Raw genomic sequence first — 163,912 nt, 5'->3', positions numbered from 1 at the left:
GCGCGCCGTCTCCTCCGGAGACATGACGCGCCGTCACTACGTGACGGAACGTCGCACCGTCGCTCCGCGACGGTTTTGTAACGCCGCTCCGCGGCGTTACAGGCTGGCTAGGGCCGGCCATGGCCGCCCTCGTCGGTCCGTTACATAATTGGAGTGGCGACATCGGGGCTCTACTGACTCCTTATGCGCTTCTGACCTGCTAATTTAGTCTCTTAGGCTTGACTTGGATTGAAACACCGCCCTCCGGGCGCCCCCTCCTGCATCTGATGTGTACCCATTATGTACCGCTCTCGGGATCGGTACATAATTATGTAACGACTACTCTCCGTGTTCGAGGTGGTGGTCTAGACCTCTTACGAAATTCTTCGCCCTTTTGAGCTGAGAGAAAGGCATATTTCTGGTTCATTCATTCGCGTTGCATCATCTTTTTCTCGTGAAGGGTTGGATATTCTTTACTGATTCCCTCCGGATAGTATTCTCCTAGTGGTCGGCGTGAGAATTACATGACCCTTCGTTACTCATGTCAGCCACGGTGGGCATCACCCGTCAGCGTCACTCAGATGACGAGGGATAACGGGCACTTCCCTGCAGACCATCACACGCGCAGCCGTAACGACGGCCCGGTTCGGCGGACAACCGGCACGCACAGCCGTAACAGCGCCCCCTCCGCCGCTGGGCGCGCGTGAGCGGCTGCTCGCCGTCGTACGACGGTTCAGGCCTGGGCGGCGTCGATGTCGCCGGAGTTGACCAGCACCTCCCTCAACGCCCGTAGCGCGGCGGCGTGTTCGTCTGCGGGCCGGGCTGCGGCGGCGTCCAGGAGGGCGCGGGCGTGGCGTCGTACGGCCGTGTCCTGCCCCGGTCTCGGCGGGGTGGGTGAACAGCTGCGCGGTCAGGAGGAGTGCGTCCTCGCTGTCGGGGTGGCGGGCGGCGCGTTCGGCGACGAGGTCGCGTTCGTCAGGGCCGGGGTGTGCTCGGCGCTCGCCCGCGTCAGGGACAGCCACAGGTCCTCGTCGAGGCCGGTGTCCGCGAAGGCGCCCGCGCCGGCCAGGGCGCCGGACGGCAGGCCGGCCGCGAGCGCTGCGCGCCAGAGGTCGGCCGCCGCGGCCAGTCGTTCGGCGGCGTCGGGGGGAACGGGGCCGTCGGTGCGCGGGGTGCGGGTGGCGATGGCGGCCAGCAGCAGGCCGGCCGCGTCCGCTCCCCCGCTGCCAGTGGCCAACTCGGCCCACAAGACGGCCGGATCGTCCAGAATGGCGGGGTCGGCCAGGAAGGCGGCCGCCGTGTGGGCGGCGGCGCCGGGCGCCGGGCCGGGGGAGGCGTCGCGCAGCGCGGCGAGGAGCAACACCGCGGTGCTCCGGTCGTCGGAGGCCGCGGCGTCGGTGGCGGGGGCCGTCTCGTCGAGGCGTACGACACCGCCGTCGGGCCCGGACCGTGCACGAGCAGCGAGCAGCGAGCAGCAGGACGTCCCGCGTACGAGAGCGCGGCCGGGCGTACGGCGATCCTCGGGCGGGCCGTCCGGGCGCAGATGAACGGCCCTCGGGTGAGGTGAGACAGCGTGCGAGGGTGACGCTGCGCGATGCTCTTGGAAGAGCAGATTCTGAACGATGTATGGGATTTCCCGGTGGCGCCGGACGGCCCCGAACACCGCGCTGAACACCACCGAACAACGCCGAACACCACCGACCGGCCGGACCGTCGTCACCAGCAACGTCGGCCACAACGACGCTCTCCGCGGCAACGCCCTCCTCCTCGACACCCGCCCCGCGGCACAGCGGCCGGTCGAGCAGCTGCGCGACGGCCTCGCCGCAGGCCCGGGGCGCGCGGGAGTCACCGCCGTCGCCCTGGAGGCACGTCAGGCCGGCACCGAGAGCGGCGCCGGCCTGGCGTGGCGGCGGGCGCGGGCCAACGCGCCTGCCGGGAGTCCTGAAGCGGTTCGGGCTTGCGACCAGTAGCCGTCAGGAGGACACCGGCAGCCTCGCCGCCGGTGTCGTGCTGGGACCACCGTCTTGCTGATACGGCCTAGGCCGCAAGCCGGCCGGAACAAACGGTGGGCCGCCAGAGGGGCGGCAGGCACGCAACCCGTCGTCGCCGGGCCGGTTTTGGCGGGTCGGCCGGGCGGCGGATTTCACGGCGGGACGGGGAACACCGGCAGGGCCAGCAAGCCGCACACCAGACAAAAGCCGCACCGGGGCGGGGCGGCGGGATACCGGATCGTGGAAGGCTGTGTGCCGCGCAGCCCGACCAACGGCAGGGCCAACTGCCTTAAGGGCTGCCTCACTTTGCGACCAGTAGCCCCGGCATGCCGTCGGCGGCGCCCGTCAGGATGGAGTCCTGCGCACCATGAGCCTTCCCCCTCTCCCCCACCCGGCCGGGCCCGCCCCGGCCTGCACCTGCGCACCCGCCGCGGAGGCGCCGACGGGCGGCGGCGAACCGGACGGCGCCGCCGGGCGGTTCGGGCCCACCCACGCGCTGATCCTGCTGATCGCCGTCCTCGGGCTCGGCAGCGGCCTGTTCCTCGCCGGCACCGAGCTGGAGACCGTCTTCGCCCTCCTGGGCGGCTGCGGGGCGATCGGCGCGGCCACGCTCACCGCCGCTGGCGGCGGCCGCCGTCTGATGAGCCTCTTCGTCGAGGCCGCCGTGCGCTCCGGCGCGGGCAAGTAGGCGCCGGACATGCCCCGTTCCCCCGCCGTCGGCCCCGACCGCCACTACGCCCGCCTCGCCGAGCACCTCACCGCCCTGCGAGACGCCGCCCGGCTGACCCAGCGCGCCCTGGCCGACGCCGCCAACATCTCGCGCGGCGCCGTCCAGCGCGCCGAGTCCGGCACCGCCCCGCCCACCGCGGCCGTCCTCGACGCCTACCTCCGCACCTGCGGCGCTGGCCCGGCCGACCAGGACAAGGCCCGCCGCCTGTACGCCCTCGGCCGCGCCGCCCAGCGCGGCAAGCTCCGCGCACTCCAGGCGCCGACCCCCGCCTTCGTCCGCGACGAGCGCGACCTCGGCCTCGTCCTGGCCGCGGCGTACGAACGGGCCGGCGCTCCGCCCCTGCGCGACTTCGACCGGCCGGGCCGCGCCCCGGTGCCGCCCACCACCGCCTGGCGGATCGTCAACCGCAAGGCTCTGCCCACCAGCCGCGAGCAGCTGATCACGTTCCTCACCGTGTGCGGCATCCATCCGGCCGCACAGTGCCCGTACCTCGACGCCTACAGCCACGTCACCGCCCAGCGCGGCACCCGCCCCGCACCCCCGCGCACGCAGCTCACACAGCGCGTGATCCGCCGCCCCCACCCGCTCCCCCTCGCCCACGGCGGACCGGACACCGGCGCCCACTACGACGTCGACCGACTCGCCGCAGGCATCAGACCCGCCATCGAAGCCCTCGCCGCACACCTCGCCCGCTACGACGTCACCCGGCTGGCCGCCGGCATCAGACCGGCCATCGAAGCCCTCGCCGCGGACCCCGGCATCCGCAACGCCCCCACCGTCATGGCCACGGGCGTCCAGGTGTTCGCGGACACCCTCGCCGTCATGTACCGCTCGGCCAGCCGGGAAGCACACCGCAACGGCACCACCCCACCCGACTGGCTCACCGCCAGCCGCCTCCTCACCCACGGCACCGGCCCCACCCGGCCCGACACCGACGACCACGGCATCGACCTCATCGCACACGCCCCCGACGGCGGCACGGTCCTCTACGAGACCAAGACCCACCGGCAACGGCCCGGCCCTCCCCCGGCGCTGGCACGCGCCCGCGTCCCGGCACCGCCACCGCCCACGACCGGCACCCACGCCGCCTGACCGCCACAGCAGCGCTCGGCGGTCAAACTTCCGCCCCCCAGTCCGCCAGGCGCTCGCTGTAGTAGGTGCACGTCGGTCCGGCGTCGTCGAAGGCCACGGTCACACAACCGGCCTCGGCGCGGATGTGTGCGGGCTGTTCCTCATAAGCGCTTCGAATGTCCCCCTCGGTCAGCGGGGACTCGGTGCGGACGTCCGCCCGGCTGACGCCGAACACGGTGATGCGGACATACGGGTACTCGATGACAACCTCCAGAAGATCTCCAGCACGGGGCCGGCCGTTGGCCGGGGAGGCTGGTGGTCCGTGAGATTGGCATAACCCTTCGTTACGCATGTCAGCAACGGTGGGCACCACCCCTCAGCGTCAACCACCAGGTCACCACGCCTGCGCCACCAACACTCAGAGGACGAAGGACAATGGGCACTTCCCTGCAGACCATCAGGTTGACGCTGATCGCGACGATCGCGCGGTCCGGGCGGTGGGTCTCTCGCCGTGTGGCGCGTGCTCAGGCGACACGGGGCTGCTCGCCGGCGAGGCCTTCCAAGTGGGCGTCCCGGGCTTCCTCCCACGGCACGCCCGACTCTGCGGCTGGGTAGCCGTTGTCCGCGATCTCCTCCAGCACGGAGGCGAGGACGTCGACCTTCGCGCGCCGGTCGGCCGCGTACGCCCGGACGGACGCGGCGGCATGCTCATCGAGGGGCTGGCAGTCGGGCGTGGGGGCTGACTGCTCGCTCATCCGGGGCTTCCTGGCATGTGCTTCCACGGTATCGCCAGACTTGGCCCCGGAGTGTGCCCGGTAGCGTATGTACTCAGTGCGCAAGCGAGTTCCTACGTGCGGCTTGCGCTGCCGCGACGGCCGCATCGAAGTCCACGTCATAGAAATACTCGCCGTCGCGGAACGTGCCGTCGAGCGCCCCAACGGCATTGAGAGCCTTCTCCTCCCAGTCACGCACCATGGCCTTGACCGGCCGCGAGATCCATCCGCGTACCAGGAAGCATCTGTAGGCGTTGGCCCTGCGCTCGTGGCTCTTCAGATACTTCAACACGGAGTTGTCCGGACTGCTGGGCTTCCGCGTGATCATGCCCAGTTTCAGATCAGGACCAGGGCCCACAAAGCCGAGCAGGTAGAGACGCCCTCCGGGAGCGTCCAGTGGCGCGCCTGCGCGTTCCAGCTCTGCCCACGCCAGTCTCGTCGCCGCTCTCAAATCTTCGAAGTCGACGTCTGGGTGCGGAGCCCACTCGTGAGCTGCGTACGCTGCGGTGACGCGCTGGCGAGCCGCCGACCCCTCTAACTCGTTGACCATGACTCCGGATTATCGAGCCTGGCACTGACAATGAGCCATGACTTCCTTGGCGCCTTGAGATCGCCGCGGCGCGCAGTGTGGCGCGGATACTCGCCATGATCGGCTTCCTGTACGTGATGCACGGGCTGCTGATGCCCGACAACCCCGTCCTCGCCCGCCTGCGGGCGAGGGTCGACGAGTCCGGGTTCGCCCCTGGTCGTCTCCCACCTCGTCCCTCAGGTGGTCAACCCGTCCGGTACCCCCCACGCACTCGTGATGTGTCTGGCCCCCCGAGATCGCCGCGCTCGCCGCCTGGCTGGAGGCGCCGCTTGCCGAACAGGCCGACACCGGACTGGGGCTGCTGCGGCTGCCCGGTGTCTAGGAGGCATCCGGCCGGTGACGGCGGCATAGCCGGGCAGCGGACCGGGACAGTCATGGGGCGGCGTGACAGAGTCCTGGAGGGGCAACCGCACGCCGCCTCAACGCCTGTGCGGTCCGCCCGGCGATCCCGGCGGGGGGAGCGGGTTTGACGCTCTCGCATCGGTCGGTCGACGGCGGGGGTGCTGTCAGCCTGAAGCGGTGATTTTCCAATCGCACCGTCGAAGACGGCCGCGCCCGGCTGGTGAACTCGGCATGCCTGCCTCCTGCTTGTCCACGGCCGGGCCCTGTTCACCGACGGTGCGGCCTGCCCGCCTCGATCCCGGTGCGGGCAGGTTCCGGGCGGCAGGGAGAATGCCGTTGTGTCGCTGACCGGAGAGAAGTACACCCAGCTGAACCAGCCCGAGGCCACCACAGACGGTGAGGATTGTGGGCGGTGGATCGCCTGCGACGAGTCCGGCTGGGATGGTGAGCAACTCGTCGGCCGCCAGCGCCGGTTCATGGTCTACGCCTCCGTCGCCGTCGATGACGTCGAAGCAGCCGCGCTCATACAGCAGCTGCGGGACCAGGCTGGAATCCGGCAGGCCAAGGAACTGAAATTCGACCTGTTCAAGAACCGCACCAATCGGTGGTCGCTGCTGCAGCAGCTATGGGAGCCCGGCGGTGCGCTCCACGACAGGTGCTCGGTGTACGTGGTCGACAAGGAGTACGCGGCAGCAGCGAAAGTGATCGACCTGCTGCTGGAAGAGAAGGAGCACGACGAAGGAGGGAACCTGTACGCCGACGGAAAGGCCCGTGCTCTGGCGCGCACGCTCGCGCTCGAAGGACCGCGGGCTCTGCGTGGCGCCCTGTTCCAGGAGCTGATGTCCGCGTTCGTGACGCTGGCCTCCCGGCGCGGCACGAGCCGGCAGGACGAGGCGCTCGGCGTGTTCGTGGCCGCCCTCGACCAGGCGTGGGCGGCCTCGACGAGGAAAGCGGTCACCGCTCTGTTGGCCAGGCTGCGCGGGACTCGCGACTACGCCGCCACCTTCCACGAGGACCCGGCCGACCCGGTGTTTCCGCAGCTGGAGATGCTCATCCCCGCAGTTGCCCAGACGGCCCGCCGGTGGGAGCGTCGTGTCGGCCGTGTCAGTGTCCTCACCGATGAACAGCAGATGCTCACCGACGACGCCCTGCGGACCGTGCGAGAGTACGCCTGCGCTCCTGTCGGCATGACCCTGCTGACACGGGAACGCGGTGCCGATGTCGCCGGCGTTGTCCGCGGCGACTCTGTCGACCACCCTTCCATCCAGCTCGCCGACCTCCTGGCCGGTGCGGCAGCAGCCGTCACCGAACGTCATGAAGGCAACCCCTCCGACGTGGGCGAGGGCCTGTGGCCCGTCATCACGTCCTTCGTCGAGCAGAGTTCCCTGCTCCCCTACGACGATCCCGCCGCTCAGCTCCGATCGGTCAAGGAGCGGCCTGTGCGCCGCTGAACCGGCATCCGGCCGCGCGGCATCTGGGCCGTCGGCCTGGGGCACAGTGCGGGCCGAGCCCCAGCCGGGCCGGTGGCTCGGGGACGGAGTGGGGTATCCGCTCTGCATGCGGCCTGGCCTGGATGGGAGGCGGCCGGTCGGGCCGACTGCGGGGGCGCCGGGCGGCTGGCCAACCGCTCGTGCCGGGAATGGCTCTCTTCCGGCGGAGGAGTCGGCAACCGCACCCACAGGGCCCGGGAGTCTTTGGGCCGCTGGACGCCTTCTTGAGCCGGTCAGGCAGGCTGCAGGCGGTCGTGTCAGGCGCCGATGCCGATGTAGGAGACGTAGGTGTAGGCGCCCCAGTCGGAGTCGAGTTCGGCGATGATGTCGTCCCAGAGGTCTTCCATGGTGTCCAGGTCGCTGGCGACGAGGGCGTCGACGGCGTCGTCCCAGATGTAGCGGACCTGCCGGTGCTGGATCCTCAGGTTGTCGCGGCGGCGTGGCTCGTCGACGGCTGCTTGGTTGACGGGGTGGATCTCGATGCGGGTTCCGCGGCCGCCTCGGTTGAGGTGCTGCTTGAGGGCGCCGGGGTTGGCGAGCACGTTGTGGGCGCGGAGGTTCCAGTAGGCGGTGTCGATCGCTTCGAGGTTGGCGGGGCGCGGGCGTTGGGTGCCGCGGGTCCAGGCGCGGATCGTTGTGGGGGTGGCGTGGATGCCGGCGTCGGCCAGGGCTTGGGGGCCGCCTTTGGTGGTGGTGAGGTAGCGCATGCGGGCTTTCAGGCCGCGGCGTGTGCCGACGGGGGATTTGATTCCGCCGTCGATGATCATGCGTTCGAGGGCGTCTTCGAGGGCGCGGGCGAGGGCGATTTTGCCGTGGACGTTTCCGGGGTCGCGGTCTGCGCCGTAGTTGCCGAAGTTTTTCCATCCGTCGGTCGACATCTATCGGGCGCTCTTCCTTGGCAGGGTGTACTGGTCTTTTTGTTTCATCTGGGTGGTGAGGCGGCCTTCGGTGAATACGGTGCGCCAGTCGCCGGCTACGTGGAGTTCGTCGGTGCCGCGGACGCGGACGACGGTCAGGCCATTGCTGTGGGCCCGGTGGGATTTGTACCAGAGGTTGGCGAATGCCTGGGAGCGAATGATGTGCATCCAGTCGGGTCGGCGGATGTCGCGGTTGACGCTTGATTCTCCGATGGTGGAGGTGAATTTCGAGTACATGGCTTTGATGTATTCGACGGTCACCGTGTCGTCGGTTTCGAGGGCGCTGGTGCGGGCCTCGGTCAGGACTCGGCGGAATTTTTCCAGGAGGCCTTCGCTGGCGCCGGAGGTCCAGCATTCGGTGATGTGCGGGGCCTCGCACAGGCCGAGACGGGCGCAGCGGATGAGGAGGCGGATGGTGGCGTCGTCGAGGAGGACAGGGCCGTCTTCGCGGCGGTTGCCGATGGGGTCGGGCAGGGCGGGGTGGTGCCAGGTGGGGCGGGTGGGGAGGCGGTAGATGCCGGAGCGTTTGGGGTCGAAGCCCCCGTGGGGGTCGTGGATCAGGGCGCCGATGGGCAGGTGGGTCTTGAAGGCGGACAGGAAGCTGGCGTTGGTGTCGAGGGCATTGACGGTGATCGGGGGGTGGGTGCCGTTTTGGAGGGCGTCCATGAGGTGGGTGTTGGCCCAGTTGTGGCGGCCTTCCCAGATTTCGTCGGCGCCGTCCTTAGTTTTCTTCCGGAGGAATTCGAGGGTTTCCGGGTAGACGGTGTGTTCGTAGTTTCCGCCGACGCGGGTTGCTTCGAACAGGGCCATGGCGTTCGGTACGGCCTTTTTCACCAGGGCTTCGGTTGCGGCGGTGATGTCGCCGTCGTGGTCGTGGAGGGCTTCGTCGACGGCGCGGGTGATCATGCCGGTGAAGTAGCTGTAGTCCCGGTTGGCGTAGCCGCCTTGGGGCGGGGGTGAGGCGGTGGTGCGGCGGGGCGAGGGCCTGGGCGGGGCGGCGGCGGTGTGGGCCTTCGGGGCGGGCCGGGTGGGCGTGGGGGCCGAGGGCGGGCTGGTGGGGGCTTGGGCAGGCGTCTGCGGGGTCTGTGCGGGGGTGGGTGGGGTCGCGGCCAGGGGGGCTGTCTGTGGTGCCGAGGTGGGGGTGGTGGGGCTGGCGTAGGGGTGGGTGGGGTCGGTGATGCGGGCGTGGGCGAGGTCGGCGTGGAGGGTGAGGGTGGCCTGCGGGCCGAGGTCGCGCTCGGTGACGGTGGCGTGGATCTGGTCGGCGTCGCGGGCCAGGGTGATGGTGATGTCGAGGCTGAGCGCGGCGATTAGCTGGGGGTCGTCGGTGTCGATGGCGGCGAGGACGGGGAGTTCGTGGGTGCGGGCCAGGTGGGCGAGGGCCTGGGCGGCGTCGGTGATCTGGGACGGGCCGGACAGCGGCAGCCGGGGGTCCTCGGTGGTCTGTAGGCGGTCGACCACGACGAGGGCCAGGCCCGGCAGGTCTGGGACGCTTTCGGCAATTGCATCGGTGGTCAGGTCGGTGCCGTCGTCGATGTAGAGCGGGGCTTGGGCCAGGTGGTGGTGGAGGGCCGCAGCGTCGTCCTGTTCGGTGGGGGTGAGGCGGCCCGCTCGCAGGCGGCGGTAGTCGACGGGCAGGTGCGCGGCGACGATGCGTGCGGCGATGTCGGTCCGGGTGAGTCCGGAGGCGGCATACAGAACGGGTTGGTGCTGGTCGAGGGCGCTGGTACGGGCGGCGGCGGTGGCGATCAGGCTGGATCCGGCGCCCGGGGCAGCGGCGACGAGATAGAAGCGGCCGGGCTGGAGACCGCCAAGGACGTCGTCCAGGGCGCGGATGCCGGTCGACAGGCCCATCAGGGCGGTGGGTGTGGTGGCGTCACCGGTGGGAGCGGTGGTCGGCAGGACGGTGTCCAGGGCTTGCGCGAGTGCGGCCAGGCGCCGCGGGGTGCGCGGCGCAGTGATGGCTGGGGGGCCACCGGTCGGCGTGGTGGTCTCGTGACCGGTATCGGGCATCGCGGGAGCGGGGGCCGACGGGCTCGGCTCGGACGGGGGCCAGGGGGGTACGGGGAGAGCGGTCGGCGGTGTGACCGGGTGCTGGAGTGCGGGAGCGGCCGGCGAGTTGGCGGGGGCGGTCAGTGTGGCTGGAGCGGTGTCGGGTGAGTTGGGGGGCGTATGGGCAGGTGCAGGCGTGTCGTGGGCTGTCGGCGCCGGTTCCGGATGCGGTGCCGAAGACGTGGTGGGGGCAATGGCCGCTTTGGCAGGGGTAGTTGTCGGCGCGGGTGCGAGGTCTTTGGCGGCCTCGACTTCGGCTGCTGTGGTCGGGAGGGGGTTTTGGACTGCTTGCTGGCCCTCAGGGGGTGTTGCGGCGGAGTCTGGGGCTGCCGTTGCAGTCGAAGCCACGGTGTCGGGTGCGGGCTCGGCTTGAAGTGCGGGCGGCATGGGAGTGCCGTCCGCGGCTGCGGCGAGCAGGACGGCGACGGGGGTCTTGTGGCGGCGCAGTACCTGGGGGTGGCCCTCGGCGCTGTACTGGATCAGGTCTCCGAGCTTTTTGCGGGCGTCCGCGAAGCTGTGGGTCGGGGCTTGGGTGAGGTTCCAGCCCAGCTTGGCTGCGTGGGCGGGGGTGGTAAGCAGTGCGTGGTGCGGGCCGCGCGTCAGGGGCGTGGGTTGCCCTTGGATAGCTGCGTCGATCAACTGTTTGAGTGCGTTGCGGGCCCCGTGCAGCGTCGCCGGGCGGGTGCGCGCCATGGCGTGTGGTGTTTCCGCGTCAGGGGCGGTGGAGGTTGTTCCCGGGTCCTCCACCATGCCTTCAACTGGCTCGGGAGTGTTCTCGCCGTGTCGGCGGTCGGCGTCTTCGGGGTAGCTCAGGGGCCAGTGGCCCGCCCAGCGCGGAGCGGGGTCGGACGGTTCCGTCGAGGCTGCGGGCGGAGCAGCGGGGGCGGAGTTGTCCGGCATGGCAGCGCCGGAAGACGCCTCACCGGCAGTGCGGGATGAATGCGAGGAGGACATTCCGGGACTCCAAGAACAGACGCGGCAAGGGTTGCGAGGGGCAGGTCGGGCAGTCGGCTCGGGAGCGGCCGCCAGCGGATGCGGAACGACCGGACGCCAAAAAATGTAACGCTGCTGCCCAGTCTAGCTGACGGTACATAATATTCAGTGGAATTATGTACCGCCGGGGTGGGAGTCGTGGGTGATCACGGAACTGGTCCTGCTCAGGAGGATGGGAGGTGGCGATGGGCGGAAACGGTAAGCCGGCTGTCAGACGTGATCGGCGACCTGTCCTGTGGGGTGGCGCGCTCTACCAAAGCCTTCAGCTGGGTTCGAAGGCGGCCTGCTCAGCGGCCCGCGCTTGTCTCTGTGCCTCGTCCTCCGGCTCGTCGCAGTCCTCGTACAGCCAGTCGTCCGAGGTCTGCTGCTGGAACGCCCTCTCGCGCATCCGCTCCTCGTAGTCCTCGTACGTCTCGTCCGGATGGATCTGTCCGGTGCGTCGTTTGATCTCCTCGTCGCGCTCGCGGCGTTCGAGGTACTCCTGCACGGCCGGGTCGGCGTCCGCGCACGCGTACCCTCTGCCTCGCCGGGTCGGCTCGGGCGGTCGCCGGCGGTCCTCGACGCGATCGAGGACCGCGTGCCACTGGGCGGCGTCCACGACGCTCACGTCGAAGGCTTTCAGGAGCGCGGACAGCTGCTCTCGGCTGGGCAGGACCTTCCCGTTGAGGATCAGGTGGGCTGTCGAACGCGATACACGGTGCCCGTCGGCTTTGGTCGCCTTTTCGATGGCACTGTAAGAGGGCCGGCCGGCCCTCAGGCGCAGTCGCGTCAGTTCCTGGCCCAGGGAGGCGGGGGTGCGGACTTGCCGGGTCCGTCGGCCGCGGCCGGCCAGGTGCGGGCGGGGCCTTCTCGATCGCGGCTGCCTTCCACAGGCTGTTAGGCGTCATTGGAAATGCCTACAAGTGCGGCAGTTTGGGCAGTTTGGTGCCGACAAGATCGGTAAGCATGCCTGCCGACGTATAGGTGCAGATTTGGGGCGGCACCTTGCCGACGACGGGCATGCGAAAGGCCCTCCCGGTATCTCTTGGCCGAGCGCCGGGAGGGCCGTGTAGCGCGCGGAGGCGCTGTGCTCACGGTAGAGGCCGACCCGGCGCGGGTCGAAATGCGTTTGGCTGCGGGCGAGTTGGTCTGTCCGGCGTGTGAGGGGCTGTTGACCCGGTGGGGCTGGGCACGTTCGCGTGTACTGCGGGACGCGGCGGGCGGTCTGGTGGTGGTGCGTCCGCGACGGACCAGATGTGTCAGCTGTGGCGTCTCGCATGTGCTCCTTCCGGTGTTCGCGCTGGTCAGGCGGGCGGATATGGCAGAGGTGATCGGGGCGGCCCTGGCGGCGAAAGCGGCCGGGGCCGGGGTCCGGGTGATCGCTGAACGGCTGGGCCGGCCGGTGGAGACGGTGCGCGGGTGGCTGCGCCGGTTTGCTGCCCGGGCCGAGGTGGTGCGGCGGTATTTCACGGTGTTGCTCGTGGACGCCGGGGTTGACCCGGCACCGCCCGGGACGGGGCGGACCCTCTTCGCGGACGCGGTCGCCGCGGTGGTTGGAGCCTGGTGGTCGATGACGTCGCGGTGGCCGGGCGTCAGCACGGTGTCGCCCTGGCTGACGGCCTGCGCGGTGACCGGCGGCATACTGCTGGCCCCCGCCTGGCCAGCGGAAACGATCAACACGAGCCGCCCCTGACGCCACGCCGGTCAGTCCTGTCAACCTCTGCGCGTGCGTCTGTCGACGCCATGATCGAGAGGCTGGTGGGCGGGTGGCAGGACAGGAAGACCAGACGCGACTGGAACGGGCCCAGGCAATCGGGCTGTTCCGATACATGCTGATCCGGGAGGCGGCGGACCCGACCTTGTCGCGCCGTCAGCGCGGCGCGCTGGTGCGGGATCTGGCAGCAGTCACCCATGTCGATCCGGATGGCCGGACCGTGCGGATCACCCGGTGGACGCTGGACCGCTGGATCACGGACTGGCGCCGGGGCGGCTTCGATGCCCTGGTGCCCTCACCCCGCCAGTCCCGGCCTCGCACCCCACCGGAGGTGATGGAGCTGGCCGCCTCGCTGAAGAAGGAGAACCCGACGCGGTCGGCCGCACAGATCCGCCGGATCATGGCCGCCCAGCTGGGCTGGGCGCCGGACGAACGCACCATCCAGCGGATGATTGTCCGCGAGGGCCTGAACGCACTCCAGGCTCCGGCCTCGCCCGCGGTCTTCGGCCGGTTCGAAGCCGACGGTCCCAACGAACTCTGGACCGGGGACGCCCTGCACGGGCCGATCGTCGAGGGCCGGAAAACGTATCTGTTCGCGTTCATCGACGACCACTCGCGGGCCGTGGTTGGCCACCGGTGGGGCTTCTCGGAGGACACGGTCCGGCTGGCCGCCGCCCTGCGGCCAGCCCTCGCCTCCCGTGGTGTCCCGCGCCTGGTCTACGTCGACAACGGCAGCGCGTTCGTGGACTCGTGGCTGCTGCGAGCCTGCGCGAAACTCGGCATCAAGCTGGTCCATTCCACTCCCGGCAGACCGCAGGGCAGGGGCAAGATCGAGCGGTTCTTCCGCACGGTGAACAGTGAGTTCGTTGTCGAGATCGCTTCCGGTGACGGACGGCCCGGACGGCAGATCACCAGCCTGCTGGAGATGAACCGGCTGTTCACCGCCTGGGTCGAGAATGTCTACCACCGCCGCGTGCACACCGAGACCGGAGCCGCCCCGCTCGGCCGGTGGATGACCGGCGGCCCCTTCCCTGTCCCCGCACCGGCCGACCTGGCCGAAGCCTTCCGCTGGTCCGAATACCGCACCGTGTCCCAGACCGCGCTGGTCTCCCTGCACGGCAACCGCTACCAGGTCGACCCGCTCCTGTCCGGCCAGCGCGTCGAGCTGGTCTTCGACCCCTTCGACCTGTCCTTCCTCCGGGTCCGGGCGAACGGTCAGGACGCCGGGACCGCGCTGCCCCACCAGATCAGCCACCACTCCCATCCGAAAGCACGTCCGGAAACCCCGGCCGAGCTGCCCCGCCCGACCACGGGAATCGACTACCTCGGTCTCATCGACGCCGCCCACACCCGCACGCTCGCCGACAAGGTCAACTACGCGGCCTTCGCCACCGAACCCGACCCGGAATCCCGGCCCGAGCAGTGACTGAACCAGGCCACCGATCCTCTGAGCAGGAGAAACAGCGTGATTGAGAAGCTCCAGGCCCACTACGGGTTCAACCGCATGCCCTTCGGCCGCGACCTCGCCCCCGGCATGCTCCACCGCCACGCATCCCACAACGAAGCCGTCGCCCGCATCGGCTGGTGCATCGCCGAACGCTCAATCGGCGTGGTCACCGGCGAGGTCGGCGCGGGCAAAACCGTCTCCGTCCGCACCGTCCTGCACAGCCTCGACCCGTCAAAACACACCGTGATCTACCTGCCCAACCCGATGGTCGGCGTCCGCGGCATCCACGAAGCGATCGTCTCCGCGTTCGGCCAGCAGCCCGCCCATCTCGGATCCCGGCTCACCGCACAGACCGGCCACGCGCTCACCGCCGAACGCGAGGAACGCGGACGCACCCCGGTCCTGGTCCTGGACGAAGCCCACCTGCTCAACTACGAACAACTCGAAGCCGTCCGCATGCTCACCAACACCGCGATGGACCAGGACTCGCCCCTGTCCTGCCTGCTCGTGGGCCAGCCCACCCTCCGCCGCACGATGAAACTCGCCGTCCTCGCGGCCCTCGAACAGCGCACCGCACTGCGTTACACCATGCCAGGCATGACCTCGACCGAGACCGTCAGCTACATCAAGCACCACCTCGGACTCGCCGGCCGGGCCGACCAGCTGTTCACCGAGGACGCCATCACCCTCATCCACACCACCGCCCGCGGTTTCCCCCGCGCGGTCAACAACCTCTGCCTGCAATCCCTCGTCGCCACATTCGCCGGCGGCAAGTCCATCGTCGACGAGAAAGCCGCCCAGTCCGCCGTCACCGAAATCCTCGACTGAACCAACCGACACCTTGCCGACCAAACCGGCACCTCCCCGACAACCGCCCCGCTGGGACCACCCCAGCGGGGCGTCCACATGCTCACTCATCGGCATCTTCAATGCCGCAACCGTCGGCATCTTCAGCGTCGCCCAACACACAGGCTCAGGGCTGTCGCTTCTCGCCTCTGCGTGGAGTGGCTGCCGGGGTCGCCGGCAGCGCGGGCGTAGGCGAGGACGGTCTCGAGCGGGGGCAGGTGGGTGCCGCGGGCGGCCTGGCTGAGGGTGGAGGCTCCGCGGTACCCGGGCGCGTTCGGTGGGCCGGTGCGCTCGGACAGGGTGGCGTAGGTGGTACGGGTGTCGTCCTTGAGCTGGCGCAGGTAGGCGGCCAGGGTCCGCAGCCGGGGGCTGGTGGCGGCGGCGACAGGTTTGGTGGGGCGGCCCATCACCGGCTGCGGCGGCGGGAGGGCTCGGCGACGTTGCTGGAGCGGCGGCCGGTGATCAGGTCGGTCACTGCGGCGGCCACCACGACCAGCGCGGCAGGGACGGGCCGGTTGCCGGCGGCCAGTCCGGCCGATGCCAGGACGACCACGACGATGACCACGACCTCGGGGATGCCCAGCCGACTGGGCTGGGTGCGGGCAGGGAGGTGGCTGGCGCAGAACGCCGGCGGCTCGGGGCTGGCGGCGGGCAGGGGAAGGGCGGACATGAGCAGCTCCAGGAAGGTAGGGGTGAGGCACCCAACCCGGGTGATTCGGGAAGGGATTGGTGCGAGGCGTATCCCGCCGTCGATGCCTCAAGGTTCCCTCGCCGACGCTCTCAAGGCCAGCCTGATCGGCGCCCGTTCAGGCTGACGTGTTCACCGTCGTGAAACGCAGGTACGTCGTTCGTCCCTGCTCAGACCACCTGGAAAATCGGGTTGACCCGAAACCGTCCAGGGCCTGCATCGTCCCCTGGTACAGCTGGCCGAGAGGCTTGTGAAGCGAAACTCCCGACTCCGGACACGAGGTCGGGTGGGCGACAAGGACCTCTGGTTCCCGCTCTTCGACCGGCGGCAGTCGGCCGAGGTGGGTGACGGAGAGCGGAGTACATATCCGCTTTCGGGGTGCACAGAGTGTGTGGCTGCGACAATGAAGTACCGCAGGGGGCGGTTGGGGCGACTTCGCTGTAGGTGAGGGTGCAGGCCTCTTTGTGTGAAGGGGGAACATGGGGGCGTGGTTTGAGCGCATGGCGGCTGTCCCTGGCCTTGCCTTTGCCGGGAGCCCGGGTGTCATGCGGGAGGCGCTGCCGGGCGCAGGGGTTCGTCCGGACGAGTCGTACGGCTCGCCGATGTGGCCGACCGCCGAGGGGAGTACGTCTGCGACACCGGCCAGCCGGCATGTGCCGTTCGACGCGCGCGGCGCTGAGCTGATCGCCCGTGTCTGGGAGGCGCTGGAGCTTCCGGGCTCGGCCAGGGACTACCACTTTGTTCTGCAGAGCGCGGTCGATCGGCTGTGGAGTACACGTCGTGCGGAGCCTGGGGCCCTCGCCGCGCTTGAGGTGTTCGCCCTGCTGGACTTGGAGTTGATGGAAGCAACCCCGCACGCGGTGTCCTTCGACACCACTGATGCACCGGCGGCGTTTGTGCGGGTGTCCTCGGTGCCACGGTTGATCGGCCTGCTGGAGCGCGAGGGCGCCTTCACGGAAGCACTTGAGCTGGCGCGGCGGTTGGCCCGTTTCGGGCAGGGCGAGGATGTGGCGGCCCGGCTGTCGGAGAAAGCCCAGGCGCTGGTTGCCGAGGCTGCGGCACAGGGTGGATCGTCATGAGTGCGGGTTTGGAGCGACTGATCCCGGCTGCCTCCTACTTGGAGGAGGCGTTCTTGCGGTGGGTGCTCACGCCGGCCGTCGATGCGTCGATCGTTGCGCGGGTGCACAGTCAGCACCCGGTCACCGTCAACGAGCGCACTTACCGGCTGGACTACCTGATCGCGGGTGAGACACTGCAGTTGGCCGTCGAGCTCGACGGGTTCGCCTTCCACAGTGACCGGGCCGCGTTCACCTACGACCGGCTGCGACAGAACGATCTGGCCGCGACCGGCCTGACCGTTCTGCGGTTCTCCTACGACGCGGTGCGTACGGACACGGCGCGCTGCGTGGCCCAGTTGCAGGCGATGCTGAGGCAGGATCCGCTCCTGGCGGCGCTGGTGACTACCGTGCCGCGTATCGAGATCCCGGACATGGCTGGCGATCCGATGCGGGCGGCCGATCCGCCTGGCGGTGCCGAACTGCCCTCAGGCGGGGCGTACTTCGCCGGTGTACAGGCCAGGGTGGACCGGGCGCCGTTGCGGGCGTGCCAGGACGAGGCATTGGCCGCGTTGGCGAACTACTACGCCTCCGGCGGCCGGCATGCGGCTGCGGTGATGGCGGTGGGGTCGGGCAAGACGGCCCTGGGGGTGGCGGCCGCGTTGTCGTTCAGCCGACGGCGGGCGCTGGTGGTGACCCCGGGCTCGGTCATCCGCGGCACCTTCGCCAAGGCCCTCGATCCGGGGATGCCGGGCAACGTCCTGTACGGGCTGGCGGGCGGGCCACTGCTGCCCGGTGCCCGTCCGCCGACCACGCTCGTCCTGGACGCGGACGACGGGCAGATCAGCCAGGTCAGCCGTGAGCGGCTTCTGGACGCGGACATCCTGGTCACCAACTTCCATGCGCTGGGCACGGGCGACAGTGACGGGGACCTGCTGGCCAAGCTGGAGACGGAGGACATCGACTTCATCGTCGTCGACGAGGCGCACATCGCGGCCAGCGCCTCCTACCAGCGGCTGTTCGCCCACTTCCAGGGTGCGCGCACCCTGCTGATGTCGGCGTGCTTCCAGCGTTTGGACGGCAAGCCAATCGACGCCGATGTCGTCTACCGCTACCGGCTGGTGGACTCCGTCGCGGACGGGTCGGCGAAGAACCTGCGGGTGCACCGGTTCGCTCCCGAGGTGGCGTCGACGGTGTATGAGGCGGTGTGGCCGGACGGGCGGCGCGAGCAGATCGTGGGCCGTGATGCTTTGCTGGCCACGCTGGGCGACGAGCGGAAGATGGCACGCATCACCGCACAGTCCGAGGCGCCGATCCGCCAGGTGATGGCCGTGACGCGGGCGTGTCTGGATGCGCAGGCCAAGCTGCTGGCGCCCGTCAAGCCGAGGGTGCTGTTCGCGGCGATGGGCCAGGCGCATGCTGAACAGATCGCGCGGATCGCCGAGGAGTACGGGATCCCCAGTGCCACGCTGCACCACAGCATGCCCGCCTCCGCGATCGCCTCCACCCGGCGGCGCTTCGAGTCCGACGCCGGGGATCTGCAGGGCATCGTGCAGTTGCGGATGCTCGGCCAGGGCTACGACTTCCCGCCCATCACCGTGGTCGTGCCGCTGCGCCCCTATGGCAGCTTCGGCGAGTTCTACCAGTTCGTCGGCCGCGGTGTCCGCGTCATGCGCCAGACCGCGGTGGCTGCCGACCAGCAGTACATGGACGTGGTCTGCCATGCCGAACTCGGCCTGGAGGAGCATCTGGAGGCCATGTGCGCGGACAACGACATGGACCCCGCTGTGCTCCTGGATGTCCCGCTGATCGACGCCACCGCCATGGAAGGGGATCTCCCCGGCCCCGGCGGCGCCGCGGGGGGGGGGCCGGTGGGGGCCTGGGCGGGGTGGACGCGTTCGTGCTGTACGAGCGCGGACGCGTCGAGCAGCGCGTGGTGCACGAGCTGGACCGGGTGGAGGCCCGAAGAACGGAGCGGGAGATGCAGCTGATGGCCCAGCGCTACGCCGTCTATGCGCAGAACACCGCGGCGCCGGTGCCGTTTGAACAGTTCGTAGAAACCATGCGGAGGCTGACCGGTGGCCAGTGACCCGACACGCTGGTGGCAGCCTGCTCGGGACTGCAGTCCCGAGCAGGCGCTCGCCCTGGAGCGGGCGGCCGGGCAGCAGCAACGGTTCGCCGACATCGACGCCCTGGCGGCCAGACTGCTGGCCGCAGGGCTCGCCGGACGGCCGGTGGCCACCGTCGTCCCCGGCCGAGGACGCCACACGCCGGACACCGCCAAGGTGACGGCCCTCACCCGGGAAGAGGAAGTCTTCTGCGCCAACGCCTTCGGGGTCCAGGAGCAGCAGCGGCTCGGCGCGTGGTACCTGCCCCAGAAACTCTCGGTGAAGGCAGGGGCAGTCAATCTGCCGTATCTGCTGCGGGAACGCCCTGGCCACGCTCTGACGCTGGCCGCCGATGACACCGCCCGCCTCACCGCTGTGGAGGACTGGGACACGGTATTGCTGTGGGCGCTGCTGGTGCCGCTGTTCGAGACACTGCTTCAGCCCATCCGGCTGCGGGCGGCAGGAGAGATCTTCCCTCGCACAGAACAGCAGCGGTTCTGGACACTCATCGAGGAGCGTTACCGGCTGCTGGGCATCGACGAGAGCGCGCTGGAAGCCTTCCGCTTCGGCGGCGGCTGGCACCAGCTGGACCGTGCGGGACAGCAGCAGGCCCGCCTTCGTTTGCTGGACACCCTTGCCGCCGCCGACCTCGTGCAGCTTGCCGCACGTCACCGGATCCAGCGGTTGCAAGGGCTGATGGCTGGTTTCGCCAAGAAGGCCAGGACGGGAACAGCCCTGGCGCGCCGGGTGCTCACCAAGGAGCTGCAGCCGGTCGTCTCCGCGTACTTCGGGGGTGACTGGCTGGCTGTGCTGGATTACCTTCAGGCTCCCCCGCACCCGGATGAGGAGATCATCACCGCTCTGCCCGAGCCACGTCTGTACGTCGGCATGGCCACGCAGACGGCCGGTATGGCGGCCGAGGCGGGCATCGCGGAGGACGAGGTCCATGCGATGCTCGCGGCCTTCCTCGGCGGCGGCAGTTCTCTGTCTCCGGTGGAGGAGCGGGCTGCGGCCCTGCGAGGCTGGTGGGCGGACTTCGACCAGGCGCATGCCGGCCAGTCACGGGGAATGCCGTCGTTGTGGGGGCTGGTCGATCAGGATCTGATGAGTCTGAACCGGACCGAGCAGGGGTACACCCCTCAGTTGTACCGGCAGCGTCTGCCCGCCGATGTCCTGGAACGGGTGGGGCGGCTGTGGGAGACGGTGACGCTTGCGCGGTATCCCGGCAGCATCGTCAGCAACCCGCGCCCGCACCAGACCATGGCCGAAGCCCTCGGTCCCGCGGCCGAGTTCTGGCACGGCGTGGGCCTGACCGCCTGGTTCGTGTGCGAAGGCCCCTACTCCCGCACCACCTTGGACCGCGTCGACCGCTACTACAGCAGGCCGCTGGCCGCCCTGCGCGCGGCCGGATGCCCGGTCGACACCGCCTTCTTCCGCGAACTGCAAGCCGCCGAACAACTCCTCGGGCCGGAGGAGGAGATCACGGACAGCGAGGACAGTACGGTCGAGACCCCGTACGGGCAGATGACGTTCACCTCCAGCATGAGTCACGGCGCCCGTCGGGACGGCTTCGAGCGGGTACGGGACGTCATCACACGACACCGGCGGGCCTGGGCCGAGCAGTATCTCGGTGCCTTCGTGGAGGGCCGCTGGCGCTCCGAGTTGGAGGAGGTCGCCCACCAGCATCACCGCTTCGTCGCCGCCAAGGGGCGTCCCCCCACGCTGCCCCAGTTCGCCCGGTTCGCGATCACAGCAGCCAACCACTGGACGGGCGGCGACCTGGGGGCGCTGTACACGGCCATCGGCGAGCCGACGCCATCCCAACAGGAGCGGCCTACCCGCCTACTGACTGAGGACGGCTACGACTTCGCCCGCCGGGTGTACCAGGAGCTGGGCGGCAAGCCCGTCGACCACGACACCTGGGTGAACAACCCGGAAGAAACCCAACGGCAGTGGCAGCTCAGCCGCCTGGCCACCGAAAGCCTGCGCCACCTCCAACTACAGGAAGCACTCGGGCGGCCGCCGACCGCCAAGGAGTTCGGCGCCCAGCGGCTGACCTGGCCGTGGCCTGGCAAGGAAACCGAAGGCTGGCCCATCCTCCAGCATGTCATCGCGGCTCTTACTGGTACCAGCCTGCCCCCGATCGCACCCCCCTCCCCCGCCGTCCCGGCCAGCAACGGGGAAAACGCTGCTGGGCAGTGGCTGGCCAAGGGGGCTAACACGGCCGTGGCCACGGAACCGACGACGGTCCGCATCACCTGCACCGGCGCGCCCGTCGATGTCTCCGCTGTACTCCTCACCCGCAACGGCAAGGTACGCGACGACCACGACCTCGTCTTCTACAACCACCCCAGTCACGACGGGGTCAGCGTCGGAGGAGACACCGTCACCGCCGATCTGAACCTCATCCCCGACGACATCACCTCCATCGCCGTCATCGTCAGCATCGACATCGAGGCCCAGCCCGCCGCAGTCTTCGACCAGCACACCCAGTGGCACGCAGACATCACCCAGTCTTCCAGCGCCCAACTGGCTTTCGCTCCGGGGCCGTTCTCATCAGGCGAGACCGTCACCGTCGCGGTGGAGCTCTACCGCCACACAACCGGATGGAAGGCCCGCGCTGTCGGGCAGGGCTACAACACCGGCCTCGCGGGCCTGGCCACCGACTACGGCATCAACGTCGACGCCTGACATCCCCTGTCTGGTACGCGAAACCGTCGACGACCAGGTGAGTGCGGCCGCCGTCGCCGTCGATCTCGCGTGCGAGAGCCGCTGCTGGTGCCCAACCTGCAAGGTGTTCCCGGAGCAGCTGGATCTTGCACACATGATCTCCCCTTGGGTTTCCGTTCCGTCCCGGTACGTCGGGGAGGTTAGGGTGACCGTGAAGCGCACCACGGGGGGGGTGCCAAGTGAGCAGGGCACGCTGGAGGTGAGCATGGGGCTACGCCCGACACACCTTGGCTACGCTTACCAGGACCTGCTCACCGCGCTGCGACTGGTGGACCTGGCGGTGGGACGTGCGAATTCCCTGCTGGTCGACACGAAGATGTTCACCGGGGACCGATTTGATGACATCACGTGCGAGTGGGGCACCGGCAGCCGCGAGCGGCTGCAGATCAAGCACACGGATCATGACCGCGCGTTGTCGCTGGAGAGTTTCACGAAGGACAAGCGAGGCCTACGCCTGGATCTGCTCTTCTCCTCCATGGACCACGACTTCACCTCGGATCCGGGTGCCTCGCATCGCCTCGTGGTGCGCGACATGGAGCCGGAGGATCCCGAGCTGACCCGGGTGCTGCGCCCGGTCCACGCGAGCACCGATCCCGGGCCTGCACTGCACGGCTTGAACAGCAAACGGTTCCGTTTCGACGCCGCTGCGCTGCGTGCACACGCTCCGTGGAAGGAGATGCTCGCCCAGGTCAGTGATGACCTGCTCAACCGCGCTTGCGCATCCCTGGTCGTCGACACGGATCTTCCGGCGTGTTCGCTCAACATTCGCGAGCCCGGGCCAGCCGAGGCGGCCTTGCTGCACCGCATCACCGAAGAACTCGGTGCCGGACGGCCGCCGAACCGGCACCGCACGCCCGAGGAGGTGGCGCTGGCCCTGATCGAGGCGGCCAAAGCGGCGCGCAGCCGGGCGGGGACCGTGATGGTCGAGGACCTGCTTCCTCGTCTGAGTCTGGAAGTCGACTTCGGAGCGGTCCGTGAGGGGCACCCCGTGGACCGTGCCACCGAGGTGAGACGTCCTACGGTGCTCACGGGCGTGGTCGCGGCCGTGAAGGACGCTGCTCAGCAGGGGGGTGTCGTGGTGGTCACCGGTGCTCCCGGCATCGGCAAGTCGTGGTTGTGCGAGCAGCTCGGGGATGCGCTGCGGGAATCCTGGCTGGCGGTGAGGCATCACTGCTGGCTCGGCGCTGCGGACATCGACCGTCAGCAGCGTGTGCTGACTGAGGTCGTGATCGGCAGCCTGCTGAAGCAGCTGGGTACGGCCGTTCCGGAGGCGCTGGCGCAGGTCAGGCCGCGCTACGCGGCCACGCCGGAGACGCTCACGGCCGCGGTCACTGCCGCGCGCGGCCTGGCACCGGACCGGCCGATCGCGCTGATCGTGGACGGTATCGACCATGTCAGCCGGGTTCTTGGATCCACCACCGGCAGCGCCTTTCGTCCGCGGGTGGACCCGGCGGCCTCTCTGGTCGCGGACCTCTCCGCCCTGGAACTGCCGCCCGGTGTCGTGCTCGTCCTGGCCAGCCAGCCCGGCCCTCACCTCGAGGCCGTCGACGCCGGTGCCTCCCGTCTCACCGTTGCCCCGCTCAACCGCGCCGAACTGCATGCTCTGGCGGACCGCCTGGGCGTGTTGACGGCCCTGGAGTCCTCCTCTGCCGGTGAGGGGCTCGATCCCGCTGCGCGGGCGGAGGCCGCGGTCGCACTGATCGAGGAGCGCTCTCGAGGCAACGCCCTGTACGCCACGTATTTGTGCCGGCAGGCCGTTGGTCCTGCCCCGGGCCTGGGAGCGGCGCCGGCGCCGGATGGTGCTGGCGATCCTCTGGAGAGGTTGGGGACGGTGCCGTCGTCGGCGCACGACCTCGACGACTACTACGCCTATCTGCTGGCCGGTCTGACCCCCGGGCAGCGTTCTGCTGTCAGCATGCTCGCGGTATGCGACTTCGCTGTGAGTGCGTCGGAGCTCGAGGAGATTTTCCCGCTGCCCGGAATGCAACTCGGTGCCGCGCTGAACAGCGTGGCACCGATCGTCGCGCAGCAGCCGGGCATCGGCGGACTGAAGATCCATCATGAGAGCTTCAGCCGCTTCGTCCGCCGGGTCGACGGCGACGACAGGTGGGTCGATCAGGTCCGGTCCCAGGCCGCCGACTGGTTGTCCCAGCGGGGCTTCTTCACCGATCCCCGCGCGTTCCGGCACCTGCCCGAACTGCTGGCCGCTCTGGGGCGCGATGACGAACTCGCTCTGCTGATCGAACCCGATTTCCTCTCCCGCGCGATTGCCGGGCTGCAGCCTCCTCAGGCCATCGTCCACACTCTGACCGTTGCCGCGCGGCGTGCGGCGGTCCGTAACGACTGGCCCACACTGGTGCGCTGCGTCGAACTGAGCCGGGCGCGGGCGACGTATGAGGACGAAGGCCTGCCGGGTTCCCTGGTGCCGTATGCGGATGTGCTGGTGGCGCTGGTGGGAGCCGACCGCGTGGCGGCAAGCCTGATGTACGAGGGTGTGACCACGATGGCGGCGCGGTGGGGCCTGCAGCTGTGTGCGGCGGTCGACCGGGCCGGCTGTGCCGCCCCGTGGGAGGCGTACCTGACGGCCTGGGACGAGGCACGCAAGGAGCGTGTCCACTACGGTTCCGAGAGCGATGAGTCGGTGTTCCTGGCGGAGTTGCGCGGACGGATCCGGTTGCCGGCCCGGGCTGCGGACAATGTCGAGCTCGGGCAGGTCCCGCGTACGCTCGCGCAGCGGGTGGCCCGGTTCCTCGGCCAGGAGGCTCTGACGTCGCCTGAGGATGCGCTGGGTGTGCTGTTGGACTGTCTGGGTCCAGACCCGTTGCTCGAGAGCGTGGAGCTCATCGAGCAACCCGACCGGCGCGCGGCCCTTTTGCTGCACCTGGCGGACGCCCATGGCACGGCGGGCGGCGCGCTACCGTCTGCCCGCGCGCTGGCCACCGCGGCCTGGGCCAGCGGGCCGTGCGACCCGCGGCGCCTGCTCCGCCATGGCGTGGCAGTGTCGGACCTTGCCGAGGAGATCTTTTCCGGGGACATCGCCGCGGTTCTCGCGGAAGCAACACAGGATGTACTGACCTACCGTGCCAGCGGCCTGTCCGGCCCGGTGAACAGGTGGCTGACACTGCTGGCCGTGGCCCATGCTGCCGATCCGCAGGCGTCCGCCCGACTGCTCCCCCTCCTGGACGGCGATGGCTTCTACCGTGCCTGGCTGCGCTTCACCCTGGCCACGGTAGGCCTGCACCGCGACGTCGAGGCGGGCATCCTCACAGCCGAAACCGCGTCCGTGACCGTGCGTGTGGCGCTCGAACAACTGGCCCAGCATGCACACGCGTTCACGGGCAGCCCCCGGGCTTGCGATCTTGCGGACATCCACCGGCAGGTGCGGCAGGTGTTGCACGACGCCGTCGCCCTGCTGCGTGGCGATGATGTCGCTGTGGGCATCGCCTTCCTGCAAGCCGTCAGCGAGGGCACCACCACCTCTCTCATGGGCATGGCCGGAACCGGCCCGCTGATCACCACGGAGCTGGTGTCCCTGCTCGTCGGGAGCGTCGGCCAGGCAGGGGCCGATGTCGTGCACGAGCTCATGCGCACGTTGCGCGGAGCGCAAGCCGAGCGTCGTGCGCTGTATGCGGAGGACGCCGACTTCGAGCTTGAGATGGCCCGCGTGAGTCTCGCCTGCGGCGACCTGCACGAGGCGAAGCGGTGCTGGGAGCGTGCCGCCCGCTACGTGGGGGCCTATGGCGGTCACAAGGACATCACCATCGAGGAGTTGCTGGATCCGCTGCCTCAGCTCCTGCAGGCCGATCCCGTCCAGGCGCAGGTGCGTCTGGCGCGTACGCAGCCTCTTGTCTATCTCGTCGCGGACTGCACCGACGGGCGGGGCACGGCGGGAACGCCGCAGGAGTGGTGGCGTTCCCTTGCGCGCCTGGATCCGCGGGGTGCCGCGCAGTTGGGCGCCCAGGTGCTGCTGGCTGAGCCCGGGCTGCCCGATGGCCGGGTGGGCGCGGCCCACCGGCAGATGCTGGCCACGCAGGCTGACACGGCCGACCCCGTCGTCCTGGCCGCGCTCCGCATCGCCGCTGGCCCCGATGGCCGCAGCATCCAGCAGGACGTTGCTCTGCTCACCAGGCTCGCTGACCTGCCCGGCGACGACGCGGCCCGCGCATCGCGTCTCCTGCCGGTGCTGGCCAATGCGATCACCTCCACCTACGACGACCAGACACTGATCGCCGCATCGCAGGCTGCCGGGGACGAGCCCACTTCTGCGCTGCGCACAGCAGCACAGCGTTGTGGCGGTGAGGGCGGCTTGCCTCGGGCGCCCCGCCCCGTGCCCGACAACACCTCACGTGACTGGTTCGGCCCCGAGAAGCGCCCCACCACAGACGCGTATCTGCACGCCCAGCAGCGCCCGACGCTGCCCGTAGGTGCTGCTGGCGCGCTTGCTGCGGTCCGTGACCGCAGCAGCAAGGCATACGATGCCCCCTCGGGCCCGCGGTGGTCGAGGGACGCCCTGGCCAATGCGGTCGGGTGGCGGCTCTTGGAGGTCATCGACGGTCAGGGAGCAGACGCAGCCGCCCAGTTCCTGCACCGGATCGCCGACGAGATGAACGCCTCCAATCCTCTTGAGCTGCTGGCCGACCTCGCCTTGGGGCTCCGCTTGCGCCAGGACAGCGATCCTGGTGTCTACGGCCCACTCGCCGCCACGGCGGGCATGCTCGCCTACACCAAGATGCGAGGCGGCGGCGGATGGCGTTCCTTCGGCGGCAATGACCGGCTGGATCTGTGGCAGCAGGCGCACTCCGCGGACCCGGCCACCGCAGCCCGCAACCTCGCAGACCAGGTGGCCCACGCCGTCGCCGAGGCGTCCTACAGCCGCACTATCGGTGTCAGCCTGGCCCTGGTCTCGGCGTTCGCTGTTCAGCCCCCGCTCGCTTCACCCCCGGCTGTCAGCGCTTTCGCCTGCTGGGATGCGGCGTATGGCGTCATCGCCCACCGTCTGCCGGGCCGTGCCCGTCTCAGTCAGGGTGCGTACCACCCGGTGCCGGAACAGGCGACCCAGCACGACATCGACACCGCACTGTGCGAACTTGCGTTGGCCACGATTGCCCTGCCTGAACGCGGCGATAAGCGCCGCGCCCTGATCACAGCGACGGTTCTGCTGGCCAGCCGTTCCGGCCAGGCGCAGGCAGCTCTGGCGCGCGTCCTCTCCTTCGACCTCGGAGCTGGCCCCCTGACCTGGCTCCTGACCGTCCTACAAGGACACCTGCCCGACGGGCCTCTGGATGCCGCCCTTCTCGCACAGCTCGTCACGCTGTGCGGCAGTGACGTGCTGTCCGTCCGTGCGGATGCGTCCGCCATCCTGGCCCGCGCTGGCCACCAGGCGCCCGCCCCCGCGGCAACGGCAGCCCATCCGACACTCGCACGCGCCATCGCCGCCGCCCTCTCCCCCAGCGAGGACAGCGCATGAACAACCCTCGGGAGTTCGCAACCCACCTCGTCGACCACTACCTGGGCGACCGCCTAAACGCCGCCGGCAGTCCGGCCGGGCTCCGCGAGACCGTCATCGATCTCGTGATCGATGCTCTTCCCGACGTCGAGACGCTCATGAGCATGCAGCTGGACCTTCTGACCAATGGACGCCGCAGCCAGCTTCCCGACGCCTATCTCGCCGACCAGGCCGCCGCCGAAGACGCCCTGCAACGCGCTGCCGCCGGCCTGCGTGCCGCGCTTGCCCAAGTGGGACATCTCGGCAACGCCCAGAACTTCGAACGCGGCGCGGCCGCGCGACTGCGCGATGACCCCCGCGCGGCTCTGCGTGCCGAACTCGCCCGCATTCCCCGCCCTCTGACTCGTCCCAAGGCCCTGGCGTGGTCGCTTGATCCAGCACCGTGGTTCAGTGAGAGCCATCAAGCGGACAAGCCCTGGCCGCCTTCCGGCTTCGCTTCGGTCGCGGGCCTGCGGTCCCTGCCGGGAAACGCCATGGCCTTTGCTCGCGTGGATGGAGGTCCGCACGAGGGCTGGGTGCAGATCGGCTTGTTCGAGCGGCAGCGCACTCCTGCACGCCGATACCCGGATCAGCCCGCCCGCCAACTGCAGATCGCCGTCGGCCTGGAGGCCCTCGACGACGACCCGCCGCCCGGCACACTACCCGCCTCCCAGGCCCCCTGGCAGCTGTGGACCAGCCCGTGGCGGCGCCTGGGACTCGGCCTTACAACCGAGTCAGCAGCCGAGCACATCAGTGCCGCAGACCAGGCATTGACGGCCCTCACTGACGCTGGAGCCTCTGGCCTGATCGATACGCCCCGCCCTCGCACCCTGAGCGGCCTCGGCCTGCCCCTCTACGTACTCGCACCCGCAGCCAGCGTCGTGGCCGCACTCGGCCTTGAACCCACAGAGGGAATCTGCGGGTTCAGCCTCAGCGACGCCACCGGTGAGGCACTGATTTGCCGCCAGTGGCACGGCCACCTCGTCCACGACGGAAACTACGAACCACTCCTGCCCGCGGTCGCGGGAGCTGATCTACTCATCCGGCCCGACCTGTTCGCCCGGCTGCACGACACGATCGGCGCCGCGCGCTGCCGAGCCGGCGTCAACGTCCACCACGAGTCAGTCGACGACACCTTCGACGACGAGGACTGAGGGCACCCCAGCGACGACGCTCCCATCAACCCGCCTTCATGTGGCAGGCGTGCGGCGACCTCCTCATCCGCGCCGGTGACGGGGCTGTGCCTGGGCGGAGATGGTGTGCTGGGTCAGGTGGGCGAGGACTGCGTGGTTGGCCTCCCAGCCGTCGGTGACCTTGGAGGCGGCTCCGGGGTGTGTGGGGTCGTTGGAGGGGTGGGCGTCGAGGAGTTCGGCGATGCCGGCGCGGGCCACGATGATGCAGGCGTGGCGGTGTCGTGAGGTGAGGACGCACAGGCGGCCGGCTTCCAGGTGGAAGGCGGAGGCGTCGCCGCGGCCGGAGAGGGGGTGCAGGACGATGGTGACGCGGAATTCGCAGCCTTGGAGTCGGTTGGCGGTGTCGACGGTGACGCTGTGGAGTGGGGGGTACTGGCGGGCCAGGAGCGCACGGATGTGGTGGGCCTGGCTGCGATGGGCGGTGCCGATGGCGATGTCCCCCGGCTGCAGGACGTGGCCTTCGGGGTTTTCCTCGCAGGTGGTGATGGCGCCCCGGGCCAGCAGCCGCTCGGCGATGTCGAGGACGGCCTGGAAGGCTTCGATGTCGTGCTGGCCGGTGATGCGGGCTGGTAGTTCGAACAGTGCCCATCCGGTTCGGGCGGCGTGTTCGATGACCTCGTCGGTAGGGGTACGCATGCCGCGGATGGAGAACGTGAGGGTGCGGTCGGCTTCACGGCTTCCGGCGTGGAAGGGCGTGAAGGGGTAGAAGGCGTCGCTGATCAGAGGGACGGCTGAGGGTGGCAGGCGCCAGGACACGGGCAGAAAGTGGACGGGCAGGTCGGGGTTGTTGGCGAGCAGGACGGCGACCGCGCTGTTCATGGGGTCATGGGGCAGGCCGTGGAAGCGGTCGGTTTCGACCGCGGAGAAGGGGTCGAGTTGGCCGGGATCTCCGACGAAGAGGGCCCGGTCAAAGAGGCCGGCGGTCCACAAAAGCATGTCGGAACGCATCTGGTAGGCCTCGTCGATGATCGCCCACGGCCATCGGCGGTCGGTGACCGTGGCCCATTTCATGGCGGTTCCCACGATGACGTCGGCCGTCTTCTCGAGGGCTTCGATGCGGGTGCCGATACGGATGCCGGGATGTGCCTGCAGATCGTGCGGGACTGAGTTTTCCGTTGCGGTGAGCCGGGCGGTGCGCAGATGCGGGTGGTGCCGGGCGAATCGCCGCACGAGTTGGTCGACCTGGCTGTTGGTCTGGGCGATGACGGGGCAGGGGGTGCTGGACTGCGCGAGGGCGTCGGCGGCTCGGGCGACCAGGGTGGATTTGCCGGCGCCGGGCGGGGAGTGCACGACGATTCCGCGGTGGGTGAGCGTGGGCAGCTGCTCCAGGATGGCGCGGGCGGCCGTGTCCATCTGCTGCTGCGGTGAGGGCTGGTGGGGAGGTGTCACTGTTCTTCCTCGCCGTCGCCCTCGCCCGTGTCCTCGTCGCTGTCGTCCGGATGGTCGGCAGGAGGCCCGCCATGGGTCCAGGGGGTCTGTTCTCGTGAGGGAAATTCCGGCATCCGGTAGGAATCCGGTGCGATGGTGAACACGAGGAAGGCACCGTCTTCGGGCAGGACGTCGTAGGTGGGACGGTCGGCGTGGCCCATGCCTGCGGTGATCTCGAGTTCGACGAGGGTGTCGCCGTCGGCGGGAGTGATCTCGCAGATCTTGTAGCCGGCCTTGCGGTAGGCGTGGCAGGCCAGGAGCCGGCCGGGTTCCATGCGCAGGGGGTCGGAGGTGGACACGGTGAACCGCGGCCGCCATTGTGGCCGTCCGGTGGGCCCGCGCAGGGTGTGCTTGGAGTCGATCGCGGTGACGGTGCCGCCGAAGGCTTCGCCGGTGGTGCGCAGTTCGGCTCGTGCGAAGGGGTCGTCGGCGGTGCGTTCGGCGGCGAAGGCGGCTGCTGCGTGTTCCATGTGGGCCAGGCGGACGGCGGCGGCGACGGCTTGGTCGCGGGCCGGCCGGGGGCGTCCGTCCTGGGCCAGGTGCAGGCATTCGTCGGTGAAGGCGGTGCGTTCGTGGTCCCAGCGGCGTGCGGTGCTCTTGGCTTCGGGGAGGGCCTGCAGGAGTGCGTAGGCCTGCCACATGAGGTCCCAGGTGGGCTGCAGGTAGGTGGCCAGCAGGCGGTCGAGTTCTTGCAGGGTGCGGGTCTGCTCCTGGGCCAGGGCTTGTCGCCGGGCGCGGGCGTAGGCGTCGAACAGGGGCGCCAGGTGGTCGTTGTCGAAGGCGGCGTCGGTGGCTGGTCCCGCCGGGCGGTGGGTGGCCGGGTCTTCTGCTGCCAGTGCGGCGTCGCGTCCGGAGGCAGTGTGGCGGGGTGGGTCGATCCAGGCCAGCAGGGTGGCCAGGTCCTCGTCCTCGAGGGGGCTTTGGCCGCTGATCCAGTGCATGGAGAGGAAGCTGGTCATGGGGATGAGGGCGGCTGAGCCGGCCAGGTCGGCGCGGTCGGTGAGATAGGTGAGCCAGTGGCCCAGGCGCTGGACGGCCCGGGAGCCGGGAGCCTGGTCGTCGGCGGTGCGGAACCGCAGGTCGGCTCCGAGGTCTTTCAGGTGCTGCACGGTCTGGGGGTTGGGGACGAGGATCTGGGGGGCGTCGGTGTAGCGGCGTCGGGCCGGCTTGCTGGAGGTGGCGGGCAGGTGTTCGCTGTGCCGCTGGCAGGCGTCGATGTGGGCGGTGACGGCGTCTGCCAGGGAAGCGAGCATGGGAGTGGTGCTGCCTGAGGGCGGGGTGAGCAGGAGTTGGGGGCGGCGGGGGTCGGTGCCCAGCATGACGGCCAGCAGTCGTGCGGCGGGTCCGGTCTGTTTCAGTGCCAGCAGCATCAGTGGCTGGTCGCTGAGGTGGAGGTGGCGCAGTTGGCTGGCGCGTTGGGCGTTGCCGGTGTGGGCGGCGCGCATGCGCAGGAGTGAGGTGAGGCGGATCATGCGGTGTCCGTCTGGAGGTCTGCGTGGATGCGCTGTGCGTGGCGCAGGGCCTGGGTGAGGTCTTTCTGGCTCCGTGAGGGGTGCAGGTGCCCGTCGGTGAGGGCCAGGGCCGTGGCGATGGTGTCGACTCCTGCGAGGTCGTCGCGGACTGCGGTGCCCAGGGCGGCGGTCTTGCCCTGGTTGCGGGCTTCGGTGCGGCAGTGGAAGGCCAGGTCGCAGTGGTGGCGGCAATCGGGGGTGTAGTTGGGCCGCACGGTGGCGAGCGCGGCAACGAGTTCACCGCGGGGCCGGGTCGGTTTCTGGTCGGGGCCGGGCGCCAGGTCGAAGGTGGTGTCGGGGGGAACTTTGCCCAGCAGTTCGGGCAGGCGCCGCAGTCTGCCGAGGTGGCGGCTCAGGTTCTTGATCTGCTTGTGGGCGCTGAAGGGCGTGGCGGTGGGGTGGCGGGTGAAGTTGCGCGGGTTGACCAGGACCACGGTGTCGGAGACGCGCTCTGATGGGAGACCGTCCTCGGCGAGGAGTTCCCGCAGGGCCAGGACGTAGGCGGCGGCCTGGGTCAGCGCTGCGGTGGCCTTGAGGGGGTCGGGCTGTCCGTGGATGACGGGGAAGGATTTGATCTCTACGACATAGAAGACGCCCTCGCGCTGGAAGGCGATGACGTCGGGTTCGAGGTAGGCCTGGTGGCCGGCGACGGTCAGACGCAGTACGGGGTGGTCGAGCAGGGTGCGGGGGTCTGGCCTGCCGTGTGCTGCTCTGCGGATGCGGGAGCGGGTGTGGATGCGGCGCAGCCGCAGAGGGGACTTGTCGTCATCGCTGCCGACGCTGTTGACGTCCTCGTAGGACACCTCCGGCACGCTCAGGCCCAGGGCTTGGCGGAGCAGCGGTACCAGGGGGGCTCCGGCCTGGGCGGTGACCTTGCGTTCGAAGGCGAGGCCGTAGTCGAGGGCGAGCTGGGATTTTCTCAGCGGCCGCGGGAGGCCCAGATGGGCGGCGAGGGCGTCTTTGTCGATACCGGCCGCATCCAGCAGGGAGCGGCGCTCGCAGCTCGGATTGGCGGTCAAGGCTGCCAGGGTGCGTGCATTGTGCGGGATGGGCGCAGCGGTTCCGCGTAATACGCCCAGTCGTTCGTCGAGCGAGCTCACTGTTTTCCTTGGCGGGACAGGGCACAGCCGTGCTGGTTGCAGAGGCGGGTTTACGAAGTACGACGCAGGCGGGCGGTGTTGCGCAGGATGTTGCCGAAGATCTGCTGCGCGTCGCCGAGTTGCTGACGTGCGCGCTGGGCTGCTTCGGCGCGGGTGTCGGCGTCGTCGTCGGCGTGGATCTCCAGTTCCGCTGCGGCGGCCCGGCGCAGCGCGTCCAGGTCGAGCGGGCCCCGGGGGGCGTCGCCGTGGATGTTGCGGCTGTAGTGCAGCAGCAGCAGCTGGACCGGCTGTGGCATTCCGGCCTCGCCGGCGAGGTGTTCGGCGGCGTCCGCGAGCCGTAGGGCCGAGGTGAGGAAGTGGACGCGCTGGGTGAGCGGTCCCACCAGGCGCTGCTCCAGTGGCCAGGTGCTCAGGGCGAGCAGCGCGCGGGCTGGTGAGAGCAGGTCGGAGGTCAGCGCGGGGCAGATGTAGTAGGCGCGGCCGTAAGGGGCGGAGCGGAAGGAGCGTTCCTCGTCGCGGCGCAGGGTGGTCATGCGTGCCGTGTTCAGCGGGGTGGAGAAGAAAGCCTGGTGGACCTGGCTGAGCAGTTTGGGCGAGGCGGGGACGGTGAGCAGGGCGAGCGCCTGGTGGACCTGGTCGCGTACGGGCACGTCCTGGTTGGGCTCGACGACTGCCGGCGCGGGCTCAGGCCGGGCCCCTGGCTGCACCTCCGGCTGGGCCGTGTCCGGGACCTCAGTGATCCCGCACAGAACGTTCCACGCGTGTCGAGTGCGTGTCAGCTCCTCGCCCAGGGAGTTCACTTGGGCGGTGTCGTGTTGTGTGAGCGCCTGCCGGAGCGCCTCTTGCAGCTGCTGCATGCGCTTCTCGAGTGCGACCAGATGCTCATCCATGCCCGCATGCTAGCAGCCCCTCGTATATACCAGTTTCATTCCAGGGAAAAGTAAAGACCGATAGGTCGCGCACAGGCGCGACCAGATGGGGCTCGGCGACTGCGGGCGCGGCCGCCGGCTGGGCCACGTCCGGGCCGCACCGAGCCCGCACAGAACGTTCCAGGCGAGTCGACTGCGTGTCAAATCCACGCCGGAAAGGCGTACTTGGACGGTAGCGTGTTGCGCGAGTGCCCGCCGGACCGCCCCCTGACGGCTGCTGCATGCGCCCCTCGAGAGCGGTCATGCGTTCGTCCGTGCCCGGAGGCCAGCAGCCACTCGGGACTCCCAGTTTTACTCCAGGGAATTTGGTGTACAGTCCCGGGCTCATAAGGCACCACCGGTGCCCTCCTACGCCTCGCTTCCCAGAAGGGTGCACGAAGGCATGAGACTGCTCCACACTTCCGACTGGCATTTAGGCCACATCTTTCACGGGCACCCACGCGAAGAGGACTTCGACGCCGTCCTGGCCGAGATCGTGGCCATCGCCCAGGAAAGCCAGCCGGATCTGATCGTCCACAGCGGCGATCTGTTCCACCACTCCCGTCCCACCATCCGGGCAATGTCGCGCGCCATGGACACACTGATCGAACTCGCCGCCATCGCCCCCACCGTGGTCCTGGCCGGCAACCACGACTCCCCCGCATACTTCGAGTTCTTCGGCTCTATGAACGGACCGTCCCGGGGCCGGGGCTTGTTCTTCGCCGACCGGTTCCGCCCCGCGGACGACGGCGGTGTCCTCACCTTCGACGCCTGCGGCGGTGAGCAGCGAATCCGCCTGGCCGTCCTGCCGTTCGTGCATCCGAACCGCTTCTGGCAGCACTCCGCGACCGGCACGTCGTACGCCGACTACGCCGAGGGGATGCGCGAGCTGCAGGCGGAGCTGATGAGGGCCATGCACGAGGGGTACGACCCCGACCGGGACATCCTGCTGTTCGCGGCCCACGTGTACGTCACCGGCGCCAAACGCTCCCCGAGCGAACGGGCCGTGGACGACGGCTTCGAAACCGGCCCCGAGAATCTTCCGGAGGTTTCCTACGCCGCCCTCGGGCATATCCACCGCCCGCAAACGGTGCGGGGCGCCAAGTGCACCGCCCGCTACGCCGGGAGTCCGCTCGCCATGGACTTCGGCGAAGCCGACGAATCCAAGAGCGTCGTGATCGTCGACGCCGACCCCGGACGACCGGTCAGGGCCCTGCCTCGCCGGCTCTCGAGCGGACGGCGCCTGACGCACTTCACCGGAACCCTCGAGGAACTCAGGGCCTTCTCTGCCCAGTACGACGAGACCTTCCTCAAACCGGTGATCACCGGCGAGGAACCCGGCGCACTCCTCAGCCACAAGATCGCCGAGATCGTCCCGGACGCGATCCTCGTCAGCCCCGCACCGGCACGGGAGGCGGCCGCCGACGCTGTCATGGACGGTGACCCCGGCGAGGAGCCGGAACTGCCCGACGCCTTCCGCGCCTACCTGGCATCCGAGGGGCTGAACGGCGCTGCCGCGGAATCCACCGTCACCGCATTCACCCACCTGCTCAACGAGCTCGACGACGAGACGCTGCCCCCGGCCCCGGCCGAGGAAATGCTCCGCGCTGCTCTGGAAAACACCTGGACGGATGCGTCGTGAAGCCCAGCCTGCTCATCGTCAGCGGAATGCGCAGCTACCACGGCACCTGCACCATCGACTTCACCGGGAAGCGCCGGTTCGCCATCCTGGGCCCTACCGGCGCCGGCAAGTCCACTGTCCTCGATGGGCTCACCTTCGGCCTGTACGGGGCGAGCTCGTGGTCGAACAAACCCGAGGAAGCCTACGAGCTGATCAGCACCGGCAGCCCCAGCATGCACGTGACGCTCGAGTTTTCCGTGAACGGCCGCCCGTGGCGGGTGCGGCGCACCCTGTATGCAAACCGCAAGAAGCCGCAGGTCCTTCTGGAGTCCATGGCCGAAGGGGGCTCCGACCTGCGGGTCGACAACATGCGCGCGGTGACAGAAGCCGTCACCCAGCTCATCGGGCTTGACTGGAAGGGCTTCGTCAGCACGGTGCTGCTGCCTCAGGGGAAGTTCGACACCCTGCTCAAAGCGAACAGAGGCGACCGTGCCGACATCCTGCGGCACGTCTTCGGCATCAACGAACTGGAACGCGTCCGCAAGCACGCCGGCGTTCGACTGGAGCGCTTGAGCGCGGGCATCCTCGACGCCAGGAGTGCCCGGGCGGGCCTCCTGGGAGACCCCCATGCCGTCGCCGCGCAGGCGGCGCTGGATGTGGAGCGTACGCGTGGCATCGCGGCCGGCCGGCGCGAGCGGCTGGCCGCTCTGCGCGTGGCACAAGGGCGGGCCGTCGCACACAAGCACCGCAAGGCCGCTCTGGACAAGGCGGCACGGCTGCTGCGTGAGCGCAGCGTCCCGGATGCGGCTGTCACCCTGGCCATGCTGGCCGAGGCGAAGACGGAGCTCGATACCGAAGCCGCAGCGCAGGAGGCGGCCGGACGCGATCTGAGCCTGAAGCTGGACGCGGCGCAGGCCGCCCTGGAGGCGGCCACGCAGGCCGGTGACACGGTCCGGTCCCTGTCCGGTGCGGTGACTGTGCTGTCCGGCCTGCCGGGCCGTACAGCCGGGCTGGACTCCCTGGTGCAGCGGCTTGAACAGGAGCAGCTGCAGCACCGCGAACATGAGCAGGAGCACACGCAAGCACAGCAGGAGCTGGCCGAGCACGAGCAGCGCCAGGCGGTTCTCGTCGAGAAAGCCGACCTGGCACAGCATGCCGTCACCCAGGCCCGCGCACACACCGACCAGATCCAGGAGGCCGTCCGGGCCCCGCTGCAGGAAGCCAGCGCTGCGGCGGCACATCTGCAGTCGGCCAACACGGCGCTCGCGACAGTCGAGGAGCAGCGCGGTCACGTCGACAAGCTGGAAGCTGAGCTACGTCAACTGCGCGAGGCCTGGGAAGAAGCCGAGGAGGCTCTTGCTGCGGTACTGCGTGGCGAAGCCGCCCACACGGCAGGTTCCACTCTGGCGCCAGGGGACGCCTGCCCGGTCTGCATCCGGCCCCTCCCAGACGACTTCACTCCCCCCACCCCACTGGACGGCAAGGCGCTTGGCAAAGCCAGAGGTAGGCGCACCAAATCCTCGAAAGCCGTGAACACAGCTGTAACCGCCGCGGCGGAGGCAACAGCCCAGCTGAACACGACCGAGCAGACGGCCCAGAAGCACCAGCGCGCACGTCTGGCCGCCCACGAGCGCATGGACACTTCACTGCTTCAGCTGCAGGAGCTGGTGGACACGATGCGGCCGACCGTCGTGCCGGGCGTGGCCACGGCTCTGGACACGCTGAGCCGGCAGACGGCCACGCAGGCGCGTGCCCTCGCGGGCAGCGACCCCAAGAACCGGGCCCAGATCACCCGTGCGGTCAAGACACTCGTCCAGCCGCTGCGCGCTACGGAAGCAGAAACGCTCGCGGCCCACACGAGCGCCCAAGCAGAGCTGGCGACCGCGCAGGCCGAGAAGGAGGCGGCCCGGGCCGACCTCAAACGCCAGCGCAACCGCTTGCAGCGCGAACGTAAACGGCTGGAGAAGACCCAACTGCAGTACGAGAGCGACCTGCAGACACTGCTGAGCGAGGTCACCGAGCTCCCGGCCTCGATACGACCCGCCCAGGACACACCGCAGGACCTCCCCTCCCCGAAGGACATCGCCTCAGCGCTGGAGACAGCCGGTCAGCGCCTCGCGCAACTCGAACAGACAGCACAGGCACGCGACGAAGCACAGCAGGCCCTCGCCGAGCACACCGAGGACCGGCAGGCCCTGGACGGACGCCGCCAGCGCAAGGTGGAGGCGCCCACCCGCAATCTCATCAAGAAGCTGGAGCGCTGGGCGGACGCCGCCACCGATGTCGAAAGTCTCCTTGACGGCGAGACGCCCAAGGAACTGCCTCCTGCCCCGGACGGATCCGACCTGGCCTTCGTCGGCGCCTACTACCAGGCCCTCGCCTCCATGAGCCAGCAACTGACGGGCGCACTGAAACAATCCGGGCAGCAAGCCACGGACGCCATCCACGCGTTCGAGAAGGACCTCACCCTCCAAGCCGGGACCGCCGCCGACGAAACCGACGATGACCCGGGCTTCCCGGTGCCGGAAAAGAGCGACCTGCTGGCACCCGCCGTTCTCGACCCGCTCAGCCGCAAGACGAGCGCCGCGGAAGCAGCGCACGACAAGGCCAAGTCCGACCTGCGTACCGCACAGTCCCAAATCCCCTACGCCGAGGCACTGGAAGCTGCCATCACCGCCGCGGATGAACAGGCCGCAGTGTGGAGGAGAGTGAGCGACCAGCTCACCGACACAAAGTTCCTCACCTATCTCACAAACCAGCGCACCCATGCGCTGCTCCGCTACGGGAGCAGAATCCTCCAGCAGATCTCCACCGGGCTCTATGCGTTCACCGACGACTTCAAGATCGTGGAGTCCGCCACGAATCTCGTGCGCGGCCCAGAAACCCTCTCCGGCGGGGAGAAATTCCAGACCTCCCTCGCGCTGGCACTGGCATTCGTGGAACTTCACAACCGCAGCAGCAGCAAGCTGGAGAGCCTGTTCTTGGACGAAGGGTTCGGCTCGCTGGACGCCGACCGCCTGGACGCCACCCTTCCCGTCCTGAGCAACGCTGCGATCCGGGACAAGACCCTCGCGGTCATCAGCCACCTGTATCCGGTGGCCGACGCCGTCGAAGACGTGCTGTTCGTCGAAAAGACCGCCCAAGGCTCCACAGCCACCTGGCTCACGGCGCAAGAACGCGCCACGATCATCCGCGACGGGATCCGGCGCATGCTGGAACACGCCTGAGCAACACCGGGCCGGCCATCAGTGGCGCCAAGGAGCCCTCCGCCCCAGGGCAGCACCTTGGACACCGGTAGCTCTCCTCCCTTTTCCTGCGCCCGGCCCATCCCGTACGTCCCCCCGGCGCATGCAGGCGACCCAGGAAGCCCTGCGGCCGGCGCTGACAAGCATTCAGCTCAGCGCCGACCGCGGCCTTCCACCCCAGGCACCGCAACAGGACCGGCCAGCGCCGGGCCGCCCCCGATGCCCCGGCACAAGCCCGCACCTTGGAGCAGCCGGGCCTTCGAGAAGCACGCCCCCTCCCAGCGAAGTCGCCGACGCTCGCAGCCGGTGCGGGCTGACGGCTCCGCCGTACCCGCCCTCCCCCGGGCATGACGCCGCATCACGGCCCTGACAAACGGCCGGGAATGCCAGTGCCGTCCGCCTTTCACCGCCAACACCCGCCACCAGCACGGCACTTCCGGTCCTTTCCACGATTAGTACCCATGTAAGGAGCAGACCGCATGAGTGACTCTTCTGCCGGCGCGCAGGGTGCCGGCAAAGCGGTGTTCACCGCCCGCACAGGGCGGCTGGCCGCGCTGCCACGGTTGCTGTCGCTGGACCAGAGCGGCGAGCTGACCAGCGCGCACGTGAAGCTGGTCGCCACGGCCGTGGGCCGCTCGGAGCGGGCGGTGTGGCGATGGGTCGCCAAGGCGCGCGCCACCGGCCACGTCGATGCGGCGTCCCGGACACGGTTCAGCGTCACCCCTGAACTGCGGCGGTTGCTGGTGGTGTGGGGAGGCAACGCCTCCGCCGTGCACCGTGAACTCAAGCAGCGGGCCCTGGCCGATCCCCGGCTGCCTGCGGCCCCGTCGCTGTCGACGATCCACCGGGCGCTGCGCCGGGATCTGACGCCCGGGGAGCGGGCCGGGCTTGCCAAGGGGGAGGCCGCCCGGCGGGCCTTCGATGTGTTCGGGCAGCGCCCGCCCGCGCACCGCAACGCCGCCTGGGAGGGCGACCACAAGTGTGTGCCCGTGCGCGTGCTGCTCGAGGACCAGCTCGTGCAGCCATGGGTGACGTGGTTCATCGACTGCCACACCAAAGTCATCACGGGAGTGGCCGTGACCCCCCACGCTCCCAGCGCGGATGCGGTGCTGGCGGCCCTGCGGATGGCCCTGGACCGTGCCGAGCCCTTCGGCCCTGCCGGCGGCCTGCCGGGCTTGATCAGGGTGGATCGCGGCAAGGAGTTCCTGTGTGCCACCGTCGCCTCGGCCCTGGGCGCCTTCGCCGTGCCCGTCGTCGACCTCCCGGCCTACAGCCCGCACCTGAAGGGCACCATCGAGGCGCTCAACGGCGCGGTCGAGGACATGCTGTTCGTCTCCATGCCGCGCTACGTGCACCGGCAGACGCTCACCGGCGGGCGCACCGCGGATCCGGACGAGCCCGCGCTCTCCTTCGAGGCGTTCGTGGAACTGCTGCTGAAGTGGGTGCACTGGTGGAACACCGAGCACCAGCCCAGGGCGCTGGGCGGCCGCACCCCGATGCAGGCGTGGTCGTGCGACCCCACTCCCCTGCACGACGTTGCCGCCGAGCAGCTGGCCCATTTCGGGCTCGAGGACGACGGACGCACCCGCACCATCACCACGCAGGGCGTGCGGTGGCGCAACCGCCACTACATCGCCCCCTGGATGGTCGGCCAGGCCGGCGTCCGCGTCGCGGTGCGCCACCTGCCCCACCACGACCTGACCATCGAGGTCTTCGGCCTGGACGGCGTACACCTGGGCAGCGCCGTCCTGGCCGAGGCGGCCAGTGAAGAGCAGGTCAGCAAGGTCCGCAAAGCCCGCACCGCCAAGGCGCGGCGGCTTCGCGCGGACATGAAGGCCGCCGCCCGGCTGCGCCGTGAGCGCTTCGAGGCCGTCACCAGCGCCGCCCCGCCCGAGCGTCTGGGTGCGCTGACCGAGGCGGAGGCCGAGGCGGAACTTGCCGAATCGGACGCCGCGGACCTGCGGCGGGCCGATCCCGGCTACATCCCGCACCAGCCCGTCCCGGACGGCTGGGCACGCCCGGTCCCCCCGGCCGCGGCCGAGCCGGGAAACGACCCCTCTGAGGAGAACGCGTGAGCGGCGACATGGACTACGGCAGGCTGCCCGCAGAGGACGACGACCACTTCCACCGCCTCGATGCGCACCTGGTGGCCACCGACACGCTCATGACGACCCTGGACGACGTCCAGGCGACGATCGACGCCAAGGCCATGATGGTCGCCTACGGAGCAGCCGGATATGGCAAGACGATGTCGGTGAACTCGGCACTGCGCAAGATCGCCCCCGACAACACCTACCGCCTGGAGCTGCGCTCGGGACCGACCCCCCGCGACATCCGCCACGGACTGTTCAACGCCCTGGGGCTGCCCGGGGAACCGCCGACCCGGCCGATCGAATTCGACACCCTCCTGAAGGAGACGCTGTCGCAGACGTTCCGCGTGCTGGTGTGCGACGAGGCCCAGTGGATGGGCCGCAGTTCGTTCGAGTACTGGCGCCACCTGTGGGACGACCGCAACACCGACATCGCGGTGATCTTCGCCGGCGGCGATGGCTGCTACAAGGTCCTCAAGCGGGAACCGATGCTGGCGTCACGGATCTTCATCTGGCAGAAGTTCACGCGCATGCCCGAGGCCGAAGTCGTCGGCACGCTGCCTGCGTTCCACTCCCTGTGGGCCGGGGTGGACCCGCAGATGATCCGCAACATCGACCGGGCTGCGGCCCACGGCAACTTCCGCAACTGGGCCACCATCACCAAACACATGCTCAACGGCATGAAGAAGAAGGGCCTGACCGAGGTCAAGCAGGATCTCGTCAACTGGGTGTACAGCAAGCTGGGCGGCATGTAGCAACGGCCGCACATCCGCGGCGGCCCCGGCGAGTCCGGGCCGTCGCCGACAATCTCGCACTCCGCACAGACAGACCGGCCCTTGCGTCTCCGCATCCGGAGCCGGTCTGTGCGGTGCACGGCCGGAAGGGAGGCGGTGGCCGTGGTCTACGGCGAGGTGACGATCGTGGTGGACGAGCGGGACGACCTGTTCTACACCCGGGCGGCGCTGCAGGCCCACCGGCCCGGGGAAGGCCGCATCACCGTGCAGCCGACGCCGGCCAGCGCCAGCCCGGCCGCGCTGGCGCACGACATGCTGTATGCGCTGGGCAAGCGGCTGGCCCCCGGGCCCAACTCCCCCGATGTGTGGCTGGACTCGGTGAACGCGGCCTGGCTCGCCGCGGCTGCCTGGGGTGTCGCGACCGGGGTGCGGCACGTTGTGGTCCCCAGGGCTCATCTGCTGACCATCCGGCGCATCGACCAACTGCTCGCCTGGCGAGAGTTGACGGGGGCTCAACTGACCCTGCTGTGGCAGAAGGCCCCGCGCGCACTGCCGCCGGCGCTGGCCCGCGTGGAGCGCCGTATCAGCGGCCGGGACCAGTTCGAGGCCCTGCTCGCCGAGCCGGGACCGATACCCGCGCGCCCGTCCTTCCCTCCCGCTGCACCGATGGCGGGGCCAGCCGCGGTGGCTGCGGGGCAGTCACCCGCCCGGCAGCCGCAGGAGACTCGGTCGGCGTCGCTGAGGCCCGGGCGGCCGGCTCCCCCTTGCACCGGCGCGATGGCAACGGCGCAGCTGGTCCAGGCCGCCCCTGCCATCGAGATCGCGTCCGCGGAGGCCGCCGCTCTGGCCGCTCTCGCACACCCGCTCATCGCCGGAGCACTGAGCGTGCTGGCCTTCACCCGGGCCGGCCTGGGCAGCCTGCGCTTCACCCGCGACCTCGACAGCACCAGCGACATCTCCGCCATCAAGCTCCACGGAGTCGGCCACCGGTACTGCCCTCTGCACGCCATCCCTGCCTGGGCACGCCCGCTGCTGGCCGCCGCCCGCGCCCACCACCGTCTGACACCCCACCGGCCCGAGGACGGCATGTTCGCTCCCGTCATGGTCGCCGAAGCCCGGCATCTGCGCGCGCATGCCGGACACCTGCCCCGGCTCGACCTGTCCCTGCCCGCCGGCGTCCTCGTCCCTTGAGCTGTGCGTAGCGACCGCCCGCCCTGCGCAGCAGGGAAACGGCAGCGCTGATGCCGGTGATGTCGGAGGTTTCGCCCGCTGTGTGGCCGGCCCCTGGCGCGACGCCTGTTCTCTCAACACGGGAGCACAGGCCGCCTGCTCAGGTGCGCTTCGGCACTGGAACCTTTCTGCGCGCCGCGGCAGTCCTGCGGGCCTGGGCTCGCGCAGCGTGCTGGTGCTCGAGCGCTTCACGGGTGCGTTTGGGGATGACCAGTTTCATCTTGGTGGCGGGCGCTACGAAGGTGCTGGCGCCGGTGCCGTAGCGGCCTTTGCGGGTGTCGCTGTCGGTCTTGTAGAGCAGGACGTCGACGATGCCGAGGGCCCGCAGGTTGGTCAGGACGCGTTGGACGTCGTCGATGTTGCGCCAGTCTCGGGTATAGACGCAGATGGGGCGGCGGGTGTCGTCGCTCTTTGTGCGGGTGTTGAGGAGCGTAGCCGCCTTACTGCAGTAGCCGAGAAGGCCGTCTTCGGTTGCGGTGCGGATCGTGGCCCAGGAGCGGTCAAGGAGGCTGAGCGGGGTGAACCAGAGCCACTTGCCGCTCCAGGGGTGGTCGTCTTCGGTCAGGGAGGTGTCCGGGGCGGCGGCCCATAGCCAGTGCTCGGTGGTCTCGCGTGAGGGGGCGTCCTGCTGGGCCGATGGGGCGGTCTTGGCGATCACCATCGGCACTGTATGCGAGGTTTATTCTTTTTTTCGCTTATTTAACCGTTATGGGTCTCGTAGAACGGAACACCCTCCGATGGCGCCGTGACCTGGCGCTGACCGCGTGCTGCGCTGCCGCCGTCGCGGAAGCGGACCGCACAGGCGATCCGGGCCAGCGAGCAGCTCGCCTCATCGACTGTCTGGGAGTTCTGCGCTCGGCACACGGCGCCGGCGCAGCCGCCGCCGTGGATATGCGCGCGCTGCGGCGCGGCTTGCGCCACGGGCTCGCGCCTCTCCTGCCCGCCTGCTGCGAGGACGGTGACCCGCTCGGCGAGGTGAAGCTGCTGGACCAGGATGGTCTGCTGTGTGACGCAGTGGAGGACCTGGGCCGCGAACACCTCGTGCCTCAGCAGGCGTTGATGGAGTACTGGCCCTGGGCGCGCTTGCGTGCCGAGCAGGAGGAGCAGCAGCTGTACGCGGAGATCCGGCGCCTTCCGCCGGACGATTACGCGAAGGTGCGCGAGCTGCTGGCGAGTGATCCGGTGGCGGAGCAGGGCGTGCTCTGGGAGAAGTGGGACGGGCTGTGGGGGCGGTTCGGGTTCTTCGAGCCGGTCTCGTCCTGGCCGTGGTGCAACGCGGCGGGCTGGTGCTTCCCGTGTCCTGCCTGTGCCTGGCCGATGCGCGCGCAGCCCGCCGGGCAGGGGGTCTTCGCCGTGGCGTGCGACGCCCATCTGCTGGAGGGGGTGCAGTACACCTACCGCCAGGTGCGGGGCGGCAGTGGCCCTCCGGTCCTGGAGGGCGGCGGTGGCTCAGCCCGTCGCGTGGAGGGCTTCCCCACCGCCGGCGACTACTTGGCCGTCTCCCGGACGGTGTGGCGGTATATGACCCTGCCGGGGCGCATGGAATTCGCGATCCGGGATGCGCTGACGGGGATCGCCGGTCTCGACGTCCTCATGTACCCCGGCGGTGACCGCTACGACCTGCGCATCACGGCCGCCGAGCCGCTGGTGGCCAGGCAGTGGCGGGTGGATGCGAAGGCCTGGCGGTCCTTCGGGGCCCTGGCCGACGCCCTGCTGGAGCGTCCCGTGCTGGGCGCAGCGGTGCCGCTGACGATCGTGGTCCCCCACCGGCAGCGGTCCGACCTTCCGCTGCTGCAGGCGCGCCTTGCCGGGCGGCCGGACCTTGAAGTGACGACCGACAAGGACTTCGTCGCCAAGGTTCTTCGCTGGTGCCGGGGTGAGTCGTGAAGAGCGGCGATGTCCGTGAGGCGTTGCAGCGTTGCGCCATTGCGGCGTATCTCGCCCTGTCCGAGCAGTACTTCGCATTCGGGACCGTCGATGGCCGTCGCGGTGTGCCGCTGGACTTCGCGCAGATGTTCGCCGCCCGGCGCACCGATGCATGGGGACGGTGGCTGTCGCTGCCGCGCGCCGAGTACGAGCTGGTGGGCCGGCTGTGGCAGGCGCTCAAGCAGGAGGGGGACCTGGCCCAGCCGGACACCTTCCGCGAGGCGGCCCTGGAATACGCGGTGGCTCCCACTGCGCTGTTCCGGATTCCGGGGGAATCGAACGCAGACGAGACCCACTGGTTGGTGGCCTGCCACGCGCAAGAGCCCCTCGTCCTGGCCGAGCATCTCGTCCAGGAGGCCGAGGAGTACCGGGCCATGCTCCAGAGGGCACTGCCGACGGCCGGCGAGGGCCTGTGGACCTTCGGGCGGGACCGTCTGTACACGGTGGAGATTCCTGCCAGCGAGAAGGACGCCTTCGTGGCCCCGGTCCGGTTGCGCACCGAGCCGTTCCTTGAGGAGGTGAGGCTGCCGCGGGAAGCGGTGATGGACCGCGTGGTGGGCCAGGCAACTGCCCTGCCGGAGAAGTTCGGGTGGAAACCCGGTCTGCTTCAGGGGTTCTTCGACCGGCTCACCGACGCGTACGGACGCACGGCGGCAGAGTTGCGGCTGCCCGCGGGGCCGATGACGCTACTGAATGCGCCCACCGGAGTGGGCAAGAGCGTGCTGATGCGGGATGCGGCGCACCTGCTGGCCGCCAGCGGTCAGGGCCCGGTCCTCATCGTGGTGGGCCGCATCCGTGAAGGCCTGGGGACCGCCGAGCAGTTGGCCGCAGACCATGGGCTGGTCGAGGAGACGGCCGCCGCTGTACGGGACGCTGCCGAGCGGGCCGGCAAGCCGCTGCGGGTGGTGTCGTGGGTGGCGTCCTCACGCCACGACGGCCAGGCAGCGCTCGCATTCTCCCAGGGCCGCGAGGACCGCTTCGAGCAGTTCGCCGGCGGCTGCGAGATGACCGGCTGGCAGGTGGACGGCCCACGGCTGGACCGCACCAGGCTTCCCTGCGCCCAGTTGGAGTGGGTCGATGGTCCCGTCGAGCCGGAGCACGCCGGCAAGCACCTGTGCCCGCGCATGGGCGTCTGTCGGCGCTTCGAGCACATCCGGCAGGCCGCCGATGCCGACATCATCGTCACCAACCACCACAACCTGATCCGTGGACGCTGCAAGGTGCCCGTCGAGGTGGACGGCGAGCGGATCGTCCATGACATGAGCGTGCTGGAGTTCGTGCTGCGGCGCTGCCGCGTCGTCATCATCGACGAGGTCGACGCCTTCCAGTCGACCTGGTGCACGCAGGGCGCGCAGGAGTTCACCCTCATCAGCCGCGGCCGGGGCCACGCAGGGCGGCTGGAAGAGGTCGACCGGCACCGAGGCGGCCTGTCGGCGCTGGAGAACCTGCTGGTGACCGGCCCGTTGATGGAGGCGCGCCGGCTCAGCGAAACCTTTTTGGACAACGTCCTTACCGGGCACCTCTACCTGGACTCCGAGCAAGAGCGCCACAATCGCCCGGGCTCCGGCTGGTACATGGTGGGCAAGAAGGATGCCGAGCTGTGCCGTGTCCTGACCGGCGCCTCTGCGGACGCTGAGATCACCGAAGCGGTGCACCAGGCCTACCTGGCCCTCTTCCCGGGCGAGCGGTCCGGTGCCGAGCTGCTGGCGGGCTGGCAGCCGCTCGCCGATCAGATCCGCCAGGCCCTGGCCGGCAAGGTCAAAGGCACCCGCCGCAGCAGAAAGCTTGCGGTCTTCAAGGACTCCATCGCCCGCATCCTGGCCGACGCGCCGTTCAACGTGCCCGCCTCCAAACGCGCCGCTGTGGTCAACGATCTCCTCGTGCGGGCCTGGCTCGGTGCGCTCCACAACGAGCTCCACACACTGAAGTGGTCGATCCTGCCGCTGCTCGGGCAGCTGAACGCGGCCACCGACCTGGTCTCCACCATGGGGCTGCTCCCCCGCGACGAGCCGATCCCCTACGGGCCGCTCGGACAGAACCTGTACGGATTCAAGCTCGACAAGAACGCCAGCGGCACCGGCCGCCTCTCGCTGCAGTCCCTGGGCGGCGACCCGCACACCTCCACCGTCCGCCTCGGCGACACCGTCGCGCTGGCCACCGCCGGAGTACGGCGCAGCGTCCTGGGCCTGTCCGCCACCGCGTTCTTCCCCATGGCCGCCCTGCAGCACGTGCACACCCTGCCCGCCTATGTGATGACCGACGCCGCTCCCGGCGCGGTCACCGCCCACGCCGGGAGCGTGTCGTCCACCGATTTGGGCTGGCAGCCCATCTCGATCGGCGGCGTGGAGGAAAAACGCAAACCCTCCGAGCTGCGCAAGCTGGCCGAACGGCTGTGGCACACCCAGATGTCGTCACACCTGGAGAAGATCGCCCGCAACGACCCGCTGCGGGAGCTGGCACTGCTGGCCGGGAACTCCTACTTCCACGCGGCGGTGATGGCCGCCGGGATCGCGGCCGCGTGCGGCCGCCCCGAATGGGTCGCGGTCCTCGTCAGCAGCAACCAGACCCCCTCCGGGAAGGCCGTGAATCTGCCCGAGGGCGTGGTGCGGGTGACCATCGACGAACTCGAGGACCTGCCCGCCACCCACCCACGGGTGAAGGTGGTCTGCGCGCCGCTGTCGGTGGTCTCCCGCGGCTTGAACATCCTCATCCCCCGCACCGACCGCTCGGCGCTCGCCTCCGTGTGGGTGGGTGTGCGCCCCCTCACGCACCTGCACGAGCCGGCCGTCATGTACGCGAGCATCAACGCCTGCGGCATCGCCTCCGGCACCGTCAGCGCCGATCCCGCCGGCATGCTCGCCTCCCAGCGCACCGCCGCCGTCCGCCAGCGGGAGTTGCTGCTGCGCACCGACCCGCGGTTCTCCCGCATGCCGAAGTTCCTCAAGACCGAGATCCTGGCGGGCATCCTCGTCGAACTCATCCAGCTGGCCGGGCGCGCACGTCGCGGTGGCACCCCCGTCGAGCTCTACCTGGTCGACCACGCCTTCTTCAACCAGCAGTTGGGCTGCGACTTCCCCCGGCTGCTGCGCTCCTACTACGGCCAGCTGGATGCGGACGAGCAGGAGATCCTGCGCCGCGTCTACGGCTCCACCCTCACCGCCTGGCTCGACCTCGCCCACAGCGAGGACCTGCTGCCCAACCCCGTCACTCTCATCCCCGCCCCGACCCCGGATGCTCAAGGACCCCAGTAATGCCGTCGAATGACACCCGCATGTCCATGCTGGCCGCGCCGTTGACCAGCGCGCTGATGGGCACCGTGTGGCTGTACCGCTTCCCGGACAAGATCGAGCATGAGTGGAAGAGGCTGCGTGCCGTCTACCGCGGCAAGACCGGGTCGGAGGCCAACCTGCCCTATGCCGGACTGCTGATGGTGCTGCGAGCCAGCGGTGCCACCAGCGCAACACTCAACCCGACCAGCAAGAGCAAGCCGCCCCAGTTCCTCGCCCTGTCCCAGAGGCTGTCACCGGCGCATCTGCGGGCCGCGGTGGCCTTGTGGGAGCAAGCCCTGCTGCAGACGCCGGCAGACGAGATCTCTCTGGCGTACAACAGTGACCTCGCCGATCTGTTCGCCTCGGTGGAGCCCGAAGAGGTGGCGGTGTGGGACCACGTACGCCTCGGCCCGCACGCCGTGGACGCGGACGGCTGGGTGTGGGACGCGGCCGGCTGGAACCTTGCCTCGGTGGTGGCCGGGACCGGCCTGGCGGTCGACGGCCGCATCATCGCGCTGCGCCCGGACACCGAGAACAACGTCATGGTCTGGGACGCCGAGCACCTGTGGTCGAACAACTGGCTCGACGCCCGCCCCGCCAAGGACAAGAAGAACGACAGCCTCGAGAGGGATGCCGAGGAGGCCCAGGAGCCGGAGGAGTGGAAGATCCGGCGGCACTACGCCGCGCTGCGGGTGGAGGTAGCGATGAAGTCGCTGCACTCGCTTCCTGTACCGCTGGTGGTCATGACGCCTCGGGTTTCCCGGCTGAGCAATCAGATCAACAGCGCTCGCACCGCGTGGTGGGCGCCTCGTTCCCCCAGCCGCCCGCTGCTCTGCCTGAACCTGGGCGGCAAAGGCAAGTACACCCACCTCGAGCACACCAGCCGTCTGGCTCTCGACGCGTGGGTGCGGCTGATGGACGAGCCGGTATTCCCCCGCGGCCCCAAGGACACCGAGTTCCTGCCCGTCAGCGCCATGGATCTGTCCGGCGAACCCGGCGACTTCCGTGCGCTCATCCCCTTCTCGAAATCGTTCCCTCTCGGTAAGGGCGTCGGCCTGCACACCGTCACCGCCCTCGCCGAGCACTTGTCCGCCGTCACCGGCCAGGACCTCGTCAGCGGCACCAAGGTCGCCAAGGTCCTCTCGGTGGCTCCCCGCAAGACCGAGTACGGCCGTGACGCCACGCTGCTCGACGACACCGATCTCAAGGACATCATGGCCGCCGCGGGCTGCTCGAAGCTGCGCGTCCTGGCCCTGTACCAGCACCAGGAGATGCGCACCCGCATGCAGCGTCTGCTGGCCTACCACTTCGGTCGGCCCGACCTCGCAGACGGCATGCCTGACGACGAGATCGTTCAACTCGGCTGCCACACCGAGGTGCTGCTGCACCGGGCCCCTCAGCTGCTGTGCCACAGCGAGCACCATGACCGTCGCGGTGAGCTCACCGACGCCCTGCCCGGTCTCGCAGCCGAGGACACCGGGGTCGTGGCCCTGGTCGAGACCGAGTACGACGCCAAGGAGTGGGGCCGCCGGCGACGCGCCGCGCGCCGCGAGGAGGAAGGCGCCGTCGACCCCTACGCACTGGATGCCAAGCCGGAGGTCTCCCGGCATCTGGCCCGCCACGGCGTACTCGCCCAGTTCCTCACCCCCGAAACCAGAAAGCGGCGCTCGAAGAAGAAGGAGCGCGAGGCCGCATCCCCGCTGGAGGCCCTCGGCATGGAGCTGGCCGCGGACTTCCCCGGCCACCACGCCATCGGCGACATGCTGCGCTCCGCCGGCCTGGTCCACCCCCGCCTGACCCGCGCGATCTCCACCGGAGGCGGCCTCAAGGACCGCGTCGCCCACCTCGGCCTGCACATGCGCGCCCAGCTCGGCGACAGGCACGTCAACCGCACCGAGGAACCCAAGCTCATGTGGATCCTCACCGCGTTCGTGCCGGTCGGCGGGCACTGGAAGGCGCTGGCCTACCTGCCCGCCCATCGAGGCGGCAGCGGCGGCTGGTTCAACTACGCCCGCGCCCAGGCGCTGTCGCGCAGCCACCCCATCCCCGACGGCAGCCGCGGCGACGTCACCCTGCCCCGCCGCATCGACCACGCCCTGTACGAGCTGAGCCGGCACCTCGAGTGCGGCTACGTCCTCTACGTCTCAGGAGACTCCACCCGGCCCGTCTGGCCGCTGCTGGCGAACAAGAACGCCGACCTGCTCCCCGACAACGACGGTCTGGCCAACGGCAGGCCGGCACTGCCCGGCGCCACCCTCGCTCCCGAGCACCGGCCGCAAGCGGTCATCCGCACCACCTCCAGCGCCGACCCGAGCATCCCGCTGCCCGCGCTCTTCCACGAAATCGACGAGGACGGCAACGTCAGCGACGGCGACAAGACCAGCAACGCACTGTTCCAACTCGACGGCACCGCCACCACGTTCCTCATGAGCCGCCGCCCGCACCAGATGGACGGCAAGACCCCCTCGGCCAAGTCAGGCCGCACGCAGGGGCGCTGGGCGTGCGACGACAAGGAGCAGCAGGCCGAGACCTGGTTCAACCTCACCGCGACCGAGATCGCTGTCATCCACCACCCCGACAACGCGAAAGCCCTCCCCTACGCCCTGACCGCCGCGAGGCTGTGCAACCACGCCCTGGCCTGGGAACACCGCACCCGCCACCCCCTGCCCATCCACGCCGCCATCCAGATGGACAAAAACCACCCCGAATACCGGCGCACCATCGACTGGGACAGCGACGACGCCAGCGGATGCCCCACGGAAGCGATGCATGCGCGCGGCCACCGGTGGCGGCATGCCACCGCGACAGGGCCGGTGCGGCCGGCTGCGCGGGGCTGGAAACGGGCTGGAGGCCGGAGAAAACTGCGGGTCTGCTATCGGCGAAAGCCTCGTTGCGGATTGCGGGCCACACCGTTGTCGAAGGGCTCAAACCAGGAGTCCACACGCAGGTCCCCCGCTCCCAGGCGCTGGTTCGCCGGGTTGCCGGGCGCCTCGATCCCGGCAAGGGAGGCGTCGAAGAGCATCAATACGTCGTGGTCTTGGAAGAGGAGGTCGGAGCAGGCATCCCAGCTGTAGTCGTCCTCGTGCCGGGGCAGGGTGTGGTGTTCATCGTCCGCGAGCCGGTCCTCAAGGTAGGTTGGGGCGTCCTCGATGGCCAGGTGGAGGGCCATTTCCTCGGCGGTGCAGGTGGGTTCGGGCCAGCGGCCCTTGTTCAGGTCGTCAGCGAGGTCGTCGAAGGCCCTGGCCATCCGCCGACGCCAGCGGTGATCAGCGGACCGGGTCAGCGGGGGGAGACGGTCGAAGACGGCCCAGCCGGTGGAGTGAGCGTCCGGCAGGTACTGATCACCCAGCCGCGCGGCGTCGTCGAAGGCCTGGTCTGCGAGGACAGACAGGGCCGTGCTCAGCAGGTCAGCAGTGCGAGGGGTCAGCTGCCATCCGCAGGTCTCGCAGTCTTCCGACTTGCCGGCGCAGTCGCACTCGCGGATTGGGAACAGCGCCGCGAAGTTCGGTGTCGGCGTCTTGGCAGCGGGGCGGCTGCGCTCGTAGCGCAGCCGCCATCCGTGGTGGAACCGGATCGCCACCGGGGACGGGTTCCAGTCGGCGAGTTCGTCCCCGTCCTCGGGGCTGAGGACTTCGGCGACGCTCTGGTCCTCCAGGGTCTGTGCGCCGGGGACATTCAGATCGTCGGTGAGCGTCATGACGGCGCCGACGAGGTCACGCGGGTCGTCGTCTCCCAGGTCGGTTGCCTGCAAAGGCTCCCATCCGCGATCGGTGGCGGCCCGGATCAGGGCGTCCTCGTCGGTGACATGGAACTCATACAGGCGGGCGATCCGCACGACCTTCCCCGGCAGGTCTTTGAGCCGCGGGTGGCTGGACGGCTCGAACGGCACGGGCGCGGCATCCTGCGCACCGGCGGATTCGGGGTCTTCGGGTTCGACGACTTCGTAGAGCACTCCAGGGCCGGTCGGCCAGGTGCCGGTCGCGGCGTGGGTGACGGCCTGGCGCAGCGAGCCGGCCGGCGCGTCGGGCATGACGGCGGTCAATGCCCGCAGTTCGTCGTCGGCGCACGTGGCCTCGCGCCTGGCCAGGACACGGCGCAGGATGTCGACGGCCTCGTGCGCGTGGTCGGGGTCCTTGCAGGTCAGGACCGCAGCCAGGGAACGGGGGCCGTGGTCGTGGTCGAGCAGGGCCATCACGCGGCTCTTGCTGGGGGTGTGCTCGCACAGGAAGTCGACGGCCTGGGCTGTACGGGGCAATGCGGTCATAGCGAAGTCTCCACATGGCATGTCCGTGCACGGCCCGAACGGCGGGCGTGCCGGGCACGGAAATGGGATACCCGCTGGTTGACGCGGTACGAGCGCATCCCCGGGCGGTGGAAAGGAAGTTGATGGGGTCGGCTAGTGCCATCGCTGCGAACGACTGCCCGGGCCTGACTGCACAACACCGTACCCCGGCTGGCGCTGGCTCATCCGTCGATTCGGCAAGGTTGAACAGTGCCAGCCGATCACGAAGAGCACGCCGTCAGGGCCTGAGCCGTTAAGGGCACCGCGCTTCTCAGCGCCACAACGACCGACCCAGCGAACTTCTGCGGTCACAGTGCCAGGCGCCTAAACATGTGACGCTGTGGCAGTTCCGCCCGGGCCGGCCGCAGCGCCGGCGCACGGGTGTGCGGATGTCCGAGTCATCGGCTTCACCACGGCACGCGCTGCGATCGGGTTGCCGCCATGCCAACCGATGCGCAACGATCGCGGTCCACACTCGCTGCGGGAGCAAGGCAGGAAAGTCGCGATGCCGTGGGAAGATGGCAAGACCCGCTACGTGGGCACAGGAATGGTCACGCTCGCCGACGGGCGCGATGTTCCGGTCGTCGCCGCCCTGGTACTCAAGCTCGATCCCGAGACGGTGCCAGGCTTCACCTACGACCGTCACACCACCTGGGTGGGAAGCCTTCACACAGACACCGATGACGATCTGTGGGATGCCGCCCCCGGCCTGCTGACCCTCTCCGATGGCCGGTCCGGCACCTTCATGGCCACGAGCGGACCGCCCGACCTCGTCGGCGTCTCCGGCATCGGCCCGGCCCCGTTCGGTCCGCTCCAGGACGCCCACACTGACTGGGAGCCACCCGAACTCGCCGTCGACGTTGCGCTGTCCCGCAACGAACCTGACGACGCGCAGCGGGCCGCCGACGAACGGGAGCGGGCACAACGACGCGGCATGTCGGCCCAAGAGCTTCAGGCCCGCTACCGCGTCCGGTGGATCCCCGGCTGACGGCTGCCCCGGCACCGACTGCGGTACGCAGGCCGCGCTCCACTGCGACCGGTAACGCCTCTTCAACCGGCACACGCCGGCTTCCCCCGGATCAACGCACACAACGGACTGCCAGGGCGCTGCCCGCATACGTGCCTACGTGGATGCACCACCACGCTGCGTTCACGTGCCCGCGGAATCCCTCCACCACCCGCACAGAGGCGGCTGCGCCTGGCTGTCATAAGCACCTCCGCCCAGTCGCCGAGAGCGTCACGACATCCTGTAGATGGAATCGGGTTCCACCGCCCGCTGGCCCACCGGAAGAGCATCACACCCTCGCACGCCGCGACTTCCACAACCCGGCACGCCTCACCTGAACCCGTCCGGTGAGTCCGAGAAACGAACAGTCGGCTTCCCGAAGTGCTTCGGGCGGAAGCCGGCAGCACATCTTCTTGCGATCTTTGCAGGAGCGGGGGGACTCAGGAGAGCTGGGAGGGTTTGCGGGGCGGAGGAAGCGCGGGCAGCAGTTCCCACAGCGGCCGCGATCCCGCGGCCCAGGAACCGAGCAGTTGGCGGTCGACGAGGTGCAACCGCTGCTGCCGGGCAAAGACGCGACCGGGCCGGGAGATCCTGCCGTTGGTCACCATCACCACGACATCCGCCTTGTGGACCGGGCGGCCCGTCCCATTGAGGACCTGCAGATCCGGGGTGCCCACCGCAGCGCCCCGCTCACCGTGCCGGCGGTGCTTGCACTGGATCACCCAGCGCCGGCCCTGCGGGTCGGTCGCCTTCACGTCGGCCCCCAGATCGCCCTGCCCGCCGACCTGGACAGCGTCGGCGCAGCCATCCCGGTTCATCAGGTCGCGGACGGCGTATTCGAACTGCCGGTGGGAGAGCGCATCCAGCTGGGCCAGCCCATAGCGCAGGGCACGCGCCCGCGCCTGCTCCCACTGCATACGCTGGGTCCGCTGCTGCCACCACCCGATGCCGGCCAGGACAGCGAAGACGGCCCCAACGAGCAGCAGCCACCAGTGCGCGAGCAGCCAGTTGACCACCATCACCACCAGGCCGACCGCTGCCACAGCGACCACGGCCAGGACCGTGATCGGTGCGTCCTGCCGGCTGCGCCGGCGGCTGGGGCGCCGGGTGGTCCGTCGCCTGGCGGGCGGGCGCCGGGTCATCGCCCACCTCCCAGGGCAGAGAGGTCGATCGGGTACGACACGCTCGGTGCGGGCGCGGCCGTTCGTGGCGTGGGCGTGTCGAACCTGATCGGGTACGACACTGTCGGGTGCGGGACAGCCACCCGTGGAGCGTCGTTGGTGGTGTGGTCGAAGCGGATCGGGTAAGTCACCGAGGGCGTGGGCGACTGGCTGTCCGTTCCGTCCGCGGTCGAGGTGTTGCCGAAGCCGAGTACTGCCAGGCAGAAGACGGCGAAGACGGTCATCTCCCGCCGCGCACCCGGCGCCCACCGGGTGTGCCCGCGTACTGGCGTTCCGTCGGAGCGCACGTACGGCCGGACAATTGGCATGTGGTCCTCCCCCAAGGGCTCGTAAGTTCCCCGCGATCTCTGCCATGCTGGCGGCCGCCACTGACAGTCGATCAACCTGAGTGGCTCAACTCTGCTGGTTCCACGGCCAGTTCAAGACAGGCCGAACGGGATGCCCTGCTGTCGGGTCCCTACTGTCCGAGCCCCGCGTCGGGATGCCGAGTGCACTGGGGTACACGCTGCAGGGTCGCGGAAGGCTGATTCACCAGGGCAGTCGGACCATGCCGAACGTCATGGCAGGGCAGAATCCCGGCTGCAGGCCGGTCAGTGACCGAGCAAGCGGAGGGCGATCCGGCCATTACGGTGTACAGCGCCCAAGTGGCGAAAAATGAGAGTCAGCTGCCCGGGGTCTGGGGATCGACCCTGGAGCGGGCCGCTCAGCAGGCCTGCTCCGTGCGCGCCCAGCGCGTCCCACTGAGGTCGCCCTCGCGCCCTGAACAAAAGGGTGGCCCGCCGCTACGGGGGAAAGCGGCGGGCCAGCACCATCTCCGCGGTGCCACCGCCACGCACGCAGCGCACGCCGTGGCAGTGAAGTGACTGCCGTTCGGGTCCCGTTCGACGGCGGGCAAGCGGAGGGGCGCGAGGTCTGGCGCGCCGTTGCCGTTCATTCCCAACAGGTCCGGCCATGAACGGGGAACTGCGCTGCCCGCTCGGGCGATTGGAACCTCACCGCCCAGGGGCCACGCTCCGCACCAGCCACCCCCGGGCCTGTAGTGCCTCGATATGGGGTGCGATGCGGGTCCGGTGCGCAGCGAAGGCCAGCAGATGCGTGGGGCGAGTCGCTCCCACGAAGAGCAACTGAGCCGCTTTGCGCACGGTGATCGGGGCGTCGGCCACATCTTTCGACTGGGCCACCAGTGCGAGTGTCTCGTGGACGTCGTACTTACGGCCGCGGCTGTCGAGGCACTCCAGGATGAGGGTGGCCGCGTGCGTCTCGCCCTTGGCCCGCTGTATGGAAGTGGCCACCGACATCATCGGAGCCGCCTCCTCCACAACCGCTTCGGTTCGGGGAACGAGCGGCGGAATGTGGCGCAGGAGGTCGTCGATGCGGGGCGCGGTGAGCGGCGAAAGGTCGGCAAGCTGCGGCAGCACCCCTCGCAGGCGCCCCATCAGAGCGTTCCACTGCGCCGGGTCGTCGGTGTCCGCACTGAGCAGGTCGTATAGCAGTACGCGCATCTGCAGGCCTGCCGAGTCGGCACGGCGTTCGATGCGCTGGATCGCGGGCAGGGCGTTGCCGGAGCCCTGCCGGAACGCTCTGCGCACAGCGTCCCAGGTCTGGACCGTTGCGGTGCGCCGGTCACCGGTGGCCAGCAGGGCGCGCGCTGCGCGGACGGTGGTGATCAGCTCGAGGGCGGGTTGTGCAGCAGTGTGCGAGGTGAAGGTGGGTAGGTAGCAGGTCATCGACTGGGGGAAGGCTTCGGCCTTTCCGGGGACCAGCCGTGAGGCCAGGATGCGTGGTGGTGCTGTGGCCAGCAGGTGATCGGGGACAGTCTCGCGGGTCAGGCGCTCAAAGGCGGGGATGACGCCGGGTACGCAGTCATCGTCGAAGAGCAGCAGAGCGATGGTGCCCTGGGGGCCGGCACCGTCGATGGTCTGTCGGCGCTGGACGGTCAGCCGGCTGGCCAGGTCGGCGATCTGGGTGCCGAAGCGGCGGCTGACAGGGAGCTGGGCCGCGGAGGAGTGAGGAAAGGCCGAGGGCAGCAACGGCGCCTGGGTGCGGTCGGTGAAGATGCCCTGGTTGACGTCACCGGCTCGCTGTACGACGGTGCCGACTTTGCCGAAGACCTGGTCCAGGAGGTGCTGCTGCAGGTCGCTGGTGTCCTGCATCTCGTCGAGCAGGACGAACGGGAAGCGGTGCGCGGTGGCCTGGGCGATGTCGGGGTGGCGCAGGAGATGGTGCTCGGCGATGGCGAACATGTCGCTGTAGCGGAACAGGCCTTGGTCGGCGAGGTCGTTTTTGAGGCGGATCAGTTGCTGTCCGCTGGGGCTGGTGCTCTTGAAGGGCAGGGTCCCGGTTGGTCCTGTGACGGTGACTTCGCCGGCGTCACATATGTAGTGGGCGCCAGCGACAAGGTCCCGTCCGTCACGGCGGCGTTCGGTGTATGCCTTCAGCTTGAAGTAGCCACGGTGGTTGTCCAGCAGACGCAGGGCGGCATGTTCGTAGGCGGCGTCGTCGACGGTCTGGATGTCAATGCCGCGGGAACGCAGGGCGGGCAGGGCGAGGAAGGTGTTGGTGAAGGACTGGATGGTTCCGATGAAGTGAGGGAATCCCAGCAAGCGGCGTCCGGCTGGGGAGTCGGAGAGGCGGTGGGTGATCTCGTCCTTGGCCGTGTTGGTGTGGGACAGGACGCAGATTCCGCGGGTCGCTGAGGACCATCCTTGGGCGAGAAGGGTGAGTTTGAGGCCGATGAGGCTGGTCTTGCCCGACCCGGAAGCAGCTTGCAGATCGAGTGACTCGGCGCTCTGCAGGAAGTCCCATTGCTGCGGGTGGGTGAGTTCAAGTCCGCGCTGTGCAGCCAGGGCCTCGGCCTTGTCCTTGGCGAAGGTGTCAGGGGCGAAGGGAAGAGTCATAGGTCAGGCCGCCGGGGTGCACAGGTAATCGAACGCGGCCACCAGGTAAGGAGGCAGTTCCTCGTCCGTGACCGGGGTGGACTGCAGTAGTCGGGCGGCGTGTTGGGCGGCAATGGTCTTGCTGGCCTCGTCCAGGCGCAGGGGTTTGTAAATGTCCACCGCGGCGTCGGCCAGGGATGTGCCGCTGTCCTTCCACTGCTGCACCTCGAGCTGGGCCTCATTGTCGAGTTCAGCGAGCCTTTCCGCGGTGGGCCACTTGTTCTTGGAGGCGACGGCGGAGCGGACGGCCTGGTGCATGAGGGTGGCCATGGTCCAGGAGGCTGCGGCCAGGTCGTACTCGAGGGTCCAGTGGTCGGAGACGAAGGTGCGGACATTGCCGCTGTCCTCGGCCGTCAGCCTTGTCACATGCTTCTCGATCTGCTCGGCGCTCATCTCGGCCGAGCACTTCAGCTTTCCACGCATGTCCTGGGGGGTGCCTGCGGGTACCAGGTCGCGGTCACGGATGCAGGCCACGGTGACGGGTATCTGCGCGCCGTCACGCTGGAAGATGCGGCTGTAGCGGAACAGACCCACGCTGCCGACGTTGACGATGCTCACGCCGCATTCGTTGAACGAGCGGTCCACCGCCTTGGCAAGGGCCGGCAAGAAGATGGCCTCAGCGTCACCCTCCACAATGGCGACGCCGCGGGCGAAGAACAGGTTGGCCTTGGTGACGTCGAGGAAGCGGGAAAGGAATGCGTAGTCATCGGAGTGCAGCCGGGTCTGCCCTGGGGCCAGGCTGAAGGTCGCACCACGCGAGACAAGCGTGAGGTGTTCCACCGGTGTGGCGGAGGCGAGGTTGGGACTGTGGGTGGTGCAGATAACCTGTACCGGCAGGGCCGGCTTATCGCTGGCTTCTCCGGCGCGTTCGCGCAGCAGGTCCATGATGCGGGTCTGCAGTTGCGGGTGGAGATGGGCCTCGGGCTCCTCGATGAGCAGCAGCGGAGCGAGTTCGCTGTTATTCAGCAGGAGCAGTTCGGCGGCCATGAACAGCGCGTTGCTGTAGCCGAGTCCGTGCCGGGTCCACTCCTTGGAGCCTGCGAACAGACTCAGTTCCAGACGCTCCAGGGCACGGGCCAGGGTGGCGTCACCGGAGACGCCGATCTCACCGCGCAGGACGTCGGAGCCGATGGCGAACTTCTGCAGGTAGCTGGCGTTGATGTCGTCGCGGGCCGCGATGATGGCCTTGTTCTCGCTGAGGTGGTGCTCGGTGCGCTGCAGGATGCCGACCAGGGTCGTGGCGGTGTCTTCGACCGGGTCGAAGTCGCTTGTCCCCTGGTCCTTGATGGTGGGATAGCCGGCGAGGATCTGCGCCAGACGCGAGCCACGGCCAGAACGCAGCTCCGCTTCAGCGTCCCGCAACGGGCGCAGGTAGGTGGCTTTGAGCAGTTCTCGGGCAGTGCCGTCGAGGGTGGGACCCTGGCCGTCGGGGCCGGTGCGGGTGACGAGAGAGACCCTGCTTGAGTGCAGGGGGTCGATCAGCTGGGCCCGCACGGTGACGTACAGGGAACTTCTGCCGTCCTCTTCGGTGGTCAGCAGTTCAAGGAAAACGGCCTGCTCTTGCGGCGTGAGGTCTTTGAACCCACAGGTGAGGGTGAAGCTGTCGGCACGGTGGCCGTTGCGGATGTGGAAGTCGTCGGCAGTGATCCGGTAGTAATCCCCCGCCGTGGTCTGCAGACACAGGCGGATGGCATCGATGACCGCAGTCTTCCCGCTGCCGTTCTCGCCGACCAGGACGTTGGTGGCGGGGCCGAAGCCCATCCGAAGGCGGGTGTCTGTATCACCACCCTGCTTGGGAGCGGGACCGAAGATCCGGAAGTTTTCGGCAGACAGGCATGCCAGATACACGAAGCGGCCCCCCGATGGTTCCTGCGTTCCCACGTCCGGCATGACGCAGGCGCTCCAAGCCGCCTTCATCTCCCAAACCCTGGCCAGGCAGACGGCTTTGACGCATCATAAGCACCTTCCCTTCACTCTATGTCCACAGTTTCAGAACTGTGTCACTTGCCGCACACGCCTCAGCCAGACAGAAACCCGCGCGCGATGTGCGCGGCCGCCAATCACCCACCCACCCGAACCACGTCCCTGTTCGATCAAAGCGACCACGTGGCCGGACTGCTTCTGAGCGACGCCTCCTGTCCATTCCTGGCGGGTCTACTGCCGCACTTACCGACAGGGCGAAGGTCGCACCGCCAGCCGTCAACCCATCGGCGGTCTCAGCAGGTTGACGGCGCTCGTCGTTGTAGGGCGCAGGGCCGGGTGATCGTTCGATTCTGTGCCCGATCCGCAGGGTGTTCGGGATCTTTCGAGGGGACCGGCTGCCGATCTCCCCCTGGGTACGCCAGAGTCCAGTGCAGGTCTCCCCAGTTCGGGCAGGTGTACCAGGAGCTGAGCAGACCCGTCACGGTCAGTTGATCAAGGGTGTTGGGCAGGCGCGCGGGATGGGTTCCGCAGACGCGTGCCATCTGGCCGGGTTCGGCCAGGCCGGTGCCGGTATCCGGGTCGGCGTTCGCTGTGAGGTAGAGGCTTGCCAGTTGCAGCTGTGGGCCGACCGTTGCCCCGGCTGTCGAGGCCGTGGTGGCGCGTAGTGCCCAGTCTGCGGCCTGCGTTCGGTCGGGGCCGGCAGGGGCCTGGCTGAGCAGTGCTGCGTCGAGCAGTTCGGCGACGAACTCGTTGGCGGCTCTTCCTGCGCCGATCCGTAGCCATCGTGCGTGTTCCAGGTCGCGCCACGGGTCTGGGTTGTCGAGGCGGAGGCTGCGCAGCATGCCTTTGGGCAGCCGCACGCGCATGGTGGTGTTCATGCGTAGCGCGCACTGCAGTGCGAGCAGGCGGGCTGCGGCCGGGGTGCTTTCGGGGAGGGCGGCGGCGAGGTAGCTGAGCATTTCGCGGACTCGGATCCGGGCGCCTGGGCCCTTGGGCTGTCGTCTGCGGCACCGGGTGGTTGTGGGATGTGGTGCGCGGGCGAGGGCTGTGTCGGGGACGACGGCGGCGTGTGCTGTTGCTGCGGCGCAGGTACTGCAGGCGTCGGCGAGTCGCCAGACTCGTCCGCCGCGTTCGCGGGCGAGGAGGAGGTGGATGGGGCCGGCGCAGCCGCGGTGGCGGGGGTGCCAGCGGCAGCCGCGTTCGTGGCATTGGCAGGTGCGCAGGTGGGGTGGGAGGAGGTCGCCGCGTGCGTGTCGTGCGAGGTGGGCGAGGGCGGCTGAGCGGGCGGAGGCTGCGGTGACCGGTCCACTGCCGTGGGGGCATTGCTGGCATACGAGGACGAGCCCGCTGGGGTGCGAGCGCAGTTCCACGGTCCAGGCGCGTGGTGTCGCTGGGCATGTTGTGCGCAGCCTCATGGGCGCGTGTTCCTCCTGTTGCGTGCGCGCCGGTCCCGTCGGGGCTGGGGCGGCGGCCCACCGTAGTGCAGAGGTCTGCCCTTTCGCTGGCGTCACCACCTGCGAAATTAGGGCAGAGGTCTGCACTGACAGGGCAGGGGTCTGCACCGTCGGATGGACGGGTGACGATCTTGCCGCCCGATCCGGACCTCGACGCGCTGCGGTTGGAACTCGCGCGTCTGCGGGCCGCGCGCGGGTGGAGCTACGACGAGCTCGCCGCCCGCAGCGGCCTGGCCAGACGCACCGTCATCGAGATCGAGCAGGGCCGCACCATCGGCACGCTGAAGACCTGGCACGCCCTCGCCCACGCCCTGGGCACCCCGTTCGACGAACTCTTCGCGACGCTGTGCCGCGGGCATGACCTGCCGGGGCCGAGCGGGGACTGACCCCCGTCCGGGCGGCCGCCCCGGATCACCCAAACCGGCGAGACCGCCTCGAACGAGCGACCGTCCGTTCGCACTCCAGTGGCACCATGTGCGGCTGAGCGGGCGATCCGGCCCTACCGCTGCCGCGGATGCGGCGTGTTGGCTGGCAGGTTCACGCGCATGCGCTCCACACCTCCCGCCTCCCGCCACTGGGACCGCAGCCCTGTCCTCGCCCACCGCGCGCGCCGTTCCCTTCAGGTCACCCCCGACGGCGCCAGCCGGCTGCTGCGCTGTGGACAGAGCGGCCGGTGCCGCGACTGCGGCAACCGGATCGAGTGGTACCACCGCAGCGACCGCCGGCCGGTCCGTCTCCATCCGCAGGAACTGCCGGCCACCCGGGTGCCCGCCGCCTGCCGCTGGCACGTCAGCTCCGGAATCGCCCACCCGGCCGGGGACGGCAGCAGCTGGTGCCGTCTGCCGCACGCCGTCCTCTGTCCCGCCCGCGACACGGCACCGGCTTTCCCTGAACTGGCCGGGCTGCGCCGGTCGCTGGCCGTGCACACCCGCCGCATGATCGACGCCGGGGTCTTCACTCCTCCCCCGGCCTTGACGGACAGCTCGGCGCCCCGGCCGCCCGTCTGCCGCCCGGCCCGGCCCATCGTGCAGCTGTTGTATGTCCGCTACCTCGCCTCCCGGCCGGTGGATGAAATCCAGTGTGTCGCCCAGACCCGGCGCCGCCACCGCTGCACCAGCCCGCTGCTTACCTCCCACGCCCCGGCCGGCACCTGGCGACTGGTCCCCGCCACCGCGGCGGGCGGCCAACTGGCCCTGCCCGCCGAGGTCATGGCCCTCTACGACCTCACCGGCGTCCCCTACGCCGAGCAACTGCGCTGGCGCGCCCAGCGCTGCCCGCAGCACGCCGCCACGCCCACGGCCGCCGACCTGGCGGTGGCCGGCTGGGAGCCCTTCGACCCGCTGCACCACCACGAACACATCCATACCCGCCTGCCCACCCCCGTCCGACGCCCCAGGACTGCAGGCAGTGCAAGGCAGGCGGCCCGGCCGTGATGCCGCACCACGCCATCGAGATCGCCCTGACCAGGCCTGTCACTCCCGGCGAACTCCGGCATGCACACTGCGGCGTGTCCCTGGCCGCGAGTGCGGACCGCACCCGGCTGATGACGGTCTACAGCGCACGCAGTCCCGCCAGTGCCCTGCATGCGCTGCGGCGCCGGCTGGGCACGCGCCTGCCGATCGACGTCCTGACCGCGCACTACCCCGACCGGCACGGCCAGGTCCTGCTCAACGTCGCCCTGGACCACACCGCCGACAGGGCCCTGCGCCAGGCTGCGGCAGTCCTGGGGCAACGCCCCCAGGACCTGCTGCGGCAGCGGGTGACCGCGGCCCTTGCCCGGGAGAAGCAGGAACGCGCCCGGCGCCTGGAGGTTCGGCTCGAGAGGCTGCTCGCCGAGCACACCCCCCAAGACGTCCTGGCCTGTGTGGCCGGCCTCCTGCACCGCCACCAGCACCGACCCACTCGCACAGCGCCATAACTCCTTCTCCTACGCCGCTCACGACGCGGCGGCTGCAGGCCCCCTGATCCTCTTCAATCTTCCGCGGAGCCCTTGTTGCATACGCCCACCGACGAACAGGCCAACGCCGTCGACGCCTTCCGGGCCGGCCACCATCTCGTCCTGCAGGCCGGCGCCGGGACGGGAAAGACCAGCACGCTCAGCCTGCTTGCCGCCAGCACCCTCAGCCGCGGCCGCTACCTCGCCTTCAACAAGGACATCGCGCGCGATGCCACCACCCGCTTCCCCCGCACGGTGGTGTGCAAGACCGCCCACGCCACGGCCTACGCCGCCGTCGGCCACCGCTATGCGAGCCGGCTCAACAGCCCCCGCCAGCCGGCCTGGAAGACCGGCCGGGCACTCGGCATCACCCGCCCGGTCCGCATCGGCGATCACGAAATCAGCCCCCGGACGCTCTCCCACACCGTGCTGCGCACCGTGACCCGCTACTGCTACTCCGCCGACCGCACCCTGACCCGCCACCACGTACCGCACCTGCGCGGCCTGTCCACCTCCGGCGAGCACGCCCAACTCGCCCACGAGGTCCTGCCGTTCGCCCTCAAGGCCTGGGCCGACCTGCACAACCCTGACCGCGGTGCGGTCCGCTTCGAACACGACCACTACCTGAAAATGTGGGCCCTGACCGAGCCGAGAATCGAAGCCGACTTCCTCTTCCTCGACGAAGCCCAGGACACCAACCCGGTCCTTGAGGAGGTCTTCAACGCCCAGCGCCACTACGCCCAGCTCGTCATGGTCGGCGACTCCGCCCAGGCCATCTACGGCTGGCGCGGCGCCCAGGACGTGATGACCGGCTTCGACGCCACGGCTCTCACCCTGACCCGCTCCTTCCGCTTCGGCCCGCTGATCGCCGAAGAGGCCAACCGGTGGCTCACTCTGGCCGACGCCCCCATCCGCCTGACCGGCACGGAGACCATCCCCACCGAAGTCGGCGATCTCGACTGCCCCGATGCGGTGCTGTGCCGCACCAACATCGGCGCCATGGCCGAAGTCATGCGACTGCTGTCGGCCGGCCACCGTGTCGCCCTCACCCGGGGAAAGCAGCAGTTGGCCGCACTGGCTCTCGCCGCCCGCGACCTCAAAGGCGGCCGCCGCACCTCACACCCCGAACTCGTCCTCTTCAACTCCTGGGGCGAACTACAGGACTACGCCGCACACGACCCCGCTGGCCGCGACGTCCAACCCTTCGCCGACCTCATCGACACCCACGGCCCCGACGCCATCCTCGCCGCCGTCGACCAGCTCACCGACGAACAGCAGGCCGACGTGACCGTCTCCACGGCCCACACCGCCAAAGGCCGCGAATGGCCCACCGTCAAAATCGCCGACGACTTCCCCCCGCCCAAGGACACCGACCAACACGACGCCCAAGGCCGCCCCGTTCCGGAACCCGTCAACGACACCGACGCCCGCCTCGCCTACGTCGCCGTCACCCGTGCCCGCCACCAACTCGACCTCGGCGGCCTATCGTGGATCAACACCCACCCCACCGCGCTCAGCGTGGCGTGACCGGCGACGACATCACTCGGCGGGGTCCGAGGGCTGCTCCATTCCGCCCGCCCGGATGCGAGGCCGTTGCCGTGGTCGCAGGGCCGCTACGGTGACAGGGTGACTGTCGCGAACGACTCCCCGGGCGGCGACGCCGGCCAGACCGGCTTCGCTGTCTCTGCTGAACTGTCCACGGCGTTGACTGCTCAAGGGCCCCACGGTGAGCGGGCGTTGAACCTCCTGCGGGATGCGGCGGCGGTCCTGTCCGATCCCGGCCGGTGGCACGCACCGTACGAGGTCTCGCAGTCCTGCTGCCGGGGAGCGATCGACAGCATCCTCAACCTGGCGCCGAGGGACATCGAGGGCATCGAGACAGCGAGGGGCGCGGTCACGGATACCGCCAAGTCCACCGTCGAGGCATGGCGCGCCCACGACCAGGTCTCGGAAGGGCTGTTGGACGAGCTCGCTGCCGCGGTAGATGCGCTGCGGGCAGAGGAGGCCAATCCGGGTGGGCGGCGCATCCGCCAGATCGGGCACCTGGTGCAGGAACTGACGCGCCAGGAGATGGGCCTGGCCGAGGTGGAGGCCGTGCGCAACTCCTGGACCCGTTTCTATCGGGACACTTCTGGTGTCCTGCACGGTTCGGGTGCCACACCGGAGGAGTCCCGCGAGCGGTTCGAGGGGGTGGTGGCCTCCTTCGAGCAGCTCTTCCTGGGGCTGCCCGAGCGTGCCGAACGGTTGCGGCAGCTGGCGCTCAGTGAGCAGCCCTCGCCGGAGGATGCCGCTGAGGTCGCGTCGATGTCGGATCCGCGCGCCGGCGGCTACTTCTTCCGCGCGGCGGTGAGCCGGCGCTGGCTTGGCCTGCTGCCGCTGGACCGGCTGCTGCCGGAGGCTTCTCGCTGGCCGGCCCTGCCCTATCTGCGGCGGCTGCTGGATGCCGAGGCACCACAGGTGTGCGCGTGGGTGCAGCAGCATCTCGCCGCGATCGAGGCGCGTGGTGGCGGCGCGACCGGTATGGCGGTGAGCCTGGTAGCCCAGGCGGGCATGACGGCGTGTGCGCTGCTGCAGCAGATCGCAAGGACGCACGAGGACCGCCATGTGCTGCTGCGCATCAGTTACTGGGCCCGGGACGTCCCGATGTCCGACCGTAGCGGGCAGTGGGTCCGCGTCGTCGAAGAGGTGCTGCGCACATCGTCCTTCGGCACCGACGAGTCCTGGGAGGCGGCGCAGCTGGCGCATGCCCTGGTGCAGACGGCCCACCCGGAGGGACAACTGCGCCCGGCTGGGGACCGGTTGGGGGTGATCACCCGGTCTGTGCTGGCGTCTGTGCTCGCCGCGCCTCTGGCGGAGGTCGATGCGTGGCAGATCAGCCTGGTCAACGACCTGCGGGAGATTTCCCTCGCTGATCCGCCGCGCGACGTGCTGTTCACACTGATGCGTGCCGTGCTCGACCTGGCCCGGCAGGACGCAGGGCTGGGCGTCCCGCTGTCCGAGCGGTGGCGGGTGCTGGACAACAAATTGCCGGCCGGCGCCGCGGCCGACCGGCTGCGCGCGGTCGTCCTTCTGGAGAGCTACGACGACGACCGGGCCGATGCGGCGTCGGCCGCCACCTGGTGGGAACAGGCCCTGCCGCTGGCGGGTCGGCTGGCGGCTGCTGGATCCCCGCGCGCGGATGTCGCGGACTTCCTCGCCCTGCTCGAGGACGCCTGCCCGGACGAGCACCGTGGCGGTTTGCACGAGGTGCTGGTCCAGAGTCTGGGGGAGGCACCGTCCGCTCAGGAGGTCTCCGCCTGGAGGGAGGCTTACGAGACGGCGTCCGAGCCGCTGCCGAATGCCTGGGACACCGTCTGGGCGCTGTCTTCGGTCCTGGCCCCGCAGGTACTTGAGCCGTGGCGGCCGGTGCTGGAGATGCTCACCGCTTTGACGGGGCGGGCCGCACCGGCGCGTCCCGTTCCGCGCTTTCAGGTCACGTCGTGGGTCGAGAGCCACGGCGGGCTGTCTGCGGACGTGTTCGCTGCCCGGGCGGCAGAGGATGGGCCCGCCGCCGCGGTCGGCCAGCTGGTCGCCGCGCCCGTCAAGCGCACCGACGTCGACGCCGAGGGTGCTCGCGCCGGTCTGATCAGTGACCTCGTGGCCCAGGATCCGCCACTGTGGGCCCGCGACCCGGACGGTGTGGCGGCGGCTGCGGCCAGCGCCCCGACCGTGCTGGCCGCCTACTTCAACTCCCTGCACCGGGCCGCCCGTGAAGGAAAACTCGCAGGCGGCGAGCTCGCTCCGATCGCCCTGGCCGCCTTCGCCGCCCGCCCGGCAGCCGGGCAAGACGGCCCGGGCACGGAGCAGTTGCAGCGGGTGATCTGCAACCTGCTGCACCGGGCGTGGGAGAGCGATCTGCTGCTGGACACCGCATCAGGGGAGGAAGCCAGCGCCGTCGCGTGGCTGGAGGGCCTGGTCACCGGCTGGACGCAGCCTCGCGCCGACACCCGGCAGCCGCTGCTGACGGCCATCGACCAGCCGGGCGGGGCAGGGCTGCTGTCGCTGATCGCCCGGGCGGTCAAGCAAGCTCACCGCACCGGCCAGACCCTGGCCGAGCCGGTCCGCACGCTACTGACCCGGCTGCTGGAGGACGAGCCCGACGACCAGGCCCTGGCGGTGATCGGCTTCTGCCTCGGCCAACTGACGCATGTCGACGCGGCATGGGCCGAGGAGCACGCCGACCGGCTCTACTCCCTTGACGCCCCGTGGCGACCGGCCGCGACCTGGCTGCGGCACGGGCGCCCGCACACCGGCGTCCTGGCACGCCTGGACCGCACGGCCCTGTTGCAAACGGCGGCCGGCCCGGACGGCATCCCCGCCATCGACAAGATCATCCTGGCGTTCCTCAACGGCTCCGAGGACCTGGGCCCGGCCACCGTACTGCTGACAGAACTCGCCGCGCAGGACGGCGGCCCCCAGGCCGTGTCCGAGGTGCTGTGCCGCATCGCCGGAGCCCTGATCCAATGCGAAGAAACAAGCCCGTGGCCCGAACGCGCCGCGGCGCTGTGGCGCAGTGCCCTCGATGCGCAGCTGGAGCCCGCTGCTCTCACCGGGGCGGGGCGGTTTGCCTATGCCGACCGTCTCGACGACCGCACCTGGCTGGAGTTGACCGCCCCTACCGTGGCCCTGCAGCCGGCGCTGGAGGCGCCCTACCAGGTCGCTGAACGCGCAGGCCGGCACCCCGACTCCGCTGATGCCCTGCGTATTGCCGCAGCGCTGCTCGGCACCCAGGTGGACCTGTTCCACCAGCGGGAGATTGAGGGGCATGCGGCCCGGCTCTTCGCCCAGAGCACGGCGGACGGCACATCCGAACATGAACAGCTGCGGATCGCACTGATCAATGCCGGCGCGATCGAAGCGGCCTACAAGGACCCCCCGACCGGTCCGTGACGGCCCTGGCACGGGCGGGTTGTGTATCCGGCCCTGTTCCTGTGGCCGCTCCCGGCTACGGTGCGAGGCCTGAAGTCACGGATCGTGCATATCGTCCGGTGGAGCAGGCCGCAGCCGCAGCGCGCTGACCGTGTATGCAGTGCCCATGGCACGAGGTCCTGCTCGCGGGAGCTCGTCGCCGATGTCTTCCTCCGCGACGCGGGCAGTCCTCGTATCCACTGGACTGTGTGCCAGCAGTGGCTCGATCATGAGCCCGACGTCACTGCCCACGAAGCCAGCCGGGAGGGCCACTGCCCAGATCCTGACCGGATCAGCCTGAGGTAAAGCCGGATGCAGCGCGGCGCGTTCTGTCTGCGCGGGTGGCGGCGGGCCCGTCACACTGTGCACATGGGTTCCGACGTCCCGTCTGCCGGCCGTGTTCCCCGCCGGCATGCCACTCCCACGGAGAGCACCTTCAAGGAGCTGTATGCCACCGCACTGACCTGTGGTTGCCCCGACTGCGGGGAGCCGCTGCACCGGGAGAACCCGGCCACCGGCCAGCGCGTCCTCAACAGCCAGGTCGCGCACATCCATGCCCGCAGCGAAGGCGGACCTCGGTGGGATCCCGAGATGAGCGAGGAAGACAACCGCAGCTTCACCAACCTCATCCCGCTGTGCGCACGGCATGCCTTCGAGATCGACGCCACGCCGGAGCACTATCCGGCGGATCGCCTGCGCACCTGGAAAAGGAAGCAGATCCAGACGCACTCCCAGGCTGTGGCTCGGACGCTGAGCGACGCCGAAGCAGCCGAGGTCGCCGCCGCGTCCTTCGGCACGGACGACCTCCTGGAGCGGCTGACGGCTCTGCTGCCGTTCTCGGCACGCTCACGCTCACGCGCCGAGGCGCTGGCCCTGGCATCGAACAGCAGCCGTGCCCGCACCGTCGTCCGCCTGCGCGCTACCCCTGCCGACCGAGTAGAGGCAGCGCTGGAGTGGAGGACAGAGCAAGCCGATCCGGTGGTAGAGGTGCCTGCGGGCGCGCTGCGTGTCCTGGTTGCCCCCATGGGGGCTGGCAAGAGCGAGGCGGCGGAGCGCTGGTGGAGCGAGGGACTAACTCAGGCCTGGACGGATCCGCAGGTCGAAATTCCTGTGTGGTTGGAGGCACGGGAGGTCGCAGCCACGCTGGCCGGGACCGTGCAGGAGGCACTGGGAGCCGATCCGGTGCGCGACTGCCGGATCGTCCTGGACAACCTCGACGCGGTGAGCCCGAAAAGGGCCGACCAACTTCTCACCGACGCGCGCCGACTCGTGGCAACCTGGCCCCGGGTGCGCATCCTGGCGACCACCCGCCCGGGCGCGGGCAACGTGGATGCGGCAGAACGCCTCGACGTGCCGGCATGGCCGGTACAGCGGGGCTGGGACCTGCTGCACACCGTGCTGAACGAGGACTACGTGCCCGGCTTGGACACGCACGAGATGCAGCAGCTGCTGACCAGTCCCCTGCAAGTCCACGCCCTCGCCAGCCGTCTGCGAGCCGGCGGCGACACGCAGGTCTCCACGCGTGAACTGCTGTCAGGACTGGCCCGCGCCATCCTCCAGCGCGAACACCCCGAAGCCTCACCGGAGGTATGGGCAAGCCTGCCCCGACTCGCCGCCAGCATCCTGGACCAGCAAAGCCCTGTGTCAGCGAGCGCTTTCGCCCGCCAGCACGTGATCTGGGAACTGGAAGCGACCGGGCTCGTCGTCCACGACGACGGACTGCTGCGCTTTGCTCTCCCCCTGTTCGAGCAGCACTTCGCCGCGCAGGCCCTGCAAGACGAGGAGGCACAGCTCGAAACCGCTGCGGGAGCCGAACACTTCCCGCGCTGGCGATACGCGATCGCGTTCGCCGTGGAGACCGCGACAAGTGGCCGCGCGGAGGAGTTCCTGCGCCGCCTGGCCTGCACCAACCCGGCAGCCGCATCCTGGGTCCTTGACGAGACCACATCTGATCACGACACCGGCCCGCTGCCGCCGGCTTCCACGAACGGACCGGCGGGCGGATCGGCCGGAGCCTGCGACGAAGACCCCGAGCCGGCTCTCGCGATAGGGGGCCGGCTGCGTGAGGCGACGCTCTCGTGGCTTGAAGGGCTGGGCGAGCTGGGGAAGTTGTTGGCGCCGCATGATCAGGGCGCGCTCGCGCCGTGGGGTGTACTCATGGATCAGGAGGACAGGTGGATGACCGTCGCGCAGGCCCGTGAGGGAGTCCTGGACGCCGATCTCGTCGTCCGGCCAGACATCCACCCCTGGCAGTCCTTCCCCATGGCGCAATTCCATGACCGCCAAAGCTTCCCCGTCTCCGACGCACCCCTGACTCGCTGGGTATGGTCCCGCAACCGGCTGCGTGAGCCGTTGGCACGCCGGGTGAAGAACCGCACCCTCCCGGTCGACGCCGCCTCTCCCCTGGCGGCCGAACGGGCATGGTTCCTCGCTCAGCAGATCATGGGGAAGGGGCGGCCCGGCAGACTCGGCCGGGAGATCTCCTTGGAGGACCTCCGGCCGGAGGTGGATGCGCTGATGGCGCATGTCGAGACAACGCGATGGTCGCGGTGGCAGTGGGGCAGATACACCGTGGACTCCGCCGACGTCCGCTGGCTCCACGCCCAGTTGCAGCACCTGCCTGAGGACAAGCTCACCGATCCGCGCCCGCCCGCCGACCGCCCAGGGGAAGGCCGCTACCTCTGGCAGACCTACTCCCCCGAACTGACCCGATCCATCACCCAGGACGTCGTACGCGACGCCCTCGCCGGCTACCGCGACCTGGTGCAGCACAACTTTCCCCGGTTCGGGGCCGCGCTCGGCCTGTACAGCATCTTCCCGGTCCGCGCCGACGGCCTAGTGATCATGCCGGAGCCAGGTAACACCAAGGCCTACAGCGCCAACGTTGCCTACACCCTGCGCACCAATGCCGGATCTCGTATGCAGGATGCGCCAGCAGTGGAGTTCGACCTCGCCGAGGAGCCGAACATCCCCAGCTCCCTGTGGAGCAGTCTGCAAGAGGACCACGCCTCGGTGTTCCATCGCCCAGCAGTGCATCACGAGGAGTTGTCGACGGGGCTGGAACGTCAGGCCACCAACCTCGCCTACAGCTGGCTAGCCCGGGACCTGAAGGCGGTTGGCTGGCTGGAACACGCAGTGACCTTCCCGGAGTGACCGCACAGGCGGCCTGCCCAGCCGACGAAGACATCGAAGCCCGTCGCGAACCGGCCTGGCCGTGCGACCTCCTCGGCATACCCCTGGGCCGCCGACCACCACACCATCCGCGCGCACAAGTGACAGGCCCGCGGGGACAGATGGCCTCTCCCGACCAGACGCCTCTGACCAGCGCAAACTCGCCACCCGCTATAGCAGTCTGCACAAGAATGACATGGCCGTTCGTCACTCATGTCAGCACCAGATGAGCACCATCCGTCAGCGCCAACCGCCAGGTCACCGGGCCCATACCACTGACGCTCAAATGACGATTCTCAACTGACACTCCCCTACAGACTTGCACGCGACGAGTGGATCGCGGCTGGGGTGATGGAGACCCTGAGACTGCTCGTGCTGGCCGCCTACGACCGGATGATCGGCCTCGAACTCGACCATCTGTCCGCCGACGGCTGCATCACCAAGGCCCCCCTCCGGCGGCGAGTGCGCTGGCAAGAGCCCCGTCGACCGAGCGAAACAAGGCATCAAACGCTCGCAGTTGACGGATGGGCACGGCATACCGCTGGTCACCGACCCGGCGCCAGCCAACACCCGCGACCACACGCTGCTACCCGCCGCCCTCGACCGCTTCGCCGACCTGGAAGCGGCCCTGGGACCGCTGTCCGAGCACCCACGACAGCATGGTCCACCAGGACCTGGAGGCCCGAGGGATCTGCGGTCAGATCGCCGAGCGCGGCGCGAAGACCTCCAACCAGGCTGTCGGACGGTGGGTGGTGGAACGCACGAACTCCTGGATGCACAACTTCGGCAAGCTCCGTCGCTGTACCGAGCGACGAAGAGCCCCAGTCGAGGTCTTCATCGCCCTGGCCAGCACCATCATCACCGTCCGCTGCCTGCTCCGACGCGCCTGGACCCTCTACCGCTGGGGCACCCGCCCACGAAACCCTCGCATTCGATGACCTGCTGGCGGACGCCCTAATGTGCACTGTCCAGAGGCGCGAGGCTTTGCTTGATCAACTGAGTGCGCGAAGCGGGAGAGCACAGGCATCTGCCTGCCAATCTCGCGCAGTTCCTCGTGCCCCTGCGTGGTTGCTCTGATGACCGGATCGGTCCGTTGCCGGACCCGATGCGGCCTGTCGCCGCTCCGCCCGCGCGGCTCAGGCTTGGGGCATGACCCGAGCACTGATCGTCATTGATGTCCAGGAGTCCTTCCGTGCCCGTCCGCTCTGGGCAACCACCTCCGACCTGAAGATCGCCGACCAGGTGAACCGCCTGGTCCGACTCTCTCATCGGGCCGGGGACCTTGTGGTGTGGGTACTGCACTCCGAGCCCGGCACCGGCGATGTTTTCGACCCGGCCCTCGGCCATGTTCGGCTGATGGAGGAGCTGGAGCGAGCGGGTGGGGAGCCGCTGATCCACAAGACCTCGCACAACGCCTTCACCACCACCAACCTGCAGCAACTCCTCACCGAGCGCGGCATCCGCGAGCTCACCGTCTGCGGCATCCGCACCGAGCAGTGCGTGGAGACCACCACTCGCGTCGCCAGCGACCTCGGCTACCAGGTCACCTTTGTCATCGACGCGACCGCGACCAATCCCATCCCGCACCGCGACGCTCCCGCCGACCAGAGCGTTGCCGAGTTGCTGGCCGACCCCCGCACGCTGCCTGCCGAAGAGGTCATCAGGCGCACCGAGTACGCCCTCGCGGGACGCTTCGCCACCATCGCGACGGTCGACCAGATGGAGGCCGCAGCACTACTTCAGGCATGATGACCGAATCGTGAGCCACGTCGTCTTCCTCCTGGTGCCCGGAGTCCACGTGCTGGACCTGGCCGGCCCCGCAGGTCTTCTCCACGGCCGCCGACTTCGGGCACCCCTACACGCTCTCTTACGTCGCCGAGCAGCCACAGGTCTCCACGGCCCAGGGGCTGTCGCTGGTGGCCGGACCCGACTCGCCCGAGCTCGGGCCCGAGGACTCGATCGTGGTGCCCGGCTGGCGGACAGTCACCCTGGCCGACGCCCCAGCCATCGGCACCGCCTCCCTGCAGGTCCTCCGGGACCACCACGCCAGGGGCGGGACTGTGGCCAGCGTCTGCGCCGGAGCCGAGGCGCTCGGCCGGGCCGGCCTGCTAGACGGCCGCCACTGCACCACCCACCACAACGTGCAGAACGAGCTGGCCCTGCGCCACCCCAGGGCGGTGGTCGTCCGCGACGTCCTGTTCACCGCCGACGACCGGGTGATCACCTCGGCCGGCATCGCCAGCGGCATCGATCTGGCCCTGCACCTGGTCGCGACCCGGCACGGCCCGGCCGTCGCCGCCCAGGTGGCCCGGGACATGGTCGTCTACGCTCGCCGCAACGGCCGTGAGCCGCAGTCCAACGCGATGCTCCGGCATCGGTCCCACCTCGACGACACCGTGCACCGCGCCCAGGACCTCATCGACGCTCGCTTCGACCAACCGCTCCCGCTGCCCACCCTGGCCTCGGCCGTCAGCGTGAGCGAACGCACCCTCACCCGCCTCTTCAGCCGCGCTACCGGGCTCACCCCACTGCGCTACCAGCAGACCCTCCGCCTTGAACGCGCCCAACACTTCATCAGCCACGGCGCGACTATCGACGCCGCCGCCCGCTCAGTCGGTTTCCAGGACCCACGCATGCTGCGCCGCCTCCGCGCCTGCACGGCCTGACTGCGTCAGGTAACCGAACGCCCCTGGGCAGGGCAACTGACTCCCGTGCCTACCTACTGGTGGAGCCTCTTAGCTTGTCTTTTAACTGATCCGCTGTGGCTTCGTGCCGACCTTGTGGTGGGTGGGTCTTTGGTAGGGCTGGTCGGTGGCGAGGACTCTGCCCACGTCATGGCGGGTTGCTCGGTGCCGGTTCCGGGTGCCTGGCGGTCGGCCGGGGCCTGGTCGTGAGGGTTTCGGTGCTCCCGCTGGGGATGCTGCTGTCGGACGGATGTTCCTGAACCCCCGCCGGACTCGGGCTGGGGTGAGCCGGTCCGGCGGGGCCGGCTTCTCCCAGGGGTGTCGTAAGTCCTGGACCAGCGGGCGGGCGAGCCGGAGCTGGGTGTGGGCGGCGATGACGAGCCAGGTCCACCGGCCGGCGGCCTCGGAGCTGCGGAGCCTCGGAGCGGTCCAGCCCAGGGTCTGCTTCATCATCCGGAAGGTGTGCTCGACGTCGAATCGTCGTAGGAACGCCTGCCAACAGCGGTCGACGTCGGCCGCGGTCGCACCGGTCTTGGACCACCACAGCCAGACCGGCTTCGGCTCGGCGCCGGACGGCAGGTAGGACACCTCCAGCCGGATCACGGTGCCCTCGATAATGGGCAACTCAGCGGAGTGCTCGATCCACGCGGCCCGGCGAGTCAGCCGGGGGTGGAGCCGGTCCCATGCCTGCGCGGTCGCCTTCCCATAGAGGCGGGTGTCGGTGACTGTCACCACCTGCTCGGCACCCCAGGTGCCGGGCTGGCCGAAGACGAACTCGCCGCCGTGCTTGGGCGGCCGGCCCCCTTGGGGTCATAGACCCGCGCCGGAGTCAGCCGACGCATCACCCTGTCCGACCGCGTCCGGCCCAGAATCTCAACGGGCAGGTCGGCCAGCAGGTAGGCCAGCCGCGGGGCGTCATAACCGGCGTCGACCACCACCAGCACGTCTGAGTCGCCGTCCGTCCACTGGCCAGAGGCCACCAGCCGCTCGATGACCTCCCGGATCTGCGCGCTGGTCACCGCCGCAACGTCGGCGCCGGGCGCCAGCCGAACGGCGTCCAGGATCGCTGTCCACGACGTCCTCCCGGCCTCCAGCGCGGCAACGACCGAGTACGACCAGCCCGGAATCATCAGGTGCTTGTTCTCGCCGTACCCGTATGTGTGGCAAAAGCACCGGTCAGGGGCGGTGTCGGCGTCCGGACGCAGCCACGGTGAGATGTCCACCGCCAGGACCAGGCGCCCGTCAGCCGCCCTCGGCAACGGCACCAAGACCAGCGCCCGGCGCAGTCGGCCCACATCCACCCGGCCCTGATTCAGGCCTGCATAGAGAGCACCGTGCCCACGGTGGTGCTCCGGGGCCAGAGCCAGCCCTACCAGGGACCTCACCGGCCCGTCGGCACGCACGATCGCGTCGGTCGGCTCGAACAGCGCATCCCCGCGGGCGGGTAAGCAGCCGTAGAAGTCGGTCCGGAACCGGGACAACATCATCAGGGACTCGATGCGGGCAGGGTTGTGCAGCAGACTCACTCTCACGGCCCTTGGTTGATCATCAGCGTCTCGACAGCGCACATGATCACACCAAGGCCGAACCACTGTCTCCTTGGAGGAAACTCTTCTGCCCAGGCCGTCCAGCGAAGCTAGCCTCTTGCCATGAGATGGGACGAAGGACGCCTGCTGGCCCTGGAGATCGACGCGAACTACGGCCTCGCACCAGACCCGGACACCCCGCAAGCAGCCCTCAGAAACCCTTCCCTGCTCGCAGTGTGGGCATGGTCCCCTCACGCACGTCTCCTGTCACTCTCGCCCAGACTCGCGCTCCCCAGCTCCATCGACGGCATGGAGCAGGAGTACAGCCCCGGTCGTCTACCCGACGCACTGCACTGTCTGGTCGCATCCCTTGACGACCGGACGGTGTCCGTCGAGGGCGGCCCGTGTTTCGTCTTCCCGGACCGTCTCGCCGTCCCAGACCCAGCCCCGCTGCCGATCATCGTCTCCACCGCCGACGGCCAGCGCACCGCCCAACACCTGATCCGGCCGGACAACTGGCAGCCCGACGAGTGGAACGAACTGATCAACGGGCGCATGGGTGAGTGGGCCATGGCGGTCCACGAACGGGAGCCGGTGTCGATCTGCTTCACACCCGCCTCGAACGCCACCGCCGCAGAGGCAGGCATCTGGACCCGCCCCGACTTCCGCGGCAAGCGCCTCGCACCGACCGTCGTAGCCGCCTGGTCCCAGCGTGAGCACCGCAACAAGACCGTGCTCTTCTACAGCACCACCGCAGACAACCACGCCTCCCAATCCGTCGCCCGCGCACTCGGCCTCACTCCACTTGGCTGGATCTGGACCGCACGTTAAAAGACAAGTTGAGAAGCTGTTTGTGATCCCCGGTCCTGATCAATGTGGTCAGGTCCATCGCCACCTCTGGGCAGGACCTGGGACGAGGGGTGGGTTTCCAAACGCATGCTGATTGCACCGTAAATTGTGCCCATGAGCGAGGAGACGTCGCCCGAGAAGTTAGAGCGGTCAAGCACAAGACATAGGAGGCATGCCGCACCCAAGCGCGGCAAGGGCAGCGGGGTGTTGCGGTCGTCCGCGCTGATGGCGGCGGGGACGGTGGTCTCGCGCGCCACTGGACTGATCCGACAGATGCTGCAGGCCGCTGCACTGGGCACCGGGCTGCTGGCCACCACCTACAACCAGGCCAACACCGTGCCCACCAGTCTGTACTTCCTGTTGATCGGTGGCGCGCTGAATTCCGTCCTGGTCCCCCAACTGGTCCGGGCCCGCACAGAGGACCCAGATGGCGGAGCCGCCTTCGAACAGCGCCTGGTTACCCTCGTGCTGTGTGTCCTCGGCGTCGGCACCGCGTTGGCCACATGGGCTGCTCCCGAGATCATCAGGGTCTACCAGAACGACACACCCACCACGCACGACGCGTTCGAGCTGACCGTGGTCTTCGCCCGCTTCCTGCTCCCGCAGATCTTCTTCTACGGCGTGTTCAGCATCTTTGGGCAGGTCCTCAATGCCCGGAACCGGTTCGGGGCGATGATGTGGACCCCTGTTCTGAACAACCTCATCCTGATCACCATGTTCGGCCTCTACGTCGGCATGATGATCGCCCCAGAAAAGGTCACCGACATCACTGACGCCCAGGTCAGGCTGCTCGGAATTGGCACCACAACCGCCCTGGCCCTCCAGACGGTCGCCCTGATCCCCTACGCCCGCGAAGCCGGATTCCGGCTGCGACCGCGCTTCGACTGGCGGGGCACCGGCCTGCGCAAGAGCGTGAACGCGGCCCGCTGGACCTTGCTGTTCGTACTGGCCAACCTCATGGCGAGCACTGTGGTCACCCGCCTGGCCTCCGCCGCCGACGCCGCCCTGCCCCACGACGGCGTCGGCTACACCGCCTACAGCTACGCCCAGCAGATCTGGATGCTTCCCCAGTCGATCGTCACGGTCTCCCTCGTCACCGCTCTCCTCCCGCGCATGAGCCGGGCAGTGAACGAGCACCGCGTCGACGACCTGCGTGCCGACTTGTCCCGCGCACTCCGAGCCAGCGGCGTCATCATCGTCCCTGCTGCATTCTTCTTCGTTGCCTTCGGCCCGCAGATCGCGCAGCTGCTGTTCGCCCATGGTGCCACCAACGCCGCAGCAACCATCTCACTGGGCCACATGCTGCAAGCCTTCGGCCTGGGCCTGATCCCGTTCTCCGCTCAGTACCTTCTGCTGCGCGGCTTCTACGCCTTCGAAGACACCCGGACGCCGTTCCGTATGGCGCTGTGGATCAGCGGCATCAATATCGCTCTCGCTGTGGCCTGCCATCTTCTGCTGTCCCCCCGTTGGGCGGTCACCGGGATGGCCGCCGCATACGCCCTGTCCTACGCGATCGGCCTGCTGCTGACGGCTCTACGGCTGCGGCGACGCATCGAGGGGCTGCTCGACGGTCGGCGGATCTGCCGCACCTACGCCAAGCTGACCGCGGCCGCCACCGGGGCCGGTGCCGCCGGGTGGCTCATCGCCCGCTCCGGCGGCCACAGCCTGACATCTGTCTCCTGGACGCCGGCTCTCTCACTGACTGCAGGCGGCATCACGATGGTCCTGCTGTTCCTGCTCTTTGCGCGACTCTTGCGAATCGGGGAACTGCGCGGCCTGCCGGGGCTGGGGTGACCCCGGCACGATCAGACGTGAGCCGGAGAGCTGATCAGGCGGCTGGTGTGTACGAGGACGCTGTGGTCGGCCGGGGAAGGCGGTTCCGGGTGAGGCGGCGGGTCATGAGGGTGATGGCGGCCCAGGTGATCAGGGTTTCGGAGTGCTGGACGAGCCGTGTCGGGTAGCGGGGACGCATTGCTGCGTCCCCGCCCCCTCAGAACCGTGCAAGCGTCTCTCGACGCTGTGCCGCTCGAAAAGTCATCGTCGCAGGTGGGAGTGGTATGGCCAGCCCGCTGGGATCATGTCCTCCGTGATCGTGTCCTTGCTGCACAACGTGACCCGGAAGCTGCTGACCGTTCCATCAGTTCTCCTCCGTCGCGGGACGGCGAAGGACGCGGAACTTCTGGTGCTGCGGCACGAGAACGCGGTCCTGCGTCGCCAGCGGCCGGACCAGTCCGCGACGAGCTCGCCGACCGGTTCTGGTTTGCCGCCCTGTCCGCGCTGATACCCCGACGCCACTGGCGCGAGGTGTTCCCTGTCGCCCCCGGCACTTTGCTGGCCTGGCACCGCAGGTTCATCGCCGCGAAGTGGGACTACACCGCGCGCCGACGCACCGGACGCCCACCCACCCGGACAGAGATCAAGAAGCTCGTCCTACGGCTGGCCAGGGAGAACCCGAGGTGGACACCGGCGGATCCATGGTGAGTTGACCCGACTCGGGCATCGGATCGCCGCCTCGACGGTCTGGGAGATCCTCCATGCCGCGGGCGTCGATCCGGCGCCACGTCGATCAGGTCCCACCTGGCGCGAGTTCCTGACCATGCGAGCCGAGGGCACCATCGCGGCAGACTTCTTTCACATCGACACCGCCCTCGGCAAGCGTTTGTACGCGCTGGTGTTCCTCGAGCACGGCACCCGGCGGCTGCACATCACTGGGAGCACCGCACGCCCGACATGGGACTGGGCGGCGCAGCAGGCGCGGAATCTCACCGCCGACCTGGGTATACGCATAGAGTCCCTGCGCTTCTTGCTGCGCGACCGCGATGGCAAGTACGGCCAGGCGTTCGACGCCGTCTTCCAGGCCGAGGGGATCGAGATCCTCAAAAGTGCGCCACAAGCTCCCCCATGAACGCACACTGCGAACGCATTATCGGCAGCATCCGACGCGAAGGCCTCGACCATATCCTGATCATGACCGAGGCCCATGCCCGCCACGTCCTTGCGGCCTACGAGCGGCACTACAACCAGCACCGACCTCACCAAGGCCGGAACCAGCTCCCACCCGACGCTCACGAACAACCCGGCGCAGCGCATGACCTCCACACACTCAAAATCGAGCGCACCCGGATCCTCGGCGGCCTCATCAACGAGTACAGATATGCGGCCTGACGTGCAGCGACGACTTTTCGAGCGGCACAGTCCGAGTACACGGAGTGGATGTGGCAGTCTCCGCGATACCAGCCGGCTCCTCGGCCACGCGCTTGCACAGGCGGGAATCCCGAGTCCGGCATCGCTCTCCTCGTCTACGACGGCCCAACCGCCAGACGAACGAGCCCAGTCGGCACAGTGTTCCCAGCGCCGACTTGGCGCGCATACGCATCGAGCACACCCGCTCGGCTACATTCTGACTCCGCCAAGGCCCGCCAGGACATGGCCGCCCGAGAGTCATTCATCAATTCCGACTGGGACAACCTGCCCGAGTGCCGGAAGCTGCACCGCCGTCGCCGTCATCATCCCCGGAGTCGTCGGCCAGGTTGCCCACCTCGCGCAGGAAGCCGATGAGCGGGATGGCGGCCGCCTCAGCTCGCCCGCAGACCGAGGGGAAGCAGGCTCCGCCGGTGCTCCGCCCAGGCTCACCTCCGCTTGCGCGGAGAGTCGATCACCCCGGGTTCCCGCTCGACGGCCCGCCGCCGTGCGAGCGCCGGGCCGTCACCACGCGTCGGGGCGGTGATCGCATGACCACCGAGCCGAGCGGCGTCGACCTCGCCCGCCAAGCCCTGGCCGCCGCCCGCGAGCAGGTGAAAGAGAACCGCGGCCACCGCAAGGAGAAGCCGAAGCGGCGCACCGGCGGCGGGGCGGCCGCGAGCCGCTCGGACTCAGCACCGCGATCACCTGGATGATGACCGAGCGCGGCATAGCCGCCCCGGCCGCCGGCGGCGGCGTCACGCGCAGTGGGACGACAACCTGGCCACGGCCGCCCCCGAACTCACCGGTCATGCCCGCGCGGTGCGGTTCGATACCGCATCGTCGAGGGCAGGATCGGCACGGAAGAGATAGACGCCTTCATGGTCAAAATCACCTGACCCGGTGACCCTGTGACCTCGTGGCGTAGGGGCTCGGGCACCCGGAAACCGGGCTCCTACGCTTCACGCCGGCGCGGGCCAGAACTGCGCGACATATCGCTCGATACCGTGGGGGACGCCCTCCTGGGAAAGCCGAGCCACCTCCTGGCGGCCGGTGCAGTACAGCCGCAGCTTCCACAACGTGCCAGGAGAACCCAGCTCGAGATCTTCCTCGGTTGCGCCACCCACCACCCACACAGCGAGGGCGCCCGACGTCGAACGGATCTCCGTCTCTCCCTGCGCTTCCCACGCCTCACGGTGGTCCGCCGGCGCGGCACCGTCCCACACCTCGCCGGTCAGCAGGGCGCGGTGCGTGTGGCCCGCGCTCCTGACATCCACCCGTCCTTCGAAGGCCGTGAGGAATTCGGCATCGTCATCCGGGCTGTCGTCCGGGTAGGGGATGGGTACCTGCGTGTCATCTCCGTCCTGCAACGAGAAGCCGAAGAAATCGACCGGAACCTCAATGGACTGTTGCCGGACCAGCACGGCCACCCTGTTTCTCCTTGGCTAGCTCCAGGCTCACACCCGGAGTGAACGGAGAGTGCCCTGCAACGCTACCGGTCCCGCAAAACGGCACCCCTGCGGCCTGAGCCCAGGACCGGGCCGACGATTGAGAGAGCAAAGCCACAGCCCGGCGGCGTCGGGAACAGGGCGCCGCGGTGGCCGTCGAGGTGCTCCGGCTGACGTGCGAGAAGTGCGGGGCGGGCGACGGCCGGCAGTGCAAGACGGTGAAGGGTTGGCCAGCCGACTCGGCTCACAGGGGAGGCCGCGAGAACGTGTGTGGCTGGGGGATAACCGGAGTCGCGTAAATGGCCCACTGGAAATGAATGCGAGTGGCCCATACCTTTGGGCCGTTTCCCTTCCAGGGTTCAGGGCGTGACCACCACGGCGCCTGTCAGCCGTCCTTCGTCCGCCGCTGTGTGCGGTGGCGGACAGGGGCGGACCGCGCTGGGATGGGTCATGGCGGCCGGGCGGCCTCCCGCGGGGCCGATGCCTGCGCCCACCAGACGTGATGCCCGCTCCCTGAGCCTCCCCCTACTCAGAGGAACCCCTCATGCAAGCCATCACCGTCCAGGACCGCGACGCCGGTGTCAGCGGCCTGACCCTCTCCGAGCTGCCCCACCCGCGCGCCGCCGAGAACGACGTGATCGTGGAGGTGCACGCCGCCGGATTCACCCCGGGCGAGCTGGACTGGCCCGGCACCTGGACTGACCGGGCCGGTCGTGACCGGACCCCGAGCGTGCCCGGCCACGAGCTGTCCGGCGTGGTCACCGAGCTCGGCTACGGCACCACCGGCCTGGCGGTCGGGCAGCGCGTGTTCGGTGTGACCGACTGGGCCCGCAACGGCTCGCTGGCCCAGTACACGGCGGTCGAGGCCCGCAATCTCGCCCCGCTCCCGGCCGATGTCGACCACCTCACGGCCGCCGCACTACCGATCTCCGGGCTCACCGCCTGGCAGGCCCTGTTCGACCACGCCCACCTGACCACCGGCCAGAGCGTGCTCATCCACGGCGCCGCGGGCGGCGTCGGCTCCATCGCCGTGCAGCTGGCCCGCGAGGTCGGCGCCCGGGTGATCGGCACCGGCCGGGCCGGCGACCGCGACACCGCCCTCGCCCTGGGCGCGGACGCCTTCGTCGACCTCCAGGCCGAGGGACTGGCGGACCTCGGCGAGGTCGACGTCGTGCTCGACGTGATCGGCGGCGAGATCCTCGAACGCTCCACCGCACTGGTCCGCCCCGGCGGCACCCTGGTTACCATCGCCGAGCCGGTCACCGTCCACCCCCGCGACGGGCGAGCCGTCTTCTTCGTCGTCGAACCCGACCGGGCCTGCCTGGCCGACCTCGCCCAGCGGCTGCGGGACGGCCGCCTCAAGCCGATCGTCGGCGCCGTCCGGCCGCTCGCCGAGGCAGCCTCCGCGTTCACGCCGGACAAGCGCACCCCCGGCAAGACGATCATCCGCGTCACCGAAGACTGAAACGCCTGTTTTCGAAGGTCGAGTGACCGACTGCTGCATTCCTGCCTCGGTCATGCTCCAACGCGCCGTCGCTGGTGCGTTGCGCACCCCCACTGCGGCGCTCACTGCAGCCGAACAGACCATAATCCGCCTTGCAGGTCGCCCAAGAGACCGTGTCACGACGACACCGCGCTCATACGATGCATTGCTTGGCGCACTATTTTTGACCGCAGAGTCCCCCGCGATTATCCCCCTACGGCGCTCCAGAGCCGGATACGGCGCTCACGCCCTGGGAGTGACCCGTCTACCGGCAGACGCCAAGGGGCTTTACCGCTTCTTGGCGCAGGCCGCCTAGGGCGACCAGGATGCCCGCGTGCCCACTGCCTGCGGAAACCGACCCGCAGAGATCACGAGCAGTCCCCCGTTCCCCTGTCGCATGGGGAGCGCGACTCCGTACTCCCACCCCAGAAAGGGGTCGAGAGCCGACAAGGGTCCTTATACCTCTTGATGCACAGAGCATCCGAATCGATGGGGTGACCGCGGGGGCCTACAGTTGATGGCGGCGCACAGGGGCGCGGTACGGCGCTGTAGGTGTACCGGATCAGGTGACGGACGAATCGGGCACCGTTGACACGTCTGCGAGTTGGGAGCACAAGGGCTCCCAGAGGGCTCCCCATTGCTCCCCGCCCGGAAAAGGTTAAGGCCGTCTCCGCTACCCGCGGAAACGGCCTCCGACCTGCGAAAACGCCGGTCGGTACGACAGGATTTGAACCTGCGACCTCTTGACCCCCAGCCGTACCGCACCGTAGCGCTCGGTTCAGAACCGTACCGAGCCCTCGCGCGCCTACGGAGAACGTTGCAATCAACCACTCCCCCATAGCAACAACCACGCCATTGGCCCGTATGGACCCCTGATCCCCATGCCCGTCCTCACCCCTGACGCACTGCGCACGGCTGTCGCCCGGATCGCTCCCAGCAGAATCCCTGCGCTCACTCAGCACCTGTTCGAGGCGACCACAAACGCACAGCAGACACAGAGCCTCGTGCCCCTGCGGGCTTTCGTCCACTCATGGGCCGTGTTCGTCGCCATCGAGCGGCACCCGGAACGCGCCGCCCGCCTCCGTGAACTCGAGCAGATCGTCGATACGGCCGAACAGGACCCGACGGCGGCCATCCACGAAATTCAGCAGATCCGTAAGGCCGCGGAGGCCGAGGCGGGGCTGTGACCGACTGGACCTGGGAGTACAACCCGAGTGAGGAGTACGTCGCCGACGGACTTGCGCCAGGTGTCGTAGCAGAGGTCGAGCGACTGGCGACCGAACTCGCCACGCTTTGAGTCGACGCGGCAAAGGTGGGTCGGCCCTTCGACCGAGAAGGCGGACTCCGAGAATTCGACATTCTCGGCGGACGCGGCTTCATCAACTTCCTCTCAGTACCACGCCATCACTGCATCTATATCTGCAACATCACCTGGTACGGATGACGTTGCTCTCGTTCCAGCGCCGTTGTTGAGGCCGCCGAGGATCCAGGTGGGCTCGATGCCTCGGGTGTGCAGTTCATGCGACTGTGTTTGACGAGAATGCCATCAGCCCGGATCGGAGCGGGTGCACCGAGTCCCGACGGTCGTCGGCCACAGTCGCTCGTGCAGACGCTCTCGCGTGGCCGGTGGTCCACGCGAGATGAAAATCGATCGTGCTGCTGCGACTGGCATTGTGCCATTCGAACCCTTCGGCAGCACTGGTGCCGTGACGGGCAGAACGCGAATCAGGCGACTGCCGAGGGGCGGCATGGAGAAGAACGTCCGAGTCAAGGTGTCGGTGAGCGGCGTACTCGGCCTCGACGTGGGAAACGAGAGCGCGAAAAGAGGGCCCTCACAGACGTTGACCTGCGAAGACCCTCGGCACCGTCGGGACCGCCGTCCGGGCCGACCACCGACGCCGGAAGCACTGCGGAAACTGGTCCTGCGCCTCGCGCGCGAGAACCCGGGGTGGGGATATCGACGGATCCACGGCGAACTACTCGGCCTGGGACGCAAACTCGGCGCCTCGACCGTCTGGGAGATCTCGCAGAAGGCCGGGATCGACCCCGCACCCCAGCGCACCAACCAGTCCTGGCCCGCCTTCCTCAAAGCCCAGGCCTCCGCCATCGTGGCCACCGACCTCTTCCACATCGACACGGTCTTCCTGCGGCGCTGGTTCGTGCTGTTCTTCATCGACCACGGCACCCGACACGTACACATCGCCGGCATCACCCCGGCACCCGACCGACCCCTGGATCACCCAGCAAGCACGGAACTACCTCGTGGACCTCGGTGACCGCGCGGAGTCGATCAGCTTCCTCACCCGGGACCGCGGCCCCTACTTCACCGACAGCTCCGACGCCGTCTTCCAGGCGATCGGCGTGCACGTCATTCCGACACTGCCCCAGGTGCCCCGGATGAACGCCATCGCGGAACACTGGACCGGATCATGCCGACGCGAGGCAACCGACCCCGCCCTGATCACCGGAGAGCGCCACCTGCGCCGTCTCGTCCGCGAGTACACGGAGCACTACAACAGACACCGGCCACATCGATTCCTCGCACAACGGGCACCAGACCGACTCACCGACCCCGAGCCGCCCATCGCCAGGGACCACACTCGCATCAGTCGACACGATCGACTCGGCGGCCTCATCCACGAATACTCGCAGGTCGCATAGGGTGACACAGATTCCGGCGCCCACAGGCGCATTGCGAACGCGCAATGGTCTGACGCGTCAAAGGCAACGCAACGCGTCAGGCCGGGGAGTCCTCCTCCATGGGCGGCATGAAGGCGCGCAGCCATCGCTCCGTCTGGGCGACATGGGCCTCGGCCGCTCCGGCGGCGGCGCGCGGATCGCGGTCGGCGATCGCGGTGGCCAGCACTCGGTGATCCTCGTCGCTCTTGCGCCGCATCTGCTCGCCCTCGGGGAGGTTGAAGATCTGGTACTTGCGGGAGCGGGCGCGGAAGACCGAGAGCAGGGAGCCGAGGGCGGGGTTTCCGGCCGCGGTGGCGATCTCGGCATGGAAGCGGTGGTCGAGGTCCGATGCCTCGGTGGGGTCGTCGGTGGCGTCCATGGCCTCGATGAGCGTGAAGAGTTCCCGCACCGTCTCCGGGGTGCTGCGGGCCGCAGCCTGCGCCGCGACGTGGGACTCCAGGACACGCCGGATCTCGTACACCTCCAGCAGGCCGGAGAGCGGCAGCAGTTCCAGGGTGAGCGACAGGCTACCTATGATGTCCTCCGGCCTGAGCTGGGAGACATAAGTACCGGAGCCGTGCCGCGGCTCGATCACCCCCAGGGCCGCGAGCATCCGTACGGCCTCGCGCAACGACCCCCGGGACACGCCGAGTTCCTCGCACAGCTCGCCCTCGGGCGGAATGCGCCCTCCGGCGCTGAGGCGCCCGGTGGCGATCATGTGGCGTAGGCCGTGGAACGCCTTGTCGACTGCGGACATCCGATTCCTCCCGAACGGGCGGGGCGCGGTCCCGCGCCCTTCGCCGCACTGTACCGATTCATCAGATATGTCAGAGGTATCGATCGGAAGTCATCTGATGATCCACGCTGCTACACCCCTTGATTGCCTGGGATCCGTCATGCAGGATGCCGAGTCATCATACGTGTTCTGGTTGCGATCAGATCTCTCTCGTTTCTGACGCCCCTCGGAACACCCGGACCCCGGAAGATCGGGACTCATGTGAGCGAGACCGATGTCATCGCGGCACCACGCCCCCTGTTGCTGGCCGACGGCCGTCCCGCCGACCGGGCGTGGACGCTGGACCCCGCCATGAGACACCTGAACCACGGTTCCTTCGGCGCGGTTCCCCTGGTGGCACAGGAGCGGCAGAAGCAGCTACGGATGGAGATGGAGTGCTCCCCGGTGGTGTGGTTCCCGGCGCTGCCTCAGCGGATCGCCGACACCAGGGTCGAGATCGCCGACTTCTTGGCGGTGGCCGCCGACGACCTGGCCCTGGTGCCGAACGCGAGCGCGGGCATCAGCACCGTGTACGCCGCCCTCGACCGCCGCCGCGGCGGGGAGATCGTCGTCACCGACCACGGTTACGGCGCCGTGACCATGGGCGCCGAGCGGCTGGCGCGCGACCGCTGGGATGGCGGGGTCCGCACCGCGCGGGTACCCCTCGACGCAGATGAGGAGCAAGCGTGCGAGGCCGTGTTCGCCGAACTGTCCGAGGCGACGGACCTCATCGTGGTGGACCAGATCACCTCGGCGACCGCCCGCCGGCTGCCGGTGGAGCGGATCGGCGCGGAGGCTCGGCGGCGCGGGATCCCGCTGCTCGTGGACGGTGCGCACGCACCTGGTCTGCTCCCCGCCCCGCTCTCGGGGCTGACCTGTGATTTCTGGGTCGGAAACCTGCACAAGTGGGGATGCGCGCCCCGGGGCACCGCAGCGCTCGTCGCCCGTGGTCCGCTGCGTGAGCGGCTCTACCCACCGATCGACTCATGGGGTGCAGAGGACCCGTACCCCGACCGCTTCGACCAGCAGGGCACGGTGGATGCCACCTGCTATCTGGCGGCACCGACGGCGCTCGGCTTCATCGAGCACACCTGGGGCTGGAGGCGCGCCCGCCGCTATATGGACCACCTGGCCGGTTACGCCGCGCAGGTCATCGGTGCCGCGTTCACCGCGCTGACCGGCGCCGACAGCAGCGTCGACGTCGGCATGCCGGTCCCCGGGATGCGTCTGGTGCGGCTGCCCGAGGGGCTCGGCGCCACCCGCGTCGAGGCCGACGCGCTGCGCGACCGGGTCGCCGGGGAGCTGGGTGTCGAGGCGGCCTTCACCAGCTTCGGCGGCATCGGCTATCTGCGAGTGTCCGCCCACGTCTACAACACCGCCGCCGACTACGAGTACTTCGCCGAGACCTGCGTCCCCGTCCTGGCCGAGTGGGCCCGCGCGGCTCGCGGGCGGCACGGCGCGCCATAGCGGCGCGACACCGTACTCCCCTCCCCACCCCCGACTCCCCAAGCCGCTTCGAGCGCGGCCCGCACCCAAGAAAGAGGTCAGCACGATGAGGAGAAGGACGGCAGCCCTCGCCCTCGGCACCGCCGCAGCGATGGTCCTGACCGGCTGTTCCGCCATGAGTTCGAACGCGAACGGCACGGTCACGCTCAACATGGTCGAGAGCCTGACCAACCCCGCCCGCACCGATCTACTCAAGGGGCTCATAGCCGACTTCGAGAAGCAGAACCCCAAGATCAAGGTCAACCTGATCTCGCCGCCCACCGAACAGGCCGATCAGAAGATCCAGCAGATGCTCCAGTCCGGCAGCGGCGTGGACGCGCTCGAGGTACGGGACATCACGGTCGGCCCGTGGTCGAACAACGGCTGGCTGTACGACATGGAGAAGGACCTCAAGGGCTGGCAGGGCTGGAACGCCATGACGGAGAACGCCGTCAAGGCGTCCGAGGACGCCAAGGGCCGTACCTTCTTCGTCCCCTACGGCTTCTACGGGCTGAGCCTCTTCTACCGCAAGGACCTGATCAAGGACGCCGGGTTCAGCAAGCCCCCGGCCTCCTGGGACCAGTTGCTGAAGCAGGCGTCCGCCATCAACGACCCGGCGAAGCGCCGCTACGGCTACGCGTTCCGCGGCGGGGCCAACGCCAGCAGCAACGCCACCGCCATCATCGAGGCGTACGTGGCCGACAAGATCGACCCCGCCAACGGCTACAAGCTGAAGAACGGGCGCACGATCTTCTCCGCGCCCGAGGCCCTGGACGCCCTCAAGACCTACCTCACACTCTTCAAGAAGGCATCGCCCAAGTCGTCCGTGTCCTGGGGCTATCCGGAGATGGTCGAGGCGTTCTCCAACGGCTCCACGGCCTTCCTGCTCCAGGATCCGGAAGTCATCGCCACGGTCTCCGAGTCCAAGTCGATCTCGAAGGAGCAGTGGGACACCGCTCCGCTGGTGGCCGGACCCAGCGGGAAGACCGTCCAGCCGCTGGCCACCGCCGGGTGGGGCATCGCGAAGGGCAGCAAGCACAAGGCCGAGACCGTCAAGCTGATCAAGTTCCTGTCCCAGGGCAAGGCGTCGACGGACTTCACCAAGAAGAACAGCCTGGTGCCCATCCTCAAGTCGGCGACCGAGGACCCGTTCTACAAGACCGGCCCGTGGTCGTCCTACGTCACCATGACCAAGCACCCCGACACCTATCTCAACGTCAGCCAGCCGCGCGGCGTGACCTGGTGGAGCGAGTGGGAGCAGAAGTCCGACGCCGACGTGCAGAAGATGGCGATCGGCAAGATCTCGCCCAAGGAGCTGCTGACGGGCTGGGACGCGTACTGGAGCAAGAAGTGGGAGCAGGAGAAGTAGGGATGCCCGCCACGTCCGCAACGACGACCGGGCCGAAGACTTCGCGCCCCGTCCGGAAGCAAGCCGCCCCGCGGGCCCGGAACGGGCCGCGGAGCGGCCGGAAGCGGGAGTTCACGACCCGCCGGGGCCTGCTCATCGCCGCCTTCATGGCGCCTGCCGCGATCTTCGTGGCGGTGTTCACGTACTACCCCATGATCGCGGGCAGCCAGATGGCCTTCCGCCACTGGGATCTGAACGATCTCACCGACACCTCCTGGGTGGGCCTGGACAACTTCCACCGTGTCTTCTCCGACCCCAACTGGGGCACCGTGCTGGGCAATACGGGCGCCTGGGTCATCGGATCGATCGTGCCCCAGCTCGTGATCGGTTTCGCGCTCGCCCTGTGGCTGCGCCGCCGGTTCCGCTTCCGCGGCGTCTACCAGGCGCTGATCTTCTTCCCCTGGGCGATCTCCGGGTTCCTCATCGGCATCCTGTTCCGCTGGATGTTCAACAGCGAGTTCGGCGTCGTGAACGACCTGCTCCAGAAGGCGGGGCTGATCGACGAGCCGGTGGCGTGGCTGGCCGATCCGCACAAGGCGATGATCGCCGTGCTGATCGCCAACACCTGGTACGGCGTCACCTTCTTCGCCATCATGATCCTGGCCGCGCTCCAGTCGGTCCCCGACGAACTGTACGAGGCCGCGGCGCTGGACGGGGCCGGGAAGGCGCGCACGCTCTTCCAGATCACCATCCCCTATATCCGGGTCACGCTGGTGCTCACGGTGCTGCTGCGGGTCATCTGGATCTTCAACTTCCCCGATCTGATCTTCGGGATGACCGGTGGCGGGCCGAACAACGAAACGCACATCGTGACCACCTGGATGATCAAGATCACTCAGCAGGGCGACTACGGCAAGGCGTCGGCGCTCGGTCTCCTCGTGATCGCGGGGCTGCTGCTGTTCACGGTGTTCTTCCTGCTGGCCACGCGCGAGAAGCGAGAGGTGAGGTCGTGATCGGCAAAGAGACCGCGGCCGGCCGGGCCGTCCGGATCGTCTTCCTGGTGCTGTGGCTGGCCTTCACCGTCTTCCCGCTGTACTGGATCCTCATCACCTCGCTGAAGGCGCCGGGCGACATCTTCTCCTTCCCCCTCGCCTACTGGCCCGAGCACTTCTCGCTGGAGAACTACCGCGAGCTGTTCAACAAGGCGGACTTCGGGACCTATCTCACCAACAGCCTCATCGTCGCGACCGTCGCGGGCGCGGTCGCCACCGCTATCTCGATGCTGTCGGCGTATGTGCTGGCGCGCTTCGAGTTCCGCACCAAGTCCGCGCTGCTGACGGCCGCCCTGGTCACCCAGATGATCCCGGCCTTCATCGCGCTGGGCCCGCTGTATCTGCTGATGACCGACCTGAAGCTGGTCGACAACCGGCTCGGGCTCATCCTCGTCTACATCGCCGTGTGCATCCCCTTCTGCACGGTGATGCTCCGCGGCTTCTTCGAGAACATCCCCGACGCGCTGGAGGAGGCAGCGATGATCGACGGCCTCTCCCGGTTCTCGGCGCTGTTCCGGGTACTGCTCCCGGTGATGCGTCCGGGGATCGTGGCGGCGTTCATCTTCAACTTCGTCAACTGCTGGAACGAGCTGTTCCTGTCGGTGACCCTGATGAACAGCGACGCCAACAAGACCGTCCCCACGGCCCTCAACGGATTCATCTCCAGCTTCAACATCGACTGGGGCTCGATGTCGGCTGCGGCCGTGTTCACGATCCTGCCGACCATGGTGCTCTTCGCCTTCGCGAGCCGCCACATCGTGCAGGGGCTCACCTCCGGCGCCGTGAAGGGGTGAGGGTGGCCACGATCGACGTTCCGCTGCCCGACTCCGTCCATGTGCTCACCGGTCCGTCCGGTGACCCGCGCACCGCCGCACCGGCGGGGACGGGCCGCTGGACCGTGCCCGGCGCCGAGGCGACGGCGCGACACGATCCGTACGGAGCCCTGCGGCTGACGCTCGCCGCGCCGGGTCCGGAGGGCCTGTCGACCGTGGCGCTGCGCTGGCGCCACCACCCCGGCCGCCACCGCCCCGCCCTGGTGCTCGGCGATGCGTGGGAGCGCTCGTACGGCGAGTTGCAGTGGCGGGGCATCCAGCCGGAACGCCCGCTGCCCTGGTACTGGCTGGGCACCGACCCGGCCACCGGCACCAGTGCCGGGCTGGGCGTGCGGACCCGCGCCGGGGCGCTGTGCTGCTGGACGGTGGACGAGGACGGCACCACGCTGTGGCTGGACGTACGCTCCGGCGGTCTGCCTGCGCTGCCGGGCGACCGGGAGATCGCCGCCGCCACGGTGGTCGGGGTGGCGACGGGTGCGGACACCACCCCGTACGCGGCGCTCCAGGAGCTGTGCGCCGCCATGTCCCCCGATCCGCTGCTGCCCGCGCAGCCGGTGGTCGGCTGCAACAACTGGTACTACGCCTACGGCCAGGACTTCGGCCCGGACGCCGTACTGCGCGACGCGGCCACCATCGCCGAGTTCGCCGGGGACCATCCAGTGCGGCCGTTCTGTGTCGTCGACGACGGCTGGACGGAGGGCGGGGGAAGCGCCCCGGGAGGGCCGTGGGACACCGGCCTGCCCGGGCTGTTCGACGACATGGCGGGCCTGGCCGCGGGCATCGCCGACCGTGGCGCCCGGCCGGGCCTGTGGTTCCGGCCGCTGCTGTCCCGGGTGCCGACGGAGGGGATGCGCACGGACTCCGGCGCTCCCGGCCGGATCCCCCTGGACCCGTCGCTGGACGCGACGCTGGCGACCGTCGCCGCCGATGTCGCCCGCTTCCGCTCCTGGGGTTTCGAGCTGATCAAGCACGACTTCAGCACGTACGACGTCTTCGGCCGCTTCCACCCGGACACACCGCATGAAATGGCCGGTGCCGGATGGCGGCTCGCCGACCGCACCCGCACCACCGCCGAAGTGCTGATGGGCCTCTACCGGACCATCGCCAAGGCGGCCGGGGACGCCGTGGTGCTTGGCTGCAACACCGTCGGACATCTGGCGGCGGGTCTGGTGCAGGTGCAGCGAACCGGTGACGACACCTCGGGCCGTCACTGGGAGCGCACCCGGCGGATGGGCATCAACACCCTCGCCTTCCGGCTGGCCCAGCACAGCCGCTTCTACGCAGTGGATGCCGACTGCGTGCCCTGTACCCCGGCCACCGAGTGGCGGCTGAACCGTCAGTTCCTGGACCTGGTGGCCCGTTCCGGCACCGCGCTGTTCGTCTCCGTCGCCCCGGCCGCCCGTACCCCGCAGACCGATGCCGACCTCGGCGCGGCCGTCCGGCTCGCGCTGGACGGCGGATCGCCCGGCGGCGTCGAACCGCTGGACTGGCTCGGGACCACGGCCCCGCGCCGCTGGCGGACGGACAACGCGGAACGCACGTACACGTGGTCCCAGCCCTGGGGTGCGTGGCCGCCGCTTCCGCTCTAGACAGCCGTAGACGGCCCTGGCCATTGGTCAGGCGCGGGTGGATTCGCGACACGGCCGGACGGGTGGACGACCTGATGAACTGTCTCACCGCGAACTCGATATCGACCTCTCGTGGCAACCCGATCGCGATGGCCACAGGCAACGCCGTACTTGACTTCATCGATTCGCACGAGTTGCAAGCCAACGCCGTCGAGGTCGGCCGCTTTCTATTTGACGGACTGCGAGAACTCGCTACCCGCTACTCGCTGATTGGAGAGGTCCGAGGCACCGGGCTCATGCTCGGGTTCGAACTCATCGAACCGAAGACCAAGGTCCCGGCGGTCGCGGCGACGAACGCCGTTCTCGCGCAGTGCCGTAAGCGCGGGTTACTCATCGGGAAGGGCGGGTTGTTGGGCAACGTCCTTCGCGTGACACCGCCGATGACAGTCACACTCTTCCTGCGGCGCTGGTTCGTGCTGTTCTTCATCGACCACGGCACCCGACACGTACACATCGCCGGCATCACCCCGGCACCCGACCGACCCCTGGATCACCCAGCAAGCACGGAACTACCTCGTGGACCTCGGTGACCACGCAGAGTCGATCAGCTTCCTCACCCGGGACCGCGGCCCCTACTTCACCGACAGCTCCGACGCCGTCTTCCAGGCGATCGGCGTGCACGTCATTCCGACACTGCCCCAGGTGCCCCGGATGAACGCCATCGCGGAACACTGGACCGGATCATGCCGACGCGAGGCAACCGACCCCGCCCTGATCACCGGAGAGCGCCACCTGCGCCGTCTCGTCCGCGAGTACACGGAGCACTACAACAGACACCGGCCACATCGATCCCTCGGACAACGGGCACCAGACCGACTTAACCAGGATGCGGAAGCCAACAACGTCCTGCTCCATGCTTCCGGACCCGCCGACGCCCGCCTCATCGATTTCGAATTCGCCAGCTTCACCCACGCGTTGACGGACGCCGTGTGCCTGTATGTACCAGGCCCAGCCTTGCTGACGGTAGGCGATTCCACCACTACGGGACTTGCCGACCACTACCGTCACGCCCTGTCCCACGGCATCCCAGAGGCCGAGGATGACCAGCGGTACGGAGACGGCCTCGCCGCTGCCTGCGTGTCCTGGGCGCTGGTCCGTCTGCAACGGCTCCCTCTACTTGACACCCGCTCACCAGGTGATCACAGCCGACTCCAGCTCATCGCAACACTCGAAGCCGCTGCTCACACTGCCCAGAGCCATCGGGCCCTGCCCCATCTCACTGCCTGGATCCGCCGCATCGCCGCCGTACTACGCCGCCGCTGGCCCGACGCGGACCAAGACTTCACCGACCCGGCAGGATTCCCGCCCTACCGGGCCCGGCTCTGACTCCGAGCGCTCTCACACGGTTCAACCGCGGCTGGACGGCTGGAATCGAGCAAACAGCCTATGACCGAACGTTTTCATTGAGGCCGAAACCAAATGAGGAACGCGAGCGCCCCTGCGGATTTTCAAAGATCCTCATCAACTCGGCGCTGGCCCCACACCGTGCGTCGGCCGGTGTGAAGACGGCTGGTACCCGGCTCCGCCTGAGCGGCCGGCCGAGGATGACCAGCCGTGCAGCGTCTGCCGCGGTGGATGGCTCCTGCCCGGCCGCGGGCCCAGCCCTCACAACCCCGACAACGATCGGCCCGGGGACGATCAGACGCATGCCTCGTCCACGGCCGCGGACCGTACCCCGGCCCAAGCGGTCGTCTACCGGCCCCACACCCCGAATGCGAGGGCCATGGCGACACCTGCGGCCGTCCCGCCGCCGACCCCTACACCCGATGCCCCACCTGCCTGGGCTGGCCCCGCTGCGCCTGCGGCGCCCCCTACGATCCCAACAAAGCAGACGTCTGCCGGGCCTGTTCTGCTGGATAAGGAGCGCGGGACGCGTCAGTGCCCCCGGAGCAGTCGACAGGACCCAGACGGCTGAACAGCGCGGTGAGTCCCTGGTGGCCCGTAGGAGATCACGAGTGAATCAGCTTCCTGACAGCACCGGACCCCAGGCCCCCGGTCACCCAGTGGACCTCGCGCGCGTCGCTCTCCATCGTGCTCGCGAAGACGCCGCGCGGACGTTTCCATCCCCACACCCGCACCCATGACCATCTGATCGCCGACGGACGGCTATCGAACAGGGCCGCGCTCATCGACCAGAACAGTCGGCTCCGACAGGAACACGTCCGGGTCGACGGGCCCATAGGCAACGTTGAACGTGTCGAGCCAGTATGACCAGTCCCGTATTCCGGCGGCGCTACTGAACCGATAGTTCAACTGCCAACGAACCCACTGCCCTGGGCCCAGGCGCACCGCCGGCGGCCGCCGCGGGCGCGGCGGCAAACCGAACAATGGCTCCACACGCGTCAGTACCCGGAGCCGATCGCCCTCGTCTCGCAAACTGAGTCCGAGCTTGCGCAAGTCCGTCGCGCTCTCGTGCGGCTCGAAACCGTCACGTTCGGACATCTGGATTACCTGGGCGAAGAAAGGCGGCACCGGTGACACCCGGAACCCCGTTGGCGCTGAGTTCCTACGGGCAGCAGCGTCACCGCCCCTGGAGTGCTTCGTCCAGGACGTCCTGATCCACTGCACCGTGATCTCCACGGCAACCGCCTTTCGCCCGGGAGACTACGGCGACCACAGCCTGATCGTCACCCTGGTTTCGGCGCGGGCCTGCTCTCGCTGAACGCCATCAACATCGCAGTCGGAGAAACGACATGCTGCGGGAGACAAAACTCCGCCAACATCACGTGAGACTGGGTGAGAAGCTCCAGTTCAGAGGGATGCCCTGCGACGCGAGCCGCGCGATCCTACATGCTGTGTGGAGCCTCGCGATCAGTAGGTGAGAACGGTCAGCGACGGAGTGCTGACCACAGAACATTGATCTCACTGAGGTTTTCTCAGCGAAGATCATTTCCAGGTTGTGTTGAGTACGAGTGCGGCGCGGGCGATATCGCCGATCCGGCTCGGGCTGAGGGAAACGTGCCTGAGTGCGCGCCAGCGTTCCTTGAGTTCGGCAGCGGCCCGTTCGCCGAGGGCGCGCAGGTCTCTGATCAGGGTGTTCGTAGTTCGGTTATCGACGTGGAGGGCATGCTCAGATTTTCCCCTGGGGCGGCGGACCGAGACATGTATGCCGATGCCGGCGCCGATGTAGCCCTTGTCGGCGAGGGTGCCGTCCAGGATGACGTGGGATATGTCTTGCCGCCGGCAATCTGTCAGGACTTCGTGCAAGTAGCGGTAGCCGGTGGCCTGGGAAACGCCTGCGCCGCGGGCCAGGCAGTGCACGCAGCCGCGCTCGCGGAACCAGCGCAGGACCAGCACGGACTGGCGGAACGGACCAAGGGCTCGGCTGCCGCGTGGGGTTCCCAGTCGACGGCGATGGGTGGCCAGGAGGCGGGCGAGGTACACCACGACGTGGCGTGGGACGTCGAGCGTGGCAACATAGGTGATCAACGTGAAGCCTCTGTGCTTACGGACATGATCTTGTGGTGAGACCTGTCCTACCAGGGGCTTCGCGGATGTCCACAGCCGGGTACGCAACGCGGCGGACCTGGATCAGAGCGCGATGAGACCTGCGTTTGTCGGCTTGAACCCGCAGGCGTCGAAGTAGAACGCCCGTAGGTCGTCATCGAAGTCGACGTGCAACCATTCGCATTTGGCGGCACGGGCCTCTCGGGCAGCCACGGCGATGAGTTCGGCCCCGATCCCGGAGCGTCGGTGGTTCCCCGCGACCATGGTGTCCAGGATGAAGGCGTGGACGTCACCGTCCCACGCAACGTTCACGAAGCCGACGAGGTCACCGCCGAAGCGTGCACAGACCCAGCCGAGGCTGTGGCGGTGCACCTGGGTCAGCCAATCAACCTCGAGCGTCCGATGGTTGAAGCCCTCGGCGTGCAGTGCGTTGACGGCTGCGTTGTCGAAGTCGCCCCGCCACTCATACGTGATCGTCATGGCGTGAGCGTAGCTCGCCAGTCTCGCCCATCAGCCCTCCTCCACAGCAGAGCTGGAAATGATCACCGCTGAGAAAACCTCACTGGTCGCCCGCTTCGGCGGGATCCCGCTCAAACGACAACGCACAGCGACCCTCACCGATCTGAAACCCGTCATGGCCAGCAGCAAACGCAATGAGCTGATCCATCGGCTCCTTGCAGAATGCTGCGAGATATGCGAATCCCGGACGCAGTTGGAAGTCCACCACGTCCGGAAGCTCGCTGATCTCAACCGGCCTGGACGGCGAGAGAAACCGGCATGGGTTCGTCTCATGGCTATGCGACGGCGAAAGACCCTGGTGATCTGCCGACGCTGCCATGAAGACATTCACGCCGGGCGGCCCACCGCTCTTAAACGGACGTGATCACTGGAGAGCGGAATGCGGGGAAACTCGCCCGTTCCGTTCGGGAAGGGGCCGTCGGAAAAGGACCCGCGCCACGGGCACCTCGTCGGCGGCCTACTTCACTCGGAGGGAGGCCGTGCGGAAAAGGACCTGCCCGGAGCAGGCACCTCGCCGCGCGGCCTACCCAACCAACCGGCTCAAGGGCTTCCGCGGGATCGCCACCAGATACGAGAAGACCGCCACTTCCTACGAAGCGGCGGTCACCCTCGCATCGTTCCTGCTCTGGGCAAGATCCGTTTGAAGACGGACCCTAAAGCGTGTTGCACATGGCCGTGAACTGGACATCTCCCGTGTATGGCTGGGGTGTTGAGGGCTGAGCGGGTGTGGGTGGAGACGTTCACCGGGCTACGGCTGGATCAGTTCGGGCGGCTGCTGAGGGCGGTCCGGGAGCGTGGCGGTAAGGGCTGTGGGTGGGGCCGCCCGTGGCGGCTGCCGTTGCCGGAACGGGTGCTGCTGGTGGCCGTGTACTACCGCACGAACCTCACCATGCGGCAGCTCGCGCCGTTGTTCGGGATCTCGTCGGCCACCGTGTGCCGGGTCATCCAGCGCCTTGGTCCGTTGCTCGCGCTCGAGCCGGTGCGCACGCCGCAGCAGGCGGCCGACCGGTTGTGGATCGTGGACGGGACGTTGGTCCCGGTCCGCGATCGGACGGTGGGCACGTCTTCGCGCAACTACCGGTTTTCGGCGAACGTGCAGGTCATCGTGGACGCGGACACACGCCTGGTGATTGCTACAGCTCGCCCGGTGCCGGGCACCACCGCGGATGCGCATGCCTGGCGGGAGTCCGGTCTGGCCGAGCACTGCCAGGGTGTGACCGTGCTCGGTGACGGTGCCCACATCAACACCGGCCTGATCGTCCCGCACCGCAAACGGCACGGACGGCCGCTGCTGAAAGGCGAGGAAGAGGACAATGCCGCGCACCGCAAGGTCCGCGCCCGAGTGGAGCATGCGATCGGCCGGATGAAGAACCACAAGATCCTCCGCGACTGCCGACAGCACGGCAACGGCCTCCATCACGCCGTCCAAGCCGTCGCCCACATGCACAACCTCGCCCACAGCATGAGCCGACCGCGCCACCCCCGCAGCTCAGGCTGCCAGTTCACGGCCATGTGCAACACGCTTTAAGTCGCCGCCACTCGCCGCTAGGACGTCCGGCCGCCGAAGACCTCGGCCACTTCGGGGATGCGGTCGATGTAGCCGTCGAGCAGCTTGCGGCCGACGGTCACCGAGTCGACCAGCGGGTGGAGGGAGAACGCCTTCGCGGCATCGGTCCGGGAGCCGGTGACAGCGGCGCTGATGGTGAGCCGCTCGACCGCCTTGACCTGCTGCATCAGGCCTGCTTGGTGCAGGTCGGGCTGGGTGATGGTGTGCGGGTGGACACCGCCCGCGTCAACGGTCACGGGCACCTCGACGACGGCGTCGTGGGGAAGGACGGAGACGGTGGTTCCGTTGCGCACGTTGAGGATCATCGTGGCGCGTTCATTGCGGCTGATCGCGGCCATCACCGCGAGGGCGACCCCGGCATACCCCTGGTGCGCGGGGTCCGGCCGGAAGTCCTCGTCCGGTTGGGCCTCTCCCTGGACGGCGCCCTTCGCCTCGGCCATGTAGTTGGCGCTGCGGTCGGCGATGGTCTTCCGCCACAGCGACACGGCCGCGCCCCCGGCGGCCTCCGTCACCCGCTGGTAGAACTCCTGCTGCTGGCGGGCGAGGAACTCGCCGCGGGTCTGCGGAGCGTCGAGGATGGACCGCACGGCCTCGCGGTTGAAGTAGTAGTAGTACAGGTACTCGTTGGGGATCAGGCCGAGGTCGCGCAGCCACTCGCGCCCGAAGACAACGCCCTCCTCCAGGTCGCCGAGGCGCTCGTCGGCGAGCAGCCGGGGCAGGATGTCCTCGCCGTCGTGCAGCACGCGGCGCATCCAGCCGAGGTGGTTGAGACCGACGTAGTCGAACTGGGCCCGGGACGGGTCGAGGCCGAGGGTCGTGGCGATGCGGCGGCCCAGACCTGACGGCGTGTCGCAGATGCCGAGGACCCGATCGCCGAGAACGCTCTGCATCGCCTCGGTGATCATGCCGGCCGGGTTGGTGAAGTTGATGACGTAGGCGTGCGGGGCCAACCGCCGCACCCGGTGCGCGATGTCGAGCATGACGGGGATGGTGCGCAGCCCATAGGCCAGACCACCCGGGCCGGTGGTCTCCTGACCGAGGACGTCGAGGTCGAGGGCGACCCGCTCGTCACACATCCGCCCCGTCAGCCCGCCCACGCGGATGGCGGCGAACACGAAGTCGCTGCCCTCCAGGGCGTCGTCGAGCGACGTGGTGACCGTCACCCTGGGCGCTTCCGCATGGCCGTCGGCGAACTGGGCGAGCACTTCGGCCATGGCCTTGAGCCGGGCCGGGTCGGTGTCGTACAGCCACACATCGTCGATACGGGGGGAGCCCTGATCGTGCAGCAGGGCCTGGTAGACGTATGGCACGCGGAATCCGCCGCCGCCGAGGACGGTCAACTTCATGCGAGTATCACCTTTCCGTCCGCCTCGCGGCAGAGCTGGAGCGTGTTGGGGTCGGCACCGCTGGTGGTGATCAGGACGTCGAGATCGGAGAGCGAGCACACGCGCAGCGATCCGGTGCCGGGGAACTTGGTCTCGGCGGCGACCAGGACGACCTTCCCGGCCGTCTCGATCATGGCCTGTTTCAGGGGGGCCTCGACGGCCATGTTGTCCACCACATGGCCGTTCGGCCGCACTCCGGTGCAGCTCAGGAAGAGCAGGTCGGCGCTGACCTGGCGGAGTGCCTGCTCGGTGAGGGAGCCGACCAGGGACTGGTAGTTGCGGCGCAGCACACCACCGAGCATCACCAGCCGTACGGCGTCGTCGTCGCGGAGTTCGTCGAGCACCGGCAGGCTGCTGGTGATGACGGTGACGGGACGGCCCCGCAGTCGGCGGGCGATGGCCAGGGGAGTGGTTCCGATATCGAGGACGATCACGCTGTCGTCCTCGACCAGCTTCACGGCCTCCTCGGCCATCGCGTCCTTCAGCGCCTCGTCGCGCGAGATGACCACGTCGAACGGAATCTCTTTCTCCGTCTCCGCGCCGGCGGCTTCCGCGGTTCCGCGCAGTGACAGGGCCGCTCCGCCATAAGTGCGGACCAGCTCGCCGTTGCGGTCGAGGAGGGTCAGGTCCCGGCGAATCGTGGACTCGCTGACCTGGAGGTTTTCGGCGAGCTCGCGTACCGAGGCCACTCCGGTGGACCGGAGTGACTCGACGATCTTCGCATGTCGTTTGCGTGAGGTCACGCATTGACGATAGCACCGCATGACTGAAGTCAGCCATATCGAGCAGAGACATTCTCGTTGCTGATCGACTCTTGTCATTCCCTAGGGGTGATGCTCATAGTTGAGCACTTCACCGTGGTCGCACCGGAAAGAGGCGGTCTCCGTGCTCGACGTGCTCTTCGCGGGCGAGGTCTTCTGCGACCTCGTCTTCGGCGGCATCCCCCACCTGCCCACCCCAGGAACCGAGGTGTACGCCGACCGGTTCGCCGTCTCCCCCGGGGGAACCGCGAACCGCGCCGTCGCCACCGCCCGCCTCGGACTGCGGACCGGGATCCTGGGTGTGATCGGCACCGACCTCTTCGGCGAGCACCTCGCCGCCCGGCTCGCGGCCGAGAAGAACCTGGACCCGACCTGGCTGCGCCGCGACCCCGCCGTGCAGACCCCGGTCACGGTCGCGGTGACCCAGGAACACGACCGCGCCTTCCTCACCTACGAGGAGAAGGGGGCCCTGCGCCCTGAGGTGTGGGAGGGCGAACTGCCCGCCGTCCGCTTCCTGCAACTCGGGATCGGACGGCCGCTGCCCGCCTGGGCGGCCGAGTTCCGCGCCCGCGGCACCCGTGTGGTGGGCGGCGTCGGCTGGGACCCCACCGAACAGTGGTCACGGGATCTGCTCACCCGGCTCGCCGAGGTCGACGTGTTCGTCTGCAATGCCGTCGAGGCGACGAGCTACACCCGCACGGGGACGGTCGAGGAGGCCGTGAAGGTACTCGCCGACCATGTGCCCGACGTCGTCGTGACCGATGGCGGGCACGGCGCGGTCGCGGTGGACGGCGACACCGGCGAGCTGATCCGGGTCGCCGTACCCCGGGTGCCGGCCGTCGATCCCACCGGCGCCGGTGATGTGTTCACCGCGGGACTGATCACCGGCCTGAACCACGACTGGCCCCTCGCCACCCGGCTCCGCTTCGCCGGACTGTGCGCCGCCCTGTCGGTGCAGAGCCTGGGCGGCGCGAACAGCGCACCGCACTGGGACGCGATCGACGCCTTCCTCGAACGCACCCCCCGGATTCCGGACGCGGACCTCATCCGCATCCGTGCGATCAAGCCGTAGGAGGTGTCCGACAGATCTTGACGCCTGCGGCGGGCCGCTCCCCTCCCCGCCCCTTCCCACGCAGCGTCGATGTGCGGCACCGCCGCGTGGGGGCTCCGCCCCCAGACCCCGGGGTCCAGGGGCGAAGCCCCTGGTAACGGGGAGGGGAAGGCCCCCGGGCGGCCGCACCCAAGCATCAACCGCACCCCCAACCCCGGGCGGCCGTACCCCCAGCACCAACCGCACCCCCAGCACCAGGAGGACCACCCCATGGTCGAGAGAACCCCACGACAGCCCCGTCGGCGCCTCATAGCCGCGGCGGCGCTCGCCACCGGTGTCCTGACCGGTGTCGCGGCCTGCTCCCCCGGCCCGAGCGACGGGTCGGCCACCAGCGCCAAGACCTCGGGTCCGGTCGCCACCGACCCCGCCAAGGCCGGGAAGGTCACCCTCACCGTGTGGGACCAGAACACCGACCCGGGCGCCAACGCCTCCACCGAGGCGCTCAACAAGGCGTTCATGGCGAAGTACCCGAACATCACCATCAAGCGCGTCTCCCGGTCCTTCACCGACCTCAAGACCACGCTGAAACTCGCGCTGTCCTCCGCCAACCCGCCCGACGTCGTCCAGGCGAACCAGGGCTACCCCGACATGGGCGCCTTCGTGAAGGCCAAGCTGCTGCAGCCGGTGGACCGCTACGCCAAGGCCTACGGCTGGGACACCGCCTTCCCGTCCCAGCTGCTCGACCTCAACCGCTTCACCCTCGACGGCAAGACCTGGGAGACCGGCAATCTGTACGGCGTCTCACAGACCGGTGAGATCATCGGCATCTACTACAACAAGGCCAAGCTGAAGTCGCTCGGCCTGCCTCTGCCCACCACGCTCACCGGCTTCGAGACCGCACTGGCCAAGGCCAAGGCGTCGGGCCTGCAGCCCCTTTCCTACGGCGACTCCGACAAGAGTCCCGGCATCCACATCTTCGGCGTCATCCAGGCCCTCGCCGCCGGCAAGCCCGAGGTCCGCAAGCTCGTCTTCGACGAGGGCGACGCCAAGTGGACGGACTCCGGCACCCTCAAGGCCGCGACCACGCTGCGCCGCTGGGCCGACAAGGGGTACCTGGGCTCCGGCTTCAACGGCAAGAGCAAGGACCAGGCCGTCGCCTCCTTCGGCCAGGGCAAGTCCGTGTTCCTCCTGGAGGGCACCTGGCAGTCGGCCGCCCTCGCCCCGAAGATGAAGAAGAACGTCGGCTTCACCGCGCTCAGCCCCGCCGCCGGGCAGCCCCCGCTCACCCAGGGCGGCGAGGGCCTCGCGTGGTCCGTGACCTCCAAGTCCAAGCACCCGGACGTCGCCGGCGCGTACATCGACTTCCTCGTCAACAAGAACGGCATGAAGGCCGCCGCCACCCACGGCAACCTGCCGGCCCTTCCACCGGCCGACTACAAGCCGACGCCCGGCACCGTCGACGCGGACATCCTCACCCGGTGGAAGGCCGTGAGTGAGAAGGACGGACTGCTTCCCTACCTCGACTACACCACCCCGACCTTCTACGACACCCTCACCGCCGCCGTCCAGGAGCTGACCGCCGGACACCTCACCCCCAAGGCGTTCACCAGCCGACTCCAGTCCGACTACTCGTCCTTCCAGAACAGCAGGTAGACCCCAAACGCCATGGCCGCCACCGCACACCGCCCGACGGCACGCAAGCGCCCGGCCGGCGCCCCCACCCGGGAGCCGGTCCGGCGCCGCGGCCGCGTCGTCCAGTGGAAGGGCTACCTCTACGCCCTTCCCGCCCTGATCGTCCTCACGGTCTTCCTGCTGGTCCCGCTCGGCCAGCTGGTGCAGATCTCCCTCTTCCACTGGGACGGAATCTCCGTCTCCACATGGGCGGGGTTCGACAACTACACCGAGATCGCCCGCGACCCGCGGCTGCGCGCGGGCTTCCTCCACTCCTTCATCCTGATCCTGTTCTTCTCCGTCATCCCGATCGCGCTCGCGCTGATGCTCGCCGCGGTCACCACGCGGGCCGGCCGGCTGCGCGGCGTCTCCGTCTTCCGCGCGATGATCTTCCTGCCGCAGGTGGTCGCCATGGTCGTGACCGCCACCGCCTGGACGGCGATCTACGCTCCCGACGGCGTGCTCAACACCGCGCTGCGCGCCATCAGACTGGAGTCGGTCGCCCGCCCCTGGCTCGGCGACTTCTCCACCGCCCTGCCCGCCGTCGGACTCATCGGCACCTGGCTGGAGATCGGCCTGTGCCTGGTGCTGTTCATCGCCGGCATCGGGCAGATCCCGGCGGAGCTGTACGAGGCGGCGAAGCTGGACGGGGCAGGCCCGGTGCGGGAGTTCTTCGCCGTCACCCTGCCCGGACTGCGCGGGCAGATCACCGTCGCGCTCACCCTCACCGTGATCGCCGCCCTGCGCACCTTCGACCTGGTGTACGTCGCCACCCACGGCGGCCCGGGCAACGCCACCAGCCTGCCCGCCTACGAGGTCTACAACCGGGCCTTCGGCACCGGCCAGGTCGGCTCGGCCTGCGCCATCGCCGTCACCCTGACCGCGGTGATCCTCCTTCTCACCTTCCTGATCACCAAGGTCCAGCCACAGGAGGACCAGACGTGATCTCCGCCCGCGAACGCGTGCTCAACTACGCCATCCTCATCCTCTTCGCCGCGCTGGCCCTGCTGCCGCTGATCGGCGTGGTGTCGTCCGCGCTGACCCCCGCCGCGGAGTCCGGGCCCTCCTTCACCTGGCCTGACCACCTGGACCTCGGCAACTTCGCCACCGCCTGGCGCCAGGGCCACTTCGCCACGTATCTGACCTCCAGCCTGCTGGTCGCGGTCTCGGTGGTGGTTCTGACGGCCGTCCTGGCGATCCTGGCGGGCTTCTCCTTCGCGCACTTCGACTACCCCGGCCGGTCAGCCCTCTTCTACATCACCCTCATCGGGCTGATGGTGCCGCCCGAGGCCTTCGTCATCCCGCTCTACTTCAACCTGCGCGACACCGGACTCACCGACTCCTACTGGTCGCTGATCCTCCCGCAGACCGCCCAGTCCCTCGCCTTCGGCGTCTTCTGGATGCGCAACTTCTTCCGCTCGGTGCCGGTCAGCGTCATCGAGGCGGCGCGCCTGGACGGGGCGTCCGACTGGCGGCTGCTGTGGCGGATCCTGGTGCCCACCAGCCGTCCGGCGCTGCTGACGATGGCGATGCTGGTGTTCATGTGGACCTGGAACGAGTTCCTGCTCCCGCTGGTCATGATCACCGACGAGAGCAAGCGCACCGCACCGCTCGGCCTGGCCTTCTTCCAGAGCGAGCACACCACCCAGTACTCCGTGCTGGCGGCCGCGTCCATCATCGTCGCCCTGCCGGTCGTCGCCTCGTATGTCTTCCTGCAGCGGCACTTCATCTCGGGCATGCTCTCCGGCGCGGTGAAGGGCTGAAACACCACTGAACCGAACGAATGGCCGGGGGTCGCCGCGCCGGTGCGGCGACCCCCGGCCAGGTCGCGATCACGGGGCAGCAGAAAGTCGGGCCACTCGACCCATGCGCGCTCCCACCCCAGCTCCCCGTCATGCCGCTCGCGCAGCCGGGTGGACCCCAGATACAGCCCGAACCCGGGCAGCGGTCCCTCCGGCCGTGGATGCCGCAGACCGCGCCCCCGAACCCATGAGCCGTCCGGCAGCCGCAGGGCACCCGCCAGCGGAGCGTCACTCATCGGGCCCCGCCCCCGATCCGAAGCGCTCGACCATCGCCGACACGGCGTCAGTGTCCTTACACATACGTTCACTCTGGCCGCGCATCGCACTTACCGCAAAGGGCTTGAGTCGTGTGAGGATGTGGCGATGGCGTGGCTGGGGAAATGCGGGTGGCTTGGGAAAGGCGGGAAACGGACGGTCGGGCTCACGGCCGCGGCGAGTGCGGCGCTGGCGCTGACCGCCTGCGGCCCGGGTGGCTCCGGCGACGGGGACTCCGGGGACCGCGAGGCGAAGTACAGACGCGTCATCGAAGACCCTCACCCGCGCCCGGCCGATGTCATCGAGGCGGCCGGGGCACCCACCGATGTGGCCCGCGCGAACGACGGCTCGCTGCTCCTGACGTACCTGGCGAGCAACGTCGAGGACGACGAGGGGCCGGCCGCCACCGCCTGGCGCATCGTCGGCCCCGACGGCCATACGGTCGCCGAGCACGCGGAACACGCGGACGCGGAGGACGCGCAACCCGCGTTCAAGGGGGTGCGCGGGGGCTTCGTACGGGTGCCGCCGGGCGAGGGAGCGGAGGGAGCGTACGCCCTCGACGTACGCGGCAAGCGGCACAAGGCCGTCATCACCGAGACCCCGTCGCCCACCCGCCCCGGCGATGTCCTACTCGCCGAACTGGAGCCGACCCTCATCTACCGCCCCGCCACCCGCACCGTGGCGCCCCCGGCCGGAGCGCCGGACTACGCCATCCGCTTCGCCGTCGACGAACGGGGCACCGCCTGGAGCCTGGACCAGCCCCTGACCGAAGCCCCCAACCGCGTCGTATGGCAGCGCGACGGTCACACCCTTGGTTCCAGAGCCGTCCCGAAGCCGTACGCGGGGGGCATCCTCGCCACGCGGGGTGGCACCGCGGCGCTGTCCCTCATCCGGGGCGAGCGCGTGCGCGGCCTGTTGCTGACGACGGACGGCGGCGAACACTGGCGGACGGTCCTCGCCGGCGGCATTCCCTGGAGGGAGCTGAAGCGCGGCCCGGAGTCGCTGGTCCTGGAGTCGCTCGCGGACGGTCGGCTGCTCGTCGGCGAGGAAGGCGGCCGCTACTGGCTCGCCGACGACCGCGCCAACAGCGCCTTCCACGAATTGAAGACACCGGCGGCATTCACATCGTTGACCGTCGACGGCACGACGCTCTACGGCATCGCGGACGCGACGACGGCGACGTACGACCTGGTGAAGGACGAAGGGCTATGGATCTCTCGCGACGGTGGACGCGAATGGCACCGCCACGAGCAGCGCGGATAAGGACCCCGGTACGCGAGGCGCGACCGCGCGCATGAGCGACCGCGCACACGGGCGTCCGGGACAACGAGAACCGACTACACCTCGTCGGCGACGAACAGCTCGAGGTGCCCGCACTTGGGGCAGCGGTACGCCACTATCTGCCGCCGGGTCCGGCCTATCCGCTTGGCACCCCCGAACAATCCCCGCTCCATCGCGCCCTCGATCCAGCGCGCGTACCCGCGCGAGTGCTCGCCAGCGTCCTCGATGAAACCTTCCGCCAGACCGACGGTGCCGCAGTGGGTGCACGTGTAGTCGTTCATGCCGTGAGTGTAGGAGGCCAGGACGGACCCGTAGCCGTCGGCCCCTGCCCGGCTGGGACGACGGAGGTCCAGGCCCCATCAGGTGGACGTCATGCGTGATGCCGGCATGGCCCACACCCGGACCGTCTCATCTCCGCCTCCGCTCGCGAGGAGTCAGCTCGTCGCAGAAGACGTCGAGGGGGTCAGGGTCGGCTCAGAAGCTGACGCCGTCGGGGATCTTGAAAATCGGAGTCGTCCACTGTGGTCGACGTGCTGGTGAAGCGATGCGTTTCCCCTGATCAGAGCTTCTCAGTCAGGTTGGCGAGCCTCTGAGGGCCGCAGCGATGCATTGGTGACCGTTAGGCGAACGCTTCGTTCGTGTCGGCCGTTGTCCACGTGACTGGAGTGGCTGACGTGTCGATGGCGTTCACTCGTTCGTGGTGGCCGTGCCAGGAATCTCGGGTTCGGAGATGTGTGCGGGTGGGACGGTTGGCGTCCCGCGACTCCGAAGGACCCGAGATGTGTGTTCGCACCCGTACCGGCTGCGTGATTCCCGAGCTGACCGTGCGAGTCGCCCGGGCGAGCAACCCCAGGGGCACCACGGCCATGGCCATCCGTGACCATCTCAACGGCCTGTGGGACGACGAGGACTTCGAGGAGTGGTATCCGCGGGACGGCAAGCCGGGCCTGTCACCTGCCCAGTTGGCGACAGTGTCGGTCCTGCAGTTCCTGCTGGAGCTGTCCGACCGGCAGGCCGCCGAGTCCGTTCGCAACCGCATCGACTTCAAGTACGCAATGGGCATGGATCTGGAGGATCCTGGCTTCCACCACAGCGTCCTGGCCGACTTCCGTGAGCGCCTGACCGAGGAGGGCCGGGCCGACAAGCTGCTGGACCTCGCGCTGGAGAAGATCAGGGCCGTCGGCCTGGTCCGGGAACGCGGCCGGCAGCGCACCGACTCCACCCACGTCCTCGCCGCGGTACGGGACCTGACCCGCCTGGAGCTGGTCACCGAGGCCATGCGCGCCACCCTGGAGGAACTCGCACGCCGGGCTCCGCACGAGCTGGTGGGTCTCGTGACAGAGGACTGGGGCAAGCGCTACGGCCGCGCGGCCCGGCTCGGCAAGAACCCCTCCAAGCCCAAGACCCGGATCAAGGAGACCGGCGAGGATGTCCGCCTGCTCCTGCACGTCCACCGCTACCTGCCCGCCCTCCGTGGCGGCGAGCAGGTCCAGGCCCTGCGCCAGATCTTCGTGCAGAACTACTTCATCGACACCCAGGACCGCCCGAAGTGGCGGGAAACAGAGGGCGCCGGCCTGCCCCCTTAAGCCGTCGCCATCGTCTCGCCCTACGATCTGAGCGCCCGCTACGCGCGCCGCGGCGAGACCCGATGGAAGGGCTTCCTGGCGCACGTCACCGAAACCTGCGATCCCGACGCTCCGAGCGTGATCACCGACGTGACCACCACCAAGGCCGCCGTCCACGACACCAAGGCCCTTCCTGGCATCATGACCAACCTCAATCACCGGAACCTGCTCTCGAAGGAGCACTTCGTCGACGGCGGCTACCTCTCCGTCGCACTGAAACAGCAGGTCGCCCACGAACACGGCGTCGGCCTGGTCGGACCGATCCGAGCCAGGAGCACCCGCCAGTCCCGCAAGGGCACCGTCTTCCACCGCGAAGCCTTCACGATCAACTGGGACGCGAAGGAGGTCACCTGCCCGCAGGGCAACGTCAGCCGCCGGTGGTCGACACCGCCGTCTCGCGCCCTACGTCAATGTCGAGTTCTCCCCGGACGACTGCCGCCAGTGCCCGGTGAAGGCCGCCTGCACGCGCACCGACGCCCGGAAGGTCACCTTCCTGCCGCGCGAGCTCTACGACATCCAGTCCGAATCCCGGACCGAGCAGCAGACCCAGGAATGGCTATCACGCTACTCGCTGCGGGCAGCCGTCGAGAGCACGATCAGCGAGTTCGTCAACGGCCACGGCATGCGCCAGTGCCGCTACCGCAGCGAAGAGAAGGCCCACGTCCAGCACGTTCTGACCGCCATCGCGGTCAACCTCGAACGGATCGGCGTCCACCTACCGCCAGCACCCGCCCGGCAACCCCGGAACCCCACCGCACTCCAGGGCTTCCTCGACTGGCAGCACACCCCCCGGCCCCGGTCCAGGCGCGTCGCCACCCACCCCGCAGGCTGACTTGATCACTCTCAAGGTGATGCCCACCTTGCCCTGGACCCTGCTAAAAGCGATTCCAGCGAAGGACGAGCACTCAACCTGCGGCCGGGAGCGCGACCTCAGCTCGTCAAACCTCCATGATCACTGGGCAGGCCAGATGCAGCCGCCCAGAAGAAGACTTGCCCGCACCTGGGGGACGGCATTCGCGAGCGTTCGGCGAGGACGATCAGCGCACCGCGCAGTTCCGTGCTCAGATGGAAAAGCCGACGGCTGTACTGCCCACCCCTGTAGGTGTACAGCCGGAAGACCTTGACGGCGAGTTCGTCGCGGCCGTCGGCGAAGGTATCCGGAAGCCCGGCGAGCAGCTCGAAGTCGCATTTACCGGTCGCCGCGTCAGCCACCGCGCTCAGAGGCAGGAGGTCAAGCTCTGCGGCAGACACGGAAGTGTCGACCGCGACGGCATGAGCGGCCAGGGCCGCGAAGACCTCGATCAGCCGCTCGCCTTCCGTGATGTTGATGCCCCAGGCCCCTAGACGCTCGTGACGTCGGGCCTGGCGCCACGCCTCCTCATCCACCACAGGCAGCAGGACACGGCCCAGGTGCACGCAGCGACGCCACAGCATGTCGTGATCGGAGGCCACGGTCGACCCTCCCTAGGGCGAGTGGAACACCTGGGGCCGGAAACCAGCCCGACCGCCGCAGGCCCTCCAACTTCCCACTACGCACAGTGCACGTACAGAGCGGAAGCCAAGATCCCCGACAGCGTCACGACAGCGAGGCTCCATCCGCCCTCGAGCACGCAGGCATATCAACCAGAGACCTCCCGCACCGACATCCCGCTGTGACTGAGCCCGGCACCTGGCCCGGATGGACAACTCTGATGCTCAGAATCGGCCCGACGATGACGCCGAGCGCAAGCCGGCCCGCCTGCTCGTGTCGAGCAGTGGAACCCGTGCCGGGACCGCGGGTCCCACCCTGGCGTGAAGAGACCCGCGCAGCACAAGAGCGCCGGGCACCTGCTCATCGAAGATTTCGATCAACTGGTCGAAGACCGTCTAGTCCTCGTCGGCGCGCGCTGCGGCAGGCTGCGTCGGGACTGGCCGTCGGATGGTCGGCTACCGGGTCAAAATGGTCTTTCCGGTTCTGGGAATCAGCTACTGAGGTCGAACACGCCCCACGCGGTGAACGGCTCGGCCTGGACGTAGATCCTGCTTCCTCGGCCGACGACCCGCCGGCGGCCGGGGGCAGCGCCATCGGGCAGGGCGAGCAGGCCGACGTCCGTTGGCTCCACGGAGGTTTCGGTGAGCTCTCCGTGGGCGAGTCGGTCCCGCTCCTCGCCGTAGCCGCCGTAGAAGGCGACCCGATCGCCGTGGACGGCCACCGCATGGGCGCCCCGTACGCGGTTCGTCCACACTCTCACGGGCTGGTCGGGGCGGTTGGGGCGTATCTCGACGAGCGGGAAGTCCGTGTATGGGCACGTCCAGGCGGCGGTGCCCGACACGCTCAGGGCATAGCAGTCGAAGAGACCGGGGATGCGGGCGCCGTCTGACGTCCAGGCGAGTCGGCCCGTGGCGCTCCAGCGGCGGATTCCGGCGGGTTCTCGTCGAAGTGCCCGACCCAGATATGGCCGGACTCGTCCACGAGCAGGTGCTCGATGGCGTCCCCGACGGAGAAGGACGAGGTCTCGCGGCCGAGCGCGTCGAAGACCTGGACCTGGTCCGCGTCCTCGTACCGGCGGGAGCGAGACGCAGCGACGACGAACCCGCCGTCGGGCAGGCGGTCCAGGTGCGGCCAGCGGGCCCGTACGGCGCTCAACTCGGTGAGTTCGACGTTGCCGCCCGGATTGACGGAAACGACCAGCGCGTCGAAGGGCAGGACATCGCCGCCGGGCTGCGGAGCACGTTCGGCAAGCAGCCAGTGTGCGGCGCCGAAGACGTCGACGGTGCTGGTCAGGACGTGGCGGTCGTGGTGCGCTCGGGGCAGGTGGGCGTAGGGAACGAGGGCGATCTTCTGCACGGACGGCCTCTCCTGGGTGGGCGGTCACGGCCATCGGGCACTGCGGTGAGCGGCGGGCGGCGGCGCGCGAGCAGTGGAGAGCGGAGCGCCTAGGCCTGCGCGGGTGCCCTGGACGATGAGTTCGCGGATGAACTCGGCGAGCACGGCGACGACGTGGAAGACGAGCCGGCCGCCGGGGGTGGTGGTGTCGAGGTTCGGGCAAGCCGGTGCTGATCGTCAACCGGGACCCGACCCGCGGCGACCAGCACGCCGCCACCCGGATCGCGCTCCCCCTGGCAACAGCCCTCACCACCGTGGCCGGCCGACTGGGCATTCCCCGTCGACAGCGAGGCGGCGCCCGCGATCGACGGGCCACCTCACTGGAGCTGAGCCGAAGCCGGTGCGGGCCGGTCCGGAGGTATCTCGCGTTCCGCTCTCGCCGGTCAGCTCGCGCCCGTCTCGTCGGCCGGTGGGTCCGGGACCTCGTCGACCGGACGGTGTCCCGCCCCGGTGAGTCCTTCCCCGGCCGCGTCGGTGAAGGCGGCGATGGCCTCGTTTTGCCGGGTGGGAACCCAGACCACCGATGTCAGCCAGGCCAGGGGTGCGCCGTCCAGGGGACGCCAGACCAGGCCGGCGGCGAGCGGGGCGGTCGGGGGCTCGTTCAGGTGTATGCCCCGGCCCGCGAGCACCAGTCCGTGGACGAAGTCGGGGTTGCGGGCGTGCCGGATGGCGCCCGGCAGGAAGCCGCCGTCCCGGCATGCCAGCAGCATGTGGTCGTACAGTTGGGGCGCCATTACCCTCGGGAAGATCACCAGGGAGGCCCCGTCCAGGTCACGCAGCCGGACCGGTGCCTCGTCCTGGGCGCAGGGGTGGTCCTCGCGGAGTACCACTCCCAGGTCGCGCCGGGCCAGCGGGCCGGAGTCCAGTCCGACGGTGTCTGCGGGGTGGCGGACGACCCCGGCGTCCAGTTCGCCCTCGCGTAGCCGCACCAGTTGCTCCTCGGTGGTCAGTTCGTGCAGGTCGATGAGGACGTCGGGGGCACGCCGGGAGAAGCTTTCGGTGAGCGTGCGCAGCACGGGGGGTTTGGTGTCCGGCGGCACGCCGACGCGTAGGACACCGGCTTCGCCGGGCTGTAGCCGGCGCATCGCCTCGCGGGCGGTCTCGACACCGGCCAGGACGGGGCGGATGTGTTCCAGCAGCAGTGCGCCTGCCTCGGTCAGCTGGATCCGCGGCCGCCTCCGGTCGAACAGGCGCACGCCCAGTTCATGTTCCAGGTCGCGGATGCGCTGGGACAGCGGGGGCTGGGCCATGTGCAGGCGTTTCGCGGCCCGGCCGAAGTGCAGTTCCTCGGCGAGCACGGCGAAGTAACGCATGTGGCGCAGCTCCATCGGCCCACCATATCGCTGCGATATCGAGGGCAGTCCCGATTGATGTTGGCCAGCTCACATCCCCTGCTGTTTGCATGGTGGCCCACGGGGATTCCGATACCGGAGCACTCCCGTTCTTTCCCGGGTCCGCCGCCGTCCGCCGGCGGCCCGGCCGCCCACGCCTCAAGGAAGGGAACGCTGTCATGCCCTCATCCAGCACCGTCGTCGTCACCCGCCATCCCGTCCGTGCCGGCGACGCCGAGACCTATGTCGCCGAAGTGACGCTCGACCGTCCGGACAAGCTCAACGCCTGGACCGCCGCGATGCGCTCACATCTGGTGGCCGCCCTCGAGGCGGCCGGCACCGACGACCGGTGCCGTGCCATCGTCCTCACCGGCGCCGGACGGGCGTTCTGCGCGGGCCAGGACCTGGCGGAAACCGCTGCCATCGACCCCGACGACCATGCCGCCGCCAAGGAGTGGATCGACGACTTCGGGCGGCTGTTCCGGGCGGTGCGCGGGCTGGACAAGCCAGTCGTCGCCGCCGTGAACGGTGTAGCGGCCGGTTCCGGATTCCAGTTCGCGCTCCTCGCCGACCTGCGCATCGGACACGCGGGCGTGCGCATGGGCCAGCCCGAAGTCCTCTCCGGCATCCCCAGCATCACCGGTATCTGGGCCATGCTCGGCATCCTCGGCCGGGCAAAGACGGCCGAGTTCGCTCTCACCGGCCGGCTGGTGAACGGCGCGGAGGCGCAGCGGCTCGGACTGCTGAACCGTCTGGTCGACGAGGACCGGGTCAAGGAGGAGGCGCTGGCCGAGGCCGCCCACCTGGCGCAGTTGCCGCCCGGTGCCGTCGCGCTGACCAAGGGCAGGCTGCGCGAACTGGACGATGCCGGCCTGGACGAGGCGATCGACGCGGCCAAGAAGGTGCACGCCGCCGCCTACGCCACCGGAGAACCGCAACGCGAGATGGCCCGCTTCCTGTCCGGCCGTCGCCGCTGAACCCGCCCGCCCCGCATCGTCCCTCGTCAAGGAGTTGCCGTCATGTCCACCGGCGTCGTCACCGCCGAGCCCGCCCACGACGGCGAGGCCGCCTACCGCCGCCTCGTCGAAGACCACCACTGGAGCGTCCCCGAGCGGTACAACATGGCCGCCGACGTCGCCGACCGGCACCCCGGCGACCGGCCGGCGCTGATCTTCGAGGACCACACCGGCCACCGGGAGGAGGTCTCCTGGCAACAGGTCCAGGACCGCTCCCGGCAGATCGCCGCGCACCTGCACGCCCTCGGCGTACGCAAGGGAGACCGGGTGGGCGTGCTGCTGCCGCAGCGTCCCGACACCCCAGCCACCTATCTGGGCGTGCTGCGCACCGGCGCGATCCTGGTGACGATGTCGCTGCTGTGGGCCGACGAACCCATCCGCTACCGGCTCGCCGACTCCGGAGCCACGGTGCTCGTGACGGAGACCGCGGCCGTGCACCGCGCCGGCGGCTTCGACGGCACCGTCGTCGACGTGGACGATCCGGCGATCGCCGCCCGCGCACCGGAATTCACCACCGTGGACACCGCGGCCGACGACCCGGCGCTGATCTTCTACACCTCTGGCACGACCGGTGCCGCCAAGGGCATCGTGCACGCCCACCGCACCCTGCTCGGGCACAACGAGTTCCGTTACTGCCACGACCTGCGGCCCGGAGACGTGTTCTACGGCGCGGGCGACTGGGCGTGGTCGATGGCCAAGCTCATGGGCCCGCTGCGGGCGGGTGCCGTGCACCTGGTGTACCGGCCGGCCGCAGGGTTCGACCCGCCGGGCCTGCTGGCCGCCATGTCCCGCAACCGGGTCACCACCGCCCTGGTCAACCCGACGTTCCTGCGCAAGATGCGCCAAGAGGTGCCGGACGCCGGACGCCGCCACCGGCAGGCGCTGCGGGCGGTGTGCTGCTCCAACGAGCCGCTGACCGAGGACCTCATCGACTGGTTCCGCGAGCAGTTCGGCCTCACCCTGCTCGACTACTACGGTTCCACCGAGTCCTATCCGCTGCTGGGCAACTTCCCCGGCGTCCCCGTCAAGCCCGGATCCATGGGGCGTCCGCTGCCCGGCTGGGACGTCGCCCTGCTGGACGAGGACGGCCGCGAGGTGCCCGCGGGCGAGGCGGGCGAGATCTGCCTGCGGGCCGGATCCAACCCGCAGTACCCGCTCGGGTACTGGCAGCGCCCCGAGGCGTCGGCCGAGACGTTCGGCGGCACCTGGTACCACACCAAGGACCAGGCGGTGCGGGACGAGGACGGATACTTCTGGTTCCTCGGCCGCACCGACGACGTGATCAAGACTTCCGGGTACCGTGTCGGTCCATACGAAGTGGAAGCCGTCCTGCGCGATCACCCCGCCGTCGCCGATGCCGGCGTGGTGGGCGTCCCGGACTCGCTCCGCGGCCAGGCGGTCAAGGCATGGATCGAACTCGCACCCGGCCACCGGCCCTCCGAAGTCCTGGCCCGCGAGATCTCGGAGCACACCCGCAGGGCCCACTCCCGCTTCGCCTGTCCGCGGCTGATCGAGTTCATCGACGAACTGCCCCGCTCGGCCACCGGAAAGATCCAGCGGGCCGCCCTGCGCGCACGCGACCTCGGCACACCCACCCCCTCCCCCGCCGCAGGGACACCAAGCCGGAAGGACGGACCAAGATGACCAGCCACAGCCCCAGCAGCCCGCCCACCACCGACACTGACGGCGCCGTCCCCCCGCCCGGCCCGGCCGCCGCACCCGCAGCACGCCGGAAAGTGGCCGCGGCCACCGCGGTCGGCAACTTCGTCGAGTGGTTCGACTCGGGCGCCTACGCCGTCATGTCAGCCACCCTCGCCAGCCTGTTCTTCCCTGAGTACGACACCACCGCCGCCCTGTTGGCGACCTGGGCCATCTTCGCCGGCGGCTTCGTCGCCCGTCCGCTGGGCGCGGTGTTCTTCGGCCACTACGGCGACCGGATCGGCCGCAACCGGATGCTCGCGCTGAGCGTGCTGTGCATGAGCGGCTCGACACTGCTGATCGGGGTGCTGCCCAGCTATTCGGTCATCGGCATCACGGCACCGGTGCTGCTGTTCCTGCTGCGGGCGGTCCAGGGATTCTCCACCGGCGGCGAGTACACCGGCGCCTCCGCGTTCATCATGGAGTACGCCCCCGAAGGACGTCGCGCCCGCTACGCCAGCATCGTCCCGCTCACCGTGGGCCTCGCGTCGGTGGCCGGCGCCCTGACGGGACTGCTCATCACCACCTCGCTGGACGACGCCTCCCTGCACAGTTGGGGCTGGCGCATACCGTTCCTGCTGGCCGGGCCGCTCGGCCTGATCGGCCTGTATCTGCGCAGCCGGATCGAGGACACCCCGGTCTTCCGGTCCATGGAACGGCGCGAGGCGGTGCGCCACGCCCCGATCCGCGACGCGTGGCGGGTGTGCCGCCGTCAGGTGCTGACCCTGTTCGGGTACAGCATCACCAACGCCGTCGGCTACTACCTGATGAGCAGCTACCTGATCGCGTACATGTCGGAAGAGGTCGGCTACAGCAAGTCTCAGGCCATGCTGACGGGGTGTGTGGCGATGCTCGCCTACAGCGCCGCCTGCCCGTTCATGGCGGCGGCCAGCGACCGCTACGGACGCCGGCCGATGCTGTTCACCGCGTGCGCGGGCTTCGCCGTGTTCACCCTGCCCGCGTTCTGGCTGATCGGGACCTCCCTGGCAGGGGCGCTGGTGGGCACTGCGGTCCTGGCGGTGCTCGTCGCGGTGATCGGCACCTCGAACGTGCCCGCGATGGTCGAGATGTTCCCGGCCCAGTTGCGCGCGAGCGGATCGGCGCTCGGCTACACCGCCGCCTACGTGCTCTTCGGCGGCACCGCCCCGTTCGCAGCCACCGGTCTGGTCGCTCTCTTCGGCTCCCCGCTCGCCCCCGGCTTCTACCTGACGGGCCTGGCCGTCGTCTCGGCGCTGGTCGTCCGCTTCGCCTTCCGGGAGACGCTGCGGCTGCCGCTGACCCGCACGACCGTACTGGAGAGCTGACAGCCCCCGTCCCCGACGACCGGTGCGCCGGCCCGCAACTCATCCGCGGGCCGGCGCACCGGATGTAGCATCACCGTGCCGACGGGCAGCGACGGTCCTGTGCCGCTCGAAAAGTCCGTTGCCGCAGGTGGCGGAGGTGATGGGTCGTCGGCTGGGAGCATGACCGGATGTTCGTACGCCTGCTGTACAAGATGACCCGCAAGTTGATCTCCCTCCCATCGACGTTACTCCGCAACGATGCCGTGAAGGACGCGAAGCTACTCGTACTCCGCCACGAGAACGCGGTCCTGCGCCGATAGCTGACCCGACCAGTCAGCTACGAGCCAGCGGACCGGTTCTGCCTCGCAGCCCTGTCCGGACTCATACCCGGCCTGCGCGGCGCGAGGTCTTCCCGGTCGCCCTCGGTACCCTGCTGGGCCGGCACCGCAGGTTCATCGCCGCGAAGTGGGACTACAATGCGCGCAGACGCACCGGTCGACCACTACCGCCATGGCGGCCAAGAACCTCGTCCTGCGACTCGCCGATGAGAATCCGCGCTGGGGCCACCGGCGAACCCAGGGCGAGTTGGCCCGACTCGGACACCGGATCGCACCCTCGACGGTGTGGCAGATCCTGCACGCAGCGGGCATCGACCCGGCGCCGCGTCGCTCCGGTCCGACCTGGCGTGAGTTCCTCAGCTCGCAAGCCGAGGGCATCATCGCGGCGGACTTCTTCCACATCGACACCGCGCTCGGCGCCGCTTCCGGGCTCCGTGGACGGACGAAACGGGGAGCGGGCTAGCCAAGAGGGCGGCGGTAGCGCAACTTGTTGAGAGAGGCGCCGCCGGTGGAGTCCTCCACGGCTGCGCCGTCTGCGCCCCAGCCGGCGGCTTCGTAGAAGCGCCGGGCACGTTAGTTGTCTTCCAGGACCCATAAGGGTGGCCTGTGGGTAGTCGGCCTGTCCGAGAGCCGCCAACGTGGCCAGCATCAACTGCTTTCCGATCCCCCTGCCCCAGACCTCGGGCATCGCGTAGAGCGTGCCGATTTCCGCGGTGACAGGGATGTCCTGAGACGGGCCGAAACTTGCGAATCCGACGATCCCGGCCTCGGTTTCGGCTACCAGTACCCCCGACGATGGCCACCGTGTTTCCGCGATCCGTGTCTTCCACTCGGACTCTTCGCGGTTTGGGTCCATTGCGTCGAGGTAGTGCTGGGGAACAAGACCGGCAAAGGCCGCCTGCCAGGAGCGCACGTAGACACCGGCGACCGCTGACGCATCATCAGGCCATGTCTGTCGAATCTGCATGGCCGTCATTCTTCAAGTCCCGTCAGTCCGGCCCAAGTTCTTTTCCCGAAGGCGATGGTGAGTGCTCGGCTGTCTGTTCCAGGAGTGCCCGCGCCGAGTCCGCGTAGCGGATGGCGGTCTTCTCGTCGATGCCGAAGACCAATGCAAGGTGATTGGTGCGAAGCCAGTCCGCTCAGCACGGGCTCGCCGCAGCGCGCGAACGTGGCTGCTGTCCGCGCCGCCTTCACTCGCAGTTCCTCGATCGCGGCTTGCCCATCGCCGAAGGCTTCCTCCGGCTCGCGCATGGAGGAGCCTGCGTTCTGCTGTTCGATCGCGGCCGCGGTCCTCGGGTCGAGGACAGGTTCCGGCCTGCTGGCCTGGCAGGCGGCCAGCGCCCGCTGGTAGCCCGGCGACGCGGTTTCCCGCGTACGGACCGGCGCCTCGGGCGCGGCTGGCCGCAGGCCCGGGTCGGCGGCCGCCGAGGCGGAGCCAGCGTCGACGGATACGGGCGGCAGGACATGCAGGCTGCGCACGTTCGCGCCCGGTACCTCCGCGTTGGCGGCCGCGATCAGCTTCGGTGCGCTCCAGCGCAGCTTGGTGCCGTAGGCCGGGGCGTCGGGGACGACGTCCAGGCGGCCGGTGTCCGCATCGAACCGCACCGCGCGGGCATGACCGGTGAGTTCGGGGGCGGCCGTGGCCAGGTTGTCGTCCCACTGCGCGTGACGCCGCCGTCGGCGGCCGGGGCGGCTATGCCGCGCTCGGTCATCATCCAGGTGATCGCGGTGCTGAGTCCGAGCGGCTCGCGGCCGCCCCGCCGCCGGTGCGCCGCTTCGGCTTCTCCTTGCGGTGGCCGCGGTTCTCTTTCACCTGCTCGCGGGCGGCGGCCAGGGCTTGGCGGGCGAGGTCGACGCCGCTCGGCTCGGTGGTCATGCGATCACCGCCCCGACGCGTGGTGACGGCCCGGCGCTCGCACGGCGGCGGGCCGTCGAGCGGGAACCCGGGGTGATCGACTCTCCGCGCAAGCGGAGGTGAGCCTGGGCGGAGCACCGGCGGAGCCTGCTTCCCCTCGGTCTGCGGGCGAGCTGAGGCGGCCGCCATCCCGCTCATCGGCTTCCTGCGCGAGGTGGGCAACCTGGCCGACGACTCCGGGGATGATGACGGCGACGGCGGTGCAGCTTCCGGCACTCGGGCAGGTTGTCCCAGTCGGAATTGATGAATGACTCTCGGGCGGCCATGTCCTGGCGGGCCTTGGCGGAGTCAGAATGTAGCCGAGCGGGTGTGCTCGATGCGTATGCGCGCCAAGTCGGCGCTGGGAACACTGTGCCGACTGGGCTCGTTCGTCTGGCGGTTGGGCCGTCGTAGACGAGGAGAGCGATGCCGGACTCGGGATTCCCGCCTGTGCAAGCGCGTGGCCGAGGAGCCGGCTGGTATCGCGGAGACTGCCACATCCACTCCGTGTACTCGGACGGCGAGCTCACTCCTGAGCATCTGGCAGCCGACGCTCGCACAGTGGGACTCGACTTCATCGCCACCACCGAGCACAACTCCGCGAACGCGCATGGTGCCTGGGGGCGCCATGCCGCAGATGACTTCTTAGTCCTCCTGGGTGAGGAGGTGACCACCAGGACCGGGCACTGGCTCGCTCTCGGTATCGCCCCGGGCCAGGTGATCGACTGGGACTGTCGCGTGGGAGACCAACTCATCGGCCGATGCCTGGACCAGGTCCGCGCATCCGGTGGACTGTGCGTGGCCGCGCATCCGCACGCGCCCTATCCCTCAGGCACCTTCATGTATCCCTACCGGGACCTCGATGTGGTCGAGGTATGGAACGGGCTGTGGACATCGGACCGACCGTGGAACGCCGACAACGAGGCCGCCCTCGCCGAGTGGGGTCGAGGACTGGCGGAGGGAATACACGCGGGGCGCTGGCAGCCGGCCATGGGCAACAGCGACACCCACCTCGAGGGGCAGATCGGCATCCCGCACACCGTCGTGTTCGCCGAGGATCTGAGCACGCCGGCCGTCCTCGCGGGAAACCGTGTGGGCCGCAGTTGGATCGCCGAATCGGCTGCCGTCGATCTGTCGCTCACGGCCGTCGCCACCGGCCACAACGCGGGCATCGGCGAACGCCTGGCCACCCATGGGGAACCCGTCATGGTGCGCGCGCACATACGCGGTGTCCCATCGGCGAACGTCAGCTTCCACACCGATCGGGGCAAAGTCCACCGGGAATCGCTGCCGGACTCCGGCGTGGGTACCGCAGAGTGGCACACCATCTCGGAAGACTCGGCGTTTGTCCGGATCGAGGTACGCCACCCGCATGGCCATATGGCCGCTCTCACCAACCCGATCGTTCTGACTTGACCTCCGGATTGCTCGGGCGATCCTCCGCGCACGCGGAGTTAGCCGTACAGATGACCGCACGGCAGGTCGCGTTACCGTCCTCTTCGCGCTGGCAGAGGAGACGTGCCCCCGGCGCTCTTCAGGAGGACTGTTCCGGCCGATCACTCTCCCGGAAGTTCGACCAGAGACAGCAGACCGCCGAGCACCGCAAAGAGGGCGAGGAGCGCGGCAGTGGTCGTGACGCTGACGAAGCCGTCGGCCACGTGACCACCAATGATCAACCATGCCACGGCCCCGACCAGGACGAGCAGATGGTTGCCCCGCTCACCCAGCAGCCGCATCCCCACCCACAGCAGAACCGGCATCGACAGGAAGCCCGTGATCAACGCTATAAGGCCTTCGAACCACCCGGCGCCCATCACGCGCCCACTGGCCTCGGCTACGTCATCCGCCCACTCCAGCAAGGAGGCCCACACCCAGTAACAGACGATGGCCGCCGCAGCCGACACGAGCGTGCCCTTCACTCCGCGGGCAGTCCTGCTCCTCGCCACGTCACCACAGTTTCACGAAACAGTGACGGCGGCCTGAGTACGGGTACTCAAATTCAGCTCGCTGCGACCGGCGTCACAGATGACGAGAGCGTGCCAATTTATGAAAAACCGCAGCGGGGGCACCGGTGGCCGTAAAGGTGACTCAGGAGAATCCGCGGCAGGCGTCGAGGGCTCGTCCGGCGGCGTCCTCCGATTCGAGAAAGCGCAGGCCAAGCCAGGATCCATCGGTGAACCGCAGTCGGACGTAAGGGAGGTCCGGCCCGGAGATCATCGGCACTTCGACGCGCTCCGTGTAAGGGTGGAGGAGCGCCCTGACGACCCGCGGCCGTCCGGCTGGGCCCGGGCTCCATCCTCGTGAGGGAGCAGCCAGCAGGAAGACACCCGAGCGGTGCAGCACCAGCAGCCGCTCCTCGTCCGGTGCCTGCGCGTGCCAGTCCAGGAGGAGCTGACCGGCTATGCCGTCCCAGTTGCCGTCGAAGGGCTGGTCCAGCCCTTGTGCCCGCACCAGCGCACGGCGGCGCCGTCGGTCGGCCGAGCGGGCCTTGGTCTCGCGGTATTCCTTGCGGGAGCCGGGGAGGCCCTCCAGCACGGCGTACAGCAGCAGCGGAGAGATCAGGATCAGACCGCATGCCCGCAGGAAGCCGATCCAGGGTTTACGCCGCGGCCGCAGCCGCACGTGCCCTGCTGGGCGCGTGCCCGCAGGCGGTCCAGGAAGCGGACCGGCCAGTCCGCACCAGCCCGCCACGGTGGCATCGAGGCGCACAAGATCGGTTGCCTTGTTCTTGACCCGTTTCGTCACCATCGTGGTCAGCGTATGCGTCGTTCACGGTCCACACGTTCGAGACGAGAATTCCACCAGAGCTGAGCATTGACGGGTGGGCATGACCAGCTCGGAGCTGGTTGACCGTCAGTCCCCGGCCGCGAGATCCGCAGTTCAGGTAGGGTGCCGGGATGCTTTCCCTGTTCCCGCTGGCCGCTCGCACTGGCCCGCCGCTGGCCTTCTGCCTCGGTGCCCTCGGTGCCGGTGTGATCGCCGTGATCTTCGGTTTGGGCTTCGCCTTCGACGTGCGCGGGATGTCCACCCGTCAAGCCGCGCGGATGAGAGAACGGGTCCGCGAGGCCCGTCTGCGCAGGGGCAGCCTTGCCGAACCCGTCTACCCGGTCTCCCCGGAAGCGCGGATGCGGATGTCAGGGGGCTTCATAGCCTTCGCAGGAGTCGTCCTGTGCGCCGCCGGCTTCGCGTTGCTGCACTTGGGATAGCGTCTCGGCTGGTGCTGTGACCGCGAAGGTTCGCCGGGTTGGCGGTTAGGGCGGTTGGATGGGCATGACGTCCATTCCGATCGCTGGAGGTGTGGTGGCCGAGCCTGTGCGGGTGCGCAGACCGACCGACCAGGAAGGGCAGAAGCTGCAGCAGATCGTGCGCCGGGGCAGCACCATCTCGGTGCGTTATCGCCGGGCGATGATGCTGCTGTCGTCGGCCGACGGGAACCGGGTCCCGGTGATCGCCCATCTGGTCCAGGCCGACGAGGACACGGTGCGGGCGGTGATCCACCGGTTCAACGAGATCGGCCTGGCCTGCCTGGACCCTCAGTGGGCGGGAGGCCGTCCCCGCCTGCTCGCCCCTGACGACGAGGACTTCGTCGTCCAGACGGCCACCACCCGCCCCACCAAACTCGGCCAGCCCTTCACCCGCCGGTCGATCCGCAAACTCGCCGCCTACCTGCGCCGCGTCCACGGACGCGTCATCCGCATCGGCCGCGAAGACTTACGGCGCCTGCTCCTGCGCCGCAGCATCACCTTCCAGCGCACCAAGACCTGGAAGGAGTCCCCCGGCCCCGAACGCGACGCCAAGCTCGACCGGATCGAGCAGGTTCTGGACCGCTTCCCGGACCGGGTCTTCGCCTTCGACGAGTTCGGGCCGTCGGGGATCCGGCCCACCGCGGGCTCCTGCTGGGCGAAGCGGGGCAAGCCAAACCGGCTGCCGGCGACCTACCGCCGCACCCACGGCGTCACCTACTTCCACGGCTGCTACTCCGTGGGCGACGACCGCCTGTGGGGCGTCAACCGCCGCCGCAAGGGCACCGCCAACACCATGGCCGCGCTGAAGTCGATCCGCGCCCCCCGACCCGACGGCGCCCCGGTCTACATCATCCTGGACAACCTCTCCGCCCACACCGGCGCCGACATCCGCCGCTGGGCGAAGAAGAACAAGGTCGAGCTGTGCTTCACCCCGGCCTACGCCTCCTGGGCCAACCCGATCGAGGCCCACTTCGACCCGCTGCGGCAGTTCACCCTGGCCAACTCCCACCACCGCAGCCACCCCACGCAAACCCAGGCACTGCACCGCTACCTGTGCTGGCGCAACGCCAACGCCCGCCACGCCGACGTACTTGCCGCCCAACGCAAGGAACGCGCCCGCATCCGCGGCGAGAAGGGCATCCGCTGGGGCGGACGCCCCCTCAACCCCGCAGCCTGACCGACCGCGAACCGCAGCCCCGGAGTGCCGAAAGGGACAAGTTCACGAGAAGGACAGCGACAGAAGGACGTCTCAGGCGGCGGACGGCTCGATCTCCCCCGCGAAGACGATGACCTGGTCGATGAGGCTCCGCCGCAGATGGACGACGTCCGTTCCCGCCAGGCGGGGGCCTCCATCCGGCGTCGTGAAGACCCACTGGTACCGGGCCCACTCGCCCGGCATGTCCACCGCCGAACAGCGCACCATCGTGCCGGTCCCCGCCGGGTGGCGCCGGATGTCCAGCACGAACCGCTCGACCGCCTCGATCCCCTCACTGCGACCCAACGGCCCCCAGAAGATCACGTCTGAGGTCAGGGCCTGGGAGAGCAGGGCAGTCACATAGCTGTCGTCCGAGGCGTTGAACGCGGAGATGAACGTGTCGATCGCGGAGCGTGCCGTCTCTTCCTGCATGCCCCAGTAATACCAGCCGTTGCGCGTGCGCTCGCCCCGCGAGCCTAGTCAGCCGCCAGGCGGCGCGCCTGCCACGTCGTACGCGGAGCGAGCACCCAGCGCACGAGCGGGAAACGAATCCGCCCGGCACCGGCGGACACCTCTGCCGGGCAGGCCTGATCGTCGGGGACGGGCCAGGACTGCCCGGCCCTGATGCTGTATCGGCCACGTCGCGAGTCTTGCGACGCCGGGCTCCTCGGTGGAGGCGATCAGACCAGTGACCGCCGGAACGGGCGAACGCGGCCTCGCTGCCGTTGACGGGCAGTGCCTCGGGCGCCGACGGATGTGGCCCTCACCGACGGGGGATGCGGTGAGGGCCACGTGCAGTGTGGCACGGTCCACCGCCGCCGAGGCGGCGGCCGGAAAAGCCGCACGGCAGGAGAGCGTGCTGTCCTATCTTTCCGAGCATGGAGTCGCCCATCACCTTCGAGCGCCTCTCGTCAGGCGCTCGGCACTTCGCCCACCTGGCGCTGAACGCCCACGCCCGGAAGGAGACCGAGGTCTTCCTTCTGGAAGCCGGCGTCAGCATCGAGCGTCTCGCCAAGGCCGTCCCGGCGCACGCCAATCCGGCGTTGCTCATAGAACTGTCGAGCCATCAGGAGGGGGCCTTGCTGCACCTGGCCGGAGTGGCCGAGACGCCGGAGAAGCTCCGCACGATCGGTGCGCAGGCCGCGATCGGACGGCTTCGGAAGATGAAAGTGCTGCCCGCCTCGAGCAAGCTGGACACCCTCATCCAATTCCGAAACGGTGTCGCGCACCTCGGAACCAGCGACCCCGAGGACTACCTCGCCCCGTTCGTCGAGACGATACATGCTCCTCGATCACGCCGAGCAGGACCGCGACGCCTTCTGGGGCCCGTGGTCCAACGCGGTCCAGGTGGCCCTGGACGACCGGGCAGAGCACCTGCAGAAGGCCGTCCACCTGCGCATCGAGCAGGCTTCCCTGCGGGCGAAGACACGCTTCGCCGACCTGCCGGAGGGCACTGCGGAGAACCTGGCGAAACTCGTCGCGCAGAAGGGACTGATCGTCGTAGAGGTCGGCCCCACCGGCGTGCTGTTCCAGGCGCTCACACGCTGTCCCGCGTGCCATACCGAGGCCGCGGCCCTGTCCCTGAAGGCGCCCGACACGGCCCTGCTGTTCGACCTGGAACTCGCCGCCGAGGGCCTGTGGTGCTACATCTGCCACCTGCACCTGGGAAGCGGCGAGGAAGTTGGGATAGCCGGCCTCCCGGCGACCTCGCGGTACTCGGCCGAAGACCTGATCAGGGTGAGCGACCACAGCCCCACGCCGCAGCGCACCGACCCCGCAGCCGCCGAGCTTCTCGCGCACGCTATGCGGAGGATCCCCGGCGACAGCGTGTGTAACCTGCTGCCCTTCCACTCTGCGCCGCGAGTCCGGCGGTGTGGCTCAGAGGTAGTTCCGAAGCGCCCGCTGGCCGCCGTGTGGTCCGCCAGCGCGACCGTCTGCTCGGCCTGCCTGCGGCTTGCCGACTTGCAAGCCGAGACCGAGGTACAACTCCGGCTGGGTCAGGGAGCGGTGTCGGGGTCGACGCCCTGAGCCCGAGCGAGGGCGAACAGGACGCGCTCCATCGTGTCCAGACGCTCGGTTATCGACCGGTCTCCCGGCGCGCCGACGGCGTTACACCACGGCCCGGCCGAGGGCCTGGAGCCGCCAGCGCGGCCCCGTTGCCGGATCCCGGCACCATACGTACTGGTGCTCCGGTCCCACGGTCATGCCGAAGTCGTACAGGGTCGGCTGTCCTTCTGCCAGCCACCAGTCCCAGGCAGGCTCCAGCTCATCGGCCAGGCGCCGCGGCCCGCCCTGACACGCGCGGGCCTCCCCGTCGGGGAGTGTGGTGAGTGTGGCCCAGGAGGCTGCGCCGTCGTGGAGCCATACGTTCACGCCGTCGTCGTCCACGCCCGTGCTGATCTGCGCGTCGGGGAGGTGGATGCGCAGGGCGAACAGCAGATGCGCATCGTCCTTCAGCGGGCGCAGGTCCCGAGCGAAGGGCCGTTCGTCGTCGGCGGGGCCGGTGCCGCGCACGTGCGGCCATCTGCTCGCCGGCGGTGTGCCCCGGGCGGGCATGAACATCGCCAGCCCCTGCATCCACCCCACAGCCGAGCGGTGGTCGTCGGCGATGGTCAGCGCGACGTGCCCCAGCCGCCCCCACGGGGTGACGATCCGGCCGCCCGGCCGTGTCTGCTCCACCCACGCCCAGGGCACCTGGTCGACGGCGTAGGTGGAGACCACCCGGTCGTACGGCGCGCCGGGCGGCCAGCCTCCGGCGCCGTCGGCGGCCACGACCGCCACGTCGGTGTCGGCCGCGTCGAGGCGTTCCTCGGCCTGCCGGGCCAGTTCGTCGTCCACCTCGACGCTGACCACGCGTCCGGGCCCCGCGCGCCACGTGAGGAGAGCGGCGTTCCAGCCCGTCCCGGCCCCCAGCTCGAGGACGCGGTGACCCGGTTCGAGCATCAGGGAGTCGAGCATGTCCACCACGATCGACGGACACGACAGGCTGGAGGAGGGCGCGCCGTCGGTGATCTGGGTGACGGCCGCGTCGTAGGGCCGGCCGTATACCTCGGCGGCCCATCGGTCGGGGTCGGTGCCGCGGTCGAGCGGCTGGTAGGTGTGGCCGTCCCAGCGCCACAGCCGGTCCGGCGCGAAGGCGTGCCGCGGTGTGTCGGCGACAGCCTGCCGCGTCCAGGGCGAGCGGGCGGGCCACAGCCCCAGTTGGTCCATGGCCTCGTCCAGATGCTTCCGCAAGGCGTCGTGGTCGGACACGCGGCTACTTCCGGTGTGTCCCGGACGGCGGCGGAGGTGGCGGCAGTTGGCCGTCCGAGTTGTTCGGCGGCGGAGTTCCCTGCCCCGGGTCAGGATCCGGTTTGCGATGCTTACTCACGAGCTACTCCGTATTCCTCACTTCTGTGACCGCGTCATGATGACGCGATATCAGGGGCAGCGGTAGAGCGCGCGGGAGCACCCGTCGGGCCGAGGGCACGGCAGGAAAGCACCCTGGGGCGCGGCCCGGGGCGATGCTCCCGGTGGGCTCGGCATCAGTGCCGGCCCGGCGGCCGTCCCCTCGCGCGCCGAACGGGGTGAGGGCTCGTCGCTCAGGGTGCGGTAGGGATCAGGATGTCCGTCATGTCAGAGGCGGCTGGCCACGGGCGGCATGCGGCCGTGGACCTTGGCATCCCCACCACGCGTGGTGATCGATGAACCCACGGAGGTGGACTGTCCCGTGGCCCTCAACCAAGATCGAGAACAAGTTCAAAGAAGCGCGCATCAAACACCCTTCAGAACACGATCAAGTGCCGCCCGGCCCACAGGTCCCCAGTTCGGCTTGCCGCCGGGAAGGCCCCGATCTCCGTTCTGCCCCATGAGCATCAGAAAGAGGCTCTTCATCGCGGCCAACCCGCGGGCGCGCCGGATCGCCGCCTCGTCCGCATGCGCGTACATGTCGAAGAACCGTGAGGCCGTGCCCGCGGGTAGCAGCACCCACGCGGCGGCGAGGTCCCACGCCGGATCCCCGGCGAACATGTCACCGAAATCGACGATGCCCGAGAGCGTTCCGTCCGAGACGACGACGTTGGCGGGATGCAGGTCGCCGTGCACCCACACCGGCGGGCCCTCCCACGCGTCGGCCGCAACGGCGTCCTCCCAGACGGCCCGGACGCCGGCAGCGATGTCGTCGGGGGCAACGGCCTGGAAGAAGTTCTCAAAGCCGTCCGTGCAGTTCCCGGGATGGGCACCGCGGTCCGTAGCGATCGGCGCCTCGGCGGGCGCCTCCACATGGAGCGCCCGGAGGAAACCCGCCAGCGTGTCGGCCGCGTGGGCGCCGCGGCTGATCGAGCCGTGGTCCAGCGGCTCGCCGGGAACCCACGTCATCACGGTCCAGTGCTTGGGAAAGCGCTCGGACGGTTCGCCGAACCGCACCGGAGTCGGTACCGGGAGCGGCAGGCGCGGAGCCAGCACGGGTAGCCACCGCCGCTCCTTGAGCTGGGGCTCCGGGGTAAGGTCCATGCGCTGCATGCGCACGGCCAACTCATCCCCGAGGCGCCACATTTGGTTGCCCCAGCCGCCCGCCACCTCGCGGATGACCAGCCCTGCAAGGTCGGGATGTTGCTCCTGCAGCAGGTCGCGGACCAGGTCTGCGGTGATCTCGGTGTCGGTCATGCGAAGCCACAGTACTGAGGCGGCAGGCGGAGCGGCTCTCGCTCCGGGACGTCTGGCTGTGATTCCTCTGGCATCACCGATTCGGTTTCACAGAGCTGCAGATCAGAGGCTTTGGGACGGACCCGGCCCCCAAGTTCAGAGAGGCCTGCGTGCGCTGCTCACTGCTTCGACCGGACCCGGCACAACGCGGCCGCCTGGTGGAGATCCGCGACAACCTACTCGACCGCATCGCCGAGGCAGAGCGGGAAGGCTGGCTCGTCGACATCGAAGGACTCCAGGTCAGCCTGGCCGGAGCCCAGTCCAAGATCAGCCAGGTCGACAGGGCCCCTGGACAGGGCCGGTGATGCTCGGCATGCCGGCCCGGGAGCCTGTGTGAGCGCTGTATCCGCTGAACGCGCACTCCTGCCGTCTCTCGGTCTCCCGCGCCGGCCCCGTCCACCTCCGGTCGGCAGGGCCGACCTGGTGGGAGGCATCAACCGGCGCTCGTGTCGATCCCCCCAGGGTGGGACAACGCTTCACGCCAAAGTACTGCCTCCCGAGGCGCTCCTGCCTCCGCCCCACAAGGAGATAGGAGTTTAAACACTCACTTACTGGCTTATTTGAGATCAGGACAGGCGTTCTCCTGGCTTATCAGCTCATCTCATTGCGAAGGATGACGGCTACTACCGGATTCGAGAAAGGGTGTGCTCGGCATGGCGGACTGGGTGAAGGTCGCGGGCGGTCTCAGTGCCATCTCGGTGGGGTCCAGGACGACGGTGTGGGGTGTGAACGCGGCGAGCGCCATCTACCGGTACACCAACTACGACGCCAACCCGTGGATCAACATTCCCGGGGGATTGAGCGACATCGGTGCCGCGGCAGACGGCACCGTGTGGGGGGTCAACAGCGGCAACCAGATCTACCGGTACACCGGAGACCAGGGGACCACCAATTGGGTGGGCATCAACGGGAGCCTGGTCCGCATCGACGCGGGCTCCCGGACGAACGTGTGGGGGGTGGACTCCGCCGGCGCCATCTACCGCTACACCAACAACGACGCCAACCCGTGGATCAAGATCTCTGGCGTCGCCACCGACATCGGCGCGGGCGCCGACGGCACCGTGTGGCACGTCAACAGCGGCAACCAGATCTACCGATACATCGGGGACCAGGACAGCTCGACCACATGGAAGAGCGTCCCCGGCAGCCTCAAGCGCATCGCGGTGGGCTCCCGGACGAACGTGTGGGGCATCGACCCCGCCGGCAGCATCTACCGGTACACCAACAACGACGCCAGCGGCACCAATCCGTGGATCAAGATCCCCGGCGTCGCCACCGACATCGGCGCGGGCGCCGACGGCACCGTGTGGCACGTCAACAGCGCCGGCGACATCTACCGGTACACCGGCGACCAGCCGAGCTGATACCGGCTCTGTGCGAGCCCCTTGCCGGGACGGGCCGGGGGCCCGCACGGATGGCTTGGCCAGTACGCCCTGTACTTCAGCTACTCAACCCGGGCGCCGACGTCGAAACCTCAGCAGTTCAGAGAAGTCACGAGCCCGAAGCTGACCGCTCCGGACCACACAGAGCGTGGCATGGGGCACCTCCTCCGCCCTCCTGGGGTTTCCCAGTCTAGACACGCATGCGGAAAAATGCCCTGGTCAGAGCACTGTGGCCTGATGCACGCGGTGGACAATGCCCTTCGCCGGGCCCACCGGGCAGCCCGGCTGTTGTACTTGCTGTCACTTTCAGGACCGCGTGAGATGGCGGGCTTCGCAGGCGGTACCTGCCTCGCTGCCCGGCCGGGCGAGCGCTTTCCCGGAGTCGTACGGGGTGTCGGCGGCGATGCGGTCGATCGGCAGCAAGGTGCCGTCGAGGATGACGAACGCCTTCGCCCGGATCGTCGTCATCGCCTCGTCCAGGGACGGGGCGAGGGCGGCCAGGGCCTCGACGGCTTCACGTATGTAGCGGTACACGGTCGCGATCCCGATGCCGAACCCGGCGGCGAGCTGGGCGTAAGTGTCACCGCACCGCAGGTGGGCCAGGGCGGCCAGGGCCTGACGTCCGGCAGGAAGACGCCGCCACCGCGTTCCGATCTCCTGCCGCCGGGCTGTCAGTTGCCCGGCCAGGAACCGCAAGGTGCGGCTGGACAGATCAATCGAGGACGGGTAGACAAGCACGCGAAGCTCCTGGCGGACACGGGTGATCTTGCTCGAGAACCCGTCTACCAGGAGCTTCGTCGTTGCGCAGGACAGTCCAACTCGCTGTCAGCACCGCCGGCTTGAAAAGGGCTCAGTGATGTCGCGGTGTGCCCGACAGCCGCCTGCCGTGCGGGCGGCGTCGTGCTCCGTCCGCACTCGGTTTCTGCGGGATCAGCGGGCGGCGACGTTCTCCACGACCTCGGTCTCCGGGGCTGCCTCGGCGTCGGGTTGGAGGGGTACGGTGTTCTTCGGACCACGCAGGGCGACGTAGACAAGCAGTGCGGCCATGACGGCGGCGCCGATCCACATGGCCTGCTGCCAGCCGTCGACGAAGGACTGCTGCGCGGCGTGGACCAGGTCCTGGGCGTGGCTGCCGGTCTTGGGCGCGACCTCAATGGCGTTGGCGATGCCTTCGCGTGCGGTGTCCGCAGCACCGGCAGGGATGCCGTCGAGCTTGTCGTCGATGGCGCTGCGGTAGCCGTTGGCCAGGAGCGCGCCGAGCATCGCGACACCCAGGGCGGTGCCAAACTCGCGGGTGACGTCGTTGAGAGCGGAGGCGACGCCCTGCTTGGCGCGGGGCAGGGAGCTGGTGATGGCCTCGGTGGAGGGAGTCATCGACAGACCCATACCGATACCCATGGCGAGCATGCCGCCCAGGATGGACAGGTAGCCGCCGTTAACGGACACGAACAGCGCCATCAGGGCCAGCCCGAGGGCGGCCAGGGCGACGCCCACGGCCATGGTGGAGCGGGCGCCGATCTTGGCGGCCAGCTTGGGGGCCAAGCCCGAGGTCATCATCATCATGACGGCCATCGGCATCATCGCCACGGTCGACAGCAGCCCGGACCAGCCCAGCACGGCCTGGAAAAACGGGAAGAGCACGACGGCGATACCCGCCTGGACGCCGAAGACGACCAGCAGTGTGATCGAGCCGCTGGCCAGACCGCGCTCACGGAACAGGCGCACATCCAGCAGCGAGGCATCACGGCGGTGCAGCTCCCAGGCCACGAAGGCGATGGCGGCGACTAGGCCGACGCCGAGACTGATCAGGGTGATGGGGGCGGTCCAGCCTCGTTCGGGGCCTTCCTGGAGGACAAAGATGAGACCGATCACGGCGATGGTGGAGACCAGCGCACCGATGGTGTCGAACGAATGGGTGGAGCGTTCGCGGGAGTTGGGCACTGATTTCAGCGTCATCGCCAGCGCGACGATGACCAGGACCACGGGCAGCACGAACAGCCAGCGCCAGTTGGCGACATCGACCAACAGGGCGGAGAGGAACATGCCCAGGATGCCGCCGCCTCCGGCGACACCGGTCCATACGCCGATCGCCTTGCCCCGCTCCTCCTCAGGGAAGGTGGAGGTGATGACGGCCAGCGTGATCGGCATGATCATCGCGGCGCTGATACCGGCCGCCACACGGGCGCCAATCATCACCGCGGCCGACGGGGCCAGGCCGGCGACGACGCTGGCGGCACCGAAGATGATCAGCCCGGTGATCAGCATGGGCTTGCGGCCCAGCCGGTCACCGATCGCACCGAGCGGCAACAGCAGGGCAGCCAGAGCGAGCGTGTAGATGTTGATGATCCACAGGACGGCGGTCTGCGAGGCACCCCATTCGACCGCCATGTGGGTCTGGGCGACGTTCAGCCCGGACACGGATGCGATGACGGCCATCAGCGCGATCGAGACCGTGATCAGGATCGCGCGCAGCTGACGCGCATCCGGCGCGGCCGCCGTCTGGGGAGGCTGGTTCGTACTCACGTATTCCCTCCAAAAAGGGCATGCAGAATCAGCGCCGGGACAGGACCGGTCGCCAAGATAGTGAGGTGGTGATCTGCTCACGCGCGGACCGCTGGATCGCGGTCGCGCGGTTCTTCAGCAGCGGGGGCTTATCGTCAGCCGGTGGTCTTTTGCGCGGCGGCGAGCGCGGTATCGGTGTCCGCGGTGGCCAGCAGGGCGTTGATGTGGGAGCCGGCCAGGGCTCCGGCTGCGGCGGAGGCGCCAACCTGGGCCGTGAGGTCGGTGGCGTTGCCGGCCACCCACACGCCAGCGATCTCGGTGGTACCGGCCATGGAGGAGGCGAAGCGGCGGCCCATGTTGTCGGGCAGGTCTTCCACCGGCAGCTTCAGGCCCTCCAAGCCCTCGGCACGGGCCTGCGTCTGCGTGGCCACAGCCAGAACCCGCCGTCCCACAAAGGTGCCGTCCGTCAAGCGGACGCCTGCGAGGGCGTCCGCTTCGCTGACGACTTCCTTCACCTCGGTCTCGATGATGCGGATGTTGCGAGCGGCGAAGCGGGCGCGGGTCTCCGCGTCCAACTCGGTGCCGCGGGTGAAGTAGATGAGGTCATCTGTCAGTTGGCGGAACAGCCAGGCGTGGTGGACGGAGGCGGGGCCGGTGGCGAGGATGCCGATGGACTTGTCGCGGACCTCCCAGCCGTGGCAGTAGGGGCAGTGCACCACGCTGTGGCCCCAGTGGTCGGCAAGGCCGGGTACCTCGGGCAGCACGTCCCGCAGGCCGGTGGCCACTAGTACCCGGCGCGCCGTCAGCGTGCGGCCGTCGGCCAGGGTGACGGTGAACCGCAGGTCGCCGTCTGCTGAGGGGGCGGCGGGTTCGGCTGTGGCCACCTCCCCGAAGACGATCCGGCCGCCGTACTCGCGTATCTGCTGGCGTCCGCGCTTGAGGATCTCGAGGGGCGGGGTACCGTCCAGGACGATGAAGCCGTGCATGGCGGCCGCGGGGGCGTTACGCGGGGTGCCGCTGTCGATCACGACGACCGAGCGGCGGGAGCGGGCCAGCATCAGCGCGCCACTCAGCCCCGCGGCGCCGCCGCCGATCACCACTACATCCACGGTCGAGGTGGGCAGTGCGTCGCTCTCGTAGCGGGAAGTCTGCGCAGACATGTCGCGCCCTTTCGTCGTACGTGGCCCCCGTGCTGGGCCATCTGGATTCGACGTTAAACCCGCGTTGCATCGAGGGCATACCATGTTGCTTATGACGCAAGAAGATGGGGGGCTGGACAGCCTCGTACGCAAACGGATCCGCGCACTGCGCGTCGCGCAGGGCTGGTCACTGGAGGGGCTGGCCACCCGCGCCAACCTCAGCCAGTCCTCACTGAGCCGCATCGAGAACGGTCAGCGCCGCCTCGCCCTGGATCAGCTGGTCACCCTTGCCCGCGCACTGGATACCACCTTGGACCAGCTCGTGGAGAACGCCGCCGACGACGTCGTCATCAGCCCGATGATCGACGGCACCCACGGCCTGATGCGCTGGCCCATAAAGGGCGACCCTGGAATGAGCGTGATGCGTCAGCGGATGACCAACCCTCCGCCCGACAACCCGGCCCGCATGCGCGCCCACCCCGGCCGTGAATGGCTGGTGGTGCTGTCCGGCACCGCCATCCTCATGCTCGGCCACCGGCGCTTTCGCATCGAGACCAACCAGGCCGCAGAGTTCCCCACCATGATGCCGCACGCCATCGGCGCCGATGGCGGACCGTGCGAGATCATGGGCATCTTCGACCGCGACGCCCGCCGCGGCCACCAGAAGGACGCCGGCGCTGACGTCTCCGAAGCCGACAGCGGAGGCGCCCAGGGCCCTTGCGAATAGCGGGCTACGGTCGACCGGACCCCGGCACGGCGGGCAATCTTGCGTGCCGGGCAGCACACCAAGCCACCTTCTTGCGCATCTCGCAAGCAGTCGTGCGGCAGGCGCATGACGGGCTTACGGTGTTGCCATGACCCAAACGCACCAGCCCCCCCACCACCACCATGGCGAAGGAGGTCACCACCCCGACCACAGCCATAGCGGCCACCAAGAGCACAGCGATGGCGGGCAGGCGGAGATCCTCGATCTGGATGCCGAGGTGCTCGCCGAGCACATAGCGTCCATCACCGCCTGGCTGCCGCTGAAGAGTGAGCCGCGCCAGATCGTGGACCTGGGCTGCGGCACCGGCGCGGGCACCTTCGCACTCCTCGAACGCTTCCCCGACGCGCACGTCACCGCCGTCGACGCCTCGGCCGGGCACCTCCAGTTCCTGCGCGAGAAGGCATGCGCCCGCGGTGTCGAGGAGTGCGTACGGACCGTGCAGGCCGACCTCGACAGCAACCGCTGGCCCGATCTCGGCAGGCCGGATCTGGTGTGGGCCTCGGCCTCGATGCACCACATGGCCGACCCCGACCGCACCCTCCGGAGCGTCCACGAACTGCTTGCCCCCGGGGGCCTGTTCGCCGTTGTCGAGCTCGCGGGCTTCCCCCGCTTCCTGCCTGCCGGCGCCCCGGAGAACCGGCCGGGCCTCGAAGAGCGCGCCCATGCCGCGACCGACAGCTTCCACGCCGAGCACGTTCCGCACCGCGGCGCGGACTGGGGTCCGATGCTGACAGCCGCCGGCTTCACCGTCGAGGACGAGCGCACCATCACCGTCAACATCGAAGGTGAGCGCAGCGAGGCGATCGGCCGCTACGCCTACGGCAGCCTGCAGCGCATCCGCGGCGTCGCCGCCCCCGCTCTCAGCCCCGAGGACCTCACCGCTCTCGACGACCTCCTGGATACCGACAGCCCGAACAGCCTCCTGCGCCGCGAGGATCTCGCCGTACGCACCGAGCGCACCGTCTGGGCCGCCCGCCGCGCCTGACACCAGGCGCAACACAGGGTTGCCTGCCCGGGCCGCCTCAGCACCGAATTGCTTGCCTCATACGCAACCACCGCCTGCGCAGCGCCAAGCGCTTCGTTGGGCTGAGCAACCACGCCCGCGCAGCGCTATCGCCGCGACCCCACAGCGCGGGCGGAGAGGAAAGGGAGCATTCATGACCGCACCACAGATCCCCGCCGACTACGAAGCCTGGCGCCAGGACCGATGGGAAGAGATCGCCGGAGCGAACGGCAAGGCCAAGGTCGTCGCCAACGCCAAGATCACCGACCCGGGCCCTCATACGCTTCCCGGCATCCCCGGTGAATGGCGCACCACCGAAGCGGGAGACCTGACCGTGACGGCCAAGGCCATCGACGGCGTGCAGGTGGCCGGCAGACTGGTCGATGGAACGAGCCCCGTCCCCTCCGGCACCTCCCTGGAATTCCCTGACAACCGGATCGGCTTCGCCGGCGGCGCGGACGGCTCCTACGGCCTGGTCGTCATGGACCAAGGCCGCGTCGAGCGCACCGGACTCACAGGCATCGACACCTTCCCCTACAACCCCGCCTGGGTCTTCGAAGGCCAGTACCGAGCAGTTCCCGAAGGGCGCCGCATCGAGGTGCCGCGGCTGACCAGCCCACGCAGCACCGAAGCCATCCTGGCCCCCGTCGACCTGGCCGTGACCATCGGCGGCACCGAATTCGTCCTGGCCGTCCTCCAGGACTTCCCCGGCCAGCGCCTGGTGATCTTCACCGACGAGACCAACGGCGAATCGACGCCGACGATCGGCCGCTGGCTGGTGCTGCCGCTGCTGGAGCCCGGCAGCACCGTGACAGTCGACTTCAACAAGGCCACGCTCTCGCACCACCACCTGAACCCGGATGTATTCGTCTGTCCGCTCTCGCCGCCCGGCAACCACCTGCCGATGCGCATCGAGGTCGGCGAGCGCGCACTGATCGACGCCACCGCCCAGAGCTGATACACCCCACCCCTGCCGGAACCCATCAACATGTAACGCAAGAAGGAAGATCTCCATGAGCAAGGACCTGAAGGACAAGGCCGTCACCTACCTCCGCGCGCTGGAAAACCGCGACTGGAAAGCCGCCCGGTCCCTGTGCGCCGAGACGACCACCGTCTGGCACAACGACGGCAAGGGCGAGCAGTCCATCGAGGAGAACATCGCCGGGATGGAAGGACAGATCGAATCCATCGAATCGATGCGCTACGACATCCTGCGTCAACTCTCCCAGCCGGGCGAAGTCCTCCAACAGCACGTGGTCCACGTCGCCACCACAAGCGGCATGCGCGGCGAGGTCCACGCCGCCGTCTACTTCGGCTTCGACGATGCCGGACAGATCAAGCGCATTGAGGAGTACGCCAACTTCATCCCCGCCGGCGGCCAGGACAACTGACGGCGGCAGTCCAAACCCCCTCATCGCCACGGCGCACAGTCCGTGGCGATGAGGGGCGCTGACATTCAGGCGAGCCTGAGAGAGCTTGACGGCGCCATGACCTCGAAAGGGCCTCACCTACTGCCCGGGGCCGCCGACTACCACCGGGCCGTCGGCGGTGGCCGTCGGGCTCGTGGTGTGCGTCTGCGTGAGCACGGGGAGCGTCAGCGGGACGACCCGCCACCCCCGGGCCGCCACCGCCGCCCGCACGGTCGTGTACAGCGGGCCCCACTCGCGCCGGGCGAACGAGGCAGTCGTGTTCAACGGCGAGTCCCCAGACGTCTGCGGTGCAGCCACTTCGGCAGTCCGGGCGCTTCCAGGAAGCCCTCGGCGCGGGCGCTCGCGATACCGATGCGCAGCAGGTCGGTGCTCTGGGCATACAGCAGGAATCGGGGCTCCCAGATGGGCCGGTACTTGGCGTTGGCGCGGTAGAGCGACTCGATCTGCCACCAGCGGGAGAAGAAGGTCAGCAGCGAGCGCCACAGCCGCAGCACCGGGCCGGCGCCGAGCCGGTAGCCGCGTTCGAAGACCGCGCGGAACATCGCGAAGTTCAGCGAGACCCGGGTGACGCCGAGGTCGCCCGCACGCTGGATCAGCTCCAGCACCATGAATTCGAACAGGCCGTTGTCCGAGTCCCGGTCACGTCGCATCAGATCGAGGGAGAGCCCGTCGGCGCCCCAGGGGACGAAACTCAGCAAGGCGCGCGGCCGCCCGTCGGCGTCCCGGCAGACCAGCATGACGCAGCGACCGTCCTGCGGATCGCCGAGACGGCCCAGCGCCATGGAGAATCCGCGCTCCGTCGCTCCGTCGCGCCAGTCGTCGGCCAATTCGATCATCTCGGCCATCTCGTGAGGCGGCATGTCCTCGTGACGGCTGACACGGACGGTGTACCCGGCGCGTTCGACACGGTGGTGTGCCTGGCGGACACTGCGTATGGCACGGCCTTCCGTAGTGAACTCGGCGATGTCGACAATCGCCTCGTCGCCCAGCTCCAGAGCGTTCAGTCCGTGTCGGGCATAGACGGTGCCGCCCTCTTCGCTCGCCCCGATCACCGAGGGTGTCCAGCCGTGCTCACGGGCCCGGACCAGCCAGCGGTCGATCGCTCCCGGCCACGCCTCCGGGTCGCCGATCGGATCACCGGACGCGAGCGAGACCCCGCCGACCACTCGGTAGGTGACGGCGGACTTGCCCGACGGCGACCAGATGACGCTTTTGTCGCGGCGCAGGGCGAAGTAGCCGAGGGAGTCGCGGTCGCCGTGCCGCTCCAGCAGCGCGCGGATCTCCCGCTGGTCTTCCTCGGTCTGCGGGTCGACGGCGCGGCGGGATCTGAACGCCGCGTACAGGACCAGCAGAATCAGTGCCGTGCTCATCAGGTTGATGAGCACATTGGCCCAGCCGGGGGTGACGATTCCCTCGAAGTGGATGTCGTCGTAGGCGAGCGAGAACATGCGGAGCACGCCGTAGTGCCAGCGCTCCAGGAAGTCGGAGCGCCCGGGGTCCGGGTCTGTGTTGCTCACGGTGACCATCGTGGCGGCGAGCAACGACCCCACCACCAGCCCGACCGCGCCGACCATCGCCGCCAGTTTCGGGTTGGCGCGGTCGCCCTTCGCGTAGAACTCCCGCCGCCCGGCGATCAGGGCGGCGACGAAAAACGCGGTCAGTCCGACCGCGAGCCAGTTCTGGACGTGCTGCCGGTATACCGGCAACCCCAGGGCCAGGGCCGTCAGCACCAGCGTCAGCCCGGACAGGGCGAGATTGAGTATCCAGGCGGCGCGTTTGCGCCGCTTCATGGTGATCGCCAGAAACGCGGAGAGCACACCGGAGAAGAACCCGGCGGTCAGCAGATAGGACGTGGAGAACTGGTCGTCGTTGTGCCGCCGGATGTCGTTCCCGAACGACACCCACACGGCACCGAGGAAGTTGATGAAGGCGACGACCCGCAGATACCAGACCGCTGAGACGTACCCGCGCCGTGACCACTCGCTGCGAGCCGCACCCGGCTGCGGACTCCGTCGGACGCGCCCCATGCGAGCGACCCTAGAGGCTGCGGGGCCCTCGGAAGCGCTTCGCGGAGTGCGGTGAACAGGTGAACTCGCCAAGGCGGCCCTGGACGCGTTCAACGCCGCATACCGGGCGGCAAAGGCGGCGTCGTATACATCGGCCTCGAGCACCGTGGACGGCGGTGGACGGTGAAGGCCAGCATGCTCACCGCCCCGGCACATCGTCGACGATGTGCCCGCGCCGCGGTCCGCCTCCCCCGCAGAGGGGAGATCAGCCCCGGCTCAAGGCCGGGGCGCCGACCAGTTGCGGCGCCTGGCTTCGGCGACGACCGCCACCAGTTGGAGCGCACCCGACATCGCGACCCGGTCCGAGGCGGCCATGGGCACCTGGCGTAGTTCGTCGACAGCGCGCAGCGCGACCTGCTCGGCGCCGTCTGGCTCCTGCGCTGCCAGGAGAATGTGTCCCAGGTTCCACTGAGCAGCCGCTATCCGCAGTGGATCGTCTGCCTCCTCGGCTTCCCTTACCGCCCGATCGGCAGCCATCATCGACAGATCCACACGCCCAGTGCGTCGCAGGTACGACCGCAGCAGTAAGTAGAGGTCAGCCGTCGCGCGCATGACGTCCCGGCGTCGGCCGGTGTCCTCGGCTGAACGGTGGGCCCGCGCAGCGTGCTCGGCATCAGCGATCAGGCTGGGCAGGACACCAGCCATGTCAGTGAACCGCGTCTGGCTGCTTTGCCAGGCTCGCCAGGCGCTCTCCACACGCTCGCGTAGCGCTGTCGGCTCGGCAGCGGGGCGCTGCGAGGCGGCCCGTAGCCCATTAGCGCCCGCACGATCGCGGGCTCGGTCGTGTCCGGGAGCACGCGGCTGGGCGTGGGCGTGTCAGCGAGCAGCGCGGCGGTGGGCACTCCGAGCTCCTGGGCGATGGCGTGCAGGATCGGCAGCGACGGGATCTTGAGCCCCCGTTCGATCTGGGACAGGTAGTCGGGAGAGATACCGGCGAGCCCGGCCACAACGTCCTGCCGCCGTTTGCCGCGATAGTGCCTGATCCTGTGCCGACGGGCAGATCGGATGCGACCATGCCTACCTCCGTACGTATCCCCACTCAGCGCATGGTGCCCGTCACCAACGGGGGCCGGTATCCAACGATCGGAAGGCGAGACAGTGTCGCTGCTCGTGTTGTGGGACATCGACCACACACTCGTAGATACCCGAGGTGTCGGCCGCGAACTCTGGGCAGAGGCTTTCGAGGAGGTCACCGGCCAGCACATGCGGGAGCAGGCTCGGATTGATGGGTCGACCGAGCCGGTCATCCTCTGCGAGACTCTGGAACTGCATGGGCTGGAGGACAGCCGAGACCTGTTCGAGCAATTCGCCCAGGCGCTCGGAGCCGCACACGTACGGCGCGCCGCCGAGCTGCGTGAGCGCGGGCACGCCCTCCCCGGGGCGCCGTCGGTGCTCTCCGGCCTGGCAGCTCATGACGGCATCGTGCAGACGATGGTGACGGGCAACATCCGCGCGGCCGCGGAGGTCAAGCTGGCAGCTTTCGGCCTCGACCCGTACATGGACCTCACCCTCGGGGCTTTCGGTGAGGACGCCGACGAGCGACCGGGGCTGGTGAGGACCGCTCTCGGGCGCGCGCAGATGCCTGCGGAGTCGGCCGTGCTCGTTGGGGATACGCCTTCCGATGTGCGGGGCGGGTTGGCGGCGGGCGTCCGCGTGATGGCCGTCGCGACCGGGCGTACGACCCCCGATGAGCTGCGAGCCGCAGGGGCCGCAGAGGTGGTCAACGACCTGGCCGACACGGATCGGATGCTGAAGCTCCTGACCGGCTGAGTACACGAGGCGCCCGATGGGTCGGACTTATGATCCAACGCGTGGAAATCCCTGCTGCGGATGTTCGGCCGCGAGGGGCGGCCCACCCCGCTGGGGCAGGCGTTCGCGGAGTACGGACGGATCGGCAAGACCCTGCACCTGCTGCGTGTCGTCGACCCGGTCGACGACACCTACCGGCGGCAGATGAACCGGCAGCTCACCATCCAGGAGTCCCGCCACAAGCTCGCCCGCGACATCTGCCACGGCAAACGCGGACAGATCATGCAGGCGTACCGCGACGGGCAGGAAGACCAGCTCGGCGCGCTCGGCCTGGTCCTGAACGCCGTGGTGCTGTGGACGACCCGGTATATGGATGCCGCCGTCGAGCAGATGCTGGCGCTGCCCGCCGACCAGCGCGGGCACGAGGTCCTGGACGAGGACGTCGCCCGACTCTCCCCGCTCCGCCACGCCAACCTCAACGTCCTGGGCCGCTGCTCCTTCCGCGGCTCCCAACCTGACGGGGCTTTGCGGCCCCTGCGCAACCCGGCCGCCGCCGGGCTCGACGAAGAGGACGCCGACGGCTGACGGATCCCACACAACGGTCCGGCGATCCCTACGCGGGGGCCGGGACCAACTCCTGGGGCTTGCTTGATCGGGAGTCGAGTCACTCCTCCGTGGCATTGTCGGGGGACTCCCGAACACAGTACGTTGCGCATCCAACTGGACACGATACGTGACCAGTTCGAAGTGGAGGAGTCCTGCATGCGCATTCGATCTGCCTGCGCCGTGGTCGCCGTAGCGCTAAGTGCGACCGTGCTCGGGGTGGGCACCGCCGACGCGACGGGGCCGTTGAGCGGCACCAAGGTCCGCGCCTGGGCCAGCGGCTACGTCCTCGGCGTCGCCGGCAACTCAACCGTCGGCGCTGCCCAGCTCCAGTACCAGACCGACACCGATGCCTTGGCCCAGAAGTGGGCTATCGACCCGGTCACCCGCGACACCTTCCTGCTGCGCAATCTCAACAGCGACATGTGCGTCACCGCTATGAGCGGCAGCACCGCGGATGCCCTCCAGCAGCGTCCGTGCGATCCCCGGTGGGAGGAGCAGACCTTCACCATGGAGAACTCCAGCAAGCCCAACCGGCACCTGCTGCGCAACCTGGCCTACAACAAGTGCATGCAGCAACTGTCCTCCACCGCCACGCCCACCATCGCCGTCTTGAACGACTGCGCCGCCACCAACAACTACCAGGCCCACTCGTTCGACGTCCGCTGACCTCACTTCAGGGCGGGATAACACCAGGCCAGCACCGTCTGACCAAGCCCGCCCTGAAGAAGGGGCGTCCGAAGCCACCTCTTATGGCTTCGGACGCCCCTTCTTCGGGTCGGGCCTTGATCAGTTGGCGCTGGCTTGCCGTGCGGCCCCGCCCTGAAGGTCAGCGGACCTCGAACGAGTGGGTGTTGTAGTTGTTGGTGTCGCTACAGCCGATAACTCGGGCGTTGGCGTTGACGCCGGCGACGTCGGGGTTCATGCACAGGCCGTAGGCCTGGCTCCTGAGTTGGTACCGGTTGGGCTTGCTGGAAGCTTCCATGCTGAAGATCTGCTCGTCCCAGCGGGGGTCACACGGACGCTGCTGGAGGGGTTCGGTGCCGCCTCCGCCCACAGCGGTGACACACATGTCGCTGTTGAGATTGTGCAGCAGGAAGGTCCTGCTGGTGACCGGGTCGATAGCCCACTTCTGGGCCAAGGCATCGGTGTCGGTCTGGTACTGGAGCTGGGCAGCGCCGACGGTTGAGTTGCCGGCGACGCCGAGGACGAAGCCGGTCTGCCAGTTGCGGATCTTCGTGCCGGACAGCGGCCCCGTCGCGTCGGCGGTGCCCACCCCGAGCACGGTCGCACTTAGCGCTACGGCGACCACGGCGCAGGCAGATCGAATGCGCATGCAGGACTCCTCCGCTTCAGACTGGTCACAGTATGCGCCCAGTTGGGTGCGCAACGTACTGCACTGCACTCGGGATTCCCTCGACGGTGCCACGACGGAGTGACTCGACTCGACGACTAGGCAGCCCCTAGCAGTGGCCCAAAGCCCCTCCCGGCCGGAGCCGAGAGTGGTGACGGTCAGAGGCGGCGCCGGTCCGGAGTCAGCGCGGCCGGCGTGCTCGGGCTCTTGCCTGGGGCCCACCCGCGGCGTCCGTCTACTCGCGCAATGCGAAGGTCTGCGAGACGTTGGGCGATCGGAAGACGACAACGGAGCAGTATGCGCGGCCGCCACGTCTCGCCCGGAAGGCTATGCGCGAATCGTCGCCCTCGATTTGGTGGCGAGCGCTGAGATACAGCTCAAGAGCGGCAGCATCGAGCAGGCGTGTGCCACCTGGAACAGGGCGATGGACCATATGGACGGTGTCCGGTCCGTCCGCACCCGCAAGGCTGTGAGCCGGATACGCGGTGATCTCGTGCACTCCTGGGCCCGCGGGGTGCGCTGCGCGGCTGAGCTGGAGGAGCGGGCCGTCGAGTTCCTGGCCGCGGCCTGATCTCCGAAGTGGCCGTCGGCGGCGGCCCGTTGTCGGACCGTGCCCGTACGCTCACCCTCTACCAGATCCTCGACGACCTCCAAGACATCCTGAGATGCTGGACCGGCACCTGCACCACCTGCCACCAGCCCCTCCCCACCAGGACCACAACACCTAGATCAAGACAGACCTAACGGAGTCCTACTAGTACTCCAGTCTGGTTTCGTGATCTACCCGGCGGATTCGTCGGGGGTTCGTCGTCGGTAGTGACTGCGTCGGGCTGTTGCCTGGTGGTGTCGGCGCCAGATGGACCAGTGCAGAAGCCTGGCCGTCGACACGGCAGGCGGGTTGAAGACGGCACCGAAGAGACGGCGGATCTCGGGCACGGTCAGCGTGACCGGATCGAGGCTGTGGTCGAAGTAGTGCGGACCGGCTGGCCGCTGTGGTGCCGCGTCGGCGGCGACGGCGGTCAGGAAGGCCAAGGCGAGCATGGCGAGCGTGATGTGCCGGTGCCAGGAGGTCCAGTGCCTCACCTGATAGTGGTCCAGGCCGACCTGGCTCTTCGCGGCCTGGAAGCACTCCTCCACGCTCCAACGGACACCAGCGACGCGGACCAGCTCGGCCAGGGAGACCGTGGCGGGCGACCAGCACAGATAGAAGGCGAGTTCACCGGTGGAGAGGTTGCGTCGGATCAGCAGGTGTCGGTTCGCGCCGATGCCGATGTGGATCCAGGCCCAGTCGTAGTACCGAGGACCTTTCGCGCCGATGCCGGCACTCTGACGATGCCAGGCCGTGGCGGGCAGCCGGCCGGCAACGGTGTCCGCGCGAACGGCAGTGCGGCCGTGGTTGATCCTTACCCGCGTCGAGCAGGCGACGGCCAGGACATAGCCGGTGCCGCGTGCCTCAAGGACGACGCGGAGACGTGGGTCCTGGCCGTAGGCTTCGTCACCGGTCACCCAGGGCGTGGTGATTCCGGCGTCCAGCGCTGCGGCGATCATCTCCCCGGCCAGAAAGGGCTTGGTCTGGAACCGCACTTCGTCGGGTATTCCCGCAGCGTGGCGGCGTTCGGGATCATCAGCCCATGACTGCTCGGGCAGGTAAAGCCGACGGTCGATCAGAGCACGTCCCCGGCTGGTTGCCAGCGCAAGGAAAACGCCGACCTGGGAGTTCTCGATGCGTCCCGCAGTGCCGGTGTACTGCCTCTGCACCCCTGCCGAGGACCGGCTCTTCTTCAGGAAGCCGGTCTCGTCCACGATCAGGACACCGTCGGGGGCGGCGAGGTTTTCCGCGGCGTAGGAACGCAGGTCGTCGCGGACCGCGTCGGCATCCCAGCAGGCATAGCGCAGTAGACGCTGCAGCGACCCGGGGCGCGTATGGCCCGCTTGCTCGGCCATCTGCCAGCAGTTCTTCCGCTCCACGCCCGACAGCAGCCCGAGCAGGTAGGAGCGGGCTGACGCGCGGGGCTCAACCCGCCGGAACCGGCCCGCGATCCGGGCCATGACCTGGTCGAACATCGCCCACCAACGGGCAGGGTCTGGGCTATGCCGTGCAGCCACCGCACGATCTTCAAAAGTCGACACAACCCCCGATGATCATGCGATGGCCGTGCCCGCTCCCTGCCGGGTCCGCGACAAGATCTCGAACCCGGACTGAGGTGTCAGGAGCGGTCGAACAGAGTGACTACGCTCTGCGGTGCTTCCTGGCCGAAGAAGATCTCCAGGTTCTGCGCCGAGCGGCTGGCGGCGTCGCCACTACGCAGGAATAGCCGCTCTTCGTAGGCGGTGAGCGCGACCTCGATGTCGGGTTGCTCAACCAGCTTGCTCGCCAGGTCCGCGCCGTCGTACATGGCGAGGTTCGCACCTTCGCCGGCGAAGGGCGACATCAGATGCGCGGCGTCGCCGACGAGCGTCACGCCGGGCACCCTGTCCCATTTGAGCCCGACGGGCAGGGCGTAGATGGGTCGGAGCCACGGTTCCACGTCGCTCTGTGTCACGAAGGCGGTGAGCAGCGGCGACCAGCCATCGAACTCGTCGGCAAGTTGACGGAGGCCCGCGGACGGGTCGCCGAAGTCGATCGACCTCATCCACTCCTCGGGCTTGTTCAGCGCCACGTATCCGCGCACGTGCCCGTCGGCGTAGCGATGCGCGATGATGCCTTTGCCCGGCGCGACCGCCATCAGCGTGCCGCTGCCGATCGCGGCCACGCTCGCCCGGCACTCCTGGCCGCCCGAGGCGAGGGCGATCTCGATGAAGCAGGTTCCGCTGAAGACGGGCTTGGCGGGGGTGAGCAGCGGACGCACCTTCGACCAGGCACCGTCCGCGCCGATGACGATGTCGGCGCGCGTGGCGGAACCTTCCGCGAAGGTGAGGACGTAGCCGCCCTCCGGACGATGCCGGACCGAGGTGACCTTGTGACCCCACCTGATCGTCCCGGGCGCCAACGAGTCGATGAGCAGGCGCCGCAGTTCGCCACGATCCACCTCAGGACGGGCCGAACCGGGGTCCGCAGGCATGTCGAACAGGATCGTGCCGTGGCGGTCCACCACGCGCTTGGCGTCCTCGCCCGGGCGGACCAGAGTGAGGAACTCGTCGTACAGACCGGCTGCGCGAACTGCGACCTGGCCAGTCTCTTCGTGGATGTCGAGCAGGCCGCCTTGCGTACGGGTCGTCGCCGAAGCCTCACCCTCGTAGATCGTCGCGGCGACGCCGTGAGCCTGAAGCACCCGGGCGAGCGTCAGCCCGCCCAGTCCCGCTCCGACAATGGCGATGGTCTTCTGCATGCTGCGCTCCTCTGTTGCGCCGGCACGCGCCGGCGATGGTCAGCGCCGAAAGCGGACGGGGTGCCCGATCTCGGCAAGGAGACGCTCACCGATCAGAACCATCTGCATCGATGTATGTGCGATGTCCGGCGGGTGGACCGCGGAACATCGTTTTTCGCGACCTCGTGACTATAACTCGGCATCCGCCTCGCGGTGACCGGGACCGCTCACGCTGCGACGCACCGCGCCAGCCACGTTCATCCTCGACAACCGCCTCGACCGGCTCGGCAGTGCTGCCGGAAAGATGACACTCGCTCGCCCTGGTCCATCTGGCGCAGACACCACCAGGCGACAGCCCGACGCAACCACTCCCGACAACGGACCGCCGACGAGCCCACCGGATAGATCACGAAACCAGACTGGAGTACTAGGCCGTGTCCTATGTGGTGAGGCGGACGTTGAGCTGTACACGGGGCGGGGCACGTGGAGTTGGATTGTTCCGGACGGATTGTGGGAGATCGCGAAGCCGCTGATCCCGCCGTCGAAAGTACGGCCGCAAGGTGGCGGAACGCAGGACACACCTGATGAGACGCTGTTCGCTGCCATCGTCTACAACCTGGTCAGCGGCTGCGCCTGGCGCCAACTGCCGTCCTGCTTCGGCATATCGAAATCGACGGCTCACCGCCGGTCCTTGGTCTGGTCGAGAGCCGGTGTCTGGGGTCGCCTGCACGAAGCCGTGCTGCACCGGCTCGACGACGCCGGCCTCATCGATGTCACCCGCGTCGTCCTCGACACCGCGCACGTCAGGGCCAAAAAAGGGGGGCGAACACACAGGTCCGAGTCCCGTGGACCGGGGTAAGCCGGATTCCAAGATGCACATCCTGTCGGACGCGAACGGACTGCCCCTCCTCGTCGGCGTCTCGGCCGGAAACACCCACGACAGCGAAGGGCTGAAACCCATGATCGACGGCCACCAAACGAGACACGATCCTCACCGCGGCCGAGTACTTCAAACCGCAGCGCCTGCACGCGGACAAAGCCTACGACCGCGCCGACCCGCGCAGATGGCTGCGATGGAAACGCATCGGAGTACGCATCGCCCGCAAGGGCATCGAATCCAGCGAACGATTAGGGCGACGCCGCTGGGTCATCGAGCGGACCATGTCCTGGCTCTCCGGCTACCGTCGACTCAGCCCCCGCTACGAACGCAATCCCCGTAACTACATGGGCTTCCTCGGACTCGCAGCCTTCCTGTGCTGCTACAAGCGACTCGTCCGCCTCACCACATAGGACACGGTCCTAGGCACGGCTGCGGGCGTGGGTGGACGCGCGGGCCTGGACGACGGGGAAACGATGGAGGTACTGATCGCGACGAAACTGCTCACGCGGGCGGAGCGGGAGACGGCGAAGGAGAAGCTGAAGACCCTGCCGCAGGTGAAGCGGGCTGGGATACGGCTGGCAACCGCCTTCCGGGTCGTGTTCTACACCACGTCTGAGCGGGTCGACACCGACACCGGGGAGGTCAGCCCGTCGAGGGTGGGGACGCTGGCGGCGATGTGGACCGAGATCGAGCAGGTCGTGTCCCGGAACGAGCTGGCCGCCGCGATCACCGCGCTGTTCGAGCTGACCCCGCCGCGGACGAGGCATGGCAAGCCCTGTCGACGGCCGGAAGCACTCCTGGCCCCGGTTCGAGTGCCGGGAGTGCGGATCGACCTGGTGCTCCAGCGACACCCCGTTCGGTAGACGGAAGCGTTCCGGCAGCCGCGACTGCTCCCCGCTGATCGGGGCGTCGGGCGGGGTGGTTTCCGGGTGCTCGGTACGGGTGCCGATCCGCCGTCTCTTCCCGTTTCCGCCGTGTTCGGCCTGATCCTTCGCCAGTGGCGTGCCGACGCCCTGAGACTCGTTCGCACCGGGATTCGCGCAGCTACGGGACTGAATCCGTGGCCGCCGCCCGGCGGCCCCGCCATGTGCAGGTGCGGCAGGCGGGGTATGCAGCGACAAGCGAGGAGCGACGATGACCGCCGTTGACGGCAACCCCCACTCCAACCACCCCACACCGGCCTCCCCTCCCGTGCAGACCCACCCGACGGGTGACGCTCGTCCGATGCGCCCCCTGCTGGCCCAGCCCGAGCCCGGCCTCACCGCCGAAGACTTCCTGCGGCGGGCCCGCGACCTGCGTGACCACCTCCGCTCCGAACAGGAAGCGACGGAGCAGCGGACCTGCTACTCGCAGGAGACTCACGAAATCTTCCTGCGGGACGGTTTCTACCGTTTGCTCCAGCCCCAGGCGTTCGGCGGCTACGAGCTGCGGGTGTCCGAGTTCTACCGGGTGATCGTCGAGATCGCCCGAGGCTGCCCCTCCACGGGCTGGTGCCTGGCCCTCGGCGCGGGACACGCGCTCGCGTTTGCCTCACAGTTCGGTCCCGACGTCCAGGCCGATGCGATGGGCAAGGACGGACACTTCATCGCGCCCCACCGCATCGTCCCCTCGGTCCGCGCGGTTCCCCACCGTGACGGCTGGGAACTGACGGGCACCTGGGGTTACAACTCGGGGGCTCCGTACTCGACCCACGCGCTCGGCAGCGTCGCGTTGCCGCCGGGCGAGGATGGCACGCCCCGCTTCGGCATAGCGGTAGTTCCGCGGTCGTGCTACACGGTGCTCGACGACTGGGGCGACGGCATCGGTCTGCGGGGCAGCGGCTCGCCCTCCATCCGCATGGAGAACGCCGTGGTGCCGCGAGGCAATGTGCGCGAGGCCGAGGGGCAGGACCATCTGTGGGCCGAGCCCGTCGGCATGGCTCTGCACGGCAATCCCATGTACGCGGGGCGCCTCACGGGCTTCTTCTTCGGCGAGAGTCTCGCTGTCGCGACCGGCATCGGTCGCGCCATGCTCGACGAGTACCGGTCGGCGCTGCTGGAGAAGAAGCCGATGTGGAACCCGCACGGTCTGCGCGCTGACGACGCCCACTACCAGCAGTGGTACGGCGAGGCGTGCTCCCTGCTCGACGCCGCCGCGGCGGTGCTGCAGCAGGTGGGGGAGCTGTATCACGACCTCTGTGAGCGCGAGGTGCGGGGCGAGGGGGAGTTCGGCCTCGCCGACGACCTGCGTCTGACGAACCTGTGTGCGCAAGGCGGACGGTTCGCCACCGAGGCGATGGACCTCCTCGTCCGCACCGGCGGATCGAGCGCGCTCCGTCAGGGGTCCCGTACCGAGCGCTACTGGCGGGATTTCAGCGCCTACCGCGCCCACTCGGGTGCGATGACGCGGGAGCTCATGGCACTTCGTTTCACTGTCGCCGACTTGGGGGCCGCCGGCCCGGCCCGGACCGTGTCCGACGTCGAGTCCACCACCGTGAACGGCGAGACGACGAAGGCGGGTTCCTGATGAAGACCGGGGTCATCACCCCCAACACTGCCCGTGACGCCGTCCCGGGCACCGCTCCGGACTTCGATGCGGCCCGATTTCGCGATGTGCTCGGCCGGTTCTGCTCCGGCGTCACGGTCGTCACCGCCTCGCTCGGCGGCCACACGACCGGCCTGACCTGTCAGTCCTTCATGAGCCTGTCGCTGGACCCGCCGCTGGTCGCGTTCGCTCCGGCGGTCACCTCCAGGAGTTATCCGACGATCCGCGAGGCCGGCCGGTTCGCGGCCAACATCCTCGCCGAGGACCAAGCCGAACTCGCCACGGCGTTCGCCCGCAGTGGCGGCGACAAGTTCGCGGGGGTGCCGTGGCGTCGCGAGGTCACCGGCGCTCCCCTGCTCGACGGCACAGTGGGCCATGTCGAGTGCGAACTGGTCGAGGAGTACCCCATCGGCGACCACCTGCTGGTCGTGGGCCGGGTGGTGGCGCTGGCAGGCCACCAGGACGCCGCTCCCCTGCTGTTCTTCCGGGGCTCGTTCGAAGCCCTGTCCGCAGGGCCGCGGCAGGTCTGAGCGCCTGAGGCGTCAAAGGTCGCGCTCGCCGCGGAACGGGCCCGGTGGCCGGCTACTGGGCCCGTTCCGTGTCATCCCGTTCGGCGCGCACCCTCAGCCCTGACGGCGGCCATGCCGCGAGCCTGCCGCGCGAGGTCCGCGGGGCGCGTGCCGAAGCGCTTGGCGAAGCTCGTCGAGAAGTGCGAGGCGGAGGCGAAGCCGCACCTGTGGGCGACCTCGGCCACCGTGAGGCGCTCACGTCCACCGGATGTCGCCAGCATCCGATGGGCGCGGTCCAGCCGCAGACCGCGCACGAACTGCGGCACGGTCGTGTTCTGGGCGGCGAACACCCGGGAGAGGTGACGCTCGCTGATGCCGATCCGTGCCGCGACGGACCTCGCGCTCAGCCCCGGGTCGTGCAGATGGCGCTCGACCACCTCACGGGCGGCGGCGTAGTGGGCATCCGCTGACAGGGGCGCACGCCGCCCGGAGGCAAGCGGCGCCAACAATTCCAGCACCGTCGCGTCGTCCGGCGTCGCGGAGGCATCCGCCCGGGCGACCCCGTCGAGCAGGCGCCCGAGGGCGCTCACGCAGGCGCCCAGGGGGCCGTTGACGTCGACGACCTGGGGCCGGGACGGTGGTGCCCCGTGCGTGAATTCGGCATATACGGAACGCGGCACCCCGACCACCAGGTCGTGCAGGTCACTGGTGTAGCCGTGCAGGAACGGCAGGTCGCCGCGGAGGAGGACCTGCCCCGGACGCAGCGTGAGGACGCCTTCACTGGTGCAGAAAGCGGACTCGCCACGCAGGATCATGTGCACGGCCACCTGGTCGAGGGGATGGCCGCGTACGTGCCCCGCGTCGCGCTCGATCACGTGCGATGTCGCGGTCGTCCGCAGAACATCGAGCCGGCCGATCGTGGTGCGGACCCTGGAGGCGTAGAAGCCAGACGCCAGAGAGCGACAGCGCATAGGCGCCACCGAGGCGGCATTGTGGGCCTCCCAGGACGCCACCCGATCCGGCTCGGGGATGCCTTCAGTGGAGAAGCGGACTGATGGAGCATCGGACGAGGGCGTCGTACCCATGCGGCCTTCCACTCTGTGGGGTGCGTTGTGGTCATCGTGTCTCTTGCGGCGGCATGGCTCTCGCCGTCCGGGAGGACGAACGGCGCCGAGGTCCGGCGGGGTCGTGGTCAGACAGCGGCGATGTCGATGGACTTCTCCTTGAACTGCCGGGCGGCCAGGGTCTTCATCAGGCGCTTGCCGGCGGGATGGCTCGTCAGTCTCTGGGTGAAGGTCCGGACGGCCTTGTCCCGGTGGCTCTGAGGGACGAACATCGTCAGGCCCTGCGTGCGGCCGCTGCGCTGTTGGAGGGCGATGAAGGGGCGGAGCCGCTGGTCCCATTCGCGTAGCGCCCGGGTGGTGTTGCCGCCGTTGCGCTGAAGCAGGGTGCCGAGGAGGTCCGCGCCGGCCAGGGCGGTGGAAGCGCCCATGCCGGAGTAGAGGGTCATGCACCAAGCGGAGTCGCCGAGCAGGACGACGCGGTCGGTGTGCCAGGTCGGCATCTCCACCTGGTGGACGGAGTCGAAGAGGTAGTCGTCGGCCTGCTCGAACTGCTCAAGGAGGTGTTCCAGTACGGGCCCGGTCGGTTCGGGGCCGAAGGCGCGGCGCAGCGACTCGATGGGAGGGCGGCGGAATTGGGCGTCCTCGTCGTCGGTGCGGTAGTTGAACAGCACCCCAGGCTGGTGGTCGGTGAAGGGGAAGGTCCATGCGGAGCGGCCGGGTTCGGCCAGGACGACGCCGTCGTGGGGCCGGTAGTCCGGCACGGGTTCCTTGAGGATCGTGGCGCCGATGATGTGGCCGAGCGGCCGCATGAACTCCTGGTCCGGGCCGAAGGCCAGGCGGCGCACGGTGGAACGCAAGCCGTCGGCGCCCACCACGAGGTCGAAGCACTCCGTGCTCTCGGTGGTTTCGTCGCCCGCGGTGGTACGCAGCGTGACGTCCACTCCGTGGGGGTGTTCGTCGATGGCGATCGGTGTCGCGCCGTAGCGGATCTCGGTGTGGGGAGCGACGACGTCGTAGAGGGCGGCCTCGATGTCCCCGCGCAGGATCAGGCGGGGATCGCCGGGCAAGTCGCCGTACCCCATGCCGGGACGGCGGCGGCCCGACCGCTCGATGTCGTAGGTGATGCTGTCGGCGCCGGCCCGGTTGCCGATGGCATCAAGCACGCCCATCCGCTGCGCAGTGGCACGGCCGGTCTCGAACAGGCCGATGAAGTATCCGGCGGGGCGCCTCTCCGAGGCGCGTTCGATGAGTACGGGCTCCCAGCCGACCTCACGCAGACGCATGGCCGTGGCCAGGCCGCCGATACCCATTCCGACGATCAAGGCGCGGGGCGTGTTCATGACGATCTTCTCCTTTGCCGTAGACGATCGCGCCGACTCGCGGCCTGCTCTGCCTGCGGCGGGCTCTCTTCACGGGCGAGGGTGCTCATGGCTCTCTGGGTACCAGAGAAGTGGAGATGTCATCTCCACTTACGGGGCCACCATAGCACCAAAACCGGAGAGGTCATCTCCGGTTTCCGGGTAAGATAGGAGTCATGAGCCGCCGAACCACCTCCGCCCCACACCCCGAGAGCCTCCCGGCGCGCCCCTTGCGGGTGGATGCGGAGCGCAATCGGCGGCGCATCATCGCGGCTGCTCAGGAGCTCTTCGCCCACCGAGGACTGGATGTCACCCTCGACGACGTCGCCCGCCATGCGGGCGTCGGCGTCGGCACGGCCTACCGTCGCTTCGCCAACCGCGAGGAACTGATCGATGCCGTCTTCGAAGGCGCCTTGCAGCACTTGATCGCGCGGGCGGAACAGGCCCTCTCCCATGAAGACCCCTGGGAAGGTTTCGTGCAGCTCTTCTTTGCCACCGGTCAGGACTTCGCCGATGACCGCGGGCTGAGAGAGGTCCTCCTGGAAAGCGCACCTGGTAAAAACCGGGCAGCCGCCGCCCGGGAACGCCTCACCCCCGCGGTCACCGCTGTCATCACGCGTGCCCAGCAAGCGGGCCAACTGCGCGACGACATCGAACCGTCCGACTTCCCCCTCATCCAGCTCATGCTCGGGGCAGTCACGCAGCACAGCCGGAACGTCACACCTGAGCTGTGGAAGCGCTACCTCACACTCATTCTGGACGGCCTACGTCACGAACGGGATCGCCCCACCCCTCTGGCCCACCCCGCTCTTGACCAGGACGAATTCGACCAGACCATGATGTGATCTTGTGCCCGACAGGCCGCGCACGCCCCTCTACGGCGTCGGCCGCAGCCGGGTAACTGCTCCATCAGCCGACCGCAGCTCACCGCCAGGCGGTGTTGACTGCTCGCCCTCCCCTTGGCGTGGGCCGCACTGGTCGCCGGGCCGACCCTCATCGGGCCACACTGACCTCGCCCGACAGATGTCTGCGACTGCGAAGCGACCTCCGACCCCGGCAGCCTCCCGTAGAGAACCTCCGTAATCAGGCAGCAGGAGCAGGGGCGATCTCATTACGTGCCGCAGTCGTGCCCTAGCCGTGCCCTTCAAGGCAGTAAACAGCGGTCAATGACGACACGATCAGACTCACCGGGCAAGGCCCTGCGGCCCATATTTTACCTGATCAGCGGCCTACACCCGTGGCAAGCGTCGTTGATTCGAGGTGAGCGACCATGTGCCCGAAGGCGCGCACGTGCTCGGCAAGCGCCGTCAGCTCGGGGAGATTGGCCAGGACGGCGTTGAGCTGGAGCCGGTCGCCTTCGGGTAGGGCGTCGGGGTGGGTGAGGATCCAGCGGGTAACGGTCCGGGCCGAGGGCGTGAGGGGGCCGACCGGTTGGGGTTTGCCGCGAAGCGTCCTGCTGACGTAGGCACGGACACCGGCGTAGGTCGATGCGCTCTCCCTGTTCTCGCCAGGGGCGGGTGGTGATCACCGCGTGGCCGCCGGGGCGCATAGCCTCGTGGCATTGGATGAGGATCTCGGTGAAGGCGTCCAGCAGGTGGTCGAGGCTGACGTGGGCGAGGCGCGCGGTGGACGGGGACCGTGGTGGCCGAGGACGGCGGGCCGGGCCAGTCCTCCGGTGACCCGCACGAGCTGACCTCCTCCACCGAACGGGAGGTTCACCGGGGCCCGCTTGACTCAGGTACCCGTGGTCCAGCGGTTGGCGGGGACGGGCAGGCCGAGGTGGCCGCGCAGGGTGTCCGCCGTGTACTCGGTGCGGAACAGGCCTCGCTTCTGCAGGATCGAGACGACGCCGTCCACGAACAGGTTGAGCTCGTCCTCGACGCGGAAAGCGAGGACGATCCCGTCGAAGGCCTTGGCGTCGAACCACCGCTCGATGGCGTCGGCCACCGTCTTCGGCGCGCCGACGAACGGCGAACGGCGGAGCTCCGAGACGGTTTCCACAACCTGACGCAGGGTGAGGTTCTGGGCCTTGGCGCGGGCGATGAGCTTGACAGCGCCGGTGCGGCCGCCCTTCTCGGCGAGGTGGGCGACGTCCGGGAACGGGGCGTCCAGGTCGTGCGTGCTGAAGTCGTAGGCGCCGAAGGAGCGGCCCAGGAGAGCGAGGCTGCGGTCGAAGTCGTGGTCCTCCTCGAAGATTTCCCGCTCGCGGCGCAGGGCGGCTTCGTCGGTGGCGGCGACGATGGGATCGCCATGGATGAGGATCTTGATGTGCTCGGGATTGCGGCCGTAGGACACGGCGCGCCTCTTGACGTCCGCGTAGTACTCCTGGGCCTGCTCCAGTGAGGTGTCGCCCGGCGCGTAGATGCCCTCGGCGACCCGGGCGGCCAGGTCACGGCCCTCCTCGGACACTCCGGCCTGGAAGATGACCGGCTGACCCTGCGGGGAGCGCGAGATGTTGAGCGGGCCCGCCACCTTGAAGTGCTCGCCCTCGTGGTTGAGCTGGTGCAGCTTGGACGGGTCGAGGAAGATGTCGTGCTCCACGTCGGCCGGGAAGGCGTCGTCCTCGTAGGAGTCCCACAGGCCGCGGGCGACCTCGACGCACTCCAGGGCGCGGCTGTAACGGGTGGTGTAGTCAAGGTGCTCGTCAAGCCCGAAGTTGCGGGAGGTCCCGCTGTCGACGCCCGTGACGACGTTCCAGCCGGCGCGGCCCCCGCTGATGTGGTCCAGGGAGGCGAACCGGCGCGCGAGGTTGAAGGGCGAGTTGTACGTCGAACTCGCCGTGGCGACCAGGCCGAGGTGCCGGGTGTGGGTGGCGACGGCCGACAGCATGGTCAACGGTTCCAGCCGGTTGAGGTAGTGCGACGGGAAGCCGGCGCTGACGAACTGGCTGTCGGCCGTGAACAGGGCGTCGAAGAGGCCGTGTTCGGCCGCCTGCGCCTGCCGGATGTAGTAACGGATGTCGGTACTGATGTTCTTCGCGATGCGCGGGTCCTTCCACAGACCGTGCTGGGCGGGGCCGCCGACACCGTACGGGTGCAGGGCCAGGTGGAGCGTGCGGGACATGGGTGTCCTCTCTGTGATTCGTCAGGCGTACGGCAGGGCAAGGACGTGGAGGGCCTCGCACCCGGCCCGGTCGGCGGGTACCGCTCACGGCGTGGGGCGGCGGCCCCGGGCGGGGGCGGTCGCAAGCGTGCGCGGGGTGGTCGACGACTTCGCGGGCCGCGCCGGTCCCGGCCAGCTCACCCTGGCATGGCGCGGCGACACGGTCGTCGGTCCTGGCTGCGGAGCCGAGATCGTGGAAGACCTCGACGAGGGTCGGGCCCGCCTGCTCGCGCAAGTCGGCGAGCAGATCGAGAATATATCGGCCTGAACGGTGACGTCGAGAGCGGTCCCGGCCTCGACGGCGACCGCACGAGGCGACGAGGACGCGCGCGGAGCATGCCGTCCGCCAATTCCCGCGGCGGTACCGGTCGCGGACCGGTACCGCCGCGGGAATTGGCGTAGAACCGGCACGCTTTTGCCGGTGGACGGTCCTCGGCAGGTCGGGGGCATGTCGGTGTGACGTTGTGCGGCGGCCTCTTCTTCGTTTATTTCGGCACACTTCGTGACGCTCCGGAGTCGAATGGGCACCGGGAGGTGTGTTGTTGCGCCATTGTTAAGAAAGTAGGGGCCAACTCGGCGTCTGTTGACGTGATTAATTGTGGGGGGTTAGCTTCATGGTCATGATGAAGAACATTCCACTGGTGCGACGCTGGCACGTGGACTTCAAGAGGCTCGACAGCGCGCTCTGTCGCTAGCGTCGGACCTTCGCTTGCCCATTGGCCGGGAAATCCTCACCCGTTCGTCGGCCGGGGCACATGATCCGTGTGTGGTTGCCTTCTGTCCGGTCGGCCCCACTGGTGGCCAACCGGCCTTTGGACTGTCTGCTCGGCTTCGCGTCGAAGGCACCGTATTCCCTTGCGGGCAGCGTGGGTCACCCGTACACCGGCTGTGGGCGCAAGTCGGCTATAGGTGCGGAAGTTGCGCCGCGTTTTTCCGTGTTATCACCGCCACACCTCGCGTTTCCCAAGAGTGACCGACGGCCGACTGTCAGGCATTCCAGATGGTGAAACCGCTTATGTTACCGGACTGATCGACATCTAAGATCCGGTCCGGACTTAACATCCGCTATCCCTGGGAGGCTTGATGTCAAATCGGCTGTCAAGAAGTTTTTTTCGGGCGACGGCAATGGTTGTCGTCACGGGCGTGATCGCATCCGTGGCTAGCTGCTCAAGTGATTCCAAGGACTCCTCGTCCGACTCCGCGCTGCCGTCGTATTCCGAGTTGGTGAATCCGGACCATAAGGTTACGGTGACCTGGCTGGACGCGGCCAATACCAATGTGCAGATAGGCTCGACCGTCAAGAAGTTCGAGGCCGAATACCCCAACATCAAGATTAAGTACGAGTCGGTTCCGTTCGCCGACTTCGAGACTGTGCTGCCTTCTCGTCTGAAGTCCGGCAATGTTGATGTCATCACCGTCGATCAGCACTTGACGGCCCGTTACGTGGCGGCCGGCTACCTGCGCGATATCACCCCGGTCTTCAAGAGTGAATTCGGCGCGCTGGATGATGCTTCGCTCGCCGCTTCGACGGTCGACGGAAAGCTCTACAACGCGCCGGAACAGTCGGACAGTTCATTTCTCTTCTACAACAAGAAACTCCTCGAAAGGGCGGGTGCCTCCCTGCCGTCGTCCGACCCTTCGAAGCCCGCGACATGGGAGCAGATCACCGCGGACGCGAAGAAGGCGCAGAAGTCCGGCGCGGAGTACGGCATCACCTGGGAGCGCATCGCCAGCTGGTACTACCAGTGGCTCCTTTCCCAGGGGCTCGGTGGCGGGTACGGAGCCGAGGGCGCGCACAACCTGACCCCGAACCTGGACAGCGAAGCGGCGGTGAAGGCGTTCGGTTGGTACGCCGACCTCTACAAGGACAAGGTCAGCCCCCAGGGTGATGCCAACAGCGTCTACACGAGCCTGTTCGCCTCGGGGAAGTCCGCGTTCCACATCGGCGGCGACTGGGACATCGCCGAGCTGAACAAGAACAAGAACCTGGACTACGGGATCGCGCCGATGCCGCGGTTCGCCGCGGGCAAGGCCGTCTCGAACGCCGGCGGCGTGGCCCTGGGCCTCTACAAGGGGTCGAAGAACGAGGATGCGGCCCTGACGTTCATCAAGGCGATGGTGTTCAAGGGGCCCGGAGCGGCCGCCTACGATACCGACACCAGCTCGCCGCCGGCCAACAACGAGGGCAAGAAGCTGTACTGGCGGCAGGAGGCGTTCCGGGACCCGCGCGCGGCCGGCGCCCAGAAGATCGTGAACTACCAGCTGTCTCACGGCATCGCCAAGAAGCGGGTGTCCACCGTCGGCTGGAACGAGTTGAATTCGGCGCTGACCTCGGCGCTGCTGTCCATCAGCAACGGTGAGGACGTCGCCAAGACCCTTGAGTCGGCGCAGTCGACGGCGGACGCGGCCCTGGAGAAGTACAGGTGAGCAGTCGCACCCACCAGATCCGGCGTGGGGCCCGGACCGGTGTGCTGCTGGCTTTCACCGGTCCAGCCCTGGCCGTGCTGGTCCTCACCAGGCTCGCTCCCGAGGGTCTCTCGCTGTTCGCGTCGTTCGAGAAGGTCGATCCGTTCGACGGCGACTCGTGGTCCTTCGTGGGGTGGGCCAACTTCCGGAGGCTGTTCACCAGCGCCGCGTTCTGGCATGTGCTCGGTGTGACGATGTGGTTCGTCGTCCTGGCGAGTCCCGTCATCGTGGTGGGCTCGCTCTACCTGGCCTGGCTCTACACGCGCACGATGCCCATGCGGGGGCTGTGGCGCACCGTGGCGTTCCTGCCCAGCGCCATCCCCAGCCTCGGGCTGACGGTCATGTGGGGGGTGGCTCTGAAGCCCACCGGAGTGGTCAACAAGACGCTGGAGGCGATCGGTCTGCCCGCTCAGGGCTTCTACAGCTCCGCGGCGCAGGCCCTGCCGACGATCGCGTTGATCACCGCCTGGGGCGGTGTCGGCTACTGGATGGTCTTCCTCATCGCCGGCCTCCTGGACATCCCGCGTGAGATTCTCGACGCCGCGCGGGTGGACGGAGCGACACCCTGGCGGGAGTTCCGCTCCGTGGTTCTGCCGCTGCTGCGCCGGCCGCTGCTCTTCGTCCTGGTCGCCAACACGGTCTGGGTGTTCCAGATCTATGCCCCGATCCAGGTGCTCACCAACGGCGGCCCCTTGGAAGCGACATCGACCCTGATGTTCGACACCGTCCGCACCGCGACGGTCTACTCCAACCAACAGCAGGCCATGGCCCAGATGGTGGTGCTGCTGGTGCTGCTCGGCACCACGGTCGCCGTGCAGTTCGCCCTACTCGGGGAGCGGGAATGACGGCCAAGGCCCAGACACGGGTACGGCGGCTCGGCCTGACCGCGCTCGGCGCGCTCAGCGGGTTCGTCTTCCTCATCCCGATCTGGTGGCTGGTCGTCGCGGCGTTCCGGGACCCGACCGAGGCGCTCAGCAGCACGTCGGTCCTCGACACCCTGATCCCCCAGTCCTTCTCGCTGGACGGTTTCCGGTCGGCGATCGAGGATGGCTACCTGCGCGCCGTCGGCATCTCACTCACGGCGGCGGTCAGCACCGTCGTGGGCGGGCTGGTCGTGTCGTCCCTCGCCGCGTACGGGTTCGTCGCGGTGCGGACCCGGCTTTCCAAGGTGCTGTTCGCGGTGGTGGTCGGCAGCTTTTTGCTGCCGTTCGAAACGCTGGCGGTCCCGCTGGTGTCGGTCTTCTCCGACCTCGGCCTCTCCAACGGGCTGCCCGCGCTGATCCTGCCCGCGCTCGGCAACGGGCTGGCGGTGTTCAACCTGCGCCAGGCCTTCCTGGGTGTTCCACTGGAGCTGGCCGAGGCGCAGTACATGGACGGCGCCGGACATCTGCGCCGGTTCTGGCACCTTTATCTCCCCCTGTGCCGCCCGGCGCTGATCGGTTCCGGAATGATCCTCTTCGTGTCACAGTGGGACTCCTACCTGTGGCCGCTCCTGATCATCTCCGACAACGACAACGCCACGGCGAGCGTGGCGATCGCGTCGAACTTCGGGCCTCTTTCGTCCAATACGCAGCAGGCGTTCGCCGAGGTCCTCGTCCTCATCGTCATTCCGGCGATCCTGCTGCTGTTCACCCAGCGCCGGCTCATCGCCTCGTCCGCCACCAGCGGTATTCGATAATCTCAAGGAGCAGACCATTCCGGAACGCGACCGCCCTCTGATCTTCAACGCATTCGAGATGACCGGCGTCGGCTACTACGCGCACGGCACATGGACCCACCCCCGTAGCCGACGGGAAGGTTTCACCGACCTCGCATTCTGGCTGGACCGCGCCCGCCTGTTCGAGGAAGGCCTTTTCGACGCGGTGTTCTTCGCGGACGTGCTCGGGGTCTACGACATCTATCGGCAGTCCCCCGACCCCGCGGTCCGCAACGCCGTCGACTTCCCGCTGCTGGACCCGGTGACCGTCATCCCGGCCATGGCCGCCGTGACCCGGCACCTCGGGTTCGCCGTCACCGTCTCGACCACCTACGAGCACCCGTTCGCCCACGCGCGTCGGTTCGCGAGTCTCGACCACCTCACCGGTGGCCGTATCGGCTGGAACGTCGTGACTTCCTACCTGCCGAACGCCGCACGCAACTTCGGCCTCTCCGAGATGCCGGGGCACGCGGTGCGCTACGCCCGCGCGGAGGAGTTCCTGGAGGTCTCCTACAAGCTCTGGGAGGGGAGCTGGCTCGACGACGCGGTGCTCTACGACAAGGAGAACACCGTCTACGCCGACCCGGCCAAGGTCCGGCGCATCAACCACCACGGGCAGTTGTTCCACGTGCAGGGCCCCTCGCTGGTGCCGCCGTCGCCGCAACGCACCCCGGTGATCTACCAGGCCGGGACCTCCGAGCGGGGGCGTGCCTTCGCCGGCCGCCATGCCGAAGCCGTCTTCGTGAACGGCACCAACCCCGACGCCCTGGCCGCGTCGGTCACCGCGATCCGTGACGCCACCGAGGCCGCGGGGCGCCGTCGCGACGACCTGCGTGTGGTCACCGACCTGTCGGTGGTCATCGGCCGGACCGAGCAGGAGGCGCAGCACAAGGCGGACCTGGTGCGGCGTTCCCAGTCGCGCGAAGGCGCCCTGGCCGGCTTCGGCGGGGCCAGCGGCATCGACCTCTCCACCGCCTCCGGGCAGGAACGGCTCAGCCCCGCGCCGGGCGAGCACTCCCAGTCGGAGGCCGCCCGGTTCACCCGGGAGAAGCAGGCCCCCGACCGGGTGGAGGATGTCGTTCGCCGCCTGACCGACCTCAGTCCGTACTCGGAGACGGTGGTCGGCACTCCCGCCCAGGTCGCCGACGGCATCAGCCGGATCGCGGAGACGACCGGGGTGGACGGCTTCAACCTGCACGAGTTCGTCACTCCTGACGACTTCACCGAGTTCATCGAGTCCGTCGTCCCGGTCCTGCAACGCCGGGGCCTGTACCGCACCGCGTACGAGCCGGGCAGCCACCGCCGCCGCCTGCTCGGCGCCGGAGACCGGGTGGCCGACACCCATCCCGCCGCGGCTTTCCGGGAGGTTCCGTCGCCGTGACACAGCGCTGACTGACGCCGTGGTGGGAGGCGACGCCGACTGTCGCGGTGGTGGGGAGGCGGTGTCGGCCGACGCCCGGGTGGTAAGTCGGGCCTTCCACCCCGGCGCGGACTGCGCAATAGTCCTTCCACTCGTCCGTGCCCTGCTCGGCGCGTACGCGTTCCAAGTTGGCGTCCTGACCTTGAGGGCGAACGGTCAACTGCCGCCCGCACTGAGTGGATCGGGTGCACTGGTCACGCACAGAGCAGGGGCGCAGGTAGTGGTAGCGAAGCGGATCCGGATCGCGCCGCGGCCGGTGCTGTCCACACTCCGGGCTGACCCCGAGTTCCCGGGCAACCTCGGTGACCGTCCGGCCTGTGGAATCGACGAGAGCGACGGCGTCCCGCTTGAACTCCGCGGTGTACCGCTTCGTGTAATTACTTCCCACCTGGTGCTACTTCCTCTGAAACCTCAGGGCGCAGTCTCCAGGTGTCCACGATCAAGGGGAAGCCCCACGTCTACGGTGTTCCGCGGGTGCAAGCCGCGCTGCGGCGACTGGGCCGGCCGGTCAACCGCAAGCGGGTGGAGCGGATCATGCGTGAACAGGGGATCACCGGTGTCACACGCGGAAGACGCCGCTCGCCGACCCGGTCCGGCAGGCCGGGCCGGCGCCCGACCTGATCGGCCGGGACTTCACCGCCACCCGCCCCGGCACCCGGCTGGTCGGGGACATCACCTACCTGCCCACGCGTGAGGGCCGGCTGTATCTGGCCTGTTGGCTGGACCTGGCCACCCACGAGGTCGTCGGCTACGCCATGGCCGGCCACCACCGCGCCGAGCTGGTAGTGGACGCTCTGCGGATGGCCCACGGCCGCGGCAGCCCGGAAACCGGCTGTATCACGCACAGCGACCGCGGAAGCGAATACACCTCAGCTCAATTTCGCGCCGGGACAGACAGGTTGGGGCTTCGCCAGAGCACGGGCCGGACTGGCTCCTGCTTTGACAACGCCGCAGCCGAAAGCTTCTGGGCCGTGCTCAAGGAAGAGATCGGCACCCGGGTATGGCCGGACCGGGCCACCGCCCGCGCCGATGTCTTCGCGTTCCGAAGGCCAAGAGCAACGGGGTCAAGTTCTGAGGCCCCCGGCGGGAGCGGGCAGGGGCTCCTAGCCTGACATTGGCCCCTCCCCACACACGGCATCGACCTTGTGGGGTGACGGCAACCACTGTCACCACACAAGGCAGCCTTGACGGATCGACTGGCAGATCAGCTTCGGACTCACGACAGCGGCACGCATGATCCGCCGCTCGATGTCACCCTCGATCGACCCCAGGGGATCAGCATCTGAGAGGGGCCGGCTCAGTGGCTGGTGCCGAACACCCTGCGGATCTGCTCCAGATGCCCGTACCCGTAGACGGTGTCCGGTTCAAGGTAGGTGCCCTCCGTCCACTCGTTCCACGCGTTGATGGTCACCAGTGGGGTATGGGTCTTCAGAACGTACTTGCGCACCCTCTCCAGCGCCTGCCCGAAGTGTTCAGGCGTGCAATCCGAGATGATGTTGGTGTGGGGATAGCCGAGACGGGGGTCGTACCTGTCGGACTGGACCGTCCGTGGTGAGGGGTCCCACCCGACGGTCACATTGGGGTAGTAGGGCTTGTCGAACCTGGCAGCGAGGTCCTCCCAGCCCTTTTCCGCCTGCTCCAGGACGTCGGGGTACGGGGTGAGGAGCGTAGGCAGCGGGTGGTGGTGTGCCCACACGTAGGACGTCACGCTGTCGAATCCGAGTCGGCTCACCAACACTGCTTCGTCGAGAGCCACTCCGTCCTGTGGCAGCACTGGCTGATCCCGGGTGATGGCGTTGAGGTGGACGTCACCATGGCCTGCCCGGGCGGCGCGCGAGCGCAGATCGTCAAGCGCGGTCCTTGTCGATTCGATGCCACCGAGCCCATCGATGAGAGTGGGAAGGTCGTAGATCGACAGGTAGGGTCGGCCGTCGATCCGCAGGTACGCCGGATGATGGAAGTACCGCTCCAGCAAATACTCCGTGGCCGCTCGGAATTGGCCGGCATCGACGATTCCCGACTCGAGCTCGGTGGCGGTCGTCCCGGACTTCCACGGGTGGATGTTTGTCCAATGATGGTTCGCCCACATGACAGCGAACTTCATGTCGTGATCGGCCGCATTGGGCATGAACGCTGTTTCAAGGGGGCGCTCCAAGTAGGGGCGCCCGCTGTACCAGTACCAGTCGAAAATGAAGGCATCGACCCCGTGCTCGGTGGCCATCTCGATCTTGCCGGCCATCACCGCCGGATCAGCTTCGTCCTCGCAGCCATGCAGCGGAACCCGTGGCTGTGCATGGCCCTCGAAGCGTGGGCCGGCCTTCTTCAACACCTCCCACTCGGTCCACCCTTCGCCGTGCCACCGCTCATTGCGCGGGTCGACGTGGTAGTTCGGGAAGTAGTACGCCGCTATCGTCACGTCATGCGTGCTCACGCCCAGCACCCCCACATCCTTGAGGGGCCGCTGAGTTGAATGCAAATCGTTGGTCAATCACAACTGCGACTGTATTGAAGACCTGGCGCTCATGCTGCGGGCCGGATTGAGGGAAAGTAGGGCAGAATTGACCTACGAGGAACCCGCGAAGTACCAGCTACTGAGCTCCGCCCGCCTTCCGGACTGATTTCCCCCGGAAGTTACTCAAGCCGAGCCTCCCATCACTGTCAGTCACCGAGCACATCCGTGTAATCGAGGGTTGAGATGTGCCAGCGATGACGCCCCGATCCGACGGTCTCTGGCGCCCGGCCGGGGAGATCCACGATGGCGGTGACTCCAACAGGCACGGCGAGATCGACGGAGAAGGTGTCCGCATCGCGTAGCCAGCCGACTTCGGCTCGCCCGTACGGCGTCTCCTTCGCCGCCGACGCGTGGGTGAGGCCGCCACCGGGCCGGGGGCGAACGAGGAGCCGACGGTATCCGGGTTCGGCGGGAGCCAGCCCCGCTACGACGCGATGCAGCCAGTCGGCGACCGCGCCCAGCGCGTAGTGGTTGAAGGACGTCATGTCGCCCGGATTGACATCTCCGTCCGGGAGGAGGCTGTCCCAGCGCTCCCAAATCGTTGTCGCGCCCTGGGCTACCGGATAGAGCCAGGACGGACACGTCTGCTTCAGAAGCAGGGCGTACGCGGCGTCGAGATGCCCGGAATCGGCGAGAGCCTCACAGATAACCGGAGTACCTACGAAGCCTGTGGCAATGTGAAAATCGGCCTCCTTCACCAACGCAGCCAGACGCCGCCCCGCGGTTGCGCGCTGCGCGGGGGTGGGGAAGAAGTCGAAGTGGAGGGCGATGGCGTAGGAAGACTGAGCATCGTTATCAAGCAGTCCGGACGGAAGAATCCACCGCTGCGCGAACGCGTCATTGACGGTTCGCGCGAGTTCTTCGTAGCGCTGATGATCCTCGTAATAGCCCAGAGTGTGCGCCATCCTGGCGAGAACAGCAGTCGAATGAGCGCGGTATGCGGTCGCGATCAGATACGGATCAGCTTTGTTGGCCGTTGGATCGTCTGGCGGTGCGGATGGATCGAGCCAGTCACCGAACTGGAATCCTGAGTCCCACAGGCGATTAGCACCTGCGTGGGCGGTCATGCAGTCGACCCATGCCTTAGCGCTCGGATACTGTGCGCGCAGCACCTCTACATCGCCGTATTGCTGGTACAGCTCCCACGGCGTCAGGACAGCGACGTCACCCCAGGCCGCCGCCGGCGTGAGGGTTTCCAACTCGAGGGGCGGTGCCGAGATCGCGGGAACGAAGTAGGGCACGCATCCGTTGGGTAGCTGATCGGCAGTCAGATCGCGCAACCACGAGGACAACATGCCTGCGCAGTCGTACAGAAATGATGCGGTCGGCGCAAAGATCTGAACGTCCCCGGTCCACCCCAGCCGCTCATCTCGTTGCGGGCAGTCAGTGGGGACGTCGAGAAAATTGCCACGCATGCTCCACACCACGTTCTCGTGCAGGCGCTGGAGGAGCGGATCCGAACAGGTGAAGGTGCCTGTCCTCAGCATGTCGGTGTGGTAAACGCGGGCCACCACCTCAACGTCGTCGACGTCCCCGCTGATTTCGGCGTAGCGGAAGCCGTGGAAAGTGAATCGCGGTTCCCAGCTTTCCTGGCCGTCGCCGCGCAGGACGTACTCATCCGTAGCCCGCGCCTGACGCAGAGGGCGGACACAGAGTTCTCCATCCTCCAGTACCTCGGCATGGCGAAGCCGGACCACCGCGCCCGAGGGACCTTCAGCCTGTACCTGCAGCCGGCCGACCAGGTTCTGTCCGAAGTCGACGATCCTCGCCCCCGAGGGAGAGGTGGATTCGGCGATCGGTCTGATCTCCTGGGTGCAGCGGACCGGTGGTCCCAAGGGGGCGACCAGTGTTGTCCTGTCGTGAACCATCAGTTGGACGGACAGCCAATCGCTGTCGTCGAAGCCCGGGGTGGACCAGCCCGGAAGCTCACGCTGCGCGTTGTAGCGCTCGCCGTCGTACAGACTCGCAAACTGGATGGGACCTGGCGCGGTGCGCCAGCCCTGGTCCGTGCCGACGAGTTCAGTGGATCCATCGGTGTAGTGAATCTCCATCTGGGCCAGCAGCCCTCTCTGGTCACCGTAGATGTGGCGCGTGCCACCGTTGAATCCGAGGCGCCCCCGGAACCACCCGTCGGCCAGCCAGGCCCCCAGCGTGTTGGAGCCGGAATGCAGGGCCTCTGTGACGTCGAATGTGTGGTAGCGGAGTCGGTGGTGGTAGCTGGTCCAACCGGGGGCGAGCTCGATGTCACCGACACGGGCGCCGTTGAGTTCCAGCTCGTAAAGCCCCAACGCCGTGGCATAGAGCCTCGCTCGGCCGACTGGCCCCTTGACCGAGAAATCTCTGCGCAGCAGCGGCACGCTCTCGTCTGCGTCAGGCGCATCGGGCGTGATGAAGTCCGCCTTCCAGTCCGATGCCTCCAGGAGACCGGTCTCCAGCGTCAGCGACGGGCTCCAGTCGGAGGCGTACGCCTCCCCTGTCCCCCAGACCCTCACACGGATCTGCCGCCGACTGCGTGACTCGAGTTCATGATGTGGCCATGGCACAAGCACGCTGTCCTCTGAGTCGATCCGCCCACTGGAGACGACATCTCCGGAATCGGGGTCTGCACACTCGATCTCGTAGGCGACCTGCTGCCACCCAGCAGGCGCATCGAGTACTGCCCAGGACAGCCGCGGGCGAGCTTCGCCAATGCCCAGTGGTTCCCGGTGGTGTTCCGCACGTGGCGCACCTACTCGGGGGAGTTTGTCTCCGTGGTGCAGCACATAATCTCCTGAGGTCATCCATGGTGACCCGGCACGGCGGGCACCTGCGTTCAAGATGTGCGCATCACTTGGTCGTGCCCGCCGAATACTCGGACTCGTACTCCGCCGCGATCTTGTCACCGCCCTCGGACTTCCACTTGCCCACAGCGGAATCCCACGAATTGACGGCTTGGCGCCCGGTGATGATGCCGATGATCGCGTCGTCCATGACCTGGCTCAGCGTAGCGCCGGCGGTGCTCAGAGTATTGGAGCGCAGGCCAGTCGCCGGATTGTTGATCAACTTGGGGCAGGTCTGGCGCTGCCACTCGTAGGCAGCCTTGATCTCCTCCTGCGCATTGGGCACATACAACACCTGGGGGGCACTG

General features: G+C 68.8%; 128 protein-coding genes and 17 pseudogenes (1 of these 145 running past the window's edge). 85 read left to right on the top strand and 60 right to left on the bottom strand.

Annotated features, from left to right (window positions below; all coding sequences use genetic code 11):
* Window positions 1–889 precede the first annotated feature (889 nt).
* The gene (locus tag ACK1X7_RS48280) at window positions 890–1,342 is read right to left on the bottom strand and encodes a hypothetical protein (RefSeq protein ID WP_413114433.1); all 453 of its coding nucleotides are present in this window, start codon (window positions 1,340–1,342) and stop codon (window positions 890–892) included.
* 259 nt (window positions 1,343–1,601) lie between these two features.
* Here ACK1X7_RS48280 and ACK1X7_RS48275 point away from each other — a divergent pair, with 259 nt between their 5' ends.
* From ACK1X7_RS48275 to ACK1X7_RS48265, 3 genes are all read left to right on the top strand, one after another.
* Entirely contained in the window at window positions 1,602–1,949 is a 348-nt protein-coding gene (locus ACK1X7_RS48275) for a hypothetical protein (RefSeq protein ID WP_413114434.1), read from the top strand.
* Between the two features lie 388 nt (window positions 1,950–2,337).
* Complete coding sequence (locus ACK1X7_RS48270) at window positions 2,338–2,658, top strand: hypothetical protein (RefSeq protein ID WP_031185855.1); 321 nt, start codon at window positions 2,338–2,340, stop codon at window positions 2,656–2,658.
* A 9-nt stretch (window positions 2,659–2,667) separates the two neighbouring features.
* A complete protein-coding gene (locus ACK1X7_RS48265; RefSeq protein WP_413114435.1) occupies window positions 2,668–3,792 on the top strand; it encodes a helix-turn-helix domain-containing protein in 1,125 nt (374 codons plus the stop codon).
* Window positions 3,793–3,814: 22 nt separating this feature from the next.
* On the opposite strand, the gene ACK1X7_RS48260 is transcribed toward ACK1X7_RS48265, so the two are convergent.
* The 3 genes from ACK1X7_RS48260 to ACK1X7_RS48250 all read right to left on the bottom strand — a co-directional run bounded on the left by ACK1X7_RS48260 (window position 3,815) and on the right by ACK1X7_RS48250 (window position 5,094).
* Complete coding sequence (locus ACK1X7_RS48260) at window positions 3,815–4,123, bottom strand: hypothetical protein (RefSeq protein ID WP_413114436.1); 309 nt, start codon at window positions 4,121–4,123, stop codon at window positions 3,815–3,817.
* Window positions 4,124–4,295: 172 nt separating this feature from the next.
* Window positions 4,296–4,526 carry a hypothetical protein gene (locus ACK1X7_RS48255; protein ID WP_413114437.1) on the bottom strand — a complete coding sequence of 77 codons (231 nt, stop codon included), beginning with the start codon at window positions 4,524–4,526 and terminating at the stop codon, window positions 4,296–4,298.
* Window positions 4,527–4,599: 73 nt separating this feature from the next.
* Window positions 4,600–5,094 carry a hypothetical protein gene (locus ACK1X7_RS48250; RefSeq protein ID WP_413114438.1) on the bottom strand — a complete coding sequence of 165 codons (495 nt, stop codon included), beginning with the start codon at window positions 5,092–5,094 and terminating at the stop codon, window positions 4,600–4,602.
* A gap of 719 nt (window positions 5,095–5,813) precedes the next feature.
* Here ACK1X7_RS48250 and ACK1X7_RS48245 point away from each other — a divergent pair.
* Window positions 5,814–6,926, top strand: coding sequence for a DUF3800 domain-containing protein (locus ACK1X7_RS48245; RefSeq protein ID WP_413114439.1), 1,113 nt, complete (start codon window positions 5,814–5,816; stop codon window positions 6,924–6,926).
* Between the two features lie 296 nt (window positions 6,927–7,222).
* Here ACK1X7_RS48245 and ACK1X7_RS48240 read toward each other — a convergent pair whose 3' ends face one another.
* The 3 genes from ACK1X7_RS48240 to ACK1X7_RS48230 form a co-directional block, all read right to left on the bottom strand.
* Window positions 7,223–7,843: a hypothetical protein gene (locus tag ACK1X7_RS48240; RefSeq protein ID WP_031185860.1), complete on the bottom strand. Its 621-nt coding sequence runs from the start codon at window positions 7,841–7,843 to the stop codon at window positions 7,223–7,225.
* Window positions 7,844–9,895: a DnaB-like helicase C-terminal domain-containing protein gene (locus ACK1X7_RS48235; protein ID WP_413116833.1), complete on the bottom strand. Its 2,052-nt coding sequence runs from the start codon at window positions 9,893–9,895 to the stop codon at window positions 7,844–7,846.
* A gap of 1,294 nt (window positions 9,896–11,189) precedes the next feature.
* A complete protein-coding gene (locus ACK1X7_RS48230) occupies window positions 11,190–11,699 on the bottom strand; it encodes a hypothetical protein (protein WP_413116972.1) in 510 nt (169 codons plus the stop codon).
* Between the two features lie 525 nt (window positions 11,700–12,224).
* Between ACK1X7_RS48230 and ACK1X7_RS48225 the strand changes: the two genes are divergently transcribed.
* From ACK1X7_RS48225 to ACK1X7_RS48215, 3 genes are all read left to right on the top strand, one after another.
* Window positions 12,225–12,599, top strand: coding sequence for a helix-turn-helix domain-containing protein (locus tag ACK1X7_RS48225; RefSeq protein WP_390796162.1), 375 nt, complete (start codon window positions 12,225–12,227; stop codon window positions 12,597–12,599).
* 73 nt (window positions 12,600–12,672) lie between these two features.
* Window positions 12,673–14,046: a DDE-type integrase/transposase/recombinase gene (locus ACK1X7_RS48220; protein WP_413116832.1), complete on the top strand. Its 1,374-nt coding sequence runs from the start codon at window positions 12,673–12,675 to the stop codon at window positions 14,044–14,046.
* Window positions 14,047–14,085: 39 nt separating this feature from the next.
* Window positions 14,086–14,895: an ExeA family protein gene (locus ACK1X7_RS48215; RefSeq protein WP_413116831.1), complete on the top strand. Its 810-nt coding sequence runs from the start codon at window positions 14,086–14,088 to the stop codon at window positions 14,893–14,895.
* 122 nt (window positions 14,896–15,017) lie between these two features.
* Here the strand turns inward: ACK1X7_RS48215 and ACK1X7_RS48210 are convergent, their stop codons facing one another.
* Both ACK1X7_RS48210 and ACK1X7_RS48205 read right to left on the bottom strand, forming a co-directional pair.
* Entirely contained in the window at window positions 15,018–15,320 is a 303-nt protein-coding gene (locus ACK1X7_RS48210; protein WP_413116830.1) for a helix-turn-helix domain-containing protein, read from the bottom strand.
* Window positions 15,320–15,583: a hypothetical protein gene (locus tag ACK1X7_RS48205; protein WP_362484358.1), complete on the bottom strand. Its 264-nt coding sequence runs from the start codon at window positions 15,581–15,583 to the stop codon at window positions 15,320–15,322. Before ACK1X7_RS48205 ends, ACK1X7_RS48210 begins: the two co-directional genes overlap by 1 nt.
* A 563-nt stretch (window positions 15,584–16,146) precedes the next feature.
* Between ACK1X7_RS48205 and ACK1X7_RS48200 the strand changes: the two genes are divergently transcribed.
* From ACK1X7_RS48200 to ACK1X7_RS48180, 5 genes are all read left to right on the top strand, one after another.
* Entirely contained in the window at window positions 16,147–16,680 is a 534-nt protein-coding gene (locus ACK1X7_RS48200) for a hypothetical protein (RefSeq protein WP_106428586.1), read from the top strand.
* Window positions 16,677–18,647, top strand: a complete 1,971-nt coding sequence (locus ACK1X7_RS48195) for a DEAD/DEAH box helicase family protein (protein ID WP_413116829.1) — start codon at window positions 16,677–16,679, stop codon at window positions 18,645–18,647. Before ACK1X7_RS48200 ends, ACK1X7_RS48195 begins: the two co-directional genes overlap by 4 nt.
* An 87-nt stretch (window positions 18,648–18,734) precedes the next feature.
* Window positions 18,735–21,455: a TerD family protein gene (locus ACK1X7_RS48190; RefSeq protein ID WP_413116828.1), complete on the top strand. Its 2,721-nt coding sequence runs from the start codon at window positions 18,735–18,737 to the stop codon at window positions 21,453–21,455.
* 184 nt (window positions 21,456–21,639) lie between these two features.
* Complete coding sequence (locus ACK1X7_RS48185) at window positions 21,640–26,961, top strand: AAA family ATPase (RefSeq protein ID WP_413116827.1); 5,322 nt, start codon at window positions 21,640–21,642, stop codon at window positions 26,959–26,961.
* Window positions 26,958–28,133 carry a hypothetical protein gene (locus tag ACK1X7_RS48180; RefSeq protein WP_351655134.1) on the top strand — a complete coding sequence of 392 codons (1,176 nt, stop codon included), beginning with the start codon at window positions 26,958–26,960 and terminating at the stop codon, window positions 28,131–28,133. Before ACK1X7_RS48185 ends, ACK1X7_RS48180 begins: the two co-directional genes overlap by 4 nt.
* A 63-nt stretch (window positions 28,134–28,196) precedes the next feature.
* On the opposite strand, the gene ACK1X7_RS48175 is transcribed toward ACK1X7_RS48180, so the two are convergent.
* The 4 genes from ACK1X7_RS48175 to ACK1X7_RS48160 form a co-directional block, all read right to left on the bottom strand.
* Window positions 28,197–29,561, bottom strand: a complete 1,365-nt coding sequence (locus ACK1X7_RS48175; protein WP_413116826.1) for an AAA domain-containing protein — start codon at window positions 29,559–29,561, stop codon at window positions 28,197–28,199.
* Window positions 29,558–31,072 (bottom strand): hypothetical protein, encoded by a 1,515-nt coding sequence (locus tag ACK1X7_RS48170; protein ID WP_413116825.1) that lies wholly within the window; start codon window positions 31,070–31,072, stop codon window positions 29,558–29,560. Before ACK1X7_RS48170 ends, ACK1X7_RS48175 begins: the two co-directional genes overlap by 4 nt.
* On the bottom strand, window positions 31,069–32,130 hold the full coding sequence (locus ACK1X7_RS48165; RefSeq protein ID WP_413116824.1) for a hypothetical protein: 1,062 nt from the start codon (window positions 32,128–32,130) through the stop codon (window positions 31,069–31,071). Before ACK1X7_RS48165 ends, ACK1X7_RS48170 begins: the two co-directional genes overlap by 4 nt.
* A 131-nt stretch (window positions 32,131–32,261) precedes the next feature.
* Window positions 32,262–33,101 carry a hypothetical protein gene (locus ACK1X7_RS48160; RefSeq protein WP_359418518.1) on the bottom strand — a complete coding sequence of 280 codons (840 nt, stop codon included), beginning with the start codon at window positions 33,099–33,101 and terminating at the stop codon, window positions 32,262–32,264.
* A gap of 421 nt (window positions 33,102–33,522) precedes the next feature.
* Between ACK1X7_RS48160 and ACK1X7_RS48155 the strand changes: the two genes are divergently transcribed.
* The 5 genes from ACK1X7_RS48155 to ACK1X7_RS48135 all read left to right on the top strand — a co-directional run bounded on the left by ACK1X7_RS48155 (window position 33,523) and on the right by ACK1X7_RS48135 (window position 42,000).
* On the top strand, window positions 33,523–34,761 hold the full coding sequence (locus ACK1X7_RS48155; protein ID WP_413116823.1) for a metallophosphoesterase family protein: 1,239 nt from the start codon (window positions 33,523–33,525) through the stop codon (window positions 34,759–34,761).
* Entirely contained in the window at window positions 34,758–37,967 is a 3,210-nt protein-coding gene (locus tag ACK1X7_RS48150) for an AAA family ATPase (protein ID WP_413116822.1), read from the top strand. The genes ACK1X7_RS48155 and ACK1X7_RS48150 overlap by 4 nt, the downstream gene beginning before the upstream one ends.
* Before the next feature lie 497 nt (window positions 37,968–38,464).
* Window positions 38,465–40,060, top strand: a complete 1,596-nt coding sequence (locus tag ACK1X7_RS48145) for a Mu transposase C-terminal domain-containing protein (RefSeq protein WP_413116821.1) — start codon at window positions 38,465–38,467, stop codon at window positions 40,058–40,060.
* Entirely contained in the window at window positions 40,057–40,830 is a 774-nt protein-coding gene (locus tag ACK1X7_RS48140; RefSeq protein ID WP_185014963.1) for an ATP-binding protein, read from the top strand. The genes ACK1X7_RS48145 and ACK1X7_RS48140 overlap by 4 nt, the downstream gene beginning before the upstream one ends.
* A gap of 135 nt (window positions 40,831–40,965) precedes the next feature.
* Window positions 40,966–42,000 carry a hypothetical protein gene (locus ACK1X7_RS48135; RefSeq protein WP_185014964.1) on the top strand — a complete coding sequence of 345 codons (1,035 nt, stop codon included), beginning with the start codon at window positions 40,966–40,968 and terminating at the stop codon, window positions 41,998–42,000.
* Between the two features lie 139 nt (window positions 42,001–42,139).
* On the opposite strand, the gene ACK1X7_RS48130 is transcribed toward ACK1X7_RS48135, so the two are convergent.
* Complete coding sequence (locus tag ACK1X7_RS48130; protein ID WP_185014965.1) at window positions 42,140–42,700, bottom strand: putative phosphothreonine lyase domain-containg protein; 561 nt, start codon at window positions 42,698–42,700, stop codon at window positions 42,140–42,142.
* Between the two features lie 47 nt (window positions 42,701–42,747).
* Between ACK1X7_RS48130 and ACK1X7_RS48125 the strand changes: the two genes are divergently transcribed.
* From ACK1X7_RS48125 to ACK1X7_RS48110, 4 genes are all read left to right on the top strand, one after another.
* Complete coding sequence (locus tag ACK1X7_RS48125) at window positions 42,748–43,926, top strand: hypothetical protein (RefSeq protein WP_413116820.1); 1,179 nt, start codon at window positions 42,748–42,750, stop codon at window positions 43,924–43,926.
* On the top strand, window positions 43,923–47,216 hold the full coding sequence (locus ACK1X7_RS48120; protein WP_413116819.1) for a hypothetical protein: 3,294 nt from the start codon (window positions 43,923–43,925) through the stop codon (window positions 47,214–47,216). Before ACK1X7_RS48125 ends, ACK1X7_RS48120 begins: the two co-directional genes overlap by 4 nt.
* On the top strand, window positions 47,216–50,308 hold the full coding sequence (locus ACK1X7_RS48115) for an RNaseH domain-containing protein (RefSeq protein ID WP_413116818.1): 3,093 nt from the start codon (window positions 47,216–47,218) through the stop codon (window positions 50,306–50,308). Before ACK1X7_RS48120 ends, ACK1X7_RS48115 begins: the two co-directional genes overlap by 1 nt.
* A 1,713-nt stretch (window positions 50,309–52,021) precedes the next feature.
* The gene (locus tag ACK1X7_RS48110) at window positions 52,022–52,504 is read left to right on the top strand and encodes a hypothetical protein (protein ID WP_413116817.1); all 483 of its coding nucleotides are present in this window, start codon (window positions 52,022–52,024) and stop codon (window positions 52,502–52,504) included.
* A 458-nt stretch (window positions 52,505–52,962) separates the two neighbouring features.
* Here the strand turns inward: ACK1X7_RS48110 and ACK1X7_RS48105 are convergent, their stop codons facing one another.
* From ACK1X7_RS48105 to ACK1X7_RS48085, 5 genes are all read right to left on the bottom strand, one after another.
* Complete coding sequence (locus ACK1X7_RS48105) at window positions 52,963–53,574, bottom strand: restriction endonuclease (protein ID WP_413116816.1); 612 nt, start codon at window positions 53,572–53,574, stop codon at window positions 52,963–52,965.
* 86 nt (window positions 53,575–53,660) lie between these two features.
* Window positions 53,661–53,927 (bottom strand): hypothetical protein, encoded by a 267-nt coding sequence (locus ACK1X7_RS48100; RefSeq protein ID WP_387938358.1) that lies wholly within the window; start codon window positions 53,925–53,927, stop codon window positions 53,661–53,663.
* Between the two features lie 768 nt (window positions 53,928–54,695).
* Window positions 54,696–56,600 carry a UvrD-helicase domain-containing protein gene (locus tag ACK1X7_RS48095; protein ID WP_413116815.1) on the bottom strand — a complete coding sequence of 635 codons (1,905 nt, stop codon included), beginning with the start codon at window positions 56,598–56,600 and terminating at the stop codon, window positions 54,696–54,698.
* Window positions 56,601–56,603: 3 nt separating this feature from the next.
* The gene (locus ACK1X7_RS48090; protein ID WP_413116814.1) at window positions 56,604–58,529 is read right to left on the bottom strand and encodes an ATP-dependent nuclease; all 1,926 of its coding nucleotides are present in this window, start codon (window positions 58,527–58,529) and stop codon (window positions 56,604–56,606) included.
* A 326-nt stretch (window positions 58,530–58,855) separates the two neighbouring features.
* Window positions 58,856–59,521 (bottom strand): hypothetical protein, encoded by a 666-nt coding sequence (locus tag ACK1X7_RS48085; protein ID WP_413116813.1) that lies wholly within the window; start codon window positions 59,519–59,521, stop codon window positions 58,856–58,858.
* Between the two features lie 617 nt (window positions 59,522–60,138).
* Here ACK1X7_RS48085 and ACK1X7_RS48080 point away from each other — a divergent pair.
* The 9 genes and pseudogenes from ACK1X7_RS48080 to ACK1X7_RS48040 all read left to right on the top strand — a co-directional run bounded on the left by ACK1X7_RS48080 (window position 60,139) and on the right by ACK1X7_RS48040 (window position 72,736).
* Complete coding sequence (locus tag ACK1X7_RS48080; protein WP_185014975.1) at window positions 60,139–60,402, top strand: helix-turn-helix transcriptional regulator; 264 nt, start codon at window positions 60,139–60,141, stop codon at window positions 60,400–60,402.
* A 159-nt stretch (window positions 60,403–60,561) separates the two neighbouring features.
* On the top strand, window positions 60,562–61,449 hold the full coding sequence (locus tag ACK1X7_RS48075) for a DUF6083 domain-containing protein (protein WP_413116812.1): 888 nt from the start codon (window positions 60,562–60,564) through the stop codon (window positions 61,447–61,449).
* Window positions 61,449–61,934 (top strand): hypothetical protein, encoded by a 486-nt coding sequence (locus ACK1X7_RS48070; protein WP_185014977.1) that lies wholly within the window; start codon window positions 61,449–61,451, stop codon window positions 61,932–61,934. Before ACK1X7_RS48075 ends, ACK1X7_RS48070 begins: the two co-directional genes overlap by 1 nt.
* Before the next feature lie 75 nt (window positions 61,935–62,009).
* Window positions 62,010–63,479: a UvrD-helicase domain-containing protein gene (locus tag ACK1X7_RS48065; protein WP_413116811.1), complete on the top strand. Its 1,470-nt coding sequence runs from the start codon at window positions 62,010–62,012 to the stop codon at window positions 63,477–63,479.
* Window positions 63,480–63,578: 99 nt separating this feature from the next.
* Window positions 63,579–66,881: a hypothetical protein gene (locus ACK1X7_RS48060; protein WP_413116810.1), complete on the top strand. Its 3,303-nt coding sequence runs from the start codon at window positions 63,579–63,581 to the stop codon at window positions 66,879–66,881.
* 387 nt (window positions 66,882–67,268) lie between these two features.
* Window positions 67,269–70,052: a hypothetical protein gene (locus ACK1X7_RS48055; protein ID WP_413116809.1), complete on the top strand. Its 2,784-nt coding sequence runs from the start codon at window positions 67,269–67,271 to the stop codon at window positions 70,050–70,052.
* Window positions 70,053–70,385: 333 nt separating this feature from the next.
* A pseudogene (locus ACK1X7_RS48050) lies at window positions 70,386–71,008 on the top strand (IS5/IS1182 family transposase); the annotation flags it as partial.
* Between the two features lie 211 nt (window positions 71,009–71,219).
* Window positions 71,220–71,819 carry an isochorismatase family protein gene (locus ACK1X7_RS48045; RefSeq protein ID WP_383142688.1) on the top strand — a complete coding sequence of 200 codons (600 nt, stop codon included), beginning with the start codon at window positions 71,220–71,222 and terminating at the stop codon, window positions 71,817–71,819.
* Window positions 71,820–71,829: 10 nt separating this feature from the next.
* A pseudogene (locus tag ACK1X7_RS48040) lies at window positions 71,830–72,736 on the top strand (GlxA family transcriptional regulator).
* Between the two features lie 81 nt (window positions 72,737–72,817).
* Here the strand turns inward: ACK1X7_RS48040 and ACK1X7_RS48035 are convergent.
* Window positions 72,818–74,238: pseudogene (locus ACK1X7_RS48035) on the bottom strand (NF041680 family putative transposase).
* A 165-nt stretch (window positions 74,239–74,403) separates the two neighbouring features.
* Between ACK1X7_RS48035 and ACK1X7_RS48030 the strand changes: the two are divergent.
* On the top strand, window positions 74,404–75,111 hold the full coding sequence (locus ACK1X7_RS48030) for a GNAT family N-acetyltransferase (RefSeq protein WP_385154746.1): 708 nt from the start codon (window positions 74,404–74,406) through the stop codon (window positions 75,109–75,111).
* A 243-nt stretch (window positions 75,112–75,354) separates the two neighbouring features.
* Window positions 75,355–76,923, top strand: a complete 1,569-nt coding sequence (gene murJ / locus ACK1X7_RS48025) for a murein biosynthesis integral membrane protein MurJ (protein WP_413116971.1) — start codon at window positions 75,355–75,357, stop codon at window positions 76,921–76,923.
* 52 nt (window positions 76,924–76,975) lie between these two features.
* Here the strand turns inward: murJ and ACK1X7_RS48020 are convergent.
* Window positions 76,976–77,080, bottom strand: a pseudogene (locus ACK1X7_RS48020) (IS5/IS1182 family transposase); the annotation flags it as partial.
* Window positions 77,081–77,215: 135 nt separating this feature from the next.
* On the opposite strand from ACK1X7_RS48020, the pseudogene ACK1X7_RS48015 reads away from it, so the two are divergent.
* Window positions 77,216–78,294 (top strand): annotated as a pseudogene (locus tag ACK1X7_RS48015) (integrase core domain-containing protein).
* Between the two features lie 566 nt (window positions 78,295–78,860).
* The gene (locus ACK1X7_RS48010) at window positions 78,861–79,025 is read left to right on the top strand and encodes a hypothetical protein (RefSeq protein ID WP_382958485.1); all 165 of its coding nucleotides are present in this window, start codon (window positions 78,861–78,863) and stop codon (window positions 79,023–79,025) included.
* 246 nt (window positions 79,026–79,271) lie between these two features.
* Here ACK1X7_RS48010 and ACK1X7_RS48005 read toward each other — a convergent pair whose 3' ends face one another.
* Complete coding sequence (locus ACK1X7_RS48005) at window positions 79,272–79,739, bottom strand: hypothetical protein (RefSeq protein WP_385158285.1); 468 nt, start codon at window positions 79,737–79,739, stop codon at window positions 79,272–79,274.
* A gap of 562 nt (window positions 79,740–80,301) precedes the next feature.
* Between ACK1X7_RS48005 and ACK1X7_RS48000 the strand changes: the two genes are divergently transcribed.
* From ACK1X7_RS48000 to ACK1X7_RS47985, 4 genes are all read left to right on the top strand, one after another.
* Window positions 80,302–81,222 (top strand): NADP-dependent oxidoreductase, encoded by a 921-nt coding sequence (locus ACK1X7_RS48000; protein ID WP_390795870.1) that lies wholly within the window; start codon window positions 80,302–80,304, stop codon window positions 81,220–81,222.
* 899 nt (window positions 81,223–82,121) lie between these two features.
* Window positions 82,122–82,427, top strand: a complete 306-nt coding sequence (locus tag ACK1X7_RS47995; protein WP_413116808.1) for a hypothetical protein — start codon at window positions 82,122–82,124, stop codon at window positions 82,425–82,427.
* A gap of 561 nt (window positions 82,428–82,988) precedes the next feature.
* Window positions 82,989–83,516: a hypothetical protein gene (locus ACK1X7_RS47990; protein WP_413116807.1), complete on the top strand. Its 528-nt coding sequence runs from the start codon at window positions 82,989–82,991 to the stop codon at window positions 83,514–83,516.
* The gene (locus tag ACK1X7_RS47985; RefSeq protein WP_413116806.1) at window positions 83,503–83,901 is read left to right on the top strand and encodes an integrase core domain-containing protein; all 399 of its coding nucleotides are present in this window, start codon (window positions 83,503–83,505) and stop codon (window positions 83,899–83,901) included. The genes ACK1X7_RS47990 and ACK1X7_RS47985 overlap by 14 nt, the downstream gene beginning before the upstream one ends.
* Window positions 83,902–83,977: 76 nt before the next feature.
* Here ACK1X7_RS47985 and ACK1X7_RS47980 read toward each other — a convergent pair whose 3' ends face one another.
* Entirely contained in the window at window positions 83,978–84,676 is a 699-nt protein-coding gene (locus ACK1X7_RS47980; protein WP_382958491.1) for a FadR/GntR family transcriptional regulator, read from the bottom strand.
* A gap of 240 nt (window positions 84,677–84,916) precedes the next feature.
* Here ACK1X7_RS47980 and ACK1X7_RS47975 point away from each other — a divergent pair, with 240 nt between their 5' ends.
* The 7 genes from ACK1X7_RS47975 to ACK1X7_RS47945 all read left to right on the top strand — a co-directional run bounded on the left by ACK1X7_RS47975 (window position 84,917) and on the right by ACK1X7_RS47945 (window position 92,366).
* Window positions 84,917–86,161 (top strand): aminotransferase class V-fold PLP-dependent enzyme, encoded by a 1,245-nt coding sequence (locus tag ACK1X7_RS47975; protein ID WP_385156494.1) that lies wholly within the window; start codon window positions 84,917–84,919, stop codon window positions 86,159–86,161.
* Window positions 86,162–86,246: 85 nt separating this feature from the next.
* Complete coding sequence (locus ACK1X7_RS47970; RefSeq protein WP_383142660.1) at window positions 86,247–87,548, top strand: ABC transporter substrate-binding protein; 1,302 nt, start codon at window positions 86,247–86,249, stop codon at window positions 87,546–87,548.
* 2 nt (window positions 87,549–87,550) lie between these two features.
* Window positions 87,551–88,540, top strand: a complete 990-nt coding sequence (locus ACK1X7_RS47965) for a carbohydrate ABC transporter permease (protein ID WP_382958497.1) — start codon at window positions 87,551–87,553, stop codon at window positions 88,538–88,540.
* Window positions 88,537–89,373 carry a carbohydrate ABC transporter permease gene (locus ACK1X7_RS47960; RefSeq protein ID WP_216339284.1) on the top strand — a complete coding sequence of 279 codons (837 nt, stop codon included), beginning with the start codon at window positions 88,537–88,539 and terminating at the stop codon, window positions 89,371–89,373. Before ACK1X7_RS47965 ends, ACK1X7_RS47960 begins: the two co-directional genes overlap by 4 nt.
* Window positions 89,374–89,375: 2 nt before the next feature.
* The gene (locus ACK1X7_RS47955; protein ID WP_385156489.1) at window positions 89,376–91,001 is read left to right on the top strand and encodes a hypothetical protein; all 1,626 of its coding nucleotides are present in this window, start codon (window positions 89,376–89,378) and stop codon (window positions 90,999–91,001) included.
* 62 nt (window positions 91,002–91,063) lie between these two features.
* Window positions 91,064–91,570, top strand: coding sequence for an aminotransferase class III-fold pyridoxal phosphate-dependent enzyme (locus tag ACK1X7_RS47950; protein ID WP_398158719.1), 507 nt, complete (start codon window positions 91,064–91,066; stop codon window positions 91,568–91,570).
* Window positions 91,557–92,366 carry an integrase core domain-containing protein gene (locus ACK1X7_RS47945; RefSeq protein WP_413116805.1) on the top strand — a complete coding sequence of 270 codons (810 nt, stop codon included), beginning with the start codon at window positions 91,557–91,559 and terminating at the stop codon, window positions 92,364–92,366. Before ACK1X7_RS47950 ends, ACK1X7_RS47945 begins: the two co-directional genes overlap by 14 nt.
* 780 nt (window positions 92,367–93,146) lie before the next feature.
* Here the strand turns inward: ACK1X7_RS47945 and ACK1X7_RS47940 are convergent.
* The 3 genes from ACK1X7_RS47940 to ACK1X7_RS47930 form a co-directional block, all read right to left on the bottom strand.
* Window positions 93,147–93,620, bottom strand: a complete 474-nt coding sequence (locus ACK1X7_RS47940) for a hypothetical protein (protein ID WP_385157827.1) — start codon at window positions 93,618–93,620, stop codon at window positions 93,147–93,149.
* Window positions 93,621–93,926: 306 nt separating this feature from the next.
* Window positions 93,927–94,469 (bottom strand): transposase family protein, encoded by a 543-nt coding sequence (locus ACK1X7_RS47935; protein WP_413116804.1) that lies wholly within the window; start codon window positions 94,467–94,469, stop codon window positions 93,927–93,929.
* Between the two features lie 102 nt (window positions 94,470–94,571).
* A complete protein-coding gene (locus ACK1X7_RS47930; RefSeq protein WP_382958509.1) occupies window positions 94,572–94,967 on the bottom strand; it encodes a GNAT family N-acetyltransferase in 396 nt (131 codons plus the stop codon).
* A gap of 58 nt (window positions 94,968–95,025) precedes the next feature.
* On the opposite strand from ACK1X7_RS47930, the gene ACK1X7_RS47925 reads away from it, so the two are divergent.
* Both ACK1X7_RS47925 and ACK1X7_RS47920 read left to right on the top strand, forming a co-directional pair.
* Window positions 95,026–95,370, top strand: a complete 345-nt coding sequence (locus tag ACK1X7_RS47925; protein ID WP_383142654.1) for a hypothetical protein — start codon at window positions 95,026–95,028, stop codon at window positions 95,368–95,370.
* Window positions 95,371–95,703: 333 nt separating this feature from the next.
* Window positions 95,704–96,462: pseudogene (locus tag ACK1X7_RS47920) on the top strand (transposase family protein); the annotation flags it as partial.
* Window positions 96,463–96,551: 89 nt separating this feature from the next.
* On the opposite strand, the gene ACK1X7_RS47915 reads toward ACK1X7_RS47920, so the two are convergent.
* Window positions 96,552–97,919, bottom strand: a complete 1,368-nt coding sequence (locus ACK1X7_RS47915; RefSeq protein WP_413116803.1) for a 6-phospho-beta-glucosidase — start codon at window positions 97,917–97,919, stop codon at window positions 96,552–96,554.
* Complete coding sequence (locus ACK1X7_RS47910; RefSeq protein ID WP_361495586.1) at window positions 97,916–98,701, bottom strand: DeoR/GlpR family DNA-binding transcription regulator; 786 nt, start codon at window positions 98,699–98,701, stop codon at window positions 97,916–97,918. Before ACK1X7_RS47910 ends, ACK1X7_RS47915 begins: the two co-directional genes overlap by 4 nt.
* A 100-nt stretch (window positions 98,702–98,801) precedes the next feature.
* Here ACK1X7_RS47910 and ACK1X7_RS47905 point away from each other — a divergent pair, with 100 nt between their 5' ends.
* From ACK1X7_RS47905 to ACK1X7_RS47885, 5 genes are all read left to right on the top strand, one after another.
* Complete coding sequence (locus tag ACK1X7_RS47905; RefSeq protein WP_390795743.1) at window positions 98,802–99,791, top strand: carbohydrate kinase family protein; 990 nt, start codon at window positions 98,802–98,804, stop codon at window positions 99,789–99,791.
* 249 nt (window positions 99,792–100,040) lie between these two features.
* A complete protein-coding gene (locus tag ACK1X7_RS47900) occupies window positions 100,041–101,423 on the top strand; it encodes an extracellular solute-binding protein (protein ID WP_413116802.1) in 1,383 nt (460 codons plus the stop codon).
* Between the two features lie 12 nt (window positions 101,424–101,435).
* On the top strand, window positions 101,436–102,386 hold the full coding sequence (locus tag ACK1X7_RS47895; RefSeq protein ID WP_385158237.1) for a carbohydrate ABC transporter permease: 951 nt from the start codon (window positions 101,436–101,438) through the stop codon (window positions 102,384–102,386).
* Complete coding sequence (locus ACK1X7_RS47890) at window positions 102,383–103,204, top strand: carbohydrate ABC transporter permease (RefSeq protein WP_390795742.1); 822 nt, start codon at window positions 102,383–102,385, stop codon at window positions 103,202–103,204. The genes ACK1X7_RS47895 and ACK1X7_RS47890 overlap by 4 nt, the downstream gene beginning before the upstream one ends.
* A gap of 402 nt (window positions 103,205–103,606) precedes the next feature.
* Complete coding sequence (locus tag ACK1X7_RS47885; RefSeq protein WP_385154008.1) at window positions 103,607–104,761, top strand: hypothetical protein; 1,155 nt, start codon at window positions 103,607–103,609, stop codon at window positions 104,759–104,761.
* A 74-nt stretch (window positions 104,762–104,835) separates the two neighbouring features.
* On the opposite strand, the gene ACK1X7_RS47880 is transcribed toward ACK1X7_RS47885, so the two are convergent.
* A complete protein-coding gene (locus tag ACK1X7_RS47880; RefSeq protein ID WP_216342068.1) occupies window positions 104,836–105,060 on the bottom strand; it encodes a hypothetical protein in 225 nt (74 codons plus the stop codon).
* A 498-nt stretch (window positions 105,061–105,558) separates the two neighbouring features.
* On the opposite strand from ACK1X7_RS47880, the gene ACK1X7_RS47875 reads away from it, so the two are divergent.
* Together ACK1X7_RS47875 and ACK1X7_RS47870 are read left to right on the top strand one after the other, a co-directional pair.
* Complete coding sequence (locus ACK1X7_RS47875) at window positions 105,559–106,365, top strand: transposase (RefSeq protein ID WP_413116801.1); 807 nt, start codon at window positions 105,559–105,561, stop codon at window positions 106,363–106,365.
* 487 nt (window positions 106,366–106,852) lie between these two features.
* Complete coding sequence (locus tag ACK1X7_RS47870; RefSeq protein WP_413116800.1) at window positions 106,853–107,236, top strand: transposase; 384 nt, start codon at window positions 106,853–106,855, stop codon at window positions 107,234–107,236.
* A 98-nt stretch (window positions 107,237–107,334) separates the two neighbouring features.
* On the opposite strand, the gene ACK1X7_RS47865 is transcribed toward ACK1X7_RS47870, so the two are convergent.
* From ACK1X7_RS47865 to ACK1X7_RS47850, 4 genes and pseudogenes are all read right to left on the bottom strand, one after another.
* A complete protein-coding gene (locus tag ACK1X7_RS47865; RefSeq protein ID WP_385154005.1) occupies window positions 107,335–107,856 on the bottom strand; it encodes a hypothetical protein in 522 nt (173 codons plus the stop codon).
* A gap of 509 nt (window positions 107,857–108,365) precedes the next feature.
* Window positions 108,366–108,716 (bottom strand): hypothetical protein, encoded by a 351-nt coding sequence (locus ACK1X7_RS47860; protein ID WP_413116799.1) that lies wholly within the window; start codon window positions 108,714–108,716, stop codon window positions 108,366–108,368.
* A 2-nt stretch (window positions 108,717–108,718) separates the two neighbouring features.
* Window positions 108,719–109,231, bottom strand: coding sequence for a hypothetical protein (locus ACK1X7_RS47855; protein WP_413116798.1), 513 nt, complete (start codon window positions 109,229–109,231; stop codon window positions 108,719–108,721).
* An 84-nt stretch (window positions 109,232–109,315) separates the two neighbouring features.
* A pseudogene (locus ACK1X7_RS47850) lies at window positions 109,316–109,423 on the bottom strand (recombinase family protein); the annotation flags it as partial.
* A gap of 2 nt (window positions 109,424–109,425) precedes the next feature.
* On the opposite strand from ACK1X7_RS47850, the pseudogene ACK1X7_RS47845 reads away from it, so the two are divergent.
* Window positions 109,426–109,554: pseudogene (locus ACK1X7_RS47845) on the top strand (NAD-dependent protein deacetylase 1); the annotation flags it as partial.
* A gap of 99 nt (window positions 109,555–109,653) precedes the next feature.
* Here ACK1X7_RS47845 and ACK1X7_RS47840 read toward each other — a convergent pair.
* Entirely contained in the window at window positions 109,654–110,598 is a 945-nt protein-coding gene (locus ACK1X7_RS47840; RefSeq protein WP_078637977.1) for a LysR family transcriptional regulator, read from the bottom strand.
* 182 nt (window positions 110,599–110,780) lie between these two features.
* Between ACK1X7_RS47840 and ACK1X7_RS47835 the strand changes: the two genes are divergently transcribed.
* The 4 genes and pseudogenes from ACK1X7_RS47835 to ACK1X7_RS47820 all read left to right on the top strand — a co-directional run.
* Entirely contained in the window at window positions 110,781–111,578 is a 798-nt protein-coding gene (locus tag ACK1X7_RS47835) for an enoyl-CoA hydratase/isomerase family protein (RefSeq protein ID WP_413116797.1), read from the top strand.
* Between the two features lie 42 nt (window positions 111,579–111,620).
* Window positions 111,621–113,261 (top strand): acyl-CoA synthetase, encoded by a 1,641-nt coding sequence (locus ACK1X7_RS47830; RefSeq protein WP_413116796.1) that lies wholly within the window; start codon window positions 111,621–111,623, stop codon window positions 113,259–113,261.
* Window positions 113,258–114,619, top strand: coding sequence for an MFS transporter (locus ACK1X7_RS47825; protein ID WP_385153993.1), 1,362 nt, complete (start codon window positions 113,258–113,260; stop codon window positions 114,617–114,619). The genes ACK1X7_RS47830 and ACK1X7_RS47825 overlap by 4 nt, the downstream gene beginning before the upstream one ends.
* Before the next feature lie 299 nt (window positions 114,620–114,918).
* A pseudogene (locus tag ACK1X7_RS47820) lies at window positions 114,919–115,354 on the top strand (integrase core domain-containing protein); the annotation flags it as partial.
* A 261-nt stretch (window positions 115,355–115,615) separates the two neighbouring features.
* Here the strand turns inward: ACK1X7_RS47820 and ACK1X7_RS47815 are convergent.
* The 3 genes and pseudogenes from ACK1X7_RS47815 to ACK1X7_RS47805 form a co-directional block, all read right to left on the bottom strand.
* Window positions 115,616–115,792: pseudogene (locus ACK1X7_RS47815) on the bottom strand (GNAT family N-acetyltransferase); the annotation flags it as partial.
* Between the two features lie 116 nt (window positions 115,793–115,908).
* Window positions 115,909–116,541, bottom strand: coding sequence for a hypothetical protein (locus ACK1X7_RS47810; RefSeq protein ID WP_413116795.1), 633 nt, complete (start codon window positions 116,539–116,541; stop codon window positions 115,909–115,911).
* 106 nt (window positions 116,542–116,647) lie between these two features.
* Entirely contained in the window at window positions 116,648–116,812 is a 165-nt protein-coding gene (locus ACK1X7_RS47805) for a hypothetical protein (RefSeq protein WP_382958485.1), read from the bottom strand.
* A gap of 444 nt (window positions 116,813–117,256) precedes the next feature.
* Between ACK1X7_RS47805 and ACK1X7_RS47800 the strand changes: the two genes are divergently transcribed.
* Window positions 117,257–118,246, top strand: a complete 990-nt coding sequence (locus ACK1X7_RS47800) for a CehA/McbA family metallohydrolase (RefSeq protein ID WP_413116794.1) — start codon at window positions 117,257–117,259, stop codon at window positions 118,244–118,246.
* Window positions 118,247–118,386: 140 nt separating this feature from the next.
* On the opposite strand, the gene ACK1X7_RS47795 is transcribed toward ACK1X7_RS47800, so the two are convergent.
* Both ACK1X7_RS47795 and ACK1X7_RS47790 read right to left on the bottom strand, forming a co-directional pair.
* A complete protein-coding gene (locus ACK1X7_RS47795; protein WP_383142674.1) occupies window positions 118,387–118,749 on the bottom strand; it encodes a hypothetical protein in 363 nt (120 codons plus the stop codon).
* A 169-nt stretch (window positions 118,750–118,918) separates the two neighbouring features.
* Window positions 118,919–119,578, bottom strand: coding sequence for a hypothetical protein (locus tag ACK1X7_RS47790; RefSeq protein WP_413116793.1), 660 nt, complete (start codon window positions 119,576–119,578; stop codon window positions 118,919–118,921).
* Window positions 119,579–119,727: 149 nt separating this feature from the next.
* On the opposite strand from ACK1X7_RS47790, the gene ACK1X7_RS47785 reads away from it, so the two are divergent.
* Window positions 119,728–120,036 (top strand): hypothetical protein, encoded by a 309-nt coding sequence (locus ACK1X7_RS47785; protein WP_216342082.1) that lies wholly within the window; start codon window positions 119,728–119,730, stop codon window positions 120,034–120,036.
* 94 nt (window positions 120,037–120,130) lie between these two features.
* Entirely contained in the window at window positions 120,131–121,252 is a 1,122-nt protein-coding gene (locus ACK1X7_RS47780; protein WP_413116792.1) for an IS630 family transposase, read from the top strand.
* 72 nt (window positions 121,253–121,324) lie between these two features.
* Here ACK1X7_RS47780 and ACK1X7_RS47775 read toward each other — a convergent pair whose 3' ends face one another.
* Both ACK1X7_RS47775 and ACK1X7_RS47770 read right to left on the bottom strand, forming a co-directional pair.
* Complete coding sequence (locus ACK1X7_RS47775) at window positions 121,325–121,702, bottom strand: nuclear transport factor 2 family protein (RefSeq protein ID WP_390795729.1); 378 nt, start codon at window positions 121,700–121,702, stop codon at window positions 121,325–121,327.
* Between the two features lie 479 nt (window positions 121,703–122,181).
* Window positions 122,182–122,553, bottom strand: a complete 372-nt coding sequence (locus ACK1X7_RS47770; protein ID WP_413116791.1) for a hypothetical protein — start codon at window positions 122,551–122,553, stop codon at window positions 122,182–122,184.
* Here ACK1X7_RS47770 and ACK1X7_RS47765 point away from each other — a divergent pair.
* Entirely contained in the window at window positions 122,552–123,298 is a 747-nt protein-coding gene (locus tag ACK1X7_RS47765) for a hypothetical protein (RefSeq protein WP_413116790.1), read from the top strand. The two genes, ACK1X7_RS47770 and ACK1X7_RS47765, sit on opposite strands and share 2 nt — an antisense overlap.
* An 81-nt stretch (window positions 123,299–123,379) precedes the next feature.
* On the opposite strand, the gene ACK1X7_RS47760 is transcribed toward ACK1X7_RS47765, so the two are convergent.
* Both ACK1X7_RS47760 and ACK1X7_RS47755 read right to left on the bottom strand, forming a co-directional pair.
* Entirely contained in the window at window positions 123,380–124,522 is a 1,143-nt protein-coding gene (locus ACK1X7_RS47760; RefSeq protein ID WP_413116789.1) for a methyltransferase domain-containing protein, read from the bottom strand.
* 501 nt (window positions 124,523–125,023) lie between these two features.
* Window positions 125,024–125,914 carry an aminoglycoside phosphotransferase family protein gene (locus tag ACK1X7_RS47755; RefSeq protein ID WP_398158728.1) on the bottom strand — a complete coding sequence of 297 codons (891 nt, stop codon included), beginning with the start codon at window positions 125,912–125,914 and terminating at the stop codon, window positions 125,024–125,026.
* 149 nt (window positions 125,915–126,063) lie between these two features.
* Between ACK1X7_RS47755 and ACK1X7_RS47750 the strand changes: the two genes are divergently transcribed.
* Together ACK1X7_RS47750 and ACK1X7_RS47745 are read left to right on the top strand one after the other, a co-directional pair.
* Window positions 126,064–126,258: a hypothetical protein gene (locus ACK1X7_RS47750; RefSeq protein ID WP_385158654.1), complete on the top strand. Its 195-nt coding sequence runs from the start codon at window positions 126,064–126,066 to the stop codon at window positions 126,256–126,258.
* A 348-nt stretch (window positions 126,259–126,606) separates the two neighbouring features.
* Entirely contained in the window at window positions 126,607–127,317 is a 711-nt protein-coding gene (locus tag ACK1X7_RS47745) for a tectonin domain-containing protein (protein WP_390795724.1), read from the top strand.
* Between the two features lie 390 nt (window positions 127,318–127,707).
* Here the strand turns inward: ACK1X7_RS47745 and ACK1X7_RS47740 are convergent.
* The 3 genes and pseudogenes from ACK1X7_RS47740 to ACK1X7_RS47730 all read right to left on the bottom strand — a co-directional run.
* Window positions 127,708–128,073: pseudogene (locus ACK1X7_RS47740) on the bottom strand (helix-turn-helix domain-containing protein); the annotation flags it as partial.
* 192 nt (window positions 128,074–128,265) lie between these two features.
* Entirely contained in the window at window positions 128,266–129,858 is a 1,593-nt protein-coding gene (locus ACK1X7_RS47735) for an MFS transporter (RefSeq protein WP_413116970.1), read from the bottom strand.
* A gap of 134 nt (window positions 129,859–129,992) precedes the next feature.
* The gene (locus tag ACK1X7_RS47730) at window positions 129,993–130,997 is read right to left on the bottom strand and encodes an NAD(P)/FAD-dependent oxidoreductase (protein WP_413116788.1); all 1,005 of its coding nucleotides are present in this window, start codon (window positions 130,995–130,997) and stop codon (window positions 129,993–129,995) included.
* Between the two features lie 91 nt (window positions 130,998–131,088).
* On the opposite strand from ACK1X7_RS47730, the gene ACK1X7_RS47725 reads away from it, so the two are divergent.
* The 4 genes from ACK1X7_RS47725 (at window position 131,089) to ACK1X7_RS47710 (ending at window position 134,136) form a co-directional block, all read left to right on the top strand.
* Entirely contained in the window at window positions 131,089–131,703 is a 615-nt protein-coding gene (locus ACK1X7_RS47725; protein WP_385152230.1) for a helix-turn-helix domain-containing protein, read from the top strand.
* A 127-nt stretch (window positions 131,704–131,830) separates the two neighbouring features.
* Complete coding sequence (locus ACK1X7_RS47720; protein ID WP_413116787.1) at window positions 131,831–132,727, top strand: class I SAM-dependent methyltransferase; 897 nt, start codon at window positions 131,831–131,833, stop codon at window positions 132,725–132,727.
* A gap of 172 nt (window positions 132,728–132,899) precedes the next feature.
* On the top strand, window positions 132,900–133,703 hold the full coding sequence (locus ACK1X7_RS47715; RefSeq protein WP_385152186.1) for a DUF1684 domain-containing protein: 804 nt from the start codon (window positions 132,900–132,902) through the stop codon (window positions 133,701–133,703).
* Window positions 133,704–133,758: 55 nt separating this feature from the next.
* Window positions 133,759–134,136 (top strand): nuclear transport factor 2 family protein, encoded by a 378-nt coding sequence (locus tag ACK1X7_RS47710; RefSeq protein WP_390795721.1) that lies wholly within the window; start codon window positions 133,759–133,761, stop codon window positions 134,134–134,136.
* Window positions 134,137–134,253: 117 nt separating this feature from the next.
* Here the strand turns inward: ACK1X7_RS47710 and ACK1X7_RS47705 are convergent, their stop codons facing one another.
* From ACK1X7_RS47705 to ACK1X7_RS47690, 4 genes are all read right to left on the bottom strand, one after another.
* On the bottom strand, window positions 134,254–134,439 hold the full coding sequence (locus ACK1X7_RS47705; protein WP_413116786.1) for a hypothetical protein: 186 nt from the start codon (window positions 134,437–134,439) through the stop codon (window positions 134,254–134,256).
* Window positions 134,436–136,202, bottom strand: coding sequence for a phosphatidylglycerol lysyltransferase domain-containing protein (locus ACK1X7_RS47700; protein WP_413116785.1), 1,767 nt, complete (start codon window positions 136,200–136,202; stop codon window positions 134,436–134,438). Before ACK1X7_RS47700 ends, ACK1X7_RS47705 begins: the two co-directional genes overlap by 4 nt.
* 255 nt (window positions 136,203–136,457) lie before the next feature.
* On the bottom strand, window positions 136,458–136,721 hold the full coding sequence (locus ACK1X7_RS47695; RefSeq protein ID WP_413116784.1) for a hypothetical protein: 264 nt from the start codon (window positions 136,719–136,721) through the stop codon (window positions 136,458–136,460).
* 140 nt (window positions 136,722–136,861) lie between these two features.
* Window positions 136,862–137,365 (bottom strand): helix-turn-helix domain-containing protein, encoded by a 504-nt coding sequence (locus tag ACK1X7_RS47690; RefSeq protein ID WP_385158297.1) that lies wholly within the window; start codon window positions 137,363–137,365, stop codon window positions 136,862–136,864.
* Here ACK1X7_RS47690 and ACK1X7_RS47685 point away from each other — a divergent pair.
* From ACK1X7_RS47685 to ACK1X7_RS47675, 3 genes and pseudogenes are all read left to right on the top strand, one after another.
* The gene (locus ACK1X7_RS47685; RefSeq protein WP_413116783.1) at window positions 137,340–138,011 is read left to right on the top strand and encodes an HAD family hydrolase; all 672 of its coding nucleotides are present in this window, start codon (window positions 137,340–137,342) and stop codon (window positions 138,009–138,011) included. The two genes, ACK1X7_RS47690 and ACK1X7_RS47685, sit on opposite strands and share 26 nt — an antisense overlap.
* Before the next feature lie 51 nt (window positions 138,012–138,062).
* Window positions 138,063–138,575 (top strand): annotated as a pseudogene (locus tag ACK1X7_RS47680) (Tn3 family transposase); the annotation flags it as partial.
* Window positions 138,576–138,752: 177 nt separating this feature from the next.
* Complete coding sequence (locus ACK1X7_RS47675; RefSeq protein ID WP_398158733.1) at window positions 138,753–139,262, top strand: RICIN domain-containing protein; 510 nt, start codon at window positions 138,753–138,755, stop codon at window positions 139,260–139,262.
* A 160-nt stretch (window positions 139,263–139,422) separates the two neighbouring features.
* On the opposite strand, the gene ACK1X7_RS47670 is transcribed toward ACK1X7_RS47675, so the two are convergent.
* On the bottom strand, window positions 139,423–139,929 hold the full coding sequence (locus ACK1X7_RS47670) for an RICIN domain-containing protein (RefSeq protein WP_398158734.1): 507 nt from the start codon (window positions 139,927–139,929) through the stop codon (window positions 139,423–139,425).
* A gap of 373 nt (window positions 139,930–140,302) precedes the next feature.
* Here ACK1X7_RS47670 and ACK1X7_RS47665 point away from each other — a divergent pair, with 373 nt between their 5' ends.
* Complete coding sequence (locus ACK1X7_RS47665; RefSeq protein WP_385158764.1) at window positions 140,303–140,518, top strand: hypothetical protein; 216 nt, start codon at window positions 140,303–140,305, stop codon at window positions 140,516–140,518.
* 428 nt (window positions 140,519–140,946) lie between these two features.
* Here ACK1X7_RS47665 and ACK1X7_RS47660 read toward each other — a convergent pair.
* Window positions 140,947–142,011 (bottom strand): annotated as a pseudogene (locus ACK1X7_RS47660) (IS701 family transposase); the annotation flags it as partial.
* Between the two features lie 143 nt (window positions 142,012–142,154).
* A complete protein-coding gene (locus tag ACK1X7_RS47655; protein WP_270086196.1) occupies window positions 142,155–143,276 on the bottom strand; it encodes an FAD-dependent oxidoreductase in 1,122 nt (373 codons plus the stop codon).
* A gap of 442 nt (window positions 143,277–143,718) precedes the next feature.
* Between ACK1X7_RS47655 and ACK1X7_RS47650 the strand changes: the two are divergent.
* The 4 genes and pseudogenes from ACK1X7_RS47650 to ACK1X7_RS47635 all read left to right on the top strand — a co-directional run bounded on the left by ACK1X7_RS47650 (window position 143,719) and on the right by ACK1X7_RS47635 (window position 147,188).
* A pseudogene (locus ACK1X7_RS47650) lies at window positions 143,719–144,545 on the top strand (IS5 family transposase).
* Between the two features lie 3 nt (window positions 144,546–144,548).
* A pseudogene (locus ACK1X7_RS47645) lies at window positions 144,549–144,890 on the top strand (Tn3 family transposase); the annotation flags it as partial.
* 379 nt (window positions 144,891–145,269) lie between these two features.
* A complete protein-coding gene (locus ACK1X7_RS47640) occupies window positions 145,270–146,640 on the top strand; it encodes an acyl-CoA dehydrogenase (protein WP_413116782.1) in 1,371 nt (456 codons plus the stop codon).
* Window positions 146,640–147,188: a flavin reductase family protein gene (locus ACK1X7_RS47635; protein WP_385157441.1), complete on the top strand. Its 549-nt coding sequence runs from the start codon at window positions 146,640–146,642 to the stop codon at window positions 147,186–147,188. Before ACK1X7_RS47640 ends, ACK1X7_RS47635 begins: the two co-directional genes overlap by 1 nt.
* 71 nt (window positions 147,189–147,259) lie before the next feature.
* Here the strand turns inward: ACK1X7_RS47635 and ACK1X7_RS47630 are convergent, their stop codons facing one another.
* The gene (locus ACK1X7_RS47630; RefSeq protein ID WP_390792448.1) at window positions 147,260–148,138 is read right to left on the bottom strand and encodes an AraC family transcriptional regulator; all 879 of its coding nucleotides are present in this window, start codon (window positions 148,136–148,138) and stop codon (window positions 147,260–147,262) included.
* Window positions 148,139–148,359: 221 nt separating this feature from the next.
* Window positions 148,360–149,571, bottom strand: coding sequence for an FAD-dependent monooxygenase (locus ACK1X7_RS47625; RefSeq protein WP_398158737.1), 1,212 nt, complete (start codon window positions 149,569–149,571; stop codon window positions 148,360–148,362).
* A gap of 194 nt (window positions 149,572–149,765) precedes the next feature.
* Between ACK1X7_RS47625 and ACK1X7_RS47620 the strand changes: the two genes are divergently transcribed.
* On the top strand, window positions 149,766–150,434 hold the full coding sequence (locus ACK1X7_RS47620; protein WP_398158738.1) for a TetR/AcrR family transcriptional regulator: 669 nt from the start codon (window positions 149,766–149,768) through the stop codon (window positions 150,432–150,434).
* Between the two features lie 889 nt (window positions 150,435–151,323).
* Here the strand turns inward: ACK1X7_RS47620 and ACK1X7_RS47615 are convergent.
* Window positions 151,324–152,652 (bottom strand): LLM class flavin-dependent oxidoreductase, encoded by a 1,329-nt coding sequence (locus ACK1X7_RS47615; protein WP_385158530.1) that lies wholly within the window; start codon window positions 152,650–152,652, stop codon window positions 151,324–151,326.
* Between the two features lie 136 nt (window positions 152,653–152,788).
* Between ACK1X7_RS47615 and ACK1X7_RS47610 the strand changes: the two genes are divergently transcribed.
* From ACK1X7_RS47610 to ACK1X7_RS47590, 5 genes are all read left to right on the top strand, one after another.
* Complete coding sequence (locus ACK1X7_RS47610) at window positions 152,789–152,959, top strand: hypothetical protein (RefSeq protein WP_159037996.1); 171 nt, start codon at window positions 152,789–152,791, stop codon at window positions 152,957–152,959.
* An 857-nt stretch (window positions 152,960–153,816) separates the two neighbouring features.
* The gene (locus ACK1X7_RS47605) at window positions 153,817–155,118 is read left to right on the top strand and encodes an ABC transporter substrate-binding protein (RefSeq protein WP_385156294.1); all 1,302 of its coding nucleotides are present in this window, start codon (window positions 153,817–153,819) and stop codon (window positions 155,116–155,118) included.
* Window positions 155,115–156,002 (top strand): carbohydrate ABC transporter permease, encoded by an 888-nt coding sequence (locus tag ACK1X7_RS47600; RefSeq protein ID WP_385156291.1) that lies wholly within the window; start codon window positions 155,115–155,117, stop codon window positions 156,000–156,002. The genes ACK1X7_RS47605 and ACK1X7_RS47600 overlap by 4 nt, the downstream gene beginning before the upstream one ends.
* Window positions 155,999–156,835 carry a carbohydrate ABC transporter permease gene (locus tag ACK1X7_RS47595; protein WP_078646914.1) on the top strand — a complete coding sequence of 279 codons (837 nt, stop codon included), beginning with the start codon at window positions 155,999–156,001 and terminating at the stop codon, window positions 156,833–156,835. Before ACK1X7_RS47600 ends, ACK1X7_RS47595 begins: the two co-directional genes overlap by 4 nt.
* Window positions 156,723–158,234 carry an LLM class flavin-dependent oxidoreductase gene (locus tag ACK1X7_RS47590; protein WP_390792472.1) on the top strand — a complete coding sequence of 504 codons (1,512 nt, stop codon included), beginning with the start codon at window positions 156,723–156,725 and terminating at the stop codon, window positions 158,232–158,234. Before ACK1X7_RS47595 ends, ACK1X7_RS47590 begins: the two co-directional genes overlap by 113 nt.
* A gap of 103 nt (window positions 158,235–158,337) precedes the next feature.
* On the opposite strand, the pseudogene ACK1X7_RS47585 reads toward ACK1X7_RS47590, so the two are convergent.
* A pseudogene (locus ACK1X7_RS47585) lies at window positions 158,338–158,661 on the bottom strand (transposase); the annotation flags it as partial.
* A gap of 41 nt (window positions 158,662–158,702) precedes the next feature.
* Here ACK1X7_RS47585 and ACK1X7_RS47580 point away from each other — a divergent pair.
* Both ACK1X7_RS47580 and ACK1X7_RS47575 read left to right on the top strand, forming a co-directional pair.
* Window positions 158,703–158,894, top strand: coding sequence for an IS3 family transposase (locus ACK1X7_RS47580; protein ID WP_413116781.1), 192 nt, complete (start codon window positions 158,703–158,705; stop codon window positions 158,892–158,894).
* Window positions 158,855–159,385, top strand: a pseudogene (locus tag ACK1X7_RS47575) (IS3 family transposase); the annotation flags it as partial. The gene ACK1X7_RS47580 and the pseudogene ACK1X7_RS47575, both read left to right, overlap by 40 nt.
* Before the next feature lie 185 nt (window positions 159,386–159,570).
* Here the strand turns inward: ACK1X7_RS47575 and ACK1X7_RS47570 are convergent.
* The 3 genes from ACK1X7_RS47570 to ACK1X7_RS47560 form a co-directional block, all read right to left on the bottom strand.
* Window positions 159,571–160,704, bottom strand: a complete 1,134-nt coding sequence (locus tag ACK1X7_RS47570; RefSeq protein WP_413116780.1) for a glycoside hydrolase family 99-like domain-containing protein — start codon at window positions 160,702–160,704, stop codon at window positions 159,571–159,573.
* 227 nt (window positions 160,705–160,931) lie between these two features.
* Entirely contained in the window at window positions 160,932–163,547 is a 2,616-nt protein-coding gene (locus ACK1X7_RS47565) for a glycoside hydrolase family 78 protein (RefSeq protein WP_413116779.1), read from the bottom strand.
* Between the two features lie 64 nt (window positions 163,548–163,611).
* Window positions 163,612–163,912 carry the 3' end of a sugar ABC transporter substrate-binding protein gene (locus ACK1X7_RS47560; RefSeq protein ID WP_385156431.1) on the bottom strand. Its footprint extends 1,361 nt past the window's final position, so only the last 301 of its 1,662 coding nucleotides appear in the window; the start codon falls outside the window, past its right edge; its stop codon occupies window positions 163,612–163,614.

It is taken from the genome of Streptomyces sp. CY-1, from assembly GCF_047218265.1.
In the GTDB taxonomy this organism is placed as follows: Bacteria; Actinomycetota; Actinomycetes; order Streptomycetales; family Streptomycetaceae; genus Streptomyces; species Streptomyces niphimycinicus.
This window is presented reverse-complemented; position numbering and strand designations above follow the sequence as displayed.

Bases quoted from the DNA above. Each gene is read 5' to 3' on its own strand.
- ACK1X7_RS48075 (WP_413116812.1), top strand. From the start codon at position 60,562: ATGCGCTCCACACCTCCCGCCTCCCGCCACTGGGACCGCAGCCCTGTC.
- ACK1X7_RS48260 (WP_413114436.1), bottom strand. From the start codon at position 4,123: ATGCGTAACGAAGGGTTATGCCAATCTCACGGACCACCAGCCTCCCCG.
- ACK1X7_RS47995 (WP_413116808.1), top strand. From the start codon at position 82,122: ATGCCCGTCCTCACCCCTGACGCACTGCGCACGGCTGTCGCCCGGATC.
- ACK1X7_RS48045 (WP_383142688.1), top strand. From the start codon at position 71,220: ATGACCCGAGCACTGATCGTCATTGATGTCCAGGAGTCCTTCCGTGCC.
- ACK1X7_RS47700 (WP_413116785.1), bottom strand. From the start codon at position 136,202: ATGGGGCGCGTCCGACGGAGTCCGCAGCCGGGTGCGGCTCGCAGCGAG.
- ACK1X7_RS47720 (WP_413116787.1), top strand. From the start codon at position 131,831: ATGACCCAAACGCACCAGCCCCCCCACCACCACCATGGCGAAGGAGGT.
- ACK1X7_RS47630 (WP_390792448.1), bottom strand. From the start codon at position 148,138: ATGCGCTGTCGCTCTCTGGCGTCTGGCTTCTACGCCTCCAGGGTCCGC.
- murJ (WP_413116971.1), top strand. From the start codon at position 75,355: ATGGCGGCGGGGACGGTGGTCTCGCGCGCCACTGGACTGATCCGACAG.
- ACK1X7_RS47880 (WP_216342068.1), bottom strand. From the start codon at position 105,060: ATGAACGACTACACGTGCACCCACTGCGGCACCGTCGGTCTGGCGGAA.
- ACK1X7_RS47875 (WP_413116801.1), top strand. From the start codon at position 105,559: ATGTGTGTTCGCACCCGTACCGGCTGCGTGATTCCCGAGCTGACCGTG.
- ACK1X7_RS48100 (WP_387938358.1), bottom strand. From the start codon at position 53,927: ATGACCGTCTTCGCCGTCTTCTGCCTGGCAGTACTCGGCTTCGGCAAC.
- ACK1X7_RS47725 (WP_385152230.1), top strand. From the start codon at position 131,089: ATGACGCAAGAAGATGGGGGGCTGGACAGCCTCGTACGCAAACGGATC.
- ACK1X7_RS47730 (WP_413116788.1), bottom strand. From the start codon at position 130,997: ATGTCTGCGCAGACTTCCCGCTACGAGAGCGACGCACTGCCCACCTCG.
- ACK1X7_RS48255 (WP_413114437.1), bottom strand. From the start codon at position 4,526: ATGAGCGAGCAGTCAGCCCCCACGCCCGACTGCCAGCCCCTCGATGAG.
- ACK1X7_RS47885 (WP_385154008.1), top strand. From the start codon at position 103,607: ATGGCGTGGCTGGGGAAATGCGGGTGGCTTGGGAAAGGCGGGAAACGG.
- ACK1X7_RS48110 (WP_413116817.1), top strand. From the start codon at position 52,022: ATGCCGTGGGAAGATGGCAAGACCCGCTACGTGGGCACAGGAATGGTC.
- ACK1X7_RS48265 (WP_413114435.1), top strand. From the start codon at position 2,668: ATGCCCCGTTCCCCCGCCGTCGGCCCCGACCGCCACTACGCCCGCCTC.
- ACK1X7_RS47965 (WP_382958497.1), top strand. From the start codon at position 87,551: ATGCCCGCCACGTCCGCAACGACGACCGGGCCGAAGACTTCGCGCCCC.
- ACK1X7_RS47925 (WP_383142654.1), top strand. From the start codon at position 95,026: ATGATCACCGCTGAGAAAACCTCACTGGTCGCCCGCTTCGGCGGGATC.
- ACK1X7_RS47625 (WP_398158737.1), bottom strand. From the start codon at position 149,571: ATGAACACGCCCCGCGCCTTGATCGTCGGAATGGGTATCGGCGGCCTG.
- ACK1X7_RS48115 (WP_413116818.1), top strand. From the start codon at position 47,216: ATGCCGTCGAATGACACCCGCATGTCCATGCTGGCCGCGCCGTTGACC.
- ACK1X7_RS47655 (WP_270086196.1), bottom strand. From the start codon at position 143,276: ATGCAGAAGACCATCGCCATTGTCGGAGCGGGACTGGGCGGGCTGACG.
- ACK1X7_RS48180 (WP_351655134.1), top strand. From the start codon at position 26,958: ATGAACAACCCTCGGGAGTTCGCAACCCACCTCGTCGACCACTACCTG.
- ACK1X7_RS47825 (WP_385153993.1), top strand. From the start codon at position 113,258: ATGACCAGCCACAGCCCCAGCAGCCCGCCCACCACCGACACTGACGGC.
- ACK1X7_RS48030 (WP_385154746.1), top strand. From the start codon at position 74,404: ATGAGATGGGACGAAGGACGCCTGCTGGCCCTGGAGATCGACGCGAAC.
- ACK1X7_RS48085 (WP_413116813.1), bottom strand. From the start codon at position 59,521: ATGCTCAGCTACCTCGCCGCCGCCCTCCCCGAAAGCACCCCGGCCGCA.
- ACK1X7_RS47695 (WP_413116784.1), bottom strand. From the start codon at position 136,721: ATGATGGCTGCCGATCGGGCGGTAAGGGAAGCCGAGGAGGCAGACGAT.
- ACK1X7_RS48270 (WP_031185855.1), top strand. From the start codon at position 2,338: ATGAGCCTTCCCCCTCTCCCCCACCCGGCCGGGCCCGCCCCGGCCTGC.
- ACK1X7_RS47765 (WP_413116790.1), top strand. From the start codon at position 122,552: ATGCTCCTCGATCACGCCGAGCAGGACCGCGACGCCTTCTGGGGCCCG.
- ACK1X7_RS47670 (WP_398158734.1), bottom strand. From the start codon at position 139,929: ATGCGCATTCGATCTGCCTGCGCCGTGGTCGCCGTAGCGCTAAGTGCG.
- ACK1X7_RS47640 (WP_413116782.1), top strand. From the start codon at position 145,270: ATGACCGCCGTTGACGGCAACCCCCACTCCAACCACCCCACACCGGCC.
- ACK1X7_RS47840 (WP_078637977.1), bottom strand. From the start codon at position 110,598: ATGGAGCTGCGCCACATGCGTTACTTCGCCGTGCTCGCCGAGGAACTG.
- ACK1X7_RS47990 (WP_413116807.1), top strand. From the start codon at position 82,989: ATGGAGAAGAACGTCCGAGTCAAGGTGTCGGTGAGCGGCGTACTCGGC.
- ACK1X7_RS48195 (WP_413116829.1), top strand. From the start codon at position 16,677: ATGAGTGCGGGTTTGGAGCGACTGATCCCGGCTGCCTCCTACTTGGAG.
- ACK1X7_RS48095 (WP_413116815.1), bottom strand. From the start codon at position 56,600: ATGACTCTTCCCTTCGCCCCTGACACCTTCGCCAAGGACAAGGCCGAG.
- ACK1X7_RS48145 (WP_413116821.1), top strand. From the start codon at position 38,465: ATGAGTGACTCTTCTGCCGGCGCGCAGGGTGCCGGCAAAGCGGTGTTC.
- ACK1X7_RS47970 (WP_383142660.1), top strand. From the start codon at position 86,247: ATGAGGAGAAGGACGGCAGCCCTCGCCCTCGGCACCGCCGCAGCGATG.
- ACK1X7_RS47930 (WP_382958509.1), bottom strand. From the start codon at position 94,967: ATGACGATCACGTATGAGTGGCGGGGCGACTTCGACAACGCAGCCGTC.
- ACK1X7_RS48055 (WP_413116809.1), top strand. From the start codon at position 67,269: ATGGGTTCCGACGTCCCGTCTGCCGGCCGTGTTCCCCGCCGGCATGCC.
- ACK1X7_RS47770 (WP_413116791.1), bottom strand. From the start codon at position 122,553: ATGTATCGTCTCGACGAACGGGGCGAGGTAGTCCTCGGGGTCGCTGGT.
- ACK1X7_RS47800 (WP_413116794.1), top strand. From the start codon at position 117,257: ATGCCGGACTCGGGATTCCCGCCTGTGCAAGCGCGTGGCCGAGGAGCC.
- ACK1X7_RS48210 (WP_413116830.1), bottom strand. From the start codon at position 15,320: ATGGGCCGCCCCACCAAACCTGTCGCCGCCGCCACCAGCCCCCGGCTG.
- ACK1X7_RS48250 (WP_413114438.1), bottom strand. From the start codon at position 5,094: ATGGTCAACGAGTTAGAGGGGTCGGCGGCTCGCCAGCGCGTCACCGCA.
- ACK1X7_RS47830 (WP_413116796.1), top strand. From the start codon at position 111,621: ATGTCCACCGGCGTCGTCACCGCCGAGCCCGCCCACGACGGCGAGGCC.
- ACK1X7_RS48000 (WP_390795870.1), top strand. From the start codon at position 80,302: ATGCAAGCCATCACCGTCCAGGACCGCGACGCCGGTGTCAGCGGCCTG.
- ACK1X7_RS47785 (WP_216342082.1), top strand. From the start codon at position 119,728: ATGCTTTCCCTGTTCCCGCTGGCCGCTCGCACTGGCCCGCCGCTGGCC.
- ACK1X7_RS48130 (WP_185014965.1), bottom strand. From the start codon at position 42,700: ATGGTGATCGCCAAGACCGCCCCATCGGCCCAGCAGGACGCCCCCTCA.
- ACK1X7_RS47900 (WP_413116802.1), top strand. From the start codon at position 100,041: ATGGTCGAGAGAACCCCACGACAGCCCCGTCGGCGCCTCATAGCCGCG.
- ACK1X7_RS47595 (WP_078646914.1), top strand. From the start codon at position 155,999: ATGACGGCCAAGGCCCAGACACGGGTACGGCGGCTCGGCCTGACCGCG.
- ACK1X7_RS48205 (WP_362484358.1), bottom strand. From the start codon at position 15,583: ATGTCCGCCCTTCCCCTGCCCGCCGCCAGCCCCGAGCCGCCGGCGTTC.
- ACK1X7_RS48160 (WP_359418518.1), bottom strand. From the start codon at position 33,101: ATGGATGAGCATCTGGTCGCACTCGAGAAGCGCATGCAGCAGCTGCAA.
- ACK1X7_RS47895 (WP_385158237.1), top strand. From the start codon at position 101,436: ATGGCCGCCACCGCACACCGCCCGACGGCACGCAAGCGCCCGGCCGGC.
- ACK1X7_RS48170 (WP_413116825.1), bottom strand. From the start codon at position 31,072: ATGATCCGCCTCACCTCACTCCTGCGCATGCGCGCCGCCCACACCGGC.
- ACK1X7_RS47710 (WP_390795721.1), top strand. From the start codon at position 133,759: ATGAGCAAGGACCTGAAGGACAAGGCCGTCACCTACCTCCGCGCGCTG.
- ACK1X7_RS48155 (WP_413116823.1), top strand. From the start codon at position 33,523: ATGAGACTGCTCCACACTTCCGACTGGCATTTAGGCCACATCTTTCAC.
- ACK1X7_RS47915 (WP_413116803.1), bottom strand. From the start codon at position 97,919: ATGAAGTTGACCGTCCTCGGCGGCGGCGGATTCCGCGTGCCATACGTC.
- ACK1X7_RS47790 (WP_413116793.1), bottom strand. From the start codon at position 119,578: ATGGTGACGAAACGGGTCAAGAACAAGGCAACCGATCTTGTGCGCCTC.
- ACK1X7_RS47615 (WP_385158530.1), bottom strand. From the start codon at position 152,652: ATGTCCCGCACGCTCCACCTGGCCCTGCACCCGTACGGTGTCGGCGGC.
- ACK1X7_RS47675 (WP_398158733.1), top strand. From the start codon at position 138,753: ATGCGCATTCGATCTGCCTGCGCCGTGGTCGCCGTAGCGCTAAGTGCG.
- ACK1X7_RS47835 (WP_413116797.1), top strand. From the start codon at position 110,781: ATGCCCTCATCCAGCACCGTCGTCGTCACCCGCCATCCCGTCCGTGCC.
- ACK1X7_RS48275 (WP_413114434.1), top strand. From the start codon at position 1,602: ATGTATGGGATTTCCCGGTGGCGCCGGACGGCCCCGAACACCGCGCTG.
- ACK1X7_RS48125 (WP_413116820.1), top strand. From the start codon at position 42,748: ATGGGTCTCGTAGAACGGAACACCCTCCGATGGCGCCGTGACCTGGCG.
- ACK1X7_RS48200 (WP_106428586.1), top strand. From the start codon at position 16,147: ATGCGGGAGGCGCTGCCGGGCGCAGGGGTTCGTCCGGACGAGTCGTAC.
- ACK1X7_RS47690 (WP_385158297.1), bottom strand. From the start codon at position 137,365: ATGTCCCACAACACGAGCAGCGACACTGTCTCGCCTTCCGATCGTTGG.
- ACK1X7_RS48070 (WP_185014977.1), top strand. From the start codon at position 61,449: ATGCCGCACCACGCCATCGAGATCGCCCTGACCAGGCCTGTCACTCCC.
- ACK1X7_RS48090 (WP_413116814.1), bottom strand. From the start codon at position 58,529: ATGCCGGACGTGGGAACGCAGGAACCATCGGGGGGCCGCTTCGTGTAT.
- ACK1X7_RS47635 (WP_385157441.1), top strand. From the start codon at position 146,640: ATGAAGACCGGGGTCATCACCCCCAACACTGCCCGTGACGCCGTCCCG.
- ACK1X7_RS47775 (WP_390795729.1), bottom strand. From the start codon at position 121,702: ATGCAGGAAGAGACGGCACGCTCCGCGATCGACACGTTCATCTCCGCG.
- ACK1X7_RS47980 (WP_382958491.1), bottom strand. From the start codon at position 84,676: ATGTCCGCAGTCGACAAGGCGTTCCACGGCCTACGCCACATGATCGCC.
- ACK1X7_RS47620 (WP_398158738.1), top strand. From the start codon at position 149,766: ATGAGCCGCCGAACCACCTCCGCCCCACACCCCGAGAGCCTCCCGGCG.
- ACK1X7_RS47805 (WP_382958485.1), bottom strand. From the start codon at position 116,812: ATGACCACCGAGCCGAGCGGCGTCGACCTCGCCCGCCAAGCCCTGGCC.
- ACK1X7_RS47715 (WP_385152186.1), top strand. From the start codon at position 132,900: ATGACCGCACCACAGATCCCCGCCGACTACGAAGCCTGGCGCCAGGAC.
- ACK1X7_RS48225 (WP_390796162.1), top strand. From the start codon at position 12,225: ATGGCAGAGGTGATCGGGGCGGCCCTGGCGGCGAAAGCGGCCGGGGCC.
- ACK1X7_RS48240 (WP_031185860.1), bottom strand. From the start codon at position 7,843: ATGTCGACCGACGGATGGAAAAACTTCGGCAACTACGGCGCAGACCGC.
- ACK1X7_RS48235 (WP_413116833.1), bottom strand. From the start codon at position 9,895: ATGCCCGATACCGGTCACGAGACCACCACGCCGACCGGTGGCCCCCCA.
- ACK1X7_RS47755 (WP_398158728.1), bottom strand. From the start codon at position 125,914: ATGACCGACACCGAGATCACCGCAGACCTGGTCCGCGACCTGCTGCAG.
- ACK1X7_RS47745 (WP_390795724.1), top strand. From the start codon at position 126,607: ATGGCGGACTGGGTGAAGGTCGCGGGCGGTCTCAGTGCCATCTCGGTG.
- ACK1X7_RS47605 (WP_385156294.1), top strand. From the start codon at position 153,817: ATGGTTGTCGTCACGGGCGTGATCGCATCCGTGGCTAGCTGCTCAAGT.
- ACK1X7_RS48010 (WP_382958485.1), top strand. From the start codon at position 78,861: ATGACCACCGAGCCGAGCGGCGTCGACCTCGCCCGCCAAGCCCTGGCC.